The organism is Sphingobacteriales bacterium (assembly GCA_016711285.1).
GTDB lineage: Bacteria > Bacteroidota > Bacteroidia > Chitinophagales > UBA2359 > JADJTG01.
Genome location: JADJTG010000012.1, coordinates 288,358 through 519,043, shown reverse-complemented (window position 1 = coordinate 519,043; position 230,686 = coordinate 288,358). Strand labels below are relative to the sequence as shown.

The following is a 230,686-nucleotide window of genomic DNA, read 5'->3' as shown; positions in this document are numbered from 1 at the left end:
ATAATTTGTATTATTTTTTAAAAATGTGTTAAAAAAAGAAGTGCGAAGTTACAATATATTTTCTTTAATATACCCAAGCTGCCAAAGCCATTTCATCGGGGCTGTGTGCCACACACGCCGTGTAGCCGTAGTGCTGCAAGCGTTGGGCAGTGGTGCCGCCAATAGCAATTATTTTTTGATGCTCCCGAATAGAAAACTGTTGCACAAAAGCATCAACATTAAGCGGGCTTGTGAAAATAAGCACATCAAATTCATCGGCAGCTAATGTTGTATCGGTGGCAGGAGTATTATCATAAATCACCCAATCTTTTATTTGTATTTGCCCGCCTTTGCTCAATAGTTCTTGCATCGAGCGCAAACTGTTGGCGGCTTGCGGAAACAATACTTTCTGGCCCATTACCTCTTTTTTTCAAATAAAGGTGCAGCATCGGCGGCATTGCCGTTGCCACAAAAATCAGCTTCTATGTGCAAAGTCCGGCGCAATGTGGCAGCCGTTCCTGCTCCTAAAGCAGCCCATTTGAGCGTGGGTGGCAGTGTGGTATTTTTTGTTTGCGCCGCAAAAAACTCCACGCCCTTGCTGCTCGTAAAAAACACCCAGTCGCAGGCGGGCATTTCGGCAGCCAGCAAAGCGCGGAACGTCACCAAAGACTGTGCCGCCAGTTGATGTTGTTGCGCGCGCATTTGTTGAGCGAAATATCCCGTGTCGTCCACTTCGCGCGAGATGAATACACGCAGGCGGCGCGGGTTTTTAAAAATATTCCACACCGAAGCCGCTACAGCCTCCACCGACTGCTCCTCTACAAGCGCACGTCGCAAAGGAGCATTTTTTTCCGAAAAAGCCACCCACACCTGATAAGTATTTTGGTGTTTGGTACAATATGCCCCCATCGGTTCGCGGCAGCCGCCCTCCAAAAGCTGGAGCAGGTGGCGTTCTACGGCGGTGGTTTCGGCAATATCGGGGCAGTGTATGTGGGCGAGAATTTGGCGGAGTTCGGTATCGTGGCTGCGGGTTTGTAATGCCAAAACACCCTGAGCAGGTGCAGGCACAAATCGCTGCGGCGGCAAATGAAGCACCTGATACGCTGAGGTATCTAATTGGAGGCGTTCCAAACCGGCGGCGGCGAGCAATACGGCATCGTAGCCCGCTTCGAGCTTGGATATACGGGTAGGCACATTGCCGCGCAACGATTGAATTTGTACATCGGGACGGAAATGTTGGAGCAGAGCCGTGCGGCGCGGCGATGAAGTACCAACGATGGCTCCCGCTTTGAGCTGCCAAAAGGCGGTGCTGTCTAAGGCATCGCGGCGAATGAGGAGGCAGTCGCAGGGATTTTCGCGGTAGGAGTTGGCGGCGATGCACAAACCTTCGGGCTGTTGCGTGGGCAAATCTTTATAAGAATGTACCGCAACATCTATTTCTTCTTTCAGCAAAGATTCCTCTAATTCTTTGGTAAAAAACCCTTTCCCTTCCATTTTTTCAAAAGAAAGGTGCTGAAATGACATCGCCTTGTGTTTTAATAATACGAATTTCTACGGCATACCCCAATTGTTGCAGTTGTTGTTGTACAAAACCGCCTGCCACAGTGCCAACTGACTGCCGCGTGAGCCGATAATAATAGGTTGGTTGCTTGAATAGCGCATTGCAACCGCGAAGGTACATCAATTTGCTATTCAAGCCCTAAAAAAGTGTAATTTAAAATCAATCGTCCAACTTAACGTGTCCCCAGTTTTCGCCTGATTTGATGCGATAAAGCTGCATTTCGGTGATGCCGAACTGCTTGGCGATGATGCGCATACGCGTTTTGCGGTTGGGGTCAAAGATGAGTTTTTTTATCATCTTTACTTTTGTAGCCGTCAGTTTATGACCTTTGTAGGTGGGTTCCAAACGGCGTTTTTCGCGCATAGCGATAATATTGGGGTTGTTTTCTTGATGCAAACTTACTTCTGCTCTGTTTACCCAACGCAAATTATTCACATTATTATTCATTTTATTATAATCAACGTGAATGACATAATTTTGATCTTCTCTTTCTTTAGGAAGAAAATATTCTGCCACTAACTTATGAATAAGATACGATTTATTCAAGCCATTGGGGCGACAACTAAAAGTAAGGTATCCGGCTAATTTTCTGCCTTTAAGGAGGCTTCCCTCTTCAAAATTATCGGTATAGCTCACCATACGCCCAAAGTTGGATAAGGCGTAATTAAGTCGTAATGCACCGGGCTCAAACATTTTAAGTTCTTTCCATTGTTCGCCGGGTAAAGTTTTAAAGGGACTGTTTCTTCTGTACATAATTAAAAGACAAAATAATAGTTAGTAAAATAAAAATTTTAGGAATGGACAAATATAATATATTATAACAATTTTAAATAGATTAATAAAACAAAATCATATTTTTATATATGATAAAATTTTACATAAAAACATCTTAAAAAACAAAAATAATTTAGATGTTGCGACAGGCAATAACTGAAATTTCTACGCGCACATTTTTTGGCAAACGGGCTACTTCTACTGTTTCGCGGGCAGGATAATAATGTTGTTGAAAATAGCTGCCATATACTTGATTGACGATGCTGAAATCGTCCATATCTTTTAGAAAAATGGTCGCTTTTACAACATGTTGAAAAGATAGCCCCGCCGTATGAAGAATAGCTTGTAAATTTTGCATCACTTGTCGCGTTTCATCAGCAACAGAGCCTTGAACCAAAGTGCCGTCGGCAGCACAGATAGGAATTTGACCTGAAACAAATAATAAATCACCTGCCCATACTGCCTGGCTGTAAGGACCGATAGGAGCAGGAGCTTCGTGTGTTAATATAAGCCGATTATTCATATATTTATAAAAAATGTTGCGATACCTGATGCCATCATTGATAAAATCGGTGCGTTAAAGATAATAAAAATATCCAAAAAGAGGTAAGCCGACGATAGAAGGATTGAAAGAAGACGCAATTTATTATCTATTTTTTAAATAGAACTACTATTTTTTAATAGTTTTAGTAAAAAATACGTTTTTTTGTATGATTAAATACAGTTTTGCTGTATTAATTGCGTTTTTCAAGCCTTTCTTATACTTAATGTAACATTATATATTGTTTTTTGTTTATTTACCTGTTTATTAATTTTTCAGCATCTATGAATGAAGTAAAAATTCCTACTATGGCAGAGTTGACTGCCGAAGGTAAGCAGCCCGAAGTATTGTTTTGGGTGGGTTGTGCGGGCAGTTTTGACCAACGTGCTCAGTCGGTGAGCAAGGCTTTGGTGCGTATTTTAAATCGTATCGGCGTTTCTTTTGCTATTTTAGGGGAGGAAGAATTGTGTACCGGCGATCCCGCCCGCCGTGCCGGTAATGAGTTTTTGTTTCAGATGCAGGCGCAAATGAATATCGCTACGCTGAATAATTACGAAGTGAAAAAGATTATTACCAACTGTCCGCATTGCTTTAATACACTTAAAAATGAATACAGCGAACTCGGCGGCAACTATGAAGTAATACATCACAGCGATTATTTACAACAGCTTATCAACAGTGGCCGCATCAAATTACAGGGCGGCGGCACTTTTAAAGGAAAAAAAATTACCTACCACGACTCTTGCTATCTGGGCAGAGCCAACGACATCTACGAAGCTCCGCGAGCTTTGCTCGAAGCCTTAGATGCCGACTTGGTGGAAATGAAACGCTCCCGACAAAACGGACTCTGCTGCGGAGCAGGCGGCGCGCAAATGTTCAAGGAGGACGAAGCGGGAAAATTGCGCATCAATCAGGAGCGCAGCAAAGATATAGTAGAAATACAACCCGATATTGTAGCGGTGGCTTGTCCGTTTTGTAATACAATGCTCACCGATGCTCTCAAAGAAACCGACCTGCACGAGCGCACCAAAGTAAAAGACCTGGCGGAACTGATCGATGAAACTTTACGCAATGATTCTGTTGTTTAAAAATACAGTACCCGCCAAAATATATCTGCATATCAGCTTATGGCTTATCTTTGCAGCAACATTTAATACATGGAAATAGCGATAATATTCTTTTTGTTCTTGCTCAACGGCGTTTTTTCTTTGTCGGAGATAGCTTTGGTATCGAGCAAAAAAGGGAGATTGGAAAGTGCCGCCGCCAAGGGCAATACAGGAGCAGGTATCGCACTAAAACTTTTGGAAACCCCTGAAATTTTGTTGTCGGCAATGCAGGTGGGTATTACCCTCATCGGTGTTGTTTCCGGCGCGTATGGAGGAGCCAAACTTTCCGGTTATTTGTCGCCGGTGCTGGCTCAATTTCCGAGCATAGCTCCCTACGCCGACAATATGGCGTTTTTTATTGTTGTTACGCTCATTACTTATTTCTCTATCGTCATCGGCGAATTGGTGCCCAAAACCATTGCGCTCAATTATCGCGAAAAGGTAGCTATGCTCGTTGCCCCTTTCGTTCAAATTTTTACAAAAATCACTTACCCTTTTGTAAAATTACTCTCTTTATCCACCAAACTCATCTTAAAAATGCTTTTTATCAAAGAAAATGACGAGCAGGCAGTATCGGAGGAGGAATTGAAGATGATGATAAAAATGGCGGGCAAACACGGCGTTTTGGAACAGGACGAAACCACCTTGCACAACAATTTATTCCGTTTTACCGACCGCCGCGCTCAAACTATGATGACCCACCGCAGCGATGTGGAATGGATAGATATTAGTGAGCCGTCTGATGTAATAGAACACCAAATCAAAGAGAGTTTTTATTCCAAATTTCTGGTTTGTGACGAAAATATAGACAAAATAATAGGCGTACTGAACCTGAAAGATTATATAGAAGAACACAAAAAACCCAATTTTTCGTTGCGCAGCATTTTAAAAGCACCTCTATATGTGCCCGAAAGTATGCCCGCTACCCGTATTTTGGAGTTGTTTCGGAAAAATATGTTGTATTTTGGTGTAGTGGTAGATGAATATGGCAGTTTGCAGGGTATCATCACCTTACACGATTTGGTGGAATCCATTTTCGGCTACCTGCCAGATGCCGAAGACCCCGAAGAACAAATGATTGTACGACGCAGTGATGGCTCTTATTTGATAGACGGAATGACACCTTTGGACGAAATAGACGAAATACCCGAACTCGCCGAACTCTACGCCGATACCGACAGCGAAGAATATACCACCATTTCGGGCTTGCTCATTGAGCGTTTTGAGCGTATTCCGAATTTGGGCGACAGCATTGATTTGGCGGGAGGCTTCACTGCCGAAATCGTAGATATGGACGGGGTGCGCATTGATAAAGTACTTTTGAGTAAAAAGAAAACGCCGCCCGAAAATAGCAACACATAGCTACTACCCGCTTATTGCCTCAAATTATACTATAAAAATATACGTTGTATAAAACATTTAAGATTTTACAACAAATGACGGATATATAAAAAAATGTCAAAAAAAACACGTTTTTATTCTGCTTACACTTTGGCACTGATATTTGTGTGCGGCGTTTTTTTGTTGTCGGCTTGCGAGCGCGAATATAGCCCCAAACCCCACGCTTATCCGCGTTTGCATTTTCCGCCACAACACGCCTATCAACCCTATACCAACGCCGACTGCCCTTTTGTGTTTGAATACCCCCAATATGCCCAAATACAAAAAGAGGAGCGTTTTTTTGAAGAAAAAACCGAAAACCCCTGCTGGTTCAATATATATTTTCCCGACTTTAATGCCAGTATTCATTTCAGCTACAAAAGTATCAATGGCAACAATACATTGGCAAAATTGCTCGAAGATGCCCACAAACTTACTTCAAAACACACCATCAAAGCCGAATATATAGATGATTATATCATCAGCACTCCTCATCAGGTGCATGGCTTGATGAGTGATGTAGGCGGCAATGCAGCATCGGCGGTGCAGTTTTTTTTAACCGACAGCACACAACATTTTATTCGTGGGGCTTTGTACTTTAATGCACCCCCCAATTACGATTCGGTAGCTCCCGTCATTACTTATTTAAAAGAAGACATGAAACAGTTGTTTCAATCTTTTCAATGGAAATAGCGCAACTCGTATTACTTTTGCGCCGCCTTTTAGTAGCGTATATGTTGTCTGTTTTTAATAAAATCCTGTCGTTGTTGAAAAAATCCCCTTTTTATATTGTCTCGCTTATATATCGCCGCCATTTGTATGGCGTAGCGGCTTTGTTGGCGGTGGTAATTTTCCTCAGTGCCTGCGAAAATGATTTGAAAAAAGTGGCGGAATTGTCGGCGCAGGTGGATACCAATTTAGAAGTAACACATCAGGTGGAGTTGGTGTATAGCGACCAGGGCAAAGTTCGCGTAAAAATAGAAGCTCCTTTGGTTCATTCTTATAAGCAGCCCGACATACGGCAGGAATTTCCAAAAGGTGTAAAGGTTACTTTTTTTAACGACAGCCTGAAAGTGATCAGTGTTCTGACCTCAAAATATGCGGTGCGCTATGTGCAAAAACAACAAACCATTGTGCGGGATAGCGTGCAGGTGAAAAGTATGCTCAAAAACGAAACCCTCCAAACAGAAGAAATGCTATGGGACGAGCGAAAACACCAGATTACTTCGGATAAATTCGTAACCGTACTCACCGAAACACAGCAGATTTTTGCACAAAAAGGTTTTGAATCCAACGAAAATTTTACAGATTATAAACTGAAAGGTGTACAAAATTCGCGCTTTAAGGTGAATAAAAATGAATTTTAGCACACTTTATTTAGTGTTTTTTTAAAAAAATACAGAAAATAAAATAAATGGAACTCACTTCTTACCCAAAAGATAAGATAAAAATTGTATTGCTGGAAGGTTTGCATCAAAACAGCATTGATGTTTTTCAAAAAGCGGGATATTTTAATATAGAATATCATACCAAAGCATATCCCGAAGCCGAATTAATAGAAAAAATAAGTGATGCGCATTTGGTGGGTATTCGCTCCAAAACACTCATCACGCAGCAGGTATTGGCACAAGCCCCTCGCTTATTGGCGGTGGGGTGCTATTGTATTGGTGTAAATCAGGTGGATTTGGCAACTGCCACTCAAAATGGGGTGGCGGTATTTAATTCGCCGTATTCCAATACGCGCTCGGTGGCGGAGTTGGTGATAGGAGAAAGCATTATGCTGATGCGCCGCATTGCACACAAAAACCGCGAAACACACGCCGGTAATTGGCTCAAAGATGCACAGAACAGCTACGAACTACGCGGAAAAACGCTCGGTATTATCGGCTACGGGCATATCGGCTCGCAAGTGTCGGTATTGGCGGAGGCTTTGGGTATGCAGATTTTGTTTTACGACATTGAACCCAAAATGCCTCTGGGAAATGCCAAAGCGGTGGATACTTTGAGCGAGCTGTTGGTCAATTCGCATATTGTGTCGTTGCATGTGCCCGAAAACGAAAGCACTAAAAATATGATAGGCAAAGACGAATTGGCAGCGATGCGGGCAGGCAGTATTTTGCTCAATCTGAGTCGTGGTACAGTGGTGGATATAGAGGCTTTGGCAGAAGTTCTCAAAAGCGGGCATATCGCCGGAGCCGGCGTAGATGTATTTCCTGAAGAGCCGGAAGCCAAAGGTGATAAATTTGTGAGCCTGCTGCAAGGTTTGGATAATGTGTTGCTGACACCGCATATTGGTGGCTCTACGCAGGAGGCTCAGGAAAATATCGGCAAAGATGCTTCGCTGAAGTTGTTGTCGTATTTAGAAAAAGGTAGCACCATCGGTTGCCACACCATTCCCGAAATTAGTTTGCCGCCGCAGGGGTCGCACCGCATTTTGCACATACACCGCAATACGGCGGGTGTACTGTCGGGCATCAACTCTTTGTTGTCAAAATATCAGCTCAACATAGAAGCACAATATCTGCAAACACGAGGCGAAGTGGGTTATGTGGTGATGGACGTAGATGGCGATATTATAAAAAATATAGAGCAGGAACTCAAACACCTGCCACATACCATCAGAGCACGGATATTGTATTAAGAGAGTGTCTGTAATGTACCATTTTTAATAATGCATTACCATTTGTCGTAATTATTTTATCAGCGATATACAAATGCTCTGCTGTTTCCACTTGTTGCCATCATCAATAAAAATTAATATCTATATCCCGAAATTAAATAATTTACTTTAGTATTAATACATCTTTTTTTCATGATTTTTTAAAAAAATAAATAGCTTTACAACCCAAAAGCAATATTTATTCCGATGGATTTTATACAATTAAACGCCGCCATTGAAGTTCCCGAAGGTGATGTATCGCCGATTTTGCTCGAAGAAGGCGAATATTTATATCGTTTGCTGAAAGAAAAAAACTGGAAAAACACCTTAGAAACAGGCTTTGCCAATGGTCGCTCGGCGGCACATATCATTGCTGCCACACAAAGCAAACACATTGCTATTGACCCTTATCAAACCAAATCGTATGATAAGCGCGGGCTAAAAAACATAGAAAAATTGGGCTATTCCAAATATTTGGAGTTTCACGAAGATTATGCCCACTATGCTATGCCCACTATACTCAAACAACGCGGCGAAGGCAGTTTTGATATGATTTTTATTGATGGCAACCACCGCTTTGATGGTGCTTTTATTGATTGGTATTATGCCGATTTGCTCATAAAACAAGGCGGCTATGTGATTATTCATGATATTTGGATGCCGAGTTTGATGTATCTGATGTCGTGGGTAGAAACTAACCGCGAAGATTATAACAAAGTACCGGTGGACTTAAAAAATATTGTGGTATATGAAAAAATCGGCAAAGACCTCCGCAAATGGCATCATTTTAAAGAATTTGCCGCCGACACCGCCGAAGCCTCTGCACGAGTAAGCGAACAGTGGGGCGATGGGCTTCGCGAAAGCAAAGGCAAGAAAAGTTGGTGGAAAAAAATAATTTCGTAGCGCAAGTGTAACAAATAGCAGTTGCCATTGTTTACTTTGAATAAAAGATAAGGAAAAAAGATGGATATGCAACAACTCAATGCCTTGATTCAAGAGGAAAGTTCTTTTGCCGTGCGCTTGCGCCAAGAGCTTTCTAAGGTAATCATCGGGCAAGAATATATGATAGACCGTTTGCTGCTCGCTTTGCTTTCCGATGGGCATTTGCTGTTAGAGGGTGTGCCCGGCTTGGCAAAAACACTCGCCATTACCACACTCGCCAAAGCACTGCAAGCCCAATTTCACCGCATTCAATTTACGCCCGACCTCCTGCCCGCCGACCTGATCGGTACGTTGCTCTACAACCAAAAAGAACACAATTTTTCGGTGCGCAAAGGACCTGTTTTTGCCAATTTTGTACTTGCTGACGAAATCAACCGCGCCCCTGCCAAGGTACAAAGCGCACTGCTGGAAGCCATGCAAGAACGACAAGTGAGCATCGGCGACGAAACCTTCCTGCTTCCCAAACCTTTTTTGGTGCTCGCCACTCAAAATCCTTTGGAGCAAGAAGGAACTTATCCGCTGCCCGAAGCCCAGTTAGACCGTTTTTTGCTCAAAGCTGTTATTCATTATCCCCAAAAAGAAGACGAACTGCGCATTATGCGCCACAACGTTCAGCAAACTTTTCCGACCATCAGTCCTGTAGCCGATACGCAAAGCATTTTGCAGGCGCGGCAGGCGGTGCGGCAAATTTATATGGACGAAAAAATAGAACGCTATATTCTGGATTTGGTGACGGCAACCCGTCAGCCCGATAAATATCGCCTTGCCAACCTCGCACCCTTGATCACCTACGGCGGTTCGCCGCGTGCCAGCATCAATACGGCACTGGCAGCCAAATCGAGAGCATTTTTACAAGAGCGCGCCTATGTGATACCCGAAGATGTACGCGATGTATATCCCGATGTGCTGCGGCATCGTATTGGTATTTCGTATGAAGCCGAAGCCGAAAACATTACCGTTGAGCATATCATCGGCGAAATAATTGCCAACGTAGAAGTTCCTTAAAAAAATATTCACCGCCCTACCATTTTTTTTGTTGCAGAGATAGATGTTGTCGCTTGAAGAAATTTTGAAAAAGGTGCGCCGCCTCGAAATTAAAACGCGCGGCTTGAGCAATCATATATTCGCCGGCGAATATCATACGGCGTTCAAAGGAAGAGGTATGTCGTTTAGCGAAGTGCGCGAATATCAGTTTGGCGATGATGTGCGAGCCATTGACTGGAATGTAACGGCACGTTTTCATACTCCCTACATCAAAGTATTTGAAGAAGAGCGCGAATTAACCGTAATGCTGTTGATAGATGTGAGCCGTTCTTCGGGTTTTGGAACAATATATGCCTCCAAAAAAGATTTAATGACCGAAATTGCGGCAGTACTCGCATTTTCGGCAACACGCAACAACGACAAAGTGGGTTTGCTGCTGTTCAGCAATGTGATTGAAAAATTTATTCCGCCCAAAAAAGGTAGAAGCCACATTTTGCACCTTATCCGCGAATTGCTCGGCTACGAAGCACGCTCGGCGGCTACCGATATTGACGGCGCATTGCGATATTTTTCCAATGTCATAAAAAAGCGCAGTATCGTGTTTTTGATGTCGGATTTTATTGCCCCCCCCGTCTATGAAAAAAACCTTCGTATAGCTGCCCGTAAGCACGATTTAATAGGTATCAGAGTGAGCGACCCGCGCGACGAAAACCTGCCCACAGTGGGATTATTGCCTTTGCGCGATGCCGAAAGCGGCGCAACTTTTTTAATGGATACCGCCTCCAAAACAATGCGCCGCCGATACAGTTTGCAGTATGTACAGCAGTTGGAACAATGCAAACAAATTTTTCGCAATAGCGGCACAGATTTATTATTGCTATCTACCGACCAACATCGCTATCCCTATCACCGCGAGTTAATGCGCTTTTTTCAGAAAAGAGGCGTTCCAGCTATTTTTTAATACCTTTTTCATAAGTGATTGTAACACAAAAAAATAACCTTATTAAAAATATACAATATGCGTTAAATACTATAGAATATCCTTTATTTTATGGTGTTTTTGTCTTTAAAATAATTACATTGTTTTTAATAAATGTTTTATAAGTGCTATATTTGGCACGTTTATTTTCAATAAAAAATTATTTTCTCTTTTATCCATAAACATTAGTCATGCTTAAAAAAAGTATTTATTGGCTTGCTACACTTTTTGTAGTAGTGATGCTGCATGCCCAAACAAATGACCCCGCAATGTGGTCGCCTGTAAAAGATGAAGCACAGATTAAAAGTGTCGGCACGCGCTATATTGTGCCAGATGCTTATCGTGTGCTGAAATTAGATGTAACAGCAATGCGAAAGGCTTTAAATGGAGCTCCATTGCGCTTTTCTGAAAATTACGAACAACTGGCTGTCACACTCCGTCTGCCTTTGCCTGATGGCTCAGTAGGAGAATTTAAAGTGGTGGAATCGCCCGTGATGCCCGATGACTTAGCGGCACAATTTCCTCAAATCAGAACCTACTCCGGTTGGGGAATCAGCGACCCTCACGCACGATTGAAATTAGATGTAACGCCACAGGGTTTTCATGCCATGGTACGTACTGCCGATTACAAAAGTTTTTTAATTGATCCTTATCAAAGCAACGATACCGATAATTATATTGTATATTATCGCAAAGACCATACGCAAAAATGGGGCGGTAATGATTTTGAATGTGGATTTGACCCTTCAATCCATAATCAATTAGAGGTAGAACCCGATTGGAATAGCACTGCCATTGATACCAAAGCAGGTGATTGTCAGTTGCGTACTTTTCGTTTGGCTTTAGCTTGTACCGGAGAGTATGCTGCTTTTCACGGTGGTACTACCGCAGGTGCTTTGGCAGCGATGAATACCTCGCTCAATCGTGTTAATGGTGTATATGAACAAGATTTGGGACTAACTTGTGTGCTGGTTTCCAATAATACAAGTATTATTTACCTTAATTCTTCTACTGACCCTTACACGAATGGCAACGGAAGTGCTATGTTGGGAGAAAATCAAACTACTTGCGATGGTGTGATTGGTAGTGCCAACTACGATATTGGGCACGTTTTCAGCACAGGCGGCGGCGGTGTTGCCTATTTGGATTCTCCTTGTTCCAATATCAAAGCCGGAGGTGTTACGGGTAGTGGTTCTCCGGTAGGCGATGCTTTTGATATTGATTATGTAGCCCACGAAATGGGGCATCAGTTCGGAGCAAATCATACGCAAAATAACAACTGCAACTCGGTGAGCACCACTAATATGGAGCCGGGTAGTGCCTCTACTATCATGGGTTATGCGGGTATTTGCGACCCTAATGTTCAGTCTAATAGTGATGATTATTATCACGCCATCAGCTTGCAAGAAATAGCCAATGCCATGGCAAATGGTGATGCGGGTACTTGTCCAATTGTATCCTCCAATGGTAATGCTGCACCTACCGTAAATGCAGGTAGTGATTATGTTATTCCAAAATCCACTCCTTTTGTACTTACTGCGGTGGGTTCTGATGGTGATGGCGATGCTATCACTTATTGTTGGGAACAAATGAATACCGGAGCCGCAACTATGCCGCCGGTTTCTACAAGTACAACAGGACCGGCCTTCCGCAGCTTAGACCCCACCGCCGCGCCTATGCGCTATTTTCCAAATTTAACGGATTTATTGAATAATGTAACACCCACTTGGGAAGTATTGCCTTCTGTGGCAAGAACAATGAATTTTCGTGTAACTATACGCGATAATCACGATGGATTGGGCTGCACCGAAGAAGATGATATGGTGCTTACTGTGAATGGTACTGCCGGTCCATTTTTGGTAACAGCTCCTAATACAGCCTTATCTTGGACAGTGGGTACTACTCAAACTGTAACTTGGGACGTGGCAGGAACAGCGGCTGCACCAGTTAGCTGTGCTAATGTAGATATTTTGCTTTCTACCGATGGCGGTTTGACATATCCCATCACCCTTGCTACAAATGTAGCCAATGACGGCTCACAAGATATAATAGTACCCAATAATCCATCTACTACTTGTCGGGTGATTGTGCGCTGTTCATCTAATATCTTCTTTGATATATCCAATACCGACTTTACGATTACAGCTCCCACCGGACCTGATTTTTCTTTGAGTGCTACCCCTACTTCACAAACTGTTTGTAACAGTGGTACTGCCAGCTATACAGTTGCTGTAAGTGCTGTGGGTGGTTTTTCAAGTAATGTTACATTCAGTGCCACCGGCGTACCGAGCGGAACAACAGCTTCTTTTTCTCCGGCTTCCAGCAGCAGCAGTTCTGTTTTAACGCTTACAGTATCTAATGCTACTGCTGCGGGTTCTTATACCATTACCATTACCGGAACTTCAGGTGCATTGACGCGCACCGCCACCGTAACTTTGGTGGTAGCGGCATCACCGACTGCCACAACTCTGAGCAGCCCCACCGATGGCGCAACGGCTGTTTCTACCAATGCACCTTTGAGTTGGACAGCTGTAAGCAATGCCACCTCCTATACCGTGCAAGTAGCCACCGATGCTGCTTTTAGCAATATTATAGTGAATCAAAGCGGAATAACAGCCACAAGCTATACCGCTACCGGACTTTCTGTGCTCACTACTTATTATTGGCGTGTGACGGCGGTGAATGACTGCGGGCAAGCAACATCTGCGGTATTTAGCTTTACTACCCAAGACACACCACCTGTTACTTATTGCAGTGTTACCGGAAATACACAAGATGAGTATATCCAAAGCATCGTATTTTCAGATTTGACAAATGATTCAGGAAATAATGGCGGTTATGCAGATTTTACTAACTTCGTTGCAAATGTAGAGCAAGGGCAAACGGTCAGCTATACTTTAACTCCGGGTTTTACAGGGCAAACTTATAATGAATACTGGCGTATTTCGGTGGATTGGAATGGTGACGGAGATTTTGTGGATACAGGTGAAGCTGTTTTTACTTCTACTACTGCTACTGCTAATCCTGTGACCGGTACTTATACTGTTCCTACGAATGTAACACCAAAAACAACCCGTATGCGTATCAAGATGGCATATTATCAAAATAACCTGCCCTCTTGTACAAGTGCACAATACGGCGAAATAGAAGATTACAGCATTACTATTACTGCTCCTGTGGTATGCGAAAGTGCCGTAAATATTGCTACGCCTGATTATACATCTGCGAGTGGCACTATTTTACGCGAGTCTTTAGATTATATTTCAGCCACCAATAATGTGTTGAGTGGTGCTACAGTTACATACAGTGCCGCTACTTATGTGGATATGTTACCTTCTTTCTTAGCTGAATCGGGCTGCGATTATACGGCGATGATACAAGGTTGCACGGCAAAACCGTCTGTGGCGATGGCAAAAACTGAAGATGCCATAGCCGGAACAACACAATCATTGCGCGGCAGATTATCATTGTTGCCAAATCCGGCAGCTTCGCAGGTGAATATTCAATGGTTAGGCAATGATCAGCAGCAAATAAATATTACTTTGTGGGACGTACAGGGCAAAATGTTGCAACAAGTATGGAATGGCAACGGCAATGCAAATGTGTCGTTAGATGTACGCGATTTGGCGGCGGGTTTGTACTTGGTGCGCATCACCGATGCTTCGGGTAATTATCAAGTGCATAAGTTGGTTATTCAACATTAAGTAAGCAATACACTTAATATTTTACCTAAAATAAAAAGCGGCAAGTCAGTTCTTTGACTTGCCGCTTTTTATTAATAATTTTCTAAAAAACCAATATTATTTATTAATTTTTTGTTGATTATTTTTTCTGCCTTGTTGTTGGCGTTTTCCTTTGTTTTTTTGCTGCTGTCCCTGTTGTTTTCCTTTTCCCTGCCCCTTTCCTTTTTTTGCCTGTGCTTGATTTGCTTTTTTCGGGTTAGTACCTTTTTTTATTTTTTGTTGCTGGGTTTTGGCTGCTTTTTGCTTTGATTTAGCGGCATCTTCCGCCAATTTTTTAGGTTTGCTCAGTTTTTCCCAATTGGTATATTGTTCGTCCGATAAAATATCTTTCATTGCTTTGCTGCGTGTGGCTGCTATTTCTGCTTTTCTTTTATCGGCATCTTCTTTGGAGGCAAAACGCAGGGTTTTCATTTTTTCTACCTCTTCTTCATACTCCAACAATGCTTTTCTTACTTTTTTGTCTTTTTTCTTTGATAAGTCCAAAGAATTTTTGAGAAAATCTGCTTCTTTTGTAGCTCTTTGGTCAGGTGTAGTTTCTACAACTTCGGCAGTTTCTTTAGTCTGCTTTTTAGCTCCTTGTCCTGATTTTTTTGGAGTGGCGGCAGTTTTTTTGCCATTAGCAGATTTTGCAGAAGTAGCTGTTTTGGTGTCAGTAGCAGTAGCTTTTGTATCTGTTACTTTTGTATCAGCAGCGGCTTTTGCGGTAGTCGGTTTTTTTTCTTTTGCTGCTTTGGTAGTATTTGTTGCTTTGGGCGTAGTAGCAGTGCTTGTGTTTTGAGCATTGGCATTATAAAACATAAGAAATGCCGCTACCGCTACTATAAATGTTTTTGAAAAATTAGAATAATTCATTTTTTTTTTAAAATTTGTTTTAAGACGAGTCAAAATTAGGAATTTTTATGCAGATATAAATATCTAAAAACTGAAGGTTTTTTTTGCCATTATTTATAATTTGGATAAGACATCTCTTGCTTTTTTTGAGTTTAACTATAAAACAAAAAATTCTATCTTTACGGCTTTAGTATTATTTTTTTTATATGCCACCCTTTTTTAAAGTAGATATACATACGCACATTATGCCGGAGCACATGCCGGATTGGACCAAAAAATGGGAATATGGCAAGTTTATATCTTTACAGCACCACAAACCTTGTTGTGCTCGTATGATGGTGGGCGATAAGTTTTTCAGAGAAGTAGAAAGCAATTGTTGGGATCCGGTAACGCGTATTCACGATTGCGACCATCACGGCGTACATGTACAAGTGCTTTCTACAATTCCGGTGTTATTTTATTATTGGGCAAAAGCCGAACACGCGCTGGAAACCTCGCGCTACTTCAACGACCACATCGCCGAGTGCTGCCAACGCCACCCCAAGCGTTTTGTCGGTTTGGGAACAGTGCCTTTGCAAGACCCACAACTTGCCATCGGTGAAATGGAGCGTTGTATGAAAGAATTGGGCTTGCAGGGAATAGAGATAGGCTCGCATGTAAACGACTGGAATTTGTCGGAGGCTGAATTGTTTCCGTTTTTTGAAGCAGCAGAGCGTATGGGCGTGCCTTTATTTGTGCACCCCTGGGAAATGTTGGGCGAAGAAAAAATACAAAAATACTGGCTGCCCTGGCTGGTCGGTATGCCTGCCGAAACGTGCCGCGCTATATGCTCTATGATTTTTGGGGGTATTTTTGAGAAGTTGCCCAACCTGCGCGTTGCTTTTGCACACGGCGGCGGCTCTTTTCCTGCCACTATTGCCCGTATTGAGCACGGTTTTCAGGTGCGCCCCGATTTGTGTGCCATCGATACAAAAAAGTCGCCGCGCTCGCATTTGGGTAAGTTTTATATAGATTCCTTAGTGCTTGATGGGCGCATTTTGGATTATTTGATAGATTTGATGGGAGCTGACCGCATCGCTCTGGGCAGCGATTATCCTTTTCCGCTCGGCGAACATGAGCCGGGCAAAATCATAGAGAATATGCCGTACAGCGATCATACCAAAGAACTTTTGTTGCACGGTGCTGCTTTGGAATGGTTAGGATTGAATAAAGATAGATTTTTATAAAAATAAAAAAGCGTGGTTGTTTAGCAAAAACAACCACGCTTTTTTAACTCAACTCAGCTATCATTTTCTTTGCTATTATCGTATCAAGGTACGCGAAAATAGAGTTTTGTTAGTGCCGTTTTCCTTTAATTGTATAATATACATACCCGACACATATTCGTTCAACGACAACTGAACACGATTGCCTTCGGCATTATAAGAATGTAATAATTTTCCTTGCAGGTCAAAAATTTGCAGCCTTGCATTTTTATTTTGCTCCCAACTGAGGCAATATTCGGCAGTGGCGGTGGCTTGTAGTTGATATGCTGCTGTTGTTTGTATATCCATTTCGCCGCTCACCGAAGTTTCAAAAGAGCAGCCGTTGCTGTCTTCTACCATCAAATTCCAAAGGGTTTCGCTCATATCTGCAATAATTGGCTCTGTGCCGCCCGCCGCTTGTGCGGTATGGAGGTTTTCGTTGATATATACCTTGTAAGGTGCTGCTCCACCAGTGATATAAATTTGATAAGTGTCGGCATCACTTTGTGTCCAAGTGGCGGTAATAGCTTCATTTTTAATAACAATCGTTTCTACGGCGGCACAGCCTTGATTATCGTACACTGCCAACCGATAAGTACCTGTTTCTAAATTCTGACGGATAAAATTATTACTGTTCAGAGGACTATATACCTGATAATCCCACACAATGCTGTAAGGAGCATTGGCGTTGTTCTGCCACGAAGCGGCAATACCGCCTTTTACACCTTCGCAAGCGATGTTTTTTATTTGTACGTCCATATCCAACAAGCAATTATCAACGGCAGCTAAAGCTCCTTTTCCCTGATAGCCCATATACTCGTTCAGCGGTACGGCGTGTGTATGGAGCAAATTTAAACTGTATTTTTCCATTGTCATTCCTTTGGGTAATACAAATGTGGTGCTGTCGGGGTTATAAATAAACAACATATCCAATAATTTATCATCGTTCATATCGCCTATCCAGGGTGTAGAAACAATATTCGCGCCGCCGCCTTCGGCGAGGGTGGTTTTGGTATTATCATTAAAATCCAGCAACTCCACGCGATGCGAAAAAATACCGTTTTGCGAAGCCAAATTCGTACACCAAAGCACTTCGTCTATTCCGTCTGCATCAGCATCAAAGCAGAGTGGTGCATTGAACTGAAAAGCCCCTTCTTCAGATTGCCATTCTATATTGCCATTGCTGCCGTTATACACCAACTGTCTGAATGAAAGAAAAGTCGGAGCTAAACCAATACCCACATTGATAAATATGTCGGGAATATTGTCGTTGTTAAAATGCCCGATAGCCGGCGGCGCATTGGTTTCTGCTCCTGCCACTGTTTTTTCCCAAATAATCTGATTATTCGCTCCATTGATAATATAGGTGTGGGCATCGTAGCTGTTTACTACAATGTCGGCGATATTATCGTTGTTCATATCTGCCAGCAAAGGCGGCGCAATAAAACCTTTGTCGGGGCGGGTTATCAGGGGTATGGCATTTGAAATGTCGTTGTTGAGCAAATCGGGCAAAGGTACGCGCCACAGCGAGCCGCCAAAACTTTCGCCGCCTGTACCGAAAATAATATCGGCGATGCCGTCGTTGCCCAAATCTGCCACCAAAGGCGACATATAGCTTTCGTGCAGGTCGGGTACGGTATCGCGTGCCAACAAAGAGCCGTTGCTGCTGCTGAACACGCACACCACCGCCGGCGGTCGGTTGTTGTCGAAAATAGCAGCATAGTGGTCGCCGCCGTTGGCAGTGAGCAAATCTCGTTTGCCGTCGCCGTCCACATCATCAATCAGCTGAGGATTAAAAAAATTATACCACCCTTTTTTTGCAGAATAATCAGTATCCAAAGTATCTAAAAAATTCCACAGCACCTGCCCCGTTGCGCCGTTGATACACAAAAAATTGCCACTACGCCCTCCGATAAATACTTCGGGTTTGTTGTCGCCGGTAATATCTTCAAATATGGGCGAGCCGTACATTTGATTATTGGTAATTACTGTCCAAAGCACCGCTCCATTGCTGCCGTCAAGCGCAATGATGCCGCTATTGTTGTGAAATTCGAGCTGCAAATTGGGCTTGGGGCTTATTACGGTAGGTTCGCGTCCTGCCCCGATTACTGCATCTTTGATACCATCGCCGTTGAGGTCGGCACAACGCGGCGATGAAAACACCTGTATTGTATCATTAATAGTGCTTGCCCAATCCAAGCGTTGAGCTGTGGCGGCAGTAAAATTCAACAACAAACAGCCATAAAAAAGGATATGTTTCATAATTGATTTTATTAAAAAAAATAAAACAGATTGTTTTGATAATACAAAGTAACGAAAAAAAAGCCGCAACAGCGTCATTTTCTAAGATATTTTGGATTTTTTAAATTAAAAATTAAAACTTAAATAATATATAAAAGTTTAAAAAACAATAAAATAAAAACTAAAAACCAACTATTGTCTTGTATTTTGACATAAAGTGCCGCAGGGTTTTGTTTTTTAATACAATAATTATCCCACTTTTGGGTTAATAAGAAATATCAAAGCGAAAAAATATACCTTAATTTTACCCATTCATTTTATTTTTTTATTAAAAACAAGCGGAATTAAATTATGCCAAATCCCAAAATTTTATGGGCTGATGACGAAATGGAACACCTGAAACCACAGGTGATGTTTTTGGAGGGTAAAGGATATGAGGTGACAAAAGTGACCAACGGGCACGATGCTTTGGAAAAATGTAAGGCGGAAGATTTTGATGTGGTGTTTTTAGATGAAAGTATGCCGGGCATTACAGGAATTGAGACGCTCACCCGCATCAAGGAAATCAACAACAGTGTGCCGATAGTGATGATTACCAAAAATGAAGAAGAAAACCTGATGGAATCTGCTATCGGACAGCAAATTGCGGACTATTTGATAAAACCCGTGAAACCGCATCAGATTTTGCTGACGCTGAAAAAAATTTTAGACAACAAACGCCTTGTTACGGAAGCGACCAACACCGCCTATCGGCAGGGTTTTATGCAAATATTTTCATCTATTCAGCAAAGCAGCGACTGGCGCGAATGGGTGGAGATATACAAAAAAATTGTGTTTTGGGAGCTGGAACTCGACAGTATTAAAAGCCGCGAAATGCACGAAATTCTTATTTCTCAGAAACGAGAAGCCAACAACGAATTTGTGCGCTTTGTGAGTAAAAACTACTATCAATGGCTGCGGAATAATGACAATTCCGCACCTGTAATGTCGCATAATTTGATGAAAAACAAAGTGTTTCCGGCAGTGATGGCAGATAAACGCCCCACCGTGCTGGTAATTATTGATAATTTGCGCTACGACCAGTGGAGAGTGATACAGCCGCGCATTTCGGAATATTTTAAGGTAGAAGAAGAAGAAGTGTTTTACAGCATTTTGCCAACCTCTACTCAGTATAGTCGCAATGCTATATTCGCGGGTTTGATGCCCTCCGAAATAGAACGCCGTCTGCCAAAATATTGGATAAACGACCACGAAGAGGGCGGTAAAAACTTATATGAGGAAGAGCTTTTGCAGGATAATATCGCCCGCCAACGTCTGGATATAAAAGCATCTTACAACAAAATCACCAATTACCAAAATGGGCGCATTTTAGTTGAGAATGCACATAATTTGTTCAATTATAAGATGAGCGTCATTGTATATAACTTTGTGGATATGTTGAGTCACGCCCGCACTGAAATGGAGGTACTCAAAGAACTCGCCGGAGATGATGCCGCTTATCGCTCGCTTACCCTCAGTTGGTTTGAACACTCGGCTTTGTTCGAAACCCTCAAACGCCTCGCCGACCGCGACATACAATTGCTCATCACCACCGACCACGGCACCGTGCGCGTGCAAGACCCTATAAAAGTAATCGGCGACCGCGCCACCACCACCAATTTGCGCTATAAATTGGGTAAAAATCTAAATTATAACCCCAAAGAGGTGTTTGAAATCAAAGACCCCGACAAATACGGCTTACCAACTCCCAACGTGAGTTCGAGTTTTATTTTTGCCCGCTCCTACGATTATTTGGTGTATCCCAATAATTACAACCAATTTGCCAATTATTACAAAGATACTTTCCAACACGGCGGTATTTCGTTGGAAGAAATTATTGTGCCTTTTGTGCGGTTGAGTAGTAAATAAAAACAAAAAATGATTACATTCAAAAAAGTATTCGGTGCAATAGCAAAACGTACCTCTATACCACAGGCTACATCACCGAATACTTTTTTCCGTATTTTATGCCTACCTGTAAATTTATAATTTTATGTTTGGCTGCCGGATAGATTTATGTATTTTTGTTGTAATGTTATTTTGGGTTTTATTTTTTCTGAAAAACTCTTCTTCTACAACTTACGATGATGATAAAAAATATTTGTATTTGCTTGCTGCTGCTCTTGCTTTTTGGCAATTATCATATCATAAAGGCTCAAACCGCCGAAAGTGCCAAAGCACTGATGGACGAACAACGCTATCAGGAAGCACTACACGAATATACCATCATCTCCGAAGCAAACCCTTTTAATTGGAATTATAAATATAAAGTAGCCGAATGTCAATATCGCCTCAAAAACTACCCTGAAGCCATCGCTACACTGCGGCTGCTGATGCTCAAAGATTCTTCGAACATAGATTATTACCGACTCTTAGGTAACAGCTACGACCTCAACGAAGATTATCAAATGGCGGTCAATACTTTTCGCAAAGCCATACGCCGTTTTCCGCACGAAGGAAAGCTGTATTTGGATTTGGGATTGGTGGAGTATCTGCGCAACAATTTCAACCAAGCCCGCGATGTGTGGGAAGAGGGAATCGTTGCACAGCCGTATTATCCCGACACTTATTATTTCCTCACCAAACTCTACGCCGACTCCGATGCCAAATTTTGGGCTTTGATATACGGCGAATTTTTTTTAAATTTAGAAAAATCCACCGAGCGTTTTCAGGAAATCAGTGCTTTGCTGTATCAAACTTATATCGCTTATTTGCGAAATGATGAGCCGGTAGAACCCGCCGTATCGTTCAATGATACACAATACAATAATTTTGAAATAGCTTTCGGTAATCTCATAGATCAATTGCGCAGCGAAGGAAAAATAAATTTTAAAAAAGACAGCGGCTTAGTACCCGAAGGCAGCTATATGAATTCCTTGAGTTTATTTCGTATTGCTTTTTTGGAAAAATGGACCTTGCAATATGCCCCTAAAATCCCGATGTCGCTTTATGAATGGCAACAACGCCTCCACAACAAAAGTTTGTTTCATGCCTATAATCACTGGTTGTTTAGTTTTGGCGACACACAATATGTAGTGGCTTGGCAACAATTTTATAAACAGGAATACGAAGATTTTTTAATGCACTTTTTTGTTAATCAGCTCACCGTAGATGTGGAGCATTATGTAGTGCGAAAAAAATATGAATAACAATGATTTTTGATAATTCATTACCCGAAAATAGTTCCTTCAAATACGCGCTCTGCACCGCCTTGCAGCCATATCTCCGAAAAGGCATCATCTGCATACACAAACGACACTTTTAGCAAACCGCCCTGTGTGTGGCAATCAAAAGTGTGGTTGCCTTCTGGAAGTTGTTGCAAAAGTGCCGATGTAATCGCTGCTGCTGTAACACCTGTACCGCAGGCAAAAGTTTCGTCTTCCACGCCACGCTCGTAGGTGCGCACTTGCAGCGTGCAAGTAGCTGTTTGTTGTACAAAATTTACATTAATACCTTTTTGTTCAAATTCGGGCGAGTAGCGAATAGATTTTCCCAAAGCAAAGGCATCAATAGCGGCTGCATTTTCTACAAAACGCACATAATGCGGCGAGCCGGTATCCAATACAAAATCGCTGTTTTGCCGCTTTTGCCATTGTTGCACCTTGTTCATTTTGAGCGAAATAATATGCTCCGAAAACTCGCCTTCGTGTGTGCCGTCTGTTGCCAAAAAAATGGTTTTTTGCTGTATAATACCCAAATGCTGCGCAAATGCAATCGCACAACGCCCGCCGTTGCCACACATAGAGCCTTCTCCGCCGTCAGCGTTGAAATAACGCATTTCAAAATCGTAGTCGGGGTGCTGCTGGAGCAAAATAACCCCATCAGCACCTACTCCAAAACGGCGGTGACACCAACGCGCAAAGCGGGTTTTGTCGGGCAGCAGCGTTTGCAAACGATTGTCTATCATTACAAAATCGTTTCCCGCTCCCTGATATTTATAAAAATGTTGCAGCATTATTTTTTTTAAAAAAAATCACATAGAGAAAAAATATTAACGATTGCCAATTTCTTCCAAAAGCTGCCGAAAATCTATCACCAAATCATTATACGCCGAAGTAGCAGGTCCACTAAAACCACTGTGTATTTTATATACCTGATGATTTTTGTCCAAGAAAATAGTGGTAGGAAAAGAGGCTATTTCGTTGAGCTGCGGAAATGCTTCGTTGGCGTACTTTCTGCCTGCTTTGCCGCCATACAAAACGGGATATTGTATATGAAAATAACTTTGATAGCTGGCTAACTGCCGGCGCACCACCTCCATATCATCGGGGCGTTCGAAAAATACCGCGCAAAACTCCACATTGTCGGCGTATTCGGGATATAGCTGGGCGAGCAGGGCGGTTTCGTCCATACAATTCGGACACCAAGTGCCGGAGATTTGAATAACAACAGGTTTTCCGGCAAAAGGCGCATCGTTGAGTGTGGTTATTTTTCCGGTAAAAGCATCGGGCAAATTCATTTGCAAAGGCGTAGCGGCTTCTTTGACATAGCTGATATGGTAGGCATCGGGCAGAGCAGCCGTTTCGTCTCGCATGCCTTCGAAGGGTTCTTGCCAGTGTTTGCCCGAATAAAAATTGCCTTTGATGCGGTCGTTTTCCATCATTCCTTTCAACAAAAAAACGTGTGCGCCATCAAAGCACGACATAAAAAAAGAGCCGTCGGGTTTTATTTCGCCGCTCATATATCTGAAATCGCCGGTGGCACTGAGCAATGTGCCGCTGATGTTTTTTCCTATGGTATCTTGTTTTATTTCGGCAATGGCGGTGCTGCTTTGGGTGCTGTCGGCGGGGCTGAAAGTAACCGACCATTTGCCGGCTACCTGCGGCATCACCAAGGCAGCGGCGATACCGCCGTTATCAAGGTTTTCAATTACCTCCACTGCACGAAAAGGAATCACATAGTCGGCACTGCGGAGCGGGTCGCGGAAAGTGCCCTGCATACGCACCAAAGGCATAAAACCCTCCTCTTTTTGTTCTATGTTGGCTTCTATCGTAGAATTAAACACAGGCATTGTCCAGCGCAACAGCGTATCGCCGTAGCGTTGTACTTGCAGAGCTTTGATGCGCTCTTCGGCATTGTGTATCGTAATTTGGTCGGTGCTGCCATCAAGGGAGCGTTGCCATGTAAAATAAAAAGGAACTTCCACCGAGTCGTTGGCAGCTAAAAATCCTTTAAAAAGATGAGATGCCGGCTGTGCAACGGCACTGCTGAAAGCGATGATATTCATTAAAAGAAATATTTTTTTCATTGATTAAAAAACGGTAAAAACAAGAAATATCAAAGTAGAATTTATATATAAATGCAGGGTTGCCTGTTTTATAATTCCCTTTTGGTGCAAATTTGCAACAAAATACGGCAAAGCGGCACATTTTGTCTGCTTTTTTACAGGATAATAACCATTTTGCTTGCTACTTGTTGTTTTAGATTATCATCATAGATATATTGCTGTCGGTATTCGGGGTGATGATGTTTGTGCTTTGTTTTTATTTGCTTTAAAAGAAGAAACCTTATATGTTGTATCATTTAATACTGTTGTGGTGGGTGAGTAATCGTGTATTGGGAGCTTTTTTGATTTTGTTGCATGTGATGGCATTGGTGGCAATGGCTGTGTATTATTTTAATTCCGTCAATCGCCACAATCATATTTTCAATCGCCGCTATTTGCTGGGTACTTGGCAGCTGAAAGGTACTACGCCCGAAGGCGAAGCGTGGCAATTTACTTATTTATTCACCGAAAATGAATTTGAAATGCACGGTGCACCGCCGGAGTTTTTGGTGCGCGGCACTTACAGTATTGTGCGCGAAGTGGAGAGTTTGCTCACTTTGGAGATGAAAGTACAACAAGAGCAGGCTATTGATATACCCGATTTTTTTGTGCAGCAGGTGGCAATAGACCAAAAAAATCAACGGATTACGATAGACGGCAGGGTGTATCAAAAAGTGGCGGACAGATAAGCTGCCATTAAGCATGTAGCGGTGGGGAAATTCTGCTAACTTTGCAGTCGCATCATTTTTGCAGGGAATGAATACTATTCGCTATTTGCACCACAACGATATAGACCGACAACGCTGGGACGCTTGCATCAGTGCTGCCTCCAATAGTTTGCTCTACGGTTATTCGTGGTATTTAGATGTGGTGACACAGCAACGCTGGCATGCTTTAGTATATGGCGACTACGAAGCGGTGATGCCTTTGCCTTTTGCCCGAAAATGGGGCTTACTCACCGGATTTCAGCCTTATTTTACACAGCAATTAGGCGTTTTTTCTACTGTTCCGCTTACACCAACTTTTATTGAGCTATTTGTAGCTTCCATTCCCAAAGATTTTAGGTTATTCACCACTCATTTTAATTATGCCAATATAAAAAATTCCTCTATTTACGCCGGAAAATATTTTCAGCTGATGCCCAATTACGAACTGCATTTGGCAGATACTTACGAAAATATACGCCGCCACTATGCCAAACATACCATTCGGCAACTGCGCAAAGCCGCTGCCGCCGACCTCATCATCGGCAAAAATGAAGATGCCCAACTGCCGGTTCGTTTGTTTTATGCCGCCAAAAACACCGACCTTCGTCTGCCCGCCTCTTATTATCAACTCGCTCAACAAATTATCAATACTTGCATACAGCACCAAAAAGGCGAAATATGGCAAGCCTGCAATACAAAAAAAGAGGTGGTAGCTGCTGCCTTTTTTGCCCGCGACCCCAAGCGTGTTTATAATTTGTTGCCCGCCGTATCGCCGGAAGGTAAACAAATTGGAGCGATGTTTGCGATAATAGATGCAGTAATCCGGCATTATGCCCAACAAGCCGACTATTTAGACTTTGAAGGCTCGGCAGTGGCGGGTGTGGCGCGTTTTTATGAAAGTTTTGGTGCAAAAAATTGCCCTTATTCCGTTTATCGGCGCAATCATCTGCCCTATATTTTAAAAAAAATATATCATTTTGTTAAAAAGTAAGGCAGCATCTTTTATTTTTGAAGCCTCTTATGTCATAGATTGGCTTTTTAATCATTATTTTTTAGTTTTTTAAGTTAAAAAATTTCTTAATTATACAACTAATTAAAAAAGTTGTTATTATTGTACCCTATAAACTATTGTCATACACCCTATACTAATTTTTGCAATACTTTAACTTTATTGTTTTGATATGAGAAAATATGTACGTTCCTTAATAGCTACTGTGGCTATTGCTTTGTCTGGTGCTACTGTTTTTGCCCAAGATATTCACTTCTCGCAGTTCTACGCATCGCCGCTTACACTCAATCCCGCACTTACGGGCTTGATGGACGGCTGCTATCGCGGTGCTGCCAACTATCGCAATCAGTATTCTGATTTGGCTCCTTACTCCACAGTATCCGCTTCGTATGATATGGTGTTGTTGCGCGGGCAAATCGGCAATACCGCCGACCACCTCGGCGTAGGTGCTATGTTTTATAACGACCGCGCCGGCTATGGCTCTTTGAATACCACTACTTTTATGGCATCGGTGGCTTATCACAAAGCATTTGACAAACGCGCCAACTACCGCCTCTCGGTGGGTGCACAGGGCGGGTTGATGCACAAAAGTTTGGATTTTTCTAAAATATCTTTTGAAAATCAATTTATCGGAACAGGCTTTGACCCCAATCAGCCGAATGGCGAAGCTGTAGATAATCCTTCTATCAGCTTTGGCGATTTCAGAGCAGGTATGATATTTTCGGGCGCGCCAATGGATAATTTCGGCTTCTATATTGGCGGTGCGATGTTTCACCTCACCAAGCCGAATGAATCATTTTTAGGCGATACCGACAACAAATTGGATTCGCGTTTGGTAGTACACGGCGGTGCTAATTTCTTACCAACCGATAATTTCAGTATTTCGCCTAACTTTATTTATATGGCACAAGCCGGTGCAAAGGAGTTGAACATAGGTGCTTTGTTGGGTTACAGATTCGACGGTAACTCCCGCGACCGCAGCAGTGGCTCTGCTGTATATTTGGGCGGTTCTTATCGTGTGAAAGATGCCTTTATTATTTTGGCAGGTTTGGAATACAATAGTTTCCGTTTCGGTTTGTCGTATGATATTAATATATCCGACCTGAAAGTTGCTACTTTGGGACAAGGCGGTATTGAGTTGTCGCTGATTTATGAGGCCATGTGCGAACCTCGCGGCAGACGCGGCTTCCCACCTATGTCTTGTCCTCGTTTTTAATATTTATTGTTTTTTCTGAAAAAGTAGGCATTGCACCAAAAGTAAGAGCTACTTTTTTACCGTTTTTAAAAACTATATCATCATTTATGTGACCTTCATTTAATATTCTATATTCTATGAATTCACAGGTAATTTTTTATAATTTGTCATTTTAATGTTTTGGAAAAAATTCTAAAAGCCTAACGGAGTTCTTCTGTCAGGCTTTTTTTATTTAACCTTTTTTGTATGTTTTTATTAAAATATTGTACTACTTTTAATCTTTGCATGATATAATAAACTCTATTCCAAACGTTTTTTTTACGATATATACAACCAACCAAACCTCTTCTTTTTTACATGAAACAAATTTTAGATGCACCAAGTCGGCAGTTACATTTTGCTTGCTGGCGCAAATGTTTATTTCTTTTTCTGCTTGCAAAAGCGATGTCGGCGGTGGTGACGGCAACAAAGAATACAAAGACCAAGTAGTGATACATAGCTTGTCTGATGCGCAGGGACTGCACCCTACGAATATCAGTGATTCGCAAGGCTCTGAAATCAAACGCTATATGATGCAGAAACTCCTTGAAATTGATTTTACTACTTTGCAACTGATGCCCTGGATGGCAAAGGCATTGCCTACTGTAGAAAATATAGAACTCAACGGAAAACCCGCCATGAAAATTAATTATGAACTTCGTGACGGCATGACCTGGGACGATGGAAAGCCCATTACACCACGCGATGTAGAGTTTAGCTTTATGGCGGTACTCAATAAAAAAGTAGATGCCCCCACGCTTCGTCCCTACATAGAGCATGTGGTTGATTTTCAGTACGACCCAAGCAATCCGATGAAGTTTTCTTTTATTTGGGACGAGCCTTATATGTTGTGGGATCACGTTACCGGTAATGATATATGGATTATCCCAGAGCATTTATACGACCGCAAAAGTTTGATGAAAGATGTTAAACTGAAAGATTTTGCTGCCGGAAAAATGCCCGCCGGCACCAAAGCAGAAGAATTTGCTAAAGAATACAACGATACCAAATACTCGCGCGAAAAAGGATTTATCAACGGCTCCGGTCCTTATGCCTTTTCGCAATGGAACACCAACCAGCGCATTATTTTGGAGCGCAAAGCCAATTGGTGGGGCGATAAACTCGCAGGTGGCAACAATGGTTTTATGTTTGATAAAGGACCTCAGCGCATAGTGTTTGAAACCATCAATGAATTTCCAACGGCAATCACCACCGCCAAAGGTGAAAAATTGGATATTGTTCACGCTTTGCCCCCTGACGAGTGGGTAAAAATTGATGAGTCGGATAAATTGCGTGAAAACTTCCAAAAATCCAACCCGCCACTTATCAGCTATTCCTACATCGGCTTGAATACAAAATCGCCGCTTTTGCAAGATAAAAAAGTGCGGCAGGCTTTGGCTCATTTGATAGATGCCGATAATATTAATGCAAAAATTTTGCATAATCTTCAAACGCGCACCATTGGACCTATCTCCCCGTTGGATACTATGAATTATGATAAAAATATCCAGCCTTATGCCTTTGACCCTCAAAAAGCTAAAACATTGCTATCAGAAGCAGGCTGGACAGATAGCGATGGAAATGGTATTGTAGATAAAAAAATCAACGGTAAAACAACCGATTTTAAATTGATATTCAACTTCAATCAAGGCAACGACATTCGTAAAAAAGTGGGTTTGGCTTTGAAAGAAGAAGCACGCAAAGTAGGGATAGAAATAGAAGTAGTACCGATGGATTGGAGCGTATATTTGGAAAATTTGAAAAAAGGAAAAATCAATATGTTTTATGGTGCTTGGGTGCAAGACCCACGCCCGAGTGATATGAAACAAATTTTTCATACCACCTCTCAAAACGGCGGCAGCAATTATGTAGGCTTTGGTAATGCCGAAAGCGACCGCCTCATTGAAGATATTAACCGCGAATTAGACCCCGCAAAACGCAAATTGCTCTATTATCGTATGCAGGAAATATTACACGATGAAGTTCCTTATATCTTTTTGTATAATGGCACTCAGCGCAATATTATCCACAAACGCTTCACGAATATCCACGAAGGCGCACGCGACCCGGGTTATTGGGGCGGCGGCTTACAGCTCAACAAAGGATTTTCGGCAACTGCTTTATAAATTTATCTTTTTTATGTACAAAAAACCTCCGACTTGCATAGTCGGAGGTTTTTTTGTGTAAAAATCAATGTAATTCGTGGGGTATAGCCTTACAAATACAAGCAATTAAATGTAACTTCGCACTTCAATTTGTTTATTCATTTTTTTTTATATATGCGCACACTTTTTTGCTTTATTGTTCTTTTTGGGATAGGCATCAGTTTAAACGCCTGCAAAGAAAGCACCCCTAAACAACAAACCACCTCTGCCGCCACTCATATCAAAACCGCCTATGCTGTAAATGAAATAGTGGTGGTAATGGAAAAAGATTTATGGGAAAACGACACCATCGGCAAAACAATACGCGCAGCATTGAACGCTTCTTTTCAGGGGCTTACGCTCCACGAACCCACCTTTGATATTATTTATGCAACGCCTCAAACCTTTGAGCAGCAACACAAAAAAGCGAACTCCATACTGTGGGTGGCGGATTTGAGCCAAAAAAATGAAGCGTCACAGCAAGCGGCGGCAATAAAAAATACGCCCAATACACTTATCCGCGATTTTATGACCATTAAAAGCAATTTATACGCCGACCCTCAGCAAATTATCTACATTTACGGCGAACAGAAAGACAGTTTGTTGAATAATCTGCTGCGCTATCATCGCGATGTGGTAGCTATGCTCAATGTGGTAGAAGATAAAAAAGCCCTTTCGGTGGAAATTTCGGGCGGTGAGGATAAAGAAAAACAAGACCGCATCGGCAATAAATATAACATTTATATCAACCTTCCCAAAGGCTATCAGCCGGCTGCCGAGCAAGGCAATGCAGGGTGGTATCGTCGCGAGCTGGCAAACGGCGAAGTAGATAATTATTTGCTTTATACTGCTTCCAAAAAAAGTGGTGCTGCTTTTACACTCAAACAAGCCTTAGCTGTACGCGACACTTTGGGTAAGCGTTTGGTAAAAAGCGAAACCGAAGGCTCTTATATGCGCAGCGATACCACCAAACGTTTTTTTGTAACCCCCCTCCAAATCAGTGGGCGCAATGCACTCGAAGTTCGCGGACAGTGGGAAATGACCCGCGAAAGCACCGCCGGTCCTTTTGTTAATTATATAATTGATGATGGCGAGCGCATTGTGGTATTAGATGCGTTTTTGTTTGTACCTAACCTCAAAAAGCGCGACCGTGTGCGCCAAATAGAAAGTGTGCTGCGTGCCGCCAAATTGTAAGCACTGCCCGTTTATTATTTTCGTTGGCGAATATCGGCGGCTTTTATCCAACGCTCTATGTCCTGAATGCTTCTTTCGTTGTCGCTGAGGTCGGGTTGTGTTTGGGCAAACTTTACCATATCGGCAAGCAAGAGCATTTTGCGCAGCCGCTCCGCCGCCAAGGGTTCTATGGTGGTGTGGCGTTTGACCGACTGTATAATTTCGGCGGTCGTGGATTCAAGGGCGGGTAATTCAAAGCGTGTTTCTATATAAGTACGCACAATATCCGAAAGTTGTATGTAATGTTGTTCTACTTCGCCTTTTTGCCAAAGTTGTTGGCGAGATAGCTTTTTGAGTGCCGACAGTGCATTCTCTTTTGGTGTATATACAGACGCAGGCGGCGCAGATACGGGTGCAAGCGGTTTTGGAGTGCGATTTTTGCGGCGAAAAAACCACCACAAGGCGGCGGCAACTAATAATATGTATAACCCATACGAGCGTATAAAATTTTTCAATAAGCCCCACCAGTCGCGCGCTACTGCTAAGGGCGGTGCTAAGGGGCGTGGTGCTTGATTGATATCCACTTGCGGCGGCGGTGCTACTTGTATCAAGAGGGCTTTACTGCGCAGCGTGTCGCCTTGTGCAGTGGCAAGTATCAGGGGCTTAATGACGTGATAACCGCTATCCCACGCCATGAGCGTGAGTGTTTGGCTCTCGATAACCCAATCACCGGAGTCGCGGGTTTCTACAGGTGTTTTTTCAACGATTTCAAAAGTATCCAATCGCTCGCCCCAAGATTTCCACTGCACCGATGCAGCAGCAGGTGTGCGGCTTTCTATGCGCAGCTCAAAAGGAGCAGCAGTGCCAATTTCGGTGTGGTTCGGTATGGCTCTCAAAGAAGATGCCACCGTTTCTGTTTGTGCCTGTAAAAATTGTGCAGACCACAAAAAACAACCTATCGCCCATATCTTTCGCCCGTTCATACAAAAAAAATGATATACAGAAATAGCAATTTTTATACAGATTGCAAAAATCATGAATTTTCTTCTATTTTTTAGCTTTATATTTAGCCCTTTATTTTTTAGTTTATTTTATTCTGATTTGATATGAAAAAAATCCAATTTTGGGAAATCATCGTTTTATTTTTATCACTCCATATATCTTCTTTACAGGCGCAGGTCAGTCAGGGCGGGGTGCCTTATAGTTTTGAGAAGTCCTATTTATCGCAAGAAATTCCTTCTGTTCCTTTGCCTGCTGTTGATGTAGCGCAATTGATGGAAGAAGATAAAATATATTATAATGAAAAAGGCAAACCTTACCGTTTTGGAAAAGAAATAGCCGTTGATATTACTTTGCAAAATGCGGGTTTATGGGAAATGCTCCCCAACGGCGACCGTTTGTGGCGTTGCGCTATTAGTGCCGAAGGTGCCACATCTATCAATTTGCAGTATTCTCATTTTTATTTGCCGCAAGGTGCTACTTTCTTTTTATACAACAAAGAACTCAACAGTATTTTAGGAGCTTTTACAAATTTTAACAATAAAAGCTATCAAACTTTTGCCACTGGCTTGGTAAAAGGCGATTATTGTGTGCTGGAATATTATGAGCCTGCGGCAGTTGCCGGACAGGGAATTATTAATGTTTCAAAAGCGGTGCACGGCTACCGCGATTTTTATCATCACGAACAAAAAGATTACGGAGATTCAGGTACTTGCAACAACAACGTTAATTGCCCAGAAGCTGCCGATTGGCAACAGGAAAAATCTTCTGTAGCCTTAATTTTAAGTGGGGGTTTCAGAGGTTGCACAGGTGCAATATTGAGCAACATACGCAAAGATTGTACGCCCTATTTTTTGACCGCCAACCATTGCAACGATAGCAATATGCAGAATTGGATATTTATGTTCAACTACGAAAGCCCTTCTTGTACAAACGCCGATGGACCTACAGACCAAACTGTATCGGGAGCTATATTGCGGGCTACTTCTGCCAACAGCGACTTTACTTTGTTGGAACTCGCTGAACCCATTCCCGCTGCTTACAATATTTTTTATTCGGGTTGGTCGGCACAAAATGTAGCAGGTACGGCAATGACCGCCATTCACCATCCGGCGGGCGATATTAAAAAAATTACTTTTGATTATAATCCTGCGGTGGAAAGCGATAATTTTTGGGAAATGGTATGGGACGACGGCACCACCGAACCCGGCTCTTCCGGCTCGCCGCTTTACGACCAAAACCATCGTATTGTAGGACAACTCTACGGCGGTGGGGCTTCCTGCGTTACGCCCGAAGAATCGGATATTTATGGTCGTTTTAATATTTCGTGGAACAACGGACAAACCCCCGGTACGCGCTTAAAAGATTGGCTCAACCCCGACAATGATATTATTATGACCGATGGAGAATATTGTAATGCTACTCCTTTGCAATTAGATGCCAGCCTTTTATTTATTAATGAACCGCAGGGAAATTATTGCAATGAAAACACCTTTACTCCAAAAGCACAAGTAAAAAATATGGGTATTAATCCGCTCACCCAAATTTTATTCCACATTCAATTAGATGCACAGGAAATACAAACCTTCGTGTGGAACGGTTATCTCACACAAGGTCAAATCCAAGAAATTAATTTGCCTGTGCTATCCAATATAATGCCCGATGCGCACATTTACAGCGTAGAAATTGCCGCTTTAAATGGTATGAGTGATGAAAATCTTCAAAACAACGAAAAAACCAATGCTTTTGAAGTGATATACGGAAATTCTATTGCTATTGAGTTGGCAACCGATAATTATGGCAATGAAATTTCTTTTGAAATTACCGATGAACTCAATGAAGTTGTTTTAACAGAAGAAGGTTTTGCAAATAATATACTGATTGATAAAGAATATTGTTTGAGTGAAGGCTGCTATAGTTTATATTTGTACGATTCGTGGGGAGATGGTTTGAGCAATTTTACAGAGTTTGTTGAAGATGACGGCAATTTTACACTGTACAACAACGGTGCTTTGGTGGAGCAGATAGGCGGTGTTTTTGGCGATTGTATGTATAATGCCGATGGAGAAGGCTGCTCCGCGCAAATTGATTTTTGTATCAACAACGATACTACCGCACTGATTGCTGCTTTTACGGCATCTTCGCAGGTGGCTTGCGTAGGCGATACGATTTATTTTTACGACAACAGTAACGGCTCGCCCAATGCGTGGCAGTGGGATTTTTCAGGAGCTACCCTCCTCACCGCCAACAATATCAGCACCCCTTCGGTAATTTACAGCAACAGCGGCAACTACGGCGTATCGCTTACGGTGAGCAACGGCAATGAAAATATCTCGCATACCGATACCGACTTTATAACGATACAGCCCAACGCTTCGGCGTATTACAATGTGAGCACTAACAATAATTTGCAGGTTACTTTTAATGGTGAAGGCTCTACCAATTACAATACTTTAATGTGGGATTTCGGCGATGGCACGGTTGTACAGATGGGCGCAATTGTTACACATACTTTTGCACAGGAAGGTACTTATGAAGTGTGTCTCTCGGCTCAAAACAGTTGCGATAATCCCGCTCAATATTGCCAAACCATCAATGTTACCTGTTTGCTGCCGCAGGTGGGTTTGTCCATACAAAACCAACAATATCTGAGCGTTTCGCTTTCCAATAATTCTTCCGACTTCAGCAATTTTGTTATTGATTACGGAGATGGCAGCAGCGGCACTAATTTGCAACATACTTTTGCGGCGGCGGGTACTTATCAAATATGCCTCACCGCGAGCAATATCTGTGGCGAGCAAACTGCCTGCCAAAATATAACGGTGGATTGCTCCCAACAAAGCCTCTTGTTTGAAAGCACAGTGGGTGGCAACGGTGTAGCTACTTTCGCGGCACAAACAGTGGGTACTTTTACAGATTGGGAATGGAACTTCGGCGATGGCAGCAACAGCAGCGAACAAAACCCAGAACATCAGTTTGTTGATGACGGCAACTACGAAGTATGCTTAACTGCCGTGAATCTGTGCGGACAAAACATCAATTTTTGCCAAAATATACAAGTATTTACCGGCATCACCACCCTCAGTCCGACGGCGATATTTGAGCTATATCCCAATCCTTTCAACACAAACTTTTATGTGCATCACAAAGGAACAGCCGCCGCCTTGCTGAAATGCTACGATATACAAGGCAAGTTGATATTTACACAAACGCTGAAAACGGGCACACAAAATATTCATCAACTGCAAGCACAAGCGGCGGGTGTATATTGGTTGTATATTATTACGGAAGATGAAATTTTTGCAGAAAAAATTATTAAGCAATAAAAGAAAGAAAGAGATTGAGTTTTCAACGGTAAAATTGTTTTATATTTTATAACAATGACGTGTTGAATTTTTAATTTTTATCAGAAACATAAAAATTGGCAGGTTCAATACATCTGCCTGATGAAAATAAAAAGAGCGGTTGTTTTAAAAAAACAACCGCTCTTTTTTTATCTTCCACTGTATCAACTATCAATAAAATGCGCCGCTTATCTTTTGTTCATATCTACATAAGCGCGAGAAGTAGCACCTGTGTAAATCTGACGCGGACGTGCAATAGGCTGATTTTCCATCATCATTTCGCGCCAGTGTGCTATCCAGCCCGGCAAGCGTCCCAATGCAAAGAGTACCGTAAACATATCTACCGGAAAGCCCATAGCGCGGTAAATAATGCCCGAATAGAAATCTACATTCGGATACAGCTTGCGCTCTACAAAATAGCCGTCTTTGAGGGCAGCTTCTTCTAATTTTTTTGCTATTTCCAAAAGCGGGTCGTGTATGCCCAATTTATTGAGCACATCATCGCAGGCTTTTTTGATGATTTTGCCGCGCGGGTCAAAGTTTTTATACACGCGATGCCCGAAGCCCATCAGCAAGGCTCCTTGTTTTTTGTCTTTTACTTTTGCCAGATAATTATCCACATTGCCCCCGTCGGCGGCAATATTTCTGAGCATTTCTATTACTGCCTGATTAGCACCGCCATGCCGCGAACCCCACAACGCCGAAATGCCCGCCGAAATACAAGCATATAAAGGTGCGTGCGAAGAACCCGCCATGCGCACTGTACTCGTGGAGCAGTTTTGCTCGTGGTCGGCGTGCAAAATGAGGAGCTTGTTCATCGCATCCACCATTACGGGGTCTAATTCATACTCTTCGGGGCGCACACCGAAAAACATATACAGAAAATTAGAAACGTAATCCAATTTGTTGTTCGGATAATTAACCGGATGTCCGACTGACTTTTTGAAAATCCACGACACCATTGTAGGCATTTTTGCCAACAGACGAATAATAGTGAGGTCGGTTTCCTGCGGTGAGCGCAAGGGGTGTAAGGAATCGGGATAAAATGCAGACAAAGAGCCGATAACCGAACTCAATTGACCCATCGGGTGGGAGTTGGTGGGGTAGGCGTCTAAAAACTTTTTGATAGACTCGTGTACCAAAGTATGGCGCATAATGCTAGAACAAAAAGTTTCGTATTGTTCTTTGGAAGGCAATTCGCCGTAGATGAGCAAATAGGCTACTTCTAAAAAGCTGGATTTGGCTGCCAAATCTTCAATAGAATAGCCGCGATGGTGCAAAATACCCGCTTCGCCGTCCAAAAATGTAATGGAACTGTATGTAGAGGCAGTATTTTTATATCCTATATCAATGGTTACTAAGCCTGTTTCTGCTCTTAATTTTTCTATATCCAAAGCAACTTCGTGCTCGCTTCCTTCCACCGTATCAATTTCGTAGGATTTACCCTGTAATTGTAAAATGGCTTTTTCTGGCATTTTTGGTTGTTTTTTTATATGAGTAAAATAAATAATTTTAATACTGCCGTTTTTCTTTTTTGAAATCAAACTACAACACTCCGAAAGAATGTACAAAGCTAATAAAGCTAAAACAATTATTGAAATAATTAAGCGATTAAGTTACATAAGAATTTCAAATTCAGTTCGTTTTTGTTATAAAAAAACAGGGCTGACTTTTGTTTTCTTTCATCTTTCGGAGATTAGAAAACCTCCGAAAGATGGGGGGTGCTTTTCGTTGTACAAAAAAAGTGCCGTTTTCCAAATTTTTCCTTTTTATGGGGTGTCATCTGCCCACGCCAAACTACGGCGCACAAAATCGGTGAGGCGGCTGCCTTTGAGCATATTTTGTTGCAAAAGTGCCAAATCCAACAGTTGGCGCACCAAGTCGTTGCGGCGGCTTTCGTCGGCTTGTTGCAGCATTTTTCCGAATAAAGGGTGGTTGCTGTTGAGTACCACCTGATAAGTGTCGGGCATCAGCAGGGAGTCGTTGCCGTTGTTGTTGTGCATCGACATTTCGCGCATGCGCCGCATAAATTCAGGTTTGGTAATGAGCACCGGATAATCGTCGGGGGCGGCGGCTTTGGTGGCTACGGTGATGTGTGTGTCGTTGATGCTTTTGGCGAATAAATCGCGTAATTCGTGTTCTTGGTCTTCGGTGAGTACCGACACCTGCTGCTCGTCTTTTTCCACTAAATTATCTGCGGTATCGGCATCTACCCGCTTAAAAACCAATTCGTAGTCGTTGTTGTAATCCAAATATGCCACCACGTGCGTATCTATAATATGTTCCATCAAAAGCACTTCGTAGCCGCGTGCCTGCGCCGAGCGGATATAAGCATCTTGCTCCTGCGCCTGCGAGGTGTAGAGAGCAACGATTTTATTATTTTTGTCGGTTTGAAGGGGTTTTACCTGTGTGGCATATTCCTCCAAAGTGAAATGGCGATGTGCGGTGTTTTCAAAAAGCGTAATTTTCTTTGCTTTTTCGGCAAATTTTTCATCGCTCAACATACCATATTTCACAAACACACCGATATTATCCCATTTTTTTTCGTATTCTTCGCGGTCGTTTTTAAATATTTCTTCTAATTTAGAAGCTACTTTTTTGGTGATATAATCGCTGATTTGTTTCACGCGGCGGTCGCCCTGCAAGTAGCTGCGGCTCACATTGAGCGGAATATCAGGCGAGTCCATCACGCCGTGCAGCAGCATCAAATACTCCGGCACGATGCCCTCCACGTTGTCGGTAACGAATACCTGATTGGCATACAAACTGATTTTGCTGCGTTTGGGGTCAAAGGTGTTTTTGAAAGGCGGAAAATATAATATTCCGGTAAGGCGAAACGGAAAATCTACATTGAGATGTATCCAAAAAAGCGGCTCTTCCATTTGATACGGATAGAGTTCGCGGTAAAAATTTTTATAATCTTCATCGCTCAGGTCGGCAGGTTTTTTAGTCCAGGCGGGTTGAGTGTGGTTGATAATTTCGTCGCCGAAACGAATAGGTACGGGCAAAAATTTACAATAGCGGTTGAGCACTTCTTTTACGCGCTCCGCCTCCAAAAATTCTTTGGAGTCTTCGTTGAGGTGCAAAATAATGTCTGTGCCGCGCGTGCTGCGTGTGCCTGTGTTCATTTCGTATTCGGGAGTGCCGTCGCAAAGCCACTGCACCGGCTCGGCTCCTTCCTGATACGAAAGGCTTTGGATTTCTACCTGTGCCGCCACCATAAATGCCGAATAAAAACCCAAGCCAAAATAACCGATGATACCGGTATTTTCGTCTTTGTATTTGTCCAAAAACTCTTTTGCTCCCGAAAAAGCAATCTGGTTGATGTAGCGTTCTACTTCTTCGGTACTCATACCGATGCCGGAGTCGCTGATACGCAAAGTGCCTTTTTCAGTATCAACAGCCACTTCTATCTCCAATTCGCCCAATTCGCCTTTGACTTCGCCGCGTGCTGCGAGGGTTTTTATCTTTTGGGTGGCATCAACGGCATTGCTGACCAACTCGCGCAAGAAAATATCGTGTTCGGAATAAAGAAACTTTTTGATTATCGGAAAAATATTTTCCGACTGTACATTGATTTTTCCTTTCATAAAAAAATTGCTTCGCTTGTGTAATTGTCTTTTTTGAATGTTATGAATTAAATAATAACAAAAAACAAATTGCTATGTTCGGGTGTGCAAACATAGCAATTTTTGAGTAATTGAAAAGAAGGAGTGCCGGAAACTCAGCCAAAAACCAAGGCGGCGGCGGGCTACATCAGGGCATTATTTCTTTTCCTTTGAAAAAAATGCGGTAGTCTTTGTTATTGACATCGTAGAGCAGCGTATGACCAAAGAGCGTAAAGTTTTGCGCAATGCGGTCGCCGACTTCGGTGATGTTGCCTTTGTGAAAAATTTTTAAATAGCCGTAGCGATCCTGCCACGCCGCCATTCCCTGCGACAGTTGTAATTTGTTGGGTTGCTCCATAAAAACAGGCGAAGCATCTAAAACTTGGGTGTTGCCGTTGTAGCAGCCCCAAAGTTCGTTGAGTTCGTTGAGATATACGAGGGTGTTGTCGGTAATTTCGTAATAAGCGGGCGGATTTTCGAGGAGCATTTTGGCGGTGCCGTTTTGCCACACATAAAAATTGTTGCGTTCATCAACATAAGCCACGATGTCGTCGCCGTGTTTGAAAGAAAGGGGCGGATATTTGGATAAAATCTGGTTTTCGCCGGCATAAAAAACCGCCCACTCGTCAAAATGGGTGAGGTATGCCACATAGCTGTTGCCCACCATAAAATTTTTCGGAAAATAGCTGCTCACCTCCTCATCTTCGCCGCCGTGCCAAAATCTCAGCACATCACCGCCGTTGATATAGGCTAAAGACCTGTCGCTCACAGCAAATTCGCGCACGGCACTGTTGTCAATGTCAAAAATATGCTGTCCCTGATATACTTTGAGGTAGTCGTCGAAATCGATAAAAGCCACGATGCTGTCGCCGGCTTCAAAGGTGGTATTTTCTTCGAGCGAGATGGTTTTGATGTAGTCGCCGTCCACCACGCTCAATACATTATTGAGGCGCGAAAGTACAAACGTGCGGAAAGGAAAAAATTTGTCGATGGCGGGACTGGATAGTAAAGTTTTCTTTTTGGGAGCTTGGTAATAGATAAGGTCTTGTCGGGCATTTTCGTAGATGATGCAGTTGCCTCCTACCTTGAATTTATCCACCCGTAAATGCTCTAATTGTTCAATATGTCCGTTATCAAAGACCCAAAAACGCCCCTGAATATCCGTCCACGCCGCCATGTGTTGTGCTTGTATATTTGCTGCATAGCAACCATACAATATCAGAAAAAATTTTTTAAAATAACGTGCCATTAGTAATAATGTAGTAATTATTGTATAAAGTTACAAAAATTCTGTTATAATCAAACTTTAACATATACTTATATTTTGGGAGTATTTTTGAGAATAAAGGAGTTATATATCGTACTCCACCTATCAAATATCTGAGCCCTGATTGACAGAATTCAATGAGGTACAGGATTTTTTGCGGTGTGTAAAATCAATCATCGGTTTTGGCGGGATATACATCGTGGTTCACCTAAAGAAGTACTTCCCTCGGTAGGATCTAATCTTGTAGGTGAATTAGTTTATTAAATTGTCCCCATTGTGATTTTATACCAAACTGGGTGCTGTTCTTTAGCTTTTTGCATAGGAGTTAAATTATTGATTCCTTGATGAGGACGATGGTTATTGTATTCCATTTCCCACAATTTGAGATAGTATTTACGTTCTTCGGAATCCTTGAAACGAATTTGATTAAATAGATTTTCATTATCAGTTCTGTTGGAACGTTCTATGAAACCGTTTTTCCAAGGTTTTCCTTTGGGGATTAGCGCGTGAATTCTATCAGTTTTTCAACCGTTTTGGTAAAAACTGTTTTATAGTTATCGTGATAGGCGTATTTCATCGTAAAACAGTAAGCATTATCTGTAAATGTTATAAAAAAGGGGGAGATTGTCCAAAGCTCTTTCATAAACACTTGCTATCGTTTTGCTTGAATAATCACTATGAATTTCAGAGTATTTTATGCGTGTTGAGAGGTGAATGATGCTTATTTTGTATTCGTAGCCTTCATTTCCTTCAATTGCGGGCAAAACTTGTACTACTATCTTCAACTGACGGACTATGAATCCATTTTGAAATAGTTTTTCGGGAAACACCAAACTGAGTGACTAATTCTGCTTGAGTATAATTACCACTTGCGTACAAATCCTTGATTTGTTGCCGCTTTTTAGGGGTCAGGCTTACATTTTTATGGAGTTTCATTCCTTTAATAACGAAAATAGCATACCAAAATGTGTATATCTTTTAAAACCAATTTAACTAAAAATTAAAAATATAGATGATATATCCCCTTTGTTGTTTCTCTTTTTTTTCACCGCTAAGGCACTAAGGCGCGGAGTTGTTTTTTTTATGGGATAACGGTGCTATTCAAAAGTTAGCGTTCATCATCTTTTATAATTTAAAAATTTGTGATTGAATAAAAATATGGTCTTGTTTGAGTACGGCTATATAGGGTTGGTTATTGGGCAAATACAAATCTTGTGCATCAGTATAGCTGCCACTGTATAGTTGCTGCCCCAACATATCATAAATATCCATACTCAATGCTTCGGTGGGCGGCTGCGCAAGCTGAAAATAAATCGTTTGCCCGCCTACCCGACAGGGCAAAGTATAAGCAGCCGCTTCATTTGTTGCAATTCCCGTAAATTCGTAATAATCGCAAGTAGGGGAAGTACTCTCTGCATTGTGATACAAGCCTATTTCTGTATCTTCATAGCAGCGTAATCCGGTTGCTGATACATAAGAATCAGAAACTTCTTGACAAAAGTAGTCTTGTATAGGTGCTATCTCGTCTAAAAATAATCCTTCAAACAGTCCTATTTTTTCAGTAGCTACAAATGAATTACTTTGCCAAAATAAATCTAATAATACATTTCTTCCCTTTATTTGCCTGAGTGCTATATCATTAATTTTTACGGTATCTACTGTTTCTATAAGTATTTGAATAAACTTATTACAACGCAAACGACTGATGAGCGTGTCGCCAACATTCAGAGAAAAATCATATTGCAGCAAAAATTTTTGCGTAGGTGGGTGATATACATACACTTCGCTGTTGTTTTGGTGTACATAAAAAGTGTCGGGAGATGATGCAATGTAAATTACTTCATACGGAATTCCATCTGATTCTACTCTATATATCTGCTTACAAGGTTTTTCTTGTATCAGTGTATCCTTAATTACTTCATATTTTAGTACGCCCTGTGCTACGAGGGTATTCCCAGAAGTTGGAGAATATAACCCAGCAACATACCACCACTTCGCCCCCCACAGGCGCAAACTCGGCATTTTGGGCGCGGGCTTTAAAGAGGCAGGTAAATAGCAAAAACAGCAGCAGCCAACGAGGGCGCAATAAAAATTGTTGAGTGTTCATAAGGAAAAATTGAGAATATCGTCTTTTATGTTCTTTCTCTTTGCGGCTCTGCGGCTTTGCGGTTAGTAGCTTTTTTCACCGCTAAGACGCTAAGGCGCGAAGTTGTTTTTTTTATGGGATAACTGCACTAATTTAACGCATCTTTTTCAACACACCAAATTTTGGAGTGGGGGTTTTGTCATTGTTTTGTAAAAGTTGTGTGGTGCCCTCCTCCAATACCTCCTTTTCCAAAGCAGGGAAGTTTTTATCAGAACGTTGTGAAACAGTATTTTTAAAATTGATAATTGCTTGAAAGCGTGTTTTTTATGCCATAAAAACAACAATATTGTGTGTTTTTTGTGTAATAATTACGCGCTTGTTTTAAAAATACAAGCAGATTACAGAATTGTTATTGGCTAAATAATTTTATTGACGTACTTTTAGAGCCTAAAACCTACGCATCATGATGCCCACGCCAAGCTACATGAAACTTTTGGTATGGTATGTTGTCATTTCCATTACAGCCATATCTGTTGATATACACGCACAAAATTTAGTGTCAAACGGCTCTTTTGAACAAGGCAGTTGTCCAACTGATATAGGGCAAATAGCAAATGCCACCGATTGGAGCAGCCTCAATGCCCTCCACGCCGATTTGTTTCATACTTGCGCCAACGAGCCGGTGGCAGTACCGCAAAATGCTTTTGGCACTGCCGCCCCCTCCGAAGGCAACGCTTATGCCGGAATTTTTGCTTATGGTCCTAATAATTTGCGCAGCTATATCAGCACGACTCTTGCCGCTCCTATGCAGGTAGGCAATAATTATTGTGTGAGTTTTAAGGCTCATATCGCCGATGTAGCTTCTTATAAACACATCAAAGAATTGGGGTATTTTTTTCCGTGCAGCCTTTGCCGCTTTCCGACAATACTTCTAATATAGCTGTGCTGCCGCAGCTTTATAATACTTATGACTTTATAGAAGAAGGCGATGGCTGGGTGACGGTATCCGGCGAAGTGCTGGCAATACAGCCTTATAATTATTTGTCGCTGGGCAATTTTTTTGATAATGCTTCTACTACAGGCGGCGCATCTATTCCGGGTACGCCCTTTGATGCGCAAGTGTATTATTTTATTGATGAAGTACGGGTTGATTTAATTCCGCCTGCTTTTACTTTGGAAATTATGCAAAATGCCCTTTGTACGGGCGACACCGTTACCATTGATGTTGTGAACGGAAGCGGCGAAGATTATGTGTGGTATGCTGCTTCGCAGCCTGAAGTAGCTGTTCATATTGGCTCCTCTTATACTTTTGCCGCCGAACAACCCGAAACTTTCATCGTCAGCAAACTGAGCGGTGTATGCACTACTCAGCGCAGCATTTCTATCAATCCTTCTTTTACTCCGCAAATAGAATTTACGGCTACTTCGGCTTGTGTCAATAATCCCATTTATTTCTTTGATAAATCGCAGGGGATTACTTCGCAAAGCCACTATGAGTGGGATATTTTTGATGACGGCACGATAGAAGATACTACGCTGAACGCTGCTGTTTATACTTTTGAGCAGGCGGGTACTTATCCGGGCGTTTGCGTATTTTTAATGAAAATAATTGCTTCGGCGAGGCGGTGGTGTATGTGGCAGTGAGCGAAAACTGCGACCCCTGCTTGCATCCTTTGAATGTAGTATCCAATTACAGTGCCGAGATTTTATTGCAATGTCCCAATGATTTGAATCAATTGGAGTTTTTGAAAGATTGGTACAATCCCACAGACGGCTCTCCTGATTTTTTCAGTCGTTGCTACGATCAAGCCGATAATCCCGAAGGCGACCCTGTTGATGTTCCCGATAATATTTTCGGCAGCCGCGAGCCGCTCACCGGCAATAGTTATTTCGGTATTTTTGTGGGCGGGCAAAATTTCAGGGAATATCTCAGTACTCCGCTCTCAACTGCTTTATTGCCCGATGTGGAATATTGTGTGTCTTTTTCGGTGGCTTTGGCGGGTTTTTCGGATTATGCCGCAAAGGATATGGGCATTTTATTTACCGCCGATTCTCTGAATTTTCAATCAACCAATCCGAATTTTCCTTTTTTGGGCAATATTGAAATGACTCCTCAAATTGCTTATAATGGTAATTTTCTTACCAACACAGATTGGTATCAAATCACCGGAACTTTTACGCCGAATGATACTTTGCGCTGGCTCACTTTGGGCAATTTTAAATCCGACCTTCAAACGCCTTTGCAGCAGGTAGCTCCTGAAAGTTTTCATCTGTCGTATTATTTTATTGATGATGTTTCCGTGCGCCCGCTGATTGTTGATTTGCCCGCCGATACTACCATTTGTGCCGGCGACAGCATTTTGTTAAATGCCGCCTCTTCTTTGTGTACTGCTTATTGGATAGCCAACGACGATACTTTGGGAATGAACACCGATTCTGTTTGGGTACTCCCGATGTCGGTATTACTACTTATTATTTTATAGGCAACAATGGCATTTGCGAATTTGCAGATTCTTTTCAGGTACAGGTAATTCCTCAAGTAAATGCGGGCAATGACGTAACTTTGTGTCCCAAGATACTGCGTTTTTGTTCGCCGATGCGCCCGCGTTCTTTCTTTTCAATGGTCGCCCATTACAGGGTTAAATAACGATACTATTCAAAATCCCTATGCTTTTCCGCAACAAACCACCACTTATTTTGTAGAAGTACAATACGCCGAAGCTAATATTTGCGCTAATATTGATACTGTGGCGGTGATAGTGCCTGATGTATTTGCCGATGCAGGGGCAGATACTTATTTTTGCCTCAATAAACCCAACGACAGTATTCAGTTGCAAGCCTCCGGCGGCGATATTTATCATTGGTCGCCCGAAACAGGACTGAGCAACCCCAATATTGCCAATCCTTTGGCAGCACCCGCGCAGCCTACTTCTTATGTGGTAGAAGTGAGTAATAACGATAATAGTTGTTCTTATAAAGATTCGGTTTTTGTAAATGTGTTTTTGTGCGATGATGGCGGACCAGACTGGGTATTGATTGACAGTACAGTTACGCCGATTATTATTTCGGTGGTGGATACTTTGTATGATACTACTAATGTCAATACCGATATTGAAATTATTTTGCCCGATACCGAAGACCCAGACGAGGGCGATTTTGCTACCATCACCGCCTTGGATCCGGCAAATGGCTCGGTGATTGTTATCAACAACAACTTAATCTATACGCCTGACTCAACTTTTGTGGGTATTGATGAGGTGACTGTCATTGCCTGCGACCAAATTATCCCTATTGAATGTGATACTTTACAGATTGTTGTTGTGGTGCTGCCCGACACTAATACGCCGCCTATCATTAGCATAGATGGCGGCAATACGCCGGTTTCGTCGGTACAATTGATTACCAATCCCGACTCAACGGTTTTGGTGTGTTTTAATATTTATGATTTGCAAGATGATGATTTCAACTTTGTACTTACCGATGATCCCACTCAGGGAGAAGTAATCATTACCGAAGACGGCTATTGTATCAGCTACACGGCAAATCCTACCTTCTTGGGTACGGATACGCTCGTCGTCACTTCCTGCGATGAATTGGGCAACTGCAACTCTACGAGTGTGCTCATTAATATAGTGCCTGTTTCTTTTTATCCTTCTGTTGAAAGCGTAGTTGATACCATTTTCCAAGGTACGGCAACCACTACTTGTTTTCAAGTAATAGAGCCTAACGGCGATGATTTCAATACCAATATCTTTGTCGGTCCCGAAAATGGTTTGGTGGCTTTGCTCAACGATACCTGTATTCAATACTTCGCCAATCCCAACTTTGTGGGCAACGACACTATTGTGGTGCAGGTATGCGATGATAATGGCTTTTGTTCTTATGCCGATATTATATATGTGGTAGTGGACGAATTGGTATTGCACGATGATTATGCCGCCACGCCTTTCAATACACCCATACAAACCGCTGTTACCGATAATGACGCTTTTCCTGCCATTGATACCCTTTATATTTCTGTTTCGCCTGTATATGGCGCAGCAGTTATAAACACCGATACCACGCTTACTTATATTCCCAATCCCGATTTTTCGGGAACAGATAGCCTTACTTACACGCTTTGTTCGGGTGGGCTGGGCTGCGAAACAGCACAAGTTTTTATAGATGTAATAGCTCCCATCTTGCCGCCTGTGGCTGTTAATGATACGATTTCTTTATTGGTCAATAGCAACCAAACGGTATTGCCTGTCTTGGTCAATGATACTATTGCAGATGATACAGTTCCTTCTATTTTTATTTTAGATGAGCCTGAAAATGGTACCATGTCGGTATTCACCACTTATCTGCTATATACCCCTGATGCGGATTTTATCGGCAATGATACCATCGTTTATTTATTGTGTATCGAAAACGGCACGCTTTGCGATGTAGCTACTGTTTATATAAGTGTTTCCGACAGCGATGCGCCGCCTTGTACCTTGCATATATCCAATGCTTTTTCGCCTAATAATGACGGCTATAATGATACTTTCATTATTCCGGCTTTACTCACTTGCCCGCAGCAATTCAGCGACAACGAACTCACGATTTATAATCGTTGGGGAAATGTTGTATATCGCAAAAAAAATTACGGAACTGATGCCCTTTGGTGGAATGGTACTTATATGGAAAGTGGAGAGCCTTTGCCTGATGGTACTTATTTTTATTTATTGGATATTAAAGAGCTGAACAAAGATGACGACCCGCGCAGCTCTTTGGAGTTGTTTAGATAACAATGTTTTATAATTTCTGCCAGTAGAGTCCAAGTAGAAAATGTGATAAGGACTATGAAAATAGTCAGAATCTTAGCTGAAAAATATCGGTGCAGGAGAAAGAGGTTCTTCTTAAGACTAAATTTAATCGCAGCTATTTGTAACTACCTATTATGAAAGAGGTCCATTGAATCATACCAGCACTCGTATTTTTATAATGCGAGTGCTTTTTTTATCATTGTTTAGTTAAAAATAAATAGTTTAAAAAAATGTATATTTTATTGTTGTTTTTGTGGTGCTTACGCACAATATATGCAGATATGCCCGTGCCACAAGATACACCGACTTCAAAACATATACGCCCCAAAGGCACCACCCTCCAAACGCGTATTGCGCCGCCTGCGGGTTTTGTACGAGCCCCAAATGATGCCGCCTCTTTCGGCGAGTATCTCCAAAATCTTCCCCTCAAACCACACGGAACGTATGTGTATCATTACAACGGTCGCGTAAAACCCAACAACGGAATTTATGCTGCAGTAGTAGATATGTCGGTGGGCGAAAAAGATCTGCAACAATGCGCCGATGCCATTATGCGCCTGCGTGCCGAATATTTTTACCGCCACAAACAATATGATAAAATCAACTTTCATTTCACCAATGGCTTTTTGGCAGAATATTCCAAATGGCGCGGCGGCTACCGCATTCAAATCAACGGCAACAAAACCAATTGGGTACTCACCGGCTACAACTCCAACGAGCGCAATAAGTTTATGGATTTTATGGAGTTGGTATTTATATATGCCGGCACTTTATCGCTGCAAAAAGAAATGAAACCCGTTGCCGACATCAGCAACTTGCAAATCGGCGATGTGTGGATACAGGGCGGTTCGCCCGGACACGCTGTGCTGGTAGCCGATGTTGCCAAAAACCCTGCAAATGGCGAAACCCTCTTTTTGCTGATACAAAGCTATATGCCCGCACAGGATATTCAAGTGCTTCAAAATCCCAACAATGCCGCCCTCAGCCCTTGGTACAGCTTGCAGCAAATTAAGGAGCAGCTTAAAACACCTGAGTGGACATTTACCAAAAAAGATTTGTATCGCTTCTGACTTTTACCGTTTTTAGCAAAAAAATATAGTTGTTTTATTCATTTTTTTGAATAAAATGCTGTTGATACCGCTATTTCTTTTTAACTTTCCTTTTTCTTTTTATTTTTAATAAAAATCTTTGAAAAACAGAGCCGTTAAAAAGATGATACAACGTTTTTTTTTGTGGATATTGTGCTGTTTCGTTTTGTCTGCAACTGTGCAGGGGCAAATGAGTGATAATTTCAGCGATGAAAATTTTACTGCTAATCCCGCTTGGCAAGGCGATGCAGAAATGTTTACGGTAGTTTCCGGTGAGTTGCGACTCAATGCTGCTGCTGCTGCGGGTACGGCTCAATTAGCGACTACCGCTTTGAATCCGAATGCCGCCGCCGAATGGAATTTTTATGTGCGTTTGGGCTTCGCTCCTTCCGATAATAATTATTGCAAAATATATATCGCCGCCGACAACAGCGATTTTAGTCAGCCACTCAACGGCTACTTTGTGCGCATTGGCGAAAATGGCAGTGCCGATGGCGTAGATTTTTATAAGCAGGAAGGCAGCACCGAAACGCTCCTTATCAGCAGCACCGATGGCATTGCTGCCACTAATCCGGTTTTAGGTGTCAAAATTATCCGCACCGCCGCCGCCGAATGGCAGCTATGGGCTGATGCCGCCGGAGGCACTAATTACCAACTGCAAGGTGCTGCCACCGACAACAGCATTACACAGGCTGATTGGTTGGGAGTGCAGTGTACCTTTACCAGTTCCAATATTCAAAAATTCTTTTTTGATAATTTTTATGCCGGAGCAATTATTATAGATACTACTGCACCGCAAGTGGTGAGTGTCAGTGTTACCGGAAACGGCACTTTGGATATTTTGTTTGATGAAGCCGTACAGGAAACTGCTGCCGAAAATATCGTCAACTATGCAACAAACGGAGGTGTGGGCGCACCCAACAGTGCCGTAGTAGATGGGGGTAATCCGGCTTTGGTGCATTTAACTTTCAATGGCGGTTTTCCGCCGAATGTACCTTTAGAGCTGAGTATCAATAATATAGCCGACAATCAAGGCAATGTGGCGGCAGTTTTTACAGAGCCTTTTAGCTATTTTCAGGCAGCAGTCGCCGAACCGTTTGATGTGCTTATCAACGAAATTTTTGCCGATTACGAAGGCGCACCCGATGTAGAGCCGGTATTACCCGCCGCCGAATTTGTTGAAATATACAACCGTTCCGACAAAGTGTTGGATTTACAAAACTGGACTTTCGGCGATGCTTCGGCGGATAAAACACTGCCCGCTTTTGTGGTGCAGCCGAATGATTATATAATAATATGTGCCGAAGCAGATGCTTCCGCTTTTGCAAGTTTCGGAAAAACACTGGCTTTGGCTTCTTTTCCTTCTTTGAATAATGACGGCGATGTATTGAGCCTTAAAAACCAAAATGGCGAACTCATTCACAGTGTTTCGTACAACAGTTCGTGGTATGGCGATGCCCTGAAAGAAAATGGCGGCTGGACTTTGGAAATGATAGATGCGGACAACCCCTGTGCAGAAGCCTCCAACTGGCGGGCATCGGTAGCTGCCAACGGCGGCACACCGGGCAAAGTAAATTCGGTAAAAGGAACTAATCCTGACACGATTGCTCCCGAATTGGTGCGCGTGGGTATAATTGATAATACCACTTTGCAATTATTATTTGACGAATCTGTGAGTTCAGATGCCGGATTTTCCAATTATACCATCAGCAATAGCATTGTACAGTGGCAGCACTTTCTTCCCCAATTCCAAAACGCTGCTCCTTACATTATCCGAGCCTTTGCAAAACAGCATCATTTATACTATCAATATCAACGGTGGCATTTATGATTGCACGGGCAATGCGCTCACCACTGCGGTGGCACAATTCGCCATTCCGTCACCCATAGAAGCAAATGATGTGGTAATTAATGAAATATTATTTAATCCTGCTACCGGAAATGTAGATTTTGTAGAGCTTTACAATCGTTCCAATAAAGTAATTGACCTCTCATCTTTGTATATCGCCAATGGTGTAATTGTTTTTGAACAACTCGCTATGGACGATGCAGAACTCATCGGCGGCGATTCATATTTATTGTTTCCGCAAGAATATGTAGTGCTCACTACCGACCCCGCTTTGGTAAAACAACAATACAATACACCCAATCCAGACCATTTTATACAAGTGAGTTTGCCTTCTTATAATGATGATGCGGGTATCGTAATTCTCAGCACCAACCAAGGTATTTTTATTGATTGGGTCGCCTACTTTTCATCTTGGCATTATGCACTTTTAGACGACCTCAACGGCGTTTCTTTGGAGCGTATCAGTTCGGAGGCTACCTCTAACAGCCGCAGCAACTGGCACTCGGCGGCATCTTCGGTGGGATACGCCACGCCCGCATATCAAAATTCGCAGAAATTTATCGGCGACCTCAACAACGACGACCGTTTTACGCTTTCCGAAAATGCTTTTTCGCCCGATGGCGACTCTAATAAAGATTATTTACTGCTCAATTATGAAATGCCCGAAGCCGGTTATACTGCCAATATCACCATTTTTGACGCTGCCGGACGCGAAGTGCGCCGTTTGGTACAAAATGATTTGCTGGCAGTCAAGGGTTTTTATCAATGGGACGGCACTTTGAGCAATGGCGAAAAAGCGGGAGTAGGTATGTATGTAGTGGTTTTGGAAACTTTTAATTTAAAAGGCGACTCGGAAACTTTTAAAAAAGCAGTGGCTCTCACAGGAAATTTAGATTGATGAATGTTTATATATCAGGGGTATTTTTTTTCTCAATAAAATACTTTATAAAAAAATAAATATTTATACATTATCAGCAAAAAAATGGCAGATATAAATAACAGATCTGATTTGAAGATGCAATCCGATGATACGCTTATTGCTGCTGTTTGGCATTATCTCCACGAAGTACAAGACCCCGAAATTCCGGTGATAGATGTGGTGGAACTCGGTGTAGTACGCGAAGTATTGTATCATCAAGCCGCCCAACAGTTTGAAATCATCATCACGCCTACTTATTCCGGTTGTCCTGCCACCAAAACCATCGCCGATGATATTGCTGCCAAACTCCGCGAAAAAGGAGTGACAAATTTTATGCTCACCACTGTGCTTTCGCCTGCGTGGACGAGCGACTGGATAAGTGCCGCCGCCCGCGAAAAATTGCGACAATTCGGTATTGCTCCGCCCGAAGCCGCCACCGCCGACATACAACAGCTCAAACCCGAAGCACTGCGCATAGCCTGCCCTCATTGCGGCAGCCGAAACACCACGCTCATATCACCTTTTGGCTCTACGCCCTGCAAGTCGCTGCATCGCTGCCAAACCTGCTTAGAGCCGTTTGATTATTTTAAATGTCATTAATTTGAAGGAGATGATGTGACATTCTCACAAAAGCATTGTCCATATTTTGATATAAAAACACTATTTTTGCAATTCAATATTTAAAAGATATGGAAATAGATTATCGTCCCTGGGGCATGTATGAAGTGCTGTTAGATGCACCCTATTGCAAAGTAAAACGCATAGAAGTATTGTCGGATAAACGCTTAAGCTATCAAATGCACTACAAACGCCAAGAAGCGTGGACAGTGGTGGAGGGCATAGCTCATGTAACGCTCAATGATGAAATTTTTGAGGTAAAAGCCGGCGAAACTATTTTAATTCCACTGCAAGCCAAGCATCGTGTAGCCAATCGTCAAACAGAAAAACTGACTTTTATAGAGGTACAGACGGTTACATATTTCGGCGAAGATGATATTGTTCGTTTTGAAGACGACTTCAACCGCGTATAAATTGCATAGCGGCGGCAGCGATGTGGTCGGGAGCAAGGCTGTTCATACACAGGAAATGTTTTTTCGGGCAACGCTCAAATCCTATTTTGGAGCAGGGGCGGCAGCTTAATGTTTTGTTTTCAATGCAAATGCTTTGTTGCTGTTGCGCTGTCGGCAAATAGGGATACATGCCAAATTCAGGAACGGTATTGCCCCAGATAGAAACGATGGGTTTGCGAAAAGCGGCAGCAATGTGCATCAATCCGGTGTCGTGTGTAATGACGGCGGCGGCTTGTTGCAGCACCGATGCTGATTGGTTGAGTTTCAGCGTGCCGCAGGCATTGATAGCGTGCGGGGTACGCTCTTGAATAAAATTTCCCGCCTCTGCATCTTCAGAGCCGCCCAAGAGCAGCACCGGAAGCGGTAGTTTTTCGCATACTGCCGCCAATTGTAGGGGCGGCAGTTTTTTGGTGGCGTGTTGTCCGCCGATGGCAAAAGCGATAAAAGGTTCTTTTATGCCAAATTGCGCCGCTATATCTATGTGGTCTTTTTCTGCCAAAAAATAATCCAAACCCTCACCATCATTGTAAATATTCCATTGTTGCGTACATTGCAAATATCTATCTACAATATGAACAGCGGGCAGGCGGTTTATTTTAAAATTCACCAACAACCATTTTTCAATATTAAGTTTTGGAAAAGTATAAAAAGGTACGCCTAATTTCCGTGTCAGAAAAGCAGTGCGCAAATTATGGTGCAAATCAATCACGGCATCAAAACGCGCCTGCTGCAAAGTGGCTAGCACTTCGGATATTTTGTGCTGAAAAGTGTGGAGGCGATGAATATAAGGATTATGCTCCAAAACGGCGGTATATTGCGCTTTGGTGAGGTAGTGAATTTCGGCAGTTGGCATTTGGCGATACAAACAACGCAACACAGGCGTAGTAAGCACAATGTCGCCAATAGAACTGAAACGAAGAACGAGGATTTTCAAAATAGGAAGAGATAATATCTTCTTAAATTCTTTTATTTATCCCCCGCGTCCTTCGCGCGGATTGGCTGGCACATTGGGGCGCGGCGCGGCATTGTTTCTGCTGTCGCCGGCAGGTGGGTTAGTGGCAGGGCTTGCACCACCGCCGCGAGGGGCTGCTCCTACACCGGCTTTCGTAACAAATTTCTGTGCCGTAGGCGGGTCTATATTGGCGAGTGTATTGCTGATTTTGGTTTTTAAATTGGCAGCTACACTTTTGTCCGAAAATATGTCTATGATTTCATCATTTTTAATATTATTAAAAACACCCTGCAACATAGAATTGCGGTTTTCAACAAAAGTATTTTCTATCATTGCCAAAGCATCTGCTATATTTTGTCTGCCTTCCTGCACATCGCTGTACATACGGTCTAAACCCTGCCGATGATACATATAATATGCCTGACGAAAATTGCCAAAGCGTGTATTGAGCAGATTTTCTATTAAAAAATAACGATTGCGTTTATTATTGTCGGTGCGACTCCAGCCGCCGTCATTTTTGGAGTAGTTGATAATATCAAAAGCCCGTTCAAAGTGCGGCGTACCGCCTTTGGGTGCAAAGGAATCGTAATCAAACCCCAAAATTACATACGCATAATAAGCACACAATGCCGCCAACTCGGAGGTATAAGCGTTTTTATCAAAATTGATGGGCTGATATTGTGCATAATCAAAAGTCCAGTCGCTGTCTTTGTGTTCAAAAACGGCGGTACTGTAAGCGGCGTTATACACAGGGCGGCTGGACTGAACAGTGGCTTCGGCACCGAATTTAGAGCCTCCTTTTTCTTCAGTGATATTGATGGTAATGCTGCAATCAATGCGCTCTTCGGTCTTAAAAGCATCATTTGTCCATTGCATACTGTTCATAAAATTATTGAGGTCGGCTTCCAGTGTTTTAAAAATGGCAGGGTCGGCAGTACGCACCGCCTGTGTAAGCACCACCACTTTACAATTCAACTCTTGGGCAATACCTGAAAATGTATTGCCCAATACCAACAACAGGGCGGTTGTGAAATATTTTTTCATATTTATATTTTATAATAAAAATAACGAAGAAAAAAGGATTTTTATATAAAAACCTTTTATAAAACTTTACAAAAATATCCTAAAAATTCGGGCAAAGCAATATTTATATCATCAGCACTTCAAAATCTGCCATTTTTTTGGTGCGAATAAAACACATTATTGTTTTTGTCGCATCAATTCGGCACAAGTCGTCAAAATATCCAAAGCGACTTCTTTTTTGCTTTTGAGCGGAAATTCCTGTATGCTGTGGTCATTTAATAAAATAGTGATTTTGTTGGTATCGTGCTGAAAACCCGCCCCACTGTCTTGCATAGAATTGAGTACGATGGCATCGGCATTTTTGCTGTGCAATTTTTTAAATCCGTTGGCTTGTGCATCGTGCGTTTCCAAAGCAAAGCCCACCAATACCTGATGGGGTTGTTTTTGTTGTCCTAATGTTTTGAGAATATCGGCGGTTTTCACTAATTCTATCACCAAGCCCTCGCCTTCGCCTTTCTTGATTTTGCGTTCGCTGACTTCTTTGGGCGTATAATCGGCAACTGCCGCCGCCATAACAGCGATGTCGCTATCGGGAAATTGTCGGGTGCAAGCCTCCAGCATTTGTGCTGCCGAGTGCACCCGTACTACCTGCACCTGCTCGTGGGTAGGTGCGAGGGCGGTGGGTCCCAGCACCAACAACACCTTTGCACCCTGAGCCGCCGCTGCATCGGCAAGGGCAATGCCCATTTTACCGCTGGAATAATTGCCTATAAAACGCACGGGGTCGAGGTTTTCGTAGGTAGGTCCTGCGGTGATGAGTATTTTTTTTCCGGTAAAAGGAAGCGGTTTTGGTGGAATAAAAAAAACTTCTAATGCTTGCACAATAGTTTCGGGTTCGGCAAGCCTACCCACCCCCTGCAAGCCACTGGCGAGTTCGCCGTTGTCGGGCTGTATCAACTGTACGCCATCTTTTTGCAAGCGGTCAATATTGCGCTGAGTGGAGGGGTGCTGCCACATATCCAAATCCATTGCCGGAGCTGCCAGCACTGCACACCGCGCCGACAAATAAGTTGCCAGCAGAAGATTATCGCAACTGCCTTGCGCCATTTTGGAAAGGGTATTGGCAGAAGCCGGAGCTATCAGCAGCGCATCTGCCCACAATCCCAAATCCACGTGGTTGTTCCACGCGCCGCCTTCGTTGCGTTCAAAGCGGCTATATACTTCATTTTTGGAAAGCGTGGCGAGTGTAAGCGCACTGATAAAGGTTTGTGCGGCATCGGTCATAATTACTTTTACCTGTGCGCCTTTTTTTACCAGCAAACGCACCAACATTGCCGTTTTATAAGCAGCAATGCTTCCGCACACACCTACAATAATTTTTTTATCTTTTAACGCGCTCACAGCCAAAACATTTTTATGCGTTTTCAGGCAGTTTCTCTTCGGTATAGCGGAAGAAAACACGATTTTCGTTATATTCTTTAAATGCTACCAAAGTTGGGTGCGGCAAACGCTCGTAGTGGCGCGATATTTCTATTTGTTCGCGGTTTTCGTGTACTTCTTCAAGGTCGTCGTTGTGGTTGGCAAATTCGCGCAATTTGGCGTGCAACTCTTCTTTAATACCGACACTCACTTGGTTGGCGCGTCTGCCCATAATAGCGATAGCCTCGTACAAGTTGCCCGATTTTTTTTCTATTTCTGCCAGATTGCGTGTTTGCAAAGTAGGGGCAGGAGCCAAAGGTTTCAGTTTTTTATTGTTGCTCATATTTTTTTATCGTTGTTATTATTTGAGTTGTTGTTATTTTGTTTGGCAATACGGTCTAAAGCCAGCAAAGCATCTTGATACATTTTTTCTGCTTCGCGCAAATAGCTGCTTTGGGGAAAATGTTCCAAAAACTCCATATAAGTAGAAGTTGTTTTTTGATAACGTTCTTCTTGTTTGGAAGGGATACTTTTTTCTGCGAGCAGATAATAAGATTTTACGATTAAATACTCAATTTTTTCGCGGCGTTGCGTTTCGGGAAAATCACGCAATAAATTATTGAAAGCATTGATAGCTGCTTTGTAGTCGCGCATTTTGTAATATAAATATGCGCTTTGATAAGACTTGTTTTCTAATTTGGCACGCAACTCGTCCAAAAGCTGATTACATTCGGTGATGCGGCTGCTTTCGGGGTAGGCGTTGGCGAAATTCTGAAAAGCCTCTATCGCTTTGATGGTGTTTTCTTGCTCCAAATTTACATCGGGCGACAATTTATAGTTGCAATAGGCAATCATAAAGCGGGCATCTTCGGCACGCTCGCTGCGGGGATAATTATCTATAAAATTTTTAAAATAAAATGCTGCTAAGATATAATCACCCTGTGCATAATAGCAGTAGGGATAAAAATAGTATAAATCTTCTACATTTTTAGTTCCTTTATACACTCCTATCAACTCTTCAAACAAAGGGACGGCTTTGTTGTAGTCGCCTTTGTTGTAGTATTCTTTGGCTTTTGAAAACTTCAGCTCATAATCTTGACTTTTGAGCAATTTTTGATAGGAACTGCACGAAAACAAGGTAGAAAGTGCCAGGCACAAAAAGGCTATTAAAAAAATCTTTTTACTCATAATCAAACAGGGTGCAAAGATAGATTAATTTTATGGTATGGCGGTGTTTTTGCGCATAAGCATCTTTATAAAAACCGCTTTAAACGTGCTTTTTATATTTTTTTAGCACATTTTTGTCTGAAAATAAATTTTCAACAACGCAAACCGCATCTACTTTATTATAAATTCTTGCTTTTTTTGATTAATTTAAGCAGCCTTTGAGCATTTCTAAGGTGATTAAATAGGTGGGTTTTACACCATCTAATCCCAAACTGCCCGAAGCCAAGGTGCTGCCGGTTTCGAGCGGATTATCTGAAGCGTAGTAAGCATAGCGCAATTTTACATCGCTGCGAATATTGTGGCGTATTTTGGCTGCTACCTGTATGGCTTTTTGATAATGAGCTCCTTCCATTTCCAAGCCTATCGCCTGCCACGATGATTTGATAAAATAGGTAAGAATATCTTTATTTTGTAAAGAAGTTCCCAGCACACTGATCATATTGCCCTGATACACTCCCAAGCCGCTGTCTTTGAAATGCTCTTTGGTGAGTTCATTTTCGAATGGATAATTATCGGTAGTACCTTCAAAAATATGTGCGGTGGGTATCATAATATCTCCTTTACCGCCTTCGAGAATACCCGCTTTGCCCATAATATTTACGGAGGCTACATTGAGGTATTGTTTTTCTTCGCCCACCCAATAGGGTTTGAGCAGTTCGTCCATAGTCTCGTAGGCTTGCTCTCCGAAGGCATAATCCATTACCACAATTACGGGCAATTCTTCTTTGTTTTTGTCTTTCTTTTTCCACATCAGTTCATCGGGCAGGTTTTTGGCATCTAAAAGAGCCGTATCAAAAATTTGTACGCCGATATTTGTTCCGCTGGTATCGCTGAGTTGTATCATACCGTGTTTGAGGGCATATTCTTCTACGTTGTTGCGGAGTTCGCTGCTGCTGTCCATACTCAATATTTCAGCAAATTTTTCTAAATTATCGTATTTTAATTTATTTGCTAAGGCGGGTTTTGCATAGAAGCAGTTCATCACACTGTGCAAATTGGCACTGATAATATGAAGCGGGCGCTGAAAAAGCTGGCGGTCGTAGAGGGCTTTTTTGATGTTGTTTGCCCATTGCTCACCATATACGTGGTGTCCTAAATTTTCGCGCAGGGCAGACGAAAAAGAGATTTCGCGGTCGTTTTGATGAAAAAATTCGTCCATACTCAATTTTCCTAACCAATAGGTTATTTCAAAAAGGCTGTTTACTTCCGGCGACTTCGAAAAGCGGCTGTAGGCGCGTACAATTTCGCTGAATGTACGCCCCAAAATGGTATTGAGATAAGTGAAGCCTACTTCTGTATTAATTTCTTTGCCGTTGGACAGGTCATTGACCATATTTTCGAGCATCAGCCACGCTTTATTTTTTCGTCCTTTGGAGTCGATACTGTTGCGGCGTATCTTTTCGGCTTCTATGTACATAAATGTAAGGTGCGTGAGAATATCGTAAATATCGCTGCCGCCGCGTGTCATTTCAATAAACATTTGTTCTTCATCAACCCGATAGCAGTTGCGTTTGCGGCGCGGCGGAATGTGGGTTTCAAAGTGCGCACTTTCGTAGCCCTCGCGCGAGATGAGTTTGATGTAGCGGCACTGTTCAATTCCTTGTGGGAGGCGTTGAAAAATATAGAGCAGCCCGTCCAATTCTACCTTTTCAGGGTCGGCGATTGTGCCGTAAATTTCGGGTTTGAGGGATAGCAAAGCGGCAATCATGGATTCGCCCGAAATGCCGAGCGGCTTATAACTACCTCTGAAAAACAAGTGTCGCATCGACACATACAATTTTTGAATGGCAGCACGAGAAATCTGTGCTTGTGTGAGTCGTTGATATGGTATTGACATATATTGAATATTTTTTAAAAAGTAAACATAAAACACAGGCAGAAAACAATGCCACAAAATGAGTGCCTTATGATATAAAGATGTTTCAAAGATAAGGTTTAGAACAATATACAGTTATTTTTAGCTGTATTTCTATTTTTGTATTTATAAAGTATTAGGAAGTATTTAATGATTTTATAATGCTTTAAATGAAAAAATGGTTTAATTTTTGATGTATATTATTGTATTTTGAATAAAACACACGGGGTTTATTATATAAAATAAAACATATATGCTTTATTTAAATGTAAATATTTTTTATATAAAAATCTTAATCAACAGCATTTTATAAAACAAAAAATAAAATATATACAAAAAAACAACGTAACAACAAATTTCCTTTGTATGGCTGTGTTGCTGACGTATAAAATGTATCCTGTGTTGATTATTATACAATTCTTTATTTTTGATAGAGTTGTATCGCTTATATAATATCCAGAAAAGAGGCGGGTTTAAATATATTTTTCATTATTTTGATTTGTGTAGATGCAGGGATTTTATATTTGCCGAGATATAGCAAGTTGTATGATATATCAAGATTTTAAGATTGTGTACATCAAACTTGCAGCTACACTGACAAAAAACACATTGTCTTATTCAAAATATCGTGAACTGAAATATTTAACAAATTTTGCTATTGGTATGAAACAATTACATTTAAAGAGAATTTACTTTATACTATTGTATGTGTTTTTCGGAATGGATACTTTCCATATACAGGCACAGCAAACATTTAATTGGGTGCGTACTAATCCGGGTGGTGGAGGTGCTTTTAACGTAATAGAAGCCGGTTCCGGTGGTACTATTTTGGTCGGGAGCGATTTGAGCGGTGTGTATAAAAGTACCGACAATGGAAATTCTTTTATTCCTTTGGGCGAACAACACGGACTCACAATGGCGCATATTGGCGGTATTGGTTTTGACCCCGACAATGATAACATTTTTTTTGTAGGTACGGTAAGCGGACTATACAAAACCTCAGACGGCGGCACTACCTTTAGTAAAGTCATCAGCACCGGATATATCAGCGATATTTGGGTGTCAGAAACTTCTTCCAATATTGTGTATGCAGCCTGGCACGCAAGTTATACCACTACCGATGCCCAAATTTATAAAAGCACTGACGGCGGCACTACTTTTTCTAAAGTCAGTAACTTACCCACAAATGCCAACCTTCGCATTATTAAATTCATTGGCGACCCTCAAAACAGCAATACTTTTTATTTTATCAGCGGAAAAAGCAGAAATGCCTGTGGTGTGGCAAAATTATATAAAACCACCGATGGCGGGGTAAGTTTTAGCGACATTACTGTTGCTAATGTGCAAGTATTAGATGCCGACATAGACCCGCTCAATACTTCTATTTTGTATTTGAGCACCTACAACGGCACTTGCGATTATACCAACCTTTTAGGCTCTTTTTATAAAAGCACCGATGGCGGCGCAACGTGGAATTTACAATCCAACCGAACCGGAGCTATTTTTGTAAAAAAGGACAATCCTGCCATTATCCGAAGAATAGACCCGCGCCTGACCAACAGCTGGACTCCCGAAGCCGGCACTTGGGAAAGCACTGACGGCGGTGTTTCTTGGTCACATACGGGCATTATTGCCGCCCGTACAGCCAACACTACCTGGGATACCGGTTATTTAAAAGATGTCAATGGAGTTTCTTCAGGGTTAGATGTACTATGGGGCTACTCTATTGGTTTTGAAGGATTTATTAAAGCTATGGGTACAGATATGTCTAATCCCGACGTTATTCTGTGGGCAGATACGCAATATGCTTTTCGTTCAGATGACGGCGGAGTATCATTTAATAATTTATTTACTAAAAAATTGGCAAATAATAACTGGCAATCTACCGGATTGGATAATATCAATATTGTAGATGTTGAAATCAATAAAGGGGATAATAACATTATATATGCCGGCTATTTTGATATAGGTTTTTGGCGCAGTTTAGATGGTGGTATCAGTTGGCAATCCGGCAATGCCGCCGACTACACAGGCGGTTGGAACGGCTACGGCGGCAATGTTGCGAGCATCGTTTCTGACCCTCAAAGAACCAATGTCGTATGGACTACGATGTCGGAGCATCAAATGGGGGAGTCGCCCACCTATTTACTCCGAAGCAATAATTTTGGCGAAAAAAGCAGTTGGATATTATCTAATTCAGGATTGCCCACTCAAGAAGTAATGGGGCTTTCTTTGGACGAAAATAGTTTGAGTTCCAACAGAACGCTTTATGTTACAGCACAGGGTAAAGTATATAAAAGCAGCAATGACGGCACTTCGTGGCAACTCTTGAACAGTGGCTTGCCTGCTAATGGAATGAGATTTACGGCAGTTGATAAGTTCAATGGAAATATTGTATATGCCGGCGGTGGCAACGGCTTATATGCTTCGCTTGATGCCGGAACTACTTGGTCTGCCATCGGCAATACAGAAATAAATACGGGCGGCTCTGTAAGTTTCTGGCCTCAAACCAACGGACAAGGTGTATTTGATATTGTACCAGACCCACTCACTACGGGTGTGGTATATGTTACGGTATATGGTAACAACAAAGGATTATACAGGGGTACTTTATCGGGCAGCACCTGGACTTGGGAAAAACTCTATACAGATAATTTTATGCGCAAAGTAGCTATAAATCCTTCCAACCCACAACAAATAGCAGCTACTTCTTCATCTGCATTTACAGACGGTTGGTATCATCCGGCATCTAAAGGCATCATTTACTCTACAGATGGGTTTGCTACTTCGAGCATCGTAGATGAATTAGAGTGGCCCTTCGGTATGACCGCTGATATGACAGCAACAGAAATTTTTATCGGCAGTCCGGGTACAGGCATTCATAAAGCGGCACTTGCACTTTCGCCGCCCTGCCCAACAAACCGCTGTTTTAAAATTACAGCAACAAAAAGCAATTAATCTATACAAATATTTTTTTCGATGCCCCTGCAAATTATCTTGTATGGTGTGGGGACTTGTTGATTTCAAAATATTGCTTCTTTTGTAGTATTAAAATTTTTTATACTAATAATCCAAGTTGTAAGTCTGTAAAATAAAGAGTGTCAATTTCTTATAACTTTCTGATCATCAATACCAAAATTTGGCTTTGGAACAGTTTAATTTACACACCGCTCATAGGGCGTTTTAAATGATCGGGTAATGTAGCGTTCAAATTATCGCCATTAATACCACCTCCGTTTGCATTACTTTGCCCCAATAATATATACACCGACTTATAATTATGCTGGCTAATCAGATTATAGCCTATCGGGGCTAAATCAGCTAAAATGTCATATAAATTGCTCTTAGTACTATGTGAAATATTGTTTTTACGCATCAAATCCAAAATCTGAACTTTAGAATATGACAACATAACATCAAGCATTTTTTTCAATATTTGATTTTAGCAAAAGATAAAAAATTAAACGTATATCATTTATAACAAATATTTGCATTATTTCACCCAAATATACATAAGAAACCAATAGCGTTATTTTTTAAAAAAAATAACGCTATTGGTAAAAGATAAGAAATATCTTATTTTCTAAAATCGTGCTTTTATAACTTACAGTTCAGTTTTTTTTAAATCTTTCCTTCTCCTGTAAATTCTTCTAAGTAGTCGGCAACACGACGGAGAAACGAACCGCCCAACGCACCGTCCACAATGCGGTGGTCGTAAGAAAGCGACAAAAACATTTTTTGACGAATGGCAATTACATCACCGTATTTGGTTTCGAGAACAGCCGGCATTTTGCGCACCGCACCTACTGCCAAAATCGCCACTTGCGGCTGATTGATAATCGGCGTACCCATTATATTGCCAAAAGTACCCACATTGCTCAATGTAAAAGTGCCGTCCTGAATATCCGAAGGTGTGAGTTTGTTGTTGCGGGCTTTTTCCACCATCTCATTTAAAGCCTTTGCCAAACCCACCAGATTGTAGCGGTCGGCATTGCGCAGCACCGGCACAATTAAGTTGCCGCTCGGCAAAGCGGTTGCAATACCGATATTAATATCTTTTTTCTGAATAATATTGTAGCCGTCCACCGAACTGTTGATACGCGGAAAATCTTTGATGGCGCGTATTACTGCTTCTACAAAAATCGGCGTAAAAGTAAGGTTGGTATTTTCTCGTTTCCAAAATTCATTTTTCACTTTTTGCCGCCAGTTTACGATTTCCGTCACATCGGCTTCTACAAAACTCGTCACATGCGGCGAAGTGTGCTTACTCATCACCATGTGATCAGCGATGAGGCGGCGCATACGATCCATTTCTATAATTTCCACATTACCACCGGATATAGCAGAAGGCGCGGCAGGGGCAGTTTTGGGCGTTGGTGGAGCAACAACGGGAGTAGCAGCTATCGGCTCGGCAACAACAGGAACTGCGCTGCGCTGCGCTACATAATCCAAAATATCTTTTTTGGTGACACGATTATCCTTGCCGCTACCGGCGATATTTTCTAATTCAGCCATTCCTATTCCTTCTTCGCGGGCAATGTTGAGCACCAAAGGCGAATAAAAACGATTAGCAGTAGTATTGTTAGGAGCAAGAGGGGGAGTTGTCGGAGCGGCGGCAGCGATTGGAGTAGCAGGTGCGGCAACGGGGGCATTTACAGAAGGTGGAGCAACGGGAGCAACAGCAGGAGCAGCAGCACTGCTGCCTACGGCTATCAAAGCAATTACTTTATCTACCTCAACCACGGCACCTTCAGGATATTTAATTTCTTGTAGCACACCGGCAACAGGTGAAGGCACTTCGCTATCCACCTTATCGGTGGCAATTTCCAATATTGTTTCGTCTTGTTTGATACTGTCGCCCACCTTTTTTGTCCACTTTAAAATAGTGGCTTCCATAATGCTTTCGCCCATTTTAGGCATTACCAATTCAACTGCGCTCATAAAATGATATTTTTTGTATGGTTTGTTTGAAATTGACAAATATTTACCTGCAAATATAATGAACTTGTCGTAACATTACCATTCAATATTTAGCATAAGCTCTTATGTGTTTTATAAATAATTTAAATTTATAATTTATATTCTATTTTTATACAATAACCTTCGCAAGTATTATCCTTATCATGAAAAACAACCCTTACAATTTTTTTATTGTATTTACGGCTCTTTGTTTTTTATTGCCCTTGTGTGCCAATTCACAAATTGTAATCAATGAAGGAAGCAACAAAAACTACAGCCACTTAAGCGATGAATATCAGCAATATCCCGATTGGATAGAATTGTACAATATCGGCAACGAAGCTATTAATTTAGGCGGTTACGCACTCACTGACGATGATGAAGAACCGACCAAATGGATATTGCCCGATATAATATTACAGCCGAATGAATACAAAATTATTTTTTGCAGCGGTAAAAACCACTACGAAAGCCCGCCTTTTTCGGAAGTAGTGCATCAAGAAAATTTTTTGCCCGCACTTGGTTGGAATAACCACATTTTAAATACTCCTTTTTATTGGGACGGCACTTCTAATTTGATCATTAATACTTGCTCGTATGCCGAAGGTTATGTTTCCAATGCGGTATTCAATCAAAGTGCCACACCTTTTTATTCCACGATGTATTCTTTTGCAGATGGAAGTCCGGGTATCTGCTACACCCAAAATGGCGGTGTTGCAAAGTTGCGCCCCAACATACGCATCAATGACATTGTAATTGGCGAAGGCACAGAAAACAACAGCACCTCCACATATCCTGCTCCCTATGGCAATTGGTATTGGGCGGCGCATCATCAGTTGCTGGTGTTGGCAGAAGAACTCACCGCCGCCGGTATGAGTGCCGGGTATATTGATTCTTTGGCTTTTGATATTGTTTATACCGACCCCATTGAATATCAATGGTTTGATGTGAGTATGCTGCAAACTCAACAAGCCTCTTTTTCTGAGAATTATTTTTTTTCATTAGACGGACACACCCTGCACAGCAACTTTAAAATTGACAGCAAAGGAGAAAAAATTTACTTGTTTTCTCCCGAACAAACTTTGGTAAGTGTATTAGATGTAGAAGCAGAACAGTACGACATCAGCACAGGGCTTGTGCCGGACGGCAGCGACAGCACCACACTTTTGCAACCGCCCACCCCCGGAGCTTCCAACAACACAGCTTCAAGGTATGAAGCCTATGCACTGCCGCCCACTTTATCTAAAACGGCAGGTTTTTATGACGACACTTTTTGGATAAAATTATATCCGGCGCAGGAAGAACCCGATGCTCAAATTTATTACACTTTGAACGGCAGTTATCCCACTCCCGAAAATGCCATTTTGTACAACGGCGAATCTATTCACATTTATCAATCTTGCGTGTTGCGGGCGCGAAGTTTTGTAAGCGAAAAATTGCCAAGCCACGAAGCAGCAGCCTCTTATCTAATCAATGTGAGCCATACGACACCGATTTTGTCGGTGGCTACCGACCACAGCAATTTGTATGGCGAAAAAGGAATTTTTGATTTTTATGATATGGATTGGCTGCGGGCAGCTTATGTAGAATATTTTGACAACAGCAATACGCCTATCTTCTCACAAGCGGCAGGTATAAAAGTAGATGGCGGTGCAGGAGGTAGTCGTGCGCAACCGCAACATTCGTTTCGTGTGGAGTTGGCAAATGGTGTAGTAGGCGGCGACAAAGTGGAATATCCTCTCATTCCGAATCGCCCCAATCGCAGCACTTACAGCGACTTATATTTTCGCAACGGCAGCAACCAATATTTATTGTTGCCTCACAAAGATGCCGCCCAAACAGAAATGATGGCAAACAGCACTCACAACTATTATTCGGCGTGGCGACCAGTTTCAATATATATCAACGGTCAATATTTCGGATTATACGAATTGCGCGAAAAATTTAACGAAGAGATGTTTAAAACCTTGGAAGATGCCAAAGGCAGCGAAATTGATATTTTATCGTTGAGTTTTTATAATGGCGGCGTGTTGCGTGCCGTAAGCGGCTCTACCGAAGATTTTTGGAACGATTATGAAGAATTTTTGAGCCTCAATACCGCTGATACTGCCTATTGGGAGCAAGCAGACCCTTATTTTGACTTACAATATTACACTGATTACATCATTGCGGAATCGTGGATAGGCAACATAGACTGGCCTCAAAACAACATCAAATTATACCGCTCCGACCAAAGCGATTATCGCTGGCGTTTTTGTTTGATAGACTTAGAATTATCGTTGCAACCCAATGGCTGGACAGACTGCAACAGCGATATGGTACGCTATCTACTCGACCAGTCGCCTGATAATCCATATATCAATATCTGGAAACGAAGCATTGAAAACGAGACCTATCGTCACTATTTTATCAACCGCTATGCAGATATAATGAATACGGTTTACACTGCCGAACGACTACAAACCGTAGAAAACAGTATGTTTGAGCAAACATTGCTTGAAATGCCGAATGAATTTCAGCGTTGGGGAGAAGGACCCTTGAACCTATATTCACAAATGAGCAATTATTACAATAATCATTTACTGTTTCAGCAGGAACTGGCTTGCCGCAGCGAACAAGTGAGAAACCACATTCAGAGCAATTTTGAGTTGCCGCGCCAAGTGCCGCTTACTTTAAATGTGATACCCGAAGGAGCAGGCAGTATTAAAATCAGTACCTTGCAGCCCTCTGAATATCCCTGGCAGGGTATTTATTTTGATGGGGTGCCGATAAAGATAGAAGCGGTTGCCAAGGAAGGATATTTTTTCAAAGAATGGCTATATAACGACATATTAGCCACACTTTCGGATTCGGTGTTCTATGGCAATCTCACTGCCGATTCATTGAACTTTACCGCAGTTTTTGATTTGATAATGGGTGATGATACCGCACAACAGCAGCTTGTTCATCACAATAACAACGATATTTCCATATATCCTTCCATTGCGAGTGAGCAAATCGTGCTGGCAACAAAGGAAGCGTTTCCACCTCATATTCCGTATCACATCATCAACACGCAAGGCGAAGTAGTTTATACCAATTACTTGCGCAATGGGTACAATTCTATTGATATACGCGCTTTGCCCACAGGTATTTATGCCATTCAACTGCAAGCTACTGCCGATTTTATGCCCTCTGATACCTCATTGCGTTTTGTGAAGCAGTAAATATTCTTAAAATAACGCTACCTTGCTTAAAAATATCATTATATTTGTAAGATAAAATAACAACATAGTTTTTCATTTATCTGACATTGTTATGAAATTCTCAAAATATATTCAAAGCGGCGCATTGGCTGCGGTACTCTTTGCACTTGTTTCCTGCGAGCCAGAAATTGACCTCAACTCGGCTACTTCGGGCGGAGTGGATTTTTCTAAATATGTAGCTTTGGGCGACAGCTACGCCGCCGGATTTTCTGATGGAGCGGTTTTTTTGGAAGCTCAGGAAAATTCTTATCCCGCCATTATTGCCCGCCAACTCAAAATGGTGGGCTTAAGTGGTGAATTTAAACAACCGCTAATGCCCGCCGGCAACGGTTTGTCATCAAATCCTGATTTCGGAAAACAACAATTAGCATTAATAGACGGCTCTTTGCTCCCGTCATTTTTGCCAGTGGGCGACAACGTCAATCAATCGGTGGCATTGCAAGGACCTTTCCAAAATTTAGGTGTTCCGGGTGCTCGTTCTTTTCATTTGTCATTACCGCAATATGGTGTGCTCAATCCTTTCTACCAGCGTTTTTGTTCCAATCCGGGTGCAGTGAGTATTTTAGACGAAGCCAAAGCCCAGCAGCCCACCTTCTTTTCTATGTGGATTGGCGGAAATGACGTGTTAGGCTATGCTTTGGACGGCGGAGCCGACACACCGGGAAGTGAAATCACCACACCCGAAATTTTTGAAACCTCCGTGCGGCAGGTAATAGATGGTTTGCGCAGCACCAATGCCAACGTAAAAGGCGTAATCGGCAATATTCCCGACTTGAGCGTTGCCCCTTATTTCAATTTTATACAATCGCAAGTAGCCGGTACTGCCATTACCGCCGACCAAGCTGATTTGCTCAATGGATATTACGGTTTATTAACATTTAATCTGGGATTGAGCGAAGCACAAATCAATGAACTCAAAGGAAAAGGGTATTATCCGATATTTGCAGAAGGCACGGGCAACAAAATAGTCATTAAAGTACCTGTTACCGAAGATAATCCTTTGGGATTCAGAACCTTAAAATCCAATGAAAAAGTATTGTTATCGGCAGCCGCAGAGGGGCAATTTACCACAGAGTTGGCATTTTTGCCAAAAGATGATAAATATGTTTTGGACAGCGATGAGTTGCAAGCCATTGAAACAGCGCGTGTAGCTTATAATGCTATTTTGGAAGATGTAACCGCCGACTACGACCTTGCTTTTGCCGATATAGAAACATTTGTAGAGCCTTTTTTAGACGGAGAAACCATTGACGGCGTAAATTACAGCCCTACTTTTGTTCAAGGCAATTTATTCAGCTTAGACGGTATTCACCTCACACAGCGCGGCTATGCTTTTTTTGCCAATGAATACATCAAAGCCATCAATCAGCATTACAACAGCAATATTCCAGCAGCCGATTACAGCCAGTTGCCCACGGTATATTTTCCAAAATAACAAATAAAAAAAGGAGGTAGAGCAACTTCTGCCGATGCAGCAATACATTATTAATTAAATTTATTTTTTAAAAAAACAAAAAAACGCCACTTTTTGTGTTTTTGATATTTTGCAAATACCAAAAACAATTTAATTGATAGTGTATTTAATTTGTTTAAATCCAATATGTTTCTATATAAAAGAACAGTGATTATTTTTCGTTCACTCGGCTGCTGGTTGGTGTGGGGTGCAATGGCTGTAACAGGCGTAAAAGCACAGCAGAGCAGCCACGAAATGAATTTGTTTTTTGAAGATTATAAAAAGAATTTTTTAGATACTTATTGGTTTTTGAATCCGCAGGCTGCTTCGGAGCAGGGAATGACGGCTTACGATACCACTTTGTATATGCCCACTGTGCAGCAGTTGCAACAAAGTGCCAATTACTATAAATCTATTGCAGAAGATTTACATACTTTTCGCCCCGAACAGTTGCCGACGGCTTTGCGTATAGATTATCAAGAGATGGAAAATGCCCTGAACAAGCAGCTTTTTTATATAGAAACTTTAAAAGAACAGGAATGGAATCCTGATTATTACAACCCCACGGAGGCATTTACGGTTATTTTAAACAGCAATGCTCCCGATGATGAAAAGTTGTATAAAATCAATCATAAAATAGAGAAATTGACGGAGTATTTCAAAATACCGCGCGAAAATATCAAAACGCCGACTTTGGTACACGCACAGTGGGCAAATACACGCACCGAAGCACTGAAAAGTGTTTTTTACCACGATATACCCAATCTGCTCGAACGCTACCGCCAAGCCGGAGGGCAGGTTTTTTTTCGTGTGGATATTCCGGCTTTTGAGAAGCGTCTGGAAAAAGCACAACTTGCCGTTCAGAGTTTTATGCTGTATTTAAAAAACGATGCGCTGCCGCGTGCCGAACTCACCCCTTTTCCGAAAAGTTTTCGCTTGGGCGAACAACTGTATAAAGAAAAATTTGCCCTTGAACTCAATACACGCTATACACCCGAAGAACTATATTCCCGTGCTTTGGGTGAGAAAGATGCCATTCATCAAAGAGTAATAGGGCTAACGGCGCAACTGTGGGCAAAATACTTTCCCGACACCGTATTAGAATACACTTTAGCCCACAGCCGCCAATTATTGGATATATTGGCACAACAACACAGCAGCCCTGCCCAACTTGCTGCCGACCTCCAACAGAATATCACCCAACTGCAAAATTTCACACAACAACACAATCTGTTCAATATCGGCAAAACAGCACAACCCGTAGAAATACGCCCTATGCCCGCCTCGCTGTACCCAATGGCAGATTTGGCTTTTTTGTGGCGGTCGGGAGTTTATAGCCCGCAAGCAGAAGCCTTTTATTATGTGAAGCCCTTGCAGGAAATGCCCGCCGCCGAAAATATCTTGCGCAACTATAATCATTTTGCCATACAACTGCTCAATATACACGAAACCATACCCGGTTACTACACAAAAAATTTGTATGAACAGGAGCATAAAGATTTGATAAATCAGGTATTTGCAAGCCCGACCACCCATCAGGGCTGGGCAAACTATGCGGAGCGTATGATGCTCGAAGAAGGCTACGGAAATCAGTCTCCTGAACTGTGGCTCAATTATTACAAACGCAACTTAGGTATAGTATGCAATGCTTTGATGGATTATGGCGTGCATGTATTGGATTGGAATGAAGAAGAGGCGATCATGTTGCTCACGCAAGAGGCATTTCAGGACGAGGCGCAAGCCCGCCGACAATGGCAGCAAACACAACACAATGCCGTACAACTCGCCACCGCCTATGCCGGATTAAGCGAAATTTACGAATTGCGCGAGGAGATAAAAAGCATTTTAGGGGCAGATTTTAAGTTAAAAGATTTTCACGAACAATTTTTGGGTTATGGCAGTTTGCCGGTCAAAAATATCCGCGAGTTAATGCTCAATGGTGAATAAGAAAAACATCTTTACAGAAAAACCTGTTTTTGCTCAAATAGTTTTGGGTTTGGGCTTTTTATAAACAGGTACGGTAGAGCAAGGTTCGCCGTACATCAAAGAAGCCACATAAGGTTTGAGCAAATGAGTAATAGCTAAATAAGCAGCAGGCGACATTTTTTTTGCACCACAACCCTTTATCACGACTTTTTTATCCATCCATATTTCCAAATTCATCGCCTGCATCGCTTCAAGCAACAAAGCTGTCTCCACCTGTGCCTCATCGCCATAATGTACGCTTTTAGCAATATCCTGCGTATATGCCGCCACCAGCATATATGCCCACAAAGGAAGCAAAGCATCAACACTACAATGCACCGCCACATGAGTATTGGCATATTGTTGCCAATTATGAGCTTTGAGAGCATCGCGGAATTCCTGCTCCCGCAATACCAAACCTTTGAACAAAAAATCCTTCAAATCAATGACCGCAACGGGTAATCGGGGTAAAAAATCTTCTAAATTGAGCGTGATAATACCGCTCTGCGCCACACGATTGACAATAGGTTGCGCTTCGTTGTTGCTGGAAATAGGAGATGACATAGACAAAATGAATATTTTTTGTTTTCGGTTTGCTTTAAAATTCCTTGAGTTGAAGCATACTTTCGCCCCCGTTAGCCGGACAAATTGTTTATTTTATTTCTTGTTATCCAAGTCCGAAAGTTTGCCGTGTTATAAACAAATATTACTTCTTAATGTTTTGTGCTGAGATTATATCTTTTAGCTTTTGAAATATCCGCTCCTTGTCTATTTCTTCGAGATGGCTACGAAAATCGCCGCCTCTATTATCCCTAAGCAAACCATCAAGTCCCTGCGATTTCCACCTATTTATCGAACGCAGAGAAACTCCCGACTTGATGGCGAGAATATGATTGTGGTGGATACCGCTTTGGATATTCATCAACATCTTTATTGTTGAAATACTGTTCCTTTTGGCTTTTTTATGCAGCTGTTTTAGGTACTCTGCTGACTCTTTTATGATAAGTTCTATGGGTAATGACAGATGATTACTTTACTATAAAAACTGTGTCAAATAGATGTCTTAATGGTATTATTTAGTTAATTTTCAGTATTTTTGTTGAGAAATATTGTTGATTAGATTTAATCTTTACATAATAATTACCTGCTGTCATACCTTTTAAGGACAAGTTAGCAGTTTTTTCATTACTAGTAGTTGAATATACTACACGCCCAATTGAATTATATATAGTCAATTCATCCATCTGGTTGTGGTCATTCAATTGAACAGTAAATTCCTCAAAAGTTGGATTTGGAGAAACGGTAATATTATTACTCGCCTCAATGGTTTCAATACCTGTTGTTGAATTATTTATAATAAACTGTCCCATCATGCCATTATCTTCATGACTTAGAATATGGCAATGGTACATATATGGCATCGTTGGGTCTGCAAAGTCTTCGTATTTTATTATCAAACTAACACTACCGTTCATTGGCGGGACAGTAACAACATCTTTTCTTCCCTGCAAATTAACGGGAGGGCTTGCTCCATCTACGCTAAGTACATAAAACGAATTGCCATGAATATGAAAAGGGTGCGGCATCATAGATTGATTGGTAATATTCCAAATTTCCACATTATCTTTTTGTGTAGTGAAGTTAATCGTGTTTTCGTTGTATTTCACACCATTCATCAAAAAATTGGTCATACTCATCATGGGGCTGGCAGTAATAGCAATAGTACGAGTAGAGGCACCCACTTGTGACCAGGGGGTATTATTTACCAGAGCAGGAGGAATAGTCGTAATTGGGTTTGGTGTTTGTGCAACAACGTTTATTTTTAATAAATTGAAATTTGTATTATCCAATGGACCGAGTTGCATCATTCCCATCATGTCAGGCGGACCACCCGGATAGCCAGCAGGAAGTTGTGTGCCAAATTGTTTGATATAGAAACTACTACCTTCCTGCCCCGAAAAATCCACTAAAATTTCGGCTCTTTCGCCCGAACCTAACATTAAACGGTTCATAGTTAATGGAGCATTCAACAAACCTGCATCTGAGCCAATCTGCTGAAAATTGCGGTTGTCATCAAAACCAAACATAAAAAAGCGGTGGCTTGAGGCGTTAAGCAGACGTAATCGAACAACTTGGGCTGGCACTTCTAAATACGGTTGAATTTTGCCGTTCACAAAAATTTCATTATCCAATTCGTCATCCATTACAATTTGTTTGGTTGTGGCATCAACAGTCAAAAACTGAAACACCAATGGGAAATCATCAATACCATAAGTGCGGGGCAGTGAAAGAGCCGCTTCTTGAGCATCTTGTACGATAATCATACCTGCTGCTCCTTTGACTACCTGCTTCATTGTTTTACCATGTAGATGCGGATGATACCAATAGGTTGAGGCTTTGTCCATTACTGTAAATGAAGGTGACCAAGTTGCCCCATCCATAATGAGGTTGTGTGGGCCTCCATCGTTAGCAGGGCTAACGTGCAGCCCATGCCAATGTGTAGTGGTTGTGTCCCCCAGCATATTCATCACATCAATCGTGACATTTTGCCCACTTTGCAATACAAGTGTCGGTCCAAGATGGCTGCCATTGTAACCTATTGTACTGGTATTGAAACCTGAGTAAAACGATTTAGTGCCATTTTGCAGCATCAAACTGATATTGCCACCCGATACAGTTGGTGGCACGTATAAAGGACTTGTGAATTGCGCTTGTGTTGATATAGCCCCAAACATAAGTGCTACTGATAAAAATAAATGCTTCATTTTATTTAAAAATTGGATACTCATTAAGAATGTATACTGGTGATTTTTGCAAAAAGTTGTCATATTGACAACTCAAAAGGGCAAAACCAACTTAAATTAGTATGTCTGAAATACTGGTTCAAGTGGTTTGAACTCATTGTGAGGATACAAATGTAAAAAAAAATGGCAAAAAAGCCAATGGTACTCAAAATTTCTATTGTTATGGGTGCAGAAAACAATTACAATTTGCCTACAAATACAAAGGAGCAGATCCCCGTATTAAACGGCAGGTTCGCTGTATGACCTTCAATGGCAGTGGTATCAGAGATATTCAAAGGGTCTGTGGAATAAGCATCGCGGGCATCTTATTGATTTTGCGCAAGTGGTTCAGACAAATAGAAGAGCCTATTGTTCAAGGGCATTTTAAGAAAGTCCAAATTGATGAAATGTGGACTTTTGTCAAACATCGCAAACAAGGCAAACGCTGGCTTTGGTATGCTTATGACGCAGATTCTGGTCAAATTTTAGCTTTTTACATCGGAAAACGCAATAATTCGGCTTGCAAAGCTCTGATGAGAAAACTCGCTCATTTACAAATTGATTCCTACCGAACCGATGATTGGAAGTCTTATAAAAAGTACATTGCTCCTCAAAAGCATATTATCGCAAAGGCTAAAACTACCCATATTGAAAGGCGCAACCGAGATTTCAGAACACATTTAAAAAGGCTCTGCCGCCAAACCGTTTGCTTTTCTAAGAAAGATGATATGCGCTACGGTATCATTAAAACTTATATTTTTCTTAGAAACAAGTTCCGTACCCCTCTAAATATTCAGCATACATTTTAAATCACTACCTAATCTATAATAAAAACTGTACCCAATAGATGTTTTAATGGTATAATAATAACGATGATGTTCAATAAAAAAAGCGACTATCCTTATTTTTCGGGCAGCCGCTTTTTTGCTATAATTTTTTTCAGAAAATACAGATTTCTAATAATCACCGAGTGTTTCGGGCAATTGTGCCAAAGCATGCTCCAACTGTTCGGCGTTGGGCGGCGAGCCATGCCATTTGTGGCTGTTTTCCATAAAATCTACCCCTTTGCCCATAATGGTTTTCATCAGTATCATAATGGGTTTTCCTTTACCGCAGAGGCGTTTGGCGCGGCGCAGGGCAGCTACTACCGCCGACATATCGTTGCCGTCTTCCAGCACCAATACCCGCCACCCGAAGGCTTTCCATTTTGCTTCCAAATCGCCCAAATCCATCACTTCGCGTGTAGGTCCGTCAATTTGCTGACCGTTCCAATCCACTGTAGCAATCAAATTATCCACCTGATGATGTGCCGCAAACATCGCCGCTTCCCAAATCTGCCCCTCTTGTAATTCGCCGTCACCACAGAGCGCATACACCGTGCGGTCGTCCGCATGGAGGCGTTTGGAGAGTGCCGCACCGATAGCCACCGACAAACCCTGCCCCAAAGAACCCGAAGCTACACGCACACCTGGCAGATGCTCGTGGGTGGTGGGGTGTCCTTGCAGGCGCGAGTTGAGGCGGCGAAATGTAGCCAACTCCGACACCGGAAAAAAACCGCTGCGAGCCAAAACACTATAAAAAACCGGACTGATATGACCGTTGGATAAAAAGAATATATCTTCGCCTTTGCCGTCCATAGCGAATTTTTTGTTTTTGTATTTCATAATACTGAAATACAAAGCCGTGAGGTATTCGGTGCAGCCCAAAGAGCCGCCCGGATGCCCGCTTTGTACGGCAAAAACCATTCGCATAATATCGCGGCGTACTTGCGAAGCTATATTTTGTAATTCGGGAAGCGATGTTGCCATGCTATGTTTGTATATAATAATGTAGCGTTGTTAGAAAAAATATCTTTTAATAAATGAGGTTATTTTCATTTATACAGCGGCTCAAAGGTATAAAAAATGGTATAAAAAAGCAGTATAACTATATTTTTTAAGAAAAAAACAAGCACATTACAGTTCTTGATGATTATTTCAAATCTACTTCGCGCACGCCTTTGGCAGCACGCAGCCGCTCTACATGATAGCGAATGTGGTCGCGCAGTGTTTCGGCTTCGCTGATGGCGTATAAGGTGATAGAAGGCAGGCTTTTATCCGAACTCACCAATACTATATTTGCCAAATGAAAAATACGCAACTCAAAAGGCTCTTCTACTGTATAGTCTTTTACACGATACAACTCCAGCTCTTGCGTAACGCGCGAAAAAAATACCGCTTTTGATAAGAATACGCTCATTGGTGATGATATAATTGGTGGTTTCGAGTTCGTACCATTTCCATAAAGCATACAATACCGGAAATACCAACCACGATAACAGCAAACAGCCCACAAATATTTTCATGTTGGCGTTTTGGGAAGGATTGCCTTGCCACACCAATTTTTCATCGTAATTAAAAACAGGTTCTTCGGATTTTACAGGTTCAATACTTTCATTACTCATCTTTTAAACAAAAAAATATAAGAGATATTGGTGTATATTTACGGCAACAAAAACCCAAAATTAGCAGTATTTTATGAGCAGTTAAACACGAAATTATAAAAATATTATCGGCATTGCAACTATTTTACTGCAAATACATCTTTCTTTTCTTTACAGCATTATTATTATTTTTCTGATATTTTGATGAATCGGTATTTTTTTGTTTGTATAGCGGCTCTGTTTTGGAGTGCCGGTACTGTGGCGCAGGTTATCGGCGGCAACAGCACTTTTGAGTTTTTAAGGCTGTCTCCTTCGGCGCAGGTGGCGGCGTTGGGCGGCATACAAACGGCTGCCGTTGCTTCTCATTATACACAGGCGGCGGCGTGGTTTCAAAATCCGGCATTGCTCGCCCACAGCCCTCAGCGCAATGCGCTCGCTTTTCACTGGACTCCCTTTGTGGCGGATATTCATTATGGAAACGTAAATTACGCCCACCGCTTAGATAGCTTACACGCCACTATTGGCGGCGGTGTACAATATATCAGCTACGGCGAATTTACGGCTACCGAAACCAACGGGCAAATCAACGGAACTTTTAAAGGACAGGAGGTGTGCGTGGCACTTAGTGCCGCCAAGCAGTGGCGAGAACATTGGAATATCGGCATTAATATCAAAACAATTTTTTCGGGAATAGAAAGTTATAACGCCAATGGGGTGGCTGCCGATGTGGGCGTGGCATACCGCGATAGCAGTGGTCGATTTGTGGTGGCTTTGCTGGCAAAAAATGTGGGCACACAAATAAAAACTTACAACGGCACACACGAGCCGCTTCCTTTGGATATTTCATTGGGAATGGCAAAACGCCTCAAACATGTTCCTTTTTCTTTTTTCCTCACCGCCCACCACTTGCAGCAATGGGATATTCGCTACAACGACCCCAACGCCGCCGACAACAACGCCATTATCAACGAAGATAGCGGCGACACCCAAAAATCATATTTCGGCGACAAACTCCTGCGGCATTTTGTGGCAGGCGGCGAGTTGCATTTGGGAAAAAATTTGAGCGTGCGCTTGGGCTATAATCACCTGCGCAAAAAAGAACTCAAACTCGCCAATGTGCGCTCGCTCAACGGATTTACGATGGGAGTGGGCATCGGAGTGCGTCGCTTTCGCTTAGATTATGCCTTTGTGCGCTACCATCAGGCGGCTGCCAGCAATCATTTATCTTTGGCTTTTCCTTTGGGTGCTTGGTGATGAAATTCGTTTTTTTTTGCCGGATAAAAAAATAAAATTCTCCATTTTTCAACATTCGGCACTATTATTACATTGTTATTGTAGTAAAATACATTTTTATACCAAAATAATTTTTACAGAATATGCAAAAAAATATTTTTTTTCTACTCTCTTTGAGTATCGTTTTTTTCTTGGGTGCTTGTAAGCAATCCGGCGGCGAAAATGCCCAAAATACCGAAACTACTGCTCCTGCTGCCCCCAAACCCATTACACTTTCGCCCGTAAGTGGCTCGCCCGAATTCAGCAATGCCGCCATCGCTTTGCAAAGCCCTAAAAGCGGTGCTGCCGCCGAAGCCGGAAAAGTTGCTTTTGATTTTGATGTAAAAAACTATCAATTAGGCTCGCAAACACCCGATGCTGCTCAAAAAATGTGCTCCAACTCCGACAAAGGACAACACATTCATCTTATTCTCAACAATCAGCCCTACGATGCCTACTACACCGACACGATGTCTAAAGTATTAGAGCCGAATTATTATGTGGGCTTGGCGTTTTTGTCGCGCTCTTATCACGAAAGTATCAAAAATAAAGAGGCGTACCAGTTGTTTGATTTTACGGTAGGAAAACCCGCAGAAGGTGCAAGCTCCAAAACCGACCTAAAAGCTCCGCATTTGTTTTATAGCCGCCCCAAAGGAAATTATGTAGGAAAAGGAAATATTGAAAAAATCCTCTTGGACTTTTATCTCACCAACTGCGACCTCAGTAATGACGGCTACAAGGTGCGGGCTACCATCAATGGCACTCAGTTTTTGCTCAATCAATGGCAGCCGTATTTTATAGAAAATCTGCCCATCGGCGATAATACCATCAAATTGGAATTGTTGGATAAAACCGGAAATTTAGTACCCAGCCCTTTCAATCCGGTAGAGCGTAAAATCGGTGTGTATGAGCAAGAGCCTTTGGTAAAATAAACCAAAAGCAACTGCGTTTTTTATTCAGACGATAAGGTTCTTGATAATAAGTACAAGACCAATAAATACGGCAAATAATTTATTTTGTTGGTGTTATTGGTGCTTAAATATTGTTTTTGAACACAGATTTGACAGATTGAACAGATTTTCACGGATAAAAATCTGTGGTTATCCGCTACATCTGTTTTGTCTGTGTTCTATTATTTTTATAAGATAAAAGACAGACGAATATTAGCATATATGCCCCATAAATATGCAGTAATTAATTTATTTTAGTATTGGTAACTTGACTTGTGTCGGATACAACTTGACTTATGTTGAATATAAGAATCTGTAAAAATAAACTGTGTCAAAGTTTTGCTTCAGATACATCCTTACCGTATTTGTATTGTTTTTCAATACCCAACTCCGACTTCAGCCACTGCTGTGCTTCTTGGTAGGTGCGCAACCCATTCTTGGGATCTTTTAACTTTTGCAATATCTGCTCCTTTGAGGTGGCTATGAAAATCGCCCCTTTATTATCCCTAAGCAAGCCATCAAGTCCCTGCGATTGGTAAGTAGTTTTCCACCTGTTTATCGAACGCAGAGAAGTTCCTGACTTGATGGCGAGAATATGATTATGGTGGATACCGCTTTGGATATTCATCAACATCTTTATTTTAGAAACGGTGTTCCTTTTGGCTGTTTTATGCAGTTGTTTTAGGTACCCTGCTGACTCTTTTATGATAAGTTCTATGGGTAATGACATGATAGCTCTACAATGAAAACTGCGCCAAATAGCTGTTTTAATGGTATTATTAAAGACTTTTGATATTAATCATACGAAAAATCGTACTTTAAATAGTTTTTTTCTTTAAAACTTGAAATGATGCACGCCGGTTGGATAGGGCTTTGCTATTATATCCAATACTTGTTTGTAATCTTCGTCATTATGCACAAAATCTATATGATTGGTGTGTAGTACCACAATGCGCTGTTGGTGCTTGATGCTTTCAAAATAATCAAAATATACATCTTCTACTGCTTTTAAATAGCTGCGCCGCACTCCTTGTTCAAAATCTCTGCCCCGTTTTTCAATGTTTTTAATGAGTCTGTCCACGTCTGAGTGTACATATACCAGCAATTCGGGCTGTGGAATTTCGGGGTGGAAAACATGAAATATTTTTTCAAACAAATGAAACTCCAATTCAGGTAGGTTTACTTTTGCATATAATAAAGATTTATTAAATACATAATCAGCGATATGCAGCGAATCATATAGCGGCAAATCTTTAATATTATGGTTTAAACTTTGGTATCTGTCCACCAAAAAATACATCTCGTTGCGGAAGGCAAAGGCTTCGGGGTCGCGGTAAGAACCCGCCAAAAACGGATTGTCCACAAAATTTTCCAATATTAACTCCGCACCGAAATCATTGCTCAAACGCTGGGCAAGGCTGGTTTTTCCGGCTCCCGTATTGCCGTCAATGGTAATAAAGTTATAGTATAGCATACAATTGCTGTTGCTGATATAGCAAAAAAAAGTAAGGTAAAGATAAATGAATTGTTTAAACGTACTGTTTATCCGATAAAATAAATCATTTTTAAAATGCCTCCTGTATCCACGCTTGATACTGCGATTTTTGCTCCTTTGAAGCATTATCAAGTTTTTTTATCTGATAGGTTATTTGCTTGGAGGGCTGCAAATGCACCGGAATAGTACGCAATATGCCATCGCGACTGATGAGTACATTGATGGTGTCGCCGTTTTTAAATTGTTTCATCAAATCGCTCAAATTTCCTTTTATGCGATAATTATTCAATGCCACAATTTCGTCATTTACATTGATGCCTGCTTTGTAGGCATTGCCGCCGTGTGGTGTGGCACTAACGATAGTGCGCCCTTCTTCTGTTTTTGTATTTACGCCCAAAGTAGCGGCGGTGTTGGTGGCGGTATTTATCGCTTCTAAACCTACCACTTCCAAAAATTTATTGATATTGACAGGGGCTGTTCCTTCTATATAGTTGGCAAAAAAGTCGTCGAAATTTTTGCCGCTTATTGTTTCTATTTCTGCTTTTATTTCGTTGCGCGTAAAGCCGAGACTGAGTTGTTTATAGTATTTCTCGTACATATTGCGCAATACATTATCCAGATTTTTTGTACCTTTAGTGGCACGGCGTATTTCCATATCTAACATAAAAGCAATTTGTGCCCCTTTGGTGTAGTACGATACTTGCGAGTTGTCGGAATTTTCGTTGCGGCGGTAGTATTTTATCCACGCATCGTGGCTGGCGGCGGCGAGGCTTTCAATGGCACAGCCATGTGTGTTGGCAGTGTAGTTGAATGATTTTACCAATAAATCCAAGTAATCTTTGCCGCTGATGATACCGGCGCGGCGAAGGATAAAGTCATCGTAGTAGCTGGTAAATCCTTCGGCTTGCCACAGCAATTCGGTATAGTTTTCTTGCCCGTAATCAAAGGGACCTAACTCAATGGGGCGCAAGCGTTTTACATTCCACAAATGAAAATACTCGTGTGCTGCCAAACCCAAAAATCCGGTGTAGGTATCGCTGCTATATCCGAAGCGCGAAGTGAGCAAACTTGTGGAGTTGAGATGTTCCAAGCCGCCGTAGTCTTTTTCTGAATTTAAAATGATATATACATAGTGCTCGCAGGGGTGCTCGCCGAAAATAGCGGTTTCGGTTTCTGCGATTTTGGTGAGATGCTCCAACATAGCGGGAATGTCGGCGTTGTGTGGTGCGGTGATGGCTACTTCGTGTGGCACGCCCGCCGCTTTAAATTCATACACTTCGTGGTTGCCGATGAGGATAGGCGAGTCCACTAAAGTATCGTAGTTGGCAATTTGGAGTTGCCAGATGTTGTTTTTGATATTTTTTTTGGGTAAAGCGGTGGAAAATTGTTTCCATTCGGGGGCGGCTTCAATATTTAAAATGGAGGCTTCTTTTTCGCGACCTTCTATCCAGCAAAATAAATTTGCTCCGTTGATATAGGCTTTGTCTGAATCTAAAAAACTCGTGCGCACTGTGAGCTCATACGCATATACGCCATAGCGAACCGTAACTGCTTTGTTTTTATTGTGTATTACCTGCCAGGTGTTTTTGTCGGTTTTTGCTATTTTTAAAGCTGCTCCTGCTTCATTAAAGGCTTCTGCCCGCTCTATATGCCGCGAAAACTCACGCACCAAATAAGAGCCGGGTGTCCATACCGGCAGTTGTAAAATAAGTGTATCACTTTCGCCGGTGTCGGGAATTTGTATTTCTACTTCAAAATAATGTGTATGCGGCTGTGGCATACGCAAAGTGTAGGTGACAGGGAGAGTATTTTTTGCCATTATAATAAAGAAATTAAAAAACAAAACTATTGTACCATAGCAGGCTGGTCTGTACCACGCATATTTTTTGAAGAAAAGTATGTTTTTGTGTTGGTAGAATATATTGTCCGACAGAATCATGATTTTAAAATGGAATGTTTTTGTGTTGCGAATTCATTCTTGTATGACTTTGTAAAATGAGGTTTCAAAGTTACATGAAGATTGTGTCTAAAACTTAAAAAAATGTTTTTTTTCAAATTTGTGTGGTTAGATATGTGTTGAAAATTGTTTTTTTAACAAAAAAGACCTTGTTTCTTTTGATTGGAAACAAGGTCTTTTATATATAAATCCGTTTAGTAAAATTTATACTTTTCCTTCTATATCATCTATCTTTTTGGCAGCTTCGTCTTTCAGTTCTTCGGCTTGGTCTTCAGCTTTGGAAAACCAACCTTTTATGGTGTCGGTGACAGACTCGGATTTTTCAGCTATCGCATCTTTTGCCTCGGCGATGTTTTCTTCGGCTTCGTCTTTCAGATCTTCGGCTTGGTCTCCGGCTTTGGAAAACCAACCTTTTATGGTGTCGGTGACAGACTCGGATTTTTCTGCTATCGCATCTTTTGCCTCGGCGATGTTTTCTTTGGCTTCGTCTGTCATTTCTTCGGCTTGGTCTCCGGCTTTGGAAAACCAACCTTTTACGGTGTCGGTGACAGATTCGGATTTTTCAGCTATCGCATCTTTTGCCTCGGCGATATTTTCTTTGGCTGCGTCCTTCAACTCTTCGGCTTGGTCTCCGGCTTTGGAAAACCAACCTTTTACGGTGTCGGTGACAGATTCGGATTTTTCAGCTATCGCATCTTTTGCCTCGGCGATGTTTTCTTTGGCTTCGTCTGTCATTTCTTCGGCATCGGCTTTTATCTCATTTGCCACTGCTGTCGTATTTTTAACTTTATCTTCTATATCTGTTCCGGCATTTTCAACAACTGTATCCGTTCCCTGTACTTTTTCTTTTACGTTTTCTACTGCATCACTTACAAAATCTTTGGCAGAGTTGAATAAGCCTTTGAGCGTGTTGGTTACAGGTTCTAATTTATCTCCTAATTGTTCCAGCATTTCCGCACCTTTATCTTGCAGTGGCTGTGTGGTTTTGTCTAATTGCTCCAACAACTCCGCACCTTTATCTTGCAGTGGCTGTGTGGTTTTGTCTAATTTTTCTAAGGCTTCAGCACTTTTTTCTTTGGCTGCTTTTACGCCGCTACCCAAATTGCTGCCAAGACTTTGGAGTACGTCTTTCCCTTTTTGTTTTAGCTCTTGCCAGCTTTCCGAAGGCTGGGCGGCATCGCTGCTGTCCACAGAGGCGATGAGTGCGGCGGCTTTTTCGCGGTCGTGATGGAGCTTGCTCACGCTGTCCTCTAAACTTTGCAAAGTTGCGTACATATCCTTCAGTTTGAGTTCTTTGGATTGGAGGCGTGCGCTAATCATTTGTGCTTTGGCTTCGCGGAGTTGCATTTCGAGTTGTCCGGCACCGGATTTGCCCATACGCTCACGTTGGAAGGCGATGGAGTCGCGGTCTTGTGCTACAAATTTTTCCATATCGGCGATAGCCTTTTTCAAGCCGTTGATGCGCACTTCGGTACGCGATTGGAAGGCGTTTTTTTGTTTGGATTTCAAAAAAGTAAAAGTATCGTCTATTTTTTTCCAAATTTCGCGGCGGTTGGGCGGTGTGAGTTTGAGTTTTTTGATTTCTTCCTGCAAATCTTTCAGCTCGCCAAATACTTTCTGTACATTTTTATTGGTTTCAATACGCTCCCAAAAATCCTTCAGGCGGCTGTCCACCGAATCAAAATTGGCTTTTGCCTCCTGCTCAAAAGCACTGTTTTCAGTGTTGAGCAAGGCTTTGAGTTTGTTGAAAATATGGTTGATACTGTTGCGCAATTCGCTGGCGTGTCCACGTGAGATATTTTGCTCTTGAATGTGTTGCAGAATTTTGTCCCAATAGTTTTTGGCAGTATCCCATAAACCTTTATCATAGGCGGTTAATTGTGTCACTTGTTCTTCAAGTGCATCAATATCTGCTTTGAGTGTTTGGTAGAGTTGAAGGGATAATACTTTAAAATACCATTCTTTTTCAGCACGAATGATGATTTCCGTTTGGTCGGCACGAATGTCGGTAGGCAAAAGGTCGGAGGAGGATACTTCGCGTTCGATATGATTAGCATAATCGGGCAAATTTTCTACATCAATGGTATCCCAATTTTGAAACCATTTTTCTACAATTTCCTCCTCTAATTTTTCATGCGGCATCGTCCATAAATCTACTTTTTTGTCGGCGGCACGCAAGCGTACAATCACTAAAATTTTTTGGTCTTTGTCATTACGACCCCAGAAGATAATTTTGTCTTTCATTTCCTTTAAAGTTTAAGAGGCTTACCCCCGTGAAGGAATACGCGGCGGCAGTGTCAGTGAGTAATTTAAAATTGATTAATTAAACGGTGAATATAAATAAAACTTGTAAACGATAAAAATTTTTAAAAAACTACATTTACATATTGAAAAATATGTGATGAGGCACTTTTTTCGTTAATCTGTATTTGAAAAAAAATGCCCTCCCTTGCGCTACTAATTTCATGCAAAAAAACACATAAATATTCAAAGAGGTTCAATGTGTCTGCAAAAATATACTTTTATTGATTCAGGTGATTGTTATTGATCTTTTTTACCAAAACCGTACCATAATTGTTGCCAAAAGGTTTGCGGGAATTGCTCCACCTGCGGAAAGCCCAAAGGCTCATCGCGACCATCGTATGGAATATAGGCAGTGCCAAACAGATAATCCCAACAACTCAGCGTCAGCCCGAAATTGACTCCGAAAGGGTGGGAGGGCGGTAAATGATAGGCATGATGCCAAATGTGCATTTGCGGATTGTTGAAAATATATTTAAAAATGCCCAAAGGCAATCGGATATTGGCGTGATTGAGGTGTCCTATTATCAACCCAAAAGTATAGACGATAAAAAAATCATCAATACCAAATCCAAATAATGCCAACGGAATGTATTGGAGTGTATTATATACTACATTTTCCATCCAATGATAACGCAGGTGAGCGGCAAAGCCCATTTGTGTCACGCTGTGATGCACCTTATGAAATTCCCACAATCGCGGTACGCGGTGCAGCAAACGATGAATGTTCCATTGCACAAAATCGCGTGCTACAAATAATATCAGTAATTGTGTCCATACAGGTAAAGTACCCACTTTAAAAATAAATAGATGTTCAATTCCTATTGCGGCAAGTACATCATGAAATAAATTTACGATCACTTCCGATGCAGCATTATAAATAATGAGCGAAAATAAATAGAAATTGAAAAACATATAGAACACATCTAAAAAAAAATCTTTGCGAAATTTGGGTTGGTCTTTACGCCAAGGGCGCAGCCACTCCAAAGCAAATACTATAACCGATACACAGACCAACCACCAAAAATAGTTTTTCCAATGAGGGTGTGTAATTTCGTACCATAACCAATTGGCATAACCTTTATAGGCTGATAAAAATATGTTGAAATAATGTGACATGTTTTGTCATTAAATAAAATAATATGGTAAAACTATTGCAAAATATAAAAAAAATACTAACCTTTACATTTGTGTCAATATGTTGTTTTTTTGCGTCAATTATAATGTAGTTATGTTTTTTTAATTTTGATATTCTAATTGTCTTTTTATCAATATTTTATATCTTATCTGAAAAAAAATATTTTTATTGTCATTGTTGTATCAATCCTGTTATTGATGGGTATATGAATCGGTTGTAGATAATACATTTTGACTTGTTTTTTTTTGCAAAAGTATTACAGTCACCGGTTATTTTGTTTTATCGGACTTTTTTTTATTAGAAACGCTATATAAAAATATGAGTAATACTATCTACTATTATCTTTTCTTGATGTTGTGTTGTTGGAGTAATATTATATATGCCCAAAATGCAACATCTGTTTCGGGAAAACAACAAGCGATGTCGGCTTTTGAGAGCGGTCGTTTGTCGGAAGCTATCGCACATTTTGATGCAGCTTTGTTGCAAAACCCGAATGATTATGAGGCTTTTTATTATCGCGGGTTGGCGCATCGCTATTTGAAGCATACCCAACAAGCTTTCGGCGATATGAGCCGCAGTATTGCACTAAAGCCGGATTATGCTCCCGCTTATTATTATCGTGCCAAATTGCAGCCTTATCTTGAACCGCAAAAATTTATTGCCGATATTTCTAAGGCTATTCAGTACGACTCTGATAATGCAGATTATGTATTTGAAAGGGCAATGAGGAAATATCGAGCAGTAATGGATAATTACGATAATAACGACCAAAATTCAATAGATGTTTCAAAATTGAGTTTTGCTATGGATCTGTGTGACGACTTCAAAAAGGCAGCTTCTTTAGATACTACGCTTCAGGAAAAAGCAGACTCTTACTGTGCTTCTTTTCAAGCATTAATGCAACAGTATCAGGTCTCTACCGATAAATAATTTTCTTTATATGCCAGCTTTTATTTCTTAAGCTATCGGCATTATAGTCGCTTTATTATTTACTGATAAATTTTTTTTTATGAAACATCTCTATTCTTTTTTAATTCAATTACTTTATATATTATTAATTGTAATTTATTTTAATGCTAATGCCCAATCTAATGACCCCTGCTCCGGCGTTACTGCCATAGCTCCTTTGCTATCGGGTTCTGTTGTTGATGGAGGTTTTTGCAATACGGTTAATTTACCTGAAACGCTTACAGGGACTTCCTCGGCTTTTGCTCCTATCCCCGATGATGCTTTTTGCGGTGTTGCGGTGGGCTGGCTGCCTTCTTCTGATCCTGATGGCTGTAATGATGGTTGGTTTCGCTATGTAGTGCCGGCTTCGGGGGTGTTTAATTTGAATATAACCAATTCGAGTTATTGGATAAATTTTGCACTTTATTCGGGAACTTGCGCTGCTTTGCCACTTACTCCCGATATTTGCTTATATGACGGACCAGAGGGGAATCATGATTTATACACTTATGATATTTATGGTTATACTCCCGGTGAAACTATTTTTATCCGTGCTTGGGATTATAACTGTAATGACCTCAGATCCGGTGTGCAACTTTGTATTACTGAATATGTTTTGCTCAATGACCCCTGCGGAGATCCTGCTCCGGCACTTACTGCCAATGTAGTATCAAATGGAAACACCACCGGCACCACTACTTCTCTCACCGATTATCCTGAACCTGCTTGCGGCAATTATATTTTTAACTGTGAAGATACTTGGTTTCAGTTTACAGCCCCCTCCGATGGCGATGTTACTTTTGACATTACCCGCACCGGCGGTGGTGCAACAGGCACAAGTTTGGCGTATGAAGTATATCAAGATGCTTGTCCTACCCTCACTCCATTGGCTTGTGATAATTTCCACGATGCGGGTACTCCCGCTGAGTTGAATTTTGTGGTAGATGCCGGACAAAATTATTTTATAAGAGTATGGGACTATGACTGCAACGGAGATGTACAATTTACTATTAACCCTGTATTCAATCCTTTAATTATAGAAACACCTTGCGAAGTAGCACCTCTTATCACAATAGGTACTACTGCCGGACAAGGCACAAATGGCTCTGTATCAGCGGTAGCAGCACCCACTTGCGGTGGTTTTACTGACCCTATAGATTGTGAAGATGCCTGGTTTAAATATGTAGTGCCTGCTGGTGGTGGTAGTGTAGATATAGACTTCACGAATGTAGGCGGCACTTCTTCCGGTACAAGTTTAGCATCGGCTATTTACTATCAAACCGGCGGCTCTATTGAAGGTACTTGCGATGATTTGACTTTGTTGGCTTGTGATGGCGACCATTTAAGTGCCGATGATGGTGTAAGTGCTTCCAATTTACAAGGCGGTACGGTACTCTATATTCGTGTGTGGGATTTGAACTGTAACCTCGGTACTAAAACTTTTGATATTATCCTCAACTTTATTGCTGCCGGAGCCGGTAATCAGACAATTGCTATGAACGGCGTAACAGATGGCTCTACTGTAGTTGTTAATTGCGGCTCTACTATTACCATCACCGACAGTAACTCCAACGATTGTTCCGGCACACACCCTACAGGGCAAAGTAATTGTTATAGTAATAATGAAGACTATACACTTACATTGGTGCCTTCCACACCCGGTCAGCAGTTGATGCTCATAGAGACCGGGCCCGATGGATCTTTGGGCGGTATTGCGATTTTGCAACCCGGCGAAAATAGTGTCAATGAAACGGTTTTAAGCGGTAATGATTATTTATATATGCACGATGGTACCTCTACTGCTGCCAATATTTCCACTGTTATCACGGGCGAGGGTGGCTCGGCTCCCAAAATAGGAACTTATGTAACTTCTAATGGAGGATTAACCCTGCATTTTATTTCAAGTGAAACGGGGGTGGCAACCGGTTTTATATTTGAAGTAACTTGTACTGCCGCACCTACCGTTAATGCTGCTATTACGGTGGATACTACCCAAACCCTCACTTTCGCCGACCCGGGCGGCTGTGCAGGTAATTATGGTAATAACCAAACCGTAGTTCAAACTTATTGCCCTGATGCCGCTGCTTTTGCTGCCGGCGAGGTGATTTATGTGGATATGGGAATGATGGATTTAACCCCTGAACGTCGGGACTTATTGTATGTATTCGACGGACCGGACATTAATTCTCCTTTAATCGGAAAATACGGCGGTGAAAGTAATCCGCTTGGTATTTTGAGAGCCAGTCCTGACAGCCCTACTGGTTGTTTGACATTTTTGTTTGTCTCAGATGCTTCAGTAGTTGATATCGGTTGGTGCGCTTCTGTTTATACCGCTCCTCCTATTTTGCCTAATGGTGCTGATGATTGTGCCGATGCTTTAGATATTTCAAGTCCGGGTACTTACCAAAGTAACTCATTTTTGGCTACGGGTGATCCCTTTGGTACTGACCCCGCTTTGGAAATTGGTGAAACCCCGGGTCCCTACTGCGACCCTACCGATGCAAACGGTAGTCGTATCACCCAATTGGAAAGTTCTTTATGGTATAAATTTACCGTGCCGCCTATTGTATGTGGAAGCGAGCCTATTATGGGAGTACAAATAGATAATGTTTCTTCTATTTATATTAATTCTGATGGTAGCACCGGTGCACAATTTGTGCTTTATGAAACAGATGGTTGCTTGGGAACAAATGATTGGGACGCTAATCGTGTATATTGTGCAGATAAATTAGAGAATGGTGATACCATTGCTACACCACCGTTGTCGCCCGGTGAAGTATATTATATTATGGTAGATGCTTTTGGTGGTCGTCAGACTAACTTTGACTTAAAAGTGTCGGTAGCTCCTTTGATTACAGACCTCTATGATGGCAGCAGTGAAGACACCATACATATTTGTACCAATAATAATACTCCCTCAACAGCTTCTAATTTATTTGATTTGATAGCTACTAGCAATACCGAAGTTGAATTTATTGCTTTAGAAGCCCCTGCAACATTGGCAGATGGTACTTCAGTTTATAATGCAGTGGCCGGTAGCGGTGGTGTAATATCTTTAGGTACTGCTCCTGTTCCTATTATCCCTGATGGGGCTTATGTAGGATTAGCACCTTTAAATGATGCCACACTTCCACCCAATAATACTTGCCAAGTGAAAACATATAATATATATGTACGCTCTACCGTTTTGCCCGGCTCGGCGGATTGCCGCCCTTATGAAACTATGCAAGTGAAAGTGTATCCGTATGTGCCGACCATTGCTCCAACAGCTTGTAATATCATGGCAACGGCTAATTGCGCTGTTACTGCCGATAATGCAAATGTCGTGATTGAATATTCTGCTGATGGAAATGCACCTTGGGTAACGGATCCTTATGCTATTCACGCCTTGCCATTGACCAACGGAGAACAAATATTCCATCGCGCTTACTTGCAAGGTACTCCAACTTCCTTGATAGATGCAGGCTGTTTGCGCTCCAGACAAGATACAGTTACAAATTGTGTAAATGTAGGAGATTTGGCGTTTATAGATTTAGATAATGATGGCTTATACGAACCTGCCAATGGGGAACTACCACTTGCGGGTGTAACAGTAGAATTATATGATGCTACCGCAGATACTGCTATTGCTCAATATTCAGGCGCAAATGCACAAACTACAGATACCAGTGGCAATTATTTATTCACAGGCGTTCCGGCGGGTACTTATTATGTGGTGTTCACTACCCCAAGCGGCTACCAAGTGAGCGGAGCAGCACCTGAAGGTGACAATGCGAACAATATTACGGGGACGAATGGTGTGGGTTCAACTGATGATTTTGTTTTAGATGGTTCTGTAAACAACTTGTCAATAGATGCGGGCTTCACAGGTACAGGCAGCATTGGGGATTATGTATGGGAAGATACGAACGGAGATGGCATACAAGATGAGTCGGGTACGGGGATAGATGGCGTAGATGTAGCCTTGACGTGGTACGGCCCTGATGGCGTGTTGGGTGGTGGCGATGATGTGTTGTATCCGACAACGACGACAAGCGGCGGCGGGAATTACATATTTGACAATTTGCCACCGGGGGTATATGTAGTAGATGTGGTAGGCGGTCAGCCATCGGGCAGCAGTTTGACGACGGGAAATGACCCGACTGCCCCGATTACGTTGATAGGCGGACAGGATTATGTTGATGCGGACTTCGGTTATCAACCCGCTACGGCGAGCATCGGTGATTATGTGTTCATAGATATCAACAATGACGGTGTTTATAATGGCAGTGATCAACCTTTGTCTGGCGTAACAGCAACTTTATACGATGCTACGACGAATATGGCTACGAGTTACACAGATGTAACGGATGCAAGTGGCAATTATTTATTCACGGGGGTACCTTCGGGGAACTACTATGTAGTATTCACGGCACCAAGCGGCTACCAAGTGAGCGGAGCAGCTCCTGAGGGCGACAATGCGAATAACATTACGGGGTTGAATGGAGCGGGTTCAACGGACAGTTTTACCTTTGACGGTGTCACGAATAATTTGTCGATAGATGCGGGCTTTACAGGTACGGGCAGCATTGGTGACTATGTATGGGAAGATACGAACGGAGATGGCATACAAGATGAGTCAGGTACGGGGATAGATGGAGTAGATGTAGCCTTGACGTGGTACGGCCCTGATGGCGTGTTGGGTGGTGGCGATGATGTGTTGTATCCGACAACGACGACAATTGGCGGCGGCGAATTACATATTTGACAATTTGCCACCAGGGTATATGTAGTAGATGTGGTAGGCGGTCAGCCATCGGGCAGCAGTTTGACTACGGAAATGACCCGACTGCCCCGATTACTTTGACAGGCGGACAGGATTATGTTGATGCAGACTTTGGTTATCAACCTGCTACGGCGAGCATCGGCGATTATGTATTTATAGATATAAACAATGACGGTCTTTATAATGGCAGTGATCAACCTTTGTCTGGCGTAACAGCAACTTTATACGATGCTACGACGAATATGGCTACGAGTTACACAGATGTAACAGATGCGAGTGGCAATTATTTATTTGCGGGAGTACCTGCGGGGAACTACTATGTCGTATTCACGGCACCAAGTGGCTATCAGGTGAGCGGAGTAGCTCCTGAGGGCGATAATGCGAATAATATTACGGGATTGAATGGTGCTGGCTCAACGGACAGTTTTGTGTTTGACGGTGTCCACGAATAATTTGTCAATAGATGCGGGCTTTACAGGTACTGGCAGCATTGGTGATTATGTATGGGAAGATACGAACGGAGACGGCTTACAAGACGAGTCGGGTACGGGTATAGATGGGGTAGATGTAGCCTTGACGTGGTACGGACCTGATGGCGTGTTGGGTGGCGGCGATGATGTGGTGTATCCGACAACGACGACAATTGGCGGCGGCGATTATGTATTTGACAATCTTCCACCGGGTGTGTATGTAGTAGATGTGGTAGGGGGTCAGCCATCGGGCAGCACTTTGACAACGTCTAATGACCCGACTGCCCCGATTACTTTGACAGGCGGACAGGATTATGTTGATGCAGACTTTGGTTATCAACCTGCTACGGCGAGCATCGGCGATTATGTATTTATAGATATAAACAATGGCAATTATTTATTTGCGGGCGTACCTGCGGGCAACTACTATGTCGTATTCACGGCACCGAGTGGTTATCAGGTGAGCGGAGTAGCACCGGAGGGTGATAATGCGAATAATATTACAGGATTGAATGGTGCTGGCTCAACGGACAGTTTTGTGTTTGACGGTGTCACGAATAATTTGTCGATAGATGCGGGCTTTACAGGTACGGGCAGCATTGGTGACTATGTATGGGAAGATACGAACGGAGATGGCATACAAGATGAGTCAGGTACGGGGATAGATGGAGTAGATGTAGCCTTGACGTGGTACGGCCCTGATGGCGTGTTGGGTGGTGGCGATGATGTGTTGTATCCGACAACGACGACAAGCGGCGGCGGGAATTACATATTTGACAATTTGCCACCGGGGGTATATGTAGTAGATGTGGTAGGCGGTCAGCCATCGGGCAGCAGTTTGACTACGGGAAATGACCCGACTGCCCCGATTACCTTGATAGGCGGACAGGATTATGTTGATGCAGACTTCGGTTATCAACCTGCTACGGCGAGCATCGGTGATTATGCGTTCATAGATATCAACAACGATGGCATATATAATGGCAGCGATCAACCTTTGTCGGGTGTAACAGCTACCTTATACGATGCTACAACGAATATGGCTACGAGTTTCACAGATGTAACAGATGCGAGTGGCAATTATTTATTTGCGGGAGTACCTGCGGGCAACTACTATGTCGTATTCACGACACCAAGTGGTTATCAGGTGAGCGGAGTAGCACCGGAGGGTGATAATGCGAATAATATTACAGGATTGAATGGTGCTGGCTCAACGGACAGTTTTGTGTTTGACGGTGTCACAAATAATTTGTCGATAGATGCGGGCTTTACAGGTACGGGCAGCATTGGGGATTATGTATGGGAAGATACGAACGGAGACGGCATACAAGATGAGTCAGGTACGGGGATAGATGGCGTAGATGTAGCCTTGACGTGGTACGGCCCTGATGGCGTGTTGGGTGGTGGCGATGATGTGTTGTATCCGACAACGACGACAAGCGGCGGCGGGAATTACATATTTGACAATTTGCCACCGGGGGTATATGTAGTAGATGTGGTAGGCGGTCAGCCATCGGGCAGTAGTTTGACGACGGGAAATGACCCGACTGCCCCGATTACCTTGATAGGCGGACAGGATTATGTTGATGCGGACTTCGGTTATCAACCAGTTGCGCTACCTGTTTGTGTGCCAAATGTGGGAACTTTTCCGGCAAGTAATTAATCATCTGATGGTTTAAAATAAATAAATAACATTTAAAATATGAATTTCAAACTCGTATTTTTATTTGCTTCCATCGTTACTTTTTTGAGTTTAAATATTGTTGCTCAAAATGGTATTATTGGAACTGGTTTTACAAATGGTTGGTCAAATCCTGCCGATATGGTTTGTTTTAATGCTGGTATAGGTACTACTCGTATTTATACTGATCAGGCAAATGGCACAGGTAATCAATATTTCAGAATGGTGCGTTGCTGGGGCGGAGATAACAGTGAATTTGGTCCCAATCCTTGCGGTGCCGATGAATTGGTTACCGTGAATACCGGAACTACTTATGATGGTGTGGGCTGCGCGCAAGCATTTTACATCAATGTAAGCAGTGTCGGTGATTACTATATTTTTAAAACAGCCGATGGAGCGAGCGGAGTTAGTTTTTTAGTGATGCAAACTGCTGCTGCACCTGCTAATATTTTATCAGCTTTTTTAAAACCAGATGATTGTTCTGATGCGGGTGCAGCAGCACCTGCTAAGGAAGTAGTGGTAACTTTAAATGCAGTACCTTCTGCCGGAGAGCATATTTATATCCGCTATACAACAGATGGTTTTATTACTTCCAATTTGATAGAAGTAACGGGTTTTAGTGGTTCTCCGGTGCAGGCAACGGGAATTATTCCTTCTTTGCCCGCCGCGTCTTCTGTTGAATATTATGTGTTTTCATCTACCCTTACACCTGCCCAGATAGGAACTAATTACAATTTGGCAACCATCAACTATTTGAATAATGCAGGTCAAAATTATTGTTATACTTCCACCATACTTAATTGTACTTTTGGCGATGATTGTGATTGCCAATATGTCAAAACATTCCCTACTTTAGATGGTAATATTGATGCTAATAAATATCAGCATATTGTAGAAGATCCGTATGCCGGACCTATGGCAGGCGGTAGTACGGTTGATTCTGATTTTCCGGGTGAAAGTTCTGCAAGAATTGTTACTTATGATGTAGAAACGAATAATTATAATGATATATGTTCGCTTAATTGGGGTACAGCAGATGTAAAACAATTTTATGTGACTTGGGATAATGATTATTTGTGGATGGTAGTAGGAGGACCTTCTGCATATCACGAATATTCGGGGCGTTTGGATAGAATGGATTTGTTTGTAGCAATTGATACCGACAACAATACCAACAGCACTACACCTTCAGCAGTAACATTAGCCAACACACAAGCTCCTAAAAATAAAAAAGTAGATTTCGCCGGCTGGGATCCCGAGTATTTTTTCTTTGTGGAGCAAATTGGTCCTAATCCTTTGATAGCCCCTGCAACAGACGGAGGCGATTACGCTGCTTTGTTTGCAGCCGGCAGTAGCACTCCCGTTGTCGAAGACCGCAACGCCGGAGCCGAAGGTGTGGGAGTTTCCTTTGATTTTCGCTCCATATTCAATGGCTGTGACGGTACTACCGAAGTGCGTATTCCGTGGAGTGCTTTAGGCGGCAGACCCGCTAATGGTGCTACTTGGAATTTTGCCATTTATACTACTTATGATGATGATAGTTACGATATTTACGATAGCGGTCCGGGCAACGGACAGGGTTCTGGTTCGCCTTATGAACAAGTAGGCGATAGCCCCTATGACTCAGATTATTGCGGCGGTGCAGTAGATCCGGTAACAGGCGTAAGTGATGCACATTGCAACCTTTGTCAAATTATTAATGGCTCTAACACTTGTCATTCTGTTAATGCCGATGCGTTCAATCAATGTGCGGACGGGCAAATAGATAACGGACCCGGCTCTAACAATGCAGCGGCTCAACCCGGCTCTGATAATGAAGGCTCTGACTTTGATACAGTTCACGGATATTATCAAATTCAGAAAATGGGGGCACTCACACCTGATGCGGGCGATATTAATACTACCACCATTACTACCGATTTTAATATCTGTCAAGGAACAGATTTGTTGGATTTTACTACTGCTTCAGCTGCTTTTATTGCCAACTACGATGCCTTTAATGAAGATGAGCCGCCTACTTATTTTGGCTATGCTTTCTTACTTACCAATGCTGCGGGTACTATCGTTGATGTTATTTATGGCACTACCGCCGATTTTGATTTTACTGCTTTGGCTGCCGGAACTTATTCAGTATATGGACTTTCTTATGGCGACACCAACACACCTGCCAATATAGTGAATTATATAGCGATGATTAGAGGTGATGGTACTGCCAATGATATATCCCAAATAGATGCTCATGATGTCGGCACGGCTTATTGTTTGGATTTGGATAATTTGAATGTGGCAGATACAGAAGTACAAATTATTATTGATCCTGTATCTGTCGTAAATGTTACCGGAACTTGTAATGCAGATGGTACGGCTAATATTACCGTATCGGCTACTATTTCTGCGGGTACATTGGAATATAATATAGATGGTGGTGCTTTTCAAACGAGCAACATATTTAATAATGTAGCTTCTGGTGCGCATAGCTTTGAAGTGCGTGTACAATCAACACAGTGTTCTACTATTACAAATACGAATATAAGCTGTCCTACTGCCCCCGTATGTAATCCGGGACAAGGGCAATTTTGGACACCTTAGTATTTATGAAATAAATTTATAGACAAGGCAAATTAAGAATTTTCTAATGATCTCTAAATATTTATAATTTGTTAATGTACGCTTTGTTTAGTATAGGATTTTTTGTAAAAAAAATAAAATATAAATAATGAGTTAAATCATTTTTTTATAATAGAAAGCAAGAAATTTGTATCGTGAAATAATCATTTATCTTGAAATTATATCATATTATGAATAGAAATATACTGAATAGTAATATTCAAAAAATTATTGTTTTACTGTTAGTTTGCTTACCTCTAAGGTTGGGGGCACAGGGGGTTTTTATTAATGAAACTTCCGGTGATACAGGCAATAATGATTCAGAAAACGATGGTATCGTGGAATTGGTATCTGCACCGAATACAAATATCGGCTGTTATGTCGTTACCAATGGCGAATGGGTTATTGTACTGCCACCTGATGCTGAAACCTCAGCTGATGGTACTTACCTGATAGCTTGTAGCCAGGCAGTATCTCCTAATCCCAATCCGGGGTCGGGGCTTGCTTATGCTGATGGTGATTTTATGCCTACTTTGCCCATTGATTTTGATATATGCGACCCCGCGAATGCCGCTTATGTGGATTGGGCAGCTACCGGATTTACTATTGATAATAGTGGTGCTGCTGATGGCGACCAAATTGTATTGTTTGATGGTAGTGGCAGTTTGCAAGATGCCGTGCAATGGGGAGGTGGTGCTTGTTTATTGACTGCTGATAATACCACAGTTAGTACTTGTGGCGGCAATACAAGCTACACTTTGGGCTCGCCTACTTGGAATGGTCAAGGGAATCGGGGTTTGCTCCCTGCTGCTTTACAGCCTGGAGGAGTTTGCTATCAGTCGGGAGTTTCATTTACTATGCCCCCTATTTCCGGTAGTTTGTATTGCGACTTAACAAATTCTACCAATACAGGTGGCAATATTCAGGATAGTGATGTATTAACAGGTTGTAATTCTTCTTTTCAACGCACTACTTTGCCCGCTTCTAATAGTGTGGTAGACCGTTGTGCTGGTTGGCAAAAAAGCGAACACCCTAATCCGGGTTTAGCCAATACTGCTCCGGTGGATTTATTTACATCGGCTACCAACCTGATACAGTGTACACCCGCGCCTGCTACTTTTAGTATAGAGGTATATAACTACCAACAGGTAGAGCCTACTATTAGTACTAGTGACGGAAAACACGGCTCTTTTGTACTTGTGAATGGTGGCTCGCCTATTGCTTGGGATTCTATTATTCCCAACACAACCACAGGTACTACTACTTTATCTTTTACCTATACGCCCCCTGCAACAGGTACTTATACACTCTCTTTTGTATGGGACGATAAAACAAATGCTCCCATAGCTGCTTCTAATGTAGGCTCTAATCTCACGGCAAACCCCGCTAATGTGGCTTCTAATAGCGATTGTTATATGGTATATACAGCTATTGTGAATGTAATTACACCGCTCGCTACCTCAAAAACATCAATTTCTTGTCCTACTGATTTTCCGGTGGGTGTAGTAAATATCAGTTCTTTGATTAGCGGTGGTTTGAATAATACTTATCAGTTGTATCAAGGTGGAACCGGTTCTCCGGCAAGTGGAGGTACACCGGTAGGAAGTAGCAATACCACTGGTTTATTTCAATTACCTACCACTTTAACTAATAATTTGTATGTAATAGTTACAGACGGCTCGGGTTGTTTTGCACCTGTTCAGATAGATATTAACTCTAATTGCAGATTAGCTCCTGTTTGTCCTGAAACATTTGTGAATACGGGCAGTACTGCGAATGGCAGCAATTTATGTGTGGGAGATGGTGTAACACTTTGTTTTGATGGTGATTATTTGCCGGCAGGTGGAACATTGTCTTGGTATAGAAGTACAACAAATGATCCGAATACTGCTACTTCGCAAACTTTAGTATGTACTAAAACAATCCCTACTCCTGTGCCACAGCCTGTACCTGTTACTATTCGTTGGGATAATATAAGTGCTGGTGTAGTAACACCGGGTACACCGCCGCCTTGCGCTGATGCTTTGGCAACGGCAGGCTCTGCTACTGCACCTTCAGGTAATGGGGGAGTAACTATTGCTAATACTACAGCTACTCCTTGTGGGGCTGATCAGCACATGTCTATTGCTGGTATAGATGCCAGCAATGCCGCCATAGATCTAAACGAATATTCTCAATTTACATATTCTTATACAGTGCCTGCAGGCTGTACTTTGGATATTTCAAGCGTTACTTTTGGACATTCGCGCTCGGGAGCTGGTGCTTCGCAAGGAGCTATTTATTATAGTTTGAATGGAGGAGCTTACACACAATTGGGTTCAAATTATACTATATCTAATGTTGCTCCCTGTGGTTCTTTTTCAGGTTCTATTGGTTCTACCGGTCTTACGGGTAGCGTAACCTTGGGATTGAGGATTCATGGTTGGGCAGCGTCAAGCACAGCTACTTCTACTAATTATAGAATAGATGATTTAACGGTTAGTGCTTCAGTTAAATGTCCTACTAATTATTATTGCGGTGCTATTTGTTGTGATGCTCCTTCACTTATTACTACTGATATGTGTACGGGAGCAACGAGTGTGCCTTATTATTATTTTCCTGTAATAAGTCCGTTTACTTCCGGCTGCCCTATTGCTGCACCCGATGAAGCAGACGCAATAGGCTCTCCTGTTAATATCAATGTATCTTGCCCAACGCTTACGCTTTCCGGCGGAGGCACTGCTTGTGCGCCGGGACCTGTTGTTTTAAATGTGGTTTTAAGTGCGGGTTCTTTGGCTAATTATACTTTTGATTTAATTAAAGATGGTGTTACTGTTCAAAATGATGTCAGTGCTTCTACTTTTAATTTAACCTTACCCGCCGAAAGCGGTACTTATATAATAGGAGATGTGAAAGTGGCGGCAGGTGCTCCCGCAGGTACTTGTACTCCGGTTGTTTTGGGTAGTGCCACTGTACAAATTAATGCTTTGCCTGATGTTACATTGAGCGGCTCTACTACTGTATGCCCCGGACAGACTGCTATTATTACGGGAGCTATTACTGTCAATAGTGGTACTTTGCCTTTTGATGTTGTTTATGCCATTGATGGCGTTGATCAACCGGTTGCTTCTATATCTTCCACAACACTTAATATATCTATTCCTATTGCATTGGGAAGCGGTGCGCATACCATTACTATTTCAAGTATTGCAGATGCTACAGGTTGTGCGGGAACTGATAGCGGTTCGGCTACAGTAAATGTATCTGCTTTGCCAATTGCTCCTGTTGCTGTTGGTGATACTTTGTGCTATAATGGCGTAGGTACTGTAAATCCTACTTATTCGGTACAAGACCCGGGTGTGGGGATTACTGTAAATTGGTACGATGCGGCAGCGGGTGGTGCAGCTTTGGCAACGGGTATAAGTTATACACCGGTAGCTATCACTCCTACAGGACCCTATCCGCAAACGATTACTTATTATGCCGAAACCGAAAACACAAGCGGTTGTATCAGTGCCACACGTACATCGGTATCGGTGATGATTGACCAAGAAATCAGTTTTGTTCTTAATCATAGTTGCGTTGATGCAGGTGGTGTAGCGGTCAGTGATTCTGCTACTTTCTATATCAATATTCAAAGTATTACGGGAGCTACGGCTACTACAGCTATTTCGGCGAGCAACGGTACAGAAACCTATTCTTCAACTTATTCTGGTACAGGTGATGTATTAGTAGGTCCTTTTAGCTATGCTAACGGAACTGTTACAGTTACTTTGGGTAGTGGCACTTGTGCTGAAACACTCACTTTTGCACCCCAATTATGCGATAATAACACGGTGCTGATTGTGTGTAATTGTGATGGCTCGGCAGGTGATTTGAATGGTGAGGTAATTCCGGGGACTTTTAATACAGTCGGTCATACTTTAGTTTATTTGTTGGTGTATCGCAGCGATTGGGACGTAGCCAATGGAGCAGCACCTACCGCAGGCGAAATCGTTCAGAGCAATAGTACAGGTATATTTACAGGTGTTGAAACCGGAACGTATGAAATATATGCCATCAACTATCTTACTGCTGATGCTGCTGCTATTACATCAGATATTGCGGTAGGCGATAATATAGATACTTTTATTGCTACTGCTGATGCCGGAAGTGGCACGACAGCAGATCCTTATACCAATACTACACCTTGCTGGGAGGCTATATTTGAAACAGCTACCGTAAATATTAGTTGTCTTTGTTGTATTGCTGAAGCCGGTACATTAACTCCAATTAATGATATTTGTGAAGGATTGGGTATTGTTACTGACTCTGTTTATGTTGCTCCTGCTGTTGATCCTACAACAGATATAACTTTAGGAGCAGATTATTTTTATACTTATATATTAGTGGATAGTGCAGATACAATAGAAGCCCAAAATGCAACAGGTACTTTTACTGCTGCTGATTTGCCTGCCGGAGATTATTGTGTATATGGAATTTCTTATAAAGACAATACAGTAGATACTGAAGATGGTATTATTATAAATATTGGACAATTGTATAATGCGCTTGGGGCAATTACAGATGCAGGTGCTACGCTGTTGAATGCCCCTTGGGCTACCACGCCCGGTACTGCTTGCATGGATATTAGTGCGGCGGAATGTTTTACTGTAAATCCTTTGCCGGACATAACAGTATTGAATGATACTTTGTGTGGCAGTGGCACGGTAGATTTGACAACCTTGGTGAGTGGCGGCACAGGTACATTGGGCTATTCCACTTCGGTGAGTGGTCCTTTCAGTGCCTTGGGCAGCATATCGGTGGGAGCAACTACCACCTATTATGTGCGTGACAGTATCGCAGCTACGGGCTGTTTGGATATAGATACTTTACAAATTATCGTCAATCCTTTGCCGGACATAACAGTATTGAATGATACTTTGTGTGGCAGTGGCACGGTAGATTTGACAACCTTGGTGAGTGGCGGCACAGGTACATTGGGCTATTCCACTTCGGTGAGTGGTCCTTTCAGTGCCTTGGGCAGCGTATCGGTGGGAGCAACTACCACCTATTATGTGCGTGACAGTATCGCAGCTACGGGCTGTTTGGATATAGATACTTTACAAATTATCGTAAATCCTTTGCCGGACATAACCGTATTGAATGATACTTTGTGTGGCAGTGGCACGGTAGATTTGACAACCTTGGTGAGTGGCGGCACAGGTTCATTAGGCTATTCCACTTCGGTGAGTGGTCCTTTCAGTGCTTTGGGCAGTGTGTCGGTGGGAGCAACTACCACCTATTATGTGCGTGACAGTATCGCAGCTACGGGCTGTCGTGATATAGATACTTTACAAATTATAGTAAATCCTTTGCCGGACATAACCGTATTGAATGATACTTTGTGTGGCAGTGGCACGGTAGATTTGACAACCTTGGTGAGTGGCGGCACAGGTACATTGGGTTATTCCACTTCGGTGAGTGGTCCTTTCAGTGCCTTGGGCAGCGTATCGGTGGGAGCAACTACCACCTATTATGTGCGTGACAGTATCGCAGCTACGGGTTGTTTGGATATAGATACTTTACAAATTATAGTAAATCCTTTGCCAACCTTTACGGCAACTCCTACGCACCCCACTTCTTGTACACCGCCTGATAATGTAGGTTCTATTACTTTATCAAATTTGGTTAATTTGAGTGTTGGTGTGGATTCTATCTCTATTGACGGTGGCACTACCTATAATTTACTTACTTCTTTGACTATTGGTTCATTGTCTTCAGGTGATTATAATGTGGTACTTAAAAATGCAATGGCGGATTGTATCTCAGCTACTTCTTTGGTTACTATTAATGCTGTTCCGGGTGCACCTGCTGCTCCTACCGCGACCATAGATGCTGTTTGTGAAGGCAGTAATATTATAGTGAATATTACAAGCCCTGCTATGTTGGGAGCAAATGAACAATTTGAATGGTTTACAGATGCCGGTGCAACTACAGCAGCGAATCCTGCTACTTCTACCAGTTCTACTTATTCGCCAAGTATTGCTCCTACAAGTAGCGGTAATTTGTGGGTAAGAATTAGAAATACAGCTACAAATTGTATATCTTCTTTGGTGCAAATACCTTATACCGTAAATACTCAACCTACCGCTGGTGCTGATAATGTGGCAACTGTATGTAATGCAGGTAATGCCCCCAGTTTATTAGATTTGACAGCTTTGTTGAGTGGTGCAGATACCGGAGGCAGTTGGGCTGAAACCTCTTCTACTGCTTCAGGCGTATCGTTGAGCAATCCCGCTTCGCTTGACTTTACAGGAGTAGCTGAAGGTACTTATACATTTGTTTATACGCTTGCAGCTGTAAGCCCTTGTTTGCCTGATACCGCAGTATTTACGATTACGGTAGAATCTTGTTTTGACTTGGCTTTAACAAAAACTTTGACAACAACAGGTACTATCAATTTAGGGGATACGATTACTTTTGATATTACTGTTTATAATCAAGGTACGGTTACGGCTTATGATGTAGAAATAACGGATTATTTTAATGCAGCTAATTTAACATTTGTCTCTGCAACTTCTGTTTCTTCTGGTACTACAACTGCTAATGGTTATATTATTGACCAAATAGCCACCGGAGGAGGTAGTGCTGTAGTGACTGTTACTATGATTGTTAATCCAACATTTACTGGTACGACTCTCATAAATAATGCAGAAATTAGCTTTGCAACTAATGTAGATAACAGTATAGTTCCTGCTACCGACCGCGATAGTGTGCCGGGTAATGAAACTGGAACTGTGCCGGATCCGAATGATAACGATACCGGAGCTACGGACGGAAGTGATGACTACGATCCTGCTGAGATTAGATTGTGTCCTACTTGTCCTACTTTCCCTTGGGACGGTAATTGAACTTTATTCTTTGATAGTAAAAAAAATAAAAATATCAACCAATGAATAAATTTTTAAAAGATTTCTTAAAATTATTAACGATTATCTGTATTGTAGCAACGAATCAGTTGCTTACGGCACAGGTAGTTATTAATGAAGTTCAACCTGATCCTGGCAATGGAGAATCTGGGACAGGTGAATTTATTGAATTGTATTGCCCTCCGGGGGTACCTTGTGATGTAGGTTGCCATATTATCGCTACAGATGATAATAATATACTCACTATACCTGCTGGAACTATTATTCCGGCGGGCGGGTATTTAGTGCTGGGAAATTCTACCAATTTTACAGGGGGCGTTAGTAATAATGGTCTTTCCCAAACAGCCGGAGACTTTAACGGCTGGACCGCCGCAGGTGCAGGCTCTAATGTAGTATTTGTTAATTTAGCAACTTGTAATTGTGTGTCGAGTAGTACCTCTGCTGTTGCCTATGATAATGGAACAAGTTTTATTACAAATGGAGATGGACAACGCATTGTATTCTTTGACCCTACGGGTGCAATTGTAGATGCGGTATCCTACTGTTCTCAAGCGGGTGCTAATTTGAATGCCTCAACTTCATTATGTACGCCCGGTAATTATGAAAATGATCCTGATGGTTGTGGACTCTTGTTAGGTAGCACAACTTCGGGAGGTTTGTGTACACAAGATGGTTCTCCTCTAGGAGGTACTCAACCTGAAGGATTAGCTTATACCTATGGTACTTGTGGGGGATTTCCTATATCAGATGTTGGAGGTACTTGTACGCCGCCTGTAGGAGGTATTAATTTACCTGCCATTGGTGACGCAGCTTATGAATATGTCAATGTTTGTATAACAGGGTGTAATTCCAGTATCTCACGGCAAACAGACGGCTCCACAACATGGATAGATGATAATAGCCCAACTCCGGGCAGAGCCAATGATTTAGGTGCAGCAACAGCAACCGTGGCTCTTGTATCTTCCTGTGTCAATTTTGTTCCTCCTGTTATTCCGATATTTGATTACGATATTCAACACCATGAAAATGATAATCCTGTTATTAATGTTACAGTATGTCAGAATACGCCTATAAACTTTGCTTTTACGGGTGAGATGCTGAATTTTATGGATATTAATAATGGTGTTGCAAATACCGCAACATCTAGTTCTGGAGGAAATACAACCGTTAATCAAAGCGGTGCTACTGCTGCTGCTAATGTTACATTAAATCCAGCCCCAACAGTAAGTATCCCTGATGCTAACGGTGTTCGCACTGTTACTGATACGGTACAAACATCAAATACTACGGTAGGTACTTATACGCTTACTTTTGCGATGCGCGAATCTACCAAAGGTAATAATAGCTCAAGTGGAGGCGAATGTTATTATCGCTATACAGTGAATGTAACAGTAGCTGCCGAACCTGCTGCTCCGGTAGCAGCAATATCATCTCCGGCTTGTTGGAGTGGTAGCGGCACTGTTTCTGTTCCTTTTGCTGTGACATCTTTAACAGCCGGTGATGAAATACGTTGGTATGATGCGGCTACAGGAGGTACTTTATTGGGTACTTCCACTACTACTGCTACCACACTCACTATTACACCTGATGGTACTTGCCCACAAACAGCTACGGTGTATGCTTCCGTAGCACGTCCGGGTTGTTGCGAATCCGTTACACGCACTGCTGTTACAACAGATATATATGTGCAGCCTTCTTTTTCTTTGACAGAAACGGCTACGCCTACTTGTGCCGATAATACTTCTACTATTGGATTCAATACGTTTCCTACCGCTTGTTCAGCTTATGAATATAGTTATAGTATTGGCGGAACATCTTATGGGGTGGGTGGAACAGCACCTACTTCTTTTGCAAGTGTTACTTCTGGTACAATAATGTCAAGTGTTGCACCTTCAACACCTATCTATGTTCGTTTGAGGGTAAGTGCTTCTGCTGCTTGTGTGGCAGATCAAACTCTTACAACAAGTGTGGCGGCAGCAGGTTGTTGTGTGCCTCCCGCCTACACCGCAGTACCTTCTTGTGCAGGTGCTGATCAAGATGAATTTTATATCATAGTAAGCGGCTTAACTGCTTCTGAAACCTATGATGTAAATATTACTGGTGCAGCAGCCGAGGCCGGAACTGTGGGTACTGGTGGTTCGGGTATCAATGATATCGGCAATACAGGAGCAACTACCTATACTTTTGGTCCTTTTGTAAATGACCTGAGCGGTACGCAGGTGGTGAGTATAGAAATTACTGACCAAGCCAATGCAGCTTGTCCGGTGACAACGGAAGTAGTACCTGTATTGTGTGGATACACGCAGGGTTGCTCTTGCGATGCCCCTCAAATATTGGCACAATTTGCTCCGCTTACTGTTAATAGTGGCACTATCAATAATACTACTTATGTATATGTACTGGTAGATGATAATACAGGAAATGTGGCGGTAGTCAATAATACAGGTTTATTTACAAGTATTATTTCGCCTAATCCATACACAGTTTATGCTTTTAATGTGTTGAATGCTGATTTGGCAGCTTTTCTGGCAGATGCCGGAATTCAGGTAGGTTCGCCTTATGCTACACCTGCTACTTCTTGTGTAGGTCCTTGTGCGAGTCAATCCTATAATTGCAATTGCTGTAATCCGAGTGCAGGTACACAAAGTACGGCAAGTTGTACTTCTATATGTTCCGATACAGGAACCGGAAGTGTAGCTTCTACCATCAATGTAGCCGTAGATTTTGGTGCTGCTTTGCCGGCTGCCAACTATGCTTATGTATGGTATGTGGTGGCAGCAGACGGCACAATAGAAGCAGTTATTTCTTCTGCTAACTACAACTCGGCAATACCTGCCAATTTTAATGATGATTTATCAATTCCTGCCGGCTTAACAGCAGGTAGTTATTGTATTCAGGGCTTAAATTATGATCCTGCTGATGCTGATTTGGCTGTTAATCCTTTACCTGCCTTAAATGATAATATCAATACTTATTTGGCAACGCTCACGGAAAATGATGCAGTAGCAACGGCAGCGGGTGTTGTATGCGGTGATATAAATGTAAGTGCTTGTACAGCATTTACTGTTTTAGACCCGATTGTTATTACAGCAGTAGCATCTTGTACAGGAGCAGGTGGTGTAGCCGCCGCCGATAATGAATATTATGTGGCTGTTACAGCTATCACAGGTGGTTTGGCTGATTATAGCGTTTCTATTGGAGCGGCTACTCAAACTTTTAGCGGTAGTACTTTATATTTCGGTCCTTATGTGCATAGTGGAACAGGATTGGGTACTCAAACCGTAACAGTAACCGATGCCAACGCTGTTGCTCCTTGTACTGCTTGTACTGCACAAGTGGAGGTAGTAGAAGCCTTGTGTCCTTTAGCCGAAAACTCCTGCGATTGTACAGCCTCTCCCAATTCGGGAACTATTATCGCACAATCTACACCGGGTACATTTAACAGCAACGGCTATACACAGGTATATATATTGGTAGAAAATGACGGCACTTACAACGGTTCTGCTTTGGCTGTAGGTGCTATTATTGATGCCAATCATACCGGCTTGTTTACAGGTTTAGAGAATGGAGATTATGAAATATACGCTTTAAATGTATTGGATAGTGAGTTGGCGAGTTTAGAAAGTGCTTTATTGGGAGCCGGAACATTTTTGGCAGTAGATGGAGATGTAAGTGATAATGCTGCTATTGCAGATGTAATAGCAAAAACTGCTCCTTTTGACATCTATTGCTACATCGCTTCTGCCCCTGCTCCTTATGCGGTAGCTTGTAATTGTTGTGTTGCCGATGCCGGTGATTTAGAGCCGACAACACCAACTACTGCACCGTTTGAAATTTGTGAGGGTAGCGACTTATTGGACGATGCTGCTGCTTCGGCAGCGTTTGGTGCAGTTTATACGCAAATAGACGAAATTACACCTATTCCTGCCGCCGATTACGAATATGCTTATATTTTGGCGGATAGTTTGGGTGAAATTTTACAATATAACCTGAGCGGCGATTTTGATTATTCATTACTGCCTGCGGGTACTTATGATATATTTGGATTATCCTACAATATTGTATTGAATACACCTGCTTCGGTATTATCTTATTTGAGTAGTATTGATGGAGCAGCCGACCCCGCCGATAATGATATTCAGGAAATTGTAGATGCCGATAATGACAACAGCAGCGATGATGTAAGCAATGGAACTGTTGCTATTTCACCTACTCCTGCTACGGTAGGTTTATTGTGTTTGGATTTAGATGAAGCCAATACAACTGCCGTAAAAGTTCAGGTTATTATTCTGCCGCTTCCTATTGCTAATCCGGTTACTTTGGTTTTGTGTGATGATGGAGACGGAACAGTAGATTTTACTTTAGCTGATGCTGAGAATCCTGCTGCAAGCACCAACCAAGGCGATGGTGATTCTACCTTGGGCGAAATAGCACAAGATGAAGTGGATAACGGCGTAAGTGGTTTGACGGTTACTTATCACGCCACACAAGCCGATGCTGATGCTGACCTCAACGCTATTACTACGGAAGTTGTATCAGTGGGTGTAGATGAAACAATTTATGCAAGAGTAGAAACAGCAGATGGTTGTTATGCCATTGCTCCTGTTACTTTAACTGTAAATCCATTGCCTGTTGTAATGGCTGATACTTTAATATTATGCGATAACAATGGAGATGGCAGTGCTGCATTTGATTTAACCAGTGCAGTAGTTACAAGTACGGTTGGAGCGGTTATTACTTATCACGCTACACAGGCAGATGCTGACGCGGGTGCAAATGATTTATCAAGCCCTTATACTTCAAGCGGAACTACCTTATATGTAAGAGTGGAAGATGCATTAAGTGCTTGCTATAACACTACTACCTTATTGTTGCAAATTGCTCCTGATTTAACAGCTAATGCAGTAACCTTAACACTTTGCGATACAGATACAAATACAGGTAATACGTTAAATTTTGATTTAACTGCGGCAGAAGATGCAACAGCAGTGAGCAATACTTCAGCAACAGATGTTGACAACGGCGTAAGTGGCTTAACAGTTACCTATCATTTAACTCAAGCTGATGCAGATGCAGATATTAATGCAATAAACCCTACTAACCCTTTTGCGGGTGCGAATGGTCAAATTTTATATGCACGTGTAGAAGATGCTTCCGTGCTACGGTACGGCTACGGTTACTTTAGTAATAAATCCATTGCCTGTATTGACCGCACAAACACCGAGCTATGTGTAGATGCAAATCCATACAATTTGACGAGTTTGGCAAGTGCGATGACAGCGAGTGCGGGTATTTTTGTATATGAAGTAGGCGGCGTAGCAGTTGCAGATGCCACAAGCTATACAGCCGCCGATGGCGATGTAGTAGATGTGACGTTTACCGATGCAGCGACAGGCTGTGTAAACACAACAACGATTACTTTCACCGTGAACCCATTACCTGTATTGACCGCACAAACACCGGAGCTATGTGTAGATGCAAATCCGTACAATTTGACGAGTTTGGCAAGCGCGATGACAGCGAGTACGGGTATTTTTGTATATGAAGTAGGTGGTGTAGCAGTTGCAGATGCCACGAGCTATACAGCCGCCGATGGCGATGTAGTAGATGTGACGTTTACCGATGCAGCGACAGGCTGTGTAAACACAACAACGATCACTTTCACCGTGAACCCATTACCAGTACTCACCGCACAAACACCGGAGCTATGTGTAGATGCAAATCCATACAATTTGACGAGTTTGGCAGGTTCAATGACAGCGAGTGCGGGTATTTTTGTATATGAAGTAGGTGGTGTAGCGGTTGCAGATGCCACAAGCTATACAGCCGCCGATGGCGATGTAGTAGATGTGACGTTTACCGATGCAGCGACAGGCTGTGTAAACACAACAACGATTACTTTCACCGTGAACCCATTGCCTGTATTGACCGCACAAACACCGGAGCTATGTGTAGATGCAAATCCATACAATTTGACGAGTTTGGCAAGTGCGATGGCAGCGAGTACGGGCATTTTTGTATATGAAGTAGGCGGTGTAGCAGTTGCAGATGCCACAAGCTATACAGCCGCCGATGGCGATGTAGTAGATGTGACGTTTACCGATGCAGCGACAGGCTGTGTAAACACAACAACGATTACTTTCACCGTGAACCCATTGCCTGTATTGACCGCACAAACACCGGAGCTATGTGTAGATGCAAATCCATACAATTTGACGAGTTTGGCAAGCGCGATGACAGCGAGTGCGGGTATTTTTGTATATGAAGTGGGCGGTGTAGCAGTTGCAGATGCCACAAGCTATACAGCCGCCGATGGCGATGTAATAGATGTGACGTTTACCGATGCAGCGACAGGCTGTGTGAACACAACAACGATCACTTTCACCGTGAACCCATTACCGATAGTAAATGCAGTACTATTAGAGCAATGTGATAATGACACGAATCCTACAAACAGTATAAGTTTTAATTTGAATGCGGCAGAAGATGCAGGGAATAGTTTGAATGTAAATGGAATAGATGTTGATAACAGCGGAGATGCAACGACTGGTGGCTTAACGGTAAGTTATCATACTGTAGCTGATGCAGATAATAATGTAAATGCGTTAAACCCCACGAATCCATATATGGGTTTAGATGACGTGGTACTCTATGTAAGAATAGCGGACGCTAATGGATGTTATACAACGAGTACAGTAACATTGAATGTATTACCATTGCCTATATTGACCGCACAAACACCGGAGCTATGTGTAGATGCAAATCCATACAATTTGACGAGTTTGGCAAGTGCGATGACAGCGAGTGCGGGCATTTTTGTATATGAAGTAGGCGGTGTAGCAGTTGCAGATGCCACGAGCTATACAGCCGCCGATGGCGATGTAGTAGATGTGACGTTTACCGATGCAGCGACAGGCTGTGTAAACACAACAACGATTACTTTCACCGTGAACCCATTACCAGTACTCACCGCACAAACACCGGAGCTATGTGTAGATGCAAATCCATACAATTTGACGAGTTTGGCAAGCGCGATGACAGCGAGTGCGGGTATTTTTGTATATGAAGTAGGTGGTGTAGCAGTTGCAGATGCCACGAGCTATACAGCCGCCGATGGCGATGTAGTAGATGTGACGTTTACCGATGCAGCGACAGGCTGTGTAAACACAACAACGATCACTTTCACCGTGAACCCATTACCAGTACTCACCGCACAAACACCGAGCTATGTGTAGATGCAAATCCATACAATTTGACGAGTTTGGCAGGTTCAATGACAGCGAGTGCGGGTATTTTTGTATATGAAGTAGGTGGTGTAGCGGTTGCAGATGCCACAAGCTATACAGCCGCCGATGGCGATGTAGTAGATGTGACGTTTACCGATGCAGCGACAGGCTGTGTAAACACAACAACGATTACTTTCACCGTGAACCCATTGCCTGTATTGACCGCACAAACACCGGAGCTATGTGTAGATGCAAATCCATACAATTTGACGAGTTTGGCAAGCGCGATGACAGCGAGTGCGGGTATTTTTGTATATGAAGTGGGCGGTGTAGCAGTTGCAGATGCCACAAGCTATACAGCCGCCGATGGCGATGTAGTAGATGTGACGTTTACCGATGCAGCGACAGGCTGTGTAAACACAACAACGATTACTTTCACCGTGAACCCATTGCCTGTATTGACCGCACAAACACCGGAGCTATGTGTAGATGCAAATCCATACAATTTGACGAGTTTGGCAGGTTCAATGACAGCGAGTGCGGGTATTTTTGTATATGAAGTAGGTGGTGTAGCGGTTGCAGATGCCACAAGCTATACAGCCGCCGATGGCGATGTAGTAGATGTGACGTTTACCGATGCAGCGACAGGCTGTGTAAACACAACAACGATCACTTTCACCGTGAACCCATTGCCGATAGTAAATGCAGTACTATTAGAGCAATGTGATAATGACACGAATCCTACAAACAGTATAAGTTTTAATTTGAATGCGGCAGAAGCTGCAGGGATTAGTTTGAATGTAAATGGAATAGATGTTGATAACAGCGGAGATGCAACGACTGGTGGCTTAACGGTAAGTTATCATACTAGCCAAGCTGATGCAGATAATAATGTAAATGCGTTAAACCCCACGAATCCATATATGGGTTTAGATGACGTGGTACTCTATGTAAGAATAGCAGACGCTAATGGATGTTATACAACGAGTACAGTAACATTGAATGTATTACCATTGCCTGTATTGACCGCACAAACACCGGAGCTATGTGTAGATGCAAATCCATACAATTTGACGAGTTTGGCAGGTTCAATGACAGCGAGTACGGGCATTTTTGTATATGAAGTGGGTGGTGTAGCAGTTGCAGATGCCACAAGCTATACAGCCGCCGATGGCGATGTAGTAGATGTGACGTTTACCGATGCAGCGACAGGCTGTGTGAACACAACAACGATTACTTTCACCGTGAACCCATTGCCTGTATTGACCGCACAAACACCGGAGCTATGTGTAGATGCAAATCCATACAATTTGACGAGTTTGGCAGGTTCAATGACAGCGAGTGCGGGCATTTTTGTATATGAAGTAGGCGGTGTAGCAGTTGCAGATGCCACAAGCTATACAGCCGCCGATGGCGATGTAGTAGATGTGACGTTTACCGATGCAGCGACAGGCTGTGTAAACACAACAACGATTACTTTCACCGTGAACCCATTACCTGTATTGACCGCACAAACACCGGAGCTATGTGTAGATGCAAATCCATACAATTTGACGAGTTTGGCAAGTGCGATGACAGCGAGTGCGGGTATTTTTGTATATGAAGTAGGCGGTGTAGCAGTTGCAGATGCCACAAGCTATACAGCCGCCGATGGCGATGTAGTAGATGTGACGTTTACCGATGCAGCGACAGGCTGTGTAAACACAACAACGATTACTTTCACCGTGAACCCATTACCAGTACTCACCGCACAAACACCGGAGCTATGTGTAGATGCAAATCCATACAATTTGACGAGTTTGGCAGGTTCAATGACAGCGAGTGCGGGTATTTTTGTATATGAAGTAGGTGGTGTAGCGGTTGCAGATGCCACAAGCTATACAGCCGCCGATGGCGATGTAGTAGATGTGACGTTTACCGATGCAGCGACAGGCTGTGTAAACACAACAACGATCACTTTCACCGTGAACCCATTGCCTGTATTGACCGCACAAACACCGGAGCTATGTGTAGATGCAAATCCATACAATTTGACGAGTTTGGCAGGTTCAATGACAGCGAGTACGGGTATTTTTGTATATGAAGTGGGCGGTGTAGCAGTTGCAGATGCCACAAGCTATACAGCCGCCGATGGCGATGTAGTAGATGTGACGTTTACCGATGCAGCGACAGGCTGTGTAAACACAACAACGATCACTTTCACCGTGAACCCATTGCCGATAGTAAATGCAGTACTATTAGAGCAATGTGATAATGACACGGATCCTACAAACAGTATAAGTTTTAATTTGAATGCGGCAGAAGATGCAGGGAATAGTTTGAATGTAAATGGAATAGATGTTGATAACAGCGGAGATGCAACGACTGGTGGCTTAACGGTAAGTTATCATACTAGCCAAGCTGATGCAGATAATAATGTAAATGCGTTAAACCCCACGAATCCATATATGGGTTTAGATGACGTGGTACTCTATGTAAGAATAGCGGACGCTAATGGATGTTATACAACGAGTACAGTAACATTGAATGTATTACCATTGCCTGTATTGACCGCACAAACACCGGAGCTATGTGTAGATGCAAATCCATACAATTTGACGAGTTTGGAAAGTGCGATGACAGCGAGTGCGGGCATTTTTGTATATGAAGTAGGCGGTGTAGCAGTTGCAGATGCCACAAGCTATACAGCCGCCGATGGCGATGTAGTAGATGTGACGTTTACCGATGCAGCGACAGGCTGTGTAAACACAACAACGATTACTTTCACCGTGAACCCATTGCCTGTATTGACCGCACAAACACCGGAGCTATGTGTAGATGCAAATCCATACAATTTGACGAGTTTGGCAAGTGCGATGACAGCGAGTGCGGGTATTTTTGTATATGAAGTAGGTGGTGTAGCAGTTGCAGATGCCACAAGCTATACAGCCGCCGATGGCGATGTAGTAGATGTGACGTTTACCGATGCAGCGACAGGCTGTGTAAACACAACAACGATTACTTTCACCGTGAACCCATTGCCGATAGTATCGGCAGGTACTTATTCGCCTTTATGTGCAGATGCCTCAGCAATTACGTTGTCGGGCAGTCCTGTAGGTGGTACATTTAACGGTACAGGCGTAAGCAGCGGTAGTTTCTACGCTTCTATAGCAGGAGTTGGAACACATCTTATTACTTACATTTATACAGATGTTAATGGTTGTACGAACAGTGCAACAACGAATATAGTAGTGAATGATTTGCCAATAGTATCGGCAGGTACTTATTCACCTTTATGTGCAGATGCCTCAGCAATTACATTGTCGGGCAGCCCTATAGGTGGTACATTTAACGGTACAGGCGTAAGCGGAACAACGTTTGACCCTGCTGCAGCTAATTTGGGTGTAAATATTATTACTTATATTTATACAGATGTTAATGGTTGTACAAATAGTGCAACAACTGATATTGTTGTGCAAGATTGTACACTTCCTTGCCCTGTATTATTGACTTCAGATGCTTCTTCTAATGAGATTTGTACAAATTCTACTCTTAGCTTAAGTGCAACGATGAGTCCGACTACTGCTGTAGAGGGTACAGATTATACGGCAGCTTGGTATTTGATTTCAATAGATGGTGCGGCAGTGAGTCCTGCTCAATTAGTTTTAAGTACATTGAATGGAGATATTACGCCGACAAATACCGATCCTTGTGATCCGAAAGATTATACTTATGAATTGCGTGTAACTTGTGCTGTTGATAATAGCATCATTTATACCTCTACCGAAACGATTACGGTATTTCCTATTCCACAAGCTGGTTTGAGCTATGTAGTGCAAGGAGCTGGAACTTGTGAGGTATCTATTCAGCCTTTGTGCGCTAATTTAAGTATTACCAATGACCAAACGACTTTGGTATATGATAATGATTATTCATTACCTGAAGGTGCTGCTTCTTTAGATGTTACTTTCACTATTTTAATTGCTAATGCACCTGCAACTTGTAGTGTAACAGAAACCATAACGGCAACTTCACCAACTCCTCCTTCAGTAACTTCTATTGTTATTTGTAATGATGATTTGGCTGGTTTGGGATTGCAAGTTCAAAGCCCGGTGGCGGGTAGCACTTATTTATGGTATAGCGCACCTCGCGATGCCGCTAATCCTTTAACTAATTATTTGGCAAGCGGTACTAGCTATAATCCTAATCAAGATTTTGTAGCTGATGGTATTGCTCATACTGTATATATTTATCAGCAAGATGCAAGTGCTTGTGTTTCTGCCGCCGCAACAGCTAATTTCACCATTATACTTTGTGCTATGGTAACAGAGGTATGTAATTGTGATGGCAGTAGCGGTATTATACAAGTATATGCACAACCCGGGTCTTATACCGTAGATAATCATACTCAGATGTATTTGCTGGTAGATAGCAACGGTATAATTGTAGATGGCAGTGCCGATGGTACCTTTAATGCTGTAGCGACCGGATTATATGATGCTTATGCCTTGAATTATTTAACTACTGATTTGGCAAATATTCCTTCTTTTGCTGTTGGACAACCTATCAGCAATTTTACAGGCGGTACAACTCCGGGACCTTGGTCTTCTTTGAGTCCTTGCTGGGATTTAAGTGTGTCTTTACCTGTATCTGTCAATCAGTGTATTCCTGATTTAGCTCCTGTAAGTAACCCACAACTTTGCGAAGGTTTGACCTTAGATTTAGCAGCATTAACTCCTGCCGAATTAAATGGTGTAACAGCTCAATCGCAAGGCTGGTATGTAGGTACAAGCTCTACTTTGGTAGGTGGAGATTTGGCGGCGGTGAGTGTAGCCAACGGCGATCAATTTACATATAGTTTTGTATCTGATGGCGGTTGTACTGATAATGTCACTATTACAGTGACTGTCATTCCGAATCCTGTTGTTACTCCGCTTGTAATAAATGAAAATTGTGATGGTACTTTAGGCAACATTTCTTTTGCTTCTAATGGTGTTGATACTTATGCTTATAATATCGGTACTACCTTTATAACACCCGGAACTTTCACAACTACTGCTATTGATACAACCATTATTGGTGGTTTAGCTGCGGGTGATTATACGATTCGTGTACAAACACCGGAAGGCTGTTTTACAGATGTAGTTGCTACTGTTTTACCTGCTACTAATTGTTGTGATGGATTTGATAGCCCGACTTTGGCAGATATTCAATTCTGTGAAGATAATGCTACTGCCTCTACAGAAATTATTCCTGTCGGTGGTGGCACAGGTACTAGTGTTGCTCCTACTTCTGAAGCTGTTACAGCTACTTGGGGCTTTGACGGCGAAGTGCCTACGGGTGCTGCCGGAGATGTTGGTGCTGCCAATATATCGGTACTTGATGCAAGCGTAGGTGTAGGCAGTGGTGCGGTAACATACCCTGCCGGTAATGCGCCGACTTCTGCTGATGCGATATCCACCAACAGCTGGAATATCGCCACCGAAGCAGATGCTGTTGCTAACGATAAATATTTTGAATTTTGTGTAGATGCTGCAAACGGCTACACATTGGATATCACCTCCGTTTCTTTTGATAACGATGCTTCCAGCACAGGGGCTACTAATTTTGCACTCTATTATAATGGAGCACCTGTTGCGGGCGGTGCAGGTACAACTTCTCAAAATTTTACCACTAATCCGATGACGAGCGTGAGTGGCTTGACGGGTATTAGTGGTACTAATGTATGTATTCGTATTTATGCGTGGGGTGGTACTGCCACTACGGGTACTTGGCGTGTGGACAATGTGATACTCGGCGGAACTGTAAACAGTGCAGGTTCAGGAGCTCCTATTACTTATAATTTCTATGCTGATAATGCCGGAACACAAGGTGCAGCTATTAGCAGCGCACAAGGTGTAGCTTCTTACGACCCCGCTCCTGCGACTCCGGGTACTTATACTTATTGGGTAACTGCCACAGACGGAACTTGTGAAAGTGCGGCTGTTCCGGTAAGCCTTACTATTGATGCGGCTCCTGCTGCAACAGTGGCTGCCGGTGCTACCCTATGTAATGCTGCCGGTGGTGGTTCTCCTTCTACCATTGATTTAAGCACTCTGGTAAGTGCTACTACAAATGGGGTAGGTACTTGGGAAGATGCCAGTGGCAATACTTTAGCCTCCACTGCTATAGACGGCTCTGTATTGGGTGTCGGAACATTTGATTATAATTACATTGTTACACCAAGTGCGGGTTCTGTATGTGCTCCTGCTGTTTATCCTGTATCTATTGCAGTATTAAACTGTAACTGTGCCGGATTTGAAGATCCTACACTTGCCGATATTATCGCTTGCGAAACTGATACTTACGATTTGACCATCACTCCGCAAGGAGGTGGTTATACACCGGTTCCTGCCGTTTATACATGGAATTTTGATGGTGAAGTGACAAGCGGTATCGCCAGCAACAGTAGCACTACTGCCGGCAATGCGACAGTAGGAAGTGGTGTTGCCAACGTTTCTTTCCCGGGCGGTAATGGCTCTGCCGATGCTTACTCTGCTTCTGCTTGGGATACTTTGGCAGTATTTAATGCAGCAGCCGATGAATATTTTGAATTTTGCGTAAATGCAAATTCCGGCTTTATAACAGCTTTAGACAGTTTGGTATTTGATAATCGCGCTTCCAGCACTGGTCCGGCATTCTTTAATGTAGCAGTTTCGGTAGATGGTGGTGCTTATACATTTATCTCTAACGACAATCTCACCAACATCAATCCTTCCGGCTCGCCAATTACTTTTAGTACAAATAATATTGCACTCAATACCGCCGATGCCTCCACTATTTGTGTACGCATTTACGGTTATAATTCAGGTGCTGATGCCGGAACTTGGCGTGTGGATAATGTAGAATTATACGGCTCTGTTGTGCCTGCCGGAACAATCACTTATAATTTCTATCAAGATAATGGCGGCACAGCAGGCGCACCGATTAGCGGCGCACAAGGAGTAGCTTCTTATGTTGCAGGTATTACTCCTCCTGATACTGCTACTTATTGGGTAGTAGCTACCGATGGTGTTTGTAGCAGCAATGCAGTACCTGTTTTGGTTCAGATTGATGCAGCACCAATGGCAGTTGTAGGCGATACAGCTACTTTGTGTAATACAAGCGGAGGATTTTACGGCACTTCTTTGGATTTGAATACACTGATTACAAGCGGTGATATGAATGGTGTATGGACAGATGCAAGTAGTAATGTGGTATCTACTATTGATGGTACAACGCTTGCTTTGGGTACTCATACATACACATACACAATTACACCGCCTGTCGGCAGTCTTTGTCCTCCTGCTGTATATCCTGTAAATGTAGGGGTATTAGATTGTGCTACTGTTGCACCTTGCGATTTGGCAATTATTGCTACACCTTCGGCTTGTAATGGTTCAACTTATGATTTGACATTAGATGTTACCTTTATCAATCCTGTATCCGACAGCCTTTCTGTAATGGTAGATTCACTTGAATATACTTTTGCTTATACTACTTCGCCGCAGCAAATCATTATCAGCGGTCTTGACGGAGATGCAACAAGCGGTATTGTGGTGAGTGCAACAGACGCAGGTTCTGTAGCTCCAACAGGTACTTGGGTGTTGAATGAACTCTTGGCAGACCCTGATGCCGTTGCCGGTGATGCCAATGGCGATGGTACTATTAGTTCTTTGGCTGATGAATTTATTGAGTTGGTAAATGCAACCGGAACTACGGTTGATATTTCCGGCTGGACAATTTCTGATGCACTTTCTATTCGTCATACTTTCCCTGCGGGTACATTTGTGGCTCCGGGTCAGGCGGTAGTAGTATTCGGAGGAGGTACTCCAACCGGAACTTTTGGTAATGCTATTGTTCAGATAGCTTCTACTGGTGGTTTGAGTTTGAATAATACAGGTGATGATATTCTGGTGTTGAATGATGCTGCCGGAACGGTTATCGCATTGACTTACGGAAGCAATGCAGGGAATAATCAATCCATTGTTTTAAGCCCTGAAATAACAGGAACTACTTATGTGCAATCAGGTAGCTTCTCTCCGGGAACTTGGAATAATGGATTAGCCTTCGGCGATGTTTGCCAAACCACTACTACTTATGACGAACCTAATTGTGTGGTATGTATCAGCCCTGTAAATGCAGGAACTGACCAAAGTTCTACCATTTGCGGCGCAGAAAGCGGTTTGACAAGTATTGTGTTGAACAGTATTTTGACAGATGAAGATGCAGGCGGTACTTGGAGTATCGTAAGCGGTGTAGCAGGTGCTAACTTTGATGCAACTGCCGGTACACTCGACCCGAATGGTATTTATGGCACTTTCGTTTTTGAATATGTACTTACAGGTCTTGTTCCTTGTCCGAATGATACATCAATTGTTACTGTTAATATTATTACTCCGGCAATGGCAGGTACTGCCACCAATCCTGCTCCGATTTGCGCAGCAGCAAGTGGTTTGGCAGCGATAGATTTGGATAATCAGTTGAGCGGTGCTGATGCAGGTGGTACTTGGAGCATCGTAAGTGGTGCAGCAGGTGCAAACTTCGACACGGCAACAGGCATCATTGACCCGAATGGTTTGGCAGCCGGAACGTATGTGTTCCAATACTTAGTAGCTGCTAACGGAGCTTGCCCAAGCGACAGCGAGCAAGTGACTGTAACTATAGACGACCCTGCAAGTGCCGGTGTAGCCACCAACCCTGCTCCGATTTGTGCAGCAACAAGCGGTTTGGCAACGATAGATTTGGATAATCAGTTGAGCGGTGAAGATACAGGCGGTACTTGGAGCATCGTAAGCGGTGCAGCAGGCAGCAACTTCACGGCAGCAACAGGCGTATTGAATCCGAATGGCTTGGCAGCCGGAACGTATGTGTTCCAATACACAGTAGCTGCCAACGGAGCTTGCCCAAGCGACAGCGAGCAGGTGACTGTAACTATAGACGACCCTGCAAGTGCAGGCGTAGCTACCAACCCTGCCCCGATTTGCGCAGCAACGAGCGGTTTGGCAACGATAGATTTGGATAACCAGTTGAGCGGTGAAGATACAGGCGGTACTTGGAGCATCGTAAGCGGTGCAGCAGGCAGCAACTTTACAGCAGCAACAGGCGTATTGAATCCGAATGGTTTGGCAGCCGGAACGTATGTGTTCCAATACACAGTAGCCGCCAACGGAGCTTGTCCAAGTGACAGCAAACAAGTGACAGTAGTTGTAAATGCTACACCTACTATTATATCAGCCCCTGTTGTTTGTGATGATTTTGATGGTACTATTACCGTAAATGCTACTGTTGCAGGTGCTTTGGCTTTGGAATATCAATTAAATAATGGTGCATTCCAAAGCAGCAATGTATTTACCAACTTAGCTGATGGAACTTACACTGTGACAGTGCGCGTGGCAGGCAGCAGTTGTACTGCTACTCTGGGTAATCTTGTTGTAAACTGCGATGGTTTGCCTGAAGTTAATATAGATAAAGACGATGCCGATAACAGCGATGATATTCAATATATCCAAAGCGGAAATACGGCTACCTTTACTATCACTGTAAGCAATACCGGAACAGAGGATTTAATTAACGTAACGATTACTGACCCGCAAGCACCGGATTGTAATACAATGATTCCGGGTGTATTTGAAGTAGGTGAAGTATTTACTTATACTTGTACATTGGAAAATGTAACGGCTGACTTTATCAATACTATTTTTGTTACAGGTATTGGCATAGATAGCGGTGTTGAAGTAGAAGATCAGGACGATACAGAGGTAGATGTGTATCCGGCTTATCCGCAAATTGAAATTGTGAAATCGGCTTTGGACGGCACAGATACACAAACAATTGCTCAAGGCGGTACGGCTACTTTTGAAATTACAGTTACCAATACAGGCAGTGTTGATTTGATTAATGTTGTCGTACACGATGAGCAAACTACAGATTGTTATGCCGCTATCGGTTATTTGGCAGTAGGCGACAGTTTCTCTTATATCTGTACTGCGGATAATGTAGAAGAATCATTTACTAATATTGCCACTGTAAGCGGTACACCTGTTACAGGTGGTGATCCGGTGACAGATGATGACCCATCAGATGTAATTATCGGAACACCTGCTATCAGTATCGTAAAATCAGCTATCGACGGCAGCGATGTACAAACAGTGAATATAAATGGTACGGCTTATTTTGAAATTACAGTTACCAATACGGGTAATTTAGATTTACAAAATGTAACCATTACCGACCCGCAAGCACCGAATTGTAATACCGTGATTGAAGGTGTGTTTGAAGTAGGCGAAAGCTATACTTATACTTGTAGTGATAGCGGTGTGCAACAAAGCTACACCAATATTGCAAGTGTGACGGGTACACCGGTAGGTGGCGGAAACCCTGTTACCGATAATGACCCGTCTGATGTAAATGTGGTTATTCCACAAAACCCTGCTATCAGTATCGTGAAATCTGCCATCAACGGCAGCGATTCGCAAACTATCAATGTGGGCGGCACAGCTTATTTTGAAATTACAGTTACCAATACAGGTAATGTAGCTTTGCAAAATGTAACGATTACTGACCCGCAAGCACCAGATTGTGATACCGTAATTGAAGGAGTATTTGAAGTAGGCGAAAGCTATACTTATACTTGTAGCGATAGCAATGTACAACAAAGCTATACCAACATTGTAAGTGTGACCGGTACACCGGTAGGCGGCGGAAATCCTGTTACCGACAACGACCCGTCTGATGTAAATGTGGTGAATCCTCAGTATCCTTCTATCAATATTGTAAAATCTGCCATAGATGGTACAGATTCACAAACGCTTGAACCCGGCGAAACTGCGGTATTTAATATCGTGGTTACCAACACCGGAAATGTACCGCTCACCAACGTACAAGTGAATGACCCGCAAAGCCCTGATTGTAACGAATTTATCGGCAATTTGGCAGTTGGTCAATCTTATACCTATACTTGTTATATTGCCAACGTAACTCAATCATTTATCAATATCGCTACTGTTACAGGTACACCGGCGGGTGGCGGCAATCCTGTCACCGACCAAGACCCATCTGATGTAATTGTAGTGGATCAACCTGATATTTGTAACGACTTCGTGGTAGCGGCAAGTGCAGTGTGCGATAAAGAAACCGGAAACTTTATTTTGCTAGTTACCATTACAGGTGGCAATCCGGGTAATTTGGGTTATACGGTGAATAGTATTGTAACAGATGAAAATGGAAATGTGCTTTCTTCTACCAATGGTTATATAGGCGGTACATTTATTGACGGACCTTATCCGGGTAATAGCGGTTATTCTTACGAAGTTGTTGTCAATGCACACCCTGAATGTAGCGAAACCATCACTGATCCAAAAGTTCCTTGTACGCCGGTTACTGCCATTGACCTTATCCGTTTCAGTGGCGAAGTATTGCAGACAGGCAACGAACTCACTTGGATTACGGCTACCGAAACCAACAACGATTATTTCACTTTGTATCGCTCGGTGGACGGTATCAACTTTGAGCCAATTACCAATGTTGATGGTGCAGGAAATAGCAGCACCGACCGCACTTATACTTACTTGGATAAAGCCGCACCGCTCGGATTGAGCTACTACCGTCTTGAGCATACCGATTTCTTCGGCGAAGTGACTTCGGTTGAAAAAATTGTAGTGCTGGAGCGCGATGCTCTCAACGAGGGTGTAGTTGAAATTTATCCGGTACCGACCGTACATCAGGTAAATATAGATTTCGTGTCGTTGCAAACCGATATAGTAGAAATTACCATATTTGATGTAGCGGGTAAATTGATTGAAACTGTACAATACGAAGCAAAAGCGGGCAATAATACATTCAGTATTGATGTATCGCGCTATGCAGTGGGTACTTACACGGCAGTTTTGCGCACAGGCACATTCATAGAGCCGCTTCGTTTTGTAAAACAAGATTAACGACAATGAACAGGCATCATCATTGATGCATTGTTAATTGATGAATATAATCCCCGAAATCAAAAAGGTTTCGGGGATTTTTTTATGCCATAAAATAAAAGCTCCTGCAAAATCAGGGAAAAAATGCTCAGGTACGGGGTATAAAAAAACCGTCAGGGCTGAAAAAAACAAAAAAACTAAGCGTACCTAGCTCTAAATTAGGTGTACCTACCAAAAAGGTAGGTGAACCTACCCAAAAGCTAAGAGCACCTACCTCCGAGCAAGGTAGTACCTACGAAAAAGGTAGGTGAACCTACCCAAAAGCTAAGAGCACCTACCTCCGAGCAAGGTAGTACCTACCAAAAAGGTAGGTGAACCTACGAAAAAGCTAAGAACACCTACCTCCGAGCAAGGTAGCACCTACCAAAAAGCTAGGTGAACTTAAGAAAAAGATAGGTACGGCTAAAAAAGACACTCATCAAAAAAAAATCAGATTTTCAAGTATCGTTTTTTCTAAAAACATTGCAGGTCTGCGATATAAAAAACATTCATCAGGGGACTTTATATTATTAAAACTCAGATATTTATTTGGTATAAGTGTCCTTTAATTAAAAAACACCCTGCGAAACTTTACGAGCTTATCATTTTTTCTATGAAATTTTATGGGATACAATATTAATTTATCAGGAAAAGAGCAGGTTTTTGTAAGTATGCTTTTGTGTTTAATAGATTGATTTTTAATGAAATATAAATTTGTAAAAAAATAAAATACTTTTTCACAAACTATTTTCAGTCATTAAAATTTAAAAAGATGTAATTTCTCTGAAGTTACTGATTATTTAATTTTGTAGTACAATGAAAACATATAATTATATACTCAAGTACGAAGAACACACCCTTTATAATAGCTTGATGGATCATGAAAATGCGGAGTTTGGGTTGTGTAAGTAGGTGGTATAGCTAATAGTATGACGACAGAAACACAACATATTAACAGCGTGACAAAGGAACTTTTAAACAACGGTTTTCTTCACCTGACCGACCAGACCGAAGAGCAATTAAACGAGTTAATAAATTCGTTAGGACAGGTTATTTTTACTACTGACGTTGTTGTGAAACCTGAAAGCAAAGGAATGGTAACTTCTGCTCGTGGGCTTGACTTTCACACCGACCACCACAAAGCCAAATACATAATTTGGTATTGTTACAAACAGACCGACTTGGGTGGCGACAGTATTTTGATGGACGCAGAAAAAATTTACCAGCAACTTTCAGACGACCACAAACTGCAACTCAGTACAATTGAGCTTTTTGAACATAAAATTTTTCCGGACGACAAAGAAAGTTATCCTTTTGTGGCGACAGACGAAAACGGAAACAGAAAATTTTATTATTCATTTTGGCTTGTAAAGAACGAAGACAAACAAAATCCTGCAATGCTTGAATTTCAACGTCTGATTAAACAGACCGAACCGATAAGAATGAACTTAAAGGAGCGGGACATACTGGTTGTGGACAATCACAGAGTTTTTCACGGCAGGACACCAATTGAAGGAAGCAAAGACCGTTTCCTGAAAAGATTTTGGCTAACAACAAACAATTTATAAATCAGAAAAACGCAAAATGGAACAGACAATTTTAATTTATCCTGACTCGATTAGCGTAGAACGAGTTTCTTACCTAATCAATCAAAAGGGCATTGACCCTGTAATCGCAAACCTTGACCTTGAAATGGTTAAGATGAAACTTCGTGAGCCAGAAGAAGGAGAAAATTGGACACACGAACAATGCGACAGTGCAGAAGTAGAATACAAACGCTACTTACACTTGTGCAAAAAGTATGGTAAAGGTATTGTGCCTAACAAGATTATGGACAAGTTTTGGCATTACCATATTCTTGACACAAGAGCGTATCACAAAGACTGTAACACGGTATTCGGACATTACTTACACCACTTTCCATACTTCGGTATGCGTGGCGAACAAGATGCAATTGACTTAAAAAATTCATTCTTGCAGACAAAGGAAAAATATCGTATAACATTTGGTGAAGAAATCGCAAGAGACGAACACACTGACTGTTGGCACGACTGTGAAAACCGTTGTTGGCACGCTTGTTCAGACGACAAATAACAAGAACCACTGGCTATAAAAACGGGTTTAGCATCATACGGGCTGACGTACAAACTTGTAGTTTTGTACTTCTATTCAAGTTCAGTGCTGGTGATGACAGTTTTGTACTCCGAAACCCGCCCGAACACAAAGCCACAAAACCGTTGTCGGTCATAAAAACACAATCATTGATTAAATATTTATAATATATCGGATTGTTCATTTATCAAATAAGCAATTTTAAATCGTGCTTGCCTGACTTGTAATTACGATGGGTATAAAATGACACTACACACATATTAGGGACAAAAAAAACGGAGCTAAACAAGCACGATTTTAATAACAATATCACATTCACATCACTAAAGAATACTGCGGCGTTTAGATTTTTATTGTGTATTGTATTGCGTCGCAAATGTTTTTTGAAAAATTTTTTCTAAAAAACTCAAAAAAATTTGAACGATAATAAAATAATATGTAGATTTGCGCTCCGAAATTTAAGTGACGGTGAGATGGGTGAGAGGCTGAAACCAGCAGTTTGCTAAACTGCCGTGCGGGTCAAACTGTACCGCGGGTTCGAATCCCGCTCTCACCGCCCGAATTTCGATGGTTTGTTATATGCGGCATACCATTTTTGGGCATACCGATTTCGTATCAACAAACAGCGGGGTGTAGCGCAGTCCGGTTAGCGTACCTGCTTTGGGAGCAGGTGGTCGCAGGTTCGAATCCTGCTACCCCGACTACTGAAAATGTTTTTTAAAAAGGCGAATATCCGAATAAAAGGGTGTTCGCTTTTTTTATGTTTAATTTTGGTTTTTTTATTCATTTTTATTCATAAAAACGCTATATCAGCTTGTTCTGTGCAGTCATTTTTTTACTTGCATATATTTTGTTAATTTCGCAGCATCAAAAAAAGAAATTGGCTCTGTAGTTCAATGGATAGAACGGAAGTTTCCTAAACTTTAAATCCGGGTTCGATTCCCGGTGGAGCTATTTTAAGTGGTTTGATGTGCGTTTTTTTCTCGGTATTTAATTTCCTGTATTTGATTTTTTATGTACATTTTTCAGCGGGTAGCAGATTTACAATCTTTTTTGGAAGAACAAGGAAAAAGCATCGGCTTTGTGCCTACGATGGGGGCTTTGCATCAAGGGCATATTTCGCTCATTGAACGCTCCAAACAGCAAAATCAACTGACGGTATGCAGTATTTTTGTCAATCCTTTGCAGTTCAACGACCCGAAAGATTTAGAGAAATACCCGCGCCCCGTAGCTGCCGACATTGAAAAACTTGCCGCCGCCGCCTGCGATGTACTCTTTTTGCCCGATGTGGAAGAAATGTATCCACAAGGCACTCAACATCGTGAGCATTATGATTTTGGGTTTACGGGTATTACTTTGGAGGCTGAATTTCGCCCCGGACATTTTGACGGTGTAGCACAGGTGGTGAAAAGATTGCTGGATATTGTACGCCCCCACCGTTTGTATATGGGGCTGAAGGATTTTCAGCAGGTGCTCATAGTGGAGCAGATGATGGAGCAGCACCGTATTCAGGTGGAACTCGTGAAATGCGATACTTTGCGCGAAGCCGATGGCTTGGCGATGAGTTCGCGGAATACGCGCCTTTCGCCCGAAGCCCGCGCTTTGGCTCCGCGTATTTATAATGTTTTACAACAAGCCGCCACCACTTTAAATGGTGAGGAATCTATAGAAAATATTTGTGCCGCCGCCAAAAAAACACTGGAGCAGGACGGTGCTTTTCGTGTAGATTATTTCGAAGGTGTTTCGCCCAAAACCTTGCAGCCCCTGCGCGGGGTAGTGCCCGCAGGTACGCAGGTGCTGTGGATAGTGGCGGCTTTTTTGGACGGAGTACGCCTGATTGACAACCTACTTTCCACTCAACAATAAAAAAAAGCCTTTTATATCTTTGCTTTCCGATGCGCAACATTATTGCTTTCTTAATTAATTATCACGCTTTTTTGCTGTTTCTGCTGCTGGAAGGCATCAGCTTTTTTTTGTTGTTTCGCAATAATCACTATCAGCGCACATTTTATGTAAATACGGTGAAGGATATGAATGGTAAAATGATGGAAAACCGAAATGAAATTATCAGCTATTTTCGCCTGAAAACCATCAACGACAGTTTATCGCAGTATAATGCCGATTTGCTTACGCATATTCAGGAGCTTTCTACCATTATTTATCCCGAGCGCGATACGGCTTGGTGCGAACCTTTTACTTATATCAGTGCCAAAGTGGTGAATAATACCATTTCCAAAACACATAATTTTATTACCATCAATAAAGGAAAAAAACAAGGTGTGCTTGCCGAAATGAGTGTTATCAGCAAAAACGGCGTGGTGGGCATCGTGAAAGAGGTATCGGATAATTATGCCGTAGTAATTTCTATGCTTAATCAGGATATACGCATCAGTGCCAAATTGCAGGGAACCGAACACTTCGGCTCGGTGGAATGGCGCGGCGTAAACCCTACCATTGCTACTTTAATTGATATTCCGAAGCATGTAAAAGTGACGGCAGGAGATACGGTTGTTACGAGTGGTTATTCTCAGATTTTTCCCGAAAATATTCCTGTGGGGTATGTGCGCCGCTCGCAGGCAGTACCCGGCAGCAATTTTATTGAAATAGAACTCAATTTATCCACTAATTTTTCCAATTTGGATTATGTGTATGTGGTGAATTCTTTGTATAAAGATGAAATAAAACACTTAGAACAAGCCGCTATACAGCAACCATGAACAGTGAAATCGCTAAAAATATAATCCGCTTCGTCGCATTGATCGGGATTCAGATTTTTTTGCTCAACCGCATAGAGTTGCACGGATATATTACGCCTTTTATTTATCCTTTGTTTGTGTTATTGTTGCCTTTTCAGATGCCCGTTTCGGCGGTTTTGTTGTTGGGTTTTTTGAGTGGTTTGACGATAGATTTATCTATCGACACTTTGGGTATTCATGCGGCAGCTACTACACTGATGGCTTTTGTGCGTTCGTTTATTATTGAGGTAATTGAGCCGCGTTTGGGCTACGATAATAATGATAAACCTACTTGGGCGTGTATGGGCTATCGGTGGTTTTTGATTTATGCGGGTGTTGCGGTTTTATTTCACCAAACGGCTTATTATTTAATAGAAGCCCTGAGCTTTGAATATTTTCATCTTATGGCACTCAAAATATTGGCGAGTTCGGCGGTGGCATTGCTTTTGATGTCGTTTCATCAGATTTTATTTTATAAAAAGGTGCTGCGATAGCCGAAAAATTTTTTTAAGTATTCCAAAGATTTCGCAACACTTGATAGCTGTGCAGTTCGCCGAAGTTTTCAATATGGAAGCGATAATAATGCAGCATTTGCTCGAGCAGGGCGGCGCGGCTGCTTTTGGGCAGTGGATTTTGTGGTTGTGCGAGCCACTGCGAAAATACATCGCTCAGAGGCGGCTCTATGTGCAAGGCGGCGTGTGCTGCCGATTGATTACTGAATAACCCTTCCTGCAAATGAAAATAGGGGCGTTGGACAGCATCATAATTGTTGTGCGGATAAAAACCGATATGCCGCGAAAGCTGCAACAAAAAGTTCAACGGAAAATGTGCCGTTTCGGGGGCGGTGCTGTGGTCTAAAAACCGGATTTGTTGTTCTAAAAAATTGAAAAGTCCGGTGTTGGGTGTTTCTTCCTGCAAGGTTTTGTTCATTATTTCCGCCACCAACAGGGCTATGCCCGTTTTTGCCATATCAAAAGGAATTTGCTCAAAAATATACGCCATTTTAATGTCTTTGATACGTTGCAAATTTTTGTTGGCTTGCTCATATACCACCATATCCAAAATGCTCAGGGGTTGCAGGGCGGCGGCGTGAAGGCGCGATTTGGGGCGGCGCACGCCATTGACCATATAAGAGCGCACCCCGAAATTTTCGGTATAAATTTTACAAATAAGGCTGCTCTCGGCATATTTAATTGTTTTAAAAACAATACCTTTGAGGGCTATTAACATAAGTGCGGCGAAATAAAAATGGCAAATGAAAGATGTTTTTTTGTGTTGCAAGATAAACATTTCCATCTTGCAAACGGATTTTGCCGCAGATAGTTTTTTTGTCAAAGTTTTTATTAAGGGTGCGGTTTTTTTAGCAATTTTATATTTGAATTATGAGCCAGTTCAGGCGCGAGAGTTTTTTTTCTGCTTTGTTTTTGGGGTTGAGTATCCTCATTCAATACCTGAATATTTTATTTCTGATTCCGCGCGTGTTGCAGCCGGCGCAATACGGTCTTACGCAGCTACTCATCACTATTGCTAGTACTTTGTGTTTGTTTGGTCAGTTGGGGTTGCGTTCTGTTACCATTCGTTATTTCCCTTATTTCCGCGATGAAAAAACTGCTCATCATTCTTATTTGTCATTTTTGTTGCTAACGCCTTTGTTGGGTGTGGTATTGGTATTTTTGTTTGCTTTCGGGCTGAAAGACTGGCTGATTACTGTGTTTCAGAGTGCGGAGAGCAACGACCTCATCAATAATTATTATTTTTGGGTATTTCCGCTTACTTTTTTTCTGATATATTTTGAAGTATTGGGCAGCTATGCGGCGGCTTTGTTTCGCCCTTCGGTGCCGGTGCTGTTTCGAGATGTATTCACAAAATTGGGAATTTTGGTGCTGTTGCTTTTGTTTTGGCAGGGATATTTCGGATTTCCGGTATTTGTGGCGGCTCTTATTTTGCTGCACGGTTTGCAGGGTTTGGGCCTGATTGGCTATTTGATGTATATCGGGGAGTGGCGCATTGCTTTTGATTGGAGCAAATTTACGCCCAAGTTGCTGCGTGAGATGTTTGTGTATGGTTTTTTTACGCTTTCGTCGGGGTCGGTGATGTATGTGCTGGAATACATCGACCGGCTGATGGTGTCGGTGATGTCGGCGGGTGAGTTGGCAGATGGCGGTATTTATTCTATTTTGTGTACGATTGGTTTGGTGGTGTATATGCCGGGCAAAGCCATTACTACGGCGGCATTGCCTGTAATTGCCGATGCTTGGCAGCGTCAGGATTTGCACCGCATAGAGAGCGTGTATCGCAAAACGTCTTTGTTGCAGTTGATTTTGGGCGGATTGGTGTGCGTGGGTATTTGGATAAATCGCCACCATGTGGTTAGTATGCTCGGCACTGCCTACGAAGCCGGAAAATATGTTCCTATTCTGGTGGGGTTGAGTCAATTGGCGGATTTGGCAACGGGCATCAATGGCGGCATTATCGCCACTTCGCGGCATTTTAAGTTTCAGTTTTATTTCAATCTGTTTTTGCTGATACTCACTGTTTTTACCAATTATCTTTTTATTCCTTTATACGGACTCACAGGGGCTGCCTTTGCTAATTTGCTTACAATGGTGATTTACAATTTAGGCAAAGGTTATTTTGTGTGGCACACTTTCCGTATGCAGCCTTTCAACAAAAAAACTTTGTGGGTGTTGTTGCTGCTGCTGCTGCTGCTGGGTGTTGATTATCTGTTGCCGACATTGCCTTATCATTTTGTAGTAGATTTGCTGTTTCGCTCCCTTATTATCACGGCGTTGTTTGGCGGCTTGATTTTATATTTTCGGGTGTCGGAAGATATAAACGAGTTGGTTGCTCGCTATTGGAAGCGGGTGTTTGGTGGTGGCGGTCGCTAAATATCGTTGCTGTTGTTGTTGTCGGAAGAAGTAGATGTTTCTATTTCCTGATGGCTATTTTTATTGCGTTTGGCGGCTTGTTCGCTGAGGATTTGATGCAGAAGCTTATGCTGCTCCGGCAGCAGGGTGTCGTTGTTCCAATTCAATTGCTCCGCAATATCGCACAAAGCGTGTATTTTGGCTTCAGTGTCGTAAAATTTATTTATCAGTACAATTTTTTTATGCTCCAACAGGCAATAGCCCGCCTGAAAATTCCCTTTTCCGTAGCGCACCTGCACGCCCGCCTGCTGATAAAGCTGTTCTATTTTCTTTAAACTGTTATCGCTTATTTTGATGTTGCTCATTTTTTTTGTGTAAATATTTCTTGCTAAACCCGCTTTTTCATCAACTGTGTCAGCAATAAGCCCGTCAGCAAGCCAATAATAAAAATGGATAAAAACTCAACCAATCTCGTACTGCCGTCACTAATAAATCTGAAATAATTTCCGATAGCAAGGATTAGAAGAATCGCTAAAATGACCGATATATTTTTGTTTTTCATGGTATTGTTCTGTTTTACTGTGCAAATTTATCCTTTTTATTTTCTAATCAATATGAACGATACCATTTTTGTTGGCTTGTTTTATTTTAAGGCGGCGGCGATGGTGGCGATATTGTGGTGCATCATACCTATATAAGTGCCTTCGGGGGTGGTGGCAGCTCCCAGCGCATCGGAATATAAATTGCCTCCTATGCCCACCATACAATTGCGCTGCCGACAGCCTTCGCGCACGGCTTCTAAGGGTTTGGACGATACGCTGCTTTCTACAAAAAGAGCTTTGATATGGCGGTTACAAATAAAATGTACCAGATTACTCACATCGCGTAAGCCAAATTCCGCCACCGTAGAAATTCCCTGCAAACCCTGCACTTCTATATCGTAGGCTCTGCCGAAATATTGAAAAGCATCGTGCGACGTAATCAGTACGCGCTGCTGCTGCGGAATGTCGGCGATTTGTCGGCGCACACTTTGGTGCAGACTGTCTAATTGTAGGCGATAGGCGGCGGCGTTGCTGCGATAAAAAGCGGCGTTGCTGCTGTCTTGCGTAGCCAGAAACTCCGCCAAAGGCAGCACACAAGCCGCCCATAGCTGCGTATCAAACCAGATGTGAGGGTCGGAGTGGTGGCTGTTGTCGGTGCTTATTAATTGGGTGTGCGATAAAGGTGAAGCCAGCGCATAAACGGGTTTGGCACGTTGGAGTTTTTCAAAGATGCTCTCCATTTTACCCTCCAACAACAAACCATTATATACCACTGCATGGGCTTGCATCAATCGCTCCAAATCGCCCTGTGTGGCTTTGTAAAGGTGCGGGTCAATGCCGGCTCCCATCAAAGTTTGCACTTCGGCTTTGTCTTGCACAATTTGCCGCACCATATCGCCCGCCATCGAAGTAGTGGCAAGAATTTTTAGCTTTCCCTGTCAGTAAGTATGATAATAGGTTTCGGGCTTGCACGCAAAAAGCGTACACAACAAAAACAGCAACAATAAATATGGTATTATTATTAAACGCATAAAAGCAAGGTATCTCTTTTTTTTACAAAAATACGGAATACATTATCAAAGCGTGTTAAAAAGGGTTTTTTAAGCAACTGATTATTGATAAAATAGATATATTTATGATAAAAATATTGAATAAATTACTATCAATATATAAAAACACATAGTAATAAGGTGTAATTTTGTTAGGTATGTGGTACAATTTTTATAAAAAAAGACAACCTGTTTGGGAGTTGGTATTGCCAATGCTCTTCATTCAGTCTTTTGCGGTGGCGCAAACGGGTTTTGTGCCGCGCCCCGACCATGTGTTGATTTTAACGCTGGAAAACCATTCTTACGAACAAATTGTAGGAAACGTCAATATGCCCTATCTCAATACCTTGATGGATACTTCGCAGGCGGCGGTATTTACACAATCGTATGCGCTCACGCACCCCAGTCAGCCCAATTATATTATTATGTTTTCGGGCGACCAACAGGGTGTTACTAATAGTAGTATTCCGGTAGATACGCCTTTTGTTACGCCCAATTTTGGGGCAGCTTTGTTGCAAGCTGGTTTTACTTTTGCTGCCTACTCCGAAGACTTACCATATTCGGGTTATTTGGGCGCATTTTACAACAATAATCTCTATGCCCGCAAACATTGTCCTTGGACACACTGGCAACACGCTCCCGTCAATGGTATTCCCGATTCGCTCAGTATGCCTTTTTCTTATTTTCCTTCCAATTACGATTCTCTCCCCGATTTGTGTTTTGTAATTCCCAATCAAGCCAACGATTTGCACAATAATCCGAATGCCGCCGCCACTTATCAAACCTGCGATAACTGGATACAAAATAATTTAGGCAGCTATATAGAATGGTGCAAAACGCACAACAGTATCTTTGTGCTTACTTTTGATGAGGACAATTATCAGGGCATTAATCATATTTTGACATTTTTGATAGGAGAACCCATACAAGGCGGCTACTACGATGCTCCGGTAGATTTTTATAATTGGTTGCGTACTTATCTGACGATGTTCAGTATTCAGTCTTTTGCAGATGCCGCCAATTCTTCAGCTATCACTAATTGCTGGAAAATATGTGCGCCCTTGGCGAGTGCTGCGCTCGACGGCAATACCCACATTTGCGATTTGCAGCAAATCTACACTGCGCCGTTTTCGGAGGATGCGATCTATGAGTGGAGTGTGACGGGCGGCGAAATTATATCGGGGCAGGGCACGGCAGAAGTAACGGTACTTTGGGGCAGCGAAGGTGGTACGATACAGGTGAAAGTGGAAGAATAAAAAAAAAGCTGCCGTTTGGTTTACGGCAGCTTTTACTATCTTAAAAAAATCAAACTAAAGTAGTCCGATATTATTTTATTTGGTCAAAATCATTTCTTTGGTGGCGGTGTTTTTGCCGTCAATGATGAGGGCGTAAATATAAGTACCTGCTGCGAGTTCGCTGCCGTTGATGGTGGTGGTGGAGAAACCTTTGCCCAAATTGATGCTTTTCATCACTTTGCCGTCGAGAGCGGTAATTTGGAGTTGTGCACTGTTGGCTTCTTCGGGTACATAGTGCTGAATGATGGTTTTGGCATAAAAAGGGTTGGGTGCATTTTGCTCTAAACGTGCGGCATTGCTGTAATTGTTGCTGTTGCCGTCATTTATCAAAGAGCCTGTTTCAGTTTTGTCGCTGAGGCAGCAGTTTTGCATAGCGGCGTTCATTTTTTGCAGGCTGCTTTCAAGAGCATCTAAGCGGTTTTGTAAAGTATTATTTTCCTCTTGCACTACACTTATTTTGTTCTCAAGCGCGCTCACTTTATTTTTCAATTCGCTGTTTTCGGTTTTGGCGGCATCTCTTTCGCTTGCCAATTCTTTCACCGCCTCCGAAATAACAGGAATTATCATATTATAATTTACTGCCAAAAATCCTTTTCCTTTGCCGTCTTCCATTACAGCTTGCGGCACTATTTTTTGGAGGTCTTGCGCCAAATAACCGATATGTTCGCGCTCGTCGAAGTTGTATTCGGGAGCTTTGCTTCGGTCGTACTGATAGGTGTAGGCTTGTAGTTTGGCGATGGTTTCTAAAGCACTGTCGTATTTTTTAATATCTTTTTTAAAATTACGGTCTGAAGTTTCCCATATACCGCCTGTACAATATGCCTTTCCATTTACATCTAAATTATACCAAACTGAAGCATCTGACCAACCGATCCCCAATTTAGCAGATTTATACGCTGCATAGGTTGATGTGCTGCTTATTTCGCGTTTTATTACTACTGCTGGTGCAGCAACAGAATCAGCACCAACATAAAAATGAAACTTATCGTCTAAAAGGGGAACATTAAAACGCATCATATAATTATTTGTACCTATACTATGGCAGTTATTGGAAGTCGCAGTCGTAGTTCCGTAACTTTGCCATAATACTAATTTGTTATTATCTATCACTTGGTCTGATACAATTACACGCTCGCTTACGCCTACTTTTCCTTGAAAATAGCCCGCCCAGTTATTAGTTGCCCCTGTAGAAGTAGCATAAATACCGTAGCCTACGGGTACATTAGAGTTATAGCTACCTTGAAAATACCCCGCATAAGGTGTGCCTGTACCCCAAGAGTTATTGTAGCCATATACCCCATAGGAGTTCCCTGTGCCATCGTTGTAAGTATAATTATATAAGCCGTATTTTGTATAGGCATCATTTCCTGTATTCGAAAGATAAGCACCATAGCTGTTAATTGCATTATTGTAGGTGTAGGCTTCCAAAGCACTGTAATTCAAATTAGAGACATTCTGAATAAATACCTGTTGTGCCTGTGTAGTGGCAGCAGCGCAAATGATGATAATGACAGAGAGATAATAAGATAAATATTTCATAATAAAAAAGAATAATTGTTGAGGGTTTATTAAAATAATAAGATAGAAAATACAAATACTGCCCCTTTTGCTTAGGAGTAAGCAATTTTAAAACAGTAAAAAAATAGAAGTTAAAAGATGCGCCACCGTTGAAGTTAATGACGCACGAACTTTCTTTAAATAAAAACGGAAAGAAAATATTTATCGGTCATAGGCAAAAGAAGGTAAAGATGTTAACTAAAAAAGATTGCTTGCTTATTATCAATCACAATAACAAAGATAAAATAATTATTGATATATAAAAATTTTATTTTGATTCTTTTAAAAAAAAAAAAGCACTGCCATAAATTACGGCAGTGCTTTTTTTGATTAATCGAAAAAAGTAAGTATATAAAAGAGCTATTATTTGGTCAAAATCATTTCTTTGGCGGCGGTGTTTTTGCCGTCAATGATGAGGGCGTAAATATAAGTACCTGCTGCGAGTTCGCTGCCATTGATGGTGGTGGTGGAGAAACCTTTGCTCAAGTTGATGCTTCTCATCACTTTGCCGTCGAGGGCGGTAATTTGGAGTTGTGCGCTGTTGGCTTCTTCGGGTACATAGTGCTGAATGATGGTTTTGGCATAAAAAGGGTTGGGTGCATTTTGCTCTAAACGTGCGGCATTGCTGTAATTGTTGCTGTTGCCGTCATTTATCAAAGAGCCTGTTTCAGTTTTGTCGCTGAGGCAGCAATTTTGCATAGCGGCGTTCATTTTTTGCAGGCTGCTTTCAAGGGCATCTAAGCGATTTTGTAAAGAAGCTACCTCTTTGCTGAGGTCTTCAATTTTTTCGTCTTTTTGCTCAATAACGCCTTGTTGTTCTTGCATCGCCTGTACCAATACTGGCAGCAAAAAGTCGGGCTGAATACCTTTTATCCATTCGGTGCGGTCGTCGCTGCGGTCGGTGGTTCTGGCTCCCAACTCCACAGGAATAGTAGCTACGGCTTGTGGCACTACTTGTTCTACTTCTTGCGCCAAGAAACCGATTTGCTCATTTTCGGGCAAATTCATAGCTTTTTCTACTTCGCTTTCGTGTTTGTATTTGTAGGTATAGGCTTTGAGTGCCATTATTTTTTGCAAGCTGCTGCCGAGTGGTTTGATGTCTGTTTTTAGGTTGCGGTCGGAGGAAGTGTAATACGCCGTTCCATACACTGCACCTGAGCTATACACACCATAATTAGCGGCGTAAACACCAGTTCCTGCTGTACCAGTACTGCCATAAGCATCACCATATACTCCATAACGACCCGCTGCTGCGGTACCGTTGGCAGAAAAATAGTTATAAACACTACCTACATAAGCACCTCCTTGTGCTACTGCATACACACCGCGATAACCGCCATAAAACTCACCGCCATAGCCCCAACCATCAGCGCATACAGAATGGGCATAAACACCCCTGATATCTGAGTTGCCGAGATAATTGCTAATAAAAGAAGCCGTATAGTAAGTAGGAGAAACAGTTTTATTTTGCACATTTAAAGTACCGGATAAGTAAGGAATAGTATCGGCGTAATTTATCAATGTTTTACCATTGAAGTGTGCCGCCCAGTTGTCGGTAGCACTTTGCGAAGTAGCATAAATACCATAGCCTACGGGTACACCAGAGTTATAGCTACCTCTAAAATACCCCGCATAGGGTATGCCGGTACCATAGGAATTATTGTAGCCATATATCCCATAGGAGTCCCCTGAGCCATCGTTGTAAGTACCGCTGTACAAGCCGTATTTTGTATAGGTATCAATTCCCGAATTCCAAAGATAACCGCCATAGCTGGTAGTTGCATTATTGTAGGTGTAGGCTTCCAAAGCCATGGAATTCAAATTAGAGCCATTATAAATATATACCTGTTGTGCCTGTGTAGTGGCAGCAGCGCAAATGATGATAATGACAGAGAGATAATAAGATAAATATTTCATAATAAAAAGAATAATTGTTGAGGGTTTTATTAAAATAATAAGATAAAAAATACAAATACTACCCCTTTTGCTTAGGAGTAAGCAATTTTAAAACAGTAAAAAATACACATTAGAAAACGCGCCACCGTTGAAGTTAATGACGCACGAATTTTTTAAAAAAAATGGAAAGAAAATATTTATCGGTCATAGGCAAAAGAAGGAAAAGATGTTAATTAAAAAAGGTTGCTTGCTTATTATAAATCACAATTACAAAGATAAAATAATTATTGATATATAAAAATTTTATTTTAATACTTTTATAAAAAAAAGCACTGCTATAATTTACGGCAGTGCTTTTTTTGATTAATCGAAAAAGTAAGTATATAAAAGAGCTAAGAGCTATTATTTGGTCAAAATCATTTCTTTGGCGGCGGTATTTTTTCCGTCAATGATGAGGGCGTAAATATAAGTACCTGCTGCGAGTTCGCTGCCATTGATGGTGGTGGTGGAGAAACCTTTTCCCAAGTTAATGCTTTTCATCACTTTGCCGTCGAGGGCGGTAATTTGGAGTTGTGCACTATTGGCTTCTTCGGGTACATAGTGCTGAATGATGGTTTTGGCATAAAAAGGATTGGGTGCATTTTGCTCTAAACGTGCGGCATTGCTGTAATTGTTGCTGTTGCCGTCATTTATCAAAGAGCCTGTTTCGGTTTTGTCGCTGAGGCAGCAGTTTTGCATAGCGGCGTTCATTTTTTGCACCATCGCACGCAATTCTGCCATTTCGTCTTTCAAATCCTCGTTTTCCTGCTCTTTGCTTTCTAATTTGCCGTTTAATTCTTGAATGGCAGCAATAGCCAAGGTACTGTAATGATCATAATTGAGCGTGTTGATACCATTTTCTACTTTTACCAAATCAGGGAATATCTCTTTTACCTCCTGCGCTACAAAACCCACTACGCGCGTATTGCTTTCATCTTGATTATAAATATAAGAAGAGGGTTTGAGACGCATTACTTTCGACAAAACACCTTGTAATGGCTGAATATCGTGTTTGAGCGTGCGGTCAGATACTGTATAAGTTCCGGAAGTAGTGATATAGCTTTGTAGATCCCCGTTATAAACAAACCAAAGATTATAACCGCTATAATTGAATCCTGTTTGCCAGTAATTTGTATTATATCCGCTTTCCAAACGTATGCCGGCAGAATCATTAATACCATCGGAGCGTTGTTTAATATGTAGGTCGGCATAAGGTACTATTCCCCCTATTCCCACTGGTCCATCTCCTATTTGCACTTTTCCTCCATTCCAGTTGAGGTACAGCGTAGTAGCTACGTTATTGTTGCGGGCTTGTATTTTAAATTTATCGATACCCATATTGGCAGAAGTAAAGTTGCCAATTACTACATTGCCGCCGCCGGCAGCATTTATAAAACCTCCGTCTAAGCGGGTGATACCATTGAAATAAGCGGCGTATTTGCTGCCGCCTGTATTTGTATTGCTCGCTGTTGCATATACTCCGTAGTTGGTTGCGCTATTGTAGGAGGTAGAAGAAGCATACAAACCATAATTGGTTGAGTTACTGCCTATTGCTTTTGTATAAATACCATAGTTAACGTCTGCATATTTCGATGCAGCAGAAATACCATATCCAACAGATGCAGCATTGCTATAGCTGCCATAAAAATATCCCGCATAGGGTGTGCCGCTGCCAAGAGAGGTGTTGCGGGCAGAAACACTGTAAGAATGTCCAGTTCCGTCATTAGATACATCACTAAATATGCCGTAGGTAGTATAGGCGTTATCTTTGGTATTCTTGATATGTGCACCGTAGCTGGTGCCTGTATCATAACCGTTATTTGCGTAAATACTGTATTGATAAACATCATCTACATACACACCTTGTGCCTGTAATAAAGCGGGTAAGGTAAATACCGCCACAAAAAGAAGAAATATTTTTTTCATTGTTTAAGATATTAAGTAAGTATATAAAAGAGCTATTATTTGGTCAAAATCATTTCTTTGGCGGCGGTATTTTTGCCGTCAATGATGAGGGCGTAAATATAAGTACCTGCTGCGAGTTCGCTGCCATTGATGGTGGTGGTGGAGAAACCTTTGCTCAAGTTGATGTTTGTCATCACTTTGCCGTCGAGGGCGGTAATTTGGGGTTGTGCGCTGTTGGCTTCTTCGGGTACATAGTGCTGAATGATGGTTTTGGCATAAAAAGGGTTGGGTGCATTTTGCTCTAAACGTGCGGCATTGCTGTAATTGTTGCTGTTGCCGTCATTTATCAAAGAGCCTGTTTCGGTTTTGTCGCTGAGGCAGCAGTTTTGCACAGCGGCGTTCATTTTTTGCACCATCGCACGCAATTCTGCCATTTCGTCTTTTACACTCTTAAGCTCTTTTTTCAAATCCTCGTTTTCCCGCTCTTTGCTTTCTAATTTGTCGTTTAATTCTTGAATGGCAGCAATAGCCAAGGTACTGTAATGATCATAATTGAGCGTGTTGATACCATTTTCTACTTTTACCAAATCAGGGAATATTTCTTTTACCTCCTGCGCTACAAAACCCACTACGCGCGTATTGCTTTCATCTTGATTATAAATATAAGAAGAGGGTTTGAGACGCATTACTTTCGACAAAACACCTTGTAATGGCTGAATATCGTGTTTGAGCGTGCGGTCAGATACTGTATAAGTTCCGGAAGTAGTGATATAGCTTTGTAGAGTCCCGTTATAAACAAACCAAAGATTATTGGTAGAAGCGGTTCCTATTTGCCAGTAATTTGTATTATATCCGCTTTCCAAACGTATGCCGGCAGAATCAGTAATACCATCGGGGCGTTGTTTAATATGCAGGTCGGCATAAGGTGCTATTCCCACTGGTCCATCTCCTATTTGCACTTTTCCTCCATTCCAATTGAGGTACAGCGAAGCAGCTATGCTGTCGTTGCGGGCTTGTATTTCATTTTCATCTATACCCATATTGATAGAAGTAAAGTCACCAATTACTACATTGCCGCCGCTGGCAGCATTTACATCAGTACCTCCGTCTAAGCGGGTGATACCGTTGAAATAAGCGGCGTAGCTGCCGCCTGTACCTGAATTGCTCGCTGTGGCATATACTCCGTAGTTGGTTTCGCTATTGCTGGAGGTAGAAGAAGCATACAAACCATAATTGGTTGAACTACTGCCTGTTGCTGTTGTATAAATACCATAGTTAATATTGTTTGCCTGACTCGATATAGCATAAATACCATATCCAACAGGTGCAGAACTGCTATAGCTGCCATAAAAATATCCCGCAAAGGGTGTGCCGCTGCCAAGAGAGGTGTTGCGGGCATAAACACTGTAAGAATCTCCGCTTCCGTGATTATATACATTACTATATATGCCGTAGGTATAATGGACGTTATCTTTGTTATTCTTGATATAGGCACCGTAGCTGCTTGCATAATAACCGTTAATTGCGCGAATACTGTATTGAGAAACATCATCTACATGCACACCGTAGGCTTGTGCCTGTAATAAAGCAGGTAAGGTAAATACCGCCACAAAAAGAAGAAATATTTTTTTCATTGTTTAAGATATTAAAATAGTTTATAAAAAATAAAAAAAACCCGTGTCGTACTTCAAAAAGATGAAGCCGACATAAAAAAATCCCACCCAAAAACAACATGATGAATATTGTTTTTGCCCAAGGGGATATTTCACAAAAGTGAGGAGAAAACTAACCTGTCTTTAAGCGTTTCATAAAAAAAGAATTTTGAAGATGAAACAGGAGGTTGCTTACTTAGTATAAGTCACAATTACAAAGATAAAATAATTATTGATATATAAAAATTTTATTTTGATTCTTTTAAAAAAAAACGCACTGCCGTAGTTTATGGCAGTGCGTTTTTTGATTAATCGAAAAAAGCAAGTATAAAGAGCTATTATTTGGTCAAAATCATTTCTTTGGCGGCGGTATTTTTTCCGTCAATGATGAGGGCGTAAATATAAGTACCTGCTGCGAGTTCGCTGCCATTGATGGTGGTGGTGGAGAAACCTTTTCCCAAGTTAATGCTTTTCATCACTTTGCCGTCGAGGGCAGTAATTTGGAGTTGTGCGCTGTTGGCTTCTTCGGGTACATAGTGCTGAATGATAGTTTTGGCATAAAAAGGATTGGGTGCATTTTGCTCTAAACGTGCGGCATTGCTGTAATTGTTGCTGTTGCCGTCATTTATCAAAGAGCCTGTTTCGGTTTTGTCGCTGAGGCAGCAGTTTTGCATAGCAGCGTTCATTTTTTGCACCATCGCACGCAATTCTACCATTTCGTCTTTTAAATCCTCGTTTTTAACATGCAATTCTGCCATTTCGTCTTTCACACTGTTAAGCTCTTTTTTCAAATCCCCGTTTTCCCGCTCTTTGCTTTCTAATTTGCCGTTTAATTCTTGAATGGCAGCAATACTATACACCGCAAAATGGTCATATACTACTCCTTTAAATCCATTATCAACATCTCGTACACTTGCCGGAAATACTTCTTCTACTTCCTGTGCAATAAATCCTACAGATTTGTGTTGGGCAATAGCTTTAGAATCGTTATAATAATAAGTGGTCGGTTGAAGCAACATTATTTTATCTAAAACGCTGCCTAAAGGTTCAATATCTGTTTTCAGGCGGCGGTCTGATAATTGAGTATAAGCACCATCAGTACTTGCAATATCCGCCTTTGTAGTAGCATTATAGTAAAATTTGTAATTTTTTGTAGAAGTTCCGATACCCGTTTCCCAGTAATCTGTAGTTGACTCGTGCTCTGTGCGTATGCAAACGTTCGAAATTTTTTGTTTGATATGTAAATCCCGCAGTGCGGCTATTTGCCCTATACTCACATTCCCATCTCCTATTTGCACATTTCCTCCATTCCAGTTGAGGTGCAGTGTAGAAGCCACGCTGTCGTTGCGGGCTTGTATTTCATTTTCATCTATCCCTATATTGGTAGAAGTAAAGGCACCAATTACTACATTGCCGCCGCTGGCTGCATTTACATCAGCACCGCCATCTAAGCGGGTGATGCCGTTGAAATAAGCGGCGTAGCTGCTACCTGTACCGGTATTGCTCGCAGTGGCATATATTCCGTAGTTGGTTGAGGTATTATTTTTACTATTACTGATATAGGCACCGTAACTGGTGCCTGTGTCGTAATCATTATCTACGTAAATACTGTATTGATAAACATCATTTACATACACACCGTAGCCTTGTGCCTGTAATAAAGCGGGTAAGGTAAATACCGCTACAAAAAGAAGAAATATTTTTTTCATTGTTTAAGATATTGTAAATAGTTAAAAAAAAATAGAAAAACCCACATCGTGCTTCAAAAGAGATGAAGCCGACATAAAAAAATCCCACCCAAAAACAACATGATGAATATTGTTTTTGCCAAAGGACATTTCACAAAAGGGAGGAGGAAACTAACCTGTCTTTAAGCGTTTCATAAAAAGAGGAGTTTTGAAGATGACGTAAAAAATGCTTGCTTGCTTATTATTATAGGTATCACACTTCTGCAAATATATAACAATATTTATTATAAAGAAAAAAAATACTATATTTTTTTCTTTATATCTCGTATAGATGCGTAAGTGCTTTGTATATAAGGCATTAAATCTTTTGTTGCTACCCAGCGCACTGCGGTAATCCCCTCTTCTGTTTGTGGTGTCAAATGCTCATTATCGGCGGTGCTGCATTGCATCGCAAACCAATAAGTGGGCTTGAGAATGCGTTGTCCGTGCAGGGTGTAGGTGTGCAGTGTGGGCACTTGCGCCTCATATACCTGAAATGTTTCCACTTGAGTCAAACCCCGCAAACCCGTTTCCTCTTCTACTTCGCGGCGGGCGGCAGTCGCCCAATCTTCGCCTTTTTCCACTTTTCCTTTCGGCAAATCCCACTTGCCATTGCGCTGTATGAGTAGTATTTCCTGATGTTCGTTGCGCACAATGCCGCCCGCCGCCTCCACCACCCGATAGTGGTTTTTAAACACTTCAAAAAGTTTGGCTAAATTTTTGCCGCCTACACATACCTGCGAAAGTTGTTTGTTTTCGAGCAAAATAATCGCCTGTAACAAAAAATCGCTCAGGGCTTCGGCTGGCTCGTCTGAAGAATCAATAAAAGCGGGATTTTCTTGCAGCACGATATAAGCATCGTCTGCATAAATTTTATATGAGGGATTTGACATAAAACAAGTAATTAAAAATCAGTATGTTATAAATAAAAAATGCTGTAAATAAAGACGAAATGATGATGAATTGTAAAATTTTTCGCATTAAAAGAAAAAACATCTCAGGCATAACTCAACAGGAGTGCCAAAAACAGCCCAAAAGTATCGCAAATGTGAATGTAATGTATATTGAAATAGGTGCAGCCGCACAAAAAAATATCAACACCTGCATTGTCATATTTCAGTTCATCTTTTTACAGCTAATAAAAAGCGATATTTAGCATACAAAAATTAAAATAGCATAGTTGTTTTATGCTATATCTGTAAAACATTGCTATATTTGCACGATTTTTACCTTTATTAAAATAAAATATATTCTATCACATTTTATTAATACTAAGCTATAATGCAGGGAAAAGGACTTATCAGAGCATTTACTATTTTATTGCTCTTAATCTGTTTGTATCAACTGTCGTTTACATTTTTTGCCAACCGTTGGGATAAAAAAGCAGATAGCTATGCCGTCACTTTTGATTCGGATAAAGAATCGGCGGCTTACAAAAATGCGCGCCGCGCTTATATCGACTCTATTCAAAACCTGAAAGTTATCAATTTAGGATTTACTGATTTTACCTATAAGCAAGTAAAAGAACAACAACTCAATTTGGGATTGGAATTGCAGGGCGGTATGAACGTAGTGTTGCAGGCTTCTTTGGACGATTTGATTAAATCGATGGCGAATAACAGCAAAGACCCCAATTTTTTGGCAGCTTTGCAAAATGCCAAAACTCGCCAAACTGATGCGCAGGAAGATTATGTGACGCTTTTTGGGCAGGAATATGCCAAATTAGTACCGGGTGGCAATGGTTTAGCCCCTATTTTTTCGGCATCATCGCAATATCAGAGCCGTATTCCTTTCAATGCCACCGATGCGCAGGTGTTGGAAGTAATTCGCGGCGAATCTGACCAAGCCGTTCAGCGCACATACGAAGTAATCAAAGCGCGTATTGACCGCTTTGGTGTGGCACAGCCCAACGTAAACCTCCAGCCCGCCACCGGACGTATTGTGGTGGAGTTGCCCGGTGTTGATGACCCCGAGCGCGTGCGCAAACTCCTCCAAGCTACTGCTAAATTGGAGTTTTGGGAAACCTACGAGCAGAGCAACGATATGATGAAATGGCTCAATGATGCCAACGATGTATTGAAAAAGAAATCCCCTGCCGATAGCAAAAGTACGGCTGCCGCTACCGACAGCACCAATACAGCTACTGCGGCTGCCGACAGCAGTGCTGCCGTCGGCGATAGCACTTCTTTGGTAATGAACGACGACAGTGCAGCCACGGCTCAACCCGACTCTACTAAGTCAAGAGAACAACTGCGCAAAGAAAATCCTTTCTATGCCGTTTTTCAGCCCTCTAATCAGGTGGGTCCCGTTATTGGTTTTGTGGTACAAAAAGATACTGCCGCTTTAAATAAATATTTGTCTGATGTTGATGTTAAAAATATATTTCCTAAAAATCTCAAATTTTTATACGGCAACAAACCACAAGTAGTGACCAATGAAGATGGCAACCCAAGTTCCAGCATCTATCCTATATACGCCATTAAAAGCCCTTCGGTGGAGTTTCAACCGCGTTTGGACGGCGGATATATCGTAGATTCTCGCCACGACTTCGACATCAACAACGATGTAGTGGTGAATATGCAGATGAACCCCGAAGGTGCTAATATCTGGAAAAAAATGACCGGCGAAAATGTAGGCAAATTCATTGCCATAGCTCTGGACGACCAGATTTATTCTGCTCCTACCGTTAATCAGGAAATTGCCGGCGGTAATTCTCAGATTTCGGGCGGTTTTGATTTGAAAGAAGCTGAAGACTTAGCCAATATCTTGAAAGTGGGTAAATTGCCTGCTCCGGCGCGTATTGTGGAAGAAGCCGTGGTGGGTCCTTCTTTGGGCGAAAAATCCATCAGCGCAGGTTTGTGGTCGTTGATGGCTGCTTTCTTGGCGATTATGGTGTTTATGTTGGCATACTACAACAATTCGGGTTGGGTAGCCAATGTAGCTTTGTTGCTGAACTTGTTTATTATCGTGGGTGTATTGGCTTCGCTCGGAGCTACCCTCACTTTGCCCGGTATGGCGGGTATCGTACTCACTATCGGTATGGCGGTAGATGCCAACGTATTGATATTTGAGCGTATCCGCGAAGAACTCGCTCAGGGAATACCGCTCCGCAAAGCCGTCATTGACGGTTACACCAAATCTTATGCTCCGATTATTGACTCCAACCTCACCACGCTTATCTCTGCCGTTGTGATGTTGATATTTGGTTTGGGTCCTATCAAAGGTTTTGCTACCATCTTAACCATCGGTATTTTCTCTTCTTTATTCACAGCCGTTTTGTTGGCGCGTTATATCAACGAATGGGCGGTAAATAAAAACTGGAATCTCAAATTTTCTTTCCCTTGGAGCGAGCCGAAATCGCGCAACTATAAATTTTTGCAAAACCGCAAATTGGCTTATACTATTTCTATTGCTTTAATTGTTGTGGGTGCTATTTCAATGGTCGTTCGCGGCTTTGATTTGGGCGTAGATTTGCGCGGTGGCAGAACCTTTGTGGTACAATTTGATAAAGCAATGGATACTGATCAGGTGGCAGGTGCATTGCAGGCACAATTTGAAAAAGCTCCTTTGGTGCGTACTTACGGTAGCAACAACCAGTTTAAAATTACAACCGACTACAAAATCGCTTCCGACAATCCCGAGACAGACACCGAAGTAGAACAAAAACTCTACGAAGGCGTAAAAGGGTTATATGCTCACGCCCCTACTTTTGGTGATTTCCACAGCAAATACAAATTAAGCTCGCAAAAAGTAGGACCTACCATTGCTGACGACATCAGCCAATCGGCGTGGGTAGCTTCTATTTTAGCTGCTATCGGCATATTTTTATATATTTTCCTGCGCTTCCGCAAATGGCAATTTGGTTTGGCTGCGGTGCTATGTATGGTGCACGATGCCTTGGTGATTTTGTCTTTATTCTCGCTGTTGCCCGGTATTATGCCGTTTTCTATGGAAATAGACCAAACATTTATCGCCGCTATCCTCACCATTTTGGGTTATTCGGTGAATGATACCGTTATCGTATTTGACCGTATTCGCGAATATGTGAAAAAATACCCTAAACGCGACAAAATGCAGTTGATGAACGATGCCATCAATACCACATTGAGCCGTACCATTATTACATCTTTGGTAACGTTTATGGTGGTATTTATTTTGTTCCTCTTTGGCGGCGATACCCTCAAAGGTTTCTCTTTTGCTTTGATGGTGGGTATTGTGTTGGGTACGCTTTCGTCTATCTTTGTGGCAGCCCCTATCGTATATGACCTTTCCAAAGGCGAAGCCCTGAGTACCGACGAAAACCACTCACTCAGCAGCAGTGCCGAGCGCATCAAAGCCAGCGTGTAATAAACACTGATTATTGATACAATTCATTTTTTTTTTAAATAAAAAGTCCGCAACCCAAATTTGAGTTGCGGACTTTTTTTGTTTCGGTGCTATACAGGTTGTTTTTTTTGATGAGATATTGTGAGTTGCAGTATAAAAAATATTGCACAAGATTTCGGGGGGCGAACTTTTGTATCAACATAATAAATACGCAATAATTAATTGCTATTAAGTATATTTGCTGTATTGATGAAAATATCGGTATTTTTTTCTTTTTACTATTATCCGAAATGCGGATAAGGTTTATAAAATTGATAACGCTAATTTTTTTATAAAATATGAGTGAAAAGCCGACACGTTGGGACTATACCACCACTGCTATCCTTGCCCTGCTTTGTGCTTTTTGGTTGGGGTATGAGTATTATAAAGACCCCTCCAAATTCCCTTTTGAGCCTTTGATAGCTTTTCTTACGTCTGTGTTTGTGATTTGGGGTATAAACGCTGGAAAAAAGGGAAAGAAGAACAAACTGTAAAAGTAAGGGAACAAAACGCTGAAAAAATTTATAATATTGAAAAAACAAAAGAAGTTCATTCGGCTACTGACATAAAAGACTCCAAAAATATAGTAGCAAATTCTACTATTTCCGCTGGGGGGAATGTGACGATTGGGGATAACAATACCCATTATCATTATTCCGGCGATAAAAATATCCCCCCCGCCCTCACAAAGCCTCCGTTCCGTTCCGAAATATTTTTGGGGCGCGAAGATGATTTAAAAACTATCAAAGAAAAACTTTTTTCGGAGGGTAATAATATGCTCCTGTTAGTAAACGGGCACGGCGGCGTGGGAAAAACCTCTGTTGCCGCCCAATACTACACCACCTGCCAAAACGACTACCGATACACCGCTTGGGTAGGGAGCGAATACAGCATCGCCAATGCTTTGTTGGCAAACCTGACGCAGCCCTTGGGTTTGGTTTTTGAACCCCAAGAAAAAGAAGCCGAACGACTCGATAAACTGCTGCACGCTATGGCGAAGTTGGATAAACCCTGCCTTTTGGTGATTGATAATGCCAACGATTTGGAAGATTTGGAACATAACTACCAACGCTTGCGCCAATGCTCTAATTTTCATATATTACTGACCAGCCGTATTCGGGAATTTAGGCGGGCTGCCTTTTATCCTATCAAGGGCTTGCCCAAAGACAAGGCACTCGAACTCTTTGAAGAATACTATCAGCCGCCTCTGACGGCAGAGGAATTACCCCTTTTTTACGGCATTTACGAGGCTGTGGAAGGAAATACTTTGGTGGTGGAGATACTGGCAAAAAACCTTTATTTGTTCAATCGCAAAAAGGGCGATTATACGCTATCGGATTTACTCGCCGACTTGCAGCATAAAGGGGTTTTGGATTTGCCAAAAACGGTGAGTGTTGAAGTGGATTACCAGCAATACCGAAAAGAAAACCCCAAAGATATTATTGCGGCGATGTACGACATACAACCCTTATCCGAAATAGAACGCCAATTGCTCTCTGTTTTTGCGGTTTTGCCCTCCGAGACCATTCCTTTGGCGACCCTCGAAGCCCATCTGCTGCCCGATATGCCCGAACTGAGAGCAACCGCCTATCTCCTCAGCACACGCGGCTGGTTGGAATACTACGAAGCAAATAAGGAATACAAATGCCACCCCCTTGTACAAGAAATAACCCGCAAAAAAAACACATTCCTGCGGGCAGACTGCAATACGCTGATAGATGCTTTGATTGCAAAATTAGAGTACGATACCTTACACGAGGGAAATTATAAATATGCTACCCTGTTTGCACACTATGCCGAAACGGTGGTAAAGGTGTTTGAAGAACCTGTACTGTGCCAAAACATTGGCAATTACCATACGGAAATAGGAAACTTAGATAAAGCCCTGTTTTTCTATTTAAAATGCGAGCAATTATCAAAACAACTTTTAGGCACTGAAACAAACAATCCCAATTTCAAAAGAGGTTTGGCGGTTTCTTACTCTAAACTCGGAGATACATATATGGCATTGGGCAATTTAGAAAAGGCTTTGAATTTCTTTGAAGATGAAAACAAGTTATTTGAAGAATTCTATAAAAGCGACCCCAATTATGTAGATTTCAAAAACGGTTTGGCGGTTTCTTACGAAAGACTTGGCTTAACGTATATTGCATTGGGCAATTTAGACAGGGCTTTGAATTTCTTTGAAGATGAAAACAAGTTATTTGAAGAACTCTATAAAGCTACCCCAATAATGTCTCTTTCAAAAAGGGTTTGGCGATTTCTTACTCCAAACTCGGCGATACGCATACGTCCTTTGGGAATTTAGAAAAAGCTTTGAATTTCTTTGAAGATGAAAACAAGTTATTTGAAGAACTCTATAAAAACTACCCCAATAATGTCTCTTTCAAAAACGGTTTGGCGGTTTCTTACTCCAAACTCGGCGAAACGCATACGTCCTTGGGCAATTTAGATCGAGCTTTGAGTTTCTTTGAAAAATACAATCAATTAGGCGAAGAACTCTATAAAAGCTATCCCAATAATGTCTCTTTCAAAAACGGTTTGGCGGTTTCTTACGAAAAACTCGGCGAAACGCATACGTCCTTGGGCAATTTAGAAAAGGCTTTGAATTTCTTTGAAAAATTCACAACAATTAAGCGAAGAACTCTATAAAAGCGACCCGAATCATGTAGATTTCAAAAACGGTTTGGCGATCTCTTACTCTAAACTCGGCGATACGTATATGTCTTTGGGCAATTTAGACAAGGCTTTGAATTTCTTTGAAAAACGCAATCAATTAGGCGAAGAACTCTATAAAAGCTACCCCAATCATGTCTCTTTCAAAAACGGTTTGGCGATTTCTTACTCCAAACTCGGCGATACGCATACGTCCTTGGGGAATTTAGAAAAGGCTTTGAATTTCTTTGAAAAATTCACAACCTTAATTGAAGAACTCTATAAAAGCTACCCCAATAATGTCTCTTTCAAAAACGGTTTGGCGGTTTCTTACTCAAGACTCGGCAATACGCATACGTCCTTGGGGAATTTAGAAAAGGCTTTGAATTTCTTTGAAGATGAAACTAAGTTATTTGAAGAATTCTATAAAAGCTACCCCAATTATGTCTCTTTCAAAAACGGTTTGGCGATTTCTTACGAAAAACTCGGCAATACGCATACGTCCTTGGGGAATTTAGAAAAGGCTTTGAATTTCTTTGAAGATGAAACTAAGTTATTTGAAGAACTCTATAAAAGCTATCCCAATCATGTAGATTTCAAAGACGGTTTGGCGATTTCATATTATAAATTAGGTACTTTTAATAGAGATAATTTGAAAGACAAAAACGAGGCACGCCTTTATTTTACAAAAGCCGAAGCCTTATGGTTGGAGTTGGTGCGTGATGCACCACAATATATAGAATTTAAGAAGTTTTTGGGTATAGTACAACAGTCTTTAAAAGACTTATAAGCCGCTGTATCGGCTTATATGGCACTCCTAATACCAAAATCAGATAAAATCGGGTGTTTTTTGGGGTGCAAAACACTTTGAGTATATATTTTAGTGTAAAAATCCCTTATTTATAAGGAAAATATTAATAACTCGAATATTTCGCACTTATTGTCGGAGGGGGTAGGCGAGGGGTAGGGGGGGGTACCCCCATAGGTACCCCCCCTACCTATATAAGTACCCCCCCCTACCTCTGAACTCGGTTAGCTCACCTCTGAACTCGGTTAGCTCACCTCTGAACTCGGTTAGCTCACCTCTGAACTCGGTTAGCTCACTTCTGAACTCGGTTAGCTGACCTCTGAACTCGGTTAGCTCACCTCTGAACTCGGTTAGCTGACCTCTGAACTCGGTTAGCTGACCTCTGAACTCGGTTAGCTGACCTCTGAACTCGGTTAGCTGACCTCTGCACTCGGTTAGCTGACCTCTGAACTCGGTTAGCTCACTTCTGAACTCGGTTAGCTCACTTCTGAACTCGGTTAGCTCACCTCTGAACTCGGTTAGCTCACCTCTGAACTCGGTTAGCTCACCTCTGAACTCGGTTAGCTCACCTCTGAACTCGGTTAGCTCACCTCTGAACTCGGTTAGCTCACCTCTGAACTCGGTTAGCTCTACTCTGAACTCGGTTAGCTCACCTTTGAACTCTGGTTAGCTCACCTCTGAACAGGTTAGCTCACCTCTGAACTCGGTTAGCTCACCCCCTGAACTCGGTTAGCTCTCTCTGAACTCGGTTAACTCACCTCTGAACTCGGTTAGCTTACTTCTGAACTCGGTTAGCTTACTTCTGAACTCGGTTAGCTTACTTCTGAACTCGGTTAGCTTACTTCTGAACTCGGTTAGCTTACTTCTGAACTCGGTTAGCTTACTTCTGAACTCGGTTAGCTTACTTCTGAACTCGGTTAGCTTACTTCTGAACTCGGTTACTTCTGAACTTCGGTTAGCTTACTTCTGAACTCGGTTAGCTTACTTCTGAACTCGGTTAGCTTCTTCTGAACTCTGCACCTCTGAACTCACCTCTGAACTCGGCTAACTGACCTCTGAACTCGGTTAGCTGACCTCTGAACTCGGTTAGCTCACCTCTAAACTCGGCTAACTGACCTCTGAACTCGGTTAGCTCACCCCTGAACTCGGTTAGCTGACCTCTGAACTCGGTTAGCTGACCTCTGAACTCGGTTAGCTGACCTCTGAACTCGGTTTCTGACCTCTGAACTCGGTTAGCTGACCTCTGAACTCGGTTAGCTTACCTCTGAACTCGGCTAACTGACCTCTGAACTCGGTTAGCTTACCTCTGAACTCGGTTAGCTCACTTCTGAACTCGGTTAGCTGACCTCTGAACTCGGTTAGCTCACCTCTGAACTCGGTTAGCTGAGCTCTGAACTCGGTTAGCTGAGCTCGGAAGTCGGTTAGTTGACCTCTGAAACTCGGTTGGCTGACCTCTGAACTCGGTTAGTGACCTCTGAACTCGGTTAGCTTACCTCTGAACTCGGCTAACTGACCTCTGAACTCGGTTAGCTTACCTCTGAACTCGGTTAGCTGACCTCTTTTCAACTTTGACAAATTTTTGAACTTTGTCAAAGTGGTGAAAAATAAAAAAATCCTGTTAATCCTTTAATCCTAAAAATCAGGGTTCAGACCAATGGAAGTTCTGAACTCGGTTAGCTCACCTCTTTTCAACTTTGTCAAATTTTTGAACTTTGTCAAAGTGATGAAAACAAAAAAATCCTGTCAATCCTCTAATCCTAAAAATCAGGGTTCAGACCAATGGAAGTTCTGAACTCGGCCCACCTCTTTTCAACTTTGACAAATTTTTGAACTTTGTCAAAGTGGTGGGCAGCAAAAAAATCCTGCCTATCCCCTAATCCCAAAAATCAGGGTTCAGACCAATGGAAGTCCCTGCTTTGGAAAAGAGCGATGGAGGAAGGGAATTACAACACCAAGCATTTAACCGTATGGCTGTTTTGAAAAACATCGGTTGCTTTTATAATATACATACCTTTTTCCAAACCCTCCATATTGAGTTGCGTTTGTTGAATATTCTGATAAGAGCGCACCCATTTACCTTCTATCGTAAAAACTTGAACTTGCTGCAAAGCACCTTGACATTGCAATACAAAATTACCCTGCGAAGGATTGGGAAATAGGGTCAGTTGCGGCATATTTTGTGTGTCGGCAACAAGGGTATTTTTGGCACTTTCGGCAATGGCTGTGTTTTGAGAAGTCGGTGCGGCGGCGGCATTGCTGTTGCAGCCCCCTATTTCGGCGATGAACTGGCTGCCGTAAGCAGCGATAAAATTGGGCAGCAAAGCAATAAAATCGGCAGCACTAAAGGTGCTATTGCTGCCGCTATCTACGCTGCCGTGCGCCGAAATGGTGTTGGCAACTTCAAAAACGCCGCTGCCGATGTCTTCATAATTGAAAGCAATGTTATCAGGGCAAAAATTGCTCACTACCAATTCGCCGTTTACAAAAGGATCTGACCATTTGGGGTTTGTATATACATCGCTGCCGGAAAGCGTCAATAAAAATGCTGCCAGAGCATCTTTTTGTGCTTGGGTGAGGTTGAGGTGCAAGCCGGGCGAACCACCGGGAGGCGGTGGCGGACCTATCAAACGCGGGTCTAAGTTGGTATTGATTGCCGGATTATACACAATCGTATTATAATGGTTGATGACGGCTTGCAAAGTGGGCAAACTGCCATTGTGCATAAAACTACCATTTACGATGCCCGCCGGATTCACCAAATCACGCAGCGAAGGCGCACGTGTAACCGTCAGATCTATAGAGTCGGGATAATTGGCAACACCGATGATATTGTTGTTGAGGCTATTGGGGTCAATATCAAATTCAGGGGCAGCGTGGCAAGCCTGACAACCCGCTCCGCCATTGGGAGGCGGTGTTAAAAATAATTGCTTACCTTGGTTTTCTTGTGCAGTAAAATTCGGAAAAGGCGCGCCTATATTACCCGTAGCCGCCAATCCGGCATCATATTTAGAATCAAAAGACTGAATACTCCGCACAAATTGCGCCATTGCCCGCTGCATGCGCAACTCCGTAATTTGCGGGTCGCCATACACCAGTGTAAAAAGGTCTTGATAATAATCAATGTCCTCCAATTTATTGATCAGCGAATCTAAATTCGGGTCGCCGTTTGCACCACTGAAGCCCATTTCGGCGTGGTCTTGAATAGGGCTGGTGGTTTGCTGCTCCAAACTATTGACGCGCTCGTCCCAAAAGAATTTTACCTCATTGGCAAAACGGGCATTTACCAAACGCATCGGGTGGCGTGCCGTTACACCATTTACGCCCGTATTCACCAATACCGTGTCGCTGAAAGCAAACTCCTGTTTGTGGCACGAACCACAGGAAACCGTATTATTGACGGATAATTGCGGGTCGTAAAACAGCACCCTGCCGAGCGTAGCACCCGCATCGGTAATCGGATTAGCGGCGGGCGTATTGTCTTTGGCAATATAAGCCGGAATATTTTGGTTGCTGTAATTATCCAAAGCATTTACATCAATAATACCCAATACCGAAGGAGCAGCCGAATAAGCCGCCGCCGCCATAAAAACCATTGAACTCACAATAAATTGTTTCTTTTTCATACCTTTAAAGTTTAGAACAAATAATTAATGTTTTTATCTGTTGTTTGATTTCTTTTTTGAATGATAATCAATCGTATAAGTTGTGGGAGCTGATGTATTTAGCCCATCATTCACCACTAAGCACTGTGTTTATATATAAAGCTCAATATCGGTACATCTTTTAGCAGTATGATAAAAATAGCGGTAAAATATAAAAATGTGTAGGTGTTTCAACAACGGATATGCTTATACTAAAACAAAGAAAAAAGATCACAAAAAATATGGCGCGATTTTAGACGAATATATCGTAATAGTCTGAAGAAAAAGAGCGATATTTGCACCTCGATTTTAATCTTCTTTTTTAGAACCCGCCCGCAACTTTTTATTATTTTCAACTCTATGAGTGCCGAACAATTTATCAGCAATGCGCATCCGGCTTATATCGAATCGTTGTATCGCGATTATCAGCAAAATCCTGCCGAATTGGAAATCGGTTGGCGCAAATTTTTTGAAGGTTTTGATTTTGCCCTTCAATACCAAAACGCCACTGCCGGTGAAAATGGAGCAGATAATACTGCTGCTGTAAATACAGGAATATACCATACTGCCGATTTGGATATTCCCAACGAAATCAAAGTGTATTCTCTCATTTACAGCTATCGCAAAAATGCCCACTTGATTTCCAAAACCAACCCCATTCGCCAGCGCAAAGACCGCCGCGCCTATTTGGAACTCAGCGACTATGGCTTGACGGAAAATTTGTTGGATCAGGAATTTTATGTGGGCAATATTTTGGGATTGGGCAAAACCACCCTGAGCCGTATTATCGCTTTTTTACAAAAAGCCTACGGCGGCTCTATTGGTGTGGAGTATCATTATATCCGCGACCCGCAACGCCGCCACTGGATACGCGAAAAAATAGAAATGCGCCCCGATAATTTCGGTTTCTCTATTGATAAGAAAAAGCGCATCTTAAAAAAACTCAACGAAGCCACCGTATTGGAGGAGTTTTTGGGTAAAAAGTTTTTGGGCGAAAAACGTTTCTCGCTCGAAGGCGGCGAAAGCACCATTCCTGCCTTAGATGCCATTATTAATACGGCTGCCGACCAAGGTGCAGAAGAATGTACCATTGCTATGGCACATCGCGGGCGGCTCAATGTATTGTCCAACATTATGGGCAAAACCTACGACTATATTTTTAGCGAATTTGAAGGTCGTATGCCCAGCGACCAAACCATGGGCGATGGCGATGTGAAATACCATTTGGGCTATTCTTCTTTGGTAGAAACCCCTTCGGGCAAAAAAATACACCTCAAATTAGCCCCCAACCCTTCGCACCTCGAAGCCGTTGATCCCGTATTGCTCGGCTTCACACGCGCCAAAGCCGATGTAGTCTATCAGTCCGATTTTAAAAAAATAATGCCCATTATCATTCACGGCGATGCTGCCGTTGCCGGTCAGGGCGTTATTTATGAAATAGCACAAATGGCAAACCTCAGAGGCTACCTCACCGGCGGTACAATACATTTCGTTATCAATAACCAAATTGGCTTTACCACCGACTTCGACGATGCCCGCAGCAGCGACTACTGCACTGCCATTGCCGCTATTGTAGAAGCTCCCGTATTGCATGTAAACGGTGACGATGCCGAAGCCGTAGTGTATGTATCCGAAATGGCAGCCGAATACCGCCAACGCTTCGGCGGCGATGTGTATATAGATATGGTGTGCTATCGCAAACACGGACACAACGAAGGCGATGACCCCAAATTTACGCAGCCGCAGATGTATAACTTCATCAACAAGCACGCCAACGTGCGCGACCTCTATGTGAAAAAACTCACCGAACAGGGCGATTTGGAAGCAACGATGGCAAAAGCACTGAATGAGGATTTTTGGAAACAACTCCAAGACCGCTTAGATGATATACGTCAAAATACATTGCCCTACAAATATCAGGAACCGGAGCAGGCGTGGCGCAGCCTGAACAAATCCACACCGGCGAGTTTTGAACAAACCTATCCCACCGCCATCAGCGATGAAACTTTGCAACAATTGGTAAATGCTTTAGATGCTTTGCCGGAAAATTTTACGCCGATGCGCAAGGTGAGCAAAATGCTCGAAGATAATAAAAAAATGCTCCTCGAAGCGGGCAAAGCCGATTGGGCAAGTGCCGAATTATTGGCGTATGCTTCTATTTTGAAGGAAGGTAATAATGTGCGCATGAGTGGTCAAGATGTAAAAAGAGGCACTTTCAGCCATCGCCACGCCGTCATTTGGGACGAAAACACCAATGCTGAATACAACCGCCTCAGCCGTATCAGCGACACGCAAGGCAGGTTTTTGATTTACAACTCGCTGCTGTCGGAATTTGCCGTACTTGCCTTTGAATACGGCTATTCTATGGCTTCGCCCGACCAGTTGGTATTGTGGGAGGCACAATTTGGCGATTTTGCCAACGGCGCACAGACCATTTTTGACCAGTTTATTGCTTCGGGCGAAAGCAAATGGCAGCGTATGAGCGGCTTGGTGATGCTGTTGCCACACGGCTACGAAGGGCAAGGACCCGAACACTCATCGGCGCGTTTGGAGCGTTATTTACAAGCAACCGCCGAAGAAAACATCATTGTTGCCAATATCACCGAGCCGGCAAATTTCTTCCACATTTTGCGCCGCCAGTTGGCATTTCCGTTCCGCAAGCCTTTGGTGGTGATGTCGCCAAAATCCCTCTTGCGCCACCCGCGTTGTGTGTCGCCGGTAGCGGCATTTACAACAGGGCATTTCAAAGAAGTAATAGACGATACACAAACAGTGGCGGCAGCGAAAGTAAAACGCATTTTGCTGTGTAGCGGAAAATTGTATTATGAATTGTTGGACTACAAAGAGCAAAACAAACGCAACGATATAGCTTTGGTGCGCTTGGAGCAGTTGTATCCGCTGCCTGCAAAGCAACTGAACGAAATAGTGAAAAAATATAAAAATGCCGAAGTAGTATGGGTACAAGAAGAACCCGAAAATATGGGAGCGTGGTGGTATTTGCGGAATACCTACCGCGAGGCTGCTTTGCGTGCAATTACGCGCAAACGCAGTGCATCTACGGCTACCGGATTTAAAAAGCTGCATCAAAAAGAGCAGGAAGCCATCATCAACAAGGCTTTTGAATGATAAGAGATTTTTAAACAATTCGGCTATAAAAAAAAGCGGCAACTCAATAAAAAGTTGCCGCTTTTTTTATAACAGAAAAATCATTTACATCGCTGACTTGCGCGGGTTGAAATATTTTTGATAATTAAAACCCAGCAATTCCGCCAAATTTTTTGCCCACCACAAAAATAGTAGCGGCAAAACCACCACCACCAATTTATTGTATTGATATGCGCCTGCAAAGTCGCCGTGAATGGCGTGCTGTACGGCTCTTGTAAGCCCACAAGCATAACATTCTATATCAAATAATACCTTAGACAAACAAATACTTTCGCCCTTATCAAAAAAATTGGCGGGCAATATCAACAACACAACAGGTGCTATTAATAAAAAGGCAATTTGTAGGTATCGGAGCAGTTGGCGCATAAGAGGCGGTACAAAAACTACTGAAATTTATATTATAAAGTTTCGGTATAAGAGCCGTTTTTAGGCTGCAAATCACCAGTGATGATGCGAATGAGGTCTATCAAAGCCCAAATACCGCAACCGCCGGCAGTTAATAATTGAAGCACACCCTCTAAGGTATAACCCAAATAAAAACGGTGAATACCCAACACTCCTACGAGAGCAGCTAATACCAAAGCAATAAGCTGACTTTTGCCGCTGGTAGGTGCAGCAGGGGTTTGTTTTTCGGGGTTTTGTACTTTTTTGGCAGCTTGGCTGATGCTCGCAGCTTCCAATACACTCACTTTGCCGTCTTGAGTAGCTTTTTCAATTTTTTTCAAGAGTTTTTGCTCTTGTTTGCTCATAGTAGCCGATGCGGGAGCTTCTACTGTTTGAGGGGCAGCAGTGGCAGCAACAACCGGAACATTCACTTCATTTACCAACAAAGCCAAATCTTCATTGGTAGAGGCGGTGAGGTTATAAGCAGGAAGGGTGTTCAGCGTTTCGAAGGCGGCGACTTTTTCCTGTGCAGTTGGTTGGATAGCGGCAGTGGCACTATTTTGCTCGGCACGATTCGCTTTTTTGTGTTTGCTGATTTTTGATGCCGTTTGTTTGGGGGCGGCTTCGTTCAGGGGGTTTAAACGTAGGGCAAGCCGTATCAAAGTGGCGGCTGCAAGAGCTGTTGAACACCACCATCACTAATAATACCAAAAACATTGCTACTGCATTGTTGAAATACATTTTTTTCATAAAAAACTTAAAGATTTTGATTGTTAAGAAATGAATTATGAGTTAAATTTATATGTTTTTTTAAAAAAATAATATATACTATTGAACAATAAGTGCTAACGCACATTTATTTGCAATTTATTTAATTGACGACTAAAGAATTTAACTAACTGAAAATGAATATTTTGGTAGTAAAATTTTGGTTGAAAATAATATAAACCCAATAAAATCAACTACTTATATTGCATCAATAAAAAACTTGATGCACTCGGCGGCAGCATTTTTATTTTGATTTAAAGGTAATACAACAATTTAAAAAAACAAGGAGGTAGTCTGTTTTTTTAAAAAAAAATGAAGCGATTTAGCAATATTATACAAAATGTTGATTGCAGAAAATAAAAAAACCGCACGATGCGTAGCAAACGTGCGGTTTAAGCCAAAAATATAACACTGCCAAAAATTATTTCATTCCTTCTTTTACTTTCAGTTGTTGCCCCAATTTGATATTGTTATCGCTCATATTATTGAGTTTTTTGAGGGCTTCTACCGACATATTCATTCGTTTGGATATATTGTATAAAGTGTCACCTTGTTTTACGGTATAGGTACTCGCAATTCCGCTATTGGCATTGTTGGCGGAAGATGAGGTGCTGCTACCGATAAGCGGAGCAGGGGTGTAAGTTTTTGTTTTTTCGGGTGTATTCATCGTTTGTGATGAAGTAGAAACCGAAGCTGATGGCAATTTTTTGTCAGGTGTGCTACTGTTTTCTAAATAGCTGCGCACCGAACTGTTCATTACTGTGGTATTGTTGTTGGCACTCGACGGCGGAGAGGGCTGATGATACGAACTGGCTTGTGCTTTGGTGCTGCTCGCCGATTGGTTGCTGCCGTTTCCTTTGGTCGGGTTGTTTTGTGGTGCTATGCCACCATTGGAGGCACTGGCAAAGGTGGCAGGAGTCGGCTCTTCAAACAGAGGCTCTTGCGGCTCGTCTTCTTCGGTATAGGGTTTGCGCGGTGCTTTGCTGCGCAAATAAATCTCTTCATCTTCGCGGGGCTGTGCTCCTTGCGACAAATTATTCAGTTTGTACAGTTTACTCAGTTTGATACCATACATTTGAGCAATGTCGTGCATTTTTTCACCTTTGCGCACCTTGTGTATTATACTGCCCAAAGGAGCTTTATTGCGTTTGGCTTGCAAATAAATTTTGGTATTGGCGGGTATCAAATGATTGATGTCGATTTCATTGTATTTGCACAGGCGTTTCACGTCCACATTAAAAGCGCGTGCCACCTGCCGAGGTGTGATGTCGGTATTTACGGCTACGGTTTTGATGCCGTTGTAATAAAATACATCACCCGGAATATAGCGCGGACTGCGCTCTGCATCTTCTAATAAAGTGCTGCTGCCATTGGCGGTGGCATTGTGCGGAGCAGAATAAGGAGTAGGAGGCGGAACAATGCCACCCGATGCCAAAATCTGTTGGTCATCAAAGCGATATAATTGGTAGCGTTCGATGGTTTCTATCAGCAACTCATCGTATTTGGGGTTGGTGGCATAGCCGTACTCTTTCAAAGAACGCGCCCAACCTCGATAATCATTTACCGGAATGAAAAATAAACCGGAATAACGCTGTGTATTGCGCAAATAGGACGAATGATCCGCATAAGAATCATAAGCAGAGCCGTATTTACGAAAACAATCATTCGGGTTGTCATCATCACGGAACACACGCTCACCTTGCCAGCTGTGGCACTTGATACCGAAATGGTTGTTGGCTTCGCGCGCTAAATAGCTGTTGCCGGCATTGGATTCCAAAATCGCCTGCCCCAACTTGATACTGGCAGGAATACCCACTTTCTTCATTTCTTCCATAGCCACCGATTGGTAGGTTTCTATGTAATCCTGCACCGAAAAATCGCCGCAATAAGAAAGTTTAAAAGGAAAAACACACAGAGCCATCAGACTCCATAAACGCAAATGGCGCAAAGCACCTGAAAATAAAACTTGGCGGTTCATAATTTTTAATTTTTGGCGTTAAAAAATTTTTCTTCTTCTAAAAACAGTACTATCAACAGCCGTGCCAATTTTTTTATTTTTATTGAAAAAATAAAAAATAAATGTATAAAATATTATTAATCAATGATTTATTTTAAAGATAATTCAATAAAAGAACAATTTTAAAAAGATAGACCCCTTGGATAAAAAATAAACACTTTTGTTTAATGCGTTATAAATTGCTGCGCTACTGTCTTGAAAAATATTTTTTTTCAAAAAAAAACGCTACCTTTCTATGATAAAAAACACAGCAACACATGCATAGAAGATTACAATGGACGTGCAAACGTTTTGATGAACTCAGCGTACACGAATTATACGAAATAATGGTGATGCGGCAGGAGGTGTTCGTAGTAGAACAGAATTGTGCTTTTGTAGATGCCGACGGTATTGATTTGAAAAGTTGGCACCTGTTGGGGTATATGAAAAATGGTGTATTGGCAGCGTATGCCCGTATTGTGCCGGCGGGTGTGAGCTATGTGGAAGTGTCGGTGGGCAGAATTGTAACTGCGCCCAAATACAGGCATTTGGGTATGGGAAAAGATTTGATGGAAGAATTGCTGCGCCGCACCGAAGAACTATATTCCAAAGTACCCATTCGCATCGCTGCCCAAAAATATTTAGAAAATTTTTATACTTCTTATGGTTTTCGAGCAGAAGGGGAGCCTTTTTTGTGGGACGGCATCTGGCATGTGTATATGCTCCGTTGATGCAACTACACTTGTTTCTTTTTAAAAAATCTTAATCTTTACTTTGTTTTTTTATAAAAATGTAAGTATATTTATAAAAATAAATAACTTTGTTAGTTTGCCACTCGGCACTGCAAAAGCAGTGCGGTGGTGTTTTTTATTGTATTCTCACATATTTTTTCATTTCAAAAACATTATTTAATAATAGTAATCATTTTTTTTAAATATGACAGTATTGACTCAAAAATATGCCGACCTTGACAATTTTGTAGGTGGTTCGGCGATGCCCAGTTCTGCTACACGCACCTTAGATGTTATTTCGCCCTTAGACGGCTCTTTGCTCACTACCGTGCCGATGTCCAATTATCAGGATTTGGACGCTGCGGTGCAAATCGCTAAAGCGGCACAAAAGGCTTGGGCAAAAATGCCTATTAAAGAGCGCGTACAAGTATTTTTTCGCTATCGCAATTTATTGGAAAAATATGCCGATGAACTCACGGCTTTGGTGCAGGAAGAAAATGGCAAAACTTGGAGCGAAGCACGCGCCGAAATAGACAAGAGCATCGAACTCACCGAATTTGCCTGCTCTATGCCCCAGCTCATTCAGGGCGAAATTCTTGAAGTAAGTCGCGGCGTGGAGTGTCGTATCGAGCGTTTTCCGTGGGTGTGGTAGCGAGCATCGTTCCTTTTAATTTTCCGGCAATGGTGCCGAACTGGACAATCCCCAATGCCTTGGTGCTGGGCAACGCTATGATTTTGAAACCTTCGGAAATGGTGCCGCTCAGTGCGTTGCGTTTGGCACAATTGCTCAAAGAAGCAGGATTACCCGATGGCTTGCTCAATATCGTAAACGGCGACCGCGAAATTGTGGAAGCCATCTGCGAACACCCCGATATTGAAGCTGTATCGTTTGTGGGTTCTACCAAAGTAGCAAAATTGGTGTATATCAATTCAAGTACCCATCTCAAAAGATGCTTGGCTCTCGGCGGCGCAAAAAATCACCTCATCGTGTTGCCCGATGCCAACCCCGCAATGACCGCCGGTAATGTGGCGGCTTCAATGAGCGGCTGCGCCGGACAACGCTGTATGGCAGCTTCGGCGATGGTGGGCGTAGGGCAGGTGCAGCATATTGTGGATCTGCTCTGCGAAGAAGCCAAAAAAATAGTGCCCGGCGATAATTTGGGAGCAGTTATTTCCAAAGCTGCCAAGGAGCGCATCGAACGCTATATCACTGAAGCTGAACAAATGGGAGCAAAAATTTTGGTGGACGGCAGAAACCACACCGTAGCGGGCAAAGAGGGCGGTTTTTATGTAGCACCCACCGTTATTGATTATGTTACGCCCGATATGTCGGTGGCACGCGAAGAAATTTTCGGTCCGGTGATTTCCATTATGCGCGCCAACACATTGGAAGAAGCCCTTGCAATTGAAAACAACAACCCTTACGGCAATGCGGCTTCGGTATTTACACAAAGCGGCGGTGCTGCCAAAAAAGTAATAGACAATGCCGCCGCCGGTATGGTGGGCATCAATATTGGTGTGCCGGTGCCGCGCGAGCCGTTTTCTTTTGGCGGTTGGAACGAATCAAAATTTGGTACAGGCGACATCACCGGAAAAAGCTCTATTGAGTTTTGGACCAAACTCAAAAAAACCACCACCAAATGGGAAGCCGAAGCCCGTGTGAATTGGATGTCGTAAGATAAATTATAATTTGTTCCTGCCTAAAACATAAAAGGTAGAATTAACAATTTTTAGAAAAATCATTCTTAGGAAACTAAAAAACTCAATTACAACAGATGTACGAAGTAGCAGATGACATTTTAAATGCGGTAGATGAGCCAAATTATGGATATAGACGAGAGTATTTTCGTCATAAAAATACTTTGCTTTTTCACGGTGACATATTGAATACAGAACTTTTTAATAAGCAATTTATAGATTTGATTGTTACTTCTCCACCCTATAATGTGGGAATTGAATATAATTCAAATGATGATGAATTAAATTATGAACAGTATCTAAAATTTTCAGAAGAATGGATGCAGAATTGTTTTAATTGGAGCAAAACACAAGCAAGGTTTTGTTTAAATATTCCACTTGATAAAAACAAAGGTGGGCATAGGGCTGTTGGGGCTGACTTAACAAAAATTGCTCAAAAAGTTGGTTGGAAATATAAAACAACAATAATTTGGAATGAGGGTAATATTTCAAGGCGAACAGCTTGGGGTTCTTGGAAATCTGCTTCAGCACCAGTTGTAATTGCGCCCGTTGAACTCATTGTAGTGCTTTATAAAGATGAATGGAAAAAAACAAATGGTAGCAAAATTTCTGATGTAACAGGTGATGAATTTAAAGATTGGACACAAGGGGTTTGGGTTTTCAATGGAGAAAGCAAAAAGCGAATAGGACACCCAGCACCATTTCCGAAGGATTTACCACATCGTTGCATTAAACTTTTTAGCTATGTAAATGATCTGGTTTTTGACCCTTTTGCAGGTAGTGGAACAACACTTTTAGTGGCACAAAATCTAAATAGAAAAGCAATAGGAACTGAATTGGATAGCGAATATTGCGAATTAGCAAAAAATAGGATTTTAAAAGAAACAGGAACATTAAATTTTGAACTAAATGTCAGAGAAAATATCACAGCTTGATTTAATCAAGGAGTTTTTTATAAAGAACCCACTGAGAGACATTCAGCATCCGGAAGTAGTAGATTGGGTTGTAGCTGAATTCAAGAAGCGAACGGGGGACGTTTTTAGAGATCCAGATAGAGGTATTCGTTCCTTATCTCAAAAAGGTTTCCTCATCAAAGTAGCCAAAGGCGTATATCGCTACGACCCCGAATATGTTACAAATAGAGAATTGGAGGATTTTACACCTGCACAGAAAAAAGAAATCTTAGAAAGGGATAATTACAAATGTGTGATTTGTGGTAGAGGAAAACAAGACGGAGTTGAATTGCATATTGACCACATTAAAGCTAAAGATTTCGGAGGTGAAGCAACTATTGAAAATGGACAAACTTTGTGTGCCCAACATAACTTTCTGAAAAAAAACTTTAAACAAACAGAAACAGGAAAGAAAATGTTTATCCGCCTTTATGAACTTGCTAAAATTCAAGAAGATATAACACTTCTAAAATTTTGTACAGAAATTTTAGAAGTGTTTGAGCGCAATAATGTAAACGGACATATAGAGTGGAAAAAATAAATACATATAATAATTTTACAAAAATTATATGAAAAAAATAATTATTTATACATAATAAAAATATAATCAGAAATGCTTACAGATACTAATAATCTTATCACTCAAGCAGAAAAAGACGAAATTTTAAACAATAATTTAGAATATACCCTTTTTTCGTGGTCAAAACAAGCCGGTCTTAATCCTATAAATATAGAATACGGCGAAGGCGTTTATTTATACGATTATGACGGCAAACGCTATATTGATTTTTCTTCGGGTTTGATGAACGTAAATATCGGACACGCCCACCCGCGCGTTACGCAGGCTGTTGCAAAGCAAATGCAACAAATCAGCTATGTAACACCGAGTTGTATTACCAAAGCACGCGGCGAAGCAGGAAAAAAATTAGCGGAAATCACCCCCGGTAATCTCAAAAAGACCTTGTTTACGGTGTGCGGTGCTACCGCCATTGAAAATGCCATTAAACTCGCCCGTCTCTATACCGGCAGACACAAAATCATCGCCCGCTATCGCGCTTTTCACGGAGCAAGCTACGGAGCTATGACCGCCGGCGGCGACCCCCGCAAGCTGGCTTCCGATTCGCAGCAAATTCCTAATATTATACATGTAGAAGATGCCTATTGCTATCGTTGTCCTTGGAGTCAGAAAATAGAATCCTGCCACCGCGAATGTGTATCGCATATAGAGCGCGTGATAGAATTTGAAGGACCCGAAAATATCGCCGCTATTCTGATGGAGGGTGAAAGCGGCAGTTCCGGCTGCATCAAGTATCCGCCCGATTATTGGAAACGCTTGCGCGAAATATGCGATCGCTATGGCATTTTGCTCATCGCCGATGAAGTGATGAGTGGTTTTGGACGTACCGGAAAATGGTTCGGTGTGGATAATCACGGCGTAGTACCCGATATGATAGCCACCGCCAAAGGACTTACCGCCGGCTATATTCCATTGGGTGCTTTGATAGTGAGCGATACCATTGCGGCGCATTTCAACGACCGCCCTTTGATGTTGGGCTTAACCTATTCGGCACATACAGTGGGTTGTGCGGCAGCAGTGGAGGTCTTGAATATTTATGAAGATGAAAACCTCATAGAAAATGCCGCCGCTATGGGCAAATATGTGGACGAGCAGGTAGAAATGCTGAAACAAAAACATCGTTGTATCGGCGATTTTCGCAATACGGGCTTATTGGGTTGTTTGGAAATCGTGAAAAATCGCGATACCAAAGAGCCAATGGCTCCTTTCAATGCGAAGCTCTCCGAAATGGCGGTGATGAATCAGGTGGCTGCAAAAATCAAGGAATTGGGCATGTACACTTTTGTGCGTTGGAATTATGTATTCATTGCACCGCCGCTTTGCATCACCCGCGAGCAGATTGACGAAGGTTTGGCGATTATCTCGCAAGCTCTGAGCATCGCCGATGCTCATTGTTATTAATATAAAATGTTTTTTTTTGTGAATCAGTGAAAATGAATATCAATTTTTTTATTAAAAAAAAATATTCTTAAAAAAATAATATCACCTCATGTCTGTCAATATCAAAAGATTAATTATCTCTGTAGCTATTCCGCTGTTGTTGGGGTCTATTGCAGGTATTGCCACCAGCAGAAATATTGAAAACTGGTACAATCAACTCAATAAACCCTCTTTTGCTCCGCCCAACGAGGTGTTTGGTCCAGTATGGACCTTGTTGTATATTCTGATAGGCGTGGCTCTATATCGTTATTGGCAAAGTACAGCAGTAAATGAAAATGAAAAGAAAAAAGGATATATATTGTTTGGTGCTCAATTATTGCTGAATTTTTTGTGGAGTTTTATTTTTTTTGAGTTTAAACAATTAGGATTGGCTTTTTTTGAAATTATATTGATGTGGATAGCAATATTATTGACTATTGTTGTTTTCAGCAGGGCAGATAAAGGTGCTGCCCGCTTGTTAGTACCCTATATTGCGTGGGTGAGTTTTGCCTGTGTTTTAAATTATGCTTATTGGACTTTAAATCGATAAAGTGTAGTCAATTATCTTTTGTAGTAATAAAAAAAAACGCAAATAACACATATCCTATTTACTATATGCAGCAGCCCTTGTCGTCAGCCTCCGAACTCCGCGAAACTATCAAACAGTCGTCGCTTTATAGCGAAGACCTTGCCCCCATTCCGCTTCAACAACGCACTTGGAATAAGTGGAATTTAGCGGCACTGTGGGTAGGTATGGCAGTGTGTATTCCCACCTATATGCTGGCTTCTTATATGATAAAATCCGGCTTAAATTGGGATACTGCTTTGATAATTATCGGTTTGGCAAATTTAGTTATCACCTTGCCGATGATTTGGAACGGGGCGGCAGGTGTGCGCTACGGTATTCCGTTTCCGGTGCAGGGCAGGTCGGCTTTTGGCATCAAGGGTGTACATATTCCTTCGTTGCTGCGAGCCTTAGTGGCTTGCGGGTGGTTCGGTATTCAAACGTGGATTGGTGGATTAGCAATTTATTCTATTTTTAATGCCATTACCGGCAATCAAGATGTGGCGGGTTTCTCTGTCGGTGAATTTATTTGCTTTGCCATTTTTTGGCTCATCAATATCTATTTTGTATGGAAAGGGACAGAACAAATTAAATGGCTTGAAAACTGGTCGGCACCGATATTGATACTGATCGGATTGGCTCTGATTAATTGGGGCTATCAAAAAGGGGCAAGTTGGAATGATGTATTGGTACAAAGCAACCAACTGAAAAAGAAAAGTCTGCTCCTCAACGAAACCTTAGACACCTTGCGCCTCAACCCGATAATTGATGTAGATACTACTTCCAATGCGAAAGAGTTTCGTATAATTTTACCACTCAATTCCGGCAGAACCGACACTACTTCGTGGCAACCTTTTGACCCCCGCGCCAAATTAATTCCGGTGCGCAGTATTGTCCTCAATGGTGCCGAAACCGTAGTAGATATTACCAAAGATATAGTACCGAAAATAAAAGCACAATACCGCAATGCCGAAGGAAAAACTTCCAGTATCGTCACGGCGCAAATTCATTATGTAAAAACCCCCTCCGATTGGTTTTGGCTGTATGTAACTTGGTTTACAGCGATGGTAGGATTTTGGGCAACGATGGCTATCAGTATCTCCGACATCACACGCTTTGCACAAAGTCAGGAAGACCAACGCTTAGGACAACTGCTCGGCTTGCCGCTCACGATGGTGTTTTATTCGTTTGTCGGTATTTTTGTCACTTGTGCAGCAGTTTTGGCTTTTAGCGATATTATGATAGCAGACGATGCTCCCTGGGATCCCATTTCGCTCATTTCCCGCTTCAATAATCCCTGGGTAGTAGTATTTGCACAAATTGCCCTGCTCATTGCTACACTCAGCACCAATATCGCCGCCAATATTATTGCCCCCGCTTATACTTTTTCCAATATGTTCCCCAAAACTATTGATTTCAAAACAGGTGGTGTCATTGCGGGCATTATCGGCATCATCATTTGCCCCTGGTGGCTAATGGACAGCATCAGTAGTATTTTGTTATTTGTGAGTGGTTTGCTGGGACCCGTTTTGGGTGTATTGTTGTGCGACTATTTTTTGATAAAAAAACAACAACTGGAATTAGACGACTTGTACCTGCATCAAGGTATTTATCAGTATCAAAATGGTTTTAATAAAGCAGCAATGATAGCTTTAATAGCAGGCATCGCTTGCGCTTTGATAGGAAAATGGATACCCGATTTAGAATTTTTATTCTCTTTTGCGTGGTTTATAGGCTTTGCAGTGGCTTTTGTGCTGTATTATATACTGATGCGCCGAAATATAAATCACAATGTGTCTTAAAAATATTATAATTTTCAATTTTAGTTATTTATTATTACCAATAAAACAATGAGCATCTTAATAAAAAACGGCAGAATTATTACCGCTTCGGCTGATTTTGTAGGTGATATTTATATAGAAAACGAAATCATACGAGCTATAGGCAGCAATTTGCCCTATAAAGCCGATCAAGTAATTAATGCCAAAAATCGTTGGATTATGCCCGGCGGCATCGACCCGCATGTGCATTTGGATATGCCATTTATGGGTACGTTTTCGTCCGACAACTACGAAACCGGCACCCGTGCCGCCCTCTTCGGCGGTACTACTACCGTCATTGATTTTGTCCTCCAAACGCAGGGAAAATCGTTGTACCACGCCCTTCATCAATGGCAAGGACGCGCCAACGGCAACGCCGTGGGAGACTACTCCTTTCACATGGCTGTCACCGACTTCAACGAAAACACCAAAAAAGAAATTGCCGAAATGGTAGAGCAAGAAGGCATCACTTCTTTTAAAACATTTATGGCATACAAAGGCGCACTCATGATTGATGACCGCCAAATGGTGGGCTTGATGGAAGAAGTGAAACGCTGCGGCGGTATGGTGACAGTGCACGCCACCAACGGCGATGTCATCGACTACCTCATCGCCAAGCACCGCGCCGAAGGAAAATTGTCGCCTTTGTATCATTATCTGTCGCAGCCCGAAATGACCGAAGCCGAAGCATCGGGGCGTTTTGCACAAATGGCAGACTACACAGGTGTACCCGCTTACATTGTGCATCTTACCTGCGAAGGAGCACTCAACGCCGTGCGCGATGCCAACTACCGCAATCAAAATGTGGCAGTAGAAACCTGTATTCAGTATTTGTTGTTAGATGCTTCGCTCTACAAGCGCGATTTTGAAGGCGCAAAATGGGTGATGAGTCCGCCCCTGCGCGAACCCAAAGACCAAACTGCACTATGGGCAGGCATCAACCAAGGCACGGTAAAAGTAGTAGCCACCGACCATTGCCCTTTTAAATGGGAGCAAAAACTGATGGGCAAAAATGATTTTTCCAAAATCCCCAATGGACACCCCGCTATTGAACATCGTTTTGAATTGCTGTTTTCGGAGGGTGTGCAAAAAGGAAAAATTACGCCCAACAAGTTTGTAGAAGTAATTGCCACCAATCCGGCGAAATTGTTTGGTATGTTTCCGCGCAAAGGAACGATTTCGGTAGGTGCTGATGCTGATTTGGTAATCCTTGACCCCAAAGAAAAACACAGCATTTCTGCCGCTACCCATCACATGAACGTAGATTATTCGGCGTATGAAGGCTGGAAACTCACCGGAAAAGTGAAAACCGTATTGCTGCGCGGAAAAGTAGCCATTGATGAAGGACGCTGTTTGATAGAAAAAGGCTACGGACAATTTATCAAACGCAATAAAGTAAACGGTAAAATTTAACGAAATTAAAAAGTGCCGTTTTTTTAAAAAAAATAGCATTGTGTTTTTTATTGTAAAGTATTGATAATTACAATTTTACACTAAAAAATAATAATATTTTTATTTAATTTTTTTTCAAAAAAAGAACAACAATTTCATTTAAAAATTATGCCTCGTATTATAAAATCAGGATTAATCCAAATGAGCCTTCCTATCAGCGAAGGCGAAGGCACTATACCGGAAATAGTAGATGCTATGCTGCAAAAGCATATTCCATACATTGAAGAAGCCGGAAAAAAAGGAGTGCAAATACTGTGTTTGCAGGAAATTTTCAATACACCTTATTTCTGCCCGGGGCAGGATAAAGCGTGGTATGCCTCTGCCGAAGCCGTGCCGGGTCCTACTACCGAACTGATGGCGCAATATGCCAAAAAATACGGAATGGTCATTATAGTGCCTGTTTACGAAAAAGAGCAAGCCGGATTTTTGTACAACACCGCCGCTGTTATTGATGCCGATGGCACTTATTTGGGAAAATACCGCAAACAACATATCCCACATACAACAGGATTCTGGGAAAAATTCTTCTTCCGCCCCGGTAATTTAGGGTTTCCGGTGTTTCAAACACAATATGCCAAAGTGGGTGTTTATATCTGCTACGACCGTCATTTTCCCGAAGGTGCACGTGCTTTGGGCTTAAATGGTGCTGAAATTGTATATAATCCTTCTGCTACTGTGGCAGGTTTGTCGCAATATTTGTGGAAATTGGAGCAACCCGCCCACGCCGCTGCCAATGGCTATTTTATGGGCTGCATCAATCGTGTAGGAACTGAAAAACCTTGGAATTTGGGCAAATTTTACGGTACTTCGTACTTTGTAGATCCGCGCGGACAAATTTTTGCGCAAGCCTCCGAAGACAAAGACGAACTCCTTATTGCCGATTTTGATTTGGATATGATAGATGAAGTGCGTGCCACTTGGCAATTCTTCCGCGACCGCCGCCCCGAAAGTTATGACGATTTAGTGCGTTTGTAAGCAGCTTTATTTTTTTTTGAAAAACCCATAAAATTTTAAAATCTTGTGGGTTTTCTATCTCAATTATTTAAAAGATATTTTTTTCTTGCAATGATACAAAACAACCGCCTTGCTCTGCAAGAGTACGAGCGCAATTTTGCCGACATACACCCGCCTTTTGACAATCAGGAAGCCGTATCAGCCGAAGCTAATCGTTGCCTTTTTTGTTACGATGCGCCCTGCACCAAAAGCTGCCCCACAAGTATCAACGTGCCGCAGTTTATCAAACAAATTGCTACGGGCAATATAAAAGGTGCTGCCAAAACCATTTTTGATTCCAATATTATGGGCGCGGGCTGTTCGCGTGTGTGTCCCGTAGAAAAATTGTGCGAAGGCTCTTGTGTTTATAATCTTCTTCACGAAGAACCAATACAAATAGCCCGTTTACAACGCCACGCCACCGAAACAGCCATCGAGCAACAATGGAAACTCTACGAGCGCAAAGCCCCTAACAACAAGCGTGTAGCAATAGTAGGAGCCGGACCCGCCGGATTGTCGTGCGCCCACGCTCTCGCCCTGCAAGGTGTGGAAGTGACCGTGTTTGAAAAAGAAGCCAAAGGCGGTGGTTTGATGACCTACGGCGTGGCAGCTTACAAAGTAAGTCCCGAATTTTGCGAAGCCGAAGTAAATTGGATTACCTCCATTGGCGGCATTGATGTACGCTATCAGCAAGAATTGGGAAAAGATTTTTCGCTGGAAGATTTGCGCCGCAACTACGATGCGGTATTTTTGGGAATAGGTGTAGGGCTTACCCGCAATTTGGGCATTGAAGGTGAAAATTTAGAAGGAGTGGTGGATGCTATTGCTTTCATTTACGACCTGCGCACACAACCGCATCAGCAAGTGCCGGTGGGTAATAAAGTGGCAGTAATCGGTATGGGAATGACCGCCATTGATGCCGCTACTCAAAGCAAACGCTTAGGTGCACAGGAGGTAACAATTTTATATCGCCGCACCGAAAACGAAAAACCCTGCACCGATGTGGAGTTGGATATAGCCAAATTAGACGGCTGCAATATCGTGTGGTTGGCAGCACCCAAAGAAATCATCGGCGAAAACGGCGAAGTAAAACAATTGGTGTGCAGCAAAATGAAACTCGGAGAAGTGGACGCTTCGGGCAGACGCTCCCCTGTGGACAGTGGCGAAACTTTTGTGCTGGATATTGATATGCTCATCAAAGCTACCGGACAAATGCCATATCAGCATTTGGTACAAATGGCGGCAGTGAACGAAAAAAGCGGAAAAATACAAACCAGCGCACAAGGAGCTACCAATATAGCAGGTGTATTTGCCGGCGGCGATTGTGTAAATGGCGGCAAAGAAGTAGTAGATGCCGTACAAGCCGGAAAAGTAGCGGCACAGGGCATTTTAGAATATTTAGCATTGGCATAAAAAGCCGCAGTATTTATTTTTTTAAAAAAAATCGCACGAAAAATATTTTATGGCAAACCTCGCAAATAATTATCTCGGTATTCAATCGCCCAATCCTTTTTGGTTGGCATCGGCTCCGCCTACCGACAAAAAATATAATGTAATGCGTGCTTTTGAAGCAGGCTGGGGCGGTGTGGTATGGAAAACACTTGGCTCGCAAGTAAAAAATGTGTCTTCGCGCTATTCCTCTGTTGATTATCACGGACATCGCGTAATGGGATTCAATAATATTGAACTCATTTCCGACCGCCCTTTGCATATTAATTTGCGCGAAATTGCCGAAACGGTGCGCGAATTTCCCGACCGTGCTATGGTGGTATCCCTGATGGCAGACAACAACCGCCAATCGTGGCACGAACTCATTAAGCAGGTGGAAGATACAGGCGCACACGGCATTGAACTCAACTTCGGCTGCCCGCACGGAATGATTGAGCGCGGTATGGGTGCTGTGGTAGGGCAAGACCCCGAAATTGCTAAAATGGTGGTGGAATGGGTGATGGAAGTCGCCACAATTCCGGTTATCACCAAGCTCACGCCCAATGTACACTCCGTAGTGCCTACGGCAAAAGCTGTGGTAGCAGCAGGAACAAATGGCTTGTCGCTTATCAATACCATACAATCTGTTACCGGCATTGATTTGGATACTTTTGTGCCCAATCCTAATGTGGGCGGGCAATCGGTGTATGGCGGCTACTGTGGTCCGGCAGTGAAACCTATCGCGCTCAAAATGCTTTCTACTTTGGGCAAAAATCCCGCTACACGACCTATTCCGGTGTCGGGTATCGGAGGCATCAGCACTTGGCGCGATGCAGCAGAATTTATGCTCTTGGGGGCTGCCAACGTACAAATTTGTACCGCCGCTATGCGCTATGGCTTCCGTATTATTGATGATTTGTGCAGTGGCTTGAGCAACTGGATGGACGAAAAAGGCTTTAAAAGTACCGATGAATTTGTGGGACTTTCTTTGCCCAAGCTCACCGACTGGGAGCAATTAGACTTGAATTTTCATATCACAGCCCACATCAATCAGGATAAATGTATCCACTGCGGATTGTGTTATATCACCTGCGAAGACACATCGCATCAAGCCATTCATTTGGATAAAGGGAATCCCTACAACACTTATACCATCAAACAAGAGGAATGTGTAGGTTGTAATTTATGCAAATTGGTGTGTCCGGTGGAAGATTGTATTACGATGGAAGAACACCGGAAAGGTGATGAATATTTAAATTGGGTAGAGCATCAACGGCGTGGTTTGCCTTTGAACGATTATTGATATTTTTTTTCTAAAAGCTAAAAAATGCTTTTTTACTGTATTTATAAAAATATGGCAAAACAAAAAAAATTCTATACCGTTTGGAAAGGGCGTACAATAGGCGTATTTGATGCTTGGGAGCAATGCAAACAACAAGTACAAGGATATGAAGGAGCACAATATTGCTCTTTTGAAAACAAAACACTCGCCGAACTTGCACTCCGACAAGATTATTGGAAATTTGTCAAAAAAAATGAAAATAAACCCGCCAAAATACCATCTTCATCTGCGGCAGCCACCTTTACACGCCATAGTATTTGTGTAGATGCTGCTTGCAGCGGGGCAAATGGTGCAATGGAGTATCGTGGTGTGGACTTAGAAAAAAACGAACAAATTTTTATTAAAAGTGATTTTGATACGGGTACTAATAATATCGGCGAATTTTTGGCGATTGTACACGGATTAGCGTATTTAAAACAAATCAACAGCGATAAAGTGCTGTATTCCGACAGCCGAAATGCTATATTATGGGTGAAAAACAAAAAATACGCAACAAAAATGCCGCGCATACCCGAAAACGAGCGTTTGTTTTTATTACTCGACCGTGCCGTAGATTGGCTGCATAACAATACTTACAGCACCCGCGTTTTGAAGTGGGAAACTGAAATATGGGGCGAAAATCCGGCTGATTTCGGCAGAAAATAAAAAAATAGTGTCAAAAAATATAATTGATGAGTGGTGCGATAATAATTATGAGATGATTATTGTATCACTATTTTTTTTGTAATTTGTTTGTCGCCGCTTCTTAAAACCGCCACATACATACCAACCGGAAAAATCTGTTTTGCCTCAATATAGCTATAACCACGCGGCAGTGTTTGCTTATACAACCATTGTCCGTTGGCAGCGTATATATCTAATTGTACGGCTGCATCTAAATCGTGGTAAGCGATGAGCTGCGATTGTACTAAATTAGGTATGATGTCGGCTCCTAAATCGTTGCTGACTTCAACTTTTATGGTGATGTTTTGGGTACTCTGACAGGCTTGTGCATCGGTAAGTTGGAGGATATAATCGCCTGCTGCAAGTCCGGTTAAACTACCCATTGCCTGATTTTGTGCATCAAATAAAGAAGCATTGGCTAAATTGTCGGCACTCACTTGAATTGAGCCGGTAGCCGCCCCCAATGTTGTATTTTGTATGGATATTTGTACATTACTTACTTCATCAATTTGAATGTAATCCGGCATTGTGATTGTTTTTTCAAAAGCACCTTTGCGGACTGTCAGGCTCACATCAAAAGTACCACTTTGATTGTAAATAACTTGTGGATTGGCTTCGTTGCTTTGTGCCGGACTGCCGCCTTCAAAAGTCCATTGCCAAGTATCGGGATTGCCGCTGCTTTGGTCGTAAAACTGAATGGCAGTCGGTGCGCAGCCGCCTTGCTGATTGGAAGACAGTTGCGCCGTTAAAACATCGCCCAAACAAAAATCAACAGAAATGCTGTTGGTAAAATCACCTCCAAATCCTAAAACATCACCTTCTCCATTAAACAGTGCATAGTTGCCATTGCCGTTTTCGCAACAGATTCCATTATTGCCACTATCAGTGAGCGTAAAAGTATAGCAGCCTTTCGGCAAACAATGTTGTAAGTTATAGAATTGGTTGTTGCTGAAATTGTTGCCCGAAGCCACTACTTGTCCCGCTTCGTTGCGAATGGTATAGTTGTTTTGTGCTGCTGTTTGGTCGCTTTGAAATTCAATACTCAACCATTGCTCATCGGTGCGGGTGAGGGTAAATGTTTGTACATTATCTTCTACATTTCCATCAGTTTGGCTATTTACTTGCAACACTGTCACCGTTAAATTTTGAGTGCCTACGGCAATGGGTACATTTTCCGCCAGCACAATTTCTGTTTCCTGCGAGTAAGCCAAATTCCCTGTCCATTCGGTAGTAAGCTCATCACCGCCGTTGATAGACCATTTTAATACCATAGATTCAATGTTTTGCGCACCTTCATTGCGTACTTTTACTTGTAGGGTAGGAGTGGGCTTGCAAAAAACTGCGGTAGGGGCTATCAATTCAGGTAATAAAGAAGCATTAATTGCAATTTCGGGCAAAGCGCAACTTTTTCCGTCAATGACTAATGTGCCGCTATTGTCGGGGTCAAGCCATTCTTTTAGGCGTTTATTGGGCGTATTGCCGTAGCTCCATGATTTTGCCAAGCTACCAAATTCATCATACGACAAAAAGTTGCAAGATGCCTCACCGCCGAATAATTGTCCTACAACTCTTTGATTTTGGTCGTAAAGCGGTGAGCCGGAAGAACCACCTTCGGTAGTGCCATCTTCCCATTGATTGATACGCCAAAAAGCCTGAGATACACCACTGCTGCCGCTGGTAGCTACTGCACCGTCATCATCAAAAGTGATTTTTTTAATATCCCCTGCCGGATGGTGAATACACGTCATTGCCGTACCTGCCACATTTTGCGCCGACCAACCCGAAAAATAAATATCATATTCCACCGGAATTTCCTCATCTAACTGCAACAATACAAAATCCGTAGCGGCATTATTCGCCAGTACGGTAGCTCCCGATACAGTCTGATTGGTAGCACCATCCTGATTATTGCAGCCACTGCTTTGATAGTTAAACATAAAAATCCACGTTTGTGTGCTGCCTGTTCCCTGATAGCAATGATTAGCAGTAAGAAACAAAGGCGTGCAATCGTTGCGCACATTATTGATCATAGCTCCTGAACAAAAACGGTAATTTCCCTGCAAAATCATCGCTACCGAAGATATTTGTTTTTTCCAAATATCCCCTTCGGGACAATTCACATTATTGTTGCAAGAGCCGGAGTCGTTATAATCTTTTTCCAAACTGTCAAAACCTCTGTAAGCGTGAATAACATGGTCAATATGGATAATGCCCTGACCTTGCACAGCTGCGGGTTCGTAATATTCCAAAATAGTTTGTTCGCCTTTTATGATGCCGGTGGCAAATTTTAGATAAGATTTATTATTTTCGTGTGTAAAAGCTCCCAAAATACTGCTGTAATCGGCATTATATAAATATAAAGTTGCGCCTTTGGGCAAATAATAATGGCTGTATTGTAATGTGATGAATCTTGCCTGTGATGAGGTAATCGCCAATCGCCAAATGCGGTCGCCGTTGGGCAGAGTTAGCCAAGAGCCGCTATTATTCAACGAAAAATCTACTTCAAAATCTTTCCCAAAACGATAGGGCTGCTGTTTGTCGCCATCGGTGAGGGCATCTTCGGCGAGCATTGCAACCACATCAAAGGCGGGCATTTGTGCAGCCGCCGGAGGCTTCATTTCCGGCTGATGCAAAAAACTATACGGCATACCACCTTTGCTCACCTGTGCCTGTGCCAAGTGCGCACCATTCATCAATAACAGCACAAACGAAATAAGCGAATAATAATAAAAAACTTTTTTAGAAAAGAAGCAGTAAAGGGCGGACATGGTAAGCTTTCGGGATAAAAAATAAAAATGTGATATAAAAAATGATAGGCATTAAATGATAGACGTTCAAAGTTACAGAAATTGTTATTCTTTGAATGATAAATATTTCGTTGCTGTTTTTTTACGACTTTACTTTAAAAGATTGGCGATGGTGGGGCGACTTTCCGAACTGAGCCACTGCTTTGCGGTGCGCTTCGGTGGGGTAGCCCTTATTGTTCAGCCAATTATATTGCGGATAGGATTCGTGCAGTTTTTCCATTTCGGCATCGCGGGCGGTTTTTGCCAATACCGAAGCAGCCGCTATCGCCGCAAAACGCCCATCACCTTTTATAAAACAGCGATGCGGCACAAAATGGTAAGGCACAAAAAAGTTGCCGTCCACCAAAATCAACTCAGGGCGCAGCAACAATTGGTCTAAAGCACGGTGCATTGCCAGCATAGAAGCCCGCAAAATGTTATAATGGTCGATTTCTGCCGGCGAAGCAGTCGCTATCGCCCACGCCTGAGCCTGCTCCATAATATAATCGCGCAGCAGCAGTCGTTGCGACTCATTGAGCTGCTTGGAGTCGTTGAGAAGCGGGTGGTAAAAATCCTTTTTCAAAATCACCGCCGCCGCCGTCACAGGACCTGCCAAACAACCCCGCCCCGCTTCGTCGCAGCCCGCCTCTGTATAATTTGCATGAAAAAATGCCTCCAGCATAGAGCAATATTTTATAAAATTTATGCAAAAGAAAGAAACTTTTTCAAAACACTTTACGTTTTGAAAGTAAAGGTTTAGTCTGTTTTGTTAAAAATTTTCACACTAAACACAATTATTACTATGATATATTTATCACCTCAGGCAAAGGAACGCATAGAAAAACTCCGCACGGAAGACGGACTTTCGCCCGTAGCATTTATTCGCGTTGCAGTAACAAGCGGCGGCTGCTCCGGTTTGAGCTATCAGATGGATTTTGACCAATCTATGCAGCCCGATGACCAAATTTTTGAAGATAAAGGCGAAAAAATTGTGACCAATCCGCGCAGTTTACTCTATTTATATGGTTCTACTTTAGATTTTTCAGAAGGCTTAAACGGCAAAGGCTTTCATTTTATCAATCCTAATGCAGCACGCACTTGTAGTTGCGGTGAAAGTTTTTCATTATAAAATAAATGCAGGTATTTATGGCAGATTTAAGCATTTTGGCTATATAATTATAAAAAAATACAAAAAAATCAAACCTTTTTTTGAAATAAATTAAAAGCTGTCCTATATTTACACTCTGATTTACTGTAAAAGGAAATTAATAACAAAATATATTATATAATTATTTAAAATAACGCTCCTATGCTCAAAGGAAAACTCGGCTTATTATCCTTAGCATTACTAATTTTAGTAAATGCTACTGTGCTGGCGCAAGACAACAAAAAGCCCGCAAAGGATAAAAAAGAAAAAAAGGAGAAAGTAGAAAAAGCTAAAACAGAGGCGAAAGATACCAAAACTCCTAAGAAAGACACAAAAACTGATGCCAAAGCATCAAAATCTACCACCGATGGGGACGATGACTATCCTTATCCGGAGTCAGATGAAAAAGAGTACAAAGATTTTGTAAAAGCAAAACACCAAGAACAACAAGACAAGTATCTTGATGGCAAATATGCTTTCCCTGCTCCTCCACGCAATAAATGGGAGTTGGGTTTAGATTTCGGAACACTCCATGTAAGCGGTGATATCAACTCTCAGCGTTTAGACGGCAAATTCGGAAATATTGCTCCGGGTTTCGGAATTGGTGCACACTTGCGCAAATCATTGGGTTATGTGTTCTCTTTGCGCTTGAGTGCTTTTGCAGGTAACACGCAAGGCTTCAACTGGCGCGGTGCACAAGGTTGGAATCGTGACGGTGACGACGGTGCTGAATTTTTGCACAACGGCGCATTAGGAGGGGAAGCATATTACCAACAGTTCAATGAAGGAAGAGTTGTTCCTGATTATCGTGACCTGAACAGCGAAGTTGTATTTTATAACTACAAAACCAAAATCCGCCACGCATCTATTGAAGGTTTGGTGAACTTGAACAATATCAAATTCCACAAACGCAGAAATAATTGGAGCATACACGGTATTTTTGGCGTAGGTGCTTACATCTTCAATACCAAAATGGATATGTTAGATGCCAATGGTAACGAATATGATTTTTCAAGTGCTATTGCTGCTGATTATAGCATAGATGCAAACAGAAAAGATATTAAAAAGATTTTAAGAGATTTAAGCGATGGTGATTTTGAATCACAAGCCCAAATCGCTCGTGACGACTATTGGATTTTCGGCGGTGAAAAAGATGATTCTGATCCTTGGACATTCCGTCCGGCTGCACATGTCGGTATTGGCTTCCAAGCTAAATTGAGCAACCGCGTAAATTTAGGTCTTGAAACCAAAGTATATTATGCTGATGAAGATTTGTTAGATGGTCAGCAATGGCAAGAGTGGGGCGCACAAACCAAAGATTGGGATCGTCCGGTATTTACAAGTGCCAGCCTCAACATCAACTTAGGTAAAAAGAACTCAGTAGAGCCTTTGTGGTGGATGAATCCTATTGACCATACAGCATCTAAAGACGATTGCTGCGATGATTTCAAATTGGCAGATGCTGACGGTGACGGTGTGCCTGATATGTTTGACGAAGAGCCTAACAGCCGCAAAGATTGCCCTGTTGATACTCGTGGTCGTATGCTGGACAGCGATGGCGACAAAATTTTGGATTGCGATGATTGCCAACCCCACACACCACGTCACTTGATTGATAAAATCAACGACTGCGGTGCTGCTTTTGAAAAATGCTGTGTAGATACAGTAATTATTGAAAGAGTTGTGGAAACACGCCCTGCTACTGCTCCTTGCGATGCAATGGGTTTACCAAGCATTTTGTTCGATTTGAACCACTACGGCGTAAAACCTGCTTTCGGTCCGCAATTGGCTTCCGTAGCTGCTTATATGAATGCAAATCCTGGAGTTAGATTGTGTGTGGTAGGTCATACAGATAATCGTTCCGGCGATGGTTACAATGATATATTGTCTTGGAAACGTGCCAATGAAGTAATTAACAAATTGGTTACTGAATATGGAATTTCTCGTAGCCGTTTGGCTCTGCAATATCGCGGTGAAGGTGATCCTGTAGTAGGTGGCTTAACTGATGGTGCTGCTCGCAAAGGTATTGATGCACAGCATGCTTTGAACCGCCGTGTAGATTTCAAATGCTGCATGGAAGGTCAGTCAGATATGGCAATGCCTGCCGGACCGGCAGACGCAGGAAGAAAATAAAATTATTTTCCTATCAACGATAAAAAAAGCCTCCGGTAATTTTCCGGAGGCTTTTTTATTTTTGCAAGCCCTTTCATTCTTATATGCCAACACTTGAAACGCCCCCGACTATCAATTCTGCTCATAGCAATGCCATTACCCGCTTTTTTTGGTGGAGTGCCGGTGCACGCACCGAATTGTTGGAAGAAACTCCCAGCGAACAGCATATTTATTTCGGTATCGGAGCAACTATTGTAGCTACTGCTCTGCTGGCGTTTTTGTCGGGGTCTTACGCACTTTATACCATCTTTAAAAACCCGTATCTTGCAATAGGCTTTGGTATATTGTGGGCTTTGGTGATTTTTAATTTTGACCGCTTTATAGTCGCCTCTTTGCGCAAAAAATTTGACAAAGACCCCCTTGACGAAAAAGCAAATATTGTTCAGCGTTTTTTGTATCGCCATAGCGATTTCATAGAAAACGCCGTTAAATCAATGCCGCGTTTTTTTCTGGCAATGCTTATCGGATTGATTATTTCCAAACCTTTGGAATTGCGTATTTTTCAAGGAGAAGTAGCAGTAGAACTTAAAAAAGTACAAAACAGAAAGGCTTTAGAAATAGAGCAAAGCACTTCTAAGCAGGTTTTTTATGAAAGCGATACGCTAAAACGCGAACAAACATATATTGCCACACTTATCAGCAATAAAGAAGCACAACGCAATGTATTGCAGCAACAATTATTGAGCATTTCTAACAAGCCCAAAGAAGAACTCCATACTGCTTTTTATGAAAACAAACGCCAACTTCAAAAGACCGATAAGGAATTGGAGAACCTGCGCCGCCAATATACGCCCCGCCTACAATATATCGAAGGGCGGCTCGTGGAATTAGAGCAACAAAAAACGCAAATTTATCAGCAACTATTACAGCAATCGCAGCAATACGATGGCTTATTGGCACGTTTGGAAGCCTTAGAACTTTTGGAAGGCGAACGTTTTTCGGCAAACTGGTGGAAAATCAATTTGATTACATTGCTCTTCATTTTGATAGAAACTGCGCCCGTGCTGGTAAAATTATTTTTGAACAGAGGTAATTATGATTATAAATTGCATTTGCTCCAGCAACGGGAACGGCACGAATTTGAAGAATTGGAAAAATATCGAAAAGACCGCTTAGATACGGGCTATCGCAGTGAATTAGATTTGATGAAAGCAAAAAATAAAATGGAGCAAGATCGCCAGATGGAGGAGATAAAAGCCCAACATGCTCAGGAAAAATTGCGCTTAAAACAAGAATCTAAGTTAAACGAATGGTTTTGGAAAGAAATGGGCGATTTAAAAATGCAACATATCAAACAGGTGCTGAAAACTTGGGAAAAAAACGGTAGCCCGGGTATGACGTATCAGGAGCTTTTGGAGTTGTTGGAGGATAAAAACTGGGAGCATCTTCCCGAAATAGAACAAATTAAAAAGATGCTGCAAGAGCAAGTTGCTGCCGCTTCAAATAGCAATACCGCAGTTTCGCCAACTATTTTATCGCCCACTGCCGCCAACTTTGATATGCGTACTTATATACAAGAGGTGCGGGTGGCTTTGCAGCAACGAAAAATGGATTTTGTACTGCACCAAACAGAAGCTTTGTGCCGCCAAAAAATCAGTGCTTTGCACGAAAAATCACTTTATTGGCAAAAAACATGGCAACAACTCCAAGCCGCCCAAAAAGCCGCTATGATTTCTGAAACTGAAGCCGAAGTTGCGCGTAAAAATATTTTACATCAAATAGAGCAATTTTTATATATCGCCGAAAATCCGCCTTCTTGCCTGTTGATTTCCAAACATTTAAAAGAACACAAAACTGCTTTTACTGCCTTATTTGAAACAACATTGAACTGGAAAGCCGAATACAGCGAAAATCCGCCTTACGAAACGCCACATTCTGTTATTATTGCCGACCTCACAGATGCCGAACCGATGTGGATATCGGTGATTGAGGGCATTTACGGCATACAAAAAAACTTATTGTTTGCCGGAGATTTTTTGTTTAAGAGTATCATTCTACCCACTGCCACCGACAAAAAAGTGTGCTTTTATAATGTAGAAAAGCCACAAGAGTGGCTTTTGGAAGTTTATCATCAATATCAGCAACGTTGTTTTCCGGCTGCTTTGCCATTTTTGGAAAAAAACACCATCGGCAGCAACTCTGCTGCATCAAGTATCGCTTAAATATGCAGGGCGCGATTGGCAGTGGCAGCGAGGCAGGCTTCTTTGAATGTTTCGGTGTAGGTGGGGTGAGCGTGGCTGATGCGGGCTATGTCTTCGGCACTTGCTCTGAACTCCATCGCTACTACCGCCTCTGCAATCAGGTCGGCGGCACGCGCTCCGATGATGTGAACACCTAAAATTTCGTCAGTGGCAGCATCTGCCAACACTTTTACAAAGCCGTCGGTATCCATACTGGCGCGGGCGCGACCACTGGCTTTAAAAGGAAAAGACCCTGTTTTATAAGCTATTCCTTGTTCTTTTAGTTGCGCTTCGGTATAACCAACTGCTGCCACTTCTGGCCAGGTATATACCACACCCGGAATTAACAAATAATTGATGTGAGGTTTTTGTCCGGCAATAGTTTCTGCTACAAAAATCCCCTCTTCTTCGGCTTTGTGTGCCAACATTGCACCGCGCACTACATCGCCGATGGCATAAATACCGGCTACGGCGGTTTCCAAATGTTCGTTTACAGGAATTTGACCTTTTTCGTTCAGCGTAATTCCTGCATTTTCCAATGCCAGCCCTTCTGTATAAGGTTTGCGACCCACCGATACCAAACAATAATCAGCATTAAGTTGCAAGGTTTCTCCGGCGGCGTTGGTAGCTGTGAGCGATACACTTTTGCCCTCATTATTTACGGCAGTAACTTTTGTACCCAACAAAAACTGCATATCCAAATGTTTTTGCAATACTTTTTGCAGCTCGCGCCCTAGTGCTTTATCCATTGAAGGAATAATGCTGTCAAAATATTCAACAACGGTAACTTTTGTACCCAAACGCGCATATACCGAACCCAATTCTACACCGATTACGCCACCGCCTAATACCAATAGGCTTTTGGGTACTTCGCTCAGAGATAGGGCTTCGGTGGACGTGATGATGCGTTTTTTGTCGATGGTGATGAATGGAAGAGATGCCGGTTTGCTACCGGTAGCGATGATGATTTTGGAAGCTTCCATTTCTGTACTTGAGCCCGTGTCGTTGTTGCGCACAACGATTTTGTTGCTGCTTACAAAAGAGGCGTGACCATAATGAACGGTGATTTTATTTTTTTTCATTAAAAACTCAACCCCTTGACTATTTTCTTTCACTACTTTTTGTTTGCGCGTCACCATTTGTGTAAAATTCACCTTTGGCGGCTTGATGTCGATGCCGTGCTCTTGAAAAGTATGGGTGGCATTGTAAAAGTGCTCCGAAGAATCCAATAGAGCTTTAGACGGAATGCAGCCTACATTTAAGCAAGTGCCACCGAGTACGGGGTAGCGTTCTATGATGGCTGTTTTTAAACCCAATTGAGCGCAGCGAATAGCCGCCACATAACCGCCCGGTCCCGAGCCTATTATAATTACATCGTATTGATTCATCATTGAAAAAAATATAAAAAAGAAAAAGTTTTACTATTGTTGTAAAAAAAATCAGATGCTAAGTAAAGTTCAAAATTAACAAAAAAATCACCAGCCTTCATCAAATTTATGCACCGCCAACCCACTGCGCAATTTCGGCTCAAACCAAGTGGATTTTGGCGGCATTACTTCGCCACTGTCGGCTACTGCAAAAAGTTGTTGCATAGTGACCGGACGAATGGCAAAAGCCGCTTTCATTTCGCCGCTGTTTACGCGCTTGCTCAATTCTTCCAAGCCGCGTATGCCGCCCACAAAATCAATGCGGCGGTCGGTGCGCTGGTCGCTGATACCCAATATATCGCGCAACAAAAAATCGCTCAAAACCTGTATTTCCAAACTGCCCACTGCATCGGTGGGAATAAGTTGTTGCTGCTTAAAAGCCAACAAATACCATTTTTTGCCCAAATACAGGGAATATTCATAGGGATTTTGGGGATAAAATGCAGTTTCGCTCTGTTTTTTAATATCAAAATTAACCGCCAGAGCCTCTAAAAATTCCGCCTCACTTTTGCCGTTCAAATCTTTTACCACACGATTATAATCCATAATATGCAGTTGATTGTCGGGAAACAACACCGTCATAAAAAAATTATAAGGCTCTGTTCCGTTGTGCTGCGGATTGTCGGCGGCGCGTTGCTTGCCTACTTTTGCCGCCGATGCTGCACGATGATGCCCGTCAGCAATGTAGGTGTAAGGAATTTCGTGCTCAAAAGTGCTTTCAATTTGTTGTATAAGTTCGGCATCATCTATCACCCACAAAGTATGCTGTATGCCATCGTCAGCCGTAAAATCATAAACAGGAGCGTGTTGTTGTTTCCATTTTTCAAAATAAGCATCTAAGGTGGCGTGTCGGCGATAGGCAAAAAACAAAGGCTCTGCTTGTAATCCAGTGGTATCTATATGCCGAATACGGTCTAATTCTTTTTCGGGGCGTGTAAATTCGTGTTTTTTGATAATATCGTTAAAATAATCATCAATAGACGAAAGTGCGAGAAGTCCGGTTTGTTCGTGTTGTGCCATACGCAGGCGGTACAAATACAACGCGGCTTTGTTTTCGCGCACGAAGATTTGTGCTGCTGCCCAACTGCGGAAAGTGTCGCGAGCTTGCGTATAAACGGCTTCACTGTAAGGGTCGGCGGCGGGCGAGAAATCAATTTCGGATTTGGTGATATGGTAAAAGGAGTGCGGATTTCCGGCGGCTTCGCGGCGGGCTTCTTCGGCATTGAGAACATCGTAAGGACGACAAGCGCAAGCAGCAGCCAAAGTAGCAGTGGCGGGTTTCCATGCACGAAAAGAACGAATAACAGCCATAAAAAATTAAATCAGGAAATAAAAAAATAACAAATAATCTGTTATTAAAAAAACGCTGCAAAGATAGTGAGTTTTCAGCAGCAGCCGAAATTTTTGGCAGGTGGTATTATATATAAAGTACACATAGCTATTTTATTGGCTTTTTTAAGAAAAAAACGCCGTTAATTGCTTATCTTTGTAGGGTGAAAAAGGTATGTAGTATATTCTTTTTAATGTTAATCATGTTTTTGAGTTTCAAAGATTTGGTTATTTATACGCATTTCCTTATCAACAGAGATTTTATTGTAAAATACTTATGTATCAATCGGGACAAACCTGCTTTGCAGTGCAACGGCAAATGTTATTTGGCAAAATCCATTGAAAAAAGCCACCGCGAAGAAGAAAAAGTGCCTGATTTTTTAACAGAAAATACGACTTCTATTGTATTTATTATGGCGGATAATATTATCGTATCTGCCAATCAGAAACCTCTCATCTATTCCGCCGCCTGCCCTGCAAACGAATGGTTCAATACGAACGAAACCATAACAAGTTCAGCGTATCGGCAAGAGATTTTCCACCCGCCCTGCACATTAAGTTGATACTTGATTTCATTTATTCAACTTAATTTTTACAAACATGATAAAAAAATATTTTTTTATGATGTTCGTACAAGTGTTGTTGTGTTCTTTTGTGATAAGAGCCTGCGATGCTTGTGCGTGCAGCAGTGGCAATATTGCTACAGGATTACTCACTGATTATCGGAGCAATTTTGTGCGTTTGGGTTATTTTTACAGCACCTATACCACTGCTCCCGAACATACTCCTTCCATCAGCGACCACTTTCATCTGGCCACACTGTCGTTGCGTTATGCAGTGGGTAAGTCGGAGCGCATCAAACTGACGGCAAATATGCCTTTTCGTTTGAATACCCGCAACACTGCCAATGAAAATTTGAGTCGGCAAGGTTGGTCGGATTTGTCTGTTACTGCCAATTATGCGCTGATAAACCCCCTGAATTGTGGCAAAAAAACTACTTTATATGCTGAAATCGGTGGTGGCGTGAGCCTGCCGAGCGGCAAATTTGACAGTAAATTGCACGAACACAATTTACCCGAAAATTTTAATATCGGCAAGGGGTGCTGGGGCTACATTGCCCAAACAAATGCCGTACTCACAAGTAGCAGCTACGGTTTGTTGTGGAGTTGTCAGTATCAAATCAATGCTACTACTTCTACAGGCTACCGTTTTGGGCAACAGATGAGTACACAGGGGATTTTGTTTAAAGAAATGGTGGTGAGTAAAATTAAATGGATACCAAACGTGGGAGTGAGTGCGGAGCGCAGCACCAATGACCACTACGCCAACGGCAACGAAGTGCCCGAAACCGGCGGCTATGGAGTTTTCTTTTCTTCGGCACTCAACCTTAAAACTACCCGCTGGCTGGGTGGCATTTCGTTTTTTGCTCCTTTGGCTACGCAATACGCCGAAGGTAATATAGAAGCCAAACCGCGCTGGGCAGGCAGTATTTCTTATCTTTTTTAATAAAATTTTATCTTTTTTTATTCAATAGTAAATTATGAATACCAAAATATTTTCTTCCATATTATTTTTATTTTCAATTATTCTTGTGGCGGCTTGCGATAAAGATGACGATAACTCCACAGAATATGAATACCATGCACATATTGAGTCGCCTGATACCAATACTAAGAATATAGGCGATACGCTTGATATAGAAATTGAATTTGAAAGCCACAGCGGAAAACCTGTGCATCATATTAATGTGAGTATTTATAACAAAGCCGACAGCACAAAAATTGTATATAACCAGCCCACCAATGCACATGTGATGGAGACAGACGGTGCTTATACATGGAGCGATATTTTTGTTTTGTCGGAGGCTAACGGCATAAGTGCTAACAGCGATTGGGTGCTGAAAGCCAAAGTATGGGGCGAAACCACAGGCGAAGGCGAAGAGACAGAAACGGTGGAGTTTCATGTGCACCAATAGTTTAGCGCAAATGATCATTTATTCATAAGTGGTATTTTAGCACAAAAAAAAGAGTTGATACCTCAAAATAAGCATCAACTCTTTTTCTTTTTTTAATGCAATCGGCTTAATAAGTCGGCAATGAAGGGTCTATTTCGCGACTATATGCCGAAATACCGCCTGCGAGGTTGTAGAGATTATCAAAATTGGCGGTTTTTTCTAAAAAAACAATGGCGTTGGCACTGCGCGTCCCACTGCGACAATGCACCACTACTTTTTTGTCGCGGGCAATTTGGTCGGTATGAAAAGCGATGTCGCCCAAAGGAATAAGGTCGCCACCCAAATTTACCAAATCGTATTCGTATTCTTCGCGCACATCAATAAGCTGAAAATCTTCTCCTGCATCGCGCATTGCTTTCAGCTCTTGTACACTTATTTCTTTCATGTGTTGAAAATTAATTAAAAAATGATGAGATGATAAAATGTGTGAATTATAAATTCAGATAATTCATCAGTAAATCTACGCGGTCTTTGAGCTGCGTATCTAAAGTTGCCTCGCTATAAGCTCCTTTTACCTGATATTGATAGCGTTCGAAGGTGGCTAAAATATCATTGCAGTCAAAGCGGTTGATTTTGAGTGTAACTTCCATACGCATGGAGTTGGGTAGCGTGGTAATGTAGCTGCTCAAAATCAGAGCCGAATTAGATTCAATAATTTGAGCAATTTCGCTCATAGAGTAATCGTTTTGGTTCATTTCCAATACGATAATTGCACCATTCTCTTCCAAAGAAGTAATGGCTGCAAAAGAGTCTAAAAGTTCTTCTTTGGTAATAGCACCGATATAGTTGTTTTTTTCGTCCAACACAGGCAACATCGTCAGGCGGTGTTTTTGTATCAAACGAAACACTTCGTAAAAATGCTCTTTGTCGTGAATTGCCAAAGGCGGCAACTCCAATATTAAGTCGGCGAGCGGCAGGTCGGCATTGCTCGCTGCATCGTGCAGTTCGTGTTCGGTAACGATACCTTTGTAAGTGCCGTCTTCTGCCGACAAAAGGGGCAAATGATGCAAGTGCATAGCCTCCATTGCCGTGAGTGCCTGAGCTACGGTATGGCGAGTATTGAGGGGCAGCAAGCCGCTATGTATGAGTTCTTTGGCTATCATTCTTTGTTTTGAATGTGGCGTATCAATAACAAATAAGGCGATGCAATAGTTTTTTATGCAAGCCGGTTCAAAAATTGTTCCAAGATGACATTAAATTCCTGCGGTCGTTCCATCATGGCGGCGTGTCCGCATTTTTCAATAAAATACAATTCGGAGTTGGGGAGCAGCGACTTAAATTCTTCGGCGACAAAGGGCGGCGTTACTTTATCGTCATTGCCCCAGATAATGCAAGTGGGCAGGGTAATGGTGGGTATGAGTTCGGTCATATTCTGGCGTATGGCGGATTTTGCCATTGCCAATACCCGTATCACTTTATCGCGCTGATTGACGATGTCAAACACTTCGTCCACCAATTCTTTGGTAGCCACTTGCGGGTCGTAAAAAGTATCTTCAGTTTTCTTTTTGATATAATCGTAATCGCCGCGGCGCGGAAAGGTGTCGCCCATGGCACTTTCAAACAGCCCTGAACTACCAGTGAGCACCAAAGCACGCACCTCCTGCTGATACTCCACGCAATACAGCAAAGCCACATGCCCACCGAGCGAATTGCCTACGAGTATGGGCATTTTGTAGTGGCGGGCAGCGACAAACTCGCGCACATACGCCGCCAATGCCGCCACAGAAGTTTGTTCGATGGGCATTTCGTAAATAGGCAACAAAGGGATAACAACCCGATAGTTTTGAGAGAAATGCTGAATAAGGTCGGAGAAATTGCTCAATGCACCGAATAAGCCGTGCAAGAGTAAAATCACCTGACCTTCGCCCGCTTCTACAAATTTGAACTTATCCGTTTCTTGAATGGTAAATTGCATGTAATGATGATAAAAAACAAAGTAATTATGATGGTATAAAATCCTTTATCCCTGTTGCGCTGCTATTTTTTTAATAGCGACACATTTATATATAAATGTGTTTTTCACAACGAGATAAAGGTATGTAAAGTTTCGGACTTGAAATTAAGATTTGAAAATGCAGACCGATTTGTTCAAAAAAATATTCTGTTTCTCAGATGAGGTTGCTGTTTTTGAGGAGCAAAAAAATTATCTACTACTGCTTTGCCGCTCCCTTTTTTTGTGCTGCCGCCCATAGTGTTTCCACTTCTTTATCCAAAAAATACAAAGCCCGCTCACCATCGCCGATTAAGCGAAATTTATCCAAAATTTTCCTAAACAAGACTTCTTCCTCTAATTGTTCGGTGACGTACCATTGCAGAAAATTAAAAGTTTGGCGGTCTTTTTCCTGATGCGCCGAATCCACCAAAGCATGGATAGCAGCCGACACTTTTAATTCGCTTTGATAGGCGGCTTCAAATAATTCTTGAATATTGGCATAATCCAAACGCGGCTGCTGCACGGTAGGCACAATGGCGAAAGCGGCAGCTTCGTTGATATAATGAAAGAGTTTCATCATGTGCATGCGCTCCTCATCGGCGTGCTGATACATAAATTGTGCACAGCCTTCCAAGCCGTTTTTGTCGCACCAGCTTGCCATTGCCAAATATTTGTGAGAAGCCTCCGCTTCCATCTGAATTTGCTCGTTGAGAGCCTTTTCCATTGCCGTTGATAACATAATTTTGAAATAAAATTTTTGATTTAAGCAAGTAAATTTATTATTTTTAGTTAAAATATCCTTCGCCTACAACATATTTTTCGCAGATAAATTTGTATGGCTTAATTTTGCAGCAAATAATATTCAATTATGTATCATCATTTATGGTTTATCAGTATGCCGGGCGGTAGCGAATGGATAGTAATTTTATTTGCGGTGTTGCTATTGTTTGGAGGGAAAAAAATTCCTGAACTAATGCGCGGTATCGGCAAAGGTATTCGTGAATTTAACGCTGCCAAAGCCAACATTAAAGACGAATTGGAGGCAGGTATTCGCGAAGAAGAAAAAGCGAAAACTTCTTAGCAGATACCGTTTTTGCCGCTATAAAGGCATCTCTCTCTGAGATAAAATATTTATTTGCATTATTTTATTTGACCTCGCCTGCTACCAGTCTTTACCGTTGGTAGGCGGGGTTTTTTCTGCTTTCTGGCGGAGCATTTTGCGCTGTACGCCTATTTCTTCCTGTTTCATACGTTCCAAAATACGGGCGGCGTTTTGCTTTGAAAGGCGTTGCGCCGCCGCTTGATTCTGTACCCGTTGGGTACTGCCGTTTTGTTGGTTTTGATTTTGGTTTTGTTGATTTTGATTTTGATTTTGATTTTGTTGATTTTGATTTTGGTTTTGTTGGTTTTGTTGATTTTGGTTTTGTTGATTTTGTTGATTTTGATTTTGATTTTGTTGATTTTGATTTTGTTGGTTTTGGTTTTGTTGATTTTGGTTTTGTTGATTTTGGTTTTGTTGATTTTGGTTTTGTTGATTTTGGTTTTGTTGATTTTGGTTTTGTTGATTTTGATTTTGTTGGTTTTGGTTTTGTTGGTTTTGGTTTTGCTTCAATTTTTTTTGAGCGTATGCTAAATTATATTGCGCATCGCTGTTATTGGGTTGCAGGCGCAATGCTTGTTTATAGGCTTCTATCGCTTGGGCATAATTTTGTTGTTGTAAAAATGTATTTCCGCGATTGTAATGTGCCCACGATTTCTCTTGGCGTTTCGGCAGATTTTCGGCAGCTGCACTGAAAGATTGCTCGGCAGCCGTATAATCCTGCTTATCGTATAGTTCAATACCTTCGTTATATATAGTTTGCGGAGCGATGGTTTTGGAGTTGGTTTGTGCTATCATATAGCTACTACTGCATGTCAATACGCAACACCATACCATTCCCCGAAAGATGGTTGTTTGTTTTATCAAAAATGTATTTTTCATCTTTTTAACCCACAGTTCATTCATTGCCTCTATTATTTAGGCGATACAATAGAAAATACAACAGGTGCTGCACCAATTGGCACAAATACCACCGATTGTCCGGTTTTTTGGCTGCTGCTTTGCGATGAAATAGGAACAGGAGTGCCATTTTCGCTGGTGCCGTTGAGTTCGTAAGCCTTAGTTGGTATGCCGTCTATCAACAATTTATAATTCACTTTGGTATAAATATCTCCGTTAATGGGCTGCCAAGCTACCACTTTACGCGCACCTTTATTGTTTTTAAACTGATAAGCCCAACATTTTTCATTTTCCATCAATACTTTTTCAAAGCGATATTCGCCGATATGATTGAGCAAAGAACTGACCGCCCGAAACGACATTTTTTGTTGGAGTTGTGCATCTAAAGAAGCTACATAGCCCGAATGGGCAAAAGGCAATTCACTGTTAGATACATTAGCAAAAAAGTACCAAAAAGCGCGTTCTACACCTAAGCGGGCGAGCATCATAGCTCCACGCATGGCATACAAGGCTTGGGCGCGTTCGCTGACACACTCGCTCACGGTACAAAATTCGCCGCCGCCTGTGCTGTCCCAGCCCCATTCGGTTACATACACGGGTTTGTCGGGCATATTTTGTTGCATAAAACGAATGTCGTTGAGTACGAAACGAAAATCACTGGTGGGGTGTTCGGGTTGTACGCCTACACGCTCGCCGTATTCGTTGTAGGTAAAGGAATAAATGTGGCTGTTGAAGCCGTTGATATAGGGTGCAATTTCGGGCGACAGATGCGATCCTGCATAATTTTGCAGCGAGGCAGTATCTTCCAATTCTTTGATGCCCGCTTGCAAGGCACAAGGCAATACCTTTAAATTAGGGTCGACTTCTTTTACACCCTGTGCCATTCCTGCCAAAATCAGTTTGTATTTTGCCGGTGCATAATCCCAGGGTTCGTTGCCTACTTCTATGGCACTCACCAAATTGTATCCGCCGTTGGCACTGCCAAATCGCTGTGCGAAATTTTTACCGATAGCTTTTGCCGAGTTAAATTCAGAGCCTGTATCCCATTCATTTTGGTCAATGGAAGAAGGACCGGCGGTATTGATATGGTCAAATTTGAGCGATACATGCGGCAGCAATCCCACTTGTTTCCAATGGTTGTATTCCCAAGCCCAATTAACACCCGAAGGCGAATAGACATTATATTGTTGTAGCAGGGTCATTTGTGCATAATCGGGAGCAATGTCGGGGTCGTAAGTATCAAATCGGAGTTCGTGATAATTTCGGGCGTGGTTGCCTACCTTTTCGTATTGATGCCACCAAAGGGAATCAATGGAGGGATTATTGTTGGTGAGCCACCCGAAAATGCCATTTACCCCCAAAAAATCATTCATTGTAAGATGGTGTTCGTAGGCATAAGGCATAGCACCGTACTGTCCGTTTTCATCATACACATCTATTTCGGCGATTTGAACCTTTTCGTCCCATTCTATAAAAGGCAGGTCGTACTCTATCCGCACATAGCGGGCATAGCGTTGCGGAAAATACAAAGAGTGCCATTTGGTGGTAATTTTTTGTGCCACCGTCCCCATTGTCCAGGTTTCGTTGTCGTTACTGGTAAGTATTCTAAAAACCTGATTTTTATTGTTGATATGTCGGAAGCGCACCTGCCCTACCAAATGGCTGTAACCCAAATCTAAAGTGATATATTCTGAGGGATTTTTGGAAAGTGCCGCTACTTCGTACAAATTATAATATTGCTCGCATTTGAGGCGTATTTTTTGTACGTTGTTGATGCCGCCACCCGTAGGATAATTTCCTTTGAATTGGTTTTGATAGTCGTAATATTCAAACAAAAACACTTCGCTGCCGTCGAATTTTACGGCATACACCAAAATAGGCGCACCAAAATTTTGAGCTTTGATATTTACGCCGCGCAACACCGAAATATCGGTGGGCAATAAAATATCAAAAGAGCCGGCTTCCCGAAAACTGTAAGAGCCGCCATCGCCATCGGTGCAGGCAGTATTTGTGATATTGAGTAAAATATTGTTGTGGCTTTGGCTGATGTAGTTGCTCGGCAGTGGCGAAGCGGATTCCCAATAAGTAAATTCGCTGTTGTCGGTTACATAGCTGAAAGGTGCCGTTCCGCTTGATGAGGCGTTGATGGTAGTGATTTCGTAAGAATTTACTATACCGGCATCGGCATTCCATTGCGCACGGCACGACAGCGGTATTACTACATAACAAAGCAGCAGAAAAATAAAGACACGGTTGTTCATAATTTCGTTTTTTTTTAGAAGTGGTATAAAAAATAAAATAAGTGCTGAATACAAAAAAATAATCCCTTTGACTTGCAAAGGTGCAAACAGTTTAAATATTCTTGTTTTGCAACCTGTAATATAATTTTTTATAATAAATTGCTATTTTGATAAGGCTAACTTTTTACAAAATTAATATAAAAAAGCACCCCAAAAAGTGTTTTTTATGTGTTTGTAAAAAATCAATATCAGCAACATCACAGCAAACTCCTCAATAAAAGTATATGAGTTTCATTGCAAAAATTTTTAATACCTAAAAAAGAGAAAATAGAAGGTTCATTTTATGTTATAGATACGAATTCACTTCGCGAATATTGGACGCATAAAGAGATTATTCCGTTTTTTTCATTTTTTGCATCAGGTTATCCTCTTTTTCGCGGTGTTCTTTGAATAATTCAAAACGCGAAGGAATGATGCGCGGCGGATAATAATTATTGTCGGTGTCGGTGTCGGCAGTTTCGAGGTAAGGATCTAACACAAGCCCTGATAATGTTTTATTACTTACAAATACTTTGCTCACACGCTCGTTGTTTTGTGCCCAGATTTCGGCGGGAATACGCAAAAGCTCGCTGCTGCCATCGGTGTAGTTGAGTTGCACTATCAAAGGCATCACCAAGCCGCCCACATTGCGAAACTGTACTTCGTAGTAGTTGTTTTTGCTGTTGAGCAGGGCTTTTTCTTCATCACTCAATGTTTTTAAATACTCCTGATATTCATCACGTTCCCATTCGCGTACTTTCCATTTATCAAAGTTTACATAGAAATCTTGCAGACGTTTGTCTTTTTCTACGAGTGTTTCGGGAGTGGCAGTTTTGTTGCGTATATCCGATATAAATTGCAAAGATTCTTGTTCTTTTTGAGCCAAAGGTTTTTCAATGTCGGGATTTTTGGTATCTAAATGATACCATTTCACGCTGTCGATGGCGATGTCCACATGGTCGGTGCTATAAAACCAGCCGCGCCAAAACCAATCCAAATCCACTGCCGAAGCATCTTCCATCGTTCTGAAAAAGTCGGCGGGGGTGGGGTGCTTAAATTTCCAGCGTTGGGCATATTGTTTAAAAGCGAAATCAAAAAGTTCGCGCCCCATCACCGTTTCGCGCAGAATGTTGAGAGCGGCGGCGGGCTTGCCGTAGGCATTATTTCCAAATTGAATGATACTTTCGGAATTCACCATTATCGGATTTTGAACGCTTTGCTCGCTTTTCATATAATCCACAATTTTATAAGCTGGTCCACGTCGCGAAGGAAAATTTTTGTCCCATTCCTGCTCGGTGAGGTATTGCAAAAAAGTATTCAGCCCTTCGTCCATCCACGTCCATTGGCGTTCATCAGAGTTCACTATCATCGGAAAAAAATTGTGTCCTACTTCGTGAATAATAACGCCCAGCATGCGGTTTTTTTCCTGCTCGGTATAAGTGCCGTCACTTTCGGGTCGTCCCCAATTAAAACAAATCATCGGATATTCCATGCCAATGTCGGCGGTGTGTACCGAAATAGCGGCAGGGTAGGGATAATCAAAAGTATATTTGGAGTAGGTTTTGAGGGTATGTGCCACTGCCCGCGTGGAGTATTGTCCCCACAAAGGGTTGCCCTCTTTCGGATAATAGCTCATAGCGAGTGTGTTTTTGTCGCCGAAAGGCACAGCCATAGCGTCCCAGATAAATTTGCGGGAAGAGGCAAATGCAAAATCTCGCACATCTTCAGCATAATACTCCCACGTTTTATTGCCGTCGGCGCGTTTGCGCTCAGTGCTGCGTGCTTCGGCTTCCGATACAATCACCACCGGCTCATTGAAAGAAGTCGTCGCTTTTTTGAATAATTGCTGTTGATTTTCACTCAATACTATATCGGGATTTTGCAGTACACCCGTAGCAGCAATGATATGGTCGGCGGGAGCGGTGATGCGCACACGATAGTTGCCAAAAGTAAGTGTAAACTCGCCTCTGCCCAAAAATTGTTTGTGCTGCCAGCCATACACTTCATTGTACATCACCATACGCGGATAAAACTGCGCAATGGCATAGATATAATTTTGGTCGTCAGGAAAATACTCATAGCCGCTGCGCCCGCCCAATTTCATACGGTCGTTGATGTTGTACCACCATTTTATTTTCAAAATATAGGTGCTGTTGGGGGGCAAGGGCTGCGGCAAATCTATGCGCATCATCGTTTTATTGATGGTATAGGGCAAATTTTTTCCGTTGGCATCTTGCACATAATCCAATTTAAAGCCGCCGTCAAAGGTATAATTCTGCAAACGCTGCAACTCCCAGGGCGAAGCAGTATTGCTCAAACTTTGTGTTTGTATTTTGCGCGTATCGCTGTCGGGGTGCCAGAGGTTTTGGTCAAGTTGTAACCATATATAATGGAGTGCATCGGGCGAATGATTGAAATAAGTAATTACTTCTTCGCCGTAGATGCGTTGTTCTTTATCGTCTAAGGTAACACTGATGTCGTAGTCGGCGCGTTGTTGCCAATATGCGTGTCCGGGTGCACCCGAAGCGGTGCGGTAGGTGTTGGGCGTGGGCAGTTCCGTATCCAATTGTTTAAATTTGTCGGATATAGCCTGTGCCTGCAAACTACTATACAAGGTATTGCATAAAAGTAAAAATAAAAAAATACGCATTATCATTTCAAAACCGATACGATAAAAAGAACAAAAAAAATTACAGCACAAAATAAAAGGAAAAATACAAAGCCTCAAAACATTAACTTTTTTTAGGGAAAAAAGAGGTGAATTGCTTTTAAAAAAACAGTTTTGAAGAAGAAAAAGAAAATTTTGCGGAAGTGCAGACAAAAAAGTGATCCCGACAGGACTCGAACCTGTGACCCACTGCTTAGAAGGCAGTTGCTCTATCCAACTGAGCTACGGGACCCTTTTGTTTTTTCAAGGCGCAAAGATATACTATTTAGCGGCTGTTTGTACATAGATTTTATATAAAAAGATAAAAAAATGGACATTTTTTTTGTAAAAAGTGCGATGTTTTAAATAAAAAACGGGCTATTTCGCTTTTTATATGCTAAAAAAAGTTGAAAAGTTATCAAACGCCGATGCTTTTCGTATTTTTGTGCTTTGCATTTATTTACTTTATCAATATATAACCATTTTTTTAATGGAGCGATTCAAATTGTTAAATAATATCGGTGGTTTGCTTGCACTTATCTTTGCTACGATAGTGTACAGCCTCACGATGGAATCTTCGGCGAGTTTGTGGGATTGCGGCGAGTTTATAGCCTCCTGCCACAAACAGTTGGTGGTACACCCACCCGGAGCCGCTTTGTTTTTGATGATAGGGCGTATGTTTACCCTCTTTGCCCCTTCGCCCGATAAAATAGCACTTACCATCAACTTTATGTCGGCCTTGTCGAGTGGTTTGGCGATGATGTTTTTGTTTTGGATAACCACTTATTTGGCACGAAAAATAGTGAGCGCACAAGGAAAAAGCATAGAAGAAGGAGCTACTATGTGGATAGTACTCGCTTCGGGGGCTATTGCCGCCACTACAGGTACTTTTTGCGATACGATTTGGTTTTCGGCAGTAGAAGGCGAGGTATATTCTATGTCGCTGATGTTTACTGCTTTGGTTTTTTGGCTGATGTGCAAATGGGAACAGCACGCCGACGAACCCTATGCCGACCGCTTTTTGCTGCTCATTGCCTTTTTGATGGGCTGCTCCATATTTGTGCATTGGCTCAATTTGCTCACCATGCCGGCTTTGGCATTGATGTATTATTTTCATCGCACCCCCAATCCCAACAACACAGGAGCAATTATTTCTTTGCTTATAGGGTTTGCTTTTGTACTGTTTTTTATGGAGGTGGTGATTACGGGTGTCGTGGATTTAATGGCAGGTTCCGAAATGTTTTTTGTAAATAGCTTGGGTTTGCCTTTTAATAGTGGTGCTGTCTTCTTTATTGTTGTCCTGATAGCCTTGATAGCAGGTGGTTTGTATTACACCTACAAACAAGGAAAAGTACTTGCCCATCACGCTATATTGGCGTTTATGTTTATTTTGATAGGGTATTCTACGGTGGCACAGGTGCTGATACGTTCCAACGCACAACCCAGTATTGATATGAACAGCCCCCGCGATCCGGTGAGCCTCGCTGCCTATTTGCACCGCGAGCAATACGGTTCGCGCCCTTTATTTAGCGGTTACTTTTACGATGCCGAGCCTACAGGCGTAGAATATACGGGTGTGCGCTGGCAAAAAGGCGAAAAACAATATGTAGAAGCAGGTAAAAAATTTGAATACGAATATCAAGGAGCAAAAAAGAAACTGTTTCCCCGTATTTACGACAACAAAAGTGCGGGGCTGTACGAAAGTTGGCTCGGTCTGCGCAAAGGCGAAAAACCGAGCTACGGCGACAACATACGCTTTTTCTTTATATACCAAATCAACTACATGTACCTGCGCTATTTCCTGTGGAATTTTGTAGGACGACAAAACGACGAGCAGGGCGTGGGTTTGGGTGCTGACGGTATGCGTGACGGCAACTGGCAGGGTGGTATTCCGGTATTGGACAATATGCTCAACGGGCAATTGCAGCCACAAAAAAATCTGCCCGATTCTGCCAAAAATCACCCCGCCCGCAATTTGTTTTATTATATTCCTTTGTTGTTGGGTGTGTTGGGCATGTCTTTTCAATGGGTTGCCGACCGCCGCCGCTGGTCAATTGTTATGGTGTTGTTTTTGATGACGGGCGTAATATTTATTCTCTACGGCAATGCACCGCCTTTGGAGCCGCGCGAGCGCGATTATATCTATGCGGGTTCGTTTTTTACGTTTTCTATGTGGGTAGGTTTGGGCTGCTTCGCCATCTATGATTTTATCAAAAAATATACAGGAGGTGCTGCGGCAGTGGGAGTTGCTTTTGCACTGAGTGCCATTGCTCCTTTGCTGATGGGTACGCAGGGTTGGAACGACCACAACCGCCACGACCGCTACGCTGCCCGCGACCTCGCTGCCAACTACCTCAATTCTTGCGCCCCCAATGCCATTATTTTTACACAAGGAGACAACGACACCTATCCGCTTTGGTATGCCCAAGAGGTAGAAGGCATCAGAACAGATGTGCGCGTGGTAAATTTGAGTTTGTTGGGAGTAGATTGGTACATCAACCAAATACGCCGCCAACTCAACGATGCTGCTCCGGTAAAAATGTCGCTCACTCCCGATAAAATTGCAGGCAGCAGACGCGACATGGTGGTATATTTTGAAAACCAGCAAGTGGCACCGTCCGACCGCTATATTGATTTGAAACAGATTATCAGTTTTATCGGAGACGACCGCACCGCCAAACCTACGGCTTCCGGCTCTATGATGAGCTATTATCCGACCAAAAAAGTAAGTATTCCGGTAGATAAAGCAAAAATAATTGCCAACGGAACGGTAGCCGCTAAAGATACTGCTTTGGTAGTGCCGGTATTGCAGGTGGATTTAAAACCTAATTCCTTGTTAAAAAATAACTTGGCAGTGTTGGATATTATCGCTTCTAACCAGTGGGAACGCCCGATTTATTTTGCTATATCTTGCGAAAAAGACGAATTATTGGGCTTTGAAAAATATTTCCAGTTGGAGGGTTTGGCTTACCGCTTGGTGCCTATTGAGAGCAACACGCCGCAGCCGCCTTTCTTGGGCAGAGTAAATACCGATATTATGAGCGATAATTTGCTCAATAAATTCAAATTCGGCAATTTAGACAAGCCCCACGTATATGCCAATAGTGATTTGCGCCGTATGATGTATAATTTGCGCAGCAATTATGTGCGTTTGGCAGATAGCTATCTGGCAGAAAACAACCCGCAAAAAGCGGTGGAAGTTTTGGATTATGCCCGTCAGTACATCAACGAAAACGCCGTGCCTTATAATGTTTACGCCTACAATATGGCGCGCACCTACTACGATGCCAAAGCTTATGATAAAGGCAATGAAGTGGTAGATAAAATCACCGATGCCATTGTACAGGATTTGCAATATTATCGTTCTTTATCAGCAAAGGAAATGCGACCTTTTGAGCGCGACAAAGAAATGGGCGAGCAGTTTATACAACAGTTTATTCACTCGGCACGACAAGCGCAGCAGGAAGATTTTGCTAAAAAATTAGAACAGAAATTATCTCTATCATCGCGCTAAAGGCAGATGTTTTTATAAAATTGCTTAAAAAAGAGGCTACTTTTGAAAAACAAAGCAGCCTCTTTTTATATTTTTAATGCGAAAGAATTAATTTTAAGCGTTTTTTTATAACGTGAAGATAAAACGGAGTGACACTTTTCTTGTTCATACGTCATCTTTTTTTATACAATAAAAATGCTTCATAGCTACAAAATAATGCTACTACTACCGCTTTATTTTTTTTTAATGGCTTGGTGGTCTTGTATGGTGGAGTCGCCGCCACCTGCACCTGCTCATTGTGCCGATGTAGGTATTGTTGCCGCCGATGACCCCCAACTGCAGCCCGACTACCGCGCCGCCGCACCTGATACCTTAGTGCCTTTTCCTGCCGATGTTGAATTTGCGGTAATTGGCGATTATGGCAAAAACACGCCCGAAGCCCAGCAAGTGGCAGCAATGGTGCAGTCGTGGCAACCCGCTTTTATTATCACGGTTGGCGACAATGTGTATGAAATGTTTGGCGATGCCTCCACTTATCATAATTTGGTGGGTAGCTTGTATTGCGATTATATTTATAATCCCGATGCGCCCGAAGCATTGCGCTGCAACGGCGAAGCGGCACAGGCACATCAAAACCGTTTTTTTCCGTCAGTGGGCAACCACGACTATTATGTAGATGGAACGCTGAATCCCTACAAAACCTATTTTACACTGCCCGGTGCCGAAGAATACTATGATTTTGTATGGGGGCAGGTGCATTTTTTTATGATTAACAGTGGCAAAAACGGCGACTCTACTTGTTGTGCCAGCACACAATCGCGCTTGTTGCGCAAAAAAATATGCTTTTCCGAAGAACCCTACAAAATTGCGGTATTGCACCACCCGCCCTTTTCGGTAGCCGACCACGGCAACAACGAAAATATGCAAACGTGGAATTTTGAAGAGTGGGGAATAACGGCGGTGATTTCAGGACACGACCACACCTACCAGCGCATACAGCGAAAATCTACCGGATTTCCTTATTTTTTGAGTGGAGTAGGGGTGCATCTTTATATAATTGTTGGACAGAACCGATTGACAGTACCGAATTTTCGGCGTATTGCTATGCCCAAAACTACGGAGCTTTGCGCGTAAGCACCCACGAAAACCAAATTACATTCCGCTTCTACGCCATCAGCGATTGGAATGTACCCGTTGACAGCATCACGATTGATGTAGGGCAATGATAACTTTTACTGCATCGCGTGTGAATATTGAAATATGCGGGGTTAAATGATGAACAGATTTTTTTTGGGGGCGCAAAAATTAATGATTTGTTTTGATATGATGCCCCTTGTACTTGCATCTGAAAAAATTGCTGCGAGTGCGGTATATCCTGTTTTAATTTATCAAAATATCGGCTTTGCCGACTTTGGAAAACTATTTTACATCACCTCATTGAAAAAAGAAACAAACATATTCTTGATAAAAAACGCTATTTTTGTTGATTGCTTTACCAACTTTTTATTCCCCAATCTTTAATTTTTTCTTTTTTTTCGCATGATAAAGCATTTAATAAGTGCCGTATTTTTATTGTATTTGATGCAGAACCTACAGGCGCAAAACACCCAAGAAGGCGACTACGCTTATCACAAAACAATATGGGTAGAGAATACGTTGGCTTCTCTGAATTTGGAGCAAAAAATCGGACAGTTGATGATGGTATCTACCAATTCGTCAGCTTCGCAAAAAGACATTGATTATATCAACACCTTAGTTGCCGATTATCATATCGGGGGTTTGATATTTTTTAAGGGCGACCCCCTGCCGCAGTTGCGCCTTACCAACCAATATCAGCAGGCTGCTCGCTTGCCCCTCCTCATCGGTATTGATGGCGAGTGGGGCTTGGCGATGCGCCTGAGCCAAACACCCGAATTTCCGTACCAACTAATGCTCGGTGCTATTCAGGACAATCAACTGCTCTTTCGCATGGGGCAGGAGGTTGCCCGCGAATGTAGGCGTATGGGCATTCATATCAATTTTGCGCCGGTGGTGGATATTAACACCAATGCCAACAATCCCGTTATCGGGGTGCGCTCTTTCGGCGACAATAAATACAATGTGAGCGACAAAGCTATTGCTTATATGCAAGGTATGGAGATGAACGGAATTTTGGCTTGTGCCAAACATTTTCCCGGTCATGGCGACACCCATTTGGACTCGCACCACAGCCTGCCGGTGCTTACCCACAGCCGCGAGCGTTTTGAAGATATAGAGTTGTATCCTTTCAAAAAAATGATAGAAAAAGAAGTGGGTAGTATGATGATAGGGCATTTGTCGGTGCCGGTTTATGACAAGCGCACTTACTCTGACGGAAAATCCACTATTACCATTCCTTCTTCTTTGTCCAAACCCATCATAACAGATTTGCTGAAAAAAGAATTAGGTTTTAAAGGTTTGATATTCACCGATGCTTTGAATATGAAAGCGGTGAGTGCTTATTTTAAACCCGGAGAATTGGAGGTAGAAGCCCTGAAAGCCGGAAATGATGTGTTGCTCTATCCTGAAAACGTGCCCGCCGCTATCAGTGCCATCAAAGCCGCTATACAAAAAGGCAGCATCAGCGAAGCGGAATTAGATGCCCATGTGCGCAAAATTTTGGAAACTAAATTTCGGCTGGGGCTTGCCAATTATACGCCGCTTTCCGAAAACAACCTCATCGCCGAACTCAATACGCCCGAATCCGAACTCATCAACCGCCTGCTGATAGAAAATGCCATTACGGTGGTGCGCAATACGCCCAAATTAGTGCCGATAAATAAATTGGAAACTGCCGGACGCTTTGCGAGTGTGTTTATCGGCGAAAACAACGGAACAACACCTTTTCAGCAAACATTGTCGCATTATGCCGAAGTGAGCCATTTTCAGATTAATAACAAAGCCGCCGACTTTGATTACGACCACACCCTTACTCAGTTAGAAACCTACAACACTGTTATCATCGGTATTGCATATAGCAAAGGCGATGCCGCCAACAACTGGAATTTTGACGGCAGGGCTTTGCGTTTTGCGCAGCAATTACAACAAAAAAACAAAAAAGTAATCCTTGTTTTGTTTGGCAACCCATACATACTGAAATCCTTCGATGCTTTTCAGGGAAGCCTTATTTGTGCTTATCAAAGAATGCCTTTGGTGCAGGAGATAGCAGCACAAATTATTTTTGGAGGTATTTCGGCAAAAGGCAAGCTGCCCGTACATATTTCTACTGCTTTTCCTTATGGCTGCGGCGACCTCACGCTGGCTCCCACACGCCTCAAATATTCCATTCCCGAAGAGGTGGGTATGCGCTCCGACCTTTTGAACCAAATAGACGACATTGCGCAGGAGGCTATCCGTGTGGGGGCAACACCCGGCTGCCAAGTATTGATAGCAAAAGATGGTAAAGTAGTATTTGATAAAACCTACGGTTGGCATACTTACGCCAAAAATCAGCCGGTGAAATGGACGGATTTGTACGATGTGGCTTCTTTGACCAAAATCATTGCCACTTTGCCCGCCCTGATGACCCTCTACGAAGATAATAAATTGTCGCTCAATGATTATTTAAGCACTTATTTGCCCGAACTCAAAGGCACGGATAAAGCATATCTCAATATAAAAGATATGCTCACGCATCAGGCGGGCTTGCAGGCGTGGATACCTTTTTATAAAAAAGCCTTAGAACAAAATTTGCAGGATACTTCAGTATTTTCGCCCTACTCTGCCAATGATTTTTCGGTACCCGTGAGCGATAAAATGTATATGAATTGTGCTTATACCGATACGATATGGCAGCATATTCAGCAGTCGCCTTTGGCGAGTGAGCGCAAATATGTATATAGCGATTTGCCTTATTATTATTTTAAAAAAATTATTGAAAACGAAACGCTACAAACTTTGGACGAATACACCCGAGAGCATTTTTCAGAGCCTTTGGGAATGAACCGTACTGTCTTTAATCCGCTTTCGTGCTTTAATAAAAACGAAATAGCACCTACCGAAGTTGATGATTATTTTCGTATCGGGGAGCTGCGCGGCACCGTACACGATATGGGTGCGGCGATGCTCGGCGGTGTAGGCGGGCACGCGGGCTTGTTTTCCAATGCCAACGATTTGGCAAAAATAATGCAGATGTATCTCAACAAAGGCACTTACGGCAATCACCGCTATTTTTCTGAAAGCACCGTTAATATTTTTACATCGCGCCAAAATGAGGAATGTAGGCGCGGCTTGGGCTTTGATAAACCCGAAACACAAAGCGGAAAAAGCAACCCTTGTGCAGAATCTGTCTCACCTTTTACCTTTGGGCATACCGGATTTACAGGCACTTGCGCCTGGGCAGACCCGCAGTACAACGTTATTTATATTTTTTTGTCCAACCGCACCTACCCCGATATGAACAACAATGCTTTGGTACAATACAATATCCGCACCCGTATTCAGGAGGTGGTGTATCAAGCCATCAAAACCGGAGTGAGCCTCCCTTAAAAAAAGCATAAGTAGATAAACACAGATTTTTATCCGTGAAAATCTGTTCAATCGCTTTCATTTGCGCTTCCATCATTTATAAAATAAGAGGCGGCGAACCCTTAGCATATATCCCCATAAATATGCAGTAAGTAAACTTACATTTTGTCTGAACCCTGATTTTGGGGATTAAGGGATAGGCAGGATTTTCATTTTTTCACTCCCCACTCCCCCCGACGCTATTTCTTACGAATAGCACAGTTTATTTTACACGCCCATCTTTTATACGACTCGAGTTGTCTTTGATACGACTCGAGTTGTCTTTGATACGACTCGAGTTGTCTTTGATACGACTCGAGTTGTCTTTGATACGACTCGAGTTGTCTTTGATACGACTCGAGTTGTCTTTGATACGACTCGAGTTGTCTTTGATACGACTCGAGTTGTCTTTGATACGACTCGAGTTGTCTTTGATACGACTCGAGTTGTCTTTGATACGACTCGAGTTGTCTTTGATACGACTCGAGTTGTCTTTGATACGACTCGAGTTGTCTTTTATACGACTCGAGTTGTTTTTGATACGACTCGAGTTGTTTTTGATACGACTCGAGTTGTTTTTGATACGACTCGAGTTGTTTTTGATACGACTCGAGTTGTTTTTGATACGACTCGAGTTGTTTTTGATACGACTCGAGTTGTCTTTGATACTACTCAGCATACCAATACCTACGACAAAGTATCGGCAATGTAAAATAAAACTTCCCTGCTATTTTTATATCTTTGGCGTTTATTTTTGAGATTTTTCTATGGCAAAATATAGCGCACCAGATACCCACAAATTGCTCGCAATGACCGAAACGCTATTGCAAATGTCGCATATAATGACCCCGCAGGCACAAACAGAGGCTTTGCAGGAGGTGATTAATTTTCACGACTGGCGATATTACATACTCGCCCAGCCCCTCATCAGTGACAGCCAATACGATACGCTTTTTAAAAAACTGCAACAATTAGAGCGTGAAAATCCCGACCTGAGCAACGAAAACTCACCCACGCAAAGAGTGGCTTACAGCATCAGCAAAGACTTTCCGAGTGTGGAGCATCTGTCGCCGATGCTGTCGTTGGATAATTCCTACAACGCCGATGATTTATATACTTTTGATACACAAGTAAAAAAACTCTGCGACCGCAACGATATTGAATACACCTTAGAGCCTAAATTTGATGGTACGGGCATTTCTTTGGTATATGAAAATGATGTTTTGTTGCGTGCCGTTACGCGCGGCAACGGTGCTGTGGGCGAAGAAATCACCAACAATATCCGCACCCTGCGCTCCGTGCCGCTGCAAGCACATTTTTCCAAATACGGCATCTATCGCATCGAAATACGCGGCGAAGTGCTGATACGCAAAGATAAATTTGAGGCGATGAACCGCCAACGCCGCACCAACGGCGAAAAAGAATTTGCCAACGCCCGCAACACCGCCGCTGGCACACTGCGCCTTCAGGACTCTGCCGAAGTTGCCAAACGCAACTTGGAAGCCTTTGTATATTATGTGGGCTATGCCGTAGATGCAAACGAAAATTCTTTGCTCATCAAAACCCTCAAAACACATTCCGAACTGCTCCAAATGCTCCACGATTTGGGCTTTAAAGTACCTCATTCGCCGCAGGAGTTTCAACATCACAACAGCATAGATGCCGTCATTGCCGCTTGCGAAGCGTGGCAAATACGCCGCGATGACTACGCCTACGAAACAGACGGCTTGGTAGTAAAAGTAAATGCGCTGGCACTGCAAGAAATTTGCGGTTTTACGGCACACCACCCGCGCTGGGCAATTGCTTTTAAGTTCAAAGCACGCTCGGCAGCTACCACACTTTTAGATGTAGAATTTCAAGTAGGACGCACAGGAGCCATCACACCCGTTGCCAAAGTTCAGGCTGTGCCTTTGGCGGGAGTTACTGTGTCGTCTATATCTATCCATAATGAAGATTTTATTAAAGAAAAAGATTTAAAAATCGGCGACCGCGTACTCATTGAGCGCAGCGGCGATGTGATACCGCAAATTGTGCAAAGCCTCGCCGATGTGCGCAACGGCAGCGAACGCGATATTGTATTTCCGAAAAATTGTCCTGCTTGCAACAGCGAACTTTTTAAGCCCGAAAAAGAAGCCGTATGGCGTTGCCTCAATCCGCAGTGTCCGGGCGCAGGCAATGGAGCAAATTATCCATTTCGTATCCAAACACGCTATGGATATGGAGGGTTTGGGCGCAAAACAAGTAGAGCGTTTTTTTGAAATGGGTATTTTAAAAAATATCGCCGACATTTACCACTTGCCTTATGAACGCATTGCGCAATTGGAGGGTTTTGGTGAAAAATCGGTGCAAAACATGCAAGCCGCCGTAGCTGCTTCCAAACAAAAATCTTTGGAAAATTTGCTCTATGCGCTGGGTATCCGTCAGGTGGGCAGGGGAACGGCGGTGGCATTGGCGGCAGCCCTACAAAGCGATATTGCAGAATTGCAGGAGTGGAGCGTGGAGCAATTGCGCCAACTGCCCGACTTCGGACCGGTGGTGGCGCAAAGCGTCTATGATTATTTTCACAACGAAAACAATTTGCTGTTGCTGCAACAATTGCGCGATGCGGGTGTAAATATGCAAAAAACAACAACCGATGCCGCCGCTGACTCTGCAAGCACCGCTTTTGCCGGAAATACATTTTTGTTCACAGGCACTTTATCTCAATGCACACGCAGCGAAGCCGAAAAAATGGTATTGGCACACGGCGGCAAAATTGCAGGCAGCGTAAACAAAAACCTGAATTATTTGGTAGTCGGCAGCGAGGCAGGCAGCAAATTGGAAAAAGCCCGTACTATTTCTTCTATCCGCATTATCAACGAGCAGGAATTTCTGGAACTGATGGCTTTGTAAATTTTTTTTAAAACGAAAAAGGAGGGGGGTAATTGAGAATTGTGAATTGAAAATTACGAACTTACTGCCCTATTACCTTTTTTAAGAAAGCGTTTCCGAAAAATTACCGAAACGGCGGCACAAATACGCCGAAAAATCCAACAATTTAGCTTCTTCAAAATAGCCCGCCATCAATTGCACGCCCAAGGGCATTTGCGAAGTGCGCTGCCGCAACAAGGGCAAAGAAACCGCCGGCACGCCCGCCAAATTCGCCTGCACCGTAAAAATATCCGCCAGATACATCTGCACCGGCGACTGCTTCGTCATTTCACCCAAACCAAAAGCCACATCGGGAGTGGTAGGCGACAACAAAAATCGTAGCGGCGGAGCGCATCGAGCGTGGTGTCGGCAATCAGGCGGCGCACTTTTTGGGCTTTGGTAAAAAAAGCATCATAATAACCCGAACTCAGCACAAAAGTACCCAGCATAATGCGGCGTTGCACTTCGCGCCCAAAACCTTCGGAGCGGCTGTTGCGATAGAGTTGTTCGAGGGAGTCGGCAAGGGGCGTGCGATAGCCATAGTGTGTGCCATCGTAGCGGCTCAAATTAGAAGAGGCTTCGGCTGCCGTGAGCACATAATAAGTCGGTATCATACATTCCATATCAGGAAATGTAATTTCATCTACGGTGTGTCCTTCTTTCCGCAGTTGTGCTATGAGTGCCAACATTTGCGCTTGCAGGTCACTGTCCAAACCTTCGTTGTATAAGGCTTCGCGGTAGTAGGCAAGGCGGCGTTTTTCGCCTGAGTTCAGTTGTTGCGAATAAGAAGGCACCGCTTGTGTAGCAGCAGTAGCATCATAATTATCTTGACCAGCCATAATTTCCAACAGCAAAGCGGCTTCTTCTACGGTACGCGTGAGGCTGCCGATTTGGTCAAAAGAAGAGGCGTAAGCAATTAAGCCGTGGCGAGAGATGCGCCCGTAAGTGGGTTTGCAGCCTACCACACCGCAAAATGCCGCCGGCTGTCGCACCGAGCCGCCGGTATCGCTGCCCAAAGCCGCGCCGCACAAATCGGCTTGTACTGCCACCGCCGAGCCGCCACTGCTGCCACCTGCCACCCGCGTAGGGTCGGCGGCATTGCGCACCGCCCCATACACCGAGTATTCATTGCTCGAACCCATCGCAAACTCATCGCAGTTGAGCCGCCCGATAACAATGGCATCTTCATCTAAGAGTCGTTGGAGCGCAGTGGCGGTAATGAGCGACTCAAAACCGCCCAGCATTTTAGAGGAGCCGTCACCTGATGCCCTTTATGACAAATTACATCTTTAACCCCCAACACCAAACCGTGCAAACGCCCTATTTTGCCTCCTTCATTTCTTTTGCGGTCTAATACCCCCGCCTGTGCGAGTGCTTCCTGCTCATATACCTCCACAAAGGCGTTCAAGTGTCGGTTGCGTTCAATGCGCTCTAAATAATAGGCGACTAAACTTCGGCAAGACAGTTCACCGGCAGTAATAGCCTCTTGGTGTTGTAGAAAAGATGCGTTGATTTGCACGATAATTTTTTTTATAAAACAGGTGTGCAAAATTATTAAAAACTATACGGCTTGTATATATATAAAGCTAATTTTTAGGTTCTGATAGAGTATAATAGTATATTTATCTAAAAAAAACGAAATTTATCCATAATTTTGTCGGTTTTGGTTACTGTTTCTTTTATTAAAAATCAGTAACTTTGTCGCCCTTTTTTCAGATTATCATCTATTTTTGGCGGGCATATTATTTTTACAAATAAGTATTCTGATACTATTATGGGTTTTTTATCAACATTCGTGAAGCGGGAAAAAACAGCAGAGCATCATTTAGATGACCCTCAAACAACAGTTCATCATGGCGAAATCATAAAAAACAAGGTTTTTTTAAGAAAAATTTATATTGATTGGTACAATTTTTTACTAAAAGAAACTCCCAATTTACCCGAAGGAAAAATAGTAGAGTTAGGTTCGGGAGGAGGTTTTTTGAAAGAGTTGCTAGATATGCCTTTTGAAGAGGAGAGTTTGAGTGCAATTTTTATGATAGATGTGCTGCACCATATTCCGCGCTGCGATTTGTTTTTTTCCGAAGCCCAGCGCACACTGAAAAAGGCGGTAAAATTATTATGAGCGAACCCGCCAACACTGCGTGGGGGAGGTTTTTTTACCAAAATTTTCACCACGAACCCTTTCAGCCCGAAGCCGCTTCGTGGGAAATTCCCTCCACAGGTCCTTTGAGCGGAGCCAATGGTGCTTTGCCCTGGATTATTTTTAAGCGCGATATTGACCTTTTCACAGCCGCTATCCACACTTAAAATGTACTAAATTTCAATATCATACTCCTGCACGCTATTTGCTCAGTGGCGGCATGAGCTATAAATCCTTTGTGCGGCGTGGAGCTACGGAGCTGTTAAAATGACAGAAACTCTATTTACCCCCTTATTTCCGTTGATAGCTATGTTTCAGTTGATACAGGTTGAAAAAGTATAAACACCTATTGGTAATAGCACAACATTCTAAATTTTACGTCCAATTTTATTTTGCTCGCACTTTTACAATGCGATTTTAAAAAAAACAACTTAATATGATTACCAACACTGCTGAAGCCAGAAAAAAAGAGTGGTATGATTTTTTGAACAGCAAGCTCCTACTTTTTCTAAATATCGCAAACGTTTTTCTTATTACTGGAACGATACCATTCGTTATTGCAATTATTTTATTCACGCAAACGACAGCGTATTACAAATCGGCTGTGGCACGGGCGATACTTTGGCGGCACTTAATGGCAGCTACAAAGCCGGTATTGATTTTAGTCCGGCAATGATAGAATTAGCTAAAAAAAATTACCCGCAACTTCATTTTTATGAAATGGAAGCGGAAAATATTACCCTCGACCGAACTTTTGATGTGATAGTGCTGGGCAATGTGGCAGGTTTTTTTGAAAACATTTTAGATGTGTTGATTCCGCTCAAAAAACTGTGTCACGAGCGCACGCGCATCATCACCACTTATTACAATTATTTGTGGGAGCCCGCCCTGAAATTTGCCGAAACCATCGGCTTGAAACGCAAAACTCCGCAGCAAAACTGGCTCTCTCAAAACGACATCAAAAACCTCCTTTATTTGGCAGGTTTTGAAACCTACCGCGAAAATATGCGTATGCTACTGCCGGTGAATATTCCGGTAGTATCGTGGATGGTAAATAAATTTTTGCCCAAATTGCCTCTGATAGATAATCTTTGCCTCACACAAATCAACTTTGCCCGCCCGCTGCCGCGCACCGAAGATGTGTCTAAAAAATACAGCGTAAGTGTAGTAATACCCGCACGCAACGAAAGCGGAAATATAGAAGCCGCCGTGCTGCGCACCCCCGAAATGGGCAAAGGCACAGAAATTATTTTTATAGAAGGCAATTCTACGGACGACACGTGGCAAAAAATTCAGGAAATTCAGGAAAAATACAAGCACGAGCGCAATATAAAAAATAGGACGACAAGACGGCAAAGGCAAAGGCGATGCGGTGCGCAAAGGCTATGATATTGCCACCGGCGATGTATTGATGATTTTAGATGCCGACCTCACCGTGCCGCCCGAAGATTTGCCCAAATTCTACGATGCCATCGCTTCGGGTAAAGGCGAATTTATCAATGGCTCGCGCTTAGTGTATCCGATGGAAAAGAACGCCATGCGCTTTCTCAATACTTTGGGCAATAAATTTTTCAGCCTCGCCTTTACCTGGTTATTAGAGCAGCCCATCAAAGATAGCTTGTGCGGCACAAAAGTATTATTGCAAGACGACTATGAAAAATTGAAAAAAAACCGCAAGTTTTTTGGCGATTTTGACCCTTTTGGCGATTTTGATTTGCTGTTCGGCGCACACAAACTCAATTTAAAAATTATTGACCTACCCATTCGCTACCGCGAACGCACTTATGGAGATACCAATATCTCACGATTTAGGCACGGTTTTATATTGTTACGCATGTGTTTATATGCTGCCCGCAAAATAAAATTCTGGTAATCGGGTAAAAATTTATTTTAAAATTCAAGACTTTTTAAAAAACTGTTGTCTAAATAAAACTTTGATATATTTCGAAGCAATTATATAATATTTTTAATTATAGAGTAACAACCGTTCAATCGCATTTTATTCTCTATTTTGGAGACTTTCGCTACATCAAATCTGATTTATACGGACGAGATTTTGGTACAAGAAATTTTAGAAACCCAAAATCCGGCATTAGTGAGTCAACTTTATGATAGATACCTCAACCGTATTTATCGTAAAGCGGTTTCGTTTGTGAAAGATGCTGAACTTGCAGAGGACTTAACCCACGACATTTTTATAAAAATATTGATGAGCCTCTCTTCATTTAAAGGAAAAGCCAAATTCTCAACTTGGGTATATTCCATCACTTATAATTATTGTGTTGATTATATCCGCCGCCGCCAAAAAGAACCTATCGTTCACAATGAAAATGAATTTACGGGAAATACAGAACCTTTGGACGAGGTGGACAGCCACGCCGAATGGGTTGAAATTCAGGGCTCGCGCTTAGGAAAAATTTTAGATATGCTCAATGTTGAAGAAAAAAGTATCTTATTGATGAAATATCAAGATGATTTAAGTATTAAAGAAATACAAGATATTTTTGACTTATCGGAAAGTGCTGCAAAAATGCGTATCAAACGAGCAAAAGAAAAAGTACAATTACTCTACAAAAAAATGTATAATGAACTAAATTAAAAGCACAATATACCCTATGTTTCAGCCATTTTTAGAACTACAGGAAGAGGAAAAAAGCGTAGAAGCTCCCGAAAAGCTCAAACAAGAAATTAATGGCACTCATCAAACATCTCAATCCTTATTCAAATTAACGGGTTGGATTTATGATTTAATCGTATATACCGGTTGGAAGGCATTTACTTCTTTAGATAAAAAAATTAACCATCACAACCATCCTAACTACGAAAAAGAAAAAAATAATAGCACATCATGTGTTTTTATTGAAAATAAAAATAATAACAAATTAGTATATTGATAGTTATTGTTTTATAAATATACAAAACAATAAATTAAAACCTTATTTAAAGTATAAAAAACTCATTTTTATGGGTGATTTTTATATAAAAACCTGTTTTAATCATATATCTTAAAAATTTTAGCACTATCTTTGAGGAGGATATTAGATGATGGACAAACTTAGTGAATTTATAGATTCTGCTTTACAAATGATACAATCACTTATTCAGAGCATAGCAGCGGGTTTACCTTCTTTTTTGGGAGCTATTGCTGTTTTGGTGATTGGTTGGTTTGTGGCGAAATATGTAGGAAGAGGTATCGCTAAATTGCTCAATACATTGCAAGTAGATACCTTGATGGATAAATTGCGCACGGTATCCATTTTTGCCTCTGTACGCATACAACTGAGTACTTTATTGGGCGAGTTGGTACGTTGGATTATATTCCTTATTGTACTTATCGTAGGCTCGGAAACCTTGGGGCTGCGAGCTATTTCTGATAATATTACCCAAATTCTTACTTATCTGCCCAAATTGCTGAGTGCGTTGGCATTTTTTGCCATCGGTACTTTTGCCGCCAATATTATCCGAAAATTCATACAAACCACTGCCGAATCATTTGGTATCTCTACCGGACGCTTTATTGCCGGTTTTGTGTTTTATTTTTTATTGGTAATGATTGCCATATCGGCACTTAACCAAGCTGGTATCAATACCGAAATCATCAGCGAAAACTTACAGATTATTTTAGCTGCTGTTTTATTCTCTTTGTCATTGGGTTATGGTTTGGGTTCGCGCCATTTAATGGCAAATTTGCTGGGCAGCTTTTATATAAAAGGAAAACTGGAATTAGGGCAGGTGATAAAAATAGATGGTGTGGAAGGAATTATTATCGCCGCCGACAGTACCTCTGTAACGCTTAAAACTGTTGATAAAATCGTGCTGATGCCTTTATCTAAATTTACGGAACAAAAAATAGAAATTCTCAGCGTACCACCTCACAATTAATATCAAACAACGACTATTATTGGTTGATATGCTTTTTTGTAGTATCTTTTTTATATTACAAAAAAGCATTTTTCTTTTTTATAAACATTTATGAAAGCTATTATCATTACTATCGGTGACGAAATTCTTATCGGGCAAATATTAGATACCAACTCGCAATATATTGCCCAACGCCTTCAAACTTGGGGCGTGGCTGTAGCAGAAATGCTCTCGGTTGCCGACCGCCCCGAAGCCATCATTGCTGCCGTACAACATAGCTTGCAGCACGCCGATTGGGTACTGATAACAGGTGGTTTGGGTCCTACCAAAGATGATATTACAAAAGCTACGCTCACCCGCTATTTTAAAGGAAATTTGGTGCTGAACGAAGATGTTTTACAACACATTTCACAACTATATGCCCAACGCGGGCGCAGCATTACCGATGCTTCCCGAAATGTGGCACACCAGCCCGATAATGCAATTATTTTCCAAAATAAAAAAGGAACTGCACCCGCTATGTGTTGGGAAATCGGTACACAAAAAGTAATTTCTATGCCCGGCGTACCCTACGAAATGAAGCATTTTATGGAGGGCGAAGTGGGCGTTTTTTTACAAAAACAGATAACAGAAAAAAACGTATTTCATTATACCTTGATGACAGCAGGTGTGGGAGAAACCTATATTGCCGAAAAAATAAAAGACATTGAAGATGCTTTGCCGACTGCCATCAAATTGGCTTATTTGCCTTCTTTGGGAACGGTAAAATTGCGCCTCACCGCCAACGGCAACGACGAAAGCTATTGGCGTGCCGAACTACAACGCTTCGCCAACGCCATCACTGAGCAATTGGGAAATATTATATTTGCACAGGAAGATACCACGTTGGAAAAAGTAGTCGGCGAGCAACTCAAAATGCGCCGCGCCCTGCTGGTACTGGCAGAAAGCTGCACAGGAGGCACGGTGGCACAAAAAATTACTTCGGTGGCGGGCAGTTCGGCGTATTTTTGGGGGGGTGTTGTTGCTTATTCCAACGAAATGAAAATCAAAATACTACACATAGCTCCCGCTATTATTGCGCAGCACGGGGCAGTGAGCCACGCCTGTGTAGCTGCTATGGCGCAGGGCGCACTGGCAAACAGCGGCGCACAATATGCCATTGCCATCAGTGGCACTGCCGGACCCGACGGCGGCACACCCGAAAAACCCGTAGGAACGGTATTTATGGCAATCGCTACACCACAACAGGGTATTCAAACCAAAAAGCACCAACTTTATACCCACCGCGACATCAATATACAATTGGCAGCAACTATTGCACTCAACGAATTGCGTTTGGCGATGTTGGAAGAAAAAACAGCCGCAACAACAACTTGATTTTATGACAATTTTTTAATCCGTAAAAAAAATAATTTTTACTGGACAATAATAGCGTAGAATTTCTTTTTGAGAAGTTCCACACCGTTTTTGTTTTTATATAAATATATAAATTCGTCATCAATTCAAATGAAAGTAGTGCCGTCAGTGTTTTTTTTAAAGAAATGCTTAAAAACAGTAGCTTTGTGCAGATAAAAAAATAAATTTTTAATAAAAAGAAGATGAAATATTTGTGGTGTCGCCGCATAGCGGTGTGCGTGATGATAATAATAGCAGAGTTGATGTCTGTGCATTCAGAGGCACAATCGCTTACAGATATAAAAGTGATGAGCTACAATTTGCTTGCTTTTCCCGAAGGCGACATTGCCGCAAGAGAAGACACATTAGCTAAAATTCTGAACTATTATCGTCCTGATATTTTTTTGGTGCAGGAGTTGCGCAGCGAAGAAGGCTTACAAAAAGCACTTGCCGCTTGTCAGGCGGTGTTGGGTGCATCGTACCAAGCCGGAGTATATATTCCACAAATTTCCGACCCCGATAATACGAGTTGGCGTTTACAACAGAACATCATCGTGAATGGTGAGCATTTTGATATTGCAGCACAGGAAACACTGCTCACCCTTTATCGTGACATCAACTATTTTAAGCTGTACTGGCGCGACAGCCCTGCCGCCGACAGCGTTTTTTTGCATTGCTATGTCACACACCTGAAATCGTCAAGCGGCACTGAAAATCAGCAAATACGCCTCGAAATGGCAAAAATAATGCGCCAACACGCCCACCAGCTCCCGCCTCAAAGCCTCATTTTGGTAGCGGGCGATTTTAATCTATACAGCGGCAGCGAACCAGCTTATCAGTGGCTGCTCGCCGATAGCGGCAACAGCGACAACACCCTGCAAGACCCCATCAATACGCCCAACTGGGCAAGTGCTTCTTTTACGAACACCGCTATTTATACGCAATCTACGCGCAGCAGTGGTTTTAGCGATGGAGCAAGCGGCGGTATAGACGACCGCTTTGATTTTGTTTTACTCTCCGAAACTTTGCTAAACGGCGGCAGTGCTGCTCCGCTGCATTATCAAAACGAAACATACAAAGCTTTGGGCAACAACGGCACTTGCTATAATCAGGATATTATTAATTGTGCCGGCGGCGATAATCCTGTTTCGGAAGATATACTGCACGCACTCTGGTACATGTCCGACCATTTACCCGTTACACTTACATTGCAAGCAACTGCTCCAAACGACACTACCGCCGCTTTGCCGACGACAGTTGAGTCTGCGGCACCGCTTCATATTTTCCAAAACAAAAACAACAATGTTTTATTTTCTTGGCAAGATGATACAAAAGCGAAATTACATTTGTACGATTTGAACGGACGCTTATTGCAAACATTTTTTCTGCAACCATACGAAAGTCGGTCGCTGATGCTCGCAACAGGCTGCTATGCAGCACAAATTATGGATATGGATAAGCACATTATTTATATAAAAAAAATAATCATTCATTAAAAAATTACCGACAAAAAAAGCAATATAGCAGCCTCAAAAAGTATTCTATACTTTTGTATTATTTATTATTCACTATCCATCTTTATTGAACAAAATGAAAATACAACAACTATTTGCACTTATAATATGTCTACTGATAGAGTGCTGCTTCGTCAGCATCAAAGCACAAGACACATCAACTTTGCGCGATTCGGTAACGGTAGTAATGATGAAAGACGGTTCGGTGTATCAGGGAAAAATCGTTTCGGAAAAAGAGGATAAAATACAACTCCAAACCAAAACCGCCGGTATTTTGGATTTGCTGCGCAGCGACATCAAAACAATAGAAAAACGTGTACTAAGCAAAACCGGACAAGTATGGTTTCCGAATCCCAATTATACCCGCTATTTTTTCGGACCCACTGCTTTTTGCCTACAAAAAGGAGAGTCGTATTATCAAAATACTTACTTGATCATTAATACATTTAACTACGGTATCACTAATTATTTTACTATTGGTGGCGGTATAGAATTAATTTCGCTCATCAACGGCGAGCCTATTTTTATGCTCAACCCCAAATTGGGTTTTCCTTTGGGCGGCAAATGGGCAGCAGGCGGTGGCGTATTGTACATCAACTCCAAAATATTTTCATCGGAGCGCGATTTTGAACTCAATGGTTTGGGTATCGGCTACGGTTTACTCACCTATGGCTCTCACGAGCATAATATGTCTTTGGGTGTGGGCTATGGCTGGGTGAATGATGAAATAGCCAATCAGCCTATATTAACGGTGAGCGGTATGACGCGCGTAAGCAAACGCCTCGGTTTGGTGAGCGAAAACTGGTTTTTGCCCATCGAAGGCAGTTTGAAGGGCTTGTGGGGCTACGGCGGTCGCATTATGGGTGAAAATCTCACCGTAGATTTGGGCTTTATTTACAACCGCGAAGTTGCCAACGATATATTTAAAATCGGTTTTCCCTATATTGATTTGGTGGTGCGCTTTGGTAAAAAAGCAGCAAAAAAAGAGGCTCAGGAATAATATTTTTTCTAAAAAAATATTATTCACTTTTTTATCTCCGATAAATACTGTATCAACAAGTTGTTGAAAACCGTCGGTTGTTCAAATTGCAAAAAATGTCCGCAATTTGGAATCAAATGCGCCTCGCACGAAGGGAGCAAAGCAGCAGCACGGCGCATCAAAGCAGGAGTATTATCCAATGGATTGAGCAAGCGGTTGGGAATAAATTTATCTTTTTCTCCAAAAATCAACAAGGTGTGTTGCTGCAAGTTTTTCACAAAATGAAGCGGCGGCTCGGCGAGCATCGCAGCAACGCTCTGCGGAATGATGGCGCAATAGTCTAAAAAATCGGCGGACTTACGTTGTGCCAGTCGGTATTGTATCATCGTTTCTGCCTCCGGCGGCTGATGATAAAAATTAAGTGCGAAGTTATGCCGTATTTGCGCCTCCGAGCTATGCTCTACAAAAGAGGCGGCATAGGTTTGTCGCAGCCATATTTTTTGGAGTTCGTTAAATTTTTCAAAGCCCGCCGGTGCGGTCAATACCAAATTATCAAACAAATCAGGAAACAAATACGCCGCCCACAAAGCTATTTGCCCTCCCATAGAATGTCCTACCAGCGTTATTTTTCGGCGCAGTTGCAGGACGAGCAAAAAATCGTTCAACACTTGCGCATAAAAAGACATAGAAGGTACAAAATTTCTTTTATCCGAAGCTCCATATCCGGGCAAATCCAAAGCGATACAATGAAAATGTGCGCTCAAACCCTCCAAATTACGATACCAAGCCCCCTGATAGCTACCCAATCCGTGTATCAGCAACAACACAGGCAAGTGCAAATCGCCTTGTGTAGTATAAGTAAGCCGAAGTTGTTGACGGGTAAGAAAAACAGAGTATTGCGGATAGGAAACCATTGATTTTGGAACAGCGAAGATGCAACTTTCAGCGCATATACACAACTATTTTTCATACCGATTATTGTCACAAAGGAGTCTTTGTATTTATAAAAAATCAAAAGTGCAGGTAAAAATCTTTTAATAAGACCACAAATTCCTCACTATAAGTCAATGTTTCATTGTGTATGATTAAATGTTGTTGTGTTGGAGGGTTGGGGGGCATTTGAAATGTAAAAAACAGTATTATTCTTTTTGGTGCAGTATTTTTTTTGGTATAAATATAAATATAACCCTGTGGATAAAGTGACACTTTTTCGGCTTCGTACTGAAAAATTTTTAAATATTCACTTGGAATAATAAAGGAAATCACACCTTTCGGGTGTAAATACAGCGCACTTCGGGTCAGGAGCATATCGGGCGATAAAGTATTGTCGGCGTGGCGTGCTCTGCTGCGAGCCGTATCGGGAGAGTGCAGCGCACGATTAAAATACGGCGGATTAGAAACAATACAATGATAAGAATGTGGCACTGCCTGAAAATGCTGTAAATCCCCCTGTATCACCTCTATTCTGTGCCGCCACCTGCTGTTGGCAACATTGTCGGCAGCTTGTGCGACGGCGGCTTCGTCTATTTCCAAAGCGGTAATGCGGCAGTCGGTAAAATAATGTGAGGTACGCTGTGCCAGCATCAAAGCTATCAGCCCACTTCCTGTGCCTATATCCAAAATATTTTTGCTCTGCGGCGGCACCTGCGCCAAAGCACCCAGCAACACTCCATCAGTGCCCACCTTCATAGCACATTGATGATGATACACCCTGAATTGCTTAAAATCAAAATAATCAGATGCCATAAAAAAAACAATTTGGCAACCGCAAAAATATAAAAAAAACAGGCTGCCCGAAAAAGGCAGCCTGTTTAGTATCAAAAAAGTTTAATCGTCAAAAAAAACTATTGAACAATCAATTTTTGGAGTTCGGTAGAGCCGTCAGCACCCACCAAACGAATCATATACATACCTTTTGGCAAGTTAGAAGTATCAAAACGGATTTGATATTCTTCGCCGCCTTGCAATGCTTCGTTATAAAGCACCGCTATTTTACGACCTTGCAAATCCAATACTTCCATCAGCATTTCGGTAGTAGCTTTTGATTTAAAAGTGATATTAGTAATGCCTTGCACCGGATTTGGAGCAATAGTCATCGCAAAACCTTTTGAACCATTAGCTGCATTTTCCAATTTTTCAATGGTAGTTTGGTCTTCTTTGGTCAGCACTTTGAACAAAGGACCGCAACCATCTACGATTTTTGCCTCAAACATACCTGTACCGCTTACTGTAGCTTGGAAACCTGCTGTACCCTCGGTGAGTAAATCAATAAAGTTCAACGCATCAAAAGTAATGGTATCGGCAGTAGGCACAGTTACAGTATTAGAAGCCCAAATCGTATCTGATTCATACAAACCACCTGTGCTGTAAGTGCCATCAACAGCTTGTGTGATGGTGAGCAAACCACCGCAAGTAGGAGCAGGGCAGGTAATTTGGAAAGTATGGTCGCGAAGTGTAGTACCTTCTGCATCTAACAAAATCAAATACTCAGTACCACCCACTAAAGTTGCCGTACCAATTACGCCAACACCAAACTGGTCGCTAACACAAGTCCAGTTGAGAGCATCACAACCCAGAGAAGATTCTTTGTAGAAATAATCTATCCATCCGTTAGTAGTAGATGCTGTTACTTCAAAAGTATAATCACCACTCAAAGGTGCAGTGAATTTATACACCAACTCCTCACCCGGTGTGGCATAACCACAAGAATTGGCAGGAGAAGTACCGTCAAAATCCCAGGCACTGCAAATACCCTCTAATGTGGCAGTTACAGGAGAACCGCAAGTAATAACAGGAGCAGTAGCGCAGTTAGGAGGTGCGGTTGTTGAAAAAGTAAACGGACCTACCCAAGCACTAACATTACCGCCGCCGCAATCTGCTTGTACATAATAACTATATTGTTGTGGACAAGCTGTCAATCCGCTTAATGAGTAAGAGGTGCTTGTAAGTCCATTTACAATAGTTCCACTACCCAAAGCAAAACCCGTAGTATCCCATTGGATATTCCAAAGTGTTTCTGTATTACCTGCTGTCCAAGATAAATCTGCACTGCTGGAACTGGTAGAGGCAGCTGACAAGTTGCTTGGGTCTAAACAACCAGTGAACGGATGAATAGAAATACAATATTCCCCTATATCACCAGAGAAGCCATCTATCATAAAATAATAAGTGGTGCCGGCAGTGAGCGAATTGGTTAAAATAGTATCAACTGCTCCGTTGGTAGTACCAAAATTATAGCAACCATTAGGAAGAACAATATCAGTAATCTCTGTATATACAGGTGTGGTAGCGCAATCTGTAACATCATATACACCCAACCAACCATCTAAAGGATTGGCAGGAGCAGCCGGAATAGAAGTAACTATTTGAACAACCCCACTAGTGGCAGGCGTATAAGAATACCACAAGGTATTATTTGGCTCCACTACAACCAAAAGAAGGAGGGTCGGTGCTATTGGCAACGGCTGTATTTTGGCAAATAGGAGGTGCATCAAGTGTCAAGGCAGTGGCAGAACAAGCAACATCATTGGGCTGCGGCAGAGCTACCGTAATCAAAGCCCAAGTGCTGGTAGGTGTTCCGCATACAGCACGGATATATACATCATACGAAGCACCCGGAGTAAGACCCGTAAATGAAGTAGGGCTGGTAGCAGGATTGATTAAAGTACCACCGCCCGTTAATGGGTCAAAAGTACCGGCAAGCCCCCAACGAATACGGAAACTAGTGGAAGGAGGTGTATTACTATCTCCCCAAGAAATATCAAATGAAGTAGCTGTAACATTAGATGCGGTGAGGCTAATAGGATAATCGCAAAGCGGAATAGGATCTACAATAAAATTATCAATAAACAAATCATTGTCCGCATTGGCTACTGTAGAGCTGCCGAAAAATGCAAATTTCACCACACCGGTATAAGCAGATAAATCATATTCCTGATTTTGTCCGGTATTGGAAATCGTTTGTCCATCACCCCAACCTTGCAATACTGTCCAAGTAGTGCCGCCGTTGGTAGAAATCAACACGGCTACAGTATCATCTACACCCAAAGTGGTAGCACCTGTGCCTGCATATACAGTCAAAGCCATATCAAATTTCAAGCGATAATCCGTAGTTGTTCCCAAATCAATGGAAGGGGAAATCAACCATTCGTCATTGGCTGCAGTAGTGCCGTAAATATTAAGTCTGGCGGCACCCGTAGTACCCACATTGGCAAAACCATCAACAGCCCAAGCAGAACTGGTACCGGTAGGAGTAGCATTGATAGCTCCGGCGGCTTCTGTCCAACAAGTTGGCAAATAAGTAGCAAAATCTTGAGTATAAGTAGGCGTTAGCGTACCACAAAGCGTAGTAAAACTGCTCGGACCTACCCAAGTACTATAGGTACCTAAACCACAATTGGAACGTACATAAAACTGATAAGTAGTAGCAGAAGCCAAACCTGTTAAAGTTGTGGTAGTAGCTCCATTTACGTTTACAATAGTACCGCTGCCTTGCGTAAAGCCGGTAACACCATATTCCACCTGATAGCCGCTAGGAGGGCATACAGCAGGAGCTACCCAGTTCAGCGTAGCACCAGTTCCTGTAATTGCGGTTGAAGATAAGGTAGTAGGAACAGGACAAGCAGGTGCACAAGATTGACACTCTATTTTTATAGAGTTACAGTTAGAGCTACTAAGGCAACCCGGATCATTTACTTGAACGGTTACAGTATCATCGGCGGCTACGAAGCTCAAACAAGCACCGCCGGAAGTAGTAGAAACAAAACCTGCGACTGTACCACTGCCGGTACCGCCGTTGCGTACAGTTAAATCCGTACCGGCAGCACCGCCGTCAGTACCTGTAATAGCCGTGCAATTACCTACATTATAGGTTTGTCCGATGGTCAAGCCCCAAAAACGCGTGTATTCGTTGTCAAAGGCACAAGTAGTACCTGTAACAATCGTACAACCGGAGGTTGGAGCGGCTGCTCCCTGATACAAGGCACCCGCAGCACATTGTGACCACGCCTTTTGGCTGTAAAAAGAAGCCAACAAAGCGAATAAAAACAATAAGTTTTTTTTCATTCTCAATAGAAAGAGGTGTTTTGTGAAAAAAAATAGATAGTTGCTTGTTATTTATTTTATCACACATCTACAAATGTAGGGTATATTTGGATAACAGCATATATTTTAGCCTAAAAAAAACACTTTTTTCTAAAATTATACATTATAACTTACTTTATCACAACGTATTATATAATTTATGATAAGGAATAGCACGTTCAATCATATTCTTTCAGCAAACAGATATTAGAGAATGTTTTTCAAAAAACATTATTTTTTTCTACAGCCCGCTACATTTCATGTACTTTTGAAACTTGAAAAACAGCACAATTATATAAGATGAAGCAATTGAAACTGAATAATGATATTGTAGCCAACAATAAAAAAGCAGATTTTCAGTATTTTTTGGTACAAACTTTTAAAGCAGGTATTGTACTCACCGGCACTGAGGTAAAATCGGTGCGGTTGGCGCGTGTCAATATGAGCGATGCTTATTGCTACTTTAAAAAAGAGGAATTGTGGCTAAAAAACCTGCACATTGCTGAGTATTCCTTTGGGAATTATGCCAACCACGCGCCTTTGCGCGAACGAAAATTGTTGTTAAAAAATAAAGAGCTACGCCGCCTGCAAGCAAAAATCAAAGAGCGAGGCTTTACGATTATTCCGGTGCAAATGTTTATTTCGGAGCGAGGCTTGGTAAAAATAGAAATTGCCCTTGCCAAAGGAAAGAAAAGTTTTGACAAACGCGATACCATTAAAGACCGCGAAGCCAAAAAAGATGTGGAGCGTATGCTGAAAAAATATCGTTGATACGCGTAAATACAAATTTTGAAATTGATTATTTGTTTCTGCTGTGTAGGCAAAATTGCTGCTATTATTAAAATAGAAAAGGCATAGCATTTATCAAAAACCTGCATTTGAAACAAAACTTTAAATGGTATTGTATTGTTATGGGTTTTAAATATTTATGCCCGTGCATATTTATTTTTTATATTTTTAAAAAAAATCATATACTCTTTGTCTTTATGCAATATCGCAAACTCGGAAAGTCAGGCTTATTGGTCAGCGAATTATCATTGGGTTCGTGGCTCACCTTTGGCAAGCAAATAGAAGATAAACTCGCTGAACAACTAATGGTACAAGCCTACGAATCGGGCATCAATTTTTTTGATAATGCCGAAATTTATGCTCAAGGCGAAAGCGAGCGCGTGATGGGGCGCATTTTGAAAAAAACGAACTGGGATCGCAGCAGTTATTTGGTGAGTAGCAAGGTATTTTTTGGCAGAGGCGACCGCCGCCCCAATATGACGGGCTTGAGCCGCAAACACATCACCGAAGCCTGCCACGAAGCTTTGCGCCGTCTGCATGTAGAGTATTTGGACTTATATTTTTGTCACCGCCCCGATAAAAATACGCCTATTGAAGAAACCGTATGGGCGATGAATATTTTGATACAACAAGGAAAAGTATTGTACTGGGGTACTTCGGAGTGGTCGGCACAGGAAATTACCGAAGCCCACGCCGCCGCCGAACGCTATCGCCTCATTCCTCCTTTAATGGAGCAGCCGCAATACAATATGTTTCATCGCGAGCGTTTTGAAGTAGAATATAACCAATTGTACAAAAATTTCGGCTTGGGTACTACGATTTGGTCGCCTTTGGCTTCTGGTATTCTCACCGGAAAATACAACGATGCCGCTCCCACCGACACACGCCTGAGTATGGACGGATTAGAGTGGTTGCGCGACCGCGAACTCACCGAAAAACGATTAGAGATAGTACGCCGCCTTACAGCAACCGCCAGCGAGGCAGGGCTTACTATGACAGAGTTGGCACTACTGTGGTGTTTGCACAATCCGAATGTGAGTACGGTTATTTTAGGAGCTTCCAAACTATCGCATCTGAGCGACAACCTGAAAGTGTTGGATAAAAAATTGCTTTATACTGAAGATGTAGCAGCACAGGTAGAAAACATTTTAGCCAACAAACCGGCTTTTCCGCAATTTTAAACCTCTGCTTTCTTTATAACAAAGCACCCTGCAAAAAAAGATATACTCTTATATGAAGATTGGAATTGTTTGTTATCCTACCTACGGTGGGAGCGGCGTAGTAGCTACCGAATTGGGCATTGCTTTGGCACGGGCAGGTCACGATGTGCATTTTGTATCCTATAAACAACCTTTCCGTTTATTTCATTTCTACGAAAATATCACCTTTCACGAAGTCACCTTTGCCGATTATCCTTTATTTGAGTATCCGCCCTACGAAACCGCCCTCGCCAGCAAATTGGTAGATACCGTAAAATTCAGCAAATTAGATGTATTGCACGTACACTATGCCATTCCGCACGCATCGGCGGCTTTTTTAGCTAAGAGCATCTTGCGCGAAGCGGGTATTCATATTCCGGTAATTACTACCTTGCACGGTACGGATATTACTTTGGTGGGCAAAGACCCCACTTATGCACCGGTGGTGGCGTTTTCTATTAATCAGTCTGACGGAGTAACGGCAGTGTCGGAGAGTTTGCGCCAACAAACCTTTGATATTTTTTCCATTCGCCGCCCTATTGCAGTGATACCCAATTTTATAGATTTAGATATTTTTAAAAAATCAGATAAAAATCATTTCAAAAAAGCTATTGCCCCCAACGGCGAAAAAATCCTCATTCATACGTCCAATTTCCGCGAAGTGAAGCGTGTAGATGATGCGTTGCATATATTTTATAAGGTGCGCGAGCAAGTGCCTTCCAAATTGTTGCTGGTAGGTGATGGACCGGAGCGACAAAAAGCCGAAAAACTGTGCCGTGACTGGGGCATTTGCGAAGATGTTCGTTTTTTGGGCAAGCAAGATGCTATCGGCGATTTGCTGGCGGTGAGCGATTTGTTTTTGTTGCCTTCGGCGAGTGAGAGTTTCGGATTGGCGGCTTTGGAGGCGATGGCTTGCGAAGTACCCGTTATTTCGTCCAATGCGGGTGGTATTCCCGAAGTAAATATACACGGCGTGACGGGTTTTTTGCGCGAAGTAGGCGATATAGAAGCAATGGCAAAAGACGCAGTGACCCTGCTCAAAGACGAAGATTTATTGCAACAATTCAGCCGCAATGCTTTGGAACAGGCACAGCGTTTTGACCAAAAAAATATCGTGCCTTTGTACGAGTCTTTTTACAGCGAAATTATAGCTACTTCGGCGGTTCAGTTTTCATAATTTTTTTCTTTCGCTTCCATCTTATACGGTATGCTCGTTATCTGCCATACTTTTGCACGCACAGAGAAGCGTTTTTTTTATAAAATATCGTGTATTTTTTTGATTCTGTTTGTAAAAATTAAAAAAAACAGTACATTTGCATCGCAATTTTAACATGGTGGGTGTAGCTCAGTCGGTTAGAGTAGTGGTTTGTGGTACCATTGGTCGTGGGTTCGAACCCCATCATCCACCCTTTTTTCCAAATGTCAATCTATATTCATATAGATTGACATTTTTTATTGCTGCAAATGAAGAAATACAATTTCTTTCACGTCAAATGCTTCTATGCCGCCATTGAGTACAGTTATTTGTAATTTTCCCTGTGCATCAACACCTTCTATTTTTCCTTTGAATACAGTATTGTCGCGCTTGCGCTCAAAAAAAAGCCACTGCTGATAGCCCCACAAAACCGCATAGTAATCTGCCAGTACAGTATTCCAAGCCGCCGCTTTGAGTTGCAGATAGCGTGCTTCTATACCCGCACAAAGATTTTGTATGAGTGGCAGAAGTTCCTGTTGTATGCCGCTCTCTATGTACAGCGAAGTGGCATAGGGCAACGCCTCCCCAAAATCGCGCTGATTGACATTGATACCGATACCTACCACACAACGCGCCCAATTCCCGCCGCTGCCTACTATATTTTCCAGCAAAATACCGCCTGTTTTTTTTCCTCCTGCCGTATAAATATCATTCGGCCACTTGATAAAAAGAGTCGTTTCGGGATATAGCTCCGCCAAACTGTCGCGTATGCCCACCGCCACCGCCACCGACAAGCGGAAAGCAGCAGAAAGCGGCAGAAATTTGGGATACAACACCACACTGAAAGTCGCATTTTCGCCGTCTTTGCTTTGCCAGCAACTACCGCGCTGCCCACGTCCCGCCGTTTGCCGTTTAGCCCAAAATACCGCACCTTCCGGCACATCAATAGCCTGTAAAGCCACATCATTGGTAGAGGTTATTTCGTCATATTCTTTCCAATAATTTCCAATAAAAAGTCTATCTTTGCCAAGCTTATACATATCATTTTACTTTGTGGTTGTAAAAATATTCGTGTTTCCGAAAAAATAATTATTTTTCATCAACGATTTAGCACTTGAAAGTGTTATATCTATCTATTTTATCAAAATAATAAAAACGTATTATAACTGATTGAAAGCAAAAAAATTAGCCCAACCCTCCTCTGCATATCTTTCGCCCTTACCTTCCTTTTATTATAGAAGGTATTCAGGATATAAAAGGCGTTCATACTGTATGTTTAGATGTAAGTCATATTCCCGATGCCGTTTGTAAACAATTTGTGATTTGCGAAGGAACTTCTACTACACATGTACGCGGTATCGCCGGTAGCATAGAAGAAAAAATAAAAAAACAATTTGGCGAAAACCCTTTCAGCGTAGAAGGCACACGCGGCAGTGAGTGGGTCATTTTGGATTACATAGAAGTCGTTGTTCATATATTTTTGAAAGAGAAAAGAGACTTTTATCAATTGGAAGAATTGTGGAGTGATGCCGTAACAACGAATTACGATACACCGCCGCCTGCTGCTGCAATACATATTCGTGGCACTAAATCGCAAAAATAATTTTGAAAATTATTTTTTTATTGAACAAAATATCCCTAAATTGAATTGTTGTACATTGAAAAATGCTGCAAGCCTGTAATTTGAATATTTAAAATGTTGAATCAAAATAATAATAATAACAACAACAATACAGACCCGTCTAATCGCGACAATAAATCACAATTCAATTATTATTGGGTATATGCTATTGTCGTGTTGGGTTTTTTAGCTTTGATGTTCTCCCCTTTTGAGCATCAGGTAAAAGTCATTGAGCCACAAAAATTTTTCAGAGAAATGCTTCCCAATGGCGATGTCAGTAAAGTTACCATCGTAAATAAGGAGTTGGTAGAAGTGTTCTTAAAAGAAGCGGCACTCTCACAGCCTCAATATCAAGATGTAGCACATAATAGCCTCAATGCTCCCAATATGGGACCTCACTATCAATTTGAGATAGGCTCTATTGATGCTTTTGAGCAGCAACTGGCAACCATACAAACACAACTCAACAACAAAGAATTTGTCGGTGTTCGTTATGAAACCCGCACCGACTGGCGTGCCGGTTTTATCAGCTATATCCTGCCTATTCTTATTTTGGTGGGGCTGTGGGTGTTTTTGATGCGGCGCGTGGGCAATACGATGGGCGGTGCAGGCGGACAAATTTTTAACATCGGAAAATCAAAAGCCACCCTTTTTGATAAAGATATGGCGGTAAATATAACCTTTGATGATGTTGCCGGTTTGGAAGAAGCTAAAGAAGAAGTAATGGAAGTGGTAGATTTTTTGAAAAATCCGAAAAAATATACCGCTTTGGGGGGCAAAATACCAAAAGGTTGTTTGCTCGTGGGACCCCCGGGTACCGGAAAAACCCTCATCGCCAAAGCAATGGCGGGCGAAGCCAAAGTACCTTTTTTCTCTATTTCAGGCTCCGATTTCGTAGAAATGTTTGTGGGCGTGGGAGCTTCGCGGGTACGCGATTTGTTTAAGCAAGCACGCGAAAAAGCACCTTGCATTATTTTCATTGATGAAATAGATGCCATCGGTCGGGCACGCGGCAGAAATGCTATGCACGGCAACGATGAGCGCGAAAATACATTAAACCAATTGTTGGTAGAAATGGACGGCTTCGGCGGCGAAAAAGGAGTAATTATGATTGCTGCCACCAACCGCCCCGATGTGTTGGATTCGGCGTTGTTGCGTCCGGGTCGCTTCGACCGCCTCATTTCCATTGACCGCCCCGACCTCAAAGCACGCGAAAAAATCTTCAACGTACACCTCAAACCCATCAAAACTGCTCCTGATATTGATGGCGAAAAGTTGGCAGCACAAACACCGGGATTTGTGGGTGCGGATATTGCCAATGTATGCAACGAAGCCGCTTTGATTGCTGCTCGCCGCGACAAATCGCAGGTGGATATGAAAGATTTTCAAGATGCCATAGACCGTTCTATCGGCGGTTTGGAAAAGAAAAATAAAATTATATCGCCCGAAGAGCGCGAAATTATCGCCCACCATGAAGCCGGACACGCCATTTGCGGTTGGTTTTTGGAACACGCCGACCCTTTACTCAAAGTGAGCATTGTGCCGCGCGGTGTAGCGGCTTTAGGATATGCACAGTATTTGCCCAAAGAACAGTATTTGTACAATACCGAGCAATTATTGGACGAAATGTGCATGACACTCGGCGGACGTGTGGCAGAAGATATTATTTTCAATAAAATATCTACCGGCGCACAAAACGATTTGGAACGCATTACCAAATTGGCATACGCGATGGTTACAATTTACGGAATGAACGACCAAGTGGGTAATGTATCATTTTATGATGCACAAGCCGAATATACTTTTGATAAGCCCTATTCCGAAGCTACTGCCGAAATAATTGATAAGGAAGTACGCAAACTGATTGATTCGGCATACCAGCGCACCAAAAGTTTATTATCTGCCAAAAAAGCAGAATTGATTTTGGTAGCGAAGGAATTATTGGATAAAGAAATTATTTTTAAATCAGATTTAGAGAGGCTCATAGGTACACGCCCTTTTGATATGCCGGCTCCGGCAATAGCCGCAGTTTAAGAAAACAAAAACGGACAAACAAAATCCCCACAGAGCATATTCTTCTGTGGGGATTTTTTGTTTATCCGCAGTACATTCTTTTACTTTTCTCTTAAAATAAACTCCGTTCTACGATTTTGAGCACGCCCCGTTTCCGTGCTGTTGTCTGCGATAGGTTGGCTTTCGCCTTTGCCGCTGTATTGCAAGCGAGCAGCAGCTATGCCTTTTTGTACCAAGTATTCATAAACGGCTTTGGCGCGATTTTCCGACAATGCCAAGTTGGCTGCATCATCGCCAACATCATCAGTATGCCCTATAATTTGCACCGATAAACCGCTTTTTTTTTTCAGCAAATCCACCATTTTATCCAATTCTATAAAAGAAGCTGTTTGCAATTGATACGAATTGCTGGCAAAAAATACATTGTGCAGTGTAATGTGTGTTTCTTGTGCGGGAGTACCTACCTGTGGCAATGGTTCTAAAGCAATTTTTAATTCGTAGGGCTGCTGAAAGTCCACTTTCTCCAAAGCAAAATTGGCAGAATACAAAGCGTAATTCGTTTTTTGAACATTGCACAAATAATTTTTACCCACCGGCAAAGTCACCAAAAAAGTACCATCGGTGGCATCGCTCATTTTGCGGGCAGTGGCGATATTGCTACCCAAATCTATAATTTCTACTTCGGCGGCAAGCGGCTTTTGTGTGGCGGCATCTACTACGGTCGCTTTTACATAAGTAACAAATTCGGGGCGTGCTGCTTGCGGCAATTCAAAATAAAACAAATCAATGCCCGCACTGTCCGTCATTGAACCGAAAAAGCCGTATTTGCCGTCCGGTGTTATCACCAAGCTATTTTCGTTGTTTTCGGTGTTGATAGGATAGCCCAAATTTTCGGGCTTGCCCCATTTGCCGTCTATGGAGCGTGTCACTTTAAAAATATCCGCATCGCCCATTCCTATATGCCCTTTGGAAGAAAAATAAAGCGTTTTTCCGTCGGGGTGCAAAAAAGGGCACTGCTCATCAAAAGCCGTATTAATGGCTTCTCCTAAATTTTCGGGTTGTTGCCAAGCGTTGTTTTTAAGACGACTCACCCACAAATCGCGACCACCTTTGCCGCCCGGGCGGGTAGATGAAAAAAACAATTCTGTTCCATCTGCCGACAGGCAAGGCTGCGACTCCCAAGCCGGCGTGTTGATAGGAGTGCCGATATTGCTCGGTTTTACCCACTCATCGCCTACACGATACGAATAATAAATATCAAAACCGCCCTCTGCACCTTTACGGTCGGCAGCAGCAAAAAAGAGGCGTTTTCCATCAACCGAAATATTCAATGCACCTTCGCTGTATTCGGTATTGATAGGCTCGCCAAGGCTGTAAGCGGTATCGTACAAATAAGCACCTGAAGTATCCTGCTGGCAATAGAAAAAATCTTCCTTTTGAGCTGCGCCCTTACCTACGCGCCGCGTGAAAAGCAGCAGGGAAGCATCGGCGGTGAAAGTCGGCAAATATTCATCTTGCAGTGTATTGACATTTTTTCCCAAACTCATCAGTTTCAAAGGAGCTTTGCCGCGTTTGGCATCTAAGCGAAAATTACACGCTTTTATCTTATCATTCAGTTCCTCCACCATTTTGGGCGGTGCGGTTTTGTGGTCTATCGCCATTTGAAAATAACGAATGGCTTCGGGATAATTTTGCTCCACCATATAGGTTTTTCCGATATGATTATAAGCGTGGTGCGCCTCTTCGGGTTTCATCTCGGCGATTTTGAGGGCATTTTCTCTGGATTCCGGCAATTTATTAAGCTCCGCCTGCACCTTCGACAACAGTTTGAACGCTTCATAATAATCGGGGTATTCCTTGACGGCTTTGAGCAAAGCAGTTTCGGTTTCAGCTTTTTTTTCTGCTAAATAAGCAGTGTTAGCTTGTTCAAAAAATTTATAAGCCTTGGGCGGCACGGCATTTTTTTGGGCAGAAAGCGACAACTGTACAAAACATAAAAAGCTCAACACGATAAAAAAATATTTTAACATATCTGATTTATGGATATTTTTTGTTGATGATTAAGATACCTGTTGCATAAGAGCGTTTAAAAAGAACGCGGCAGTTTTTCAAATTTGGCAAGTTTTTCGGTATGTTCAAAAGTCCACACATAATCCATCAGCTCGTTCAGCTCGTGGATAAAAATGCTCTGTTGCTCTGGAGACATTTTTTTTATCTTTTTTTCAATAATTTGTATGCGCTTGATAATATAAGAGGAAAAAGTAAAACAGCGATCTCTGCTAAAACCGCCGAGTGCCAAGCCGTGCCGCCGAAAAGCCTCTGCCAGCATATACACAGTGAGTTGTATTTCTCCTACGCTGTCTTTGGTGGTTTGTGCATGCTCGGTGATGCGGGCGTTGATGGAGCGCATATCCATCAACAAATAACCCGGCGAATAAAACTTCTCGGTTGTGGGCAGTTCTTTATCAATAAGGGCATACACTTTTTGTATGCGATTTTCAATGGTTTCCCTTTTTTCCAATAATTCAAAGGTGAGCCTCCTGATCATTTTGTCGTCTTTGGCAATATAACGAAACAAAAGTTTGTTTTTTTCGCTATCGGGCAAATATGTAATAGCCAATTTTAATTCATCAGATAAAGCCATATTTTTATTTTATAATGTCGGTTAAAATGTTTTTGGTAAAATGATAAACGGTTTTGGCACAAGAATATTGAAAAAAAACAAATGCTTTCCAATGTATTTTGTTATGGTAAATATAACGTTTTTTTCTTGTTTATTTGCTTTCATCAAGAATATATAGAGCAATAATATTTGTATCAAAAAAAGATTTTTTTTCAAATTTCAGCAAAATATAATGTATCTTGGCTTATAAAAAACATTTTCGCGCTGTATGATAGACCTCGTTGCGCTATCTATTCCTGTTTTTTTTCTGCTGATAGGATTAGAGCTGATGATACAAAAAATGTCGCATACCGAACTGTATCGCTTCAACGATGCTTTGAGTAATATCAGTTGCGGTATTGTGCAACAAATTGTGGGTGTATTGGCAAAAACACTTTTGATAGGTTTATACATTTATTTGTACGAATATCATCGCTTGCTCACCATTCCCGACCAGTGGTGGAGCTATGTGCTGTTGCTCTTCGGTGTCGATTTTTTTTATTATTGGTTTCATCGCTATGCCCACGAAATCAGTTTTATTTGGGGCACGCACGTTGTACATCATCAAAGCGAAGAGTATAATTTGTCGGTGGCACTGCGGCAGTCGGCATTTCAGGGTTTTGTTTCGGTATTTTTTTATTTGCCTTTAGCCTTGCTGGGATTTTCGCCTCTGGCATTTATATTCATCAGTTCCATACAATTGCTGTATCAATTTTGGATACACACCAAAGCCATCAACAAAATGCCCGCTTGGTTTGAGTATATTTTCAATACGCCTTCGCATCATCGCGTGCATCACGGCGTAAATCCCGAATATATAGACAAAAATCACGGCGGCACTTTCATTATTTTTGACCGTATGTTCGGCACTTTTCAGGCGGAGGCTGCTCCGGTGGTCTATGGCGTGAGCAAACCTTTGGCGAGTTGGAATCCGGTGTGGGCGAATTTTGACTACTACCTCGATTTGGCAAAAGAATGGCAGTTGATGCCCACTTTGGGCGACAAAATCCGTTTGCTCCTCGACAAACCCGGGTGGCGACCTGCTACTTTGGGCGGCTCGTATCAGGTGCAGCCCATCACACCCGAACAACAACACAAATACAATCCCGCTTATCCACAAGCTCTCAATTATTATTTGCTGGCGCAATATATTTTACTGCTTGTCGGTGCTTCGGGATTTTTGTTTGCTGCACCCCATTTGAGCAATTTTCAAAAAATATTATTGGCAATACCGCCTGTGTGGGCAACTATGAACGTAGGCGTTTTGATGGAAAATAAAAGTTGGGCTGCACGCTCCGAATATATGCGTCTGCTGAGTATTTCCGTTTTTTTATACATCGCCATACCGCCCACCGACAACAATACTTATTATTTATTGTTGTTTTGGAGTGCTGCAATGCTGTTGTCTTTATTTTGGTTTTATGCAGTTCAACACAGAAAATACCGCTCCTCCTGATTTCGCTCCCGCACCACCTGCACATTTGCTGCTCTTCGATGGTGTGTGCAACCTATGCAATGGTGTAGTACAATTTATCTTGCGCCACGACCGACAGGGAAAATTTGTATTTGCTTCGCTGCAATCTGCCACCGGACAACATTATCTGCAACAACTCCAACTGCCCCTGCATCATTTTGATTCTTTTATTTTAATAGAAAAAAATATCGCTTATCAAAAATCAGATGCTGCCCTGCGCATCGCACGAACTTTGGGCGGCGGATGGAAAATTCTGTATGGGTTTATAATTATTCCGGCAGCATGGCGCAATGCCGTTTATGATATAATAGCCCGCCACCGCTATCGTTTTTTCGGAAAAACCGAAACCTGTATGCTGCCGCACCCCAAATGGAAAAACCGATTTTTATAAATAAATCACTCAAAAAAACTACCTTTGTAGTCTTCATTTTTTTGTTTTTTTATATGAAAATTTTACACACTTTCAGTTTTTTTATCGTTAGTATATTGTGGCAGCAGTTGCCTGTTTTTTCACAAAATACTATTCAGGACTTTCCACATTCGGCACAATATTTTTATTTGATGCCTTTGTACAATCCGGCATTCGGCGGAGAACCCGATCAAGCGT

The 230,686-nt window shown here is 42.2% G+C and carries 156 protein-coding genes, 5 tRNA genes and 7 pseudogenes (1 of these 168 cut by a window edge); 100 read left to right on the top strand and 68 right to left on the bottom strand.

Annotation, left to right across the window (positions count from 1 at the left end):
- Positions 1–64: 64 nt before the first annotated feature.
- The 5 genes from IPL35_09235 to IPL35_09215 all read right to left on the bottom strand — a co-directional run bounded on the left by IPL35_09235 (position 65) and on the right by IPL35_09215 (position 2,837).
- Positions 65–397 (bottom strand): uroporphyrinogen-III synthase, encoded by a 333-nt coding sequence (locus tag IPL35_09235; protein ID MBK8443577.1) that lies wholly within the window; start codon positions 395–397, stop codon positions 65–67.
- Positions 397–1,503 (bottom strand): hydroxymethylbilane synthase, encoded by a 1,107-nt coding sequence (gene hemC / locus IPL35_09230; protein ID MBK8443576.1) that lies wholly within the window; start codon positions 1,501–1,503, stop codon positions 397–399. The genes IPL35_09235 and hemC overlap by 1 nt, the downstream gene beginning before the upstream one ends.
- Positions 1,478–1,663 (bottom strand): hypothetical protein, encoded by a 186-nt coding sequence (locus IPL35_09225; GenBank protein ID MBK8443575.1) that lies wholly within the window; start codon positions 1,661–1,663, stop codon positions 1,478–1,480. The genes hemC and IPL35_09225 overlap by 26 nt, the downstream gene beginning before the upstream one ends.
- A gap of 36 nt (positions 1,664–1,699) precedes the next feature.
- The gene (locus IPL35_09220; GenBank protein MBK8443574.1) at positions 1,700–2,293 is read right to left on the bottom strand and encodes an HNH endonuclease; all 594 of its coding nucleotides are present in this window, start codon (positions 2,291–2,293) and stop codon (positions 1,700–1,702) included.
- 154 nt (positions 2,294–2,447) lie between these two features.
- On the bottom strand, positions 2,448–2,837 hold the full coding sequence (locus tag IPL35_09215) for a RidA family protein (protein MBK8443573.1): 390 nt from the start codon (positions 2,835–2,837) through the stop codon (positions 2,448–2,450).
- Between the two features lie 302 nt (positions 2,838–3,139).
- Between IPL35_09215 and IPL35_09210 the strand changes: the two genes are divergently transcribed.
- The 9 genes from IPL35_09210 (at position 3,140) to IPL35_09170 (ending at position 14,609) form a co-directional block, all read left to right on the top strand.
- Positions 3,140–3,943, top strand: coding sequence for a (Fe-S)-binding protein (locus tag IPL35_09210; GenBank protein MBK8443572.1), 804 nt, complete (start codon positions 3,140–3,142; stop codon positions 3,941–3,943).
- 69 nt (positions 3,944–4,012) lie between these two features.
- Entirely contained in the window at positions 4,013–5,323 is a 1,311-nt protein-coding gene (locus IPL35_09205) for an HlyC/CorC family transporter (GenBank protein MBK8443571.1), read from the top strand.
- Between the two features lie 93 nt (positions 5,324–5,416).
- Positions 5,417–6,034 (top strand): gliding motility lipoprotein GldD, encoded by a 618-nt coding sequence (gene gldD, locus IPL35_09200; GenBank protein MBK8443570.1) that lies wholly within the window; start codon positions 5,417–5,419, stop codon positions 6,032–6,034.
- Positions 6,025–6,708 (top strand): LPS export ABC transporter periplasmic protein LptC, encoded by a 684-nt coding sequence (gene lptC / locus IPL35_09195; protein MBK8443569.1) that lies wholly within the window; start codon positions 6,025–6,027, stop codon positions 6,706–6,708. Before gldD ends, lptC begins: the two co-directional genes overlap by 10 nt.
- A 47-nt stretch (positions 6,709–6,755) precedes the next feature.
- The gene (gene serA, locus IPL35_09190) at positions 6,756–7,982 is read left to right on the top strand and encodes a phosphoglycerate dehydrogenase (GenBank protein ID MBK8443568.1); all 1,227 of its coding nucleotides are present in this window, start codon (positions 6,756–6,758) and stop codon (positions 7,980–7,982) included.
- Positions 7,983–8,207: 225 nt separating this feature from the next.
- The gene (locus tag IPL35_09185) at positions 8,208–8,903 is read left to right on the top strand and encodes a class I SAM-dependent methyltransferase (protein ID MBK8443567.1); all 696 of its coding nucleotides are present in this window, start codon (positions 8,208–8,210) and stop codon (positions 8,901–8,903) included.
- Positions 8,904–8,963: 60 nt separating this feature from the next.
- Positions 8,964–9,947 (top strand): MoxR family ATPase, encoded by a 984-nt coding sequence (locus IPL35_09180; protein ID MBK8443566.1) that lies wholly within the window; start codon positions 8,964–8,966, stop codon positions 9,945–9,947.
- A 46-nt stretch (positions 9,948–9,993) separates the two neighbouring features.
- Entirely contained in the window at positions 9,994–10,887 is an 894-nt protein-coding gene (locus IPL35_09175) for a DUF58 domain-containing protein (protein MBK8443565.1), read from the top strand.
- 209 nt (positions 10,888–11,096) lie between these two features.
- Complete coding sequence (locus tag IPL35_09170) at positions 11,097–14,609, top strand: T9SS type A sorting domain-containing protein (protein MBK8443564.1); 3,513 nt, start codon at positions 11,097–11,099, stop codon at positions 14,607–14,609.
- A 96-nt stretch (positions 14,610–14,705) separates the two neighbouring features.
- On the opposite strand, the gene IPL35_09165 is transcribed toward IPL35_09170, so the two are convergent.
- Positions 14,706–15,500, bottom strand: coding sequence for a hypothetical protein (locus tag IPL35_09165; protein ID MBK8443563.1), 795 nt, complete (start codon positions 15,498–15,500; stop codon positions 14,706–14,708).
- Positions 15,501–15,685: 185 nt separating this feature from the next.
- On the opposite strand from IPL35_09165, the gene IPL35_09160 reads away from it, so the two are divergent.
- Positions 15,686–16,705, top strand: a complete 1,020-nt coding sequence (locus tag IPL35_09160; GenBank protein MBK8443562.1) for an amidohydrolase — start codon at positions 15,686–15,688, stop codon at positions 16,703–16,705.
- 75 nt (positions 16,706–16,780) lie between these two features.
- On the opposite strand, the gene IPL35_09155 is transcribed toward IPL35_09160, so the two are convergent.
- Complete coding sequence (locus IPL35_09155; protein MBK8443561.1) at positions 16,781–18,985, bottom strand: T9SS type A sorting domain-containing protein; 2,205 nt, start codon at positions 18,983–18,985, stop codon at positions 16,781–16,783.
- A gap of 330 nt (positions 18,986–19,315) precedes the next feature.
- Between IPL35_09155 and IPL35_09150 the strand changes: the two genes are divergently transcribed.
- Positions 19,316–20,872: a PglZ domain-containing protein gene (locus IPL35_09150; protein ID MBK8443560.1), complete on the top strand. Its 1,557-nt coding sequence runs from the start codon at positions 19,316–19,318 to the stop codon at positions 20,870–20,872.
- A gap of 215 nt (positions 20,873–21,087) precedes the next feature.
- Positions 21,088–22,152 carry a tetratricopeptide repeat protein gene (locus IPL35_09145; protein ID MBK8443559.1) on the top strand — a complete coding sequence of 355 codons (1,065 nt, stop codon included), beginning with the start codon at positions 21,088–21,090 and terminating at the stop codon, positions 22,150–22,152.
- A gap of 20 nt (positions 22,153–22,172) precedes the next feature.
- Here the strand turns inward: IPL35_09145 and IPL35_09140 are convergent, their stop codons facing one another.
- Both IPL35_09140 and IPL35_09135 read right to left on the bottom strand, forming a co-directional pair.
- Positions 22,173–22,958 (bottom strand): diaminopimelate epimerase, encoded by a 786-nt coding sequence (locus IPL35_09140; protein ID MBK8443558.1) that lies wholly within the window; start codon positions 22,956–22,958, stop codon positions 22,173–22,175.
- A 36-nt stretch (positions 22,959–22,994) separates the two neighbouring features.
- On the bottom strand, positions 22,995–24,251 hold the full coding sequence (locus tag IPL35_09135; GenBank protein MBK8443557.1) for a TlpA family protein disulfide reductase: 1,257 nt from the start codon (positions 24,249–24,251) through the stop codon (positions 22,995–22,997).
- Between the two features lie 263 nt (positions 24,252–24,514).
- Between IPL35_09135 and IPL35_09130 the strand changes: the two genes are divergently transcribed.
- The 5 genes from IPL35_09130 (at position 24,515) to IPL35_09110 (ending at position 30,557) form a co-directional block, all read left to right on the top strand.
- Positions 24,515–24,958 (top strand): hypothetical protein, encoded by a 444-nt coding sequence (locus tag IPL35_09130; protein ID MBK8443556.1) that lies wholly within the window; start codon positions 24,515–24,517, stop codon positions 24,956–24,958.
- Between the two features lie 67 nt (positions 24,959–25,025).
- A complete protein-coding gene (locus tag IPL35_09125; GenBank protein MBK8443555.1) occupies positions 25,026–25,967 on the top strand; it encodes a GNAT family N-acetyltransferase in 942 nt (313 codons plus the stop codon).
- 190 nt (positions 25,968–26,157) lie between these two features.
- Positions 26,158–27,201 carry a PorP/SprF family type IX secretion system membrane protein gene (locus tag IPL35_09120; GenBank protein ID MBK8443554.1) on the top strand — a complete coding sequence of 348 codons (1,044 nt, stop codon included), beginning with the start codon at positions 26,158–26,160 and terminating at the stop codon, positions 27,199–27,201.
- A 392-nt stretch (positions 27,202–27,593) separates the two neighbouring features.
- Positions 27,594–29,345: a hypothetical protein gene (locus IPL35_09115; protein MBK8443553.1), complete on the top strand. Its 1,752-nt coding sequence runs from the start codon at positions 27,594–27,596 to the stop codon at positions 29,343–29,345.
- Positions 29,346–29,498: 153 nt separating this feature from the next.
- A complete protein-coding gene (locus tag IPL35_09110) occupies positions 29,499–30,557 on the top strand; it encodes a DUF4837 family protein (protein ID MBK8443552.1) in 1,059 nt (352 codons plus the stop codon).
- Positions 30,558–30,571: 14 nt separating this feature from the next.
- Here the strand turns inward: IPL35_09110 and IPL35_09105 are convergent, their stop codons facing one another.
- A complete protein-coding gene (locus IPL35_09105; protein MBK8443551.1) occupies positions 30,572–31,519 on the bottom strand; it encodes a hypothetical protein in 948 nt (315 codons plus the stop codon).
- A gap of 123 nt (positions 31,520–31,642) precedes the next feature.
- Between IPL35_09105 and IPL35_09100 the strand changes: the two genes are divergently transcribed.
- Positions 31,643–34,861, top strand: coding sequence for a PKD domain-containing protein (locus tag IPL35_09100; protein MBK8443550.1), 3,219 nt, complete (start codon positions 31,643–31,645; stop codon positions 34,859–34,861).
- Between the two features lie 206 nt (positions 34,862–35,067).
- Here IPL35_09100 and IPL35_09095 read toward each other — a convergent pair whose 3' ends face one another.
- The 6 genes from IPL35_09095 to IPL35_09070 form a co-directional block, all read right to left on the bottom strand.
- On the bottom strand, positions 35,068–36,354 hold the full coding sequence (locus tag IPL35_09095; GenBank protein MBK8443549.1) for a citrate synthase: 1,287 nt from the start codon (positions 36,352–36,354) through the stop codon (positions 35,068–35,070).
- Positions 36,355–36,648: 294 nt separating this feature from the next.
- Positions 36,649–38,469: a molecular chaperone HtpG gene (htpG, locus tag IPL35_09090; protein ID MBK8443548.1), complete on the bottom strand. Its 1,821-nt coding sequence runs from the start codon at positions 38,467–38,469 to the stop codon at positions 36,649–36,651.
- Positions 38,470–38,635: 166 nt separating this feature from the next.
- Positions 38,636–39,736 carry a hypothetical protein gene (locus IPL35_09085; protein ID MBK8443547.1) on the bottom strand — a complete coding sequence of 367 codons (1,101 nt, stop codon included), beginning with the start codon at positions 39,734–39,736 and terminating at the stop codon, positions 38,636–38,638.
- A 278-nt stretch (positions 39,737–40,014) separates the two neighbouring features.
- Positions 40,015–40,266 (bottom strand): transposase, encoded by a 252-nt coding sequence (locus IPL35_09080; protein MBK8443546.1) that lies wholly within the window; start codon positions 40,264–40,266, stop codon positions 40,015–40,017.
- Between the two features lie 238 nt (positions 40,267–40,504).
- Positions 40,505–40,690, bottom strand: a complete 186-nt coding sequence (locus IPL35_09075) for a helix-turn-helix domain-containing protein (GenBank protein MBK8443545.1) — start codon at positions 40,688–40,690, stop codon at positions 40,505–40,507.
- Between the two features lie 189 nt (positions 40,691–40,879).
- On the bottom strand, positions 40,880–41,776 hold the full coding sequence (locus IPL35_09070; protein ID MBK8443544.1) for a hypothetical protein: 897 nt from the start codon (positions 41,774–41,776) through the stop codon (positions 40,880–40,882).
- Between the two features lie 527 nt (positions 41,777–42,303).
- Here IPL35_09070 and IPL35_09065 point away from each other — a divergent pair.
- The 10 genes from IPL35_09065 to IPL35_09020 all read left to right on the top strand — a co-directional run bounded on the left by IPL35_09065 (position 42,304) and on the right by IPL35_09020 (position 51,517).
- The gene (locus IPL35_09065) at positions 42,304–42,780 is read left to right on the top strand and encodes a hypothetical protein (protein MBK8443543.1); all 477 of its coding nucleotides are present in this window, start codon (positions 42,304–42,306) and stop codon (positions 42,778–42,780) included.
- Complete coding sequence (locus tag IPL35_09060) at positions 42,750–43,484, top strand: hypothetical protein (protein MBK8443542.1); 735 nt, start codon at positions 42,750–42,752, stop codon at positions 43,482–43,484. Before IPL35_09065 ends, IPL35_09060 begins: the two co-directional genes overlap by 31 nt.
- Positions 43,427–44,323, top strand: coding sequence for a hypothetical protein (locus IPL35_09055; protein ID MBK8443541.1), 897 nt, complete (start codon positions 43,427–43,429; stop codon positions 44,321–44,323). Before IPL35_09060 ends, IPL35_09055 begins: the two co-directional genes overlap by 58 nt.
- Positions 44,281–44,487 carry a hypothetical protein gene (locus IPL35_09050; GenBank protein MBK8443540.1) on the top strand — a complete coding sequence of 69 codons (207 nt, stop codon included), beginning with the start codon at positions 44,281–44,283 and terminating at the stop codon, positions 44,485–44,487. The genes IPL35_09055 and IPL35_09050 overlap by 43 nt, the downstream gene beginning before the upstream one ends.
- Positions 44,488–44,587: 100 nt before the next feature.
- Complete coding sequence (locus tag IPL35_09045; GenBank protein ID MBK8443539.1) at positions 44,588–46,612, top strand: gliding motility-associated C-terminal domain-containing protein; 2,025 nt, start codon at positions 44,588–44,590, stop codon at positions 46,610–46,612.
- Positions 46,613–46,860: 248 nt separating this feature from the next.
- The gene (locus tag IPL35_09040; GenBank protein ID MBK8443538.1) at positions 46,861–47,700 is read left to right on the top strand and encodes a DUF4846 domain-containing protein; all 840 of its coding nucleotides are present in this window, start codon (positions 46,861–46,863) and stop codon (positions 47,698–47,700) included.
- Between the two features lie 142 nt (positions 47,701–47,842).
- Positions 47,843–49,549 carry a lamin tail domain-containing protein gene (locus IPL35_09035; protein MBK8443537.1) on the top strand — a complete coding sequence of 569 codons (1,707 nt, stop codon included), beginning with the start codon at positions 47,843–47,845 and terminating at the stop codon, positions 49,547–49,549.
- A complete protein-coding gene (locus IPL35_09030; GenBank protein ID MBK8443536.1) occupies positions 49,437–50,465 on the top strand; it encodes a lamin tail domain-containing protein in 1,029 nt (342 codons plus the stop codon). Before IPL35_09035 ends, IPL35_09030 begins: the two co-directional genes overlap by 113 nt.
- Positions 50,466–50,549: 84 nt before the next feature.
- Entirely contained in the window at positions 50,550–51,086 is a 537-nt protein-coding gene (gene paaJ / locus IPL35_09025; GenBank protein MBK8443535.1) for a phenylacetate-CoA oxygenase subunit PaaJ, read from the top strand.
- An 89-nt stretch (positions 51,087–51,175) separates the two neighbouring features.
- On the top strand, positions 51,176–51,517 hold the full coding sequence (locus tag IPL35_09020; protein MBK8443534.1) for a phosphomannose isomerase type II C-terminal cupin domain: 342 nt from the start codon (positions 51,176–51,178) through the stop codon (positions 51,515–51,517).
- On the opposite strand, the gene IPL35_09015 is transcribed toward IPL35_09020, so the two are convergent.
- From IPL35_09015 to IPL35_08990, 6 genes are all read right to left on the bottom strand, one after another.
- Positions 51,504–52,490 carry a glycosyltransferase family 9 protein gene (locus IPL35_09015; protein ID MBK8443533.1) on the bottom strand — a complete coding sequence of 329 codons (987 nt, stop codon included), beginning with the start codon at positions 52,488–52,490 and terminating at the stop codon, positions 51,504–51,506. The genes IPL35_09020 and IPL35_09015 overlap by 14 nt on opposite strands.
- A gap of 36 nt (positions 52,491–52,526) precedes the next feature.
- Positions 52,527–53,552 (bottom strand): DUF4835 family protein, encoded by a 1,026-nt coding sequence (locus IPL35_09010; GenBank protein MBK8443532.1) that lies wholly within the window; start codon positions 53,550–53,552, stop codon positions 52,527–52,529.
- Positions 53,553–53,708: 156 nt separating this feature from the next.
- Positions 53,709–54,932 (bottom strand): bifunctional phosphopantothenoylcysteine decarboxylase/phosphopantothenate--cysteine ligase CoaBC, encoded by a 1,224-nt coding sequence (coaBC, locus tag IPL35_09005; GenBank protein MBK8443531.1) that lies wholly within the window; start codon positions 54,930–54,932, stop codon positions 53,709–53,711.
- Positions 54,933–54,945: 13 nt separating this feature from the next.
- The gene (locus IPL35_09000) at positions 54,946–55,293 is read right to left on the bottom strand and encodes a DNA-directed RNA polymerase subunit omega (GenBank protein ID MBK8443530.1); all 348 of its coding nucleotides are present in this window, start codon (positions 55,291–55,293) and stop codon (positions 54,946–54,948) included.
- Positions 55,290–56,138, bottom strand: a complete 849-nt coding sequence (gene bamD / locus IPL35_08995) for an outer membrane protein assembly factor BamD (GenBank protein MBK8443529.1) — start codon at positions 56,136–56,138, stop codon at positions 55,290–55,292. The genes IPL35_09000 and bamD overlap by 4 nt, the downstream gene beginning before the upstream one ends.
- Before the next feature lie 181 nt (positions 56,139–56,319).
- Positions 56,320–58,014 (bottom strand): hypothetical protein, encoded by a 1,695-nt coding sequence (locus tag IPL35_08990; GenBank protein ID MBK8443528.1) that lies wholly within the window; start codon positions 58,012–58,014, stop codon positions 56,320–56,322.
- A gap of 681 nt (positions 58,015–58,695) precedes the next feature.
- Here IPL35_08990 and IPL35_08985 point away from each other — a divergent pair.
- Entirely contained in the window at positions 58,696–60,990 is a 2,295-nt protein-coding gene (locus IPL35_08985) for a hypothetical protein (GenBank protein MBK8443527.1), read from the top strand.
- 202 nt (positions 60,991–61,192) lie between these two features.
- Here IPL35_08985 and IPL35_08980 read toward each other — a convergent pair whose 3' ends face one another.
- Positions 61,193–61,444, bottom strand: coding sequence for a hypothetical protein (locus IPL35_08980; protein ID MBK8443526.1), 252 nt, complete (start codon positions 61,442–61,444; stop codon positions 61,193–61,195).
- A 209-nt stretch (positions 61,445–61,653) separates the two neighbouring features.
- Entirely contained in the window at positions 61,654–62,973 is a 1,320-nt protein-coding gene (locus IPL35_08975; GenBank protein ID MBK8443525.1) for a 2-oxo acid dehydrogenase subunit E2, read from the bottom strand.
- Positions 62,974–63,155: 182 nt separating this feature from the next.
- Here IPL35_08975 and IPL35_08970 point away from each other — a divergent pair, with 182 nt between their 5' ends.
- The 3 genes from IPL35_08970 (at position 63,156) to IPL35_08960 (ending at position 69,636) form a co-directional block, all read left to right on the top strand.
- Complete coding sequence (locus tag IPL35_08970) at positions 63,156–66,197, top strand: CotH kinase family protein (protein MBK8443524.1); 3,042 nt, start codon at positions 63,156–63,158, stop codon at positions 66,195–66,197.
- A gap of 91 nt (positions 66,198–66,288) precedes the next feature.
- The gene (locus tag IPL35_08965; GenBank protein ID MBK8443523.1) at positions 66,289–67,671 is read left to right on the top strand and encodes a hypothetical protein; all 1,383 of its coding nucleotides are present in this window, start codon (positions 66,289–66,291) and stop codon (positions 67,669–67,671) included.
- Between the two features lie 186 nt (positions 67,672–67,857).
- Positions 67,858–69,636: a DUF885 domain-containing protein gene (locus tag IPL35_08960; protein ID MBK8443522.1), complete on the top strand. Its 1,779-nt coding sequence runs from the start codon at positions 67,858–67,860 to the stop codon at positions 69,634–69,636.
- Between the two features lie 33 nt (positions 69,637–69,669).
- Here the strand turns inward: IPL35_08960 and IPL35_08955 are convergent, their stop codons facing one another.
- Both IPL35_08955 and IPL35_08950 read right to left on the bottom strand, forming a co-directional pair.
- Positions 69,670–70,218, bottom strand: a complete 549-nt coding sequence (locus IPL35_08955; GenBank protein MBK8443521.1) for a DUF2480 family protein — start codon at positions 70,216–70,218, stop codon at positions 69,670–69,672.
- Between the two features lie 512 nt (positions 70,219–70,730).
- A complete protein-coding gene (locus IPL35_08950) occupies positions 70,731–72,419 on the bottom strand; it encodes a multicopper oxidase domain-containing protein (GenBank protein MBK8443520.1) in 1,689 nt (562 codons plus the stop codon).
- A 134-nt stretch (positions 72,420–72,553) separates the two neighbouring features.
- Between IPL35_08950 and IPL35_08945 the strand changes: the two are divergent.
- Positions 72,554–73,246 (top strand): annotated as a pseudogene (locus tag IPL35_08945) (IS1 family transposase).
- 147 nt (positions 73,247–73,393) lie between these two features.
- On the opposite strand, the gene IPL35_08940 reads toward IPL35_08945, so the two are convergent.
- The 3 genes from IPL35_08940 to IPL35_08930 all read right to left on the bottom strand — a co-directional run bounded on the left by IPL35_08940 (position 73,394) and on the right by IPL35_08930 (position 74,880).
- Positions 73,394–74,245: a transketolase gene (locus IPL35_08940; protein MBK8443519.1), complete on the bottom strand. Its 852-nt coding sequence runs from the start codon at positions 74,243–74,245 to the stop codon at positions 73,394–73,396.
- 163 nt (positions 74,246–74,408) lie between these two features.
- Entirely contained in the window at positions 74,409–74,618 is a 210-nt protein-coding gene (locus tag IPL35_08935) for a PH domain-containing protein (GenBank protein MBK8443518.1), read from the bottom strand.
- The gene (locus tag IPL35_08930; GenBank protein ID MBK8443517.1) at positions 74,578–74,880 is read right to left on the bottom strand and encodes a hypothetical protein; all 303 of its coding nucleotides are present in this window, start codon (positions 74,878–74,880) and stop codon (positions 74,578–74,580) included. Before IPL35_08930 ends, IPL35_08935 begins: the two co-directional genes overlap by 41 nt.
- 183 nt (positions 74,881–75,063) lie before the next feature.
- On the opposite strand from IPL35_08930, the gene porQ reads away from it, so the two are divergent.
- Positions 75,064–76,113, top strand: a complete 1,050-nt coding sequence (porQ, locus tag IPL35_08925) for a type IX secretion system protein PorQ (GenBank protein MBK8443516.1) — start codon at positions 75,064–75,066, stop codon at positions 76,111–76,113.
- Positions 76,114–76,235: 122 nt separating this feature from the next.
- Positions 76,236–77,063: a phosphopeptide-binding protein gene (locus IPL35_08920; GenBank protein MBK8443515.1), complete on the top strand. Its 828-nt coding sequence runs from the start codon at positions 76,236–76,238 to the stop codon at positions 77,061–77,063.
- A gap of 349 nt (positions 77,064–77,412) precedes the next feature.
- Here the strand turns inward: IPL35_08920 and IPL35_08915 are convergent, their stop codons facing one another.
- The 5 genes from IPL35_08915 to IPL35_08895 form a co-directional block, all read right to left on the bottom strand.
- Positions 77,413–77,811, bottom strand: a complete 399-nt coding sequence (locus IPL35_08915) for a hypothetical protein (protein MBK8443514.1) — start codon at positions 77,809–77,811, stop codon at positions 77,413–77,415.
- 105 nt (positions 77,812–77,916) lie between these two features.
- Positions 77,917–78,555, bottom strand: coding sequence for a deoxynucleoside kinase (locus IPL35_08910; protein ID MBK8443513.1), 639 nt, complete (start codon positions 78,553–78,555; stop codon positions 77,917–77,919).
- Positions 78,556–78,646: 91 nt separating this feature from the next.
- Positions 78,647–80,395, bottom strand: coding sequence for a M61 family metallopeptidase (locus IPL35_08905; GenBank protein ID MBK8443512.1), 1,749 nt, complete (start codon positions 80,393–80,395; stop codon positions 78,647–78,649).
- A 342-nt stretch (positions 80,396–80,737) separates the two neighbouring features.
- Positions 80,738–82,777, bottom strand: a complete 2,040-nt coding sequence (locus tag IPL35_08900; protein MBK8443511.1) for a hypothetical protein — start codon at positions 82,775–82,777, stop codon at positions 80,738–80,740.
- 297 nt (positions 82,778–83,074) lie between these two features.
- Positions 83,075–83,953, bottom strand: a complete 879-nt coding sequence (locus IPL35_08895; GenBank protein ID MBK8443510.1) for a sterol desaturase family protein — start codon at positions 83,951–83,953, stop codon at positions 83,075–83,077.
- Positions 83,954–84,290: 337 nt separating this feature from the next.
- On the opposite strand from IPL35_08895, the gene IPL35_08890 reads away from it, so the two are divergent.
- The 16 genes from IPL35_08890 (at position 84,291) to mreD (ending at position 125,854) form a co-directional block, all read left to right on the top strand.
- Entirely contained in the window at positions 84,291–84,902 is a 612-nt protein-coding gene (locus IPL35_08890; protein MBK8443509.1) for a hypothetical protein, read from the top strand.
- Between the two features lie 79 nt (positions 84,903–84,981).
- Positions 84,982–89,667, top strand: coding sequence for a hypothetical protein (locus IPL35_08885; protein ID MBK8443508.1), 4,686 nt, complete (start codon positions 84,982–84,984; stop codon positions 89,665–89,667).
- Positions 89,664–90,137, top strand: a complete 474-nt coding sequence (locus IPL35_08880) for a hypothetical protein (GenBank protein MBK8443507.1) — start codon at positions 89,664–89,666, stop codon at positions 90,135–90,137. The genes IPL35_08885 and IPL35_08880 overlap by 4 nt, the downstream gene beginning before the upstream one ends.
- Positions 90,088–91,818, top strand: coding sequence for a hypothetical protein (locus tag IPL35_08875; GenBank protein MBK8443506.1), 1,731 nt, complete (start codon positions 90,088–90,090; stop codon positions 91,816–91,818). The genes IPL35_08880 and IPL35_08875 overlap by 50 nt, the downstream gene beginning before the upstream one ends.
- A 39-nt stretch (positions 91,819–91,857) precedes the next feature.
- Positions 91,858–94,425 carry a hypothetical protein gene (locus IPL35_08870; GenBank protein ID MBK8443505.1) on the top strand — a complete coding sequence of 856 codons (2,568 nt, stop codon included), beginning with the start codon at positions 91,858–91,860 and terminating at the stop codon, positions 94,423–94,425.
- 209 nt (positions 94,426–94,634) lie between these two features.
- Entirely contained in the window at positions 94,635–101,315 is a 6,681-nt protein-coding gene (locus IPL35_08865; protein ID MBK8443504.1) for a DUF11 domain-containing protein, read from the top strand.
- 41 nt (positions 101,316–101,356) lie between these two features.
- On the top strand, positions 101,357–108,568 hold the full coding sequence (locus tag IPL35_08860; protein ID MBK8443503.1) for a lamin tail domain-containing protein: 7,212 nt from the start codon (positions 101,357–101,359) through the stop codon (positions 108,566–108,568).
- A gap of 17 nt (positions 108,569–108,585) precedes the next feature.
- Positions 108,586–120,495, top strand: coding sequence for a lamin tail domain-containing protein (locus tag IPL35_08855; GenBank protein ID MBK8443502.1), 11,910 nt, complete (start codon positions 108,586–108,588; stop codon positions 120,493–120,495).
- 947 nt (positions 120,496–121,442) lie between these two features.
- Entirely contained in the window at positions 121,443–122,081 is a 639-nt protein-coding gene (locus tag IPL35_08850) for a TauD/TfdA family dioxygenase (GenBank protein ID MBK8443501.1), read from the top strand.
- 16 nt (positions 122,082–122,097) lie between these two features.
- Positions 122,098–122,607 carry a hypothetical protein gene (locus tag IPL35_08845; GenBank protein ID MBK8443500.1) on the top strand — a complete coding sequence of 170 codons (510 nt, stop codon included), beginning with the start codon at positions 122,098–122,100 and terminating at the stop codon, positions 122,605–122,607.
- Positions 122,608–123,092: 485 nt separating this feature from the next.
- Positions 123,093–123,181, top strand: a tRNA-Ser gene (locus IPL35_08840).
- A 70-nt stretch (positions 123,182–123,251) separates the two neighbouring features.
- Positions 123,252–123,326, top strand: a tRNA-Pro gene (locus IPL35_08835).
- A 181-nt stretch (positions 123,327–123,507) separates the two neighbouring features.
- A tRNA-Arg gene (locus IPL35_08830) sits at positions 123,508–123,579 on the top strand.
- Positions 123,580–123,639: 60 nt separating this feature from the next.
- Positions 123,640–124,491, top strand: coding sequence for a pantoate--beta-alanine ligase (locus tag IPL35_08825; GenBank protein MBK8443499.1), 852 nt, complete (start codon positions 123,640–123,642; stop codon positions 124,489–124,491).
- A gap of 29 nt (positions 124,492–124,520) precedes the next feature.
- The gene (gene mreC / locus IPL35_08820) at positions 124,521–125,342 is read left to right on the top strand and encodes a rod shape-determining protein MreC (protein MBK8443498.1); all 822 of its coding nucleotides are present in this window, start codon (positions 124,521–124,523) and stop codon (positions 125,340–125,342) included.
- Positions 125,339–125,854, top strand: a complete 516-nt coding sequence (gene mreD / locus IPL35_08815; protein MBK8443497.1) for a rod shape-determining protein MreD — start codon at positions 125,339–125,341, stop codon at positions 125,852–125,854. The genes mreC and mreD overlap by 4 nt, the downstream gene beginning before the upstream one ends.
- A 13-nt stretch (positions 125,855–125,867) precedes the next feature.
- Here mreD and recO read toward each other — a convergent pair whose 3' ends face one another.
- Positions 125,868–126,656, bottom strand: coding sequence for a DNA repair protein RecO (gene recO / locus IPL35_08810; GenBank protein MBK8443496.1), 789 nt, complete (start codon positions 126,654–126,656; stop codon positions 125,868–125,870).
- An 86-nt stretch (positions 126,657–126,742) separates the two neighbouring features.
- Between recO and IPL35_08805 the strand changes: the two genes are divergently transcribed.
- Positions 126,743–128,248, top strand: a complete 1,506-nt coding sequence (locus IPL35_08805; GenBank protein ID MBK8443495.1) for an oligosaccharide flippase family protein — start codon at positions 126,743–126,745, stop codon at positions 128,246–128,248.
- Here IPL35_08805 and IPL35_08800 read toward each other — a convergent pair.
- Positions 128,245–128,592 (bottom strand): hypothetical protein, encoded by a 348-nt coding sequence (locus IPL35_08800; GenBank protein MBK8443494.1) that lies wholly within the window; start codon positions 128,590–128,592, stop codon positions 128,245–128,247. The two genes, IPL35_08805 and IPL35_08800, sit on opposite strands and share 4 nt — an antisense overlap.
- 278 nt (positions 128,593–128,870) lie before the next feature.
- Positions 128,871–129,800 (bottom strand): annotated as a pseudogene (locus tag IPL35_08795) (zinc ABC transporter substrate-binding protein).
- A gap of 176 nt (positions 129,801–129,976) precedes the next feature.
- Here IPL35_08795 and IPL35_08790 point away from each other — a divergent pair.
- Complete coding sequence (locus tag IPL35_08790) at positions 129,977–131,074, top strand: acid phosphatase (GenBank protein MBK8443493.1); 1,098 nt, start codon at positions 129,977–129,979, stop codon at positions 131,072–131,074.
- A gap of 75 nt (positions 131,075–131,149) precedes the next feature.
- Here the strand turns inward: IPL35_08790 and IPL35_08785 are convergent, their stop codons facing one another.
- The 6 genes from IPL35_08785 to IPL35_08760 form a co-directional block, all read right to left on the bottom strand.
- Positions 131,150–132,652 carry a tail fiber domain-containing protein gene (locus IPL35_08785; protein MBK8443492.1) on the bottom strand — a complete coding sequence of 501 codons (1,503 nt, stop codon included), beginning with the start codon at positions 132,650–132,652 and terminating at the stop codon, positions 131,150–131,152.
- Between the two features lie 381 nt (positions 132,653–133,033).
- Positions 133,034–134,587, bottom strand: coding sequence for a tail fiber domain-containing protein (locus IPL35_08780; GenBank protein ID MBK8443491.1), 1,554 nt, complete (start codon positions 134,585–134,587; stop codon positions 133,034–133,036).
- Between the two features lie 381 nt (positions 134,588–134,968).
- A complete protein-coding gene (locus tag IPL35_08775) occupies positions 134,969–136,531 on the bottom strand; it encodes a tail fiber domain-containing protein (protein ID MBK8443490.1) in 1,563 nt (520 codons plus the stop codon).
- Positions 136,532–136,566: 35 nt separating this feature from the next.
- Positions 136,567–138,144 (bottom strand): tail fiber domain-containing protein, encoded by a 1,578-nt coding sequence (locus IPL35_08770; GenBank protein MBK8443489.1) that lies wholly within the window; start codon positions 138,142–138,144, stop codon positions 136,567–136,569.
- A 356-nt stretch (positions 138,145–138,500) separates the two neighbouring features.
- A complete protein-coding gene (locus IPL35_08765; GenBank protein MBK8443488.1) occupies positions 138,501–139,871 on the bottom strand; it encodes a tail fiber domain-containing protein in 1,371 nt (456 codons plus the stop codon).
- 281 nt (positions 139,872–140,152) lie between these two features.
- Complete coding sequence (locus tag IPL35_08760; GenBank protein ID MBK8443487.1) at positions 140,153–140,782, bottom strand: NUDIX domain-containing protein; 630 nt, start codon at positions 140,780–140,782, stop codon at positions 140,153–140,155.
- Positions 140,783–141,170: 388 nt separating this feature from the next.
- Here IPL35_08760 and secDF point away from each other — a divergent pair, with 388 nt between their 5' ends.
- From secDF to IPL35_08735, 5 genes are all read left to right on the top strand, one after another.
- Positions 141,171–144,236, top strand: a complete 3,066-nt coding sequence (gene secDF, locus IPL35_08755) for a protein translocase subunit SecDF (protein MBK8443486.1) — start codon at positions 141,171–141,173, stop codon at positions 144,234–144,236.
- Positions 144,237–144,553: 317 nt separating this feature from the next.
- Positions 144,554–144,748, top strand: a complete 195-nt coding sequence (locus IPL35_08750; protein MBK8443485.1) for a hypothetical protein — start codon at positions 144,554–144,556, stop codon at positions 144,746–144,748.
- Positions 144,749–144,873: 125 nt separating this feature from the next.
- Entirely contained in the window at positions 144,874–146,562 is a 1,689-nt protein-coding gene (locus IPL35_08745; GenBank protein ID MBK8443484.1) for a hypothetical protein, read from the top strand.
- Positions 146,508–146,906, top strand: coding sequence for a tetratricopeptide repeat protein (locus IPL35_08740; GenBank protein MBK8443483.1), 399 nt, complete (start codon positions 146,508–146,510; stop codon positions 146,904–146,906). Before IPL35_08745 ends, IPL35_08740 begins: the two co-directional genes overlap by 55 nt.
- Positions 146,907–146,976: 70 nt before the next feature.
- Positions 146,977–147,699: a tetratricopeptide repeat protein gene (locus IPL35_08735; GenBank protein ID MBK8443482.1), complete on the top strand. Its 723-nt coding sequence runs from the start codon at positions 146,977–146,979 to the stop codon at positions 147,697–147,699.
- A gap of 1,961 nt (positions 147,700–149,660) precedes the next feature.
- Here IPL35_08735 and IPL35_08730 read toward each other — a convergent pair.
- Entirely contained in the window at positions 149,661–151,340 is a 1,680-nt protein-coding gene (locus IPL35_08730) for a T9SS type A sorting domain-containing protein (GenBank protein MBK8443481.1), read from the bottom strand.
- A 378-nt stretch (positions 151,341–151,718) separates the two neighbouring features.
- On the opposite strand from IPL35_08730, the gene IPL35_08725 reads away from it, so the two are divergent.
- Positions 151,719–154,484: a 2-oxoglutarate dehydrogenase E1 component gene (locus tag IPL35_08725; GenBank protein ID MBK8443480.1), complete on the top strand. Its 2,766-nt coding sequence runs from the start codon at positions 151,719–151,721 to the stop codon at positions 154,482–154,484.
- An 84-nt stretch (positions 154,485–154,568) separates the two neighbouring features.
- Here the strand turns inward: IPL35_08725 and IPL35_08720 are convergent, their stop codons facing one another.
- The 3 genes from IPL35_08720 to IPL35_08710 form a co-directional block, all read right to left on the bottom strand.
- Entirely contained in the window at positions 154,569–154,889 is a 321-nt protein-coding gene (locus IPL35_08720; GenBank protein MBK8443479.1) for a DUF2752 domain-containing protein, read from the bottom strand.
- 32 nt (positions 154,890–154,921) lie between these two features.
- Positions 154,922–155,272, bottom strand: coding sequence for a TM2 domain-containing protein (locus IPL35_08715; protein ID MBK8443478.1), 351 nt, complete (start codon positions 155,270–155,272; stop codon positions 154,922–154,924).
- 824 nt (positions 155,273–156,096) lie between these two features.
- On the bottom strand, positions 156,097–157,653 hold the full coding sequence (locus IPL35_08710; GenBank protein MBK8443477.1) for a LysM peptidoglycan-binding domain-containing protein: 1,557 nt from the start codon (positions 157,651–157,653) through the stop codon (positions 156,097–156,099).
- Positions 157,654–157,949: 296 nt separating this feature from the next.
- On the opposite strand from IPL35_08710, the gene IPL35_08705 reads away from it, so the two are divergent.
- From IPL35_08705 to IPL35_08650, 12 genes and pseudogenes are all read left to right on the top strand, one after another.
- Positions 157,950–158,402: a GNAT family N-acetyltransferase gene (locus IPL35_08705; GenBank protein ID MBK8443476.1), complete on the top strand. Its 453-nt coding sequence runs from the start codon at positions 157,950–157,952 to the stop codon at positions 158,400–158,402.
- A gap of 205 nt (positions 158,403–158,607) precedes the next feature.
- Positions 158,608–160,079, top strand: a pseudogene (locus IPL35_08700) (CoA-acylating methylmalonate-semialdehyde dehydrogenase).
- A 98-nt stretch (positions 160,080–160,177) separates the two neighbouring features.
- Positions 160,178–161,035: a site-specific DNA-methyltransferase gene (locus IPL35_08695; GenBank protein MBK8443475.1), complete on the top strand. Its 858-nt coding sequence runs from the start codon at positions 160,178–160,180 to the stop codon at positions 161,033–161,035.
- Positions 161,010–161,594 (top strand): HNH endonuclease, encoded by a 585-nt coding sequence (locus tag IPL35_08690; protein MBK8443474.1) that lies wholly within the window; start codon positions 161,010–161,012, stop codon positions 161,592–161,594. The genes IPL35_08695 and IPL35_08690 overlap by 26 nt, the downstream gene beginning before the upstream one ends.
- Before the next feature lie 72 nt (positions 161,595–161,666).
- Positions 161,667–163,031, top strand: a complete 1,365-nt coding sequence (locus IPL35_08685; protein MBK8443473.1) for an aminotransferase class III-fold pyridoxal phosphate-dependent enzyme — start codon at positions 161,667–161,669, stop codon at positions 163,029–163,031.
- 88 nt (positions 163,032–163,119) lie between these two features.
- On the top strand, positions 163,120–163,599 hold the full coding sequence (locus IPL35_08680; protein MBK8443472.1) for a tryptophan-rich sensory protein: 480 nt from the start codon (positions 163,120–163,122) through the stop codon (positions 163,597–163,599).
- Positions 163,600–163,664: 65 nt separating this feature from the next.
- On the top strand, positions 163,665–165,416 hold the full coding sequence (locus IPL35_08675) for an NCS1 family nucleobase:cation symporter-1 (GenBank protein MBK8443471.1): 1,752 nt from the start codon (positions 163,665–163,667) through the stop codon (positions 165,414–165,416).
- 48 nt (positions 165,417–165,464) lie between these two features.
- Entirely contained in the window at positions 165,465–166,847 is a 1,383-nt protein-coding gene (gene hydA / locus IPL35_08670) for a dihydropyrimidinase (protein ID MBK8443470.1), read from the top strand.
- Between the two features lie 147 nt (positions 166,848–166,994).
- Positions 166,995–167,861 carry an acyltransferase gene (locus tag IPL35_08665; GenBank protein MBK8443469.1) on the top strand — a complete coding sequence of 289 codons (867 nt, stop codon included), beginning with the start codon at positions 166,995–166,997 and terminating at the stop codon, positions 167,859–167,861.
- Positions 167,862–167,951: 90 nt separating this feature from the next.
- On the top strand, positions 167,952–169,292 hold the full coding sequence (locus IPL35_08660) for an NAD(P)-dependent oxidoreductase (protein MBK8443468.1): 1,341 nt from the start codon (positions 167,952–167,954) through the stop codon (positions 169,290–169,292).
- A gap of 49 nt (positions 169,293–169,341) precedes the next feature.
- On the top strand, positions 169,342–170,610 hold the full coding sequence (preA, locus tag IPL35_08655; protein MBK8443467.1) for an NAD-dependent dihydropyrimidine dehydrogenase subunit PreA: 1,269 nt from the start codon (positions 169,342–169,344) through the stop codon (positions 170,608–170,610).
- 51 nt (positions 170,611–170,661) lie between these two features.
- Positions 170,662–171,294: a ribonuclease H family protein gene (locus IPL35_08650; GenBank protein MBK8443466.1), complete on the top strand. Its 633-nt coding sequence runs from the start codon at positions 170,662–170,664 to the stop codon at positions 171,292–171,294.
- Positions 171,295–171,350: 56 nt separating this feature from the next.
- Here the strand turns inward: IPL35_08650 and IPL35_08645 are convergent, their stop codons facing one another.
- Together IPL35_08645 and IPL35_08640 are read right to left on the bottom strand one after the other, a co-directional pair.
- Complete coding sequence (locus IPL35_08645; GenBank protein MBK8443465.1) at positions 171,351–174,080, bottom strand: T9SS type A sorting domain-containing protein; 2,730 nt, start codon at positions 174,078–174,080, stop codon at positions 171,351–171,353.
- A gap of 121 nt (positions 174,081–174,201) precedes the next feature.
- Complete coding sequence (locus IPL35_08640) at positions 174,202–174,780, bottom strand: ribonuclease HII (GenBank protein MBK8443464.1); 579 nt, start codon at positions 174,778–174,780, stop codon at positions 174,202–174,204.
- 120 nt (positions 174,781–174,900) lie between these two features.
- Here IPL35_08640 and IPL35_08635 point away from each other — a divergent pair, with 120 nt between their 5' ends.
- From IPL35_08635 to IPL35_08625, 3 genes are all read left to right on the top strand, one after another.
- A complete protein-coding gene (locus IPL35_08635; GenBank protein MBK8443463.1) occupies positions 174,901–175,227 on the top strand; it encodes an iron-sulfur cluster assembly accessory protein in 327 nt (108 codons plus the stop codon).
- 180 nt (positions 175,228–175,407) lie between these two features.
- On the top strand, positions 175,408–177,378 hold the full coding sequence (locus IPL35_08630; GenBank protein MBK8443462.1) for an OmpA family protein: 1,971 nt from the start codon (positions 175,408–175,410) through the stop codon (positions 177,376–177,378).
- Between the two features lie 83 nt (positions 177,379–177,461).
- Positions 177,462–179,579 carry a DUF4407 domain-containing protein gene (locus tag IPL35_08625; GenBank protein ID MBK8443461.1) on the top strand — a complete coding sequence of 706 codons (2,118 nt, stop codon included), beginning with the start codon at positions 177,462–177,464 and terminating at the stop codon, positions 179,577–179,579.
- Here the strand turns inward: IPL35_08625 and lpdA are convergent.
- Entirely contained in the window at positions 179,576–180,985 is a 1,410-nt protein-coding gene (lpdA, locus tag IPL35_08620) for a dihydrolipoyl dehydrogenase (GenBank protein ID MBK8443460.1), read from the bottom strand. The genes IPL35_08625 and lpdA overlap by 4 nt on opposite strands.
- 87 nt (positions 180,986–181,072) lie before the next feature.
- Complete coding sequence (locus tag IPL35_08615) at positions 181,073–182,335, bottom strand: DUF1015 domain-containing protein (protein ID MBK8443459.1); 1,263 nt, start codon at positions 182,333–182,335, stop codon at positions 181,073–181,075.
- A 227-nt stretch (positions 182,336–182,562) separates the two neighbouring features.
- Here IPL35_08615 and IPL35_08610 point away from each other — a divergent pair, with 227 nt between their 5' ends.
- The 3 genes from IPL35_08610 to IPL35_08600 are packed head-to-tail and all read left to right on the top strand — an operon-like array spanning position 182,563 to position 184,328.
- The gene (locus tag IPL35_08610) at positions 182,563–182,916 is read left to right on the top strand and encodes a hypothetical protein (GenBank protein MBK8443458.1); all 354 of its coding nucleotides are present in this window, start codon (positions 182,563–182,565) and stop codon (positions 182,914–182,916) included.
- 58 nt (positions 182,917–182,974) lie between these two features.
- Positions 182,975–183,859, top strand: coding sequence for a hypothetical protein (locus tag IPL35_08605; GenBank protein ID MBK8443457.1), 885 nt, complete (start codon positions 182,975–182,977; stop codon positions 183,857–183,859).
- Between the two features lie 34 nt (positions 183,860–183,893).
- Positions 183,894–184,328, top strand: a complete 435-nt coding sequence (locus IPL35_08600) for a hypothetical protein (protein MBK8443456.1) — start codon at positions 183,894–183,896, stop codon at positions 184,326–184,328.
- A 106-nt stretch (positions 184,329–184,434) separates the two neighbouring features.
- Here IPL35_08600 and IPL35_08595 read toward each other — a convergent pair whose 3' ends face one another.
- The 4 genes from IPL35_08595 to IPL35_08580 form a co-directional block, all read right to left on the bottom strand.
- Positions 184,435–184,752, bottom strand: coding sequence for a rhodanese-like domain-containing protein (locus tag IPL35_08595; GenBank protein ID MBK8443455.1), 318 nt, complete (start codon positions 184,750–184,752; stop codon positions 184,435–184,437).
- Between the two features lie 46 nt (positions 184,753–184,798).
- Entirely contained in the window at positions 184,799–185,470 is a 672-nt protein-coding gene (locus tag IPL35_08590; protein MBK8443454.1) for a CBS domain-containing protein, read from the bottom strand.
- A gap of 53 nt (positions 185,471–185,523) precedes the next feature.
- A complete protein-coding gene (locus IPL35_08585) occupies positions 185,524–186,282 on the bottom strand; it encodes an alpha/beta hydrolase (GenBank protein MBK8443453.1) in 759 nt (252 codons plus the stop codon).
- 235 nt (positions 186,283–186,517) lie between these two features.
- Positions 186,518–187,039 (bottom strand): ferritin, encoded by a 522-nt coding sequence (locus IPL35_08580; protein MBK8443452.1) that lies wholly within the window; start codon positions 187,037–187,039, stop codon positions 186,518–186,520.
- Between the two features lie 156 nt (positions 187,040–187,195).
- On the opposite strand from IPL35_08580, the gene IPL35_08575 reads away from it, so the two are divergent.
- A complete protein-coding gene (locus IPL35_08575) occupies positions 187,196–187,381 on the top strand; it encodes a twin-arginine translocase TatA/TatE family subunit (protein ID MBK8443451.1) in 186 nt (61 codons plus the stop codon).
- An 81-nt stretch (positions 187,382–187,462) separates the two neighbouring features.
- Here IPL35_08575 and IPL35_08570 read toward each other — a convergent pair whose 3' ends face one another.
- The 4 genes from IPL35_08570 to IPL35_08555 form a co-directional block, all read right to left on the bottom strand.
- Complete coding sequence (locus tag IPL35_08570; GenBank protein MBK8443450.1) at positions 187,463–188,281, bottom strand: tetratricopeptide repeat protein; 819 nt, start codon at positions 188,279–188,281, stop codon at positions 187,463–187,465.
- Between the two features lie 32 nt (positions 188,282–188,313).
- Positions 188,314–190,560 (bottom strand): hypothetical protein, encoded by a 2,247-nt coding sequence (locus tag IPL35_08565; protein MBK8443449.1) that lies wholly within the window; start codon positions 190,558–190,560, stop codon positions 188,314–188,316.
- Positions 190,561–190,930: 370 nt separating this feature from the next.
- Complete coding sequence (locus tag IPL35_08560) at positions 190,931–193,234, bottom strand: M1 family metallopeptidase (GenBank protein ID MBK8443448.1); 2,304 nt, start codon at positions 193,232–193,234, stop codon at positions 190,931–190,933.
- 170 nt (positions 193,235–193,404) lie between these two features.
- Positions 193,405–193,478 (bottom strand) — tRNA-Arg (locus tag IPL35_08555).
- Between the two features lie 237 nt (positions 193,479–193,715).
- Here IPL35_08555 and IPL35_08550 point away from each other — a divergent pair.
- The 3 genes from IPL35_08550 (at position 193,716) to IPL35_08540 (ending at position 201,224) form a co-directional block, all read left to right on the top strand.
- Entirely contained in the window at positions 193,716–196,739 is a 3,024-nt protein-coding gene (locus tag IPL35_08550) for a DUF2723 domain-containing protein (protein MBK8443447.1), read from the top strand.
- Between the two features lie 225 nt (positions 196,740–196,964).
- The gene (locus tag IPL35_08545; protein MBK8443446.1) at positions 196,965–197,852 is read left to right on the top strand and encodes a metallophosphoesterase; all 888 of its coding nucleotides are present in this window, start codon (positions 196,965–196,967) and stop codon (positions 197,850–197,852) included.
- A 444-nt stretch (positions 197,853–198,296) separates the two neighbouring features.
- A complete protein-coding gene (locus tag IPL35_08540) occupies positions 198,297–201,224 on the top strand; it encodes a serine hydrolase (protein ID MBK8443445.1) in 2,928 nt (975 codons plus the stop codon).
- A gap of 218 nt (positions 201,225–201,442) precedes the next feature.
- On the opposite strand, the pseudogene IPL35_08535 reads toward IPL35_08540, so the two are convergent.
- Positions 201,443–201,802: pseudogene (locus IPL35_08535) on the bottom strand (DUF745 domain-containing protein).
- A 207-nt stretch (positions 201,803–202,009) separates the two neighbouring features.
- Between IPL35_08535 and ligA the strand changes: the two are divergent.
- Positions 202,010–204,134: pseudogene (gene ligA, locus IPL35_08530) on the top strand (NAD-dependent DNA ligase LigA).
- 81 nt (positions 204,135–204,215) lie between these two features.
- Here the strand turns inward: ligA and gatA are convergent.
- Positions 204,216–205,671, bottom strand: a pseudogene (gene gatA / locus IPL35_08525) (Asp-tRNA(Asn)/Glu-tRNA(Gln) amidotransferase subunit GatA).
- Positions 205,672–205,947: 276 nt separating this feature from the next.
- Here gatA and IPL35_08520 point away from each other — a divergent pair.
- The 9 genes and pseudogenes from IPL35_08520 to IPL35_08480 all read left to right on the top strand — a co-directional run bounded on the left by IPL35_08520 (position 205,948) and on the right by IPL35_08480 (position 214,065).
- Positions 205,948–206,277: a class I SAM-dependent methyltransferase gene (locus IPL35_08520; GenBank protein MBK8443444.1), complete on the top strand. Its 330-nt coding sequence runs from the start codon at positions 205,948–205,950 to the stop codon at positions 206,275–206,277.
- A complete protein-coding gene (locus IPL35_08515) occupies positions 206,274–206,462 on the top strand; it encodes a hypothetical protein (GenBank protein MBK8443443.1) in 189 nt (62 codons plus the stop codon). Before IPL35_08520 ends, IPL35_08515 begins: the two co-directional genes overlap by 4 nt.
- A gap of 382 nt (positions 206,463–206,844) precedes the next feature.
- Positions 206,845–208,168, top strand: a pseudogene (locus IPL35_08510) (glycosyltransferase).
- Positions 208,169–208,330: 162 nt separating this feature from the next.
- Complete coding sequence (locus IPL35_08505) at positions 208,331–208,894, top strand: RNA polymerase sigma factor (GenBank protein MBK8443442.1); 564 nt, start codon at positions 208,331–208,333, stop codon at positions 208,892–208,894.
- Positions 208,895–208,910: 16 nt separating this feature from the next.
- Entirely contained in the window at positions 208,911–209,189 is a 279-nt protein-coding gene (locus IPL35_08500; GenBank protein MBK8443441.1) for a hypothetical protein, read from the top strand.
- A gap of 148 nt (positions 209,190–209,337) precedes the next feature.
- Complete coding sequence (locus IPL35_08495; protein ID MBK8443440.1) at positions 209,338–210,177, top strand: mechanosensitive ion channel; 840 nt, start codon at positions 209,338–209,340, stop codon at positions 210,175–210,177.
- Between the two features lie 90 nt (positions 210,178–210,267).
- On the top strand, positions 210,268–211,533 hold the full coding sequence (locus IPL35_08490; protein MBK8443439.1) for a competence/damage-inducible protein A: 1,266 nt from the start codon (positions 210,268–210,270) through the stop codon (positions 211,531–211,533).
- Positions 211,534–211,754: 221 nt separating this feature from the next.
- Positions 211,755–213,047, top strand: coding sequence for an endonuclease/exonuclease/phosphatase family protein (locus IPL35_08485; protein MBK8443438.1), 1,293 nt, complete (start codon positions 211,755–211,757; stop codon positions 213,045–213,047).
- A 94-nt stretch (positions 213,048–213,141) separates the two neighbouring features.
- A complete protein-coding gene (locus IPL35_08480) occupies positions 213,142–214,065 on the top strand; it encodes a hypothetical protein (protein ID MBK8443437.1) in 924 nt (307 codons plus the stop codon).
- 23 nt (positions 214,066–214,088) lie between these two features.
- On the opposite strand, the gene IPL35_08475 is transcribed toward IPL35_08480, so the two are convergent.
- The 4 genes from IPL35_08475 to IPL35_08460 all read right to left on the bottom strand — a co-directional run bounded on the left by IPL35_08475 (position 214,089) and on the right by IPL35_08460 (position 219,108).
- Complete coding sequence (locus tag IPL35_08475; protein ID MBK8443436.1) at positions 214,089–214,958, bottom strand: alpha/beta hydrolase; 870 nt, start codon at positions 214,956–214,958, stop codon at positions 214,089–214,091.
- Positions 214,959–215,055: 97 nt separating this feature from the next.
- Positions 215,056–215,790 (bottom strand): methyltransferase, encoded by a 735-nt coding sequence (locus IPL35_08470; GenBank protein ID MBK8443435.1) that lies wholly within the window; start codon positions 215,788–215,790, stop codon positions 215,056–215,058.
- A gap of 98 nt (positions 215,791–215,888) precedes the next feature.
- Positions 215,889–217,535, bottom strand: a complete 1,647-nt coding sequence (locus IPL35_08465) for a T9SS type A sorting domain-containing protein (GenBank protein ID MBK8443434.1) — start codon at positions 217,533–217,535, stop codon at positions 215,889–215,891.
- On the bottom strand, positions 217,456–219,108 hold the full coding sequence (locus IPL35_08460; protein ID MBK8443433.1) for a fibronectin type III domain-containing protein: 1,653 nt from the start codon (positions 219,106–219,108) through the stop codon (positions 217,456–217,458). Before IPL35_08460 ends, IPL35_08465 begins: the two co-directional genes overlap by 80 nt.
- Positions 219,109–219,426: 318 nt before the next feature.
- Here IPL35_08460 and smpB point away from each other — a divergent pair, with 318 nt between their 5' ends.
- The 4 genes from smpB (at position 219,427) to IPL35_08440 (ending at position 222,522) form a co-directional block, all read left to right on the top strand.
- Positions 219,427–219,897: an SsrA-binding protein SmpB gene (gene smpB / locus IPL35_08455; GenBank protein MBK8443432.1), complete on the top strand. Its 471-nt coding sequence runs from the start codon at positions 219,427–219,429 to the stop codon at positions 219,895–219,897.
- Positions 219,898–220,112: 215 nt separating this feature from the next.
- Positions 220,113–221,096 carry an aldo/keto reductase gene (locus IPL35_08450; GenBank protein MBK8443431.1) on the top strand — a complete coding sequence of 328 codons (984 nt, stop codon included), beginning with the start codon at positions 220,113–220,115 and terminating at the stop codon, positions 221,094–221,096.
- 52 nt (positions 221,097–221,148) lie between these two features.
- A complete protein-coding gene (gene bshA / locus IPL35_08445) occupies positions 221,149–222,291 on the top strand; it encodes an N-acetyl-alpha-D-glucosaminyl L-malate synthase BshA (protein MBK8443430.1) in 1,143 nt (380 codons plus the stop codon).
- A 157-nt stretch (positions 222,292–222,448) separates the two neighbouring features.
- Positions 222,449–222,522, top strand: a tRNA-His gene (locus IPL35_08440).
- A 44-nt stretch (positions 222,523–222,566) separates the two neighbouring features.
- Here the strand turns inward: IPL35_08440 and IPL35_08435 are convergent.
- Positions 222,567–223,349 (bottom strand): biotin--[acetyl-CoA-carboxylase] ligase, encoded by a 783-nt coding sequence (locus IPL35_08435; protein MBK8443429.1) that lies wholly within the window; start codon positions 223,347–223,349, stop codon positions 222,567–222,569.
- Positions 223,350–223,510: 161 nt separating this feature from the next.
- On the opposite strand from IPL35_08435, the gene rsfS reads away from it, so the two are divergent.
- The gene (gene rsfS / locus IPL35_08430; protein ID MBK8443428.1) at positions 223,511–223,912 is read left to right on the top strand and encodes a ribosome silencing factor; all 402 of its coding nucleotides are present in this window, start codon (positions 223,511–223,513) and stop codon (positions 223,910–223,912) included.
- Between the two features lie 93 nt (positions 223,913–224,005).
- Positions 224,006–225,964 carry an ATP-dependent zinc metalloprotease FtsH gene (gene ftsH, locus IPL35_08425; GenBank protein MBK8443427.1) on the top strand — a complete coding sequence of 653 codons (1,959 nt, stop codon included), beginning with the start codon at positions 224,006–224,008 and terminating at the stop codon, positions 225,962–225,964.
- 80 nt (positions 225,965–226,044) lie between these two features.
- On the opposite strand, the gene IPL35_08420 is transcribed toward ftsH, so the two are convergent.
- Together IPL35_08420 and IPL35_08415 are read right to left on the bottom strand one after the other, a co-directional pair.
- Positions 226,045–227,973 carry a PD40 domain-containing protein gene (locus IPL35_08420; protein ID MBK8443426.1) on the bottom strand — a complete coding sequence of 643 codons (1,929 nt, stop codon included), beginning with the start codon at positions 227,971–227,973 and terminating at the stop codon, positions 226,045–226,047.
- A 56-nt stretch (positions 227,974–228,029) separates the two neighbouring features.
- Positions 228,030–228,587 carry a hypothetical protein gene (locus tag IPL35_08415; GenBank protein ID MBK8443425.1) on the bottom strand — a complete coding sequence of 186 codons (558 nt, stop codon included), beginning with the start codon at positions 228,585–228,587 and terminating at the stop codon, positions 228,030–228,032.
- A 250-nt stretch (positions 228,588–228,837) separates the two neighbouring features.
- Here IPL35_08415 and IPL35_08410 point away from each other — a divergent pair, with 250 nt between their 5' ends.
- The 3 genes in view from IPL35_08410 to IPL35_08400 are tightly spaced (at most 53 nt apart) and all read left to right on the top strand, a layout consistent with a single transcriptional unit that may run on beyond the window.
- Complete coding sequence (locus IPL35_08410; protein ID MBK8443424.1) at positions 228,838–230,061, top strand: sterol desaturase family protein; 1,224 nt, start codon at positions 228,838–228,840, stop codon at positions 230,059–230,061.
- A complete protein-coding gene (locus IPL35_08405) occupies positions 230,027–230,470 on the top strand; it encodes a thiol-disulfide oxidoreductase DCC family protein (GenBank protein MBK8443423.1) in 444 nt (147 codons plus the stop codon). Before IPL35_08410 ends, IPL35_08405 begins: the two co-directional genes overlap by 35 nt.
- Positions 230,471–230,523: 53 nt before the next feature.
- On the top strand, positions 230,524–230,686 hold the beginning of the coding sequence (locus IPL35_08400) for a type IX secretion system membrane protein PorP/SprF (GenBank protein MBK8443422.1). The gene runs 815 nt beyond the window's last position; the window shows 163 of its 978 coding nt (coding positions 1–163); it begins with the start codon at positions 230,524–230,526; the stop codon falls past the right edge of the window.

Excerpts from the sequence above, each read along its gene's own strand:
- IPL35_09085 (MBK8443547.1), bottom strand. The coding sequence starts at position 39,736 with ATGGCACGTTATTTTAAAAAATTTTTTCTGATATTGTATGGTTGCTAT.
- preA (MBK8443467.1), top strand. The coding sequence starts at position 169,342 with ATGGCAAACCTCGCAAATAATTATCTCGGTATTCAATCGCCCAATCCT.
- IPL35_08870 (MBK8443505.1), top strand. The coding sequence starts at position 91,858 with ATGAATTTCAAACTCGTATTTTTATTTGCTTCCATCGTTACTTTTTTG.
- bshA (MBK8443430.1), top strand. The coding sequence starts at position 221,149 with ATGAAGATTGGAATTGTTTGTTATCCTACCTACGGTGGGAGCGGCGTA.
- IPL35_08460 (MBK8443433.1), bottom strand. The coding sequence starts at position 219,108 with ATGAAAAAAAACTTATTGTTTTTATTCGCTTTGTTGGCTTCTTTTTAC.
- IPL35_08710 (MBK8443477.1), bottom strand. The coding sequence starts at position 157,653 with ATGAACCGCCAAGTTTTATTTTCAGGTGCTTTGCGCCATTTGCGTTTA.
- IPL35_09145 (MBK8443559.1), top strand. The coding sequence starts at position 21,088 with ATGATGATAAAAAATATTTGTATTTGCTTGCTGCTGCTCTTGCTTTTT.
- IPL35_08645 (MBK8443465.1), bottom strand. The coding sequence starts at position 174,080 with ATGTCCGCCCTTTACTGCTTCTTTTCTAAAAAAGTTTTTTATTATTAT.
- IPL35_09160 (MBK8443562.1), top strand. The coding sequence starts at position 15,686 with ATGCCACCCTTTTTTAAAGTAGATATACATACGCACATTATGCCGGAG.
- IPL35_08965 (MBK8443523.1), top strand. The coding sequence starts at position 66,289 with ATGAAATTCTCAAAATATATTCAAAGCGGCGCATTGGCTGCGGTACTC.
- IPL35_08565 (MBK8443449.1), bottom strand. The coding sequence starts at position 190,560 with ATGAACAACCGTGTCTTTATTTTTCTGCTGCTTTGTTATGTAGTAATA.
- IPL35_09110 (MBK8443552.1), top strand. The coding sequence starts at position 29,499 with ATGCGCACACTTTTTTGCTTTATTGTTCTTTTTGGGATAGGCATCAGT.
- IPL35_09035 (MBK8443537.1), top strand. The coding sequence starts at position 47,843 with ATGATACAACGTTTTTTTTTGTGGATATTGTGCTGTTTCGTTTTGTCT.
- IPL35_08570 (MBK8443450.1), bottom strand. The coding sequence starts at position 188,281 with ATGAAAAATACATTTTTGATAAAACAAACAACCATCTTTCGGGGAATG.
- IPL35_09115 (MBK8443553.1), top strand. The coding sequence starts at position 27,594 with ATGTTTATTTCTTTTTCTGCTTGCAAAAGCGATGTCGGCGGTGGTGAC.
- IPL35_09075 (MBK8443545.1), bottom strand. The coding sequence starts at position 40,690 with ATGAAACTCCATAAAAATGTAAGCCTGACCCCTAAAAAGCGGCAACAA.
- IPL35_08730 (MBK8443481.1), bottom strand. The coding sequence starts at position 151,340 with ATGAAAAAGAAACAATTTATTGTGAGTTCAATGGTTTTTATGGCGGCG.
- IPL35_08450 (MBK8443431.1), top strand. The coding sequence starts at position 220,113 with ATGCAATATCGCAAACTCGGAAAGTCAGGCTTATTGGTCAGCGAATTA.
- IPL35_08915 (MBK8443514.1), bottom strand. The coding sequence starts at position 77,811 with ATGTCATTACCCATAGAACTTATCATAAAAGAGTCAGCAGGGTACCTA.
- porQ (MBK8443516.1), top strand. The coding sequence starts at position 75,064 with ATGAATCGGTATTTTTTTGTTTGTATAGCGGCTCTGTTTTGGAGTGCC.
- IPL35_08990 (MBK8443528.1), bottom strand. The coding sequence starts at position 58,014 with ATGTCAATACCATATCAACGACTCACACAAGCACAGATTTCTCGTGCT.
- IPL35_08845 (MBK8443500.1), top strand. The coding sequence starts at position 122,098 with ATGGAACAGACAATTTTAATTTATCCTGACTCGATTAGCGTAGAACGA.
- IPL35_08800 (MBK8443494.1), bottom strand. The coding sequence starts at position 128,592 with ATGAGCAACATCAAAATAAGCGATAACAGTTTAAAGAAAATAGAACAG.
- IPL35_09130 (MBK8443556.1), top strand. The coding sequence starts at position 24,515 with ATGTTGTATCATTTAATACTGTTGTGGTGGGTGAGTAATCGTGTATTG.
- IPL35_08490 (MBK8443439.1), top strand. The coding sequence starts at position 210,268 with ATGAAAGCTATTATCATTACTATCGGTGACGAAATTCTTATCGGGCAA.
- recO (MBK8443496.1), bottom strand. The coding sequence starts at position 126,656 with ATGGAAATGTTTATCTTGCAACACAAAAAAACATCTTTCATTTGCCAT.
- IPL35_09120 (MBK8443554.1), top strand. The coding sequence starts at position 26,158 with ATGAGAAAATATGTACGTTCCTTAATAGCTACTGTGGCTATTGCTTTG.
- IPL35_08590 (MBK8443454.1), bottom strand. The coding sequence starts at position 185,470 with ATGATAGCCAAAGAACTCATACATAGCGGCTTGCTGCCCCTCAATACT.
- IPL35_08405 (MBK8443423.1), top strand. The coding sequence starts at position 230,027 with ATGCAGTTCAACACAGAAAATACCGCTCCTCCTGATTTCGCTCCCGCA.
- lpdA (MBK8443460.1), bottom strand. The coding sequence starts at position 180,985 with ATGAATCAATACGATGTAATTATAATAGGCTCGGGACCGGGCGGTTAT.
- IPL35_08585 (MBK8443453.1), bottom strand. The coding sequence starts at position 186,282 with ATGCAATTTACCATTCAAGAAACGGATAAGTTCAAATTTGTAGAAGCG.
- paaJ (MBK8443535.1), top strand. The coding sequence starts at position 50,550 with ATGGCAGATATAAATAACAGATCTGATTTGAAGATGCAATCCGATGAT.
- IPL35_09105 (MBK8443551.1), bottom strand. The coding sequence starts at position 31,519 with ATGAACGGGCGAAAGATATGGGCGATAGGTTGTTTTTTGTGGTCTGCA.
- secDF (MBK8443486.1), top strand. The coding sequence starts at position 141,171 with ATGCAGGGAAAAGGACTTATCAGAGCATTTACTATTTTATTGCTCTTA.
- IPL35_08825 (MBK8443499.1), top strand. The coding sequence starts at position 123,640 with ATGTACATTTTTCAGCGGGTAGCAGATTTACAATCTTTTTTGGAAGAA.
- IPL35_08970 (MBK8443524.1), top strand. The coding sequence starts at position 63,156 with ATGAAAAACAACCCTTACAATTTTTTTATTGTATTTACGGCTCTTTGT.
- IPL35_08720 (MBK8443479.1), bottom strand. The coding sequence starts at position 154,889 with ATGCGCCAACTGCTCCGATACCTACAAATTGCCTTTTTATTAATAGCA.
- IPL35_08485 (MBK8443438.1), top strand. The coding sequence starts at position 211,755 with ATGAAATATTTGTGGTGTCGCCGCATAGCGGTGTGCGTGATGATAATA.
- IPL35_08560 (MBK8443448.1), bottom strand. The coding sequence starts at position 193,234 with ATGATAATGCGTATTTTTTTATTTTTACTTTTATGCAATACCTTGTAT.
- IPL35_08955 (MBK8443521.1), bottom strand. The coding sequence starts at position 70,218 with ATGTCATCTCCTATTTCCAGCAACAACGAAGCGCAACCTATTGTCAAT.
- IPL35_09210 (MBK8443572.1), top strand. The coding sequence starts at position 3,140 with ATGAATGAAGTAAAAATTCCTACTATGGCAGAGTTGACTGCCGAAGGT.
- IPL35_08500 (MBK8443441.1), top strand. The coding sequence starts at position 208,911 with ATGTTTCAGCCATTTTTAGAACTACAGGAAGAGGAAAAAAGCGTAGAA.
- IPL35_08575 (MBK8443451.1), top strand. The coding sequence starts at position 187,196 with ATGCCGGGCGGTAGCGAATGGATAGTAATTTTATTTGCGGTGTTGCTA.
- IPL35_09150 (MBK8443560.1), top strand. The coding sequence starts at position 19,316 with ATGCCAAATCCCAAAATTTTATGGGCTGATGACGAAATGGAACACCTG.
- IPL35_09100 (MBK8443550.1), top strand. The coding sequence starts at position 31,643 with ATGAAAAAAATCCAATTTTGGGAAATCATCGTTTTATTTTTATCACTC.
- IPL35_08895 (MBK8443510.1), bottom strand. The coding sequence starts at position 83,953 with ATGTCACATTATTTCAACATATTTTTATCAGCCTATAAAGGTTATGCC.
- IPL35_08580 (MBK8443452.1), bottom strand. The coding sequence starts at position 187,039 with ATGTTATCAACGGCAATGGAAAAGGCTCTCAACGAGCAAATTCAGATG.
- IPL35_08495 (MBK8443440.1), top strand. The coding sequence starts at position 209,338 with ATGATGGACAAACTTAGTGAATTTATAGATTCTGCTTTACAAATGATA.
- IPL35_09070 (MBK8443544.1), bottom strand. The coding sequence starts at position 41,776 with ATGCCGAGTTTGCGCCTGTGGGGGGCGAAGTGGTGGTATGTTGCTGGG.
- IPL35_08910 (MBK8443513.1), bottom strand. The coding sequence starts at position 78,555 with ATGCTATACTATAACTTTATTACCATTGACGGCAATACGGGAGCCGGA.
- IPL35_08930 (MBK8443517.1), bottom strand. The coding sequence starts at position 74,880 with ATGAGTAATGAAAGTATTGAACCTGTAAAATCCGAAGAACCTGTTTTT.
- IPL35_08515 (MBK8443443.1), top strand. The coding sequence starts at position 206,274 with ATGAGCGAACCCGCCAACACTGCGTGGGGGAGGTTTTTTTACCAAAAT.
- IPL35_08760 (MBK8443487.1), bottom strand. The coding sequence starts at position 140,782 with ATGTCAAATCCCTCATATAAAATTTATGCAGACGATGCTTATATCGTG.
- mreC (MBK8443498.1), top strand. The coding sequence starts at position 124,521 with ATGCGCAACATTATTGCTTTCTTAATTAATTATCACGCTTTTTTGCTG.
- htpG (MBK8443548.1), bottom strand. The coding sequence starts at position 38,469 with ATGAAAGGAAAAATCAATGTACAGTCGGAAAATATTTTTCCGATAATC.
- IPL35_08920 (MBK8443515.1), top strand. The coding sequence starts at position 76,236 with ATGCAAAAAAATATTTTTTTTCTACTCTCTTTGAGTATCGTTTTTTTC.
- IPL35_08705 (MBK8443476.1), top strand. The coding sequence starts at position 157,950 with ATGCATAGAAGATTACAATGGACGTGCAAACGTTTTGATGAACTCAGC.
- ftsH (MBK8443427.1), top strand. The coding sequence starts at position 224,006 with ATGTTGAATCAAAATAATAATAATAACAACAACAATACAGACCCGTCT.
- IPL35_08595 (MBK8443455.1), bottom strand. The coding sequence starts at position 184,752 with ATGAAAGAAATAAGTGTACAAGAGCTGAAAGCAATGCGCGATGCAGGA.
- IPL35_08765 (MBK8443488.1), bottom strand. The coding sequence starts at position 139,871 with ATGAAAAAAATATTTCTTCTTTTTGTAGCGGTATTTACCTTACCCGCT.
- IPL35_08715 (MBK8443478.1), bottom strand. The coding sequence starts at position 155,272 with ATGAGCAAACAAGAGCAAAAACTCTTGAAAAAAATTGAAAAAGCTACT.
- IPL35_08865 (MBK8443504.1), top strand. The coding sequence starts at position 94,635 with ATGAATAGAAATATACTGAATAGTAATATTCAAAAAATTATTGTTTTA.
- IPL35_08775 (MBK8443490.1), bottom strand. The coding sequence starts at position 136,531 with ATGAAAAAAATATTTCTTCTTTTTGTGGCGGTATTTACCTTACCCGCT.
- IPL35_09205 (MBK8443571.1), top strand. The coding sequence starts at position 4,013 with ATGGAAATAGCGATAATATTCTTTTTGTTCTTGCTCAACGGCGTTTTT.
- IPL35_08980 (MBK8443526.1), bottom strand. The coding sequence starts at position 61,444 with ATGTTGTCATATTCTAAAGTTCAGATTTTGGATTTGATGCGTAAAAAC.
- IPL35_09095 (MBK8443549.1), bottom strand. The coding sequence starts at position 36,354 with ATGCCAGAAAAAGCCATTTTACAATTACAGGGTAAATCCTACGAAATT.
- IPL35_08905 (MBK8443512.1), bottom strand. The coding sequence starts at position 80,395 with ATGGCAAAAAATACTCTCCCTGTCACCTACACTTTGCGTATGCCACAG.
- serA (MBK8443568.1), top strand. The coding sequence starts at position 6,756 with ATGGAACTCACTTCTTACCCAAAAGATAAGATAAAAATTGTATTGCTG.
- IPL35_08650 (MBK8443466.1), top strand. The coding sequence starts at position 170,662 with ATGGCAAAACAAAAAAAATTCTATACCGTTTGGAAAGGGCGTACAATA.
- IPL35_08475 (MBK8443436.1), bottom strand. The coding sequence starts at position 214,958 with ATGGTTTCCTATCCGCAATACTCTGTTTTTCTTACCCGTCAACAACTT.
- hydA (MBK8443470.1), top strand. The coding sequence starts at position 165,465 with ATGAGCATCTTAATAAAAAACGGCAGAATTATTACCGCTTCGGCTGAT.
- IPL35_08420 (MBK8443426.1), bottom strand. The coding sequence starts at position 227,973 with ATGTTAAAATATTTTTTTATCGTGTTGAGCTTTTTATGTTTTGTACAG.
- IPL35_08635 (MBK8443463.1), top strand. The coding sequence starts at position 174,901 with ATGATATATTTATCACCTCAGGCAAAGGAACGCATAGAAAAACTCCGC.
- IPL35_08465 (MBK8443434.1), bottom strand. The coding sequence starts at position 217,535 with ATGCACCTCCTATTTGCCAAAATACAGCCGTTGCCAATAGCACCGACC.
- IPL35_08690 (MBK8443474.1), top strand. The coding sequence starts at position 161,010 with ATGTCAGAGAAAATATCACAGCTTGATTTAATCAAGGAGTTTTTTATA.
- IPL35_09165 (MBK8443563.1), bottom strand. The coding sequence starts at position 15,500 with ATGAATTATTCTAATTTTTCAAAAACATTTATAGTAGCGGTAGCGGCA.
- IPL35_08780 (MBK8443491.1), bottom strand. The coding sequence starts at position 134,587 with ATGAAATATTTATCTTATTATCTCTCTGTCATTATCATCATTTGCGCT.
- IPL35_08750 (MBK8443485.1), top strand. The coding sequence starts at position 144,554 with ATGAGTGAAAAGCCGACACGTTGGGACTATACCACCACTGCTATCCTT.
- IPL35_08860 (MBK8443503.1), top strand. The coding sequence starts at position 101,357 with ATGAATAAATTTTTAAAAGATTTCTTAAAATTATTAACGATTATCTGT.
- gldD (MBK8443570.1), top strand. The coding sequence starts at position 5,417 with ATGTCAAAAAAAACACGTTTTTATTCTGCTTACACTTTGGCACTGATA.
- IPL35_09125 (MBK8443555.1), top strand. The coding sequence starts at position 25,026 with ATGAATACTATTCGCTATTTGCACCACAACGATATAGACCGACAACGC.
- IPL35_09135 (MBK8443557.1), bottom strand. The coding sequence starts at position 24,251 with ATGAAAAAAATATTTCTTTTAATGAATATCATCGCTTTCAGCAGTGCC.
- IPL35_08545 (MBK8443446.1), top strand. The coding sequence starts at position 196,965 with ATGGCTTGGTGGTCTTGTATGGTGGAGTCGCCGCCACCTGCACCTGCT.
- mreD (MBK8443497.1), top strand. The coding sequence starts at position 125,339 with ATGAACAGTGAAATCGCTAAAAATATAATCCGCTTCGTCGCATTGATC.
- IPL35_08415 (MBK8443425.1), bottom strand. The coding sequence starts at position 228,587 with ATGGCTTTATCTGATGAATTAAAATTGGCTATTACATATTTGCCCGAT.
- IPL35_08640 (MBK8443464.1), bottom strand. The coding sequence starts at position 174,780 with ATGCTGGAGGCATTTTTTCATGCAAATTATACAGAGGCGGGCTGCGAC.
- IPL35_08875 (MBK8443506.1), top strand. The coding sequence starts at position 90,088 with ATGGTGCTGGCTCAACGGACAGTTTTGTGTTTGACGGTGTCCACGAAT.
- IPL35_08790 (MBK8443493.1), top strand. The coding sequence starts at position 129,977 with ATGTGGTACAATTTTTATAAAAAAAGACAACCTGTTTGGGAGTTGGTA.
- IPL35_09220 (MBK8443574.1), bottom strand. The coding sequence starts at position 2,293 with ATGTACAGAAGAAACAGTCCCTTTAAAACTTTACCCGGCGAACAATGG.
- IPL35_09040 (MBK8443538.1), top strand. The coding sequence starts at position 46,861 with ATGTATATTTTATTGTTGTTTTTGTGGTGCTTACGCACAATATATGCA.
- IPL35_08665 (MBK8443469.1), top strand. The coding sequence starts at position 166,995 with ATGCCTCGTATTATAAAATCAGGATTAATCCAAATGAGCCTTCCTATC.
- IPL35_09180 (MBK8443566.1), top strand. The coding sequence starts at position 8,964 with ATGGATATGCAACAACTCAATGCCTTGATTCAAGAGGAAAGTTCTTTT.
- IPL35_08950 (MBK8443520.1), bottom strand. The coding sequence starts at position 72,419 with ATGAAGCATTTATTTTTATCAGTAGCACTTATGTTTGGGGCTATATCA.
- IPL35_08695 (MBK8443475.1), top strand. The coding sequence starts at position 160,178 with ATGTACGAAGTAGCAGATGACATTTTAAATGCGGTAGATGAGCCAAAT.
- hemC (MBK8443576.1), bottom strand. The coding sequence starts at position 1,503 with ATGTCATTTCAGCACCTTTCTTTTGAAAAAATGGAAGGGAAAGGGTTT.
- IPL35_09185 (MBK8443567.1), top strand. The coding sequence starts at position 8,208 with ATGGATTTTATACAATTAAACGCCGCCATTGAAGTTCCCGAAGGTGAT.
- IPL35_08625 (MBK8443461.1), top strand. The coding sequence starts at position 177,462 with ATGCCAACACTTGAAACGCCCCCGACTATCAATTCTGCTCATAGCAAT.
- IPL35_08735 (MBK8443482.1), top strand. The coding sequence starts at position 146,977 with ATGTCTTTGGGCAATTTAGACAAGGCTTTGAATTTCTTTGAAAAACGC.
- IPL35_08550 (MBK8443447.1), top strand. The coding sequence starts at position 193,716 with ATGGAGCGATTCAAATTGTTAAATAATATCGGTGGTTTGCTTGCACTT.
- IPL35_08615 (MBK8443459.1), bottom strand. The coding sequence starts at position 182,335 with ATGGCTGTTATTCGTTCTTTTCGTGCATGGAAACCCGCCACTGCTACT.
- IPL35_08890 (MBK8443509.1), top strand. The coding sequence starts at position 84,291 with ATGAGTAATACTATCTACTATTATCTTTTCTTGATGTTGTGTTGTTGG.
- IPL35_09065 (MBK8443543.1), top strand. The coding sequence starts at position 42,304 with ATGATGCCCACGCCAAGCTACATGAAACTTTTGGTATGGTATGTTGTC.
- IPL35_08805 (MBK8443495.1), top strand. The coding sequence starts at position 126,743 with ATGAGCCAGTTCAGGCGCGAGAGTTTTTTTTCTGCTTTGTTTTTGGGG.
- IPL35_09170 (MBK8443564.1), top strand. The coding sequence starts at position 11,097 with ATGCTTAAAAAAAGTATTTATTGGCTTGCTACACTTTTTGTAGTAGTG.
- smpB (MBK8443432.1), top strand. The coding sequence starts at position 219,427 with ATGAAGCAATTGAAACTGAATAATGATATTGTAGCCAACAATAAAAAA.
- IPL35_09140 (MBK8443558.1), bottom strand. The coding sequence starts at position 22,958 with ATGCTGCAACATTTTTATAAATATCAGGGAGCGGGAAACGATTTTGTA.
- IPL35_08985 (MBK8443527.1), top strand. The coding sequence starts at position 58,696 with ATGAAACAATTACATTTAAAGAGAATTTACTTTATACTATTGTATGTG.
- IPL35_08630 (MBK8443462.1), top strand. The coding sequence starts at position 175,408 with ATGCTCAAAGGAAAACTCGGCTTATTATCCTTAGCATTACTAATTTTA.
- IPL35_08470 (MBK8443435.1), bottom strand. The coding sequence starts at position 215,790 with ATGGCATCTGATTATTTTGATTTTAAGCAATTCAGGGTGTATCATCAT.
- IPL35_09000 (MBK8443530.1), bottom strand. The coding sequence starts at position 55,293 with ATGAGCAACAATAAAAAACTGAAACCTTTGGCTCCTGCCCCTACTTTG.
- IPL35_08770 (MBK8443489.1), bottom strand. The coding sequence starts at position 138,144 with ATGAAAAAAATATTTCTTCTTTTTGTGGCGGTATTTACCTTACCTGCT.
- IPL35_08850 (MBK8443501.1), top strand. The coding sequence starts at position 121,443 with ATGACGACAGAAACACAACATATTAACAGCGTGACAAAGGAACTTTTA.
- IPL35_08685 (MBK8443473.1), top strand. The coding sequence starts at position 161,667 with ATGCTTACAGATACTAATAATCTTATCACTCAAGCAGAAAAAGACGAA.
- IPL35_09010 (MBK8443532.1), bottom strand. The coding sequence starts at position 53,552 with ATGAAAAAATATTTCACAACCGCCCTGTTGTTGGTATTGGGCAATACA.
- IPL35_08480 (MBK8443437.1), top strand. The coding sequence starts at position 213,142 with ATGAAAATACAACAACTATTTGCACTTATAATATGTCTACTGATAGAG.
- IPL35_09020 (MBK8443534.1), top strand. The coding sequence starts at position 51,176 with ATGGAAATAGATTATCGTCCCTGGGGCATGTATGAAGTGCTGTTAGAT.
- IPL35_08680 (MBK8443472.1), top strand. The coding sequence starts at position 163,120 with ATGTCTGTCAATATCAAAAGATTAATTATCTCTGTAGCTATTCCGCTG.
- IPL35_09215 (MBK8443573.1), bottom strand. The coding sequence starts at position 2,837 with ATGAATAATCGGCTTATATTAACACACGAAGCTCCTGCTCCTATCGGT.
- IPL35_08885 (MBK8443508.1), top strand. The coding sequence starts at position 84,982 with ATGAAACATCTCTATTCTTTTTTAATTCAATTACTTTATATATTATTA.
- IPL35_08605 (MBK8443457.1), top strand. The coding sequence starts at position 182,975 with ATGATGTTCGTACAAGTGTTGTTGTGTTCTTTTGTGATAAGAGCCTGC.
- lptC (MBK8443569.1), top strand. The coding sequence starts at position 6,025 with ATGGAAATAGCGCAACTCGTATTACTTTTGCGCCGCCTTTTAGTAGCG.
- bamD (MBK8443529.1), bottom strand. The coding sequence starts at position 56,138 with ATGAGTAAAAAGATTTTTTTAATAGCCTTTTTGTGCCTGGCACTTTCT.
- IPL35_08600 (MBK8443456.1), top strand. The coding sequence starts at position 183,894 with ATGAATACCAAAATATTTTCTTCCATATTATTTTTATTTTCAATTATT.
- IPL35_08435 (MBK8443429.1), bottom strand. The coding sequence starts at position 223,349 with ATGTATAAGCTTGGCAAAGATAGACTTTTTATTGGAAATTATTGGAAA.
- IPL35_08725 (MBK8443480.1), top strand. The coding sequence starts at position 151,719 with ATGAGTGCCGAACAATTTATCAGCAATGCGCATCCGGCTTATATCGAA.
- IPL35_09235 (MBK8443577.1), bottom strand. The coding sequence starts at position 397 with ATGGGCCAGAAAGTATTGTTTCCGCAAGCCGCCAACAGTTTGCGCTCG.
- IPL35_08675 (MBK8443471.1), top strand. The coding sequence starts at position 163,665 with ATGCAGCAGCCCTTGTCGTCAGCCTCCGAACTCCGCGAAACTATCAAA.
- IPL35_08975 (MBK8443525.1), bottom strand. The coding sequence starts at position 62,973 with ATGAGCGCAGTTGAATTGGTAATGCCTAAAATGGGCGAAAGCATTATG.
- IPL35_08660 (MBK8443468.1), top strand. The coding sequence starts at position 167,952 with ATGATACAAAACAACCGCCTTGCTCTGCAAGAGTACGAGCGCAATTTT.
- IPL35_08785 (MBK8443492.1), bottom strand. The coding sequence starts at position 132,652 with ATGAAATATTTATCTTATTATCTCTCTGTCATTATCATCATTTGCGCT.
- IPL35_08900 (MBK8443511.1), bottom strand. The coding sequence starts at position 82,777 with ATGAAAGACAAAATTATCTTCTGGGGTCGTAATGACAAAGACCAAAAA.
- IPL35_09155 (MBK8443561.1), bottom strand. The coding sequence starts at position 18,985 with ATGAAACATATCCTTTTTTATGGCTGTTTGTTGTTGAATTTTACTGCC.
- IPL35_08940 (MBK8443519.1), bottom strand. The coding sequence starts at position 74,245 with ATGGCAACATCGCTTCCCGAATTACAAAATATAGCTTCGCAAGTACGC.